Annotated in this window: 206 protein-coding genes, 2 tRNA genes, 5 pseudogenes and 8 riboswitches (2 of these 221 running past the window's edge); of the genes and pseudogenes, 106 read left to right on the forward strand and 107 right to left on the reverse strand. The window is 60.7% G+C overall.

Annotation, left to right across the window (positions count from 1 at the left end; all coding sequences use genetic code 11):
* The 6 genes in view from RF819_RS16785 to RF819_RS16810 are tightly spaced (at most 32 nt apart) and all read right to left on the reverse strand, a layout consistent with a single transcriptional unit that may run on beyond the window.
* Window positions 1-199 carry the start of a 3'-5' exonuclease gene (locus RF819_RS16785; protein WP_078366033.1) on the reverse strand. 455 nt of this gene lie to the left of the window's left edge, so only the first 199 of its 654 coding nucleotides appear in the window; it begins with the start codon at window positions 197-199; the stop codon falls past the left edge of the window.
* Window positions 196-642: a CoA-binding protein gene (locus RF819_RS16790; protein WP_078366034.1), complete on the reverse strand. Its 447-nt coding sequence runs from the start codon at window positions 640-642 to the stop codon at window positions 196-198. Before RF819_RS16790 ends, RF819_RS16785 begins: the two co-directional genes overlap by 4 nt.
* Window positions 639-1,553: a TatD family hydrolase gene (locus tag RF819_RS16795; protein ID WP_078366035.1), complete on the reverse strand. Its 915-nt coding sequence runs from the start codon at window positions 1,551-1,553 to the stop codon at window positions 639-641. Before RF819_RS16795 ends, RF819_RS16790 begins: the two co-directional genes overlap by 4 nt.
* The gene (locus RF819_RS16800) at window positions 1,553-1,936 is read right to left on the reverse strand and encodes a bacteriohemerythrin (protein ID WP_078366036.1); all 384 of its coding nucleotides are present in this window, start codon (window positions 1,934-1,936) and stop codon (window positions 1,553-1,555) included. The genes RF819_RS16795 and RF819_RS16800 overlap by 1 nt, the downstream gene beginning before the upstream one ends.
* A gap of 32 nt (window positions 1,937-1,968) precedes the next feature.
* Window positions 1,969-2,766, reverse strand: a complete 798-nt coding sequence (lolD, locus tag RF819_RS16805) for a lipoprotein-releasing ABC transporter ATP-binding protein LolD (protein WP_078366037.1) — start codon at window positions 2,764-2,766, stop codon at window positions 1,969-1,971.
* Window positions 2,759-4,015 (reverse strand): lipoprotein-releasing ABC transporter permease subunit, encoded by a 1,257-nt coding sequence (locus tag RF819_RS16810; RefSeq protein ID WP_078367015.1) that lies wholly within the window; start codon window positions 4,013-4,015, stop codon window positions 2,759-2,761. Before RF819_RS16810 ends, lolD begins: the two co-directional genes overlap by 8 nt.
* Window positions 4,016-4,081: 66 nt before the next feature.
* Here RF819_RS16810 and RF819_RS16815 point away from each other — a divergent pair, with 66 nt between their 5' ends.
* The 20 genes from RF819_RS16815 (at window position 4,082) to RF819_RS16900 (ending at window position 24,828) form a co-directional block, all read left to right on the forward strand.
* Window positions 4,082-5,029, forward strand: coding sequence for a phosphoglycerate mutase (locus RF819_RS16815; RefSeq protein WP_242473271.1), 948 nt, complete (start codon window positions 4,082-4,084; stop codon window positions 5,027-5,029).
* A complete protein-coding gene (recJ, locus tag RF819_RS16820; protein WP_078366039.1) occupies window positions 5,026-6,750 on the forward strand; it encodes a single-stranded-DNA-specific exonuclease RecJ in 1,725 nt (574 codons plus the stop codon). Before RF819_RS16815 ends, recJ begins: the two co-directional genes overlap by 4 nt.
* Before the next feature lie 105 nt (window positions 6,751-6,855).
* Window positions 6,856-7,737: a 3',5'-nucleoside bisphosphate phosphatase gene (locus tag RF819_RS16825; RefSeq protein WP_078366040.1), complete on the forward strand. Its 882-nt coding sequence runs from the start codon at window positions 6,856-6,858 to the stop codon at window positions 7,735-7,737.
* Complete coding sequence (locus RF819_RS16830) at window positions 7,734-8,618, forward strand: DMT family transporter (protein WP_078366041.1); 885 nt, start codon at window positions 7,734-7,736, stop codon at window positions 8,616-8,618. Before RF819_RS16825 ends, RF819_RS16830 begins: the two co-directional genes overlap by 4 nt.
* A gap of 4 nt (window positions 8,619-8,622) precedes the next feature.
* Window positions 8,623-9,246 (forward strand): L-threonylcarbamoyladenylate synthase, encoded by a 624-nt coding sequence (locus tag RF819_RS16835; RefSeq protein ID WP_078366042.1) that lies wholly within the window; start codon window positions 8,623-8,625, stop codon window positions 9,244-9,246.
* Window positions 9,247-9,264: 18 nt separating this feature from the next.
* Window positions 9,265-9,933 (forward strand): site-2 protease family protein, encoded by a 669-nt coding sequence (locus RF819_RS16840; protein ID WP_078366043.1) that lies wholly within the window; start codon window positions 9,265-9,267, stop codon window positions 9,931-9,933.
* Window positions 9,934-9,973: 40 nt separating this feature from the next.
* The gene (locus RF819_RS16845) at window positions 9,974-11,284 is read left to right on the forward strand and encodes a tryptophan--tRNA ligase (RefSeq protein WP_078366044.1); all 1,311 of its coding nucleotides are present in this window, start codon (window positions 9,974-9,976) and stop codon (window positions 11,282-11,284) included.
* Window positions 11,285-11,308: 24 nt separating this feature from the next.
* Window positions 11,309-11,396, forward strand: a tRNA-Ser gene (locus tag RF819_RS16850).
* Window positions 11,397-11,581: 185 nt separating this feature from the next.
* Complete coding sequence (locus RF819_RS16855) at window positions 11,582-12,805, forward strand: tyrosine-type recombinase/integrase (RefSeq protein WP_078366045.1); 1,224 nt, start codon at window positions 11,582-11,584, stop codon at window positions 12,803-12,805.
* A gap of 170 nt (window positions 12,806-12,975) precedes the next feature.
* Entirely contained in the window at window positions 12,976-13,308 is a 333-nt protein-coding gene (locus RF819_RS21105; RefSeq protein ID WP_158081304.1) for a hypothetical protein, read from the forward strand.
* A gap of 100 nt (window positions 13,309-13,408) precedes the next feature.
* Window positions 13,409-13,630, forward strand: a complete 222-nt coding sequence (locus tag RF819_RS21110; protein ID WP_143541742.1) for a hypothetical protein — start codon at window positions 13,409-13,411, stop codon at window positions 13,628-13,630.
* A 99-nt stretch (window positions 13,631-13,729) separates the two neighbouring features.
* Entirely contained in the window at window positions 13,730-14,017 is a 288-nt protein-coding gene (locus RF819_RS16860) for a hypothetical protein (protein ID WP_143541743.1), read from the forward strand.
* Between the two features lie 34 nt (window positions 14,018-14,051).
* Window positions 14,052-14,303 (forward strand): hypothetical protein, encoded by a 252-nt coding sequence (locus RF819_RS16865; protein ID WP_078366047.1) that lies wholly within the window; start codon window positions 14,052-14,054, stop codon window positions 14,301-14,303.
* A complete protein-coding gene (locus RF819_RS16870; protein WP_143541744.1) occupies window positions 14,296-14,757 on the forward strand; it encodes a hypothetical protein in 462 nt (153 codons plus the stop codon). Before RF819_RS16865 ends, RF819_RS16870 begins: the two co-directional genes overlap by 8 nt.
* Window positions 14,758-14,863: 106 nt before the next feature.
* The gene (locus RF819_RS16875; protein ID WP_078366049.1) at window positions 14,864-15,583 is read left to right on the forward strand and encodes a hypothetical protein; all 720 of its coding nucleotides are present in this window, start codon (window positions 14,864-14,866) and stop codon (window positions 15,581-15,583) included.
* Between the two features lie 124 nt (window positions 15,584-15,707).
* Window positions 15,708-15,980 carry a helix-turn-helix transcriptional regulator gene (locus RF819_RS22055; RefSeq protein ID WP_078366050.1) on the forward strand — a complete coding sequence of 91 codons (273 nt, stop codon included), beginning with the start codon at window positions 15,708-15,710 and terminating at the stop codon, window positions 15,978-15,980.
* Between the two features lie 732 nt (window positions 15,981-16,712).
* Window positions 16,713-19,346 (forward strand): phage tail tape measure protein, encoded by a 2,634-nt coding sequence (locus tag RF819_RS16885; RefSeq protein ID WP_078366051.1) that lies wholly within the window; start codon window positions 16,713-16,715, stop codon window positions 19,344-19,346.
* 3 nt (window positions 19,347-19,349) lie between these two features.
* Complete coding sequence (locus RF819_RS16890; RefSeq protein WP_078366052.1) at window positions 19,350-19,748, forward strand: hypothetical protein; 399 nt, start codon at window positions 19,350-19,352, stop codon at window positions 19,746-19,748.
* A gap of 66 nt (window positions 19,749-19,814) precedes the next feature.
* Complete coding sequence (locus RF819_RS16895; protein WP_078366053.1) at window positions 19,815-22,739, forward strand: DUF927 domain-containing protein; 2,925 nt, start codon at window positions 19,815-19,817, stop codon at window positions 22,737-22,739.
* A 1,642-nt stretch (window positions 22,740-24,381) separates the two neighbouring features.
* A complete protein-coding gene (locus tag RF819_RS16900) occupies window positions 24,382-24,828 on the forward strand; it encodes a hypothetical protein (RefSeq protein ID WP_078366054.1) in 447 nt (148 codons plus the stop codon).
* A gap of 17 nt (window positions 24,829-24,845) precedes the next feature.
* Here the strand turns inward: RF819_RS16900 and RF819_RS16905 are convergent, their stop codons facing one another.
* From RF819_RS16905 to RF819_RS16940, 8 genes are all read right to left on the reverse strand, one after another.
* A complete protein-coding gene (locus RF819_RS16905; RefSeq protein ID WP_078366055.1) occupies window positions 24,846-25,490 on the reverse strand; it encodes an ABC transporter ATP-binding protein in 645 nt (214 codons plus the stop codon).
* Window positions 25,483-27,132, reverse strand: a complete 1,650-nt coding sequence (locus RF819_RS16910) for an ABC transporter permease (protein WP_078366056.1) — start codon at window positions 27,130-27,132, stop codon at window positions 25,483-25,485. The genes RF819_RS16905 and RF819_RS16910 overlap by 8 nt, the downstream gene beginning before the upstream one ends.
* A 65-nt stretch (window positions 27,133-27,197) precedes the next feature.
* Window positions 27,198-28,220 carry a thiamine ABC transporter substrate-binding protein gene (locus RF819_RS16915; protein ID WP_078366057.1) on the reverse strand — a complete coding sequence of 341 codons (1,023 nt, stop codon included), beginning with the start codon at window positions 28,218-28,220 and terminating at the stop codon, window positions 27,198-27,200.
* A 68-nt stretch (window positions 28,221-28,288) separates the two neighbouring features.
* Window positions 28,289-28,400, reverse strand: a riboswitch (TPP riboswitch).
* 13 nt (window positions 28,401-28,413) lie between these two features.
* Entirely contained in the window at window positions 28,414-30,465 is a 2,052-nt protein-coding gene (gene pta, locus RF819_RS16920) for a phosphate acetyltransferase (RefSeq protein WP_078366058.1), read from the reverse strand.
* Window positions 30,466-30,537: 72 nt separating this feature from the next.
* Entirely contained in the window at window positions 30,538-31,083 is a 546-nt protein-coding gene (locus RF819_RS16925; protein ID WP_158081305.1) for an AAA family ATPase, read from the reverse strand.
* A gap of 14 nt (window positions 31,084-31,097) precedes the next feature.
* Window positions 31,098-32,417 carry a serine--tRNA ligase gene (serS, locus tag RF819_RS16930; RefSeq protein WP_078366060.1) on the reverse strand — a complete coding sequence of 440 codons (1,320 nt, stop codon included), beginning with the start codon at window positions 32,415-32,417 and terminating at the stop codon, window positions 31,098-31,100.
* A gap of 68 nt (window positions 32,418-32,485) precedes the next feature.
* Window positions 32,486-33,466 (reverse strand): 4-hydroxy-3-methylbut-2-enyl diphosphate reductase, encoded by a 981-nt coding sequence (gene ispH, locus RF819_RS16935; RefSeq protein ID WP_078366061.1) that lies wholly within the window; start codon window positions 33,464-33,466, stop codon window positions 32,486-32,488.
* Between the two features lie 2 nt (window positions 33,467-33,468).
* The gene (locus RF819_RS16940; protein ID WP_078366062.1) at window positions 33,469-33,933 is read right to left on the reverse strand and encodes an FKBP-type peptidyl-prolyl cis-trans isomerase; all 465 of its coding nucleotides are present in this window, start codon (window positions 33,931-33,933) and stop codon (window positions 33,469-33,471) included.
* A 180-nt stretch (window positions 33,934-34,113) separates the two neighbouring features.
* On the opposite strand from RF819_RS16940, the gene radC reads away from it, so the two are divergent.
* A complete protein-coding gene (radC, locus tag RF819_RS16945; RefSeq protein ID WP_078366063.1) occupies window positions 34,114-34,815 on the forward strand; it encodes a RadC family protein in 702 nt (233 codons plus the stop codon).
* A 65-nt stretch (window positions 34,816-34,880) separates the two neighbouring features.
* Complete coding sequence (locus RF819_RS16950; protein ID WP_078367016.1) at window positions 34,881-35,537, forward strand: Smr/MutS family protein; 657 nt, start codon at window positions 34,881-34,883, stop codon at window positions 35,535-35,537.
* Window positions 35,538-35,547: 10 nt separating this feature from the next.
* Here RF819_RS16950 and RF819_RS16955 read toward each other — a convergent pair whose 3' ends face one another.
* Window positions 35,548-35,886, reverse strand: a complete 339-nt coding sequence (locus RF819_RS16955; RefSeq protein ID WP_078366064.1) for a hypothetical protein — start codon at window positions 35,884-35,886, stop codon at window positions 35,548-35,550.
* Between the two features lie 91 nt (window positions 35,887-35,977).
* Here RF819_RS16955 and RF819_RS16960 point away from each other — a divergent pair, with 91 nt between their 5' ends.
* A complete protein-coding gene (locus RF819_RS16960; RefSeq protein WP_078366726.1) occupies window positions 35,978-36,946 on the forward strand; it encodes an IS5 family transposase in 969 nt (322 codons plus the stop codon).
* A 192-nt stretch (window positions 36,947-37,138) separates the two neighbouring features.
* On the opposite strand, the gene RF819_RS16965 is transcribed toward RF819_RS16960, so the two are convergent.
* The 6 genes from RF819_RS16965 to apbC form a co-directional block, all read right to left on the reverse strand.
* Complete coding sequence (locus RF819_RS16965; RefSeq protein WP_158081306.1) at window positions 37,139-38,812, reverse strand: ATP-binding response regulator; 1,674 nt, start codon at window positions 38,810-38,812, stop codon at window positions 37,139-37,141.
* Window positions 38,813-38,895: 83 nt separating this feature from the next.
* Window positions 38,896-39,300 carry a group II truncated hemoglobin gene (locus RF819_RS16970; protein ID WP_078366066.1) on the reverse strand — a complete coding sequence of 135 codons (405 nt, stop codon included), beginning with the start codon at window positions 39,298-39,300 and terminating at the stop codon, window positions 38,896-38,898.
* Window positions 39,301-39,362: 62 nt separating this feature from the next.
* Window positions 39,363-41,882 carry an ABC transporter permease gene (locus RF819_RS16975; protein WP_078366067.1) on the reverse strand — a complete coding sequence of 840 codons (2,520 nt, stop codon included), beginning with the start codon at window positions 41,880-41,882 and terminating at the stop codon, window positions 39,363-39,365.
* Between the two features lie 133 nt (window positions 41,883-42,015).
* A complete protein-coding gene (locus RF819_RS16980) occupies window positions 42,016-43,869 on the reverse strand; it encodes a diguanylate cyclase domain-containing protein (protein ID WP_242473371.1) in 1,854 nt (617 codons plus the stop codon).
* A 38-nt stretch (window positions 43,870-43,907) separates the two neighbouring features.
* On the reverse strand, window positions 43,908-44,675 hold the full coding sequence (locus RF819_RS16985) for an ABC transporter substrate-binding protein (protein ID WP_078367017.1): 768 nt from the start codon (window positions 44,673-44,675) through the stop codon (window positions 43,908-43,910).
* A gap of 175 nt (window positions 44,676-44,850) precedes the next feature.
* Complete coding sequence (gene apbC, locus RF819_RS16990) at window positions 44,851-45,942, reverse strand: iron-sulfur cluster carrier protein ApbC (RefSeq protein ID WP_078366069.1); 1,092 nt, start codon at window positions 45,940-45,942, stop codon at window positions 44,851-44,853.
* Window positions 45,943-46,082: 140 nt separating this feature from the next.
* Here apbC and RF819_RS16995 point away from each other — a divergent pair, with 140 nt between their 5' ends.
* Complete coding sequence (locus RF819_RS16995; protein WP_078366070.1) at window positions 46,083-47,399, forward strand: patatin-like phospholipase family protein; 1,317 nt, start codon at window positions 46,083-46,085, stop codon at window positions 47,397-47,399.
* Window positions 47,400-47,469: 70 nt separating this feature from the next.
* Entirely contained in the window at window positions 47,470-49,584 is a 2,115-nt protein-coding gene (gene metG / locus RF819_RS17000) for a methionine--tRNA ligase (protein ID WP_078366071.1), read from the forward strand.
* A 153-nt stretch (window positions 49,585-49,737) separates the two neighbouring features.
* Here metG and RF819_RS17005 read toward each other — a convergent pair whose 3' ends face one another.
* Window positions 49,738-50,841 carry an Acg family FMN-binding oxidoreductase gene (locus RF819_RS17005; protein WP_078366072.1) on the reverse strand — a complete coding sequence of 368 codons (1,104 nt, stop codon included), beginning with the start codon at window positions 50,839-50,841 and terminating at the stop codon, window positions 49,738-49,740.
* A gap of 184 nt (window positions 50,842-51,025) precedes the next feature.
* Between RF819_RS17005 and RF819_RS21790 the strand changes: the two are divergent.
* Window positions 51,026-51,655, forward strand: a pseudogene (locus tag RF819_RS21790) (IS3 family transposase); the annotation flags it as partial.
* A 32-nt stretch (window positions 51,656-51,687) separates the two neighbouring features.
* A pseudogene (locus tag RF819_RS17010) lies at window positions 51,688-52,985 on the forward strand (IS256 family transposase).
* Between the two features lie 249 nt (window positions 52,986-53,234).
* On the opposite strand, the gene RF819_RS17015 reads toward RF819_RS17010, so the two are convergent.
* Both RF819_RS17015 and RF819_RS17020 read right to left on the reverse strand, forming a co-directional pair.
* Window positions 53,235-54,983 carry a thiamine pyrophosphate-binding protein gene (locus RF819_RS17015; RefSeq protein ID WP_078366073.1) on the reverse strand — a complete coding sequence of 583 codons (1,749 nt, stop codon included), beginning with the start codon at window positions 54,981-54,983 and terminating at the stop codon, window positions 53,235-53,237.
* A 61-nt stretch (window positions 54,984-55,044) separates the two neighbouring features.
* The gene (locus RF819_RS17020; protein ID WP_078366074.1) at window positions 55,045-56,262 is read right to left on the reverse strand and encodes an MFS transporter; all 1,218 of its coding nucleotides are present in this window, start codon (window positions 56,260-56,262) and stop codon (window positions 55,045-55,047) included.
* Window positions 56,263-56,361: 99 nt separating this feature from the next.
* Between RF819_RS17020 and RF819_RS17025 the strand changes: the two genes are divergently transcribed.
* Together RF819_RS17025 and RF819_RS17030 are read left to right on the forward strand one after the other, a co-directional pair.
* Window positions 56,362-56,829, forward strand: a complete 468-nt coding sequence (locus RF819_RS17025) for a hemerythrin domain-containing protein (RefSeq protein ID WP_078366075.1) — start codon at window positions 56,362-56,364, stop codon at window positions 56,827-56,829.
* A 64-nt stretch (window positions 56,830-56,893) separates the two neighbouring features.
* Window positions 56,894-57,589 carry a glycoside hydrolase family 19 protein gene (locus RF819_RS17030; RefSeq protein WP_078366076.1) on the forward strand — a complete coding sequence of 232 codons (696 nt, stop codon included), beginning with the start codon at window positions 56,894-56,896 and terminating at the stop codon, window positions 57,587-57,589.
* 83 nt (window positions 57,590-57,672) lie between these two features.
* Here RF819_RS17030 and clpB read toward each other — a convergent pair whose 3' ends face one another.
* Window positions 57,673-60,288, reverse strand: a complete 2,616-nt coding sequence (clpB, locus tag RF819_RS17035; protein WP_078366077.1) for an ATP-dependent chaperone ClpB — start codon at window positions 60,286-60,288, stop codon at window positions 57,673-57,675.
* 429 nt (window positions 60,289-60,717) lie between these two features.
* Between clpB and RF819_RS17040 the strand changes: the two genes are divergently transcribed.
* On the forward strand, window positions 60,718-62,391 hold the full coding sequence (locus RF819_RS17040) for a fatty acid--CoA ligase (protein WP_420853892.1): 1,674 nt from the start codon (window positions 60,718-60,720) through the stop codon (window positions 62,389-62,391).
* Window positions 62,392-62,515: 124 nt separating this feature from the next.
* On the opposite strand, the gene RF819_RS17045 is transcribed toward RF819_RS17040, so the two are convergent.
* Complete coding sequence (locus RF819_RS17045) at window positions 62,516-62,773, reverse strand: HNH endonuclease family protein (RefSeq protein WP_078366078.1); 258 nt, start codon at window positions 62,771-62,773, stop codon at window positions 62,516-62,518.
* A 177-nt stretch (window positions 62,774-62,950) separates the two neighbouring features.
* On the opposite strand from RF819_RS17045, the gene RF819_RS17050 reads away from it, so the two are divergent.
* The 7 genes from RF819_RS17050 (at window position 62,951) to RF819_RS17080 (ending at window position 70,335) form a co-directional block, all read left to right on the forward strand.
* Complete coding sequence (locus RF819_RS17050; RefSeq protein ID WP_078366079.1) at window positions 62,951-63,583, forward strand: LysE family transporter; 633 nt, start codon at window positions 62,951-62,953, stop codon at window positions 63,581-63,583.
* A gap of 246 nt (window positions 63,584-63,829) precedes the next feature.
* The gene (locus tag RF819_RS17055) at window positions 63,830-64,345 is read left to right on the forward strand and encodes a sigma-70 family RNA polymerase sigma factor (RefSeq protein WP_242473374.1); all 516 of its coding nucleotides are present in this window, start codon (window positions 63,830-63,832) and stop codon (window positions 64,343-64,345) included.
* A gap of 1 nt (window position 64,346) precedes the next feature.
* Entirely contained in the window at window positions 64,347-65,342 is a 996-nt protein-coding gene (locus RF819_RS17060) for a FecR domain-containing protein (RefSeq protein ID WP_078366081.1), read from the forward strand.
* A 213-nt stretch (window positions 65,343-65,555) separates the two neighbouring features.
* A complete protein-coding gene (locus RF819_RS17065; protein ID WP_242473376.1) occupies window positions 65,556-68,003 on the forward strand; it encodes a TonB-dependent siderophore receptor in 2,448 nt (815 codons plus the stop codon).
* Complete coding sequence (locus RF819_RS17070) at window positions 68,003-68,326, forward strand: iron uptake protein (protein ID WP_078366082.1); 324 nt, start codon at window positions 68,003-68,005, stop codon at window positions 68,324-68,326. Before RF819_RS17065 ends, RF819_RS17070 begins: the two co-directional genes overlap by 1 nt.
* A gap of 13 nt (window positions 68,327-68,339) precedes the next feature.
* The gene (locus RF819_RS17075; protein WP_078366083.1) at window positions 68,340-70,022 is read left to right on the forward strand and encodes a PepSY-associated TM helix domain-containing protein; all 1,683 of its coding nucleotides are present in this window, start codon (window positions 68,340-68,342) and stop codon (window positions 70,020-70,022) included.
* Complete coding sequence (locus tag RF819_RS17080) at window positions 70,015-70,335, forward strand: DUF3325 domain-containing protein (protein ID WP_078366084.1); 321 nt, start codon at window positions 70,015-70,017, stop codon at window positions 70,333-70,335. The genes RF819_RS17075 and RF819_RS17080 overlap by 8 nt, the downstream gene beginning before the upstream one ends.
* A gap of 29 nt (window positions 70,336-70,364) precedes the next feature.
* On the opposite strand, the gene RF819_RS17085 is transcribed toward RF819_RS17080, so the two are convergent.
* The 6 genes from RF819_RS17085 to RF819_RS17110 all read right to left on the reverse strand — a co-directional run bounded on the left by RF819_RS17085 (window position 70,365) and on the right by RF819_RS17110 (window position 76,527).
* On the reverse strand, window positions 70,365-70,853 hold the full coding sequence (locus RF819_RS17085; RefSeq protein ID WP_078366085.1) for a molybdenum cofactor biosynthesis protein MoaE: 489 nt from the start codon (window positions 70,851-70,853) through the stop codon (window positions 70,365-70,367).
* Between the two features lie 88 nt (window positions 70,854-70,941).
* Window positions 70,942-71,193 (reverse strand): MoaD/ThiS family protein, encoded by a 252-nt coding sequence (locus tag RF819_RS17090; RefSeq protein WP_078366086.1) that lies wholly within the window; start codon window positions 71,191-71,193, stop codon window positions 70,942-70,944.
* Complete coding sequence (locus tag RF819_RS17095) at window positions 71,190-72,428, reverse strand: molybdopterin molybdotransferase MoeA (protein ID WP_078367020.1); 1,239 nt, start codon at window positions 72,426-72,428, stop codon at window positions 71,190-71,192. Before RF819_RS17095 ends, RF819_RS17090 begins: the two co-directional genes overlap by 4 nt.
* A 17-nt stretch (window positions 72,429-72,445) precedes the next feature.
* On the reverse strand, window positions 72,446-73,873 hold the full coding sequence (thrC, locus tag RF819_RS17100; RefSeq protein WP_078366087.1) for a threonine synthase: 1,428 nt from the start codon (window positions 73,871-73,873) through the stop codon (window positions 72,446-72,448).
* Complete coding sequence (locus RF819_RS17105) at window positions 73,873-75,222, reverse strand: homoserine dehydrogenase (protein ID WP_078366088.1); 1,350 nt, start codon at window positions 75,220-75,222, stop codon at window positions 73,873-73,875. Before RF819_RS17105 ends, thrC begins: the two co-directional genes overlap by 1 nt.
* Window positions 75,223-75,300: 78 nt before the next feature.
* Entirely contained in the window at window positions 75,301-76,527 is a 1,227-nt protein-coding gene (locus RF819_RS17110; RefSeq protein WP_078366089.1) for a pyridoxal phosphate-dependent aminotransferase, read from the reverse strand.
* 129 nt (window positions 76,528-76,656) lie between these two features.
* On the opposite strand from RF819_RS17110, the gene RF819_RS17115 reads away from it, so the two are divergent.
* The 3 genes from RF819_RS17115 (at window position 76,657) to RF819_RS17125 (ending at window position 79,493) form a co-directional block, all read left to right on the forward strand.
* The gene (locus RF819_RS17115; protein ID WP_078366090.1) at window positions 76,657-77,025 is read left to right on the forward strand and encodes an Mth938-like domain-containing protein; all 369 of its coding nucleotides are present in this window, start codon (window positions 76,657-76,659) and stop codon (window positions 77,023-77,025) included.
* Between the two features lie 101 nt (window positions 77,026-77,126).
* Window positions 77,127-77,612 (forward strand): peroxiredoxin, encoded by a 486-nt coding sequence (locus RF819_RS17120; protein ID WP_078366091.1) that lies wholly within the window; start codon window positions 77,127-77,129, stop codon window positions 77,610-77,612.
* A gap of 192 nt (window positions 77,613-77,804) precedes the next feature.
* Complete coding sequence (locus tag RF819_RS17125; RefSeq protein ID WP_078366092.1) at window positions 77,805-79,493, forward strand: PhoH family protein; 1,689 nt, start codon at window positions 77,805-77,807, stop codon at window positions 79,491-79,493.
* A 98-nt stretch (window positions 79,494-79,591) separates the two neighbouring features.
* Here the strand turns inward: RF819_RS17125 and dnaB are convergent, their stop codons facing one another.
* From dnaB to ppsA, 7 genes are all read right to left on the reverse strand, one after another.
* Entirely contained in the window at window positions 79,592-81,001 is a 1,410-nt protein-coding gene (gene dnaB / locus RF819_RS17130; RefSeq protein WP_078366093.1) for a replicative DNA helicase, read from the reverse strand.
* A 179-nt stretch (window positions 81,002-81,180) separates the two neighbouring features.
* Window positions 81,181-81,633 (reverse strand): 50S ribosomal protein L9, encoded by a 453-nt coding sequence (gene rplI / locus RF819_RS17135; protein ID WP_078366094.1) that lies wholly within the window; start codon window positions 81,631-81,633, stop codon window positions 81,181-81,183.
* Between the two features lie 12 nt (window positions 81,634-81,645).
* Window positions 81,646-81,930 (reverse strand): 30S ribosomal protein S18, encoded by a 285-nt coding sequence (rpsR, locus tag RF819_RS17140; RefSeq protein WP_011464487.1) that lies wholly within the window; start codon window positions 81,928-81,930, stop codon window positions 81,646-81,648.
* A 29-nt stretch (window positions 81,931-81,959) separates the two neighbouring features.
* Entirely contained in the window at window positions 81,960-82,256 is a 297-nt protein-coding gene (gene priB / locus RF819_RS17145) for a primosomal replication protein N (RefSeq protein WP_078366095.1), read from the reverse strand.
* Window positions 82,257-82,278: 22 nt separating this feature from the next.
* A complete protein-coding gene (rpsF, locus tag RF819_RS17150) occupies window positions 82,279-82,644 on the reverse strand; it encodes a 30S ribosomal protein S6 (protein WP_078366096.1) in 366 nt (121 codons plus the stop codon).
* A 116-nt stretch (window positions 82,645-82,760) separates the two neighbouring features.
* Window positions 82,761-85,064, reverse strand: a complete 2,304-nt coding sequence (locus RF819_RS17155; RefSeq protein ID WP_078366097.1) for a VC_2705 family sodium/solute symporter — start codon at window positions 85,062-85,064, stop codon at window positions 82,761-82,763.
* 48 nt (window positions 85,065-85,112) lie between these two features.
* A complete protein-coding gene (ppsA, locus tag RF819_RS17160) occupies window positions 85,113-87,506 on the reverse strand; it encodes a phosphoenolpyruvate synthase (RefSeq protein ID WP_078366098.1) in 2,394 nt (797 codons plus the stop codon).
* Between the two features lie 223 nt (window positions 87,507-87,729).
* On the opposite strand from ppsA, the gene ppsR reads away from it, so the two are divergent.
* Entirely contained in the window at window positions 87,730-88,551 is an 822-nt protein-coding gene (gene ppsR / locus RF819_RS17165; protein ID WP_078366099.1) for a posphoenolpyruvate synthetase regulatory kinase/phosphorylase PpsR, read from the forward strand.
* A gap of 402 nt (window positions 88,552-88,953) precedes the next feature.
* Window positions 88,954-89,295 carry an energy transducer TonB gene (locus RF819_RS17170; protein ID WP_242473379.1) on the forward strand — a complete coding sequence of 114 codons (342 nt, stop codon included), beginning with the start codon at window positions 88,954-88,956 and terminating at the stop codon, window positions 89,293-89,295.
* Between the two features lie 15 nt (window positions 89,296-89,310).
* On the opposite strand, the gene RF819_RS17175 is transcribed toward RF819_RS17170, so the two are convergent.
* Window positions 89,311-89,718, reverse strand: a complete 408-nt coding sequence (locus RF819_RS17175) for a GlcG/HbpS family heme-binding protein (RefSeq protein ID WP_078366101.1) — start codon at window positions 89,716-89,718, stop codon at window positions 89,311-89,313.
* A gap of 185 nt (window positions 89,719-89,903) precedes the next feature.
* Here RF819_RS17175 and RF819_RS17180 point away from each other — a divergent pair, with 185 nt between their 5' ends.
* Both RF819_RS17180 and RF819_RS17185 read left to right on the forward strand, forming a co-directional pair.
* A complete protein-coding gene (locus RF819_RS17180; protein ID WP_078366102.1) occupies window positions 89,904-90,599 on the forward strand; it encodes a Bax inhibitor-1/YccA family protein in 696 nt (231 codons plus the stop codon).
* A 134-nt stretch (window positions 90,600-90,733) separates the two neighbouring features.
* The gene (locus RF819_RS17185; RefSeq protein WP_078366103.1) at window positions 90,734-91,084 is read left to right on the forward strand and encodes a hypothetical protein; all 351 of its coding nucleotides are present in this window, start codon (window positions 90,734-90,736) and stop codon (window positions 91,082-91,084) included.
* A 43-nt stretch (window positions 91,085-91,127) separates the two neighbouring features.
* Here RF819_RS17185 and rlmD read toward each other — a convergent pair whose 3' ends face one another.
* The 8 genes from rlmD to petA all read right to left on the reverse strand — a co-directional run bounded on the left by rlmD (window position 91,128) and on the right by petA (window position 98,904).
* The gene (gene rlmD / locus RF819_RS17190; RefSeq protein WP_078366104.1) at window positions 91,128-92,567 is read right to left on the reverse strand and encodes a 23S rRNA (uracil(1939)-C(5))-methyltransferase RlmD; all 1,440 of its coding nucleotides are present in this window, start codon (window positions 92,565-92,567) and stop codon (window positions 91,128-91,130) included.
* A 56-nt stretch (window positions 92,568-92,623) separates the two neighbouring features.
* Window positions 92,624-93,478 carry a peptidoglycan DD-metalloendopeptidase family protein gene (locus tag RF819_RS17195; protein ID WP_143541746.1) on the reverse strand — a complete coding sequence of 285 codons (855 nt, stop codon included), beginning with the start codon at window positions 93,476-93,478 and terminating at the stop codon, window positions 92,624-92,626.
* Window positions 93,479-93,491: 13 nt separating this feature from the next.
* On the reverse strand, window positions 93,492-94,286 hold the full coding sequence (locus RF819_RS17200) for a protein-L-isoaspartate(D-aspartate) O-methyltransferase (protein WP_078366105.1): 795 nt from the start codon (window positions 94,284-94,286) through the stop codon (window positions 93,492-93,494).
* Window positions 94,286-95,059 (reverse strand): 5'/3'-nucleotidase SurE, encoded by a 774-nt coding sequence (gene surE, locus RF819_RS17205; protein ID WP_078366106.1) that lies wholly within the window; start codon window positions 95,057-95,059, stop codon window positions 94,286-94,288. Before surE ends, RF819_RS17200 begins: the two co-directional genes overlap by 1 nt.
* Before the next feature lie 39 nt (window positions 95,060-95,098).
* Entirely contained in the window at window positions 95,099-95,887 is a 789-nt protein-coding gene (locus RF819_RS17210; RefSeq protein WP_078367022.1) for a sulfite exporter TauE/SafE family protein, read from the reverse strand.
* Between the two features lie 136 nt (window positions 95,888-96,023).
* Window positions 96,024-97,466, reverse strand: a complete 1,443-nt coding sequence (ccoG, locus tag RF819_RS17215; protein WP_078366107.1) for a cytochrome c oxidase accessory protein CcoG — start codon at window positions 97,464-97,466, stop codon at window positions 96,024-96,026.
* A 3-nt stretch (window positions 97,467-97,469) separates the two neighbouring features.
* Window positions 97,470-98,087 (reverse strand): MBL fold metallo-hydrolase, encoded by a 618-nt coding sequence (locus RF819_RS17220; RefSeq protein WP_078366108.1) that lies wholly within the window; start codon window positions 98,085-98,087, stop codon window positions 97,470-97,472.
* 259 nt (window positions 98,088-98,346) lie between these two features.
* Window positions 98,347-98,904, reverse strand: coding sequence for a ubiquinol-cytochrome c reductase iron-sulfur subunit (petA, locus tag RF819_RS17225; protein ID WP_420853893.1), 558 nt, complete (start codon window positions 98,902-98,904; stop codon window positions 98,347-98,349).
* A 308-nt stretch (window positions 98,905-99,212) separates the two neighbouring features.
* Between petA and RF819_RS17230 the strand changes: the two genes are divergently transcribed.
* Window positions 99,213-100,565, forward strand: coding sequence for a sigma-54 interaction domain-containing protein (locus RF819_RS17230; RefSeq protein WP_078366110.1), 1,353 nt, complete (start codon window positions 99,213-99,215; stop codon window positions 100,563-100,565).
* Window positions 100,566-100,647: 82 nt separating this feature from the next.
* Here RF819_RS17230 and RF819_RS17235 read toward each other — a convergent pair whose 3' ends face one another.
* Entirely contained in the window at window positions 100,648-102,213 is a 1,566-nt protein-coding gene (locus RF819_RS17235) for a methyl-accepting chemotaxis protein (protein ID WP_078366111.1), read from the reverse strand.
* A 212-nt stretch (window positions 102,214-102,425) separates the two neighbouring features.
* Here RF819_RS17235 and RF819_RS17240 point away from each other — a divergent pair, with 212 nt between their 5' ends.
* The gene (locus RF819_RS17240) at window positions 102,426-102,998 is read left to right on the forward strand and encodes a ferritin-like domain-containing protein (RefSeq protein WP_078366112.1); all 573 of its coding nucleotides are present in this window, start codon (window positions 102,426-102,428) and stop codon (window positions 102,996-102,998) included.
* Window positions 102,995-103,153, forward strand: coding sequence for a DUF3309 family protein (locus RF819_RS17245; RefSeq protein ID WP_078366113.1), 159 nt, complete (start codon window positions 102,995-102,997; stop codon window positions 103,151-103,153). Before RF819_RS17240 ends, RF819_RS17245 begins: the two co-directional genes overlap by 4 nt.
* A gap of 30 nt (window positions 103,154-103,183) precedes the next feature.
* Here RF819_RS17245 and RF819_RS17250 read toward each other — a convergent pair whose 3' ends face one another.
* From RF819_RS17250 to RF819_RS17265, 4 genes are all read right to left on the reverse strand, one after another.
* Window positions 103,184-103,564: a rhodanese-like domain-containing protein gene (locus RF819_RS17250; protein WP_078366114.1), complete on the reverse strand. Its 381-nt coding sequence runs from the start codon at window positions 103,562-103,564 to the stop codon at window positions 103,184-103,186.
* Between the two features lie 76 nt (window positions 103,565-103,640).
* Window positions 103,641-104,240, reverse strand: a complete 600-nt coding sequence (locus RF819_RS17255; RefSeq protein WP_078366115.1) for a class I SAM-dependent methyltransferase — start codon at window positions 104,238-104,240, stop codon at window positions 103,641-103,643.
* A gap of 29 nt (window positions 104,241-104,269) precedes the next feature.
* A complete protein-coding gene (locus tag RF819_RS17260; RefSeq protein WP_078366116.1) occupies window positions 104,270-104,797 on the reverse strand; it encodes a hypothetical protein in 528 nt (175 codons plus the stop codon).
* Window positions 104,798-104,932: 135 nt separating this feature from the next.
* A complete protein-coding gene (locus RF819_RS17265; RefSeq protein WP_143541747.1) occupies window positions 104,933-106,003 on the reverse strand; it encodes a YeiH family protein in 1,071 nt (356 codons plus the stop codon).
* Between the two features lie 162 nt (window positions 106,004-106,165).
* Between RF819_RS17265 and RF819_RS17270 the strand changes: the two genes are divergently transcribed.
* Entirely contained in the window at window positions 106,166-107,134 is a 969-nt protein-coding gene (locus tag RF819_RS17270) for a LysR substrate-binding domain-containing protein (RefSeq protein ID WP_078366118.1), read from the forward strand.
* 10 nt (window positions 107,135-107,144) lie between these two features.
* Here RF819_RS17270 and RF819_RS17275 read toward each other — a convergent pair whose 3' ends face one another.
* From RF819_RS17275 to RF819_RS17290, 4 genes are all read right to left on the reverse strand, one after another.
* Entirely contained in the window at window positions 107,145-107,612 is a 468-nt protein-coding gene (locus RF819_RS17275; protein ID WP_078366119.1) for a PaaI family thioesterase, read from the reverse strand.
* A 72-nt stretch (window positions 107,613-107,684) separates the two neighbouring features.
* Window positions 107,685-108,752, reverse strand: coding sequence for an ABC transporter ATP-binding protein (locus tag RF819_RS17280; RefSeq protein WP_078367023.1), 1,068 nt, complete (start codon window positions 108,750-108,752; stop codon window positions 107,685-107,687).
* A 5-nt stretch (window positions 108,753-108,757) separates the two neighbouring features.
* Window positions 108,758-110,434, reverse strand: coding sequence for an ABC transporter permease (locus tag RF819_RS17285; RefSeq protein ID WP_211276187.1), 1,677 nt, complete (start codon window positions 110,432-110,434; stop codon window positions 108,758-108,760).
* Window positions 110,435-110,440: 6 nt separating this feature from the next.
* A complete protein-coding gene (locus RF819_RS17290) occupies window positions 110,441-111,448 on the reverse strand; it encodes an extracellular solute-binding protein (RefSeq protein ID WP_078366120.1) in 1,008 nt (335 codons plus the stop codon).
* A gap of 192 nt (window positions 111,449-111,640) precedes the next feature.
* Between RF819_RS17290 and RF819_RS17295 the strand changes: the two genes are divergently transcribed.
* Window positions 111,641-112,891, forward strand: coding sequence for a DUF2325 domain-containing protein (locus tag RF819_RS17295; protein WP_078366121.1), 1,251 nt, complete (start codon window positions 111,641-111,643; stop codon window positions 112,889-112,891).
* A gap of 62 nt (window positions 112,892-112,953) precedes the next feature.
* Here RF819_RS17295 and RF819_RS17300 read toward each other — a convergent pair whose 3' ends face one another.
* From RF819_RS17300 to RF819_RS17330, 7 genes are all read right to left on the reverse strand, one after another.
* Window positions 112,954-113,163 (reverse strand): hemin uptake protein HemP, encoded by a 210-nt coding sequence (locus RF819_RS17300; protein WP_078366122.1) that lies wholly within the window; start codon window positions 113,161-113,163, stop codon window positions 112,954-112,956.
* Window positions 113,163-113,573, reverse strand: coding sequence for an ExbD/TolR family protein (locus RF819_RS17305; protein ID WP_078366123.1), 411 nt, complete (start codon window positions 113,571-113,573; stop codon window positions 113,163-113,165). The genes RF819_RS17300 and RF819_RS17305 overlap by 1 nt, the downstream gene beginning before the upstream one ends.
* A 2-nt stretch (window positions 113,574-113,575) precedes the next feature.
* Window positions 113,576-114,292 carry a MotA/TolQ/ExbB proton channel family protein gene (locus RF819_RS17310; RefSeq protein WP_078366124.1) on the reverse strand — a complete coding sequence of 239 codons (717 nt, stop codon included), beginning with the start codon at window positions 114,290-114,292 and terminating at the stop codon, window positions 113,576-113,578.
* A 23-nt stretch (window positions 114,293-114,315) separates the two neighbouring features.
* Window positions 114,316-114,960 (reverse strand): energy transducer TonB, encoded by a 645-nt coding sequence (locus RF819_RS17315; protein ID WP_078366125.1) that lies wholly within the window; start codon window positions 114,958-114,960, stop codon window positions 114,316-114,318.
* Window positions 114,961-115,154: 194 nt separating this feature from the next.
* Entirely contained in the window at window positions 115,155-116,306 is a 1,152-nt protein-coding gene (locus tag RF819_RS17320; RefSeq protein ID WP_078366126.1) for an alpha-hydroxy acid oxidase, read from the reverse strand.
* Window positions 116,303-116,983: a Fe2+-dependent dioxygenase gene (locus RF819_RS17325; RefSeq protein WP_078366127.1), complete on the reverse strand. Its 681-nt coding sequence runs from the start codon at window positions 116,981-116,983 to the stop codon at window positions 116,303-116,305. The genes RF819_RS17320 and RF819_RS17325 overlap by 4 nt, the downstream gene beginning before the upstream one ends.
* A gap of 5 nt (window positions 116,984-116,988) precedes the next feature.
* Window positions 116,989-119,178 (reverse strand): TonB-dependent receptor, encoded by a 2,190-nt coding sequence (locus RF819_RS17330; RefSeq protein ID WP_244899928.1) that lies wholly within the window; start codon window positions 119,176-119,178, stop codon window positions 116,989-116,991.
* A 318-nt stretch (window positions 119,179-119,496) separates the two neighbouring features.
* Here RF819_RS17330 and RF819_RS17335 point away from each other — a divergent pair, with 318 nt between their 5' ends.
* Complete coding sequence (locus tag RF819_RS17335; protein WP_078366129.1) at window positions 119,497-120,702, forward strand: imelysin family protein; 1,206 nt, start codon at window positions 119,497-119,499, stop codon at window positions 120,700-120,702.
* 174 nt (window positions 120,703-120,876) lie between these two features.
* Here RF819_RS17335 and RF819_RS17340 read toward each other — a convergent pair whose 3' ends face one another.
* A complete protein-coding gene (locus RF819_RS17340; protein ID WP_200224555.1) occupies window positions 120,877-121,218 on the reverse strand; it encodes a c-type cytochrome in 342 nt (113 codons plus the stop codon).
* A gap of 92 nt (window positions 121,219-121,310) precedes the next feature.
* On the opposite strand from RF819_RS17340, the pseudogene RF819_RS17345 reads away from it, so the two are divergent.
* The 8 genes and pseudogenes from RF819_RS17345 to RF819_RS17380 all read left to right on the forward strand — a co-directional run.
* Window positions 121,311-121,454 (forward strand): annotated as a pseudogene (locus tag RF819_RS17345) (DUF2149 domain-containing protein); the annotation flags it as partial.
* Window positions 121,455-121,771: 317 nt separating this feature from the next.
* Window positions 121,772-123,244, forward strand: a complete 1,473-nt coding sequence (locus tag RF819_RS17350) for a di-heme oxidoreductase family protein (protein WP_078366131.1) — start codon at window positions 121,772-121,774, stop codon at window positions 123,242-123,244.
* Between the two features lie 54 nt (window positions 123,245-123,298).
* Entirely contained in the window at window positions 123,299-124,507 is a 1,209-nt protein-coding gene (locus RF819_RS17355; RefSeq protein WP_143541748.1) for an imelysin family protein, read from the forward strand.
* Between the two features lie 7 nt (window positions 124,508-124,514).
* Complete coding sequence (locus tag RF819_RS17360) at window positions 124,515-125,723, forward strand: DUF1513 domain-containing protein (protein WP_158081307.1); 1,209 nt, start codon at window positions 124,515-124,517, stop codon at window positions 125,721-125,723.
* 153 nt (window positions 125,724-125,876) lie between these two features.
* The gene (locus RF819_RS17365; RefSeq protein WP_078367026.1) at window positions 125,877-126,215 is read left to right on the forward strand and encodes a FeoA family protein; all 339 of its coding nucleotides are present in this window, start codon (window positions 125,877-125,879) and stop codon (window positions 126,213-126,215) included.
* Between the two features lie 36 nt (window positions 126,216-126,251).
* Window positions 126,252-126,485: a FeoA family protein gene (locus tag RF819_RS17370; RefSeq protein ID WP_078366134.1), complete on the forward strand. Its 234-nt coding sequence runs from the start codon at window positions 126,252-126,254 to the stop codon at window positions 126,483-126,485.
* Window positions 126,482-128,821: a Fe(2+) transporter permease subunit FeoB gene (gene feoB, locus RF819_RS17375; RefSeq protein ID WP_078366135.1), complete on the forward strand. Its 2,340-nt coding sequence runs from the start codon at window positions 126,482-126,484 to the stop codon at window positions 128,819-128,821. The genes RF819_RS17370 and feoB overlap by 4 nt, the downstream gene beginning before the upstream one ends.
* Before the next feature lie 18 nt (window positions 128,822-128,839).
* Window positions 128,840-129,139, forward strand: a complete 300-nt coding sequence (locus RF819_RS17380; protein ID WP_078366136.1) for a FeoC-like transcriptional regulator — start codon at window positions 128,840-128,842, stop codon at window positions 129,137-129,139.
* A 230-nt stretch (window positions 129,140-129,369) separates the two neighbouring features.
* On the opposite strand, the gene RF819_RS21120 is transcribed toward RF819_RS17380, so the two are convergent.
* Entirely contained in the window at window positions 129,370-129,615 is a 246-nt protein-coding gene (locus RF819_RS21120; RefSeq protein ID WP_143541749.1) for a hypothetical protein, read from the reverse strand.
* On the opposite strand from RF819_RS21120, the gene RF819_RS17385 reads away from it, so the two are divergent.
* On the forward strand, window positions 129,614-129,967 hold the full coding sequence (locus RF819_RS17385) for a hypothetical protein (RefSeq protein WP_143541750.1): 354 nt from the start codon (window positions 129,614-129,616) through the stop codon (window positions 129,965-129,967). The two genes, RF819_RS21120 and RF819_RS17385, sit on opposite strands and share 2 nt — an antisense overlap.
* 5 nt (window positions 129,968-129,972) lie before the next feature.
* On the opposite strand, the gene RF819_RS17390 is transcribed toward RF819_RS17385, so the two are convergent.
* The 3 genes from RF819_RS17390 to RF819_RS17400 all read right to left on the reverse strand — a co-directional run bounded on the left by RF819_RS17390 (window position 129,973) and on the right by RF819_RS17400 (window position 132,535).
* Entirely contained in the window at window positions 129,973-130,467 is a 495-nt protein-coding gene (locus RF819_RS17390) for a Dps family protein (protein WP_078366138.1), read from the reverse strand.
* A gap of 19 nt (window positions 130,468-130,486) precedes the next feature.
* Window positions 130,487-131,416: a ZIP family metal transporter gene (locus RF819_RS17395; protein WP_244899929.1), complete on the reverse strand. Its 930-nt coding sequence runs from the start codon at window positions 131,414-131,416 to the stop codon at window positions 130,487-130,489.
* Window positions 131,417-131,629: 213 nt separating this feature from the next.
* Complete coding sequence (locus tag RF819_RS17400; protein WP_078366140.1) at window positions 131,630-132,535, reverse strand: hydrogen peroxide-inducible genes activator; 906 nt, start codon at window positions 132,533-132,535, stop codon at window positions 131,630-131,632.
* 187 nt (window positions 132,536-132,722) lie between these two features.
* On the opposite strand from RF819_RS17400, the gene RF819_RS17405 reads away from it, so the two are divergent.
* Window positions 132,723-133,715, forward strand: coding sequence for a cytochrome-c peroxidase (locus tag RF819_RS17405; RefSeq protein WP_078366141.1), 993 nt, complete (start codon window positions 132,723-132,725; stop codon window positions 133,713-133,715).
* 47 nt (window positions 133,716-133,762) lie between these two features.
* Here the strand turns inward: RF819_RS17405 and RF819_RS17410 are convergent, their stop codons facing one another.
* Together RF819_RS17410 and RF819_RS17415 are read right to left on the reverse strand one after the other, a co-directional pair.
* The gene (locus RF819_RS17410; protein ID WP_078366142.1) at window positions 133,763-135,157 is read right to left on the reverse strand and encodes a DUF3422 family protein; all 1,395 of its coding nucleotides are present in this window, start codon (window positions 135,155-135,157) and stop codon (window positions 133,763-133,765) included.
* 94 nt (window positions 135,158-135,251) lie between these two features.
* On the reverse strand, window positions 135,252-136,151 hold the full coding sequence (locus RF819_RS17415) for a LysR family transcriptional regulator (protein WP_078366143.1): 900 nt from the start codon (window positions 136,149-136,151) through the stop codon (window positions 135,252-135,254).
* Between the two features lie 116 nt (window positions 136,152-136,267).
* Between RF819_RS17415 and RF819_RS17420 the strand changes: the two genes are divergently transcribed.
* The 9 genes from RF819_RS17420 (at window position 136,268) to RF819_RS17460 (ending at window position 146,453) form a co-directional block, all read left to right on the forward strand.
* Window positions 136,268-137,050 carry a DODA-type extradiol aromatic ring-opening family dioxygenase gene (locus tag RF819_RS17420; protein ID WP_078367027.1) on the forward strand — a complete coding sequence of 261 codons (783 nt, stop codon included), beginning with the start codon at window positions 136,268-136,270 and terminating at the stop codon, window positions 137,048-137,050.
* Entirely contained in the window at window positions 137,047-137,733 is a 687-nt protein-coding gene (locus tag RF819_RS17425) for an alpha/beta hydrolase (protein WP_078366144.1), read from the forward strand. The genes RF819_RS17420 and RF819_RS17425 overlap by 4 nt, the downstream gene beginning before the upstream one ends.
* A 21-nt stretch (window positions 137,734-137,754) precedes the next feature.
* Window positions 137,755-138,312: a hypothetical protein gene (locus RF819_RS17430; protein WP_078366145.1), complete on the forward strand. Its 558-nt coding sequence runs from the start codon at window positions 137,755-137,757 to the stop codon at window positions 138,310-138,312.
* 96 nt (window positions 138,313-138,408) lie between these two features.
* The gene (locus RF819_RS17435; RefSeq protein WP_078366146.1) at window positions 138,409-140,979 is read left to right on the forward strand and encodes a DEAD/DEAH box helicase family protein; all 2,571 of its coding nucleotides are present in this window, start codon (window positions 138,409-138,411) and stop codon (window positions 140,977-140,979) included.
* Between the two features lie 67 nt (window positions 140,980-141,046).
* The gene (locus tag RF819_RS17440; RefSeq protein WP_078366147.1) at window positions 141,047-141,388 is read left to right on the forward strand and encodes a helix-turn-helix domain-containing protein; all 342 of its coding nucleotides are present in this window, start codon (window positions 141,047-141,049) and stop codon (window positions 141,386-141,388) included.
* The gene (locus RF819_RS17445; RefSeq protein WP_078366148.1) at window positions 141,388-142,749 is read left to right on the forward strand and encodes a type II toxin-antitoxin system HipA family toxin; all 1,362 of its coding nucleotides are present in this window, start codon (window positions 141,388-141,390) and stop codon (window positions 142,747-142,749) included. The genes RF819_RS17440 and RF819_RS17445 overlap by 1 nt, the downstream gene beginning before the upstream one ends.
* A gap of 10 nt (window positions 142,750-142,759) precedes the next feature.
* Window positions 142,760-144,472, forward strand: a complete 1,713-nt coding sequence (locus RF819_RS17450; protein ID WP_078366149.1) for an N-6 DNA methylase — start codon at window positions 142,760-142,762, stop codon at window positions 144,470-144,472.
* Window positions 144,473-144,509: 37 nt separating this feature from the next.
* Entirely contained in the window at window positions 144,510-145,478 is a 969-nt protein-coding gene (locus RF819_RS17455) for an IS5 family transposase (RefSeq protein WP_078366726.1), read from the forward strand.
* Between the two features lie 111 nt (window positions 145,479-145,589).
* A complete protein-coding gene (locus tag RF819_RS17460) occupies window positions 145,590-146,453 on the forward strand; it encodes a restriction endonuclease subunit S (RefSeq protein WP_078366150.1) in 864 nt (287 codons plus the stop codon).
* Window positions 146,454-146,541: 88 nt separating this feature from the next.
* On the opposite strand, the gene RF819_RS17465 is transcribed toward RF819_RS17460, so the two are convergent.
* Window positions 146,542-147,015 carry a low molecular weight protein-tyrosine-phosphatase gene (locus tag RF819_RS17465; RefSeq protein WP_078366151.1) on the reverse strand — a complete coding sequence of 158 codons (474 nt, stop codon included), beginning with the start codon at window positions 147,013-147,015 and terminating at the stop codon, window positions 146,542-146,544.
* A 300-nt stretch (window positions 147,016-147,315) separates the two neighbouring features.
* On the opposite strand from RF819_RS17465, the gene RF819_RS17470 reads away from it, so the two are divergent.
* The 3 genes from RF819_RS17470 to RF819_RS17480 all read left to right on the forward strand — a co-directional run bounded on the left by RF819_RS17470 (window position 147,316) and on the right by RF819_RS17480 (window position 152,212).
* The gene (locus RF819_RS17470) at window positions 147,316-148,626 is read left to right on the forward strand and encodes a hypothetical protein (protein ID WP_078366152.1); all 1,311 of its coding nucleotides are present in this window, start codon (window positions 147,316-147,318) and stop codon (window positions 148,624-148,626) included.
* Window positions 148,626-150,419: an N-acetylglutaminylglutamine amidotransferase gene (locus tag RF819_RS17475; protein WP_078366153.1), complete on the forward strand. Its 1,794-nt coding sequence runs from the start codon at window positions 148,626-148,628 to the stop codon at window positions 150,417-150,419. Before RF819_RS17470 ends, RF819_RS17475 begins: the two co-directional genes overlap by 1 nt.
* Window positions 150,420-150,574: 155 nt before the next feature.
* Window positions 150,575-152,212, forward strand: coding sequence for a diguanylate cyclase domain-containing protein (locus tag RF819_RS17480; RefSeq protein WP_078366154.1), 1,638 nt, complete (start codon window positions 150,575-150,577; stop codon window positions 152,210-152,212).
* 19 nt (window positions 152,213-152,231) lie between these two features.
* On the opposite strand, the gene RF819_RS17485 is transcribed toward RF819_RS17480, so the two are convergent.
* Window positions 152,232-153,422 carry an aminotransferase-like domain-containing protein gene (locus RF819_RS17485; protein ID WP_078366155.1) on the reverse strand — a complete coding sequence of 397 codons (1,191 nt, stop codon included), beginning with the start codon at window positions 153,420-153,422 and terminating at the stop codon, window positions 152,232-152,234.
* Window positions 153,423-153,555: 133 nt separating this feature from the next.
* Between RF819_RS17485 and RF819_RS17490 the strand changes: the two genes are divergently transcribed.
* Genes RF819_RS17490 through RF819_RS17500 form a run of 3 tightly spaced genes read left to right on the forward strand, consistent with a single transcriptional unit; the run spans window position 153,556 to window position 155,840 of the window.
* On the forward strand, window positions 153,556-154,356 hold the full coding sequence (locus RF819_RS17490) for an HDOD domain-containing protein (protein ID WP_078366156.1): 801 nt from the start codon (window positions 153,556-153,558) through the stop codon (window positions 154,354-154,356).
* A 4-nt stretch (window positions 154,357-154,360) separates the two neighbouring features.
* Window positions 154,361-154,999, forward strand: coding sequence for an endonuclease III (gene nth / locus RF819_RS17495; protein ID WP_078366157.1), 639 nt, complete (start codon window positions 154,361-154,363; stop codon window positions 154,997-154,999).
* Window positions 155,000-155,003: 4 nt separating this feature from the next.
* Window positions 155,004-155,840: an HDOD domain-containing protein gene (locus tag RF819_RS17500; RefSeq protein WP_158081308.1), complete on the forward strand. Its 837-nt coding sequence runs from the start codon at window positions 155,004-155,006 to the stop codon at window positions 155,838-155,840.
* A gap of 5 nt (window positions 155,841-155,845) precedes the next feature.
* Here RF819_RS17500 and RF819_RS17505 read toward each other — a convergent pair whose 3' ends face one another.
* The 18 genes and pseudogenes from RF819_RS17505 to RF819_RS17590 all read right to left on the reverse strand — a co-directional run bounded on the left by RF819_RS17505 (window position 155,846) and on the right by RF819_RS17590 (window position 176,025).
* Window positions 155,846-156,421 (reverse strand): histidine phosphatase family protein, encoded by a 576-nt coding sequence (locus RF819_RS17505; RefSeq protein ID WP_078366159.1) that lies wholly within the window; start codon window positions 156,419-156,421, stop codon window positions 155,846-155,848.
* Window positions 156,418-157,260: an adenosylcobinamide-GDP ribazoletransferase gene (locus RF819_RS17510; protein WP_078367028.1), complete on the reverse strand. Its 843-nt coding sequence runs from the start codon at window positions 157,258-157,260 to the stop codon at window positions 156,418-156,420. Before RF819_RS17510 ends, RF819_RS17505 begins: the two co-directional genes overlap by 4 nt.
* A gap of 437 nt (window positions 157,261-157,697) precedes the next feature.
* Window positions 157,698-158,786, reverse strand: coding sequence for a nicotinate-nucleotide--dimethylbenzimidazole phosphoribosyltransferase (gene cobT, locus RF819_RS17515; protein WP_242472711.1), 1,089 nt, complete (start codon window positions 158,784-158,786; stop codon window positions 157,698-157,700).
* Between the two features lie 47 nt (window positions 158,787-158,833).
* A riboswitch (cobalamin riboswitch) is annotated at window positions 158,834-159,025 on the reverse strand.
* 20 nt (window positions 159,026-159,045) lie between these two features.
* Window positions 159,046-160,544 (reverse strand): annotated as a pseudogene (locus RF819_RS17520) (cobyric acid synthase).
* Window positions 160,541-161,560 carry an aminotransferase class I/II-fold pyridoxal phosphate-dependent enzyme gene (locus RF819_RS17525; protein WP_078366161.1) on the reverse strand — a complete coding sequence of 340 codons (1,020 nt, stop codon included), beginning with the start codon at window positions 161,558-161,560 and terminating at the stop codon, window positions 160,541-160,543. Before RF819_RS17525 ends, RF819_RS17520 begins: the two are co-directional and overlap by 4 nt.
* Window positions 161,557-162,606: an adenosylcobinamide-phosphate synthase CbiB gene (cbiB, locus tag RF819_RS17530; RefSeq protein WP_078366162.1), complete on the reverse strand. Its 1,050-nt coding sequence runs from the start codon at window positions 162,604-162,606 to the stop codon at window positions 161,557-161,559. The genes RF819_RS17525 and cbiB overlap by 4 nt, the downstream gene beginning before the upstream one ends.
* Window positions 162,607-162,611: 5 nt before the next feature.
* Window positions 162,612-163,652, reverse strand: a complete 1,041-nt coding sequence (gene bioB, locus RF819_RS17535) for a biotin synthase BioB (protein ID WP_078367029.1) — start codon at window positions 163,650-163,652, stop codon at window positions 162,612-162,614.
* A 52-nt stretch (window positions 163,653-163,704) separates the two neighbouring features.
* A complete protein-coding gene (locus RF819_RS17540; RefSeq protein ID WP_078366163.1) occupies window positions 163,705-164,175 on the reverse strand; it encodes a hypothetical protein in 471 nt (156 codons plus the stop codon).
* Window positions 164,172-165,065 (reverse strand): ATP-binding cassette domain-containing protein, encoded by an 894-nt coding sequence (locus RF819_RS17545; protein ID WP_078366164.1) that lies wholly within the window; start codon window positions 165,063-165,065, stop codon window positions 164,172-164,174. Before RF819_RS17545 ends, RF819_RS17540 begins: the two co-directional genes overlap by 4 nt.
* A 95-nt stretch (window positions 165,066-165,160) precedes the next feature.
* On the reverse strand, window positions 165,161-166,783 hold the full coding sequence (locus RF819_RS17550; protein WP_200224026.1) for a cobyric acid synthase: 1,623 nt from the start codon (window positions 166,781-166,783) through the stop codon (window positions 165,161-165,163).
* Window positions 166,780-168,327 carry a cobyric acid synthase gene (locus RF819_RS17555; RefSeq protein ID WP_078367031.1) on the reverse strand — a complete coding sequence of 516 codons (1,548 nt, stop codon included), beginning with the start codon at window positions 168,325-168,327 and terminating at the stop codon, window positions 166,780-166,782. Before RF819_RS17555 ends, RF819_RS17550 begins: the two co-directional genes overlap by 4 nt.
* A gap of 184 nt (window positions 168,328-168,511) precedes the next feature.
* On the reverse strand, window positions 168,512-169,591 hold the full coding sequence (locus RF819_RS17560) for a FecCD family ABC transporter permease (protein ID WP_078366165.1): 1,080 nt from the start codon (window positions 169,589-169,591) through the stop codon (window positions 168,512-168,514).
* The gene (locus tag RF819_RS17565) at window positions 169,588-170,433 is read right to left on the reverse strand and encodes an ABC transporter substrate-binding protein (protein ID WP_078367032.1); all 846 of its coding nucleotides are present in this window, start codon (window positions 170,431-170,433) and stop codon (window positions 169,588-169,590) included. The genes RF819_RS17560 and RF819_RS17565 overlap by 4 nt, the downstream gene beginning before the upstream one ends.
* 53 nt (window positions 170,434-170,486) lie before the next feature.
* Window positions 170,487-171,119 carry a bifunctional adenosylcobinamide kinase/adenosylcobinamide-phosphate guanylyltransferase gene (locus tag RF819_RS17570; protein ID WP_078366166.1) on the reverse strand — a complete coding sequence of 211 codons (633 nt, stop codon included), beginning with the start codon at window positions 171,117-171,119 and terminating at the stop codon, window positions 170,487-170,489.
* Complete coding sequence (locus RF819_RS17575; protein ID WP_078366167.1) at window positions 171,116-172,468, reverse strand: cobyrinic acid a,c-diamide synthase CobB; 1,353 nt, start codon at window positions 172,466-172,468, stop codon at window positions 171,116-171,118. The genes RF819_RS17570 and RF819_RS17575 overlap by 4 nt, the downstream gene beginning before the upstream one ends.
* 23 nt (window positions 172,469-172,491) lie before the next feature.
* Window positions 172,492-174,393, reverse strand: coding sequence for a TonB-dependent receptor domain-containing protein (locus tag RF819_RS17580; protein ID WP_078366168.1), 1,902 nt, complete (start codon window positions 174,391-174,393; stop codon window positions 172,492-172,494).
* A gap of 80 nt (window positions 174,394-174,473) precedes the next feature.
* Window positions 174,474-174,710: riboswitch (cobalamin riboswitch) on the reverse strand.
* A 27-nt stretch (window positions 174,711-174,737) separates the two neighbouring features.
* Window positions 174,738-175,241, reverse strand: coding sequence for a GNAT family N-acetyltransferase (locus RF819_RS17585; protein WP_078366169.1), 504 nt, complete (start codon window positions 175,239-175,241; stop codon window positions 174,738-174,740).
* A complete protein-coding gene (locus tag RF819_RS17590) occupies window positions 175,222-176,025 on the reverse strand; it encodes an acyl-CoA thioesterase (protein WP_242472712.1) in 804 nt (267 codons plus the stop codon). The genes RF819_RS17585 and RF819_RS17590 overlap by 20 nt, the downstream gene beginning before the upstream one ends.
* A 128-nt stretch (window positions 176,026-176,153) precedes the next feature.
* Window positions 176,154-176,360, reverse strand: a riboswitch (cobalamin riboswitch).
* 185 nt (window positions 176,361-176,545) lie between these two features.
* Between RF819_RS17590 and RF819_RS17595 the strand changes: the two genes are divergently transcribed.
* The gene (locus tag RF819_RS17595; protein ID WP_078366171.1) at window positions 176,546-177,310 is read left to right on the forward strand and encodes a cobalt-precorrin-6A reductase; all 765 of its coding nucleotides are present in this window, start codon (window positions 176,546-176,548) and stop codon (window positions 177,308-177,310) included.
* A gap of 24 nt (window positions 177,311-177,334) precedes the next feature.
* Here the strand turns inward: RF819_RS17595 and RF819_RS21795 are convergent.
* Together RF819_RS21795 and RF819_RS17600 are read right to left on the reverse strand one after the other, a co-directional pair.
* Window positions 177,335-177,488 (reverse strand): annotated as a pseudogene (locus tag RF819_RS21795) (IS5/IS1182 family transposase); the annotation flags it as partial.
* Between the two features lie 167 nt (window positions 177,489-177,655).
* Complete coding sequence (locus tag RF819_RS17600; RefSeq protein ID WP_078366172.1) at window positions 177,656-178,537, reverse strand: ABC transporter substrate-binding protein; 882 nt, start codon at window positions 178,535-178,537, stop codon at window positions 177,656-177,658.
* Window positions 178,538-178,869: 332 nt separating this feature from the next.
* A riboswitch (cobalamin riboswitch) is annotated at window positions 178,870-179,106 on the reverse strand.
* A gap of 10 nt (window positions 179,107-179,116) precedes the next feature.
* A riboswitch (cobalamin riboswitch) is annotated at window positions 179,117-179,304 on the forward strand.
* A 45-nt stretch (window positions 179,305-179,349) separates the two neighbouring features.
* On the opposite strand from RF819_RS17600, the gene bluB reads away from it, so the two are divergent.
* From bluB to RF819_RS17615, 3 genes are read left to right on the forward strand one after another with little or no spacing between them, the layout of a single operon-like run.
* Window positions 179,350-180,132 (forward strand): 5,6-dimethylbenzimidazole synthase, encoded by a 783-nt coding sequence (gene bluB / locus RF819_RS17605; RefSeq protein ID WP_078366173.1) that lies wholly within the window; start codon window positions 179,350-179,352, stop codon window positions 180,130-180,132.
* A 50-nt stretch (window positions 180,133-180,182) separates the two neighbouring features.
* Window positions 180,183-180,440, forward strand: coding sequence for a DUF904 domain-containing protein (locus RF819_RS17610; protein WP_078366174.1), 258 nt, complete (start codon window positions 180,183-180,185; stop codon window positions 180,438-180,440).
* Entirely contained in the window at window positions 180,437-180,763 is a 327-nt protein-coding gene (locus tag RF819_RS17615) for a cell division protein ZapA (RefSeq protein WP_078366175.1), read from the forward strand. Before RF819_RS17610 ends, RF819_RS17615 begins: the two co-directional genes overlap by 4 nt.
* Window positions 180,764-180,771: 8 nt before the next feature.
* Here RF819_RS17615 and hslO read toward each other — a convergent pair whose 3' ends face one another.
* Entirely contained in the window at window positions 180,772-181,758 is a 987-nt protein-coding gene (gene hslO, locus RF819_RS17620; RefSeq protein ID WP_078366176.1) for an Hsp33 family molecular chaperone HslO, read from the reverse strand.
* 18 nt (window positions 181,759-181,776) lie between these two features.
* On the reverse strand, window positions 181,777-182,301 hold the full coding sequence (locus RF819_RS17625) for a gamma carbonic anhydrase family protein (RefSeq protein ID WP_078366177.1): 525 nt from the start codon (window positions 182,299-182,301) through the stop codon (window positions 181,777-181,779).
* Between the two features lie 52 nt (window positions 182,302-182,353).
* Here RF819_RS17625 and RF819_RS17630 point away from each other — a divergent pair, with 52 nt between their 5' ends.
* Together RF819_RS17630 and RF819_RS17635 are read left to right on the forward strand one after the other, a co-directional pair.
* Window positions 182,354-183,223 (forward strand): ferritin-like domain-containing protein, encoded by an 870-nt coding sequence (locus RF819_RS17630; protein ID WP_078366178.1) that lies wholly within the window; start codon window positions 182,354-182,356, stop codon window positions 183,221-183,223.
* Window positions 183,224-183,248: 25 nt separating this feature from the next.
* Window positions 183,249-184,511 (forward strand): EAL and HDOD domain-containing protein, encoded by a 1,263-nt coding sequence (locus tag RF819_RS17635; RefSeq protein WP_078366179.1) that lies wholly within the window; start codon window positions 183,249-183,251, stop codon window positions 184,509-184,511.
* An 11-nt stretch (window positions 184,512-184,522) separates the two neighbouring features.
* Here RF819_RS17635 and xerD read toward each other — a convergent pair whose 3' ends face one another.
* The 7 genes from xerD to cysS all read right to left on the reverse strand — a co-directional run bounded on the left by xerD (window position 184,523) and on the right by cysS (window position 191,145).
* Window positions 184,523-185,449, reverse strand: a complete 927-nt coding sequence (gene xerD, locus RF819_RS17640; protein ID WP_078366180.1) for a site-specific tyrosine recombinase XerD — start codon at window positions 185,447-185,449, stop codon at window positions 184,523-184,525.
* 65 nt (window positions 185,450-185,514) lie between these two features.
* Window positions 185,515-185,607, reverse strand: a tRNA-Ser gene (locus RF819_RS17645).
* A gap of 42 nt (window positions 185,608-185,649) precedes the next feature.
* Window positions 185,650-186,921: an aspartate kinase gene (locus RF819_RS17650; protein WP_078366181.1), complete on the reverse strand. Its 1,272-nt coding sequence runs from the start codon at window positions 186,919-186,921 to the stop codon at window positions 185,650-185,652.
* Between the two features lie 26 nt (window positions 186,922-186,947).
* Window positions 186,948-187,898, reverse strand: coding sequence for a tRNA lysidine(34) synthetase TilS (gene tilS, locus RF819_RS17655; protein WP_078366182.1), 951 nt, complete (start codon window positions 187,896-187,898; stop codon window positions 186,948-186,950).
* A gap of 96 nt (window positions 187,899-187,994) precedes the next feature.
* Window positions 187,995-188,969: an acetyl-CoA carboxylase carboxyltransferase subunit alpha gene (locus RF819_RS17660; protein ID WP_078366183.1), complete on the reverse strand. Its 975-nt coding sequence runs from the start codon at window positions 188,967-188,969 to the stop codon at window positions 187,995-187,997.
* Window positions 188,970-189,058: 89 nt separating this feature from the next.
* Window positions 189,059-189,709 (reverse strand): DNA-3-methyladenine glycosylase family protein, encoded by a 651-nt coding sequence (locus RF819_RS17665; RefSeq protein ID WP_078366184.1) that lies wholly within the window; start codon window positions 189,707-189,709, stop codon window positions 189,059-189,061.
* Window positions 189,710-189,753: 44 nt separating this feature from the next.
* Window positions 189,754-191,145, reverse strand: a complete 1,392-nt coding sequence (gene cysS, locus RF819_RS17670; RefSeq protein WP_078366185.1) for a cysteine--tRNA ligase — start codon at window positions 191,143-191,145, stop codon at window positions 189,754-189,756.
* 207 nt (window positions 191,146-191,352) lie between these two features.
* On the opposite strand from cysS, the gene RF819_RS17675 reads away from it, so the two are divergent.
* The 5 genes from RF819_RS17675 (at window position 191,353) to RF819_RS17695 (ending at window position 195,824) form a co-directional block, all read left to right on the forward strand.
* Window positions 191,353-192,441: a L,D-transpeptidase Cds6 family protein gene (locus RF819_RS17675; protein ID WP_078366186.1), complete on the forward strand. Its 1,089-nt coding sequence runs from the start codon at window positions 191,353-191,355 to the stop codon at window positions 192,439-192,441.
* Window positions 192,442-192,505: 64 nt separating this feature from the next.
* The gene (locus RF819_RS17680) at window positions 192,506-193,750 is read left to right on the forward strand and encodes a L,D-transpeptidase family protein (protein WP_078366187.1); all 1,245 of its coding nucleotides are present in this window, start codon (window positions 192,506-192,508) and stop codon (window positions 193,748-193,750) included.
* The gene (locus RF819_RS17685) at window positions 193,747-194,433 is read left to right on the forward strand and encodes a peptidylprolyl isomerase (protein WP_078366188.1); all 687 of its coding nucleotides are present in this window, start codon (window positions 193,747-193,749) and stop codon (window positions 194,431-194,433) included. The genes RF819_RS17680 and RF819_RS17685 overlap by 4 nt, the downstream gene beginning before the upstream one ends.
* A gap of 3 nt (window positions 194,434-194,436) precedes the next feature.
* Entirely contained in the window at window positions 194,437-194,943 is a 507-nt protein-coding gene (locus RF819_RS17690; RefSeq protein ID WP_078366189.1) for a peptidylprolyl isomerase, read from the forward strand.
* Between the two features lie 44 nt (window positions 194,944-194,987).
* Entirely contained in the window at window positions 194,988-195,824 is an 837-nt protein-coding gene (locus RF819_RS17695) for a UDP-2,3-diacylglucosamine diphosphatase (protein WP_078367033.1), read from the forward strand.
* A 173-nt stretch (window positions 195,825-195,997) separates the two neighbouring features.
* Here RF819_RS17695 and RF819_RS17700 read toward each other — a convergent pair whose 3' ends face one another.
* The 3 genes from RF819_RS17700 to RF819_RS17710 form a co-directional block, all read right to left on the reverse strand.
* A complete protein-coding gene (locus RF819_RS17700; RefSeq protein ID WP_078366190.1) occupies window positions 195,998-197,755 on the reverse strand; it encodes a methyl-accepting chemotaxis protein in 1,758 nt (585 codons plus the stop codon).
* 432 nt (window positions 197,756-198,187) lie between these two features.
* Window positions 198,188-200,938 carry a DUF349 domain-containing protein gene (locus RF819_RS17705; RefSeq protein WP_078367034.1) on the reverse strand — a complete coding sequence of 917 codons (2,751 nt, stop codon included), beginning with the start codon at window positions 200,936-200,938 and terminating at the stop codon, window positions 198,188-198,190.
* Window positions 200,939-201,053: 115 nt separating this feature from the next.
* Window positions 201,054-204,827, reverse strand: a complete 3,774-nt coding sequence (locus RF819_RS17710; RefSeq protein WP_078366191.1) for a DUF748 domain-containing protein — start codon at window positions 204,825-204,827, stop codon at window positions 201,054-201,056.
* 299 nt (window positions 204,828-205,126) lie between these two features.
* Between RF819_RS17710 and RF819_RS17715 the strand changes: the two genes are divergently transcribed.
* The 20 genes from RF819_RS17715 (at window position 205,127) to tolA (ending at window position 224,219) form a co-directional block, all read left to right on the forward strand.
* On the forward strand, window positions 205,127-205,969 hold the full coding sequence (locus tag RF819_RS17715; protein ID WP_078366192.1) for a lytic transglycosylase domain-containing protein: 843 nt from the start codon (window positions 205,127-205,129) through the stop codon (window positions 205,967-205,969).
* Window positions 205,970-205,988: 19 nt separating this feature from the next.
* Window positions 205,989-206,120: riboswitch (ZMP/ZTP riboswitch) on the forward strand.
* A 47-nt stretch (window positions 206,121-206,167) separates the two neighbouring features.
* On the forward strand, window positions 206,168-207,412 hold the full coding sequence (gene glyA / locus RF819_RS17720) for a serine hydroxymethyltransferase (RefSeq protein ID WP_078366193.1): 1,245 nt from the start codon (window positions 206,168-206,170) through the stop codon (window positions 207,410-207,412).
* Window positions 207,413-207,420: 8 nt separating this feature from the next.
* The gene (nrdR, locus tag RF819_RS17725; protein ID WP_078366194.1) at window positions 207,421-207,870 is read left to right on the forward strand and encodes a transcriptional regulator NrdR; all 450 of its coding nucleotides are present in this window, start codon (window positions 207,421-207,423) and stop codon (window positions 207,868-207,870) included.
* Between the two features lie 50 nt (window positions 207,871-207,920).
* A complete protein-coding gene (locus RF819_RS17730; RefSeq protein ID WP_078366195.1) occupies window positions 207,921-208,787 on the forward strand; it encodes a glycosyltransferase family 2 protein in 867 nt (288 codons plus the stop codon).
* An 82-nt stretch (window positions 208,788-208,869) separates the two neighbouring features.
* Complete coding sequence (locus tag RF819_RS17735) at window positions 208,870-209,451, forward strand: GspH/FimT family pseudopilin (protein ID WP_158081309.1); 582 nt, start codon at window positions 208,870-208,872, stop codon at window positions 209,449-209,451.
* Between the two features lie 23 nt (window positions 209,452-209,474).
* Window positions 209,475-209,957, forward strand: a complete 483-nt coding sequence (gene pilV, locus RF819_RS17740; RefSeq protein WP_078366196.1) for a type IV pilus modification protein PilV — start codon at window positions 209,475-209,477, stop codon at window positions 209,955-209,957.
* A gap of 10 nt (window positions 209,958-209,967) precedes the next feature.
* Window positions 209,968-211,107 (forward strand): PilW family protein, encoded by a 1,140-nt coding sequence (locus RF819_RS17745; RefSeq protein ID WP_078366197.1) that lies wholly within the window; start codon window positions 209,968-209,970, stop codon window positions 211,105-211,107.
* Window positions 211,104-211,649: a pilus assembly PilX family protein gene (locus RF819_RS17750; protein WP_078366198.1), complete on the forward strand. Its 546-nt coding sequence runs from the start codon at window positions 211,104-211,106 to the stop codon at window positions 211,647-211,649. Before RF819_RS17745 ends, RF819_RS17750 begins: the two co-directional genes overlap by 4 nt.
* A 30-nt stretch (window positions 211,650-211,679) precedes the next feature.
* Complete coding sequence (locus RF819_RS17755; protein ID WP_078366199.1) at window positions 211,680-216,041, forward strand: pilus assembly protein; 4,362 nt, start codon at window positions 211,680-211,682, stop codon at window positions 216,039-216,041.
* 5 nt (window positions 216,042-216,046) lie between these two features.
* A complete protein-coding gene (locus tag RF819_RS17760) occupies window positions 216,047-216,484 on the forward strand; it encodes a type IV pilin protein (RefSeq protein ID WP_078366200.1) in 438 nt (145 codons plus the stop codon).
* A 3-nt stretch (window positions 216,485-216,487) separates the two neighbouring features.
* Window positions 216,488-217,600 carry a bifunctional diaminohydroxyphosphoribosylaminopyrimidine deaminase/5-amino-6-(5-phosphoribosylamino)uracil reductase RibD gene (ribD, locus tag RF819_RS17765; RefSeq protein WP_078366201.1) on the forward strand — a complete coding sequence of 371 codons (1,113 nt, stop codon included), beginning with the start codon at window positions 216,488-216,490 and terminating at the stop codon, window positions 217,598-217,600.
* A gap of 58 nt (window positions 217,601-217,658) precedes the next feature.
* Window positions 217,659-218,291, forward strand: coding sequence for a riboflavin synthase (locus RF819_RS17770; protein ID WP_078366202.1), 633 nt, complete (start codon window positions 217,659-217,661; stop codon window positions 218,289-218,291).
* 48 nt (window positions 218,292-218,339) lie between these two features.
* Window positions 218,340-219,455 (forward strand): bifunctional 3,4-dihydroxy-2-butanone-4-phosphate synthase/GTP cyclohydrolase II, encoded by a 1,116-nt coding sequence (gene ribBA, locus RF819_RS17775; protein ID WP_078366203.1) that lies wholly within the window; start codon window positions 218,340-218,342, stop codon window positions 219,453-219,455.
* Between the two features lie 23 nt (window positions 219,456-219,478).
* Window positions 219,479-219,955, forward strand: a complete 477-nt coding sequence (gene ribH, locus RF819_RS17780) for a 6,7-dimethyl-8-ribityllumazine synthase (RefSeq protein WP_078366204.1) — start codon at window positions 219,479-219,481, stop codon at window positions 219,953-219,955.
* Window positions 219,952-220,491 carry a transcription antitermination factor NusB gene (gene nusB / locus RF819_RS17785; protein ID WP_078366205.1) on the forward strand — a complete coding sequence of 180 codons (540 nt, stop codon included), beginning with the start codon at window positions 219,952-219,954 and terminating at the stop codon, window positions 220,489-220,491. The genes ribH and nusB overlap by 4 nt, the downstream gene beginning before the upstream one ends.
* 19 nt (window positions 220,492-220,510) lie before the next feature.
* A complete protein-coding gene (locus tag RF819_RS17790) occupies window positions 220,511-221,695 on the forward strand; it encodes a pyridoxal phosphate-dependent aminotransferase (RefSeq protein ID WP_078366206.1) in 1,185 nt (394 codons plus the stop codon).
* Window positions 221,692-222,129, forward strand: coding sequence for a tol-pal system-associated acyl-CoA thioesterase (ybgC, locus tag RF819_RS17795; protein WP_078366207.1), 438 nt, complete (start codon window positions 221,692-221,694; stop codon window positions 222,127-222,129). The genes RF819_RS17790 and ybgC overlap by 4 nt, the downstream gene beginning before the upstream one ends.
* A complete protein-coding gene (tolQ, locus tag RF819_RS17800; protein WP_078366208.1) occupies window positions 222,126-222,818 on the forward strand; it encodes a protein TolQ in 693 nt (230 codons plus the stop codon). The genes ybgC and tolQ overlap by 4 nt, the downstream gene beginning before the upstream one ends.
* Before the next feature lie 11 nt (window positions 222,819-222,829).
* Window positions 222,830-223,249, forward strand: coding sequence for a biopolymer transporter ExbD (locus RF819_RS17805; RefSeq protein ID WP_078366209.1), 420 nt, complete (start codon window positions 222,830-222,832; stop codon window positions 223,247-223,249).
* A 10-nt stretch (window positions 223,250-223,259) separates the two neighbouring features.
* Window positions 223,260-224,219, forward strand: a complete 960-nt coding sequence (gene tolA / locus RF819_RS17810; protein ID WP_078366210.1) for a cell envelope integrity protein TolA — start codon at window positions 223,260-223,262, stop codon at window positions 224,217-224,219.
* Between the two features lie 53 nt (window positions 224,220-224,272).
* Here the strand turns inward: tolA and thiC are convergent, their stop codons facing one another.
* Complete coding sequence (gene thiC / locus RF819_RS17815) at window positions 224,273-226,186, reverse strand: phosphomethylpyrimidine synthase ThiC (protein WP_078366211.1); 1,914 nt, start codon at window positions 226,184-226,186, stop codon at window positions 224,273-224,275.
* Between the two features lie 85 nt (window positions 226,187-226,271).
* Window positions 226,272-226,381, reverse strand: a riboswitch (TPP riboswitch).
* Window positions 226,382-227,160: 779 nt separating this feature from the next.
* On the reverse strand, window positions 227,161-230,686 hold the 3' portion of the coding sequence (gene dnaE / locus RF819_RS17820; RefSeq protein ID WP_078366212.1) for a DNA polymerase III subunit alpha. Its footprint extends 38 nt past the window's final position; 3,526 of the gene's 3,564 nt are visible here — the last part of the coding sequence; the start codon falls outside the window, past its right edge; its stop codon occupies window positions 227,161-227,163.

Consider the following 230,686-nt stretch of genomic DNA (forward strand, 5'->3'; position numbering starts at 1 on the left):
CCGGGGCCTTGGCCAGTGCGGCAGCGGCGGCACGCGCCTGCTCACCGGTGCTCACCAGCGTGATCCGGTCCAGACCCAGCCGCTCAAACTCGGGCAGCAACGCAATGGCCTCTTTGTCCGGTGTGGCCAAGCGGGTGCGCGGTTTGGACACCGGCTGCTGTGGGCTGCGCGGGGCAGCGTTGTCGGGGCTTGAACTCATCGGGACAGCGATCGCGCGTGATCCACCTTGAGGCAGCGGTTTTGCACCGTCACCAGACCGGCGGCACGCGCGCGGGCCAAAGCCTCGTTGTGGGAAATACCCAGTTGTAGCCAGATGGCGCCCAGGCCCAGCGTGATGGCTTCGTCCACCACCGGCGGCACGTCCTCGCTGTTGCGAAACACGTTGACCAGGTCCAGCGCTTCATGCGCCGCAGCGTCGGTCAAGGTGGCGTAAACCTTTTCACCGAGGATCGTCTGCCCGCTGGCAGCCGCCACCGGATTGACCGGCACGATGCGCCAGCCCTGGCTTTGCATGTACTGCGCCACGCCGTAACTCTCACGGTGCACTTTGGGCGACAGGCCCACCACGGCCACGGTGCGGCAGTGCGTCAGGATGTGGTCAACAGCCTGCTGCTCGTTCAGTTCAGACGGTGGGGTACTCATGATGATGTGGTCTCGGTCGGGTGCCGGGCCGCGTCCAGCGCACGGTCTGCCGACAGCAGCGCGGCCAGGCGCGGGAAAGCGTCCAACGCATTCTGGGTGGTGGCTGCGGCCAGGGCCTCCACGCTGATGCCACGCAAGGCGGCCAGTTCAGCGCCGATGCGCGGCAACTCGGCTGGGGAGTTGATGCCCTGGGGTTCACCTGCCGCACGCTGCTCGGCGGATTTGTAAAGCCAGCGCGGTGGCATGTCGGGGGCGTCAGTTTCCAGCACGATGGCCGTCAGCGGCAAATCGACCGCCAGGCTGCGCAGCTGTTTGGCCCGCTCATAGGTCACAGCGCCGCCAAAACCCACACGCAAACCGAGCTGGATCAAGGCCTGGGCCTGCTGCAAGCTGCCGTTAAAAGCGTGCACCACACCGCGCCAGCGGCCACCCGGGCCGGCCACCTCACGCATCATTTTCAGAATCGGGTCCACCGCGCGGCGCGAATGCACCACCACTGGCAAATCGTACTTGCGCGCCAGCTTGAGCTGGGCCCGAAAGAACTCCTGCTGGCGCTCGCGCATCGGGCTTTTACACAACTCGGGCACAAAGAAGTCCAGCCCGATCTCGCCGATGGCCATCAGGCGCGGGTCCTCATGTTGCTGCTGCAAGGTGCTGGTCAAGCGCTCCAGCGCGTCCTCTGCGGCATAAGGCACGTTCATCGGCGTGATGCCCAGGCAGTAGCTGTCCAGATGGCGGTAGGCCAGCGTGCGCACCGCCTCGAAGTTGTTGACGCAGATCGAGGGCAACACACAGTGCACTACACCTTGTGTAGCAGCAAGCTCCCGTTGTTGCTGGGCTCCAGCCCCAAACTCATGTGCATCCAGGTGGCAATGGGTGTCGATCCAGCGCATGGTGTGATGGGCTGGCATCAGGCCCAGGCAGCCAGGTAATGGGCCAGTTCAGCGTCCTGGTTGACCACGTGGCGGTGTGCCCAGTCGGTGGTCACCCCCACAATGGCTTTTTTGTTCATGTGGCCCTTGCCCACGTCCATGCTGCGGTCACGCAGGCGGGCCAGCAGATTCTGGTGGTCCTGGGCATGGGCCTGTGCGCCAGGGAAGTTGACCTGGGCCATCAGCGCCTCTTCGAGTTCAAACTGGGTTTGCATGTGTTTGAACAGGCTCACGATCATCGGCCGCAGGGTCATCCAGTCGTCCGAACTGGCGATCTGGCTGGACAGCTCAAACAGCGCCTTTTGCGAGGCGTCAATATCGGCGTTGCCAATCTTGTATTTCTCTTGCCATTCCATGTTCATACCTGCTGCTCCAACTGTAAAGAAGTCCACCGTCACACACCGGCAGGCGCCAGCTCAGCCTCGGCCAGGCGACCCTGCACCAGGGTCAGTTGGCGGCTGCAGCGTGCGGCCAAAGCCACGTCATGGGTAACCACCACAAAGGCCGTGCCCTGGGTGCGCGCCAGCTCCAGCATCAGGTCAAACACGCCATGCGCGGTGTTGCGGTCCAGGTTGCCGGTGGGCTCATCAGCCAGCACACAGGCGGGCTGGGTCACCAGGGCGCGGGCGATGGCCACCCGTTGACGCTCCCCCCCAGACAACTCGCTGGGGCGGTGTGCCAGCCGGTCGCTCAAACCCACATCGGCCAGCATTTTCGCGGCAATCTGCGCAGCCTGCGCCCGGTCTGAGCGCCGAATCCACAAAGGCATGGCGACATTGTCCTGGGCGCTGAACTCGGCCAGCAGGTGGTGGAATTGGTAAACAAAGCCCAGATGCTGGTTGCGCAAACGGCCTTGCTGCGCCGCAGTTTGCTGCGCCAGGTCTTGCCCGAGCAGGGCCACCGAGCCGCTGGTGGGAGCATCCAAGCCGCCCAACAGGTGCAACAAGGTGCTTTTGCCCGAGCCCGAGGCACCCACAATCGCCAGCGTCTCACCCGCCGACACATCCAGGTCGACACCTTGCAACACCGTCACATCGAGCCGACCTTCGGTAAACCGTTTGGTCAGGCCACGGGCACTGAGCACAAGTTTTGAAGGGGCAGTTGTTTCGCCGCCGGGCCGCCCCAAGGCGAAACGCGCCCCCTCGGGGGGCAGGGAGGACACGTCAGTGCCGAGCGTGGGGGTTCTATTCATAACGCAGCGCCTCGGCGGGATTCACGCGGCTGGCGCGCCAGCTTGGGTAGAGGGTGGCGGCAAAGGCCAGCACCAGGGAAATCAGCGCAATCGGCAAGATGTCAGCCTGCTGCGGCTCACTCGGCATGCGGCTGATCAAATACACGTCACGCGGCAAAAAGGTGGTGTGTAACAGCTGCTCAATCGCGGGCACGATCACATCGATGTTGAACGCCACCGCCAGGCCCAGCGCCAGGCCACCCAGCGTGCCAATCACCCCCACCATCGCGCCCTGCACCACAAAAATGCCCATGATGCTGGCCGGGCTGGCGCCCAGCGTGCGCAGGATAGCGATGTCGGCGCGTTTGTCGGTGACCGTCATCACCAGGGTGCTGACCAGGTTGAAAGCCGCCACGGCCACGATCAGGGTCAGGATGATGAACATCATGCGTTTCTCCAGCTGCACCGCGGCAAACCAGGTGCGGTTCTGGCGTGTCCAGTCGCGGATCAGCAGGTTGTCGGTCATCGTGCCGGCCAGTTCGGCGGCCACGCTGCGGGCCTGGTGCAGGTCTTTCAGGCGCACGCGCACGCCGGTCGGACCTTCCAGGCGAAAGACGCGCTGGGCGTCTTCGATGTGCATCAGCGCCAGCGTCGAGTCATATTCATAGTGGCCCGAGTCAAAGGTGCCCACCACCGTCATCTGTTTCAGGCGCGGCACCACACCAGCCGGTGTGACCTGGCCGCTGGGCGACACCAGCGTGACCTTGTCACCGGGCTGCACACCGAGCGAGCGGGCCAGTTCACCACCGAGCACCAGGCCAAACTCACCGGGCACCAGGCGCGCCAGGGCAGCGTCTTTCAAATCCACCGCGAGGTCGGTGACATCGGGTTCACGGGCCGGGTCAATGCCCCGGACTATGGCGCCTTTCATGTCTTCACCCCTTGCCAACAAAGCCTGGGTAGCTATAAAAGGTGCAGCACCGACGACTTGCGGATTGGCCCGGACCTCGGCCAGGGTGCGCGCCACATCGGGCAGGGCCTCACCGTTGGGCGCAAAAATTTCGATGTGAGACACCACCGCCAGCATGCGGTCGCGCACTTCTTTCTGGAAGCCGTTCATCACACTCAGCACAATGATCAGCGCCGCCACACCCAGCGCAATGCCCAACATGGACACACCGGAGATGAAGGAAATGAACCCGTTTCGCCGGGTGGCGCGGCCAGCGCGGGTGTAGCGCCAGCCCAGGGTAAGTTCAAAAGGAATAGGCATCAGGTCAGGGCAGTTGCGGCGGGGTGCCGCCAAGTCAGGGCGCGATTATCCGGGACAATGCGCGCCATGCACCTGATCATTCCTTTTGCCGCCAGTGCTTCGCAGGGTTTTGCGGACGCCCTGGCCAAGTTGCAGCTGCCGATGTTGCAGAAACTGCTGGCCCGCCTGAGCCCCCTGCCTGCCGACATCGGCGAGGAACGCAGCCTGTCCCCGCCCCACGAACGCGCCCTGGCAGCGGCCATGGGCCTGCCAGTGGTTGACGGCAAGATCCCCCTGGCAGCCCTGCACGCCCAGCAGACCTGCCACAGCGCGGCACCCCACAGCGCCTGGGCGTTTATCAGCCTGTGCCACTGGCAGGTCAACACCGGTCATGTGGCGATGAGCCCGTTGCCACCCCCTGCGCTGTCGCCCACACAGTCGGACGCCCTGCTGGCCGCCATGCAGCCGTATTTTGAAGAAGATGGCATTCGCCTGTACGCCGACCAGCCCGGGCGATGGCTGGCGCAGGGCGAGGTGTTTACCGAGCTGGCCACCGCCTCACCCGACCGGGTGGTGGGCCGCAATCTGGCCGACTGGATGAACAACACCCCCCAGGCCGCCACCCTGCGCCGTTTGCAAAACGAGATGCAGATGCTGCTCTACACCCACCCGGTCAACGACGCACGCGACACCATGAACCTGCCCACGGTGAACTCATTCTGGATCCACGGCAGCGGCGCTTTGCCACTGGGTTATCAGCCCCCTGCGGCCAATGAGCGCCCGGTGTTGATCCCGACCCTGCGTGAACCGGCCCTGGCGGACAACTGGTCTGACTGGCTACAAGCCTGGCAGGCGCTGGACGCGGACGAGATCCAGGCACTGTTGCAGGCCACGGCCACGCGCCAGCCAGTGCGCCTGACCCTGTGTGGTGAACGCAGCAGCCGCAGCTGGCACATCCAGCCGCAGCCGGTGTGGCACAAGCTCAAAAGCTTTTTAGGCCCCAAGCCCTTGTCAGAACTCATTGGTACGCTATGAAAATCACAGTCAGGGATGCACCACCGCGCCAGATCTGGGCGCTGGAAAAGGCGGGCATCCACCCGCTGCTGGCGCAGTTGTATGCGGCACGGGGTGTGCTCGACCCGTCCGAGCTGGACGCCGCCTTGACCCACCTGCTGCCCCCCACCACGATGCAAGGCACAGCCGAGGCCGCGCGCCTGCTGGCCGACGCCATGGCACAGGACAAAAAACTCTGCATCGTTGCCGACTACGACTGCGACGGCGCCACCGCCTGCGCCGTCGCCATCCGTGGTCTGCGCCTGCTGGGCGCCCAACATGTGGACTACATCGTGCCGGATCGGGTGCAGGACGGCTACGGCCTGACCCCACCGATCTCCCAACGGGTCAAGGCCAGCGGCGCCGATGTGCTGATCACGGTCGACAACGGTATTGCCAGTTTTGACGGCGTCGCCACCGCACGCGCCCTGGGCCTGCAGGTGCTGGTGACCGACCACCACCTGTGCGCCAGTGTGGATGGCCAGATCACCCTGCCCGACGCCGATGTGATCGTCAACCCGAACCAGCCCGGCTGCGGCTTTGAGAGCAAGTCCATCGCCGGAGTCGGTGTGATGTTTTATGTGCTGCTGGCTTTGCGCGCCGAGCTGCGCACACGCGGGCTGTTGGAAGGCACCGGCCCGCGCCTGGACACCCTGCTGCCGCTGGTGGCGCTGGGCACCGTGGCCGATGTGGTGAAACTCGACGCCAACAACCGCCGCCTTGTGGCCCAAGGCTTAAAACGGGTGCGAGCCCTTGCCATGCCTGCCGGTCTTGCTTCACTTTTTACAGCAGCCTCACGCGATGCGGCAGCCGCCACCACTTTTGACTTTGGCTTTGCGCTGGGGCCACGCATCAACGCCGCCGGGCGCCTGTCGGACATGACGCTGGGCATTGAATGCCTGCTCACCGACGACGCCAACCGCGCGCTGGAGCTCGCCAAGACCCTGGACAACATCAACCGCGAACGCCGCGAGATCGAGGGCAACATGCGCGAACAGGCGCTGCTGGTGGCCGAGTCGCTGTTTGAAGAGGCCGCCGAGGCACCACCCGCCATCTGCGTGTTTGACCCCGATTTCCACGAAGGGGTGGTGGGCATCGTGGCCTCGCGCCTCAAGGACAAGCTGCACCGCCCGGCCTTTGTGTTTGCGCCCAGTGGTGCGACTGGCCATGGGCATGAACTCAAAGGCTCAGGCCGCTCAATCCCGGGCTTTCACCTACGCGACGCGCTCGACCTGGTGGCCAAACGCCACCCCGGTGTGTTGCTGCGTTTTGGGGGACACGCGATGGCGGCAGGCTGCACCATTGCCGAGGAACATTTTGAAATTTTCGAACAGGGCCTGGCCCAGGTGGCGCAGGAGTGGCTCTCGGCCGCCACCCTGATGCGCCGCATCGACACCGACGGCCCGCTCAAACCCGAGTACCGCCGGGTGGACCTGGTCGATGCACTGCACCACGAGGTCTGGGGCCAGGGTTTTGCCGCACCGACCTTCAGTGAAGAGGTCGAGGTGGTGTCGCAACGCCTGGTGGGTGAAAAACACCTGCAACTCAAACTCAAACACCGTGGCGACCCGGTCGACGGCATCTGGTTTGGCCACACCGAACCACTGCCAGCCCGCGTCAAGCTGGCGTTCCGACTCGATGCCGACAGCTGGCGCGGTGAACGCAAGGTGCGTTTTCTGGTGGAGGCGGCTGAGTTGCTCTGAGACCTTTGGTTTGATGCCCTGCAGACAAGCCCCTGCCCGAACACCACAGTAGGGCTGATTTATGAATGGCCGGTCAACGGGGTGATAGCTGCCTAAAATGAGCCGATGAGCCCCACCCTGAACGCTGACCTGCATTGCCATTCGGTGATCTCCGACGGTACCCTGACCCCCGAGGAGTTGGCCCAGCGTGCCAAGGACAAAGGGGTTGAACTGTGGGCGTTGACCGACCACGACGAGATCGGCGGGCAAACCCGGGCCGCCGCAGCAGCAGCTGCGCTGGGGCTGGACTACCTGACCGGCGTTGAAATCTCGGTGAGTTTTTTGAACCAGACGGTGCACATTGTGGGCCTGGGTTTTGATGCCAACAACAGCGCCTTGCGCGAGGGACTGGCACAAACCCGTGGTGGGCGTGCCCAGCGCGCGCGCGCCATGGCCGACGACTTGGCCCGGGTCGGCATCCACAGCAGCTTTGAAGGCGCCCTGAAATACGCCGGCAACCACGACCTGATTTCACGCACCCACTTTGCCCGTTTTATGGTGGAAACCGGTGTCTGCAAAGACACCTACGAGGTGTTTCGCAAATACCTGACCGAAGGCAAACCCGGTTATGTGGCCCACCGTTGGGCCACCCTCAAAGAGGCGGTCTACTGGATTCGGGATGCCGGTGGGCTGGCGGTGATCGCCCATCCTGCGCGTTACAAGTTCAGTGCCAACGAGGAATTTGCCCTGTTCACCGAGTTCAAGGGCTTTGGTGGCCAAGGGGTCGAGGTGGTCACCGGCAGCCATTCCGCCGCCGACAGCGTGACCTACACCGATGTGGCGCTGGAGTTCGCGTTGGCGGCCTCACGCGGCAGTGACTTTCACAGCCCGACTGAGAGCCGCACCGACCTGGGTGAGCTGCCCACCCTGCCCGAACAACTCACCCCGATCTGGACGCTGTTGCAGCACCAGATTCAAAAAGCCCCGCAAGGACTCATGCCTACATGAGTTTTTGGCGCAGCCGCCAGGGTGGCGGAATTTTGTTGATTGTGGTCGTCACACTGCTTTTTTCGCTGGGTGACGCCGCCGCGCGCCACATCACCCAGCTGGTGCCGGTATTGATGCTGTTGTGGTTCAGGTATGCCTTTCAAACCATCGTCACGCTGGTGATGCGTTTGCCAACACAAAAGGCCAGTCTGTTTGCCACCCCCAACCCGAAGTTCCAGGCGCTGCGCGGTGTGCTGCTGCTGACCACCAGTTTCTGCTCGTTTTATGGCCTGCAACATCTGCCGGTGGGTGAGTTCACCGCCATGGTCATGCTGTCACCGATGGTGGCCACGGCGATGGCGGCGATCACACTCAAACACCATGTGGCCCATCTGCGCTGGCTGCTGATGGCCGTGGGCCTGGCGGGTGTGCTGCTGGTGGTGCGCCCGGGCGGCCAGGTGTTTGGCTGGGCCTTGCTGTTCCCTCTGTTGCTGGTGACCACCTACGCCTGGTTCCAGGTGCTGACCAGCCGACTCAGCAACGACGAAAACCCCTACACCACCCAGTTTTACACCGGGCTGGTGGGCGCCCTGGCGACCAGCCCGCTGCTGTTATGGACCTGGGACACCCAGGCTTTGCTGAACCACTGGCCCTGGTTTTTGGCGGTGAGTGTGGCTGCCTCGTTTGGCCATCTGTTGCTGATCAGTGCCTTCAACCGCGCCAGCGCGGTGGTGCTGTCGCCCTACCTCTACACCCAGATCGCTTTTGCCACCCTGGCGGGTTGGGTGTTTTTCCGCCACATGCCTGATGGACTGGCCTGGGTTGGTATTGTGGTGATTGCGATCAGTGGTGTCGGCAATGCGCTGGTCTCGATCCGCGAGTCGGCCCAACAGCGACAATAGACCCATGCCACAGCTTTTTGAACTCCATCCCGACAACCCGCAACCCCGTTTGCTCAAACAAGCCACGGCCCTGCTGGACAAAGGCGAGGTGCTCGCAGTGCCCACCGACTCCAGCTACGCCCTGGTCTGCCATCTGGACGACAAGGCCGCTGCCGACAAGTTACGCCGCATCCGGGGGGTGGACGACAAACACCACCTGACCCTGCTGTGCCGCGACCTGTCCGAACTGGCCACCTACGCCCAGGTCGACAACACCCAATACCGCCTGCTCAAGGCCGCCACACCAGGGGCCTACACCTTCATCCTGCAGGCCACCAAAGAGGTGCCCCGGCGCCTGAGCCACCCGGCACGCAAGACGATTGGTCTGCGGGTGCCCGACCACAAAGTGCTCCAGGAGCTTCTAGCCCTTCATAACACGCCGCTTCTAGCTACTACATTAATAGCTCCCGGCGAGACCGAACCGCTTAACGACGCCACCGAGATCCGCGAGCGTTACCACGGCCGCATTGCCGCCATCATCGACTCGGGCGCCTGCCCGCGTGAACCCACCACCGTGGTGGACCTGAGCGGCGCCGAGCCGGTGGTCATCCGCGAAGGCCGGGGCCCGCTGGCGCTGCTGGGGCTCTAGACCCACCCAACACCCCTCATGGACTTTGCCAATCTGATTCAAACCGTGGCGATCTACGCCATCCCGGTACTGTTGTCGATCACCCTGCACGAGGCCGCCCACGGTTACGCCGCGCGCCACTTTGGTGACAACACCGCCTATCTGGCCGGGCGCATCACGCTCAACCCGTTCAAACACATCGACCCGCTCGGCACCATCCTGATGCCGCTGATGCTGTACTTCGCTACCTCAGGGGCGTTTTTGTTTGGCTACGCCAAGCCGGTGCCTGTGCGTTTTGGCAACCTGCACCACCCCAAACAGGACATGGTCTGGGTGGCGCTGGCCGGGCCGGGCGCCAACTTTGTCCAGGCACTGGCCTGGGGCGCGGTGTTTTACCTGTTGCAGGCCGCTGGTGTCAGCGAACCGTTTTTCATCGAAATGGCGCAAGGTGGCATCCTGGTCAACATCGTGATGTTTGCGTTCAACCTGTTTCCACTGCCACCACTGGACGGTGGCCGCATCCTGGTTGGGCTGCTGCCGTATCGGCAGGCGGTGCTGGTGTCGCGGGTGGAGCCTTTTGGCTTTTTCATCGTCATGGCACTGGTGCTGGCCGGTGTGGTCGGCAGCCTGTGGCTGCGCCCGCTGATGGGCATCACTTTTAAACTGATCAACCTGCTGCTGACCCCGCTGGCCATGTTGGTGGGCTGATCGTCCTTTTCTTTTTTATTGTTGTGACTGACGTTTTTTCATGAGTATTGAGCGCTTTCTGACCGGCATCACCCCGTCCGGCACACCCCATCTGGGCAATTACGTGGGTTCCATCCGTCCGTCGGTTGCCGCCAGCCTGCGCACCAACGTGCAGAGTTTCTATTTCCTGGCCGACTACCACGCGCTGATCAAGGTCGAGGATCCGGCACGCATCCAGCGCTCCACGCTGGAAATTGCCGCGAGCTGGCTGGCCTGCGGGCTGGACCCCCACAAAGTGGTGTTTTACCGCCAGTCGGATGTGCCCGAGATCCCGGAGCTGACCTGGTTTCTGAGCTGTGTGCTGGGCAAAGGAGTGCTCAACCGCGCCCACGCCTACAAGGCGGCTGTCGACAAAAACACCGCCGCCGCGCTGGACCCGGATGCCGACGTGAGTGTGGGCCTGTTCATGTACCCGGTGCTGATGGGCGCCGACATCCTGATGTTCAACGCCCACCAGGTGCCGGTGGGGCGCGACCAGGTGCAGCACATCGAGATGGCGCGCGACATGGCCGCCAGCTTCAACCACCGCTACGGGCCGCACTTCATCGCACCCGAGGCCGCCATTGAAGAGAACGTCGCCACCCTGCCCGGCCTGGATGGCCGCAAAATGAGCAAGAGTTACGACAACACCATTCCGCTGTTTTCCTCACGCGAACAGCTGCAAAAACTCATCAGCAGCATCGTCACCGACAGCAAGGCACCCGGTGAGCCCAAAACGGTGGAAGGCTCAGCCCTGTTCCAGATTTACCAGGCCTTTGCCAGCTCATCCGAGACCGACAACCTGCGCCAGGCCTACGCCGACGGCATCGCCTGGGGTGATGCCAAACAGCTGGTGTTTGAGCGCATTGACCAGGAACTGGCACCGCTGCGGGCCAAGTACCAGGCGCTGATCAATGACCCAGGCCAGATCGAAGCCATTTTCAAAATCGGCGCCGACAAGGCCCGCGCCATTGCAACCCCGTTCATGGCGCAACTGCGCCATGCGGTCGGCCTGCGCGACCTGCGTGCCCAAGACGCCGCCAGCACCAAAGCCACCAAACAGGCACTGCCGGTGTTCAAACAGTACCGCGAGGCCGATGGCCAGTTCTACTTCAAGCTGCAAAGTGCAGACGGCAAGCTGCTGTTGCAAAGCAGCGCTTTTGCCTCACCCAAGGTGGCCGGTCAAGCCATTGCCAGCCTGCAAACCCAGGGCGCCAGCGCACTGGCCGATCTGGCTGGCCTGGTGACACTGCAGGCAAGCACCACAGAAGCGGAACTCGATGAGGCCTTGTTGGCGCTGCGCGAAGCCAAAGCCGAGTCAAAAGCCAAGTAGCCGCTGCTACAATCTGCGGTTCGCGGAGAGATGGCAGAGTGGCCGAATGTACCTGACTCGAAATCAGGCGTACCGCAAGGTACCGTGGGTTCGAATCCCACTCTCTCCGCCACAGATATGTTTTTTAGCGTTCGCTAAAGTCCATTAAAGAAACAAAAAGCCCCGTAGCTCAATAGGTTACGGGGCTTTTTTGTTTGTTAGCGTTTGTTAAGGTTCGTTGACAGCCGGTCACAAACGGGGGCATATTCGGGGGCATAAATTCCATATTTTTGATGCCCCCACGAAAGATGCCCCCAAATGCCTCTGACCAAGCTTGAATGCGACCGGGCCGCCTGCCCACCAGGGCGCCCGATGCTGCGCCTTTCCGATGAAAAAGGCATGTATTTGGAAGTGACCCAAGCAGGTGGCAAATACTGGCGGTTGAAATATCGACACGTTGGCAAAGAAAAGCGCCTGGCTTTGGGGGTCTATCCTGCTGTTTCCCTGGCCCAAGCTCGCAAGGCACGCGACCAGGCCCGCGATGCGCTGGCAGCCGGTGAAGACCCTGGCCAGCTCAAGCGCGAAGCCAAGCTGACCAAGGCGGTCAACGATGCCCGCACCTTTGAGGCAGTGGCCCGCCAATGGTTTGATCACTGGAAGGGCACCAAAAGCCCACGCCACACCGATTACGTGCTTCGCAGACTTGAGGCCGATGTGTTCCCGGCGCTGGGTGGTCGCCCGCTGGCCAGTGTGACCGCCCCTGCCCTGCTGGCAATGGCAAAGGGTATCGAGGCACGCGGCGCGATTGACATCGCCAAGCGCAGCCTGCAGACCTGTGGCCAGATCATGCGTTACGCGGTGGCGCATGGCCTGATCGAGCGCAACCCGGCAGCGGACGTGAAGCCATCAGACGCACTCAAGCCCCACAAAAAAGAGAATTACGCCCGCCTTGACGCAAAGGAAATGCCCGAACTGTTGCGCCGGATCGAGGCCTACCAGGGCACGCCACACACCCGCCTGGCGATGAAGCTGCTGGCACTGACCTTTGTGCGCACGGGTGAACTGATCGCTGCCCGTTGGGATGAATTCGACCTTGAGGCGGCCCGCTGGGACATACCGGCATCACGCATGAAGATGAAAACACCGCACATCGTGCCCTTGGCACCGCAAGCCGTCGAGGTGCTCAAAATTCTGCAAACCACGTCAAATGGTCGGGCCCTGCTTTTCCCCGGTGAGCGGGATCACCAGAAACCTATGAGCAACAACACCATTTTGAAGGCGCTGGAACGCATGGGGTACAAGGGCCGCATGACTGGCCACGGGTTCAGGGGCATGGCGTCGACCATGTTGCATGAGCAAGGCTTTGGCCACCACCTGATTGAACTGCAGCTGGCACACCAGGAACGCGACCAAGTGAGCGCCGCCTACAACCACGCCCTTTACCTGGCAGACCGGACCGCCATGATGACCACCTGGGCGAACACCCTCGACAAGCTGCGCAAAGGTGCGGACGTGATCCCACTGCCCCAGCGGGCCGCCTGATACCCCCGCCCGGCACGTTTTGCCACGTTTCCAGGCTGCTGAAATGCAAAAGTGCTGCGACAGTGAGGGCAAATCAGGAAAACCAAGCAACCATGCGGGTTAGCGGGCGTTTTGTGACTGAAGGCAAAGTGAGGGCAAACTGCAGACAAAGTGAGGGCAAATTAAAGATGATGAAGATTTTTTCTATTCACATCACCATCCTCACCCCAAACCCTGCACCTTCACCGGCTGTTATCGGACATTGCCGACGATATGCACACCTTAGCAAAAATGAGCGCCGGGGTTGTCCCCTTTGGCACGCCAATCGCGCCAGCACCGTAACAGCCTGGCAGCGGGGCAACCGCGACCCGTTATCTGTCAAATTTTCCCCTGTGGATAACTTCTACAGCGCCAGCTTTCTGCTAGCTGCTGAAAAAATAGGCATTGTGGATAAGGTTTTCAAGTGCTTGAAATCAATGAAAAATCCCGTTAATGTGCGTAAAGTTATGCATAACGCACAGTAAGTACGACGAGTGTTATGTTAATAGTGTGCGTTATTCAACAAAATATGCACATTAAAGGGATTAATAGCTACACTCCCTTCATGAAGAAATGGAATAAATCATGACCGTTGACGAACTAGACGCCGCATTGCTGGTGCTTGGCTGGAAGGTAAGCGACTTTTGCCGGGCAACGGGCTTGCACCGCAACACCCCCAGTCGCTGGCGTAATGATGGCGTGCTGATACCCGAGTGGGTACCTAAGCACCTGGCGCTGCTGTTGGAGGTCAAACGGCTGCACGCTGAGTACCTTACGCCACCCAAGGGCGGCGCCAGCAACGAATAACGCGAAATCCCGGCGCGATTTGACCGGGGTAAAAAAAGCGGCGGTGCGGGTGTTGCGAGCACCTGTCCCGCCTGACCACCAATGAAAGTGAGTTCAAAAATGGCTACCGATACTGTACTGCCACCCGCCAGAAAGATGCTGGTGCTGGAATCTGCTTGGGAGATTGAAAACCTGATCGGCCTGCTGCTTGATAAAGCAAGTTCTGATGAATGGGATCTGGAGCACGAGCAAGCAATGATTTTGCGGGGCTTGGGCACACGCATTCAAGACCTAAGCCGAGTCGTGATGAGCGCGATGAGCGACGAAGTTGCCACCATTGAAGAACTTCAAATCAAAGTGTTCGGGACCAGATTCAAGCCGTCCTCGGTGGCGATGGCGCCCCAATGAGGCCTTCAACATAAATTTGAAAGCGAGTTCAAAAATGTCTACCAACGAATTTACACCAACAGCAGATAGCAACCTTTTTGCGTTCGGATTCCTTGAGGATGAACTTGAAACGCTGCTGGCACTTTCAATTACTTTGATGAATAGGCTAGAAGATCAAGGCGAAGACGGCGACGTTACATCATGGCGTTTGTCACAAGTGCTGAACGAACGACTATCAAGCGTTACCTTCACGAACAACATGCGGGTACTGATGCTGGGTAAGAAATTGGAGGTCACCAATGTATAACAAGTCCACAGTCGATAGCACCGCCGCCAGTCAAGCACTCGCTTTTTCTGCAAATAGTGCGGTCTCGGTAATGCGCAATGCAAAAGCTGCCCGGGTTATTCTTCGCACTGTTGTGTTGGCGATACGTGCGGTGGAAGATGGTTCAGCTTCGTTTGACGAAGACAGCACATCTTCACGTTGGAGTGCTGCGCTTGGGGCGGCACGCTCCAGATTGGCGATGGTTCGCTATGAACTGACAGAAAAAAGCCATGCACCTTGCCTTGATTTCGTAGAGCCTATGGTCTTGATTGACGCCCTTGACGCTGCTTTGTGGTTCGGTCAATCATGCACAGATGCATCCCGATTGACCAACATGGAGGCCATGATCGCCGCCGAAGTCGTGATTGATTCTCTTGATGAGTTCTTGCGAGAGTGCGATGCACTCGAGAAGCCGGAAATAGCCCTAGTGCATTGAAATTTTGCCACGCCTACCCCGCGCCTGATCCGCAAGGGGGAAAAGTCGGACACCTTCACCGACCTGGCGGCGGCACCCTTTGAAGGCCGCACCTGAAGGGGTGGCGATGGATGAAACTGAAACCCAAAGCGGCGGACAAGCAAATCTTGATTACCTGGCATCGCCGCTTGATACCGAAAAAAGAACGGCATTGGAGCTTGTTTGCAATGATTTGGGTCTGAATCGTGAAGCATTCGAGTGCATTGAATTTGAAGCACGCCTGTTGCGGGATTTTGAATCTCACAAAAAACCAGTTTTGCAGACACCCCGCGAGAGAGTGAAAGCCTTCAAAAATGTTGAAAAACTTGCGAAGGAACTGCAGGCGGCAATCAATGAGTTGGGCTATCAAGATCGTTTATTGTTGGGTGAAGAAATGGCGCCTGAAGCGGTACCCAGCGACCCACATTTCACGATCAAAGGCCCTGGCTATCTAGCCTCATTTGGCGGTGTTAAACACCACCAGCCGACATATTCAATACATGATGGCGGGCGTGTTGGTTATGTCGGTTTAGAGGCTGAAAAACTTGCGGAAGCCTGCAACGCGCAACTGTTGAGGATTGGTGACCACGGGAAGAGCGGGGGCCGGAAATCAGTGCAACAACATTACGTCTGGCACTTGTCAGCGATTAAATGTGCTGTCGAAAATACGTCAATCAAGATCGGACGCGGTGGCAGCTTTGAGCGCCTGTGCAATGCTGTTTTTGTGGCCGCCGATGTTCCAGCCAATTCCGAGGGAGCACTTCGCATCTTTTTAAAAGAGGTCGGAACCGATTTTGAGCGGTTCTGAAATGGATTAAACCAGAACCAAAAGCATCAGGAATATTCCAGACAAATAGCACAGTAGATGTTTCCTTAGACAGCTCATCTTACGGCGGTGATTATCGGGCCTCAGCAACCCTTGGAGGCCGCAAATGACGCTAAACACTCATCTACAACACAACCCGCATACCAGTGGAAATAAGCCCACACCAGCCGCTAACCAGCCATCTGCTCAACCTAACCAAGCCGATAGGTTAATCAGACTGCCGGAGGTCCGTAAACTCACTTCTCTCGGCAAATTCGCTATCTATGAAACCCCTGGATTTCCAAAGCGCCTAACCCTATCGCGTAGATGCGTCGGTTGGAAATTGTCCGAGGTCATGGCGTGGATTGAAAGCCGTTCAGCGGTAGGTGAACAGGCATGAAAGGGCTTCAAAACCAAGCCGCTGCCTGCCCGTGCCAAGTGGTGTTGCAGCCAGTTACTGGCCAGCAATGAAGGCCAACCATGGCGGGACGGACCATAACCCATGAAGAGCGGCGCCGGGTGTTTGCTTTGAGGCGTGAGTCAAACACCTACTCACAACACAAACCGGGCCGCGTGCCCCCTGCAGACTCACCAAACCGCCCGGAACTGGCCCGACTGTGGTTCGCAGCGCACCAGTTGACACAAAAGAGGCAACTGCGCACCTTTTCCTATTGTGGCTTTAGGTTTGGCGTGGTCTATGTCGGGGAATCACTCTGTGTCTTGGACTGGGCCTTGCGCAAAGTGCTGGTGAAGCCACCAGGGTCAATAGCCACCCTTGGCACCATCCTGGGCAATGCAAAGGTGTTCCACCAATGACACCTATCACCACCACCAGGCCACCGTGCGACACCCGCCCGGATCAAGCCGCCCGCGTTGCTGACTATCTGGAGCTGAACCCCGCCAGCACAGCAAAAGAGATAGATGCCGCCTGCGATGTGGGCAGTGTCACAAAGGTCATTTCAGACATGCCCCACTTGAACTATGGCCTGCGCAAAGGCTGGAGGTATGTCACGTGTGACAGCGGCAACCGCACGCGAAGAGTGCGCACGTATGCACTCGTTCACCGCCCAGCATCGATACCAGACCTGTTTTCTCAACTCGAATGACGCCCCCAAATTTGTAGGACCTCACCATGGCAAACGCACAAACAACCATAGATCTGATCTTCAACGGTGTTGACCGCACCGGCGCCGCCACCGTGGCCGCCCTGGACAACGCCCGCAAGTTCAGCGGCTCAGTAAGAGATATCACCGAGCCCATTGCCAGCTTCACCACGGGTGCGGTCAAGTTGGAGGCCGGTATCTTGGCCGCTGGTGTGGCCATGACGGTTTTTGCCGTTAAAACCGCTGGTGATTTTGACTCGGCCTTCAGGCAGATCAGCACCATCATCGACGCCAGCGACGAGGATTTGGCGGGCTTCAAGGCTGCCATTTTGGATTACGCGCAGGGCAGCACCCAGCCGCTGGAGCAGATCACCAATGCACTCGCTAACGCCATCGGCAGCGGCGTGGACTGGGCGCAGTCACTGGACTTGATCAGCGTGGCCGAAAAACTGGCTGTGGCCACCCGCTCAGACCTGGATAGCACCACCAAGGTGCTGGTCAGCACGCTCAACAGCTATGGGCTTGAGATAGCCGACGCCGGCAAGGTGAGTGATCTGTTTTTCAAGATCATTGACGAGGGTGACATTAGCATGGGCGACCTGGCCGCCAGCTTTGCCAAGGTGGCGCCAATTGCCAAGATCAGCGGCGTGTCGCTGGAAGAAGTGGGCGCAGCCATTGCCACGCTGACGGCCAGCGGCATCAAGCCCGCTGAATCCATCGAATACCTTCGCGGCGCCATCAACAACATCATCAGCCCGAGCAAGCAGGGTGCGGATTTGGCCGCAGAACTGGGCATCAACTTCAATGCCGCAGGCCTCAAGGCACAGGGCCTGGCTGGCCTGCTGGCTGAGGTGGCGCTCAAGACCGGCGGCAGTGCCGACAAAATGAAAATTTTGTTTGGCGACATTGGCGGCTTTACCGCTGCTGCCACGCTGGCGGGGCCCCAAGCTGAAAAGTTTGCTGAGACGCTCAAGGCGATGGGTGATGTTGCTGGTGCGACGGACGCGGCATTTGCGAAGGTGAGCGGTAGCCTGGAGGTCTCTGGCGCAAAGATTGCCAACGCGTTCACCGCACTGCTGGTGTCCATCGGCAGCCCTTTGCTGGATGAATTTGGTGGTGTGGCCAATGCCATTGCCGGGATTTTCAGCGGCCTGGCTGATAGCGCCAGAACCGGCGGGCTTAAAGACTTGGTGACCTACGTTGAAAGCCAAATGGCCGGGTTGCAGGCAGCGGTCGAGCGCGTGGCTAAGAACCTGCCCGCCGCGTTGGCGTCGGCAGACTTCAGCGGGTTCAAAGGTGGAATTGACGCGGTGATCACCTCTGTGAAAGCGCTGTTTGGTGGCCTGGACCTGACCAGTGTAGACGGCCTGCGCAGCGCGATTGAGACCATGGGCGCGGCCTTTCTGGGGCTGAGCCTGTATGTGAGTGGCGTGGTCGAATCATTCAAACCACTGTTTGACACCCTGGTGGCTGTGGGCAGCGGTGCCAAAGATGCTGACCTGAGCTTTCTGTCCATCGCGGGTAGCCTGGGTGGCCTGGTGACCCAGCTCAACATTGCTCTGCCATTGTTTGATGTGTTGATTGGTGTGCTGGCTGCTAAAAGCGGCCTGGGCTTGGCGAAGGAGTTGACAGACCTCTCGGCCTTGCTGCCTGCGTTGACCTCTGGACTGGGGCTGGTGGCAAAAGCCGGTGCGCTGGCGGGTGCGGGTATGGCTGGTTATGAATTGGGTGGTCTAGTGAACGAGGGCATCAGCGCGTTGATCAGCAAGATCACCGGCAGCGAGAACACGCTGGGCACGTGGATCTACAACATGACCCACGCCGACGAGGCCGCAACGGCGCTGGGTGCGTCCACCACTAAGGCGGCCACCAAGATCGAGGATATGAGCAAAGCCACCAGCGGTGTGGCGGGCGACTTTAGCGCGGCCAACCAGGCCATGCTGGACAACTTTGCGGCCAGTGAAAAGGCTGCTGAAGGGTCCGTTCGCCTAACTGATGCTACCAAGGATGCAAGTAAATATGTCCTGGCAACCGTACCTATTTACGACAAGGCAACCGGGGCTATCACCGGGTACGAACAGAAGTTGGTGAAGTCTGCAGCTGGCACGATTGAGTTAACAGAAAAGACCGATAAGGCCAGCACCAGCCTGGACGCCATTGCAGAGAAAACAAAAAAAGCTGAAGAGGCCCAAGCCAGGTGGAACTTGGCAGTTATGAAAATGAACTCTGACGAAAAAATAGCTGAGATTGCCAGTCAGACAAAAATCGCGACTGCGCAGATTGAAGCGGATGCCAAGAAAACCGTTGCCGCCTATGAGTCCCTCAACGAAACCATCAAAGACACCAGCAAAAGCGTTGCAAATTTGTTTGGGTTGTTGATCACCCCCAATGCAATGGATTGGGCGACATACCGAAAACTGCAAGACGAAACAACCAAAGAGAGTCAACGTCGTGACGAAGCGATGAAGTTGCAAAAGGACCTGACAACTACGCAAATTGACCTCATGAAGGCGCAGATAAAAGCCTTTGAAAATGGCAATGCCATGATCAAGATCAATGGGGACGGCCTGCAGCCCCACCTGGAGGCCTTCATGTGGGAGATCCTCAAGTCCATCCAGGTGCGGGTCAACAAAGACGGCATGAAGATGCTGTTGGGGGCCTGAGCCATGCACGCCACACCCGAGAGGAAGGTTTTTGACAACCTTGGCCGTGATCAGATCATCGCCGCTATCGTGGGTGGCCACGATGTGTTTGCCGCCTATTGCGAGATTTTCGAGCCACTCAACCCGATAGGCTCGTTTATGTCTTTCTTTGGCGCCTGGCACTGTTTGCAGCAGTGCATAGAGGCCTTGAGTCGCGCCGGACTACTGCCACAGTTGCCAGACCCGCATTACAACGACTTCATTCACGGCAGCAAAAGTGATCGATATGCGACGGCTGAGCGCTGCGCCAAGGCTGATGACATTCAAGAATTGGTAGCGCTCGCTGGCGTGATGGCGGCGTGCATCGAGCCCTACAAAAGCCGCTTCAGGTTCAACAACAGAGCCCCCTATTTGACTTGTTGACAAGTCTCAACACGGCCACTTGAACCTGAATCAGCTGCGGCATTTGCCTGCACCCATACCCACCCCATGAAAACAACAATAACCCCCGACCTGATCCGGGCCGCCCTGCAGCACATCCCCGCGAACCTACCCCGCGACGAATGGGCACGCGTGGGCATGGCCATCAAAAGCGAATTCCCAGATGAAACAGGCCGCGACCTGTTCACCGACTGGAGCGCCACAGCGGACGGCTTTGACCTCAAGGCCGCCCGGTCCACCTGGCAGAGCATCAAGCCCGGCGGCGGTGTGGCCATTGGCACATTGCTGCACCTGGCCAAACAAAACGGCTTTACCCTGCCCAAGCCCGACCAGGCGCCAGCCCAGCCCGACCCCGCCACGGTGGCACGCCTGGCCAGCGAGCGGGCTGCCAAACAACAAGCCGACCAAGCCCAGCAGCAGGCCGCCCACGAACACGCTGCCAGTGAGGCTGCGCTACTGTGGGAACAGGCCAGCGAGACAGGCGAAAGCACTTACCTGACCCGCAAGGGTGTGCAAGCCCACGGCCTGCGCTTTGCGCCTGAGGGCTGGCTGCTGGTGCCCTTGCGTGACAGTGCGGGCAAGCTGTGGAACCTGCAACGCATTGCACCCGCCCGCCCGGCGGGCGGTGGCACTGACAAACTGTTTTTGAAGGGTGGGCGCAAGTCCGGCCTGTTTCACTGGTGCGGCGATCCGACCGGGGCCGCTGCGCTGCTGGTGGCTGAAGGCTATGCCACCGCCGCCAGTTTGCACGCATGCACGGGCCGCCCCTGCGCTGTGGCGTTTGACGCGGGCAATTTGCCAGCAGTGGCCAAAGCGCTGCACCAGGCACACCCGGCGGCGCTGATCGTGATCTGTGGTGATGATGATGCCGCCACCCAAGCCCGCACCGGGCGCAACCCTGGCCGCGAGAAAGCCACAGCGGCCGCCCGTGCTGTGGCTGGCCTGGCGGTGTTTCCTGAGCCGCTGCCTGATGGTTCCAGCGACTTCAACGACTTGCACCAGGCCGCCGGTTATGACGCGGTGGCTTTGATCGTGAGCCAGGCGATTGACTACTTTGAGCCGCCCCAGCAGCAGGCCAAAACGCCCGTACAGTCAACGACCGCGCCCAAGCCTGCCAACGGTGCCCAGCGCAGCCAAGACAAGCCCAACGGGGCCAATGCTGGCCCCGGTGCCACCCCTGGCGATACCGAGCGGGTTTATGACCCCTTCGTCATTGATGAAACGGGCGTGTGGTTCTGTGGTGCTGACCAGGACGGCAAACGCAAGCCGCCCGAATGGATCTGCAGCCCCTTGACGGTAGAGGCTTTCACCCGCGACCAAGACGGCGGCGGCTGGGGCTACTACCTGGCGTTTGCTGATCCATTGGGCGTGCAGAAGCACTGGGCCATGCCCGCCCGCATGTTGTCTGCTGACGGTGGCGAATACCGCGCCACGCTGTTGAATATGGGTTTGCGCATTGGCACCACACCCCGCGCCCGTAACCTGCTGACCCAGTACCTGCAAAGCCGCCAGCCTGAAGAATTCGCCAGCTGCACCGACCGCATCGGCTGGCACGGTGCCGCCTTTGTGCTGCCCCGTGAAACCATCACCAGCGGCACGGATGCCGAGCGCATTGTTTTTCAGTCCGATGCCCCGATTGAAAACACCTTCAAAGCCAAGGGCACGCCCGAGCAATGGCGCGACCGCGTGGGGGCGCTGTGTGCTGGCAATTCCCGGCTGGTGTTTGCGGTGGCCTGCGCTTTTGCCGGGCCACTGCTGCGCCCGGCGGGTATGGAGTCGGGCGGGTTTCACTACCGGGGCGACAGCTCCAGCGGCAAAACCACCGCTTTGAAGCTGGCCGCCAGCGTGTACGGCGGTGCCAACTACCTGCAGCGCTGGCGAGCCACTGACAACGCTTTGGAGGCCATCGCCGCCCAACACTGTGACGGCCTGCTGATCTTGGATGAACTGGCACAGATCGACCCCAAGACGGCGGGCGAATGCGCCTACATGCTGGCCAATGAATCCGGCAAGGCCCGTGCTACCCGCACCGGCACACCCCGCGCCCGACAGGCTTGGCGCCTGTTGTTCCTGTCCGCTGGTGAATTGGGCCTGGCTGACCATATGGCAGAGGGCCAAAAGCGAACCCGCGTGGGGCAAGAAGTGCGCATGGTGGACATTGCCGCCGATGCAGGCGCCGGCCTGGGTGCGTTTGAGGATCTGCACAGCATGGCAGGCGGTGCCGCCTTTGCCAAGCACATCACCGGGCAGGCCCAAAGCGTGTATGGTGCCCCGGGCCGCGCTTGGCTGCAATGGCTGGTGGACCATGCCGACACCCTCAAGGCCAGCATTCGCAGCGCATCCAACACCCTGGCGGCGGCCATGATGCCAGCCCATGCCAGCGGACAGGTCGAGCGGGTGGGCGCACGCTTTGCGCTGGTGGGCGCAGCCGGTGAGCTGGCCACCAGTGCGGGCCTGACCGGCTGGCCAGCGGGTGAGAGCGAGCGGGCCGCCCGTGCTTGCTTTGAATCCTGGCTGACGGGCCGGGGTGGCAGCGGTAACGGTGAGATTGTGGCCATGCTGCGACAGGTGCGGCGCTTTCTGGAAACGCACGGTGAGGGCCGCTTTGCCATGTGGCACCGGGGCAGCGATGACCACGCCCCCAAGACCCTGCAGCGTGCCGGTGTGCGGCGCATGCTGGATGCCGATGGCAACCCTATCAAGACCAATAGCCAGCATGGTGCGGAGTTTGGCGACCGGATGCCTGCAGCCCTGGGTGAGAGTGTCAGCTTTGAATACTTCATCCTAGCGGAAGCCTTCAGGACTGAAGTGTGTCAGGGGTTTGACTACCGGGCCGTGTGCCATGTCCTGATAGATCATGGCTGCCTTGCCCCTGACAGTGGCCGCCCGTTTGACTGCAGGCCCCGCCTGCCTGGCATTGGGCCTGCGACGTGTTACCGGATCACACCTGAGATATTCAATCTTGAGCTGTGATCTGTCAGCCGGGCCGCGCGTGGGCGGCGGGTGTGGAGCCACCTCCGCGCTGTGTTGCCCGCTTTGGCGTCGACCCCGGCACCAAGGACTACACGGGCACTTGACCACCAGCGTCAGCACCGTAGACCCCAAGCACCAACGCTGCCAGCGAGTGGGGATCAGGCGCACCACCCATGCCGCCCGGCGTGCCGTGGCGCACGCTTGCATCAGGTGGCGACTTGCCCGGCTGCGCCACCACCCCCCCGCAACGGGTCCTTCCCCAGCTACCTCCACACGGGTGCGCAGAGTCGCGAAATCGCGCTAGAGGCGAACGCTGCAAAAAGTCCGTTTTACAGTCCGTGCCTGGGTGTAAGTCCGATTGTCTGAACGTCTGCGAACGTCTGCGGAAGTGACTGCCCTCACTTTCTAAAAAACTGAGGGCAGACTGAGAACAAAAAAACCTAATGAAATCAACGGTGTCGCACTGCCCTCAGTTGTCGCAGTCAAAAAAGCGGTAACCTGAAGAAAGTGCACAACAAAGAGTGCCAGAAACACCCTTAACTTTGTGGGACTCCCCCCCTGCATGTGCCCACCAGACCCGCCACACCGACCGCACGGCGAGCGGTGGCACACGCTTGCACTGAATGTTTGCATGCCCCCTCAATGGGTCCTCCCCCAGCTACCGCCACACGGGTGCGCAGAGCCGCGCAAAACACGTGTGCGCATGTGTCAGACCTGGGTAGTCAGTGGGCAATACGCTTGTATCTAACCCATACTGAATATCACCCATGGCTGTGGTTAGCACACCAGGTTCACCACCCCGGCTAACTGGCCAACCGCCGACGCCCGGGCACACGCCTGCACTGGGGTGGCCACTCGACTTGCTGGCCCCCCCCATCAAGGTACTTCCCAGCACCTTCCTCACACGGGTGCGCAGAGCCGCGAAATCGCGCTAGAGGGTGGGGTTTGCCAAATGTTGACAGATGGGTTGACACACGACCCGAAGTGCTTCAATTTGTTGACAGCAGCGTGAACGCTCCAGGATCACCGCAGCGACCGCCCGGCGTGCTCTTGCACACGCGTCTGCACCAGCTCGACACACTGCGCAGCACCTGGCGTGATCCGGGCTGTATCTTGTTGCTTTTGGGAGTCAGTCCGCCAACACCCTGAAAGGCGCTGATTTTTTGGTCGGCCTTACCCCTCAAAATACCCCTAGCGACCAACGAATGGGGGCACATTTGGGGGCACATTTTCACAATTTGCAGAACGAAGTGAGCATTCATGCGGGTTTGCGGGCATGATATGAACGTCACTCTCAAGTAAATCAAGGAAAGCCCACTATCAATACGGTAGTGGGCTTTTTTCTTGGGTGTTTTTACTGTCCAAGCCAGTCGGAGCAAGGTTGGGCAGCGGCCCGATGCTGACGTCACTCCCCCTTGGCCTTGGCTGACCCGTTGGATGCATCACCCTGTGCTTGGAACTTGGGGGCACGCCAGCCATGGCAGCCAGATCGCTCCAACTGCCAACAGAGAACGGACAGATTTTTCTGCGCATCAGCGCTGGACTACATTAGCCCCCATGGCCATGGATCACACCAAGCTGTTGCCGGGTGTGGCCGACAGGTGCTCCAGGGTCTGCCCGACTGGTCAACCAGGAGTTCCCCATGAGCAGCAGCACCCCAAGCGGCACCAAGTCCGCCGTTAAGACCACAACCAAGGTGGCCAAACAGGCGGCCATCAAACCTGCTGCAACAACTGCGGCATGGCAGGCGGCGACCCCGGGTCAGGAGCCATCTCTGCGCTTTTTCCACTCGCAGGCCTTGCGCACCCGCACCCATGCGGTGTTGACCGCGATCGAGGCCAAGCCGGACGCACCGGGCCATGGTGAGGCGCTGGCCGATGTGGTGAACGACCTGATTGATGCGGGCATGGACTACTACTTCTTGCGTGCGCTCAAACAGGCGGAGGTGGGTTTTGTGGCGGAACAGTCCGCACGCCTGGGTTTGTCAGGCGCGGTGCGGCTGCTCAGTTCGGTCAGCCGCAAATTCATTGTGCGTATGGGGCCGCAGCAACTCGTGGTGGTGGCGGGCCACATCCGCACACTGGCCTGATCTCTGCCCTGTTCGTTTCAGCCCGCAGCCACCAGCTGCCCCTGCACCAGACGCACCGACCGGTCGGCCATCTCACGCGCCTCGGCTTCGTCGTGGGTCACCAGCAGGGTGGCCATGCCGATGGCCTGAATCCGGCTGCGAAATTCCTGGCGCAAGACCACCCGCAGGTCGGCGTCCAGCGCTGAAAACGGCTCGTCGAGTAACAAGGCACGCGGTTCGGTGATCAGCGCCCGCGCCAACGCCACCCGCTGCTGCTCACCACCCGACAGGTTCCAGACACGACGCTGGGCCAACTCGGTCAGGCCAAACAAAGCCAGCATCTGCAAGGCCCGGGCACGCGCTTGCATTTTGGGCACCCTTTGTTCGACCAGACCAAAGGCCACGTTGTCGAGCACGTTGAGGTGCGGAAACAGCGCAAAGTCCTGGAACATCAGCGCAAAACGGCGCCGCTCGGGCGCCAGCGCGGTGATGTCCTGGCCGTCCCAGCGGACAGAGCCGGCATCGGGCGCCTGCAGGCCCGCCACGATGTTGAGCAAGGTGCTTTTGCCGCTGCCCGATGGCCCCAGCAGCGCCACAATTTCACCTGCGGCCACCTGCAAACTGAGGTCTTGCAGCAGGGGCAAATCGGCATAACGCTGGTGGATGTGGCAAAGCTCAAGCATGTTGGGTGATGGATGGGTGGGAGGTCTGGCCTGACACACGGCGCGGCAGACGGGGGGCACCGCGCTCGGACACCGGCCATTCGATCAGCAAAAACACCAGCAGCGCCAGCGTCATCAGCACACAGGCCTGCACCATGGCTGCGTCCAGGTTGGCCTGGCCCGGGCGACCCAGGCGCTGGTAGATCAGGGTGGTGAGGGTGGCCCATTCGGGGCGCGACAAAAACAGCGTGACCGCAAACTCACCCAAGGCGGTGGCTGCGGCAAACGCCATGCCACGGCGCAGCGACGGCCGCAGCAGCGGCAATGTCACCCGCCAGAAACAACGCCACGGACTGGCGCCCAAGGTGCGTGCCGCCTGGCCCAGATGCACCGGCAAACTGTCCAACCCGGCTGAGAGTGACTTGGCGACAAACGGATACGCCAGCACCGCATACGCCGCCAGCAGAAGCGGCAAGCTTGCGGTCCACGACGGGTACAACAACAACAAACCAAACGCCACCGTCACCGGCGACACCACAAAAGGCAAAAACGCCGCCGCCCGCCAGGCCACCGAGGCTTGCGCCGCCAACGCATGCAACACACCCAAGAGTGTGGCCATCAGCAGCGCCAAGGCCGAGAACCGCAAGGTGTTCCAGAGAGCGGCCAGGGTTTCTGCATCAAACAGGCCTGTAGCCCCCGTCCATAAAGCGCTGATAGCTTTGATAAATATAGCAAGGATGGGCAAGGCGCAGATCCCAAACAACAGAGCCAGGGCCAGTACCAGCGCCAGCCACTGGGGCGCACCCTGCGGCCGCACACGCGGTATGGGCAACAAACGCAGTGGGGCCGCCAGGCGTTTCTCCAACGCGGCGTAGGCCAGCGCCACCCCACCGGTCAGCCCCAGCGTCCACAGCGCCAACACGCTGGCCTGGCCGAGTTGTAACTCATACGCCACCAGGGTGTAAATCTCGACCTCGACCGTGGCATACCGCTGTCCGCCCAGCACCAGAGCCAGGCCAAATCCGGCAAAACAGTACAAAAACACCAGGCACAAGCTGGACAGCAGCCAGGGCGCAATGGCTGGCCACTCGACCCGCCAGAAGGCACGCCAGGGTGTGGCCCCGAGTGAACGCGCGGCAGCCACCTGGCGGGCATTGACCTTCGCCAGCGCATCCACCCCGGCGCGCACCACCAGGCACAGGTTAAAAAACAGGTTGCCGTAGAGCAGCAGCCAGGGGCCGTCCTGCAAGTGGATACCCAGCGCACCACTGAGCACCCCTCGCGGCCCCCACAGCGCCAGCACGCCCAAGGCCGCCACCAGCGAAGGCACCACAAAGGGCAACATCAGCAGGCGCAACACCAAAGCGCGACCAGCAAACTCAAAGCGCGCCAGCACCCAGGCCAGCGGCAGCCCCAACCCCAAGGCCAGCACACAGGTGATGACAGCCTGCGCCAGCGACCAGATCACGCGCCAACGCAGGTAATCGTCCTGCCAGGGCTGCCACAGCGATAGCCCGTCGGTGCTGCTCAGTGGCCCGGCAAACCCCTCCCACGCCAGGCGGGCCACCGGGGCCAGCAACAGCAACAACAAGGCGGCGGCGGGCAGCAGCGCCAGCCATACACCACGCGGTCGGGCCAGGCGAACCAGCCAGCTGGGCGTCATCACAGCCGCCCCTCACACCACAACACAGCCACCTGCCAAGCTTTCATCCAATGCGTGACCTGGGCCTACTTCAGCACCACCTGCGTCCAGCGCGCCACCCATGAGGCACCTTTGTCAGCAATCACCTGAGGCGGCAGGCTCTCAAACGCGGCAGGTGCGGCGCCGTGGCGCATCACCGGCGCCAGCGGCGTCTTGGCCACCGCGGGGTACATCCACATGCTGGTCTGCAAAGCCTCTTGCACCGGGGCAGAGCGCAAAAAGTCAACCCACTTGAGCGCCGCCGCTTTCTGCGCCGTGCCTTTGATCAGTCCCACCCCTTCGACCTGGCGGAACACCCCACCAGCCAGGTTCAGACTGGCCGTGGGTGACTCGGCGGGCTGGTCCTTGGCATAGAACACCTCGGCAGCCGGGCTGGTGGCATAACTCACCACCAACGGGTAGCTGCCCTTGTTGCGGCTGAACTCGGTGTAATAGGCTTCGCTCCAGCCTTTGACCACCTTGAGGCCGTTGCTTCGCATCTGCGCCCACCAGGCAAAGGCCTTTTCTTCCCCCAGCCCGGCAATCGTGGCCAGAAGGAAAGCGTAGCCAGGGCTGGAGGTGGCCGGGTTGGGCACCACCAGCCAGCCCTTGTAGGCGGGCAGAGTCAGGTCTTGCAGGGTTTTGGGCAAGGGCGTGCCACTTTTGGCGACCGCGGCGCGGTCATAGTTGAGGTTCACAAAACCATGGTCCACGGCGGCCAAGGCATCGCCGAGTTGGGCATCCACCGTGCCTGCGGCCTGGGGCAAGCTGGGTTCCAGCACACCAGCGGCCAGCGCCTTGGCTTGCAAGGTGTTGTCAATGCCGTAGACCACATCGGCCACCGGCTGGGCGCGGGTCAGAATCAGTTTGTTGAGCATTTCGCCGGCATCACCCCCTTTGATGAGGACCAGCTTGATGCCATTTTGGGCTTCAAATTGCGCCAGCAGCGGCTTGGGCAGGGAGAACGAGCTGTGCACCATCACCCGCAATTCATCAGCTGCGTGGCTTGGGGCGGACAAGCCGGAAACAGCCAGCGTGATGGTGGCCAGGACAAACAAACGACGGTTCATGGTGGTCCCTATAAAAAAACACCCGCGCGGTGAACGCACGGGTGATCAGGGACAGGCCAGAGCTGGCCGCCAACAACCCATCACGCTCCCTACGCTGGCATGATCCAGATCAGGTATGGGGTTTTTCTCAGCCTGGCCTGCTGCATTGCTGCGGTAGGCCAGACACCCCCGGTGAAGGGTCGGATTGTAAGGCTCAGGCCTTGGTCATCGAGTCGGCCTGGATGGCGGTCAGCGCGATGGTGAAAACGATGTCGTCCACCAGCGCACCACGCGACAGGTCGTTGACGGGCTTGCGCAGACCCTGCAGCATCGGGCCCACCGACACCACATTGGCCGAGCGTTGCACCGCCTTGTAGGTGGTGTTGCCGGTGTTGAGGTCGGGGAACACAAACACCGTGGCCTGGCCAGCCACCGCGCTGCCGGGCGCCTTTTGGGCAGCCACTTCCTTGACACTGGCGGCGTCGTACTGCATCGGGCCGTCGATCACCAGCTCAGGCCAGCGCGATTTGGCCAACTCGGTGGCGGCTCGCACTTTTTCCACATCGTCGCCCGAGCCTGAGGAACCGGTGCTGTAGCTGATCATGGCGACCTTGGGGTCGATGCCCAGGGCGCGGGCGCTGTCGGCACTTTGTTTGGCGATTTCGGCCAGCTCTTCGGCCTTAGGGTCGGGGTTGACCGCGCAATCGGCATACACCAGCACCTGGTCGGGCATCAGCATGAAGAAACACGAGGACACAATGTTCGAGCCCGGTGCCGTCTTGATCAGCTGCAAGGCCGGACGGATGGTGTTGGCGGTGGTGTGCACCGCGCCACTGACCAGGCCATCGACCTCGTCAACCGCCAGCATCATGGTGCCCAGCACCACGGTGTCTTCCAGAGAGGCCAGCGCTTGCGGGGCGGTCAGGCCCTTGCTCTTGCGCAAGGCCACCATCGGCTCGACAAAACGCCCGGCGATCTCGGTCGGGTCCAGAATCTCCAGGCCAGCAGGCAACTCCACACCGATGGCGCTGGCCACCGACTCGATGACCTGACGTTTGCCCAGCAAAACACAACGTGCCAGGCCTTTTTCGGTACAGATCACGGCGGCACGGATGGTGCGGGGTTCATCCCCCTCGGGCAAGACAATGCGTTTGTTGGCGGCGCGCGCCTTTTGCATGAGCTGGTAGCGGAACGCTGGTGGCGACATGTGGGTCGACGCCGCATTGTCCAGACCGGCGCAGATGGCGGTGGCATCGAGCTGCTCCACCACACTGTCGATCACCAGGTTCATGCGGGTGTGGTCGTCCTGCGGCACGGCCAGCGGCAGGCGGCTGACACGGGCGGCGGTACCAAAGCTGTCACCATCGGTGCGCAACACCGGCAAGCCACTGTTGAAAGCCATGGCACCAAAACGCTGGATGCGGGGGCTGATGAAACTGTTGTGGGTCAACACCAGACCCGCCAGTTCGATGCCGTTGCTGGCGGCCAGCGCGGTGGCCAGCATCACATCGTCACGGTCACCGGCGCTGATCACCAGCACACCGGGTTTGAGGCGCGGAATCACCTCGGACACCGAACGGGCGCACAACACGGTGTCACGCACACGGCGGGTGGCGATATCGCCCTCGATCATCACCTCGGCGCCCAGGTAACGCGCCACATCCAGGGTACGCGGTGCGGAGAGCTCGGGGTTTTCACGCACCACACCAAAAATCGGCACACCACTGAGCTGGCTGGCCACGGCGGCTTCGTCAAAGTCGATGCCCACGCGGTTGAAGATGACACCTTCCACATGGCGACCCGAGTTACGGATACGCGCAATCATGTACTGGGTGTGGGCAATGCCCTCGGCATCGGCACCACTGGCCACCAGAATCACATCGGCCTGCAGGCTGCGCGAAATATCGCTGGAGAGCTGAGGGATGAAGGCGCGCGTCGGGTCGGTGTGGATGCCTTCCACCACCAGCACGTCCGCATCTTTGGCACTGGCCATGGCCAGGCTCACGATGTCTTCCAGCACTTCGGCGGTTTTGCCGCTGGTCACCTGCTGGGTCACCAGTTGCAGCGGCAGCGGGTCAGGCGTGGAGACGGCCTGACAGATGCTGCGGGCAAACAACACCGACGGTTCCGATTCCGGGCTGTGTTTGGTGACCGGTTTGAAAAACGCCACCTTCAAACCACGGCGCTGCAAAGCGCGCAACAGGCCCAGGGACACCGAGGTCAAGCCCACATTGGGTTCCGTGGCCGACAGAAAAAACGTACGCATGGAAATTGGCTCCAGATGATGAAATGCAGGCCCTATTATCCTAGGGGTTAACCCGTACGCGTAAGAAAATTGTCAGGTTTCATGAGCTAACGCAAACATTGCAGCCTGCAACCGAGCCGCCCCCACCCCGCTGACCCGTACCACCGATGTGTGCATAGCCAACTGCTGTCCCAGCAGATGCTGCACCGCAGCCTGCACCGCCAAGCCGTCCCGCTGCAAACCATCGGCCACCCAGGGCAGATCCGGCTGCAGCCAGAGTGTCATCGCGTAAGACTGGTGGTGCAAGTGGGCGGCGGCCAGCAGGCTGTTATCCGCAAAATAAAACTGGCTGTAGACCGCCGTCAGCAAGGGGCCGCATTCACAGAAAAGCATAGCGCCCTGCCCTTGATTTATAAGGGCTAGAGCCTGATTTTCTGCATCAATCTGCGCCTGCATCAGGGCCGCTTGTTCATCGCGCCGGGGTGTGCGTCCATGGCGGACACACCAGTCACGCAAGAGTTCAGGCACCACCTGGCCACCGGTCTGCGCCGCCAACTGCTGGGCCAGCGTGCTTTTGCCGGTGCATTCGGCACCGATGAGGCAAATCAGTCGGGGCGCCTGATCGGCCACACCAGTCACCCAGCGACCAGAAATCAGGCCGGGCGCAGGGTGTCCAGGCCGCCCAAATAAGGCCGCAGCACCTCAGGCACGGTGACCGAGCCGTCCGCGTTTTGGTAGTTCTCGAGCACCGCTACCAGGGTGCGGCCCACCGCCAGGCCGGAGCCGTTCAAGGTGTGGACCAGCTCGTTTTTGCCTTGTGCGTTTTTGAAGCGGGCCTGCAGGCGGCGCGCCTGGAAGGCCTCGCAGTTGCTGACCGAGCTGATTTCACGGTAGGTGTTTTGTGCGGGCAGCCAGACCTCCAGGTCATAGGTCTTGGCGGCGCCAAAACCCATGTCGCCGGTGCACAGGCTCATCACGCGGTAAGGCAGGCCCAGTTTTTGCAGGATGGCTTCGGCGTGGGTGGTCATCACTTCGAGCGCTTCGTAACTTTTCTCGGGGTGCACGATCTGCACCATCTCGACCTTGTCAAACTGGTGCTGGCGGATCAGGCCACGCGTGTCGCGCCCGGCGCTGCCGGCTTCCGATCGGAAACACGGGGTGTGGCCGGTGAGCAGCATCGGCAGTTCCGCTTCAGCCAGCACCACATCACGCACAAAGTTGGTCAATGGCACTTCGGCGGTGGGGATCAGGTACAGCGCGGTGTTGTCGGGCTGGGCTTCACCTTCTTGTCCACCTTTTTTGGCAGCGAACAGGTCGCCTTCAAACTTGGGCAACTGGCCGGTGCCACGCAGGGTTTCGCCGTTGACGATGTAGGGCGTGTAGCACTCGGTGTAGCCGTGTTCCTGGGTTTGCACGTCCAGCATGAACTGGGCCAGCACCCGGTGCAGGCGCGAGACCTGGCCCTTCATCACGGTAAAGCGCGAACCAGTGAGCTTGACGCCCATCTCGAAGTCCAGGCCCAGCGGTGTGCCCACATCCACGTGGTCCTTGATCTCGAAGTCAAACGTCCGGGGCGTGCCCCAGCTGCGCACCACCACATTGCCGTGTTCGTCGGCACCCAGCGGCACACTCTCGTGTGGCAGGTTGGGCACCGCCAGCAGCAGGGTTTGCAGCTCGGCCTGGATCTGATCCAGCCGGGTGGCCGAGGCGTCGAGCTCGTCCTTGATACCGCCCACCTGGGCCATGGCCGCAGCGGCCTCGTCATGCAAGCCTTTGCCTTTGAGCATACCGATCTGTTTGCTGGCTGCGTTGCGCTGGGCTTGCAGAGCTTCGGTGCGCATCTGGATGGTTTTGCGCTCGGTTTCCAACGCGGTGAAGGCTTCCACATTCAGGAAGGTTTGCGGGGTTTTGCGGGTTTCCAGGCGTGCCACGGCACTGGGCAGGTCTTTGCGGAGCAGGTTGATGTCTAACATGGTTTTATATGAAAAATGGGGCTCTAGCCCTTATGAAATAGGGGGAGATGACTATGATTCGTATAGCATCAAGATCGGGCAACAGGCGCAGCGGCCTCGTCATCCAGGTCCAGCCGCAGCCCTTTGGGCAGCGGGAACTTCACCGTCTCGGGCTGACCCGGCATGGTTTGCACCGACACCGCACCGAGCGCCTTGATGCGCTCCACCACCTGGCGCACCAGGATCTCAGGCGCCGAGGCACCGGCGGTCAAACCGACGCGGCTGCAGCCTTCAAACCAGTGCGGCTGCAGGTCTTCAGCGCGGTCGACCATGTAACCCGGTGTGCCGAGCTTGCGCGCCACCTCGGCGAGCCGGTTGCTGTTGGAGCTGGTCGGGCTGCCCACCACAATCACGATGTCGACCTGCGAACTCATGAGCTTGACCGCGTCCTGCCGGTTCTGCGTGGCGTAACAGATGTCCTGGTGTTTGGGTTCGCGCACCATCGGGAAGCGGGCCTTGATGGCCTGGGCGATGTGGGCGGCGTCGTCCACACTGAGTGTGGTCTGGGTCACCACCGCCAGCCGTTCGGTCTGGCGCGGGCTGACACGGGCCACATCCTCGACCTCTTCGACCAGGTGGATGCCGCCGTCGAGCTGGCCCATGGTGCCTTCCACCTCGGGGTGGCCCTTGTGGCCGATCATGATGAACTCGTAACCTTCTTTGGCCAGCTTGGCCACCTCCACATGCACCTTGGTCACCAGCGGGCAGGTGGCGTCAAAAATCTGGAAACCCCGGCGTTCAGCCTCCTGCTGCACCGCACGGCTCACACCGTGGGCAGAAAAAACCAGCGTCGCCCCCGGTGGGACGTCATCGAGCTCTTCAATAAAGATAGCACCCTTGGCTTTGAGGTCGTCCACCACATAGGTGTTGTGCACGATCTCATGGCGCACGTAAATCGGCGCGCCAAACTTGGTCAGGGCTTTTTCGACGATCTCGATGGCCCGGTCCACCCCGGCGCAAAAACCACGCGGCTCGGCCAGCAGGATGTTTTGAACAGCGGCGGTAGGCATGTTCACAACACCCCGATCAGTTGCACTTCAAAAAACACCGGCTGACCCGCCAGCGGGTGGTTGAAGTCGAGCTGCACCGCGTCGCCCTTGGCATCGCTGCGAAAGCCCAGAATCACTCCGGCAAACTCGCCCTGCGCGTCGGGGGTAGGGAACTTGAGCACCTCACCCACCGCGTATTGCTCGTCCTGTACACCCAGCTCCACCAGCTCCTGGCGCGCCATCCACTGCACCATGTCGGCGCTGCGCTCACCAAAGGCGACCCCTGCGGGCAACTCGATGGTGGTGTGGGTGCCCTCGGGCAGCCCCAGCAGAGCCGCCTCCAGCGCGGGGGACAGCTGACCTGTGCCCAGCGTCAGGGTCGCGGGTGAACCCTCAAAGGTGCTGACCACCACCCCGGCCGAGCCGCTCAAGCGGTAATGCAGGGTCAAAAAAGAGCCGGGAGAAACGCTGGCGACGGTGCTTGTCATGCTGATCCTGTACCTGAAAAGGAAACCAAAAAGAAAACGCTGTCCGTGTGGCGGCACCGATGGTCGAGCCCCGTGGTCTGGCCACAAAGCCCCAGAACCAAAACCGAGGCACATCAGCGCATAAACTGCCCGCATTGTAAAAGCCCCCTGCCCTGCGCCACCCCAAGTCGACTTCAGACCATGCCGCTCAAAGACCTGCCCCCCGATGCCCGTCCGCGCGAAAAGCTGCTGGCGCGCGGCCCCGGCGCGCTCAGCGATGTCGAGCTGCTGGCGCTGCTGCTGCGCACCGGCATCGTTGGCAAAGGGGTGCTGCAGCTGGCGCAGGAGCTGCTGCAGCTCAAGCCCCGCGCCGATGGTTGCGCCGGGTTTGACGGCATTGCTGGCCTGCTCAACGCCAGCGCCGACGACCTCAAACGGGTCAAAGGCCTGGGGCCGGCTAAACGTGCCGAGCTGGTGGCCGTGCTGGAGTTGGCCCGCCGCGCCATGGCACAAAAGCTGCAAGAACGCACCGTGTTCGACAACCCCGATGCGGTCAAACACTACCTGCAATTGCAGCTGTCGGCACGCCAACACGAGGTGTTTGCGGTGTTGTTCCTGGACGTGCAAAACCGTCTGATCGCGCTCGAAGAAATGTTTACAGGCACCCTGACCCAAACCAGCGTCTACCCACGCGAAGTGGTGTTGCGCGCGTTGCACCACCAGGCCAGTGCCGTGGTGCTGGCGCACAACCACCCCAGTGGCACGGTGTTACCCAGCCGCGCCGACGAGATGCTGACCCAGACCCTCAAAACCACGCTGGCGCTGATCGATGTGCGGGTGCTGGACCACGTCATCGTGGCCCCCGGCGAGGCGCTGTCCATGGCCGAGCGGGGACTGCTGTGAGCCGGGCCAAACCAGCGGCCCAGCCCCTGGGTGTGCTGCACAGCCACGCACCGGCCCCAGTGGCCTTGTCAAGCGCGCCGGTCAAGGTCAAGGCCCTGACCGATTTGAAAATTGTCAAACGCGCGATTGCCGAACAGGCCCGCCAGCGCGTCGCCCAAGCCAGTGCACAGGCCAAAGCTGCCAAACAGGCGGCGTCCGACCGCGAGCTCTTCATTCGGGCCGCTGGCGCCGTCCAGCCCTTACCAGACAAGCGCCATGTGCTCCATAAAAAGGAGCTGATCGTGCCGCTGGCGATGCAGTACCAGAAGGACGAGCAAGCGGTGCTCAAAGAGGCGATCAGTGATGAGTTTGATGTGAGCACCCTGCTCGACACCGACGAACACCTGAGTTTTCGCCGCCCCGGCATCGGGGTGGATGTGACCCGCAAACTGCGCCGGGGTGACTGGAGCATCCAACGCCAGCTGGACCTGCACGGCCTGCGCCGCGACGACGCCCGCGAGGCCCTGGGCCAGTTCATCCGTGACGCCCACAAACACGGCATCCGCTGTGTGCGGGTGGTGCATGGCAAGGGCCTGGGTTCACCCGGCAAGGTGCCGGTGCTCAAAAGCCGGGTGCACAGCTGGCTGGTGCAAAAAAACGAGGTACTGGCCTTTGTCCAGGCCAAACCAGCCGATGGCGGCGCAGGTGCGCTGGTGGTGCTGCTGATGGCGACCCGAGGCTGACGTTCTTGAACTAGGTGACTTTGCTCGATTGACCGAATTCCCGTGGCCACTGTTCGCCTGGTGCCAGCGGTATCAGTCCGCCCCTGATACAGCGATTGCGCATCTCGACGATCCACTCGTTGTTCTGATTTTCCAGGCATTCGATGAGCGGCCAACCAGGAGCCGTTTCTATCAAGTGCATCAGGGATGAAGCCAACCCGAAGCAACCATCTTGTCCAAAAAGCTGAATTAGGACACGAGCCTCCTCGTCAGTCACCGGTTTTGAGATTGCCCGATACAGCATGTCGAATTTTTTGACGAGATCAACGTCCTTGATAGCTTCTGGCGGGAGAGGCCCCAGCGCCTGCATTTCCTCAACTTCTTTTCTAAGGCAACACTGATCAAGTCCCCAGTTGGCCCATGACTTGCATGGTTCGTGGCATCCCAAGCAGGAGATGCAGATGAAACAACAAACTCTGGCCATGGCCGAACAACAAAGCTTTGAGACCTACCGCAAGCCCACGCGGCGCGATGAGTTCTTGAAGACCATGGAAGTCATCGTTCCCTGGGCCGCTCTGTGCGAAGTCATCGAGCCGTTTTACCCCAAGGCCGGTAATGGGCGTCCCCCCATCGGGCTTGAGCGTATGCTGCGCATCCACTTCATCCAGCACTGGTTCAACCTGGCAGACCTGGCCTGTGAAGAAGCTCTGTACGACAGCGTGAGCCTGCGTCGCTTCGTGGGCATTGACCTGGGGCGTGAATCTGTGCCGGACGCCACCACGGTGTTGAACTTTCGCAAACTCCTCAACAAGCACAAACTTGGCCAAGCCCTGTTTGCCCAAGTAGGCGCTGTCTTGCAAAGCAAGGGCTTCAAGCTCAACACCGGCACCATTGTGGACGCCACCATCATTGGTGCACCGAGTTCCACCAAGAATGCGAATAAGGCGCGCGACCCGGACATGCACCAAACCCGCAAGGGCCAACAGTGGTACTTTGGCATGAAGTTGCACATCGGTGTGGACAGCCAAAGTGGTCTGGCCCACCATGCGGTGGTCACAGCAGCCAACGTGCATGACAAACACCCACTGCCCAGTTTGTTGCATGGCAAGGAGCAACGCGTCTATGGCGACAGTGCCTACGCCAGCCAGAAGGAGCTGATCCGCAGTGCAGCACCCAAGGCCAAAGACTTCACCAACCAGCGCAGTCGCCGCTCTGGTGTGGTCGATGAAGGCATTCGCGCCAAGAACCGCAACAAATCCAAGATCCGCTCACGCGTGGAGCATGTATTTGCTGTGGTCAAGCGCCTGTGGGGCTTTGGCAAGGTGCGTTACCGTGGGTTGCAGAAGAACGCCACGCGGGCGTTTACTGCTTTGGCGCTGGCCAACATCTATCTCTGCCGACAAAGGCTGATGGCACAGGTGCGTCCATGAGGGCGCAATAGGGGGTGAATTCCCCCTGAAACAGCCTCAAAGGGGGCAAAAGCGAGCTCAGCTGGTCGCAATTTCGACAACTTCGGTTTCTCGATACCGCTGGGGCCTGCTTTGACTCTACTTGTTCAGCGTTGCCCTAACATCTTGCATAGTTAAAGTTTTTCACTCATGTATGGAAAACTGTCAAGATATTCAACCGACCATGGCACTCCCCTGCACCGCATGGCGCAACAGATTGCGCAGCTTGGCCGGGCGCACCGGTTTTTGCAGCAACACCAGCCCGGCCGACTGCACCTGCTGGCGCACACTGGTCTCGGTGTCGCCACTGATCACACAGGCGGGCAGGTCGGCGCCCAGGGTCTGGCGCAGCAGACAAATCGCGTCGATGCCGTTGTAGACACCTGGCAACCGGTAGTCACTGAGCACAAACGCCGGCGGCTGTGAGCGGCTCACCAGCGCGCAGGCAGTTGGCACGTCCACCGCGCTGGTGACCTGACAACCCCAGCTGCGCAGCAAACCGGCCAGCGCCACACCACCCAAGGCATCGTCTTCAATCAGTAACACCCGCAGGCCAGCCAGCTCGCTGCCGGGCGGGTCCATGGGCACCGCCACCGGTGCCACCACCGCGGGTGCGGGCACCATGGGCACCTGCACACAAAAGCGGGTGCCACAGCCCGGCTGGGAGCGCAGTGTCACCGGGTGGTTCAGCAGCAGGCAGGCCCGCTGCACCAGGCTCAAACCCAGACCCAGGCCCTTGTGGCGGTCTCGTTCGGGGTTGCTGATCTGGAAAAATTCCTGAAAAATTTTCTCGTGGTACTCCGACGCAATGCCGATGCCGCTGTCCCACACCTCGATACGTGCCTGGCCGTGGCCAGATCCCGGGCGACAACTCACCAGCACACAACCCCGGTGGGTATGCTGCACCGCGTTGCTGAGCAGGTTGAGCAACACCCGGTGCAACAACACCGGATCGCTGTGTACCCAGATTGGTGACGGGCGGATGTGCAGGCGTAGCCCTTTGGCAGCGGCCATGGCGTCAAAACTGATGCGCAGCTGGTCCAGCAACTGGTTCACCGGAAAAGCCGCCAGCCGCACCTCCATCGACGGTGCATCGAGCCGGGAATAGTCAAAAAAGGCATCCAGCATCTCCTGCAGCGCACGCACCGAGGCATCCACCCCGGCCACAAGTTCGCGGGTGGCCGCGTCTTGCTGGGGCAACTGGGTAAGCCGCGCGACAAACATGCCCAGCGCGTGGGCGGGCTGGCGTAGGTCGTGGCTGGCAGCCGCCAGAAAGCGCGACTTGCCCAGACTGGCGGCCTCGGCCTGGTCTTTGCGCCGGGCCAGTTCTGCGGCATAACGGCTGCGCACATGGTCAAAAGCCGCCGCCATCAAGGTGTAGAACAACAAGGACATCAAAAACTGTGGGCCGGCCACCGGGGTGTAGTGGTAAGCCCAGGGCAGGCTCGGGCCACCGGCCAGGAAGTACAGCGTGGCCAACCCCAAAAACCCGGCGCTCAGCAGCCAGCCAATCAACTGCCCTTTGAGGAAAAAAGCCAGAAACGGCACCGTGTAGACCCAGTACAGCCCGGTGCCTTCGACCCCGCCCAGCACAATCAGAGCGCTGAAAATCACCAGGGCCGAGGCCAACAGCAGGTTCTCGGCCAGGCCAACACGGTGTGCTTGGCTGGCGAACACCGTGGCCGGTGCCACCAGCAGCAGCACAGCCGCCAGTTCGACACAACCCAACACCCACTGCCCCGGTGTGAGCAGATTGAAGGCGGCAAACACCAGCCCAAACACCAGCCCGATGACACTGCCGGCCCGAACTTGCCGGGCGCGTTCGCCCCAACCGGTCACAGATTTCATTGACATTCCAGAGAGTGCTTGGCCAGCGGGCCGCCCCCGCAAGCACCGGCGATGCTACCAAATCACCAACAGCACCCGACTGTTTAGCCAGGCTGGTTGCGCATCCAATCGGCGGTCTGGAAAAACGCCTGGTTGAGCTGGGTTTGCAGCGCCGCGGGCACCTCAGTCTCACGCATGGCCTGGGCCATACAGGCCAGCCATTGGTCACGCTCGACCAGCCCGACCTTGAACGGCAGGTGGCGCGCGCGCAGGCGCGGGTGGCCAAAACGCTCGGTGTAATGCTGCGGCCCGCCCAGCCAGCCACACAAAAACCAGAACAACTTCTGGCGCGCCTCGTCCAGGCTGGCGCCATGCACCGCACGCAACTCGGCGTAGGCGGGGTCGAGTTCCATCAGGTCATAAAAACGGTCCACCAGAGCCTGGACGCTGGCCTCACCTTGCAGGCTCTCAAACGGGGTGCTGACACCGGATGTTGTTTCGTTGTTCATGGTGAAATTGGCTTATAGCCCTTATATCAATTGGCCTGATAGCTATGGTTCAAGTAGTAATCTCAGGTCGCCGCCTGGCGCAGCGTCTGAACCACCGGGCGGCGCAACACATCGCGCAAACCCCACCAGCCCGCTGCCAGCGCCAGCACCGCCCCGGCCAGGGCACCCAGCAGCGGCACCCACAAAGACACCGACCAACTGAAGTCAAACACATATTTGGCCAGCGCCCAGCCCACGCCACTGGCCACCAACGCCGCCAGAAAACCCGCCAGCGCACCCACACCGGCCAGCTCGATGCGCTGCACCTGGCGCAGCAGCTGCTGGCTGGCACCCACCGCCCGCATGATGGCGTACTCGCGTGCACGCTCCTCGCGGGTGGCGGTCACCGCCGCAAACAGCACCACCAGCCCAGCCGCCAAGGTGAAGGCAAACAGGTATTCCACCGCGCCGATCACCTGGTCCAACACACCCTGGATCTGGTTGATGGTGGTGGTCATGTTGATGCTGGTGATGTTGGGAAACTGGCGCACCAACTGGTTGTCAAAACCAGGGGTGGCGGGTGCCTTGAAGGCACTCAGGTAGGTGGTGGGCACACCGTCGAGCTGCGCCACCGGGTACATCGCAAAGAAGTTGGCGCGCATCGAGCCCCAGTCCACCTTGCGCAGCGAGCTGATGCGCGACACCACCTGGGTGCCGCCCACCTCAAAGGTCAGCTCATCGCCCAGCGCCAGCTTGAGGGTTTCGGCAATCCCCTCCTCGATGCTGATGGTGCCCGCCTCATCGGGCAGCCAGCGCCCGCCCGTCACCTGGTTCTGCTCGGGCAACTGGGCACTGTGTGAGAGGTTGAACTCGCGGTCCACCAGGCGCCGGGCGCGGTCTTCGCTGTAGTCATCGGGGCTGACGTCGCGGCCGTTGATGGCCACCAGCCGACCTCGGATCATCGGGAACCAGTCAAACTGGGCCACCCCTGCATCCTTGAGCGCCTGGGTGAAGGCCGGGCCCTGCTCGGGCGTGATGTTGATGACAAAACGGTTGGGCGCATCCTGCGGCGAGGCCTGGCGCCAGCTGGCGATCAGATCGGTGCGCAGCAGCACCAGCAACACCAGCGCCAGCAGGCCCACCGCCAGGCTGCTGACCTGCACCACCGCAAACGCAGGGCGGGCCGAAATCTGCCGTGTGGCCAGCACCAGCGCGGTGGGCGCGGTGCTGTCGTTGACGCTGTAGCGCAGCAGCTTCACCGCGAGCCAGCTCAGGGCGGCAAACAGCACCGTGGCCCCGGCAAAACCACCCACCGCAATCAGCCCCAGTTTGAGGTCGTTGCTGGCCGCCAGCAGCAAGGCGGCAAAACCAATCAAGCCCACACCCAGCACACCGGCCGAGGTCGGTTTGAGGCCACCGACGTCACGGCGAATTACTCGCAGCGGTGGCACCTGGGCCAGTTGCAACACCGGTGGTAAGCCAAAGGCCAGCAGCAGGGTCAGGCCCATGCCCAAACCAAACAACACCGGCCACACAGTGGGGGCTGGCAGGCTGGTGGTCACCAGACCGGCGAGCAGGGTCACAAAGCCATAGTGCACTGCAAAACCCAGCGCCACCCCCAGGCCACTGGCCAGCAGCCCCACCAGCAAAAACTCCAGGCTGTAGGCACCGGCGATGGTGCGCTGGGGCAGGCCCAGCACCCGCAGCATGGCGCAGTCGTCCAGATGGCTAGCCGCAAAACCACGCGCCGCCAGCGCCACCGCCACCGCACTGAGCAGGGCCGCCAGCAGCGCGACCAGGTTCAGAAACTTCTCGGCGCGCTCCAGCGTGGTGCCGAATTCCGGGCGGCCACCTTGCAGCGTGTCCACCCGCATCCCGCGCACCTTGTTGGCCAGAATTTGCGCCTGCACCCAATCGACAAACGCCTGCACAGCGGTGTCGTCACCCGCCACCGCCAGCCGGTAATTGATGCGGCTGGCCGGCTGCACCAGGCCGGTGCTCTCCAGGTCGGCCTGGTTGATCATCACACGTGGTGAAAAACTCATGAAACCGGCGCCACGGTCCGGTTCGTTGACGATCAGGCGGCCCACGCGCAGCGCCGTATCTCCCAGCATCAGGGTCTGGCCAGGCAACAAACCCAGGCTGTCAAGCACCGCCACATCGACCCAGGCTTCACCCGGGCTGGGCACCTCACGTGTCAAGGTGTCGGGGGCACCGGTTGCGGCGCTGGTGCGCAAGCTGCCACGCAAGGGGTAACCAGCCTGCACCGCTTTCAAGGCTACCAGTTTGGTCTGGCCACCCTGGGCGTCTGGAGCCCGCGCCATGGTCGGAAAACTCAAGGTCTGGCTGCGTTGTAAACCCAAGGATTGAACCTGGGCCAGAAAAGCTTCGGGGATCGGGTTGTCACTGACCACCACCGCGTCCCCCCCCAGCAACTGGCGCGCGTCACGCTGCAGACCGCCCTTGAGCCGGTCGGCAAAAAAGCCGACAGCGGTGAGTGCGGCCACCGCCAGCGCCACCGCCACCATCAACAAACGCAGCTCACCGGCGCGTACATCACGCCACAACGAACGCCAGCCCAGGGTCAGAAAAGAAATACGCATGTCTGGAAGATACCGCAGTCCGCCGCCACAGCCCGGCGGGTGCGCCGCTTTACCCCAAACCGCCTGGTGTCAAGCCAAGCAGCTGGGGCTGAAAACCATCGGACTCAGGTGTAGGGCAGGAAACAACACGGCGCTACAGCACGGGTTCAGAGCAGCTGGGCACGACCGGTCCCGGCGAAAGGTGGTAGCGGTTTTTGCCTGCCATCTTGGCCTGGTACATCGCCATGTCGGCCTCGTGCAAGAGCTCGTCTCGCGTGCGCTTGTTTGATTGCGGAAAGAAGCTGATACCCATGCTGGCGGTGACCGTCAAGGTCTGACCACGCCAGTCCATGGGCTGGGACGCCGCCTCCAGCAAGCGCTCCAGAGTTGGTATCGCATCGGCCGGGGCGGCCAGATCAGCCAGCAGGGCCACAAACTCATCACCCCCGTTGCGCGCCAGCGTGTCACTCTCGCGCAAACTCAAACGCATGCGCTCGGCCAAGGTGACGAGCATCTGGTCACCAGCTTCATGGCCATGGTGGTCATTGATGGCCTTAAAACCGTCCAGATCAATGAACACCACCCCCAGCAACAGCTGGCGGCGCTGGGCCTGGGTCATGGCGTTGCGCATGCGGTCGGCCAGAAACACGCGGTTGGGCAGGTTGGTCAAGGGGTCATAACGTGCTGAATGCTCCAGCTCGTCCTGGTAGGCCTTGATCGAGGTGATGTTGTTGAACACCGCCACAAACTGCTGCACCTTGCCCTGCGAGTCAGGCACCGCACTGATGGTGAGCAACTCGGCAAACACCTCGCCGTCCTTGCGCCGGTTCCAGATCTCGCCGCGCCATTGGCCGGTGGCCAGCAGCTCGGACCACATGGCCTCGTAAAAAGCCTTGTCCTGGCGCCCCGAGTTCAGGAATCGCGGGTTTTTTCCCAGCACTTCGGCCCGGCTGTAGCCGGTGATGCGCACAAAAGCATCGTTGACATCGATGATGCTGCCATCGGCCTGGGTGATCACAATACCTTCACGGATATGGGTGAAAACAAAAGCGGCGTTGACACGCTGCAGCCGCTCGGACTCGGCACGCTGCAGTTGCAACAGCCATTGCCGCCGATGCAAACCCCAAGCCAGAAAGCTCAAAACCACCAGCACCGGTATCAAAACACCCAGCACGGTGGTGACTTCGGTGACCCAGCGCGCCAGCGCCACCTCGCGGTACAAATGGGTCAGCACCACAAACGGGTACAGCGTCGACACCCGATACGCGGTCAAGGTTGCTTGACCCAGTTCGGCCTCAAACTGGCCAAACTCGCGCTCCTGAAAACGCAGTGCCAAAGCCTTGCCGTAAGCCGTCTGGCCAACAGGCATCTCTGGATTGGTGGTCATCAGGCGAGCGCCGTCCAATCGCAACACCTCGACCATGCCTACCGGTCCATCGAGCTGTTGCGCCATCTGGTTGACAAAGTAGTCAGGGTTCAGTGCCACCAACAGCCGCAAGCCCTCGCTGCCCTGCAACGGCAGGGTCGCCGGAATCAGGGTCGACACACCGTCGGTTGCTACACCGGCACCCACACCGGCCTCGGCCGCCCGCCCGGCGGCAAAGTCGCGCCCCAGCCACGGTGTGCCCAGGCGCAACACGGTCTGGGGGCCGTGGATCAGGGGCAGGTAGTCGCTGGTTGGCACCTGTTGCGCCACATTGGCGGGGTTGGAACTGGCCACGATGCGGTCCTGGCTGTTGATCAGCGACAGCGAACGCAAATGGGGTGCCCCGCGCAGAATCTGGGCAAAGTCGGCCTCCACCTCGCGCAAACCAGCCTTGCCTCGCGCACCCGACAAAGCCTGGGAGGCGGCCTGGCCGGTGGCATTGAGGCTTTGTGTGAGGGCATTTTCAAAACTGCGCGCCATCAGGGCAGACTGTTGGAAACTGCTGGCCAGTGCATCACTGCGCAACAGCCACAAGGTGTAGCCGGTGATACACAGCACAGCGCCGATGAAGGCGCTGAGCATCAGGAAAAACCGGCCCCGGGGAAGTGCCTCACCCGCCATCAACGTACCACAATCGGCTCAAGCCGATACCTTTGGGCTGCGGCCAACAGGCGCCCGTCACGCTGGATGTCACTGACAAAACGCTCCAACCGGGCATACCAGGCATCATCACCTGGCGCCATGGCGTACCCATAGGAGGTGACGTGGTAGGCATGGTCGGGCGCCACCAGGCGCGCCCAGTCGGCATTGGCCAGGAAACGTTGGCTGTAGGGGTAATCGGTCATGAAGACATCGGCACGACCGGCCTGTACCTCCTGCTCACGTGCAAACGGTGTGTTGAGCACCATCAGCTGCGCATGCTGGAGCCGACTCTTCATGACCGGCTCATGCAAAGTGCCTTGCGCCACAGCCACCACCGAACCTTCTTTGTCAATGTCGGCCCAACTGCGGATACGGCGGTTGGTTTTGGAGGTCACCGCATAGATGTCACTGGCCAGATGCGGCCGGGTGAAACGCAGCAGCTTTTGCCGCTCAGCCGTGATGCCCACCGCAAACATGGCGACATCACAGTGGTCTTGCAGCAAGTCATCGGCCAATTTGGCAAAAGAGCTGTCAACAAAGTCCACCGCCACACCCAAGTCATTGCCCAGCTCCTGTGCCAGCTCGATGTCGATGCCTGAGAGTTGCTGGGTCTTGGGGTTGCGGTAGGTGATGCCGTGGTAATCCGGCCAGATACAAACCCGAACGGTTTTGGCGGTTTGAACACGGCGCAGACGACCAGGCACCTCTGCGGCGCTGGGGGTCCCAGCGACAGCTGCTTGTGCCATGGGCGCCGAGCCTGCAATCAGTGCCCCCGACACTACCAACAACGTCAAGAGATGCATAGCGTTGATCTTTTGTTGCTTCGCTTTTTTAGTCTGCTTCACGCAGATTCTGCCATGCATCACCCAGCCCGGTAACAAGACCGGAACAAGCTTCGGCGGCACCAGCCGCCACCGTCGATCAGGTGTCTTTGGAGATCTTGATGGCCGGGAAGCGGCTGGAGAAATCCTTGTTTTTGGCGGCAATCGCCAGTGCCACCTTGCGCGCCACCGCCTTGTACAGAGCGGCAACTTCCCCGTCGGGCTCGGCCACCACGGTGGGCTGGCCGCTGTCGGCCTGCAGGCGGATCTGCATCTTGAGTGGCAAAGCGCCCAGGTAATCCATGCCGTACTCGCTGGCCATCTTCTTGCCACCGTCAGCCCCAAAAATATGCTCCACGTGGCCGCAGTTGCTGCACACATGCACCGCCATGTTTTCCACAATGCCCAGGATCGGTACCCCCACCTTCTCAAACATCTTGATGCCCTTGCGCGCGTCCAGCAAGGCAATGTCCTGCGGCGTGGTCACCACCACAGCACCGGTCAGTGGCACTTTTTGCGCCAGGGTCAGCTGGATGTCGCCGGTGCCGGGGGGCATATCGACAATCAGATAGTCCAGGTCTTTCCAGCGGGTCTGGCGCAACAACTGGTCCAGCGCCTGGGTGGCCATCGGGCCACGCCAGATCATGGCCTCATCGGGGGCGATCAGAAAGCCGATGGACATCACCTGCACACCAAAGTTCTCCAGCGGCTCCATGGTCTGGCCGTCGGTGCTTTCGGGGCGGCCGCTGATGCCCATCATCATCGGGATGCTGGGGCCATAGATGTCGGCGTCGAGCAAGCCCACACGCGCACCCTCGGCGGCCAGTGCCAGCGCCAGGTTGACAGCGGTGGTGCTTTTGCCCACGCCGCCCTTGCCGGAGGCGACCGCCAGGATGTTTTTGACGCCGGGCAAGAGCTGCACACCACGCTGCACCGCATGGGCTGTGATGTGGGTCGTGACATTCACCGACACATTGACCGTGGGGGCAACGGTCTTCACCGCAGCCATCAGGGCCTGGCGCAAACCCTCCACCTGGCTTTTGGCGGGGTAACCCAGTTCCACATCAAATGCCACCTCCCCCGCACGCACCACCAAGTTCTTGAGCGCTTTGCTCGACACAACATCACGCCCGGTGTTGGGGTCGATCACGTTTTTGAGGGCATCCAGAATGGTTTGGTCAGTCACGGTCATAGGTTTCTCCGAAAACGGAGAGTCTAGCCAAGACGCCATGTCCCTTTTTGACACGGCCTGAATCAGGGTAATCCCGAAACACGCCGTAAAACACGCTGTTTGCGCTTGGGGCGTGGCCAACTGCTGCTCATAATTCGCGCATGCCTCTGTACCCCGCCTCCACCAGCCCGGCACCACCTGCCGCAGAAACTACCGCAGCCCTGATGCTCTCAGGCGGCGGCGCCCGTGCGGCCTACCAGGTGGGGGTGCTGGAGGCCATCTCGGAGCTGCGCCAGATCTGTGGTGAACAAAACGGCCCCAACCCGTTTCCAATCATCAGTGGCACCTCGGCGGGCGCCATCAACGCCGCCTCGCTGGCCTGTGGCGCCGACCAGTTTGACCAGACCGTGCACCGCATTGCCAATGTCTGGCGTGGCTTCCATGCCGACCATGTGTACCTGGCCGACTCGGTGAGCATGCTGCGCTCGGGCGCCAAGTGGATGACGCTACTGTCCATGGGCTGGCTGATTGCCCGGTGGCGCCGTGTCAAACCCAAGTCCTTGCTGGACAACAGCCCGCTGGCCGAATTGCTCACACGCATGGTGCCGCTGGAGCGTATTCCCTCGCTGGTGCGTGACGGCCACCTGCAGGCGCTGTCTGTCACCGCGTCAAGCTACACCACCGGTGAACACTTCACTTTTTTTGAGGGTGACAAACGCCTGCAGCCCTGGACCCGCTCACAACGCCGTGGCCTGCGTGACAAGATCACCCACGAACACCTGCTGGCCTCCAGCGCCATCCCCTTTGTGTTTCCGGCGATGCCGCTGCGTCTGGACGGTGAAACCGCCTACTACGGCGATGGCTCGATGCGCCAGTCGGCACCGATTGCACCGGCCATCCACCTCGGCGCGCAGCGCATCTGCGTGATTGGCGCCGGGCGGGTGCACGAGCCCAAACGGCAGGGCAGCGCGGCTGAAGCGGGCAGCTACCCGAGCCTGGCGCAGATTGCCGGGCACGCACTGGCCAATATTTTCCTGGATGCCCTGGCGGTGGACATCGAACGCATCCGACGCATCAACCAGACCCTGAGCCTGGTGTCGCCCGAGATGCGTGCGGCCAGCAACCTGCGCCCCATCGAGCTGCTGCTGATTTCCCCCTCCGAACAGCTTGACGTGATTGCCGCCCGGCATGTGGGCGAACTGCCCCCGGCGGTGCGCAGCGTGCTGGGTAGCCTGGGGGTGTCATCCCAAACCTCGGACGAACGCGGTGCCCCGCTGGCCAGTTACCTGCTGTTCGAGCCCGGCTACACCCATGAGCTGATGGCGCTGGGCCACAAAGACGCGATGCGCCAGCGTGCCGAGATCTGCAAGTTTTTTGACTGGACCGATCCTGAAGCTGCATCCCCGTCAGCACCAGGGGCGGCCCTGCCTGCACGCCATCACCCTGAACGCCGCCGCGACCCGCTGCGCCTGCGCTGAGCCCCCCGGCGCGGCACAGTCGCACCATGCCCGACTAAAATTATGGGCTGTCCCAGAAAGATCCCGCTCCATGACCCGTCAACTTTTTGTCACCACCGCCCTGCCCTACGCCAATGGCAACTTCCACATTGGCCACATCATGGAATACATCCAGGCCGACATCTGGGTGCGTTACCAGCGCATGATGGGCACCGCCATCGATTTTGTCTGCGCTGATGACACCCACGGCGCACCGATCATGATCGCCGCTGAAAAAGCCGGCCTCACCCCGCAACAGTTTGTGGCCAACATCGCCGCCGGGCGCAAGCCCTACTTGGACGGTTTCCACATCAGTTTTGACAACTGGCACAGCACCGACGCGCCTGAGAACCACGAGCTGGCGCGCCAGATCTACCGCGACCTGCGCGACAACCCCGAGGGCTCGCTGATTGAAACCCGCACCATCGAACAGTTTTTCGACCCCGAGAAAAACATGTTCCTGCCGGACCGGTTCATCAAAGGCGAATGCCCCAAGTGCCATGCCAAAGACCAGTACGGCGACAACTGTGAGGTCTGTGGCGCGGTCTACGCCCCGACCGACCTGATCAACCCGTTTTCTGCCCTGTCGGGTGCCAAGCCGGAGCTCAAAAGCTCGGAGCACTTTTTCTTCAAACTCTCCGACCCACGTTGTGTGGCCTTTCTGGAGCAGTGGACCCAAGACGGCAAGTTGCAGCCCGAGGTGGCCAACAAGATCAAGGAATGGTTCACCATCCGCACCAACCCGGACGGCACACAGAGTGAAGGCCTGGGTGACTGGGACATCAGCCGCGATGCACCCTACTTTGGCATCGAGATCCCGGACGCACCGGGCAAATACTTCTACGTCTGGCTGGACGCACCGATTGGTTACCTGGCCTCGCTCAAAAATCTGTTGGGCAAACGCGGCCTGGACTTCGATGCCTACATGGCCAACCCCGAGCTGGAGCAGTACCACTTCATCGGCAAAGACATCGTCACCTTCCACACCCTGTTCTGGCCCGCCACGCTCAAATTCAGTGGCCGCAAGACGCCGGACAACGTGTTTGTGCACGGCTTTTTGACGGTCAACAACGGCGAAAAAATGAGCAAGAGCCGCGGCACCGGGCTGGACCCGCTCAAGTACCTGAGCTTGGGCATGAACCCCGAGTGGCTGCGTTATTACCTGGCTGCCAAACTGTCCGCCCGCAACGAAGACATCGACTTCAACGCCGACGACTTCATGGCCCGCGTCAACAGCGACCTGATTGGCAAGTTTGTCAACATTGCCAGCCGCGCTGCCGGCTTCTTGAGCAAACGTTTTGAGGGCAAACTGGGCGAAGTGTCCGAAGACGGCGCCGCCCTGCTGCACCAGTTGCGCATTGAGCGCGTCAGCATTGAACGCCTGTATGAAGAGCGTGAATACGCCAAGGCCCTGCGTGAAACCATGCTGCTGGCGGACCGTGTCAACGCCTATGTGGACGCCAACAAACCCTGGGACCTGGCCAAACAGCCGGGGCAGGACGAGCGCCTGCAAGGTGTGTGTTCGGTGTGTATCAAGGCGTTCCGCATCCTCACCTGTTACCTCAAGCCAGTGCTGCCGCAGTTGGCACAACAGGTGGAAACTTTCCTCAACATCGCCCCCTTGACCTTTGGCAATGTGAGCGAGCCGCTGCACACCGGCCACCAGATTGGCAGCTACCAGCACCTGATGCAACGTGTCACCACCGACCAGCTTGATGCCTTGTTTGAGCCTCCAGCCCAGGTTAATAAAGAGCCTATCGCTATGGAAAAAGCAGCAAACCAGCTACCCGGTGGTGAATCCATTGCACCCACCATCAGCATCGACGACTTTGCCAAGATCGACTTGCGTATCGCCAAGATCATCAACTGCAGCGCGGTGGCTGGCTCCACCAAGCTGCTGCAGCTCACGCTAGATGTGGGTGAGGTCGACGAAGCCGGTCAGCCCAAAACCCGCAACGTCTTTTCAGGCATTGCCAGCTGCTACAAGCCCGAAGACCTGACGGGCAAACTCACCGTGCTGGTGGCCAACCTGGCACCGCGCAAGATGAAGTTTGGGGTCAGTGAAGGCATGGTGCTGGCCGCGAGCCACGCCGACGAAAAAGCCCAACCCGGCATCTATGTGCTAGAGCCTTTCCCCGGTGCACAGCCGGGCATGCGGATTCACTGAGCGGGTGACGCCAGTTCAGTGACTGACTGTGGCCCGGCGCGGGCAAGCGACCGATTGGGCCGGGGCGGCAGATTCACAAGCAAAATTGACCGTTAGCCCTTATACAACAAGGGCTAATAGCTATCTAAAGCGCAGCACCCAGCACACCACCCCTCAGACCAGTACCGCCTCCACCGGGCGGCGCAAAGACCTGGGCAGGCTTGGGCCGCGCCCGAACCGCACCACCAGATCCGGGCGCTGGCCCCCCAAACCCAGGAGACTTGCCAACTGCGGGCGCAATGCCGCCACCTCCACCGGCTGGTTCAACATCGCGTTGCGGATGCCCAGCGCGGTGGCCTGCAGCGCAAAACGCTCATAACAGCGCCCCACCTCCACCCAGTGGGCCTTGTCAGCGGCTTGCCCCACAAACACAGCGATCCCCGCGGAACTGCGCACCTGCCGCGCCAGCTTGTCGTTCTCACTTTTTGGGGTGACCACCCAGTCAAATAACCTGTCACCCAACCAGGCCGGCACACTCGGGTTGCCCGACGCCGCGCTGTACAGGCCGTCGCGCGTGCGCGCCGCGTCCGCGCCGTTAAAACGCAGCCAGGTCTTGAGCTCGGTGACAAAGGCCGGGTCCGCCAGCTGGGCCGTGTTGCCGTGCAGAATGAGATCGAGCACCTGCGCCATCGCTGCGGGCTCGGTCAGCAACAGCAGCTGCACAGTGTTTGAGCTGCCCGCACGCTGCAGCAACGCCAGCTCGGCAGTGCTGAGCGGCTGGCCGTCATAGTCACCCCGGGTGCATTGGCGCAGCGGGATGGCCTTGAACACATCGGTGGCCTGCGCCGCCGTGGGGCTGAGCGACACGCGCAGCGCGTCGGTGGCGGGATCAAACACCCCCTCGCCCTGGAGCCCATGGGCCTGTGCGGCCTGGGTCAGGTTCTCGGCCGCGCACCCCAGCGACACAAACACATGGTGCAAGTCCGGGTCCACCACAGGGCACAAGCGCGTCCGGTCAGGCAGGATGCTGATGGCCTGGCCGCTGCGGTCCAGCGCAAACTTCCAGCACTGCGTGTTGTGGCTGGACGGCGCCAGCGTGGCGTAACGCACCAGCTCACGACTGAGTGCGGCGCCATTGAACCCGGTCAACGCCCCCAGCCGCCAGGTCTGATCGGCCACCGACTCGTAACTGTTTTCTGCGGGTTTTGATGGACAACCAGCGAGGGCCAGTGAGCCGCCCAGGAGGGCTGAGGTGGTGAAGTGTCTGCGTGTGAACATGGTGCGGCTCCGTTGCCTAACAACGGCCCGTGAACTGGGTCGGTGCATTGATGGGATTGTGCGCTTGGTATGTTTCAGGGCAATGGGCGGAGCCAGGTCATCGGTGTGGATATCGCATTGGCCTTGCCCCTGAAAAAGCGTACTCCATAGCTGATAGATAGAAGTCAGTTTTTGGGAGAGAGAAATGAGCGAATCGAAACGACGGGCACGGTACACGCTGGAGTACAAGCTGGAGGCCGTCAGGTTGGTCAAGGGCAGCCAAGTGGCGCAAGTCAAAGCCAAGATACCAGACATCCCCAAGCAGGCTCTGGAGAACTGAATTCGCTTTCATGGCAAAGGCCAGCTCAAGGGTGCTGGCGACAAGCTGGTGAGCCCAGAGCAAATGGAACTCGCTAGGCTACGTGCGGAGACTGCACAACTGAGGATGGAGCGTGACATTCTGGGGAAAGCTACGGCGTACTTCGCGCGAGTATCAAAGTGAAGTACGCCTGGATAGCCAGCAACAAGAAGCATTGGCCGGTATCTCTGGCTTGCGAGATGTTGGGCGTGAGCACCAGCGGCTACTTCGAGAACATGAGGTGCAAAGTCGCTGACAAGCCATCGAGACCAGGTGCCAACAAACGAAACAGCGATGAAGCCCTGCCAGCCTACATCCGGGGCCATCCACACCGAGGTCAGGCAGCAATACGGCTGGCCCATGATGTGGAAGGAACTGGTGATACGCGGCATTCGCGTGGGCAAAGAGCGGGAGCGAAAGCTGATGAAGCTGCATGGCATCAAGGCCAGAGGCAAAGAGCCTGTCAGAAATTTTGTGTGTGAGGCATACCATGTCACCAAGGAGCATGTATCCCGAGCAAGACAAGGAAGGCCGCAGCCGCACAGACGCTGCCAACCATACCCATAGAACTCATTGACCAGTTTGTCAATGGCCCCATGAGCGCAGAGGCGGTCAATGCCGCTTCTATAGCATTTAGGAAGGCTTTGATTGAGCGAGCTCTGGGTGCTGAACTCACCCATCACCTGGGCTATGCGCGCGGCGCTGATAGACCTGAGGACGCAAGCAACCACCGCAATGGAGCGACCGCCAAGACCGTACTGACCGAGGACGGTCCCATGCGCATCGAAGTCCCGCGCGACCGCACTGGCAGCTTCGAGCCCCTGCTCATCCCCAAGCACGAACGCCGCTTCACCGGCTTTGACGACAAGATCATGGCCATGTACGCACGCGGCATGACGATGCGCGAGATTCAAGGCTTCTTGGCCGAGCAGTACGCCACGCAAGTCTCACCGGAGTTCATCAGCTCGGTCACCGACGCGGTGATGTCCGAGGTGGCAGCTTGACAGGCTCGGCCCCTGGAGCCCATGTATCCAGTGGTCTTCTTTGATGCACTGCGCGTGAAGATCCGCGAGGATGCTGTGGTGCGCAACAAGGCCGTCTACCTGGCCTTGGGTGTGCAGAGTGACGGCACGCGCGACATTCTGGGCCTGTGGATTGAGAACACCGAAGGAGCCAAATTCTGGATGAAAGTGTTCAACGACCTCAAAACCCGGGGCGTCAATGACATTCTGATTGCCGTCACCGACGGACTCAAGAGAATGCAGGAGGCTCTGGGCGCAGTGTTCCCTGCCACCACGCTGCAGACTTGCATCGTCCATCTGATGCGCAACAGCCTGGACTATGCCAGTTGGAAAGACCGCAAGGCGCTGGCAGCGGCCATCAAACCGATTTACAGCGCCGCCAGTGCCGAGGCGGCGCTGGCGGCTTTGGATGCGTTTGAGACGGGGCCATGGGGTACGAAGTTTCCCACCGTTGCAGTGGCATGGCGGCGCAACTGGGACAAGGTGATTCCGTTCTTCGCGTTCCCGGCACACATCCGACGGGTGATCTACACCACCAATGCCATTGAGAGTGTGAATGCCCAGCTGCGCAAAATCATCAAACAAAGGGGTACTTCCCGTCTGATGATGCAGCTTCAAAGTTGATCTGGTTGGCCTTGCGAAATATCACCACGAACTGGATGCGTGCCAGCAAAGATTGGAAAGAAGCAATGAATCAGTTCGCAATCCTTCATCAAGATTGCTATACCAATATAGTCAGCCCCTCAAAAAAGCGAAGTGCAACACCCTGCGATGAAACCCAGTAAGGTATGCACATGAAAACCCCAATCCAGTACAAACAGACTTCACAGATTGGCACAGCTGGCTTGTAGAGCAATCGGGCTCTTTTGTGCGGAAAAGTGCACGGTCCTGAACGGGCAGATCCGTGCGCTTCACAACGCATCACCCAATCGCGTCAGAAACACCAGCAACTTGTCGCGCAGAATCACGGACCAAAAGTGGCACCGGCCCTTATAAAACAAGGACCAACAGCTACATAAGCAAGAGCAGCTGACTCAACCTAACTGGCGTGCCAGCGCGCTCTGGGTGATGCTGTTGAGCGAGCCCCGGGTGCTGATGGCCTGCGGATCGAGCCGCAGTTCAATCAGCGTGCCCTGGGGTCGGGCCAGCGCCGCCAGCAACTCTTCCTCAAAGTCTTCGGTGCGGTCGATACACACACTGGCGTAGCCATAGGCCTGGGCCAGCGCGCAGAAGTCCGGGTTGGCCAGCGGTGTGCCAGCCACGCGCTGCGGGTACTCGCGCTCCTGGTGCATACGGATGGTGCCAAACATGCCGTTGTTGAGCAGCAAAATGATGCTTTTGGCGCCGTGTTGCACGGCTGTGGCCAGTTCCTGCCCGTTCATCAGAAAGTCGCCATCCCCGGCAATGGTGAAGGCGGTGCGCCCGGTGGTGATGGCTGCGGCAATACCGGCTGGCACGCCATAGCCCATGGCGCCGTTGGTGGGGGCCAGCTGGGTCTTGTGGCCCTTGGCCAGACCATGGAAGCGGAAGTAACGGTGTAACCAGCTGGCAAAGTTGCCCGCGCCATTGGTCAACACCGCATCCTGCGGCAGATGCTGTTGCAGCACCGCGATGATTCTCGGCATGTTGACCAACCCCTGAGCGCTGTCCTGCGGCAAGTCGGCGATGTGGCTGGGTTGCAGGTTGGCCAGGTAGTCGGCGTGGCTGTCGATCGCCCAGCTGGCCCAGGGCAGCTCGGTCGGCGCGGGCAAGTCTTTCAGCGCGGCGGCAGCGCTGGTCACACTGGCCTGGATGGCCAGGTCGGCCTGGAACACCCGGTTGAGCTCTTCAGCACTGGCGTGGATGTGCACCAGTGTCTGTTTGGGCCGGGGCGACTGGATCAGGGTGTAGCCGCCGCTGGTGATCTCGCCCAGACGGGCGCCGATGGCCAGGATCAGGTCGCTGTCCTGGATGCGTTGGGCCAGCCGGGGGTTGATGCCCAGACCCACGTCGCCCGCATACAGCGGGTGGTGGTTGTCAAAGGTGTCCTGAAAGCGGAACGCATTGCCCACCGGCAGCTGCCAGTGTTCGGCAAACTGCTGCAGATCCTGCGCCGCCTGAGGCGACCAGCCGCTGCCTCCCGCAATGACCAGCGGCCGCTTTGCTTTTGAGAGCATCTCACCCAAAATCGATAAGGGCTTGGCGCCCATTTCTGCCTCAACGGCGGCCACACGCGGCATCACCTGCGGCAGCCCAGCCTCGGGCGCCATCACCTGGGCCAACATGTCTTCCGGCAGCACCAGCACCACCGGCCCGGGGCGGCCATTCATGGCGGTGGCAAAAGCGCGCGCCACGTATTCGGGGATGCGTCGGGCGTCATCAATGCGCTCCACCAGCTTGGCCAAACCCCGGGTTGAGGGGCCCAAAAAACTCAGGTAGTTGACTTCCTGGAAGGCCTCGCGGTCACGGGTGTCGCTGGCCACATCCCCAACAAACAGCACCATCGGTGTGCCGTCCTGGTAGGCGGTGTGCACGCCGATGGAGGCATTGGTGGCACCCGGCCCCCGGGTGACAAAACAGACACCGGGGCGGCGTGTTAACTTGCCATGGGCCTCAGCCATGAAAGCCGCGCCGCCCTCCTGCCGGTTGATGACAAACTGGATCTGCTCGCGGTACTGGTAAAAACCATCGAGCACCGCCAGAAAACTCTCGCCCGGCACACCAAAAGCATGGGTCACGCCCTGTTCAATCAGACAACGCACCAGCAGGTGCCCGGCAAGGTGGGGGGAAGTGCTTGAATTCATCGCAATATTGTCCTGCCAAATCTGGCCTGTCCGAGGCCCCGCAGACAGGCTTGCCCCCGACTCAGGCCCGAGCCTGGGTGCGCTGGCCCACCCCTAGCGCAGCCACCACACTGAGCAGCAACACAGCGGCAGCCCCCAGCAGCGTGGCGCTATACCAGCCCCGGTCCATGAACGCGCCAAACACCAGCGGCGAGATCGCAAAACCGGTGTCCAACCCCGAATAAACCAGGCCATAGACCCGGCCGGTGGCGCCTTTGGGTGTGGCTTTTTTGATCATCATGTCGCGCGAAGGGCCGCCCACCCCCACCGCAAAACCGGTGCTGGCCAGCACCACCATGCTCAGCGTCGGCCCAAACAGGCCGGTGCCACACAGCCCGAGCAAAACCGCCGCCGCCGACATGGACAGCGCCACCACCCGGTCACTCTGGCGCGCATTGGCGGCCACAAAGCCGCCCACAAAGGTGCCCAGCGCACCACACAACATGTACGCGGTGAGGGTGAACGTGGCGGTCTCAAAAGGGATGCCGTGCAGCGCCTTGAGGATCGACACCGAAAAGTTCTGCACCACCGCCAGCGTCATGGTCGAGAGCAAAAAGAAGGCAAAACACCACCACACCACCGGCAGCTTCATGAAAGCCAGGCTGTGTTCGGCAGGTGTGTCAGCCGCATGCACCGCCGCCTGGGTGCTGAGTTTGTCGCGGTTGAACAGCAGCAAGGTGATGATGGCCAGGTACATCAGCGCAGCCGCCAGGTAGGCACTGCGCCAGCTGTATAGGCTGTTGAGGGTGACAAAAAACACTGGCGCCAGCGCCCAGCCCAGGTTGCCAGTGAGGCCGTGCGCACTGAAGGCGTGGCCCAGCCGGGCTGCCGAGACACGCTGGTTCAGAATGGTGAAGTCCACCGGGTGAAAGGTGGCATTGGCCAGCCCGGCCATCGCCGCCACCACCAACAAGCTGCTGTAACCGGTGGCCTGCGAGGCCACCAGGCAGGCCAGCACAAACAGGCCCAGCGCCGCAAACAACATCGGCCGCGCACCAAGCTTGTCCACCACAAACCCGGCAGAGGCCTGGCCCACACCGGAGACCACAAAAAACGTGCTCGTCAGCAGCCCGAGCTGCGAAAAACTCAGGCCAAACTCGCTCATGAACACCGGAAACAGCGGCACCAGCAACAGATGGCCAAAGTGCGAGGCCGCATGGGCTAGCCCGACCAGGCCGATGATGGCCGCGTCTTGTTGCAGGGGGACAGGGGTGGGGAGCGTGTGGGTGGCAGAGGTCATGCGGCGATGTTATCGGCATCCATACGCTGGCCCTGCTGGCCGCTGGCTAGACTCGGTCACTTGCCGCTTTGGCACGGTTTTCTTCTGAGAGATCTTTGCATGCCCACCCCACCCGACAGCAGCAGCGCCGCGCTGATAGAACACATCCTCAACACCTTCCACGAAGGCCATCGCCGTGACCTGCCAGCCCTGATCAACCTGGCGCGCCAGCTGCCCACCACGGGGGCCGCACCGTCGTTTGCCGACGAGTTGCAGGCCTTGATGCTGGACCTGGAGGCGCACATGTTCAAGGAAGAAATGCGCCTGTTCCCGATGATGGAACAAGGCGGCAACACCCTGATTGGCCTGCTGATCAACGACATGGAGCAAGAGCACGCGCGCCACAGCCAACACACACCGCAGATGACCGCACGTCTGGCCGCGCTGCAGGTGCCCCCCGACCACCAGACCACGTTGAACGCCCTCAGAACCGGTTGGCAAGCCTTCTTGGACGAGCTGGCCCAACATGTGGCCGCCGAAGACAACGGACTTTTCCTGATGTTCAAGACCCCCGACACCGATGTATAAAAGCACCTGGCACCCAGGATGACGTCTTAACCCACAGCCGCCTGCGCGGCGATGAGGAGAGCCCATGTCGATCACCATCACCGCCCAACACCTCGCCGCCATTGCCGGGCGCAACACACCGTTGATGGCTGGGCTGGCCGACTGGCTCAACCAGTTGTGCCCGCAGTACGAGATCGACACACCCCAAGAGTTTTGCCACTTTCTGGCGCAGGCCTGCCACGAGACGGACCACTTTGTGACGCTGCGCGAATACGCCTCGGGCCGCGCCTACGAAGGCCGAGCCGACCTGGGCAACACCCAGCCCGGCGACGGTGTGCGCTTCAAAGGGCGCGGCATCTTCCAGACCACCGGGCGCGCCAACTACCTGCAACTGGGCATCAAAAAAGGCCGCCGCGACCTGTTCATCAACAACCCGGCACTGCTGGAGCAGCCCGAGTACGCGGTGTGGAGCGCCTGCGAATACTGGCGCACGCGTGGCCTCAACGACATCGCCAACCATGCTGATAGCGATGTGCTGAAGAAAAAATACCGGGGCAACATCATCGATGTGTCACCGGTGGAATACATCAGCCTGGCCATCAACGGGGGTTACAACGGGATGGAGGAACGCAAAAAGTTTTATGCCAAAGCGCAGCAGGTGTTGGTGGCAACCGAGGTGGCGCCTGCACCGCGTGGACGACCTGCGACGCCCGCCAAAGCCAAACGTCTCAAACTCGCCAGCCCAAAGCGCCGCAGCAAGGCGCCCACCACCCCGGCGTGACGCCATCAAACTATAAAATCAAGAGCTACTAGCCCTTATTGAATAAGGGCTGGAGGCCAATTTCATCTATAAGCCGAGAAACGTCAGGCCGCCGCCTCCGACGCAAAGCTGAACTGCCCTGGCGCGCGGATCGGGTCCACGTCCACATGGATGGTCGCCTTGGGTAGGAACTTGCCTTCCAGCAACAGTTTGGACAGCGGGTTCTCAATACGCTGCTGGATCGCGCGTTTGAGCGGGCGCGCACCAAACACCGGGTCGAAGCCGACCTTGGCCAACTCGGCCACCGCCGCGTCGCTGACCTGTAGGCCCAGCTCCATGTGCGCCAGGCGTGCCGTGAGCACCGCGAGCTGGATCTTGGCAATGTCGGCAATGTGTTGCGCATCCAGGCTGTGGAACACCACGGTCTCGTCAATGCGGTTCAAAAACTCGGGGCGGAAGTGGTTTTTGAGCTCATCCGTCACCGCGTCTTTCACATCCTCGTAAGGCTGCCCCACCATGGCTTGAATCATTTGCGAGCCGATGTTGCTGGTCATCACAATCACGGTGTTTTTGAAGTCCACAGTGCGGCCCTGGCCGTCGGTCAGGCGGCCATCGTCGAGCACCTGCAGCAGCACATTGAACACGTCCGGGTGGGCTTTTTCCACCTCGTCAAGCAGCAGCACGCTGTAGGGTTTGCGGCGCACGGCCTCGGTCAGGTAACCACCTTCTTCGTAACCCACATAACCCGGAGGCGCGCCAATCAAGCGGGCCACGCTGTGTTTCTCCATGAACTCACTCATGTCGACGCGGATCAGGTGGTCTTCGGAATCAAACAGGAAACCGGCCAACGCCTTGCACAGCTCGGTTTTACCCACACCCGTGGGACCGAGGAACAGGAAACTGCCGGTCGGCCGGTTCGGGTCAGACAGGCCCGAACGCGACCGGCGGATGGCGTTGGCCACGGCGCCAATCGCTTCGTCCTGCCCGATCACACGCTGGTGCAACTTGGTTTCCATCTGCAGCAGCTTGTCGCGTTCGCCCTGCATCATCTTGCTGACCGGGATGCCGGTGGCGCGGCTCACCACCTCGGCGATTTCCTCGGCGCCGACCATGGTGCGCAGCAGCTGCGCGCCGCCGCCGTCCTTGGCCGACTGGGCCTTGCCAGCTTCTTTGTCCTGGGCGGACTTGAGTTTTTTCTCCAAATCAGGCAACTTGCCGTACTGCAGTTCACCAGCCTTGTTGAAGTCGCCCTTGTCGGTGAGAGCCTTGATTTGGACGCGAACTTTTTCCACCTCTTGCATGATGGTTTTGGAACCCTGGGCCTGGGCTTTTTCAGCTTTCCAGAGCTCGTCCAGGTCGGCAATTTCTTTTTGCAACGCGGTGATCTCTTCGTTGATCAGCTCCAGGCGCTTTTGCGAGGCTTCGTCTTTTTCGCGCTTCACGGCCTCGCGTTCAATCTGCAGCTGAATCAGGCGGCGGTCTTTTTTGTCCATGACCTCGGGCTTGGAATCCAGTTCAATCTTGATTTTGGAGGCGGCCTCGTCGATCAGGTCAATCGCCTTGTCGGGCAAAAAGCGGTCGGTGATGTAGCGGTGGCTCAGTTCGGCTGCGGCGACGATGGCCGGGTCGGTGATCTGCACACCATGGTGCACTTCGTAACGCTCTTTGAGGCCACGCAAGATGGCAATGGTGGCCTCCACCGTCGGCTCACCCACGATGATTTTCTGGAAACGCCGCTCCAGTGCGGCGTCTTTTTCGATGTATTTGCGGTATTCGTCCAAGGTGGTGGCGCCCACGCAGTGCAGTTCACCCCGTGCCAGGGCGGGTTTGAGCATGTTGCCCGCGTCCATCGCGCCTTCGGCCTTGCCCGCACCGACCATGGTGTGCAGCTCGTCGATAAAAACGATGGTCTGACCTTCGTCCTTGGCCAGGTCTTTGAGCACGTTTTTCAGGCGTTCTTCAAACTCACCGCGGAATTTGGCACCGGCCAGCAAAGACGCCATGTCCAGGCTCAGCACGCGTTTGCCCTTGAGTGAATCAGGCACTTCACCAGCCACAATGCGCTGGGCCAGGCCTTCCACAATCGCGGTTTTGCCGACGCCCGGCTCACCAATCAGCACCGGGTTGTTCTTGGTGCGGCGTTGTAACACCTGGATCGCGCGGCGGATCTCATCGTCGCGGCCAATCACCGGGTCAAGCTTGCCCGCTCTGGCGCGTTCGGTCAGGTCGATGCAGTATTTTTTGAGGGATTCGCGCTGGTCTTCGGCATCGGCACTGTCCACATTCTGACCACCCCGCACCGTGTCGATGGCGGTCTCCAGGCTCTTGCGAGTCAGCCCGTTGCTGCGCGCCAGATCACCCAAAGTGCTTTTGGCATCACTGAGGGCCAGCAGGAACAACTCACTGGCCACAAACTGGTCGTTGCGTTTGATCGCCTCTTTCTCAGTAGCCTGCAGGATCTTGCCCAGCTCGGGGCCACCCTGCACCTGATCCTGCCCGGTGACCTGCGGCAGCCGTTTAACCGCCAACTCTGCCCCGGCAAGCAAGCCCGGCACATTGACGCCAGCGCGCTGCAACAGCGCCTTGGGGCCGTCGTCCTGCTTGATCATCGCCACCAGCAGGTGGGCCGGTTCGATGTACGCGTGGTCATTGGCCAAAGCCAGCGACTGTGCATCGGCCAGGGCCTCTTGAAACTTGGTGGTGAATTTTTCGATACGCATGGCGCACTCCAAACAAAGTGAATTGCTTCACACATGGGGGCCTTGTTGGTGCTTTCAAGCGGAGCAGCGGTTGCAGAATCCGTTTAGCGGCAAGCACTTGATTCCACATTCGGCAAGATGTCGGTGGAGTGAGTGCCTGCATTGCAGCGGGAGCCGACATCCGCGAACGGAAGCTCACTGGAAGTCCAAATGAGTGAACCTCGCCAGTCCAGCAGCAAGCGCGTTTTCGGTACGTTCATTGTGGGATATGCGCTTGGCTGATCCGGGTATGGATTGAACAGCCACTGATCTTCAACCTTGAGGAACCTATGGACGATTGACTTGAAATGGACATGTCCTTTGCGGCCGTAAGTCTGCAGGCGGTACGAACGGTGACGACCTCACGAGCGTAAAATTCTTGGCTCGGGCACCCGATAACAACAACGAAACATGAGTGATAGCCACATGCCGGTCCGTCTCGTCCAATCCACCGCGTCTGCTTACTCCTACCCTCTGCTGATCAAGCAATTGCTGCTCACGCCGCTTGCCACCGTGCCAGAGCGTGAAATCACCTACCAGGGCAAAGTCCGCTACACCTACCGGACGCTTCGTGAACGTATTGGCCGGCTGGCCTCTGCGCTGGCGGGAATCGGTGTCCAGGCGGGGCAAACCGTGGCAATGATGGATTGGGACAGCCACCGCTACCTTGAAGCCTTTTTCGCGGTCCCGATGATGGGTGCCATCTTGCAGACCGTCAACGTCCGGCTGAGCCCGGAGCAGATTCTTTACACGCTGAACCACGCCGGTGCAGACGTCCTCGTCGTCAACAGCGAATTCTTCCCGATCCTCGCGCAGATCGCACCCCGCCTGACCACCGTCCGCAGCATCGTGTTCATCACCGACGAGCCCTGCATGCCGGCGGCACCCGTCGAAGCCTGCGGCGATTACGAAACACTGCTCGCCCAGGCATCGCCGGATTACGAGTTCCCAGACTTCGACGAAAACGCCCAGGCAACAACCTTCTACACGACCGGAACCACTGGCGACCCGAAGGGCGTCTATTTCAGCCATCGCCAGCTCGTGCTGCACACGCTGGGCTGTGCCGCCGCGTTCGGCGGCGCGTCGGCTCAGGGACATGTACATCGCGAAGACGTGTACATGCCTATGACGCCGATGTTCCACGTCCATGCCTGGGGCTTTCCGTACCTCGCAACGATGATGGGCCTGAAGCAGGTCTATCCCGGGCGCTACCAGCCGGAATTGATCTGCCGTCTGGTGACACAAGAGAAGGTCAGCTTCTCGCACTGCGTGCCGACCATCCTGCACATGATCCTGACCCACCCGCAGGCCCAAACGGCAGACTTCAGCGGCTGGAAGATTCTGATTGGCGGATCGGCATTGCCCGAGGCCATGGCAATATCGGCCCAGAAACGTGGCATCGACCTTTTCACCGGCTATGGCATGTCCGAAACCTGTCCGGTGCTGACCATTGCGCATCTGGAGCAGGCCGATCTCGAACGCCCGCTCGCTGAACAAGCGGTGATCCGCGCCAAGACGGGTCGTCCGTTGCCGCTGGTCGACCTGCGCGTTGTCGACAAACATATGCAGGATGTTGTTCACGATGGCAGGGCCAGCGGCGAGGTGATCGTCCGTTCTCCCTGGCTGACACAGGCCTACCTCGCCGACCCCGTGGCCTCGGAACAACTGTGGGCTGGAGGCTACTTGCACACGGCGGACATAGGCAACATCAACCCGGCTGGTTATTTGAAGGTCACAGATCGCGTCAAAGACATCATCAAGACTGGCGGCGAATGGACATCCTCACTGGAACTCGAGGACATCATTGCCAAACATGAAGCAGTACACGAAGTCGCTGTTGTCGGCATCCCCGATGACAAATGGGGTGAACGCCCGCTCGCACTGGTTCTGCTCAAGCCGGATCACGTTGGGCAGATCAGCGAACATGTCTTGCGTAACTACGCGGCGCACGCAATCGAGGCTGCCGGCGTCTCGCGTTACGGCGTGCTGCTGCAGGTGCGTTTCGTCAAGACGCTGGTCAAGACCAGTGTCGGCAAGATGAACAAGCGTCTGATGCGGGCTGATCCGGCAGCCCTGTGCCTCTAGCGACGTACGCCCGCAAAACCGGCAAGAATGGATCGGGTGGCAAAGTCACCGGCACCGGACACGCCGTTCACAGATTTCGACTTGGCGCCATATAACCTTGACGAGCTTGAACCTGGCATAGCCACTACTTTTTCGAGGCCAGCATCGCCTTTAAATCGGCGAAAGGATTGAAGGTGCAATCCGACGGGTTGTCACGGTGGTTATTGTTCTTGTGATGCACTTCCAGCAATGGCAGATTGGCTTGATCGAACGTGCGGGCACAGCGTCCGCAGACCCAGGGGAAAAGTTTCAGCGCTTGCGCCCGGTAACCCTGTTCCCTTTTTTCGGCACTGCGTCGCGCCTCAAGGACGAGACTATCAAGTCGTTGATTGGTTTGTGCCATTGCAAGCCACTGCCTTTCAGTTGAGGGGACGCCGTTTTAGCTTACGACGAAATTCAACAGCGTGTATGGAGATATTCGTTGGCGTCAGTCTGAAATCGCTTTGATCTCTACCCGCCCCAAAAAGAGACAAGCCTCACTCGGATAATGCCGGTTCAACTGAACCCGCAGACCCAACACATGCTCAGCACCCTTCTCACCATTGGTTTTCTTCACTGGCTGGTACTGCTTTTGCCGGGCGCCAACTTCCTGCTGGTGGGGCAGCTGGCGGCCAGTGGCCAACGCAGCACCGCGTGTGTGGCGGCCTTGGGTGTCACCACGGTCACCTTCACCTGGGCCAGCTTAGCCATCCTCGGGATTGGTTTAATTTTTAACGCGCATCCTGCCTGGCGCCAGGCCTTGCAGCTGGCCGGAGGTGTTTACCTGTGCCACCTGGGCTACAAACTGTGGCGCGCACAAGGCAAGACCAACAGCACAGCCAATGTTCAGCTGTCCCATGGGGCGGCGTTTCGGCTCGGGTTCATCACCAACATCCTGAACCCGAAAACCGCCTTGTTCTTCGGCAGCGTGTTTGCCACGTCCTTGCCTGCCAACGCGAGCCTGGCCCTGGTGGCCAGTGCCATTGCCCTGGTTTACCTCAACGCACTGGTCTGGCACCTGTTTTTGGCGCTGGCTTTTTCCCACCCGCGTGTGCAAGCGGCTTATGCCCGCCACACGGCCTTGTTGGGCAAGTTAGCCGGGGTGTTGGTGGGGGCTTTTGGTCTCAAACTCATCGTGGCCACACTGCAAGAGTTTCAGACCAAAGTGGCCTGAACTGACTCCCCCAACAAAAGGACAACACGCAGGCACTGCTGCGGCCGAAGTCTGCCTTGCGAGGAGGGAAGTTTTTGCAGCCTTGGCCACACCCACCAGCATGGTGGACGGCGCTTGCACCCAGTGCTCATCACGCTGTGACGCGTTGACGCCTGTTCGTCAATTTGCGATAATGCGAACCATTCGCAACAATTCATGCCAGCCAACCCGTCGGGCCAGCCAGCTTGCTGTTCTCTGGAGTTCTCGTTGAACACTCTCGCCGCGCCCGATCCGATCACCACGCTTTACCTCAACCACCACGGCTGGCTCCAAACTTGGCTGCGGCGGCGCCTGGGCTGTGCGGCAGATGCGGCCGATCTGGCCCAGGATGCCTTCATGCGTTTGCTCCTGGCGCCCAAGCAGTTCAACAGCATGCCCGAAACGCGAGGTTATCTGCGCACCATGGCCAACGGCCTGTGCATCGACCTCTGGCGTCGCCGCGAGCTGGAGCAGGCCTGGTTGCAGACGCTGGCCTGTCGACCCGAAGCGGTCGAACCCTCGCCTGAACATCGCGCCCTCATTGTCGAAACCCTGCTCGAAATCAGCAACATGCTCAGTCGTCTGTCGCAGAAGGCCGCCGCTGCCTTCATCATGGCCCAGGTTGATGGCCTGCCCTACCGGGAAATCGCCACGCAATTGGCCGTCTCGGAAAGGATGGTCAAGAAATACATCGCCCAGGCCATGCTGCAGTGCGCGCTCATCGAAGCGGGGCAGAGGGGCTGAGATGGCGTCAACGATCACCACAGCGTCCGCGCAGCCGGACTACAACACGCTGGAAGCAGCCGCCAACTGGTACGCCACCCTACAAAGCGACACGGCCAGCACAGCCGATCACCAGGCCTGGCAAGCCTGGCTGAATCAATCACAAGCACATGCCAAAGCCTGGTCGTATATCGAGACCGTCAGCCAGCGTTTCGACCCCTTGCGCAGCGGCGGACACCAGGCCGCACTGGCCGGTATCCAGGCCGCCCAACGTGGAGGCAGCAGACGGCGGCAGGCGCTGGCCGGGCTGGCCAGCGTTGTTGGACTCGGCATTGCTGGCTGGATGGGCTGGCGGCACACCGCACTACCCGAAGTGGTGCTGGCCTGGGGCGCCGACTACCAGACCAGCACCGGAGAACAGCGTGAGATCACCCTGGTTGATGGCAGTCAGGTATGGCTCAACACCCGTAGTGCCATCAGCGTCCATTACCACGCGGGTGCCCGGCTGCTCAAGCTGCTTGACGGCGAGATCCTGGTGCAGACCGCCCACGACACCAACAGCCGCCCCTTCTATGTGGAGACCCGTTTCGGCCGCCTGCAGGCGTTGGGCACCCGTTTTTCCGTCTTGCATGACGACAGGCGCACGCGCCTTGATGTTTTTGAAGGCGCCGTCGAAATCTGCAACGCGGCCGGCAGTCTGCAACGTGTCAAGGCCGGAGAAAGAGCGGCGTTCACCGCCGACAACATCTCTGCCATTCTGCCCGCCGAACGGGCCCGCGAAGCCTGGCGCCGAGGTTTGGTGGTGGCGGACAACATCCCGCTGGAGGCATTGATCGACGATCTGGCCCGCTACCAGCACGGTCACCTGGGTGTCGCGGCTGAAGTCGCCAAACTCAGCGTGATGGGCGTTTATCCCGCCAACGACATAACACGTGCCCTGGCCATGCTGGAAAGCGCCCTGCCAATTCGCGTCAAGCGGAGTATGTCGTGGTGGGTGACGCTTGAGGCACGCCCGTGACTTTTTTTGGGTCATTGGTTCCCTTTTTGGCGACTCATCCGATTTACCTTGTGAGAAGCAAGCTGATCGAGTTTCACCAGCCACCCAAGCGACAAGGCGGCGGCCCCCAGGACCGCCCTGCCTAAACATGTGTCCTGCACGTCCAGGCAGCCAGCGCGATTTCCTTGACAGCACGCTTCCTAAACACTCAGTTCACTATTCGGGAATTCGTCCATGTCAAACCATCACATCCAGCCGCTTGGCCAACACAAGCGCCAGGCAGACCGCGCCGCACCGGCTGGGCAACACACCAACTTCACGCTGCGCCCGCTGGCTATTGCCGCGCATCTCGCCATCGTCGGCAGCGTCGCCCTGCTTGGCTGGGTGCCGCCAGCCCAAGCCCAGAGCACTGGCGCACAGACCGCTGTCCAGTCCAGGACCTACAACATCCCCGCCGGTTCACTGGCAGCCAGCCTCAATCGTTTCGCCGAGGAGGCAGGTGTGCTGCTGACGGCCAGCGGCGACATCACTCAGGGTAAGGCCAGTCAGGGTCTGAAAGGACAGTATTCGGTGTCGGCCGGTTTTGCCGCACTGCTCTCAGGCACGGGGCTGGAGGCTTTTCGCCAAGCCAATGGCAGTTTCGGGCTGCGCCCGGTCCCCGTTGTCAGCCAGGGGGCTGAGGTGCAGTTGTCGACGGTCACCGTCCAGAACAAACGCGAACTCCGTGTGTCCAAAGGCGCCACCAACCTGCCCATGGAGATCAAGGACACACCGCAGACCATCAGCACGGTCGACAAAGAGAGCCTGCGCGACTTCGGCGTGAGCAACAGCAACGATGCGTTGCGCATGGGCACCGGCATCCATGTCGAGGAGTGGGAAACCAACCGCACCGGTTACAGCGCACGCGGCTTCGATGTGATGCTGACACAGGTTGACGGCATGGGCATGACCAACGACTGGGGGCTGGTCGAAGGTCAGCTGGACACTTTCCTGTTCGAGAAAATCGAGTTGGTTCGTGGCGCCAACGGCCTGCTCACAGGTGTTGGCAACGCGTCGGGCACCATCAATTACGTGCGCAAACGGCCCACCAACAAGGACGGCGGCGAAGTCCAGCTGGCCGGTGGCTCGAACGGCCTCAAACGCGTGGCTCTGGACTACAACAAGGTGCTGACCGAGGACGGCAAATGGGCTGGCCGACTGGTGGTGGCGCAGGAAGACAAGGATTCCTACCTGCGCGCACTGAGCAACAAGCGCAGCTCCATCTACGGTGTGCTCGAAGGACAGATTGGTACCGACGGGGTGTTGACCCTGGGTTTGACCTATCAGGACGCCAAGCAGCGCTCCCCCATGTGGGGCTCGCTGACGCTGCCTTATGCCGACGGTCGACTGGCCGACTTCGATGTCTCTTCATCGACCTCGCAGGACTGGACACGCTGGAACAACAAATCGCTCAACGCCTTCGTCGAGTACACCCATGCGCTGTCGCCCGATTGGGAGGCAAAAATCGCCTACAACCACACCCAGGGCGAAGGCAACACCAAGTTGTTCTACGCCTACTCCAAGAGTGGCCACCTCAACAACGACAACACCGGCCTGATCGGCTGGCCCTACCGCAGTGAAAACGAATCACAAAGCGACATTGTGGATCTGAACCTGAGTGGCCGCTTTGATGCCTTTGGGCGCCAGCATGACGCCGTGTTTGGCTTGAGCCATTCGAAGCAGACAAGTCTGACCTACTCTTTCGCTGCACCAGCCGCTTCTGCGCTGTCAGCGCCCTTCCCTTATTCCGGAGATATCTACCCCGAACCCACCTGGGGCGCCAAGAAAGTCGCGTCCGACGGCGACCAGGCCATCACGCGCCTGTACGCAGCGACCCGACTGACACTGACCGACCGACTCAAGGGCATCGTTGGTCTCAACTCGATCAAGCTGCAGCGCAACGGAACCGCGATCTACGGCGGCGGCACCAACCTGGACAACGAAACAACCGAAAAGTCCAGCCCCTATGTCGGAGCGACCTACGACATCACACCGGACACGCTGGCCTACGCCTCGTACTCGGACATCTTCCAGGCCCAGGATCAGCGCAACGTCAACGGCGCTTTCCTGGCGCCGATGAAGGGCGTCAATACCGAGGTGGGTGTCAAAGCCGAATGGCTGAACCGCAAGCTGCTGACCACCTTTGCCGTTTTCTCCGCGACCCAAAAGGGGCTGGCAACCATTGCAGGTTTCGACACAGTGGCCCAACAAAACTACTACGCCCCCAAGGACGTGACCTCACGTGGTTTCGAGATTGAGGCCACGGGTCGGATCAACGCGGACACCCAGCTTACCGCCGGGTTCACCTCACTCAAGCTGACCGGACCGGATGGCAATGACATTTACGAATGGGTGCCACGCCGTACATTGAAGCTGCGTGCCGACACGCGGGTGCCGATGTTGCCGAGCCTGCGGCTGGGCTCTGCGCTGCGCTGGCAGTCTGACGTCTCGAAGATTGGCGGCGCGCGGCAGGATGCTTATGTGGTCGCCGACGCGTTCGCTTCTTACGAGCTGAACAACAAGACCACCCTGCGCCTGAACATCAACAACGTGTTCGACAAAAAGTACCTGCGCACCGTGCAATACGGCGCGATCTATGGCGCTCCCAGAAACCTGATGGTTTCGCTTGACTACAAACTCTGATGACCAAGCCCACACCCCAAGACGCCGCCCCACGCGGGCGTACACAGCTGGCCGTTCTCCATCGCCTTGCCGCTGCCTTGCTCGGCAGCTACGCCTTCACCTGGGGCTTCACCGCCCTGGGGGTGGCCGCTCTGGTGGCGCTGGGGGTGGAATTCCACGAAGCCGAGACAGCGATGCTGCTGCTCGCCTTCCTGGTTTTCCTGGGCCTGTTCCTGTGGGCTTTCGCAGCCACCCAGCTCAGCCGTGTTTGGGCGGTCCTGGGGGGTGGTGCACTGTGCATGACTGCTGCTGCCTTGGGTTGGCAGCAGTTTCTCCTTTCCTGACGGAGGTTCAACGATGTCTCCCCACTTCCGCCAAGCGATGACCTGGCTGCACACCTGGATGGGCCTGGTCCTGGGTTTTGTGCTGATGGCCGCATTTTTCTTTGGTGCCTTGTCGGTGTTTGATCGCGAGATCGACCGCTGGGCGATTCCTGAAACGCGCTTCGAGCCGCAGCCCATGCCCAGTTTCGACAAGGTATTACAGCCGGTTTATGCCCAACTCAGGCCGCATCCATCTGACATGGTGGCGACACAACAGCGCGTCATCGGCAGCTTGCCGAGCCCCGAGACGATGCCCATGTCCTCACTCTACGCCTACACCACACACCGCGACCCGGTGCTGGCCATTGGCGGCGAGTTCGATGTGCCCAACAAGCTCAAGGACGACGCCGACGAACACGCACATGTCCATGGCTGGGCGACCATCGACCCGCGCTCGGGCCAGTTCCTGCCCGACGACAAGCTCAAGATTGGCAGCGGCTGGTTCTACCCCATGCACTACCAGCTGAACTGGTCGTGGCTGAACCTGGGCTCCTGGCTGGTGGGTCTGGCCGGGTTCAGCATGCTGGTGGCGCTGGTCACCGGGGTGATCATGCACCGCAAGATCTTTCGCGAATTTTTCACCTTCCGCCCCTGGAAGCGCACCCAGCGCAGTGCGCTGGACCTGCACAACCTGAGCGGCGTGCTCGCCCTGCCCTTCCACTTTTTCTTCGCCCTCACCGGGCTGGTGATCTTTGCCAGCACGGTTTATTTTCCGGTTGGCCACACCTTGCTCAAGCCCTTGCACGAACAGCACGAGGTGTTGGAGGCCCGGCGCACCGGCCTGCCGCACGAGCCAGCGGGTGTCGCCGCGCCGCTGGCCTCGGTCGATGCGATGGTGTTGGAGGCCAAGCGGCGCTGGGCGGCGCGCGACATGCCGGGTGAGGTGGGCTTGCTCTTCATCGAACACCTGGGCGATGCCAACGGCTACGTCAGCCTGTACCGCGCTGGCAGCGACCAAGTCGCACTGGTCGGCCAGGCCATCCACTTCAAAGCCAGCACCGGCGAGGTGCTGCGCGAGGAGCCGCCGCCCAGCGCGGTGGGCGGTATCAACGAGTTCCTCACCGGCCTGCATCTGCAACACTTCGAGCACTGGCTGCTGCGCTGGCTCTACGTGCTGGGTGGCCTGCTGGGCTGCGTTTGTATTGCCACCGGCTTCATTTTCTTTGTCGAAAAACGCAAAAGAAAACACGCCGAGTCCGGCAGCCAAGGCAGCCGCGTCGTTGATGCGCTGGCGGTGACAACGGTCACCGGCATGGTGATCGCCACTGTTGGCATGCTGGTGGTCAACCGGGTGCTGCCAAGCCATCTGGTGGGCAAAGGCGAGTGGGAAAAGCTGGCTTTTTGGGGCCTCTGGGTGTTGGCCATGTTGCACGCCTTTGTGCGCAGCGCGCCGGTGGCGCAGGCTCGGCTGAACCCCGCCTGGCGAGAGCAGTGCTGGGGCATAACCGTGCTGGCCCTGGCCGCTGTTGCGCTGAACTGGCTGAGCACAGGTGACCATCTGTTCAAGACCATGGTCAGCGAGCCTTACTGGGCGGTGGCCGGTGTGGATCTGAGTCTGCTGGCCTCGGCCGGCATCGCCGTCTGGGTGGCACGCAAACTGGCGCAACGTGACCAGGCGCACTTGCCACAGCTCACTGCCGAGGTGGCCCATGGCTGAGGCACTGACGCTGTGCCTGGCGGCACTGTTGTCTTTCATCGGCATGGGCTGGCTGGCACTCAGCCTGGAGGTGCATTGGCAGCAGGCTTTTGGCCACCAGGCCGTGTTGACCGCCCGAGCCACCCAGCGGCTGCGCCTGCTCGGCTGGATGGGTCTGCTGCTGTCCGCGGTGTTCTGCTTTATCGCCGACCGGCCGTCGATGGCGGTGCTGGTCTGGCTCATGCTGCTGGCGGCGTCCGCCAGCTTGATCACGCAGGTGCTCGCCTGGCGGGCGCCTTGGCTGCGGATGCTGGTGATGCGGATCAGGCGCTGATCAGAGCGGGGGCGCTGGTTGACCCAAGCTCAGCTGTTGCGTGTATCAATGCCCCAGCGGGCCAGCGCCGCATCGTCGCTGACGCGGGCATCGACCCAGCACGCACCCTCAGGGCTGGTTTCCTTTTTCCAGAACGGTGCCTGGGTCTTGAGGTAGTCCATCAGGAACTCGCAGGCGGCAAAACTCTCACCCCGGTGGGCCGAGGTCACGGCCACCAGCACAATCTGGTCCAGCGGCTGCAACAACCCAATGCGGTGGATGACACGCGCGCCATAGATGTCAAAGCGTTGCAGGGCAGCATCGATCATGGCCTCGATCGCGGCTTCGGTCATGCCCGGGTAATGCTCCAGCTCTAGGCTGCTGATCTGGCCCGGCTGGCCAGCAGTACGGTCGCGCACGGTGCCGACAAAACTACACACCGCACCGACGCGGCCATCCTGGGCACGCAGGGCGGCGATCTCGGCATTCAGGTCAAAGTCCTGGGTCTGAATCGATACCCATGCAGGGTCTTGCTTCAAAATGGCCTCCAGCCCTTATGGATAAAGGGCAGACAGATATATTTTTAATAGCGCACCAGCCGATACATCAGAGACCAACTTGGCCAAGCTAGCCCCCGGTCACCGGCGGGAAAAATGCCACTTCGGCGCCCTCGGTCAAAGCCTCTGCCTCGTTCGCCATGATCTGGTTAAGCGCGAGCCGCACAGCACGGCCACGCGCCAAACTCTCGGCATGGCCATCCCCCAGCGCGATCAGTTCGTCACGCAAAGCGCCCAGGGTGTTGGCCTGTGTCTCACGCACTTCCACGCCGGTACCAATGGCTTCGCGGATCGAGGCGAAATACTTCACGGTGATCTTCATGACAACAAGGCCGCAAACGGGATAAAACGCACCGCGTCACCGGGCGCGATGGTCTGGCCCGGCGGGTTGTCCACCAGACCGTCCCCCCAGACCGCCGAGGTCAACACCGCCGCACTCTGGTTGGGAAACAGTTCCAGCGTGCCCGCTGCATTCAAACGCGCCCGCAGGAACTCACGGCGTTTATCGGCTCTAGCCCAGGTAAATCCTGAGGTAGCCACTATGGATAACGGAGCTAGCTGGGTCACACCCTGCATCCGTAGCAAAAACGGCCGCACCAGCAGCAAAAAGGTCACCAGACCCGACACCGGGTTGCCCGGCAGGCCGATGAAATGGGCGCCCTGTCCGGGCACCCCGCTGCGCGCGATCTGGCCGTAGGCAAAGGGTTTACCGGGCTTGATAGCGATCTGCCACAGGTTCAGCTGGCCCAGCGCCTGCACGGCAGGTTTGACGTGGTCTTCTTCACCGACCGAGACACCGCCGCTGGTCAGAATCAGGTCGTGCTGCTGCGCGGCGGCGGCCAGCGCGTCGATCGTGGCCTGGCGCTGATCCGGCACGACGCCCAGGTCAGTTACCTCACAACCCAGTCGGGTCAACAAGGCCTTGAGCACAAAACGGTTCGAGTTGTAGATGGCACTGGGGCGCATGTCTTGTGGCGCCACCTCGCCGGGCATCACCAGCTCGTCACCGGTGGTCAAGAGCGCCACTTTGGGGCGGCGCAGCACCTGCAGTTGGTTCATGCCAATACTGGCCGCCAGCCCAAGTGATGCGGGGGTCAGACGCTCCCCTTTTGAGAGTATGGTGGCACCCCGCTGGATGTCTTCACCACTGCGGCGAATCCACTGACCCAGCGTCACTGGCCCGTTGACCAACACACAGCCATTCTCTTGGAGCACGCAGTTTTCCTGCATCACCACCGCGTCGGCACCGGCTGGCAGCGGCGCGCCGGTGAAGAGTCGCGCCACCGTTTGCGCGGCCAAGGGATCTGGGCTGCTGCCCGCCGGGATGCGCTGTGACACCGGCAGGGCCACACCCGCAGCCAGATCGGCACAACACACGGCGTAACCGTCCATCGCGCTGTTGTCGTGGGGCGGCACCTGCAGCGCAGACACCAAGTCCTGCGCCAGCACCCGGCCATCGGCATCAAACGTCGATACCGTCTCGATACCGTCCAAGGTCTGGGCACAACCCAGCAACTCGGCCAGCGCCTCGTCAAGCGACTTCAGGGGGGCAAACACCGCCGCTGGCTCTGGCGTCAGGCGCACCGGCTGATGATCAGCTGTTTGATGGCGGCCACGTCAGCAGCCATCGTGATCACCCGCTTGGGCAAAGCCTCAATGCAGTCAAACTTGGCGGGGCGCTCCGGCTCGCGGCCCGTGGCCTCCACAATGGTCTCGGCAAACTTGATCGGCAAGGCGGTTTCCAGAACAATCATCGGCACATCGGCTTGCAACTGCTCACGCGCCACCTTGACACCGTCGGCGGTATGCGGGTCGATCACCATGGCGTGTTGCTCAAAACTCTCTTTGATGGTGGCCAGGCGGTTGGCGTGGGTGCTTTTGCCGCTGACAAAACCATAACGCAGGCGGATGTCGTTGAAGGCCGGATGCTGGCTCAGGTCAAACTGGCCGCTGCGCGCCAGGGCGTCACCAAACAGCGCCTTGACCCGGGCGCCGTCGCGACCCAGCAGGTCAAAAATGAAGCGCTCGAAGTTGCTTGCTTTGGAGATGTCCATCGACGGGCTGGAGGTCTCATGCGTGTCGGCGCTGGCGCGCACGCGGTAGACACCGGTCTTGAAAAACTCGTCGAGCACGTCGTTTTCGTTGGTGGCCGCCACCAGTTTGGCAATCGGCAAGCCCATCATGCGCGCCACATGGCCAGCGCAGATGTTGCCAAAGTTGCCGCTGGGCACGGTGAAGCTGACCTTCTGGTCATTGGTTTCGGTGGCCTGGAAGTACCCGGCAAAGTAGTAAACCACTTGCGCCAACAGCCGCGCCCAGTTGATGCTGTTGACGGTGCCAATCTTGTAGCGGCGCTTGAAATCCAGGTCATTGCTGACCGCCTTGACCATGTCCTGGCAGTCGTCAAACACGCCTTCGACGGCGATATTGATGATGTTCTCATCCATCAGGCTGAACATCTGCGCCTGCTGGAACGGGCTCATGCGCCCGGCCGGGCTGGTCATGAACACACGCACACCTTTTTTGCCCCGCATCGCGTACTCAGCGGCGCTGCCGGTGTCGCCACTGGTGGCGCCCAGAATGTTGAGTTGTTCACCACGGCGCGCCAGCTCGTACTCGAACAGGTTGCCCAGCAGCTGCATCGCCATGTCCTTGAACGCCAGCGTCGGGCCGTTGGACAGGGCCTCGAGCCAGATGCCGTTGTCCAGATGGCGCAGCGGCACGATCTCGCCGGTGCCAAACACCTCGGCGGTGTAAGTCTTGGCGCAGATGGCGCGCAGGTCGTCGGCCGGAATGTCGTCGATGTAGAGCGACAGGATCTCAAACGCCAGTTCGGCGTAACCCTGCACGTGGTAAACCGTGCGCCAACGGCTCAGGGTGGCGTCATCCACCTGGGGATAAGACTCTGGCAGGTACAGACCACCATCAGGCGCCAGGCCTTCGAGCAGGATGTCACAAAAACGCTTGGGGCTGTGGTCGCCGCGGGTGGAGAGGTAGTTCATCAGGCCAGTTCCTCCTTGCGGATGCGGGTGATGGGCCCCAAGACGGTTGGCAGGGCCTGCATCTGGGCGATGGCGGCGTTCATGCAAGCCTCGACACAGTCGTGGGTCAGGATGATCACATCGGTTTGCGGCACTTGGGACTCGCCACAGACTTCATCGGCTTCGCGTTGTAACACCGCGTCGATGCTGATACCGGCCTCGGCCAGGATGCCGGTGACCTTGGTCAACACGCCAGTCTCGTCGGCCACCCGCAGGCGCAGGTAGTAGCTGGTGACCACCTCACTCATGGGCAACACCACCAGATCGCTCATGGCGTTGGGCTGGAACGCGAGATGGGGCACGCGTTGCGCCGCATCCGCCGTGTGCAGGCGGGTGATGTCGACCAGGTCGGCAATCACTGCGCTGGCGGTAGGCTCACTACCGGCGCCCTTGCCGTAGTAGAGCGTGTTGCCCACCGCATCACCGTTGACCACCACCGCGTTCATGGCACCTTCGACATTGGCAATCAGGCGTTTGGCAGGCACCAGGCAGGGGTGCACGCGCAGCTCAATGCCATCGGCTTGGCGTTTGCTCACGTCGCCCTGGCGGCGCTTGGTGATGCCCAGCAGCTTGATGCGGTAGCCCAGTTGCTCGGCGTATTTGATGTCGGCAGCGCCCAGTTGTGTGATGCCTTCCACATAGGCCTTGTCAAATTGCACCGGCACACCAAAGGCAATGGAGGCCATCAGCGTGGCCTTGTGGGCGGCGTCCACACCTTCGATGTCAAAGGTTGGGTCGGCCTCGGCGTAACCCAGTGCCTGGGCTTCTTTGAGTGCCACAGCAAAGTCCAGGCCTTTGTCGCGCATCTCGCTCAGGATGAAGTTGGTGGTGCCGTTGATGATGCCAGCCACCCATTGGATGCGGTTGGCTGTGAGGCCCTCGCGCAGCGCCTTGATGATCGGGATGCCACCGGCCACGGCCGCCTCAAACGCCACCATCACACCTTTGGCAGACGCAGCCGCAAAAATTTCGGTGCCATGCACTGCCAGCAAAGCCTTGTTGGCGGTCACCACATGTTTGCCAGCCGCAATGGCCTCTAAAACCAGGGTTTTGGCAATGCCATAGCCACCGATGAGTTCGATGACGATGTCGATGTCAGGGTTGGCAATCACCGCGCGGGCGTCGCTGACCACGGTCACACCGGGGCCGACCAGCTCCTGGGCACGCGCCACGTTCAGGTCGGCCACCATCGTGATCTCGATACCCCGACCGGCGCGGCGCTGGATTTCCTCCTGGTTGCGCCGCAGCACATTGAACGTACCAGAGCCCACAACACCGATACCGAGCAGACCAACTTGAATAGGTTTCATAATTTTCAAAAGTTACAGGTTAAATTGGCCTCTAGCCCTTATTTAATAAGCGCGAGTAGCTCTTAAAAACAGAGTACGTCAGTTGCTGTGACGCTTGCGGTAGCCTTCCAGAAACTTGGCAATGCGACCAATCGCCACACGCAAGTCTTCCTCATGGGGCAAAAACACAATGCGGAAATGGTCCGGCTGCTGCCAGTTGAAGCCGGTGCCCTGCACCAGCATCACCCGGGTTTCGCGCAGCAACTCCAGGAAAAACTGGCGGTCGTCGGTGATCGGGTACAGCGTCGGGTCCAGCTTGGGGAACATGTAGAGCGCAGCCTCAGGCTTGACACAGCTCACGCCGGGGATGGCGGTGATCAGCTCATAGGCCAGGTCGCGCTGGCGGCGCAGGCGGCCACCCTCACACACCAGGTCGTTGATGCTCTGGTAACCGCCCAGCGCGGTCTGGATCGCCCATTGGCCGGGGACGTTGGAGCACAGCTTCATGTTCGAGAGCATGGTCAAACCCTCGATGTAGTCACCGGCGGCCTTCTTGTTGCCCGAGACCACCATCCAGCCAGCGCGGTAACCGCAGGAGCGGTAACTCTTAGAGAGCGAGTTGAAGGTCAGCGTCAGCACGTCGGTCGACAACGAAGCCAATGCCGTGTGTTTGACACCGTCGTAAAGCACCTTGTCATACACCTCGTCAGCCAGAATCACCAAGCCGTGTTCACGGGCGATGGTCACAATGCCCTGGAGCAGTTCATCGCTGTACAACACCCCAGTCGGATTGTTCGGGTTGATCACCACAATGCCTTTGGTGCGCGGTGTGATCTTGGCGCGGATATCGTCCAGGTCCGGCATCCAGCCATTGGCTTCGTCACACAGGTAATGCACCGGGGTGCCACCCGACAGGCTGGTGGAGGCGGTCCACAGCGGGTAGTCGGGCATCGGCAGCAACAACTCGTCGCCGTTGTCCAGCAGCGCGTTGGTGGCCATGGTGATGAGTTCGCTGGCGCCATTGCCCAGGTAGATGTCGTCGAGCGTCACACCCACAATGCCCTGCTTCTGGGTTTCGTGCATGACCGCCTTACGTGCCGCAAAAATGCCCTTGCTGTCCGAATAACCCGCCGAATTGGGCAGGTTGCGGATCATGTCCTGCTGGATCTCTTCAGGCGCATCAAAACCAAACACCGCCAAGTTGCCCAGGTTGAGCTTGATGATCTTCTGGCCTTCATCTTCCATCTGGCGCGCCGCGTCCATGATCGGGCCGCGGATGTCGTAAAGCACATTGGCCAGTTTGGCTGATTTGCGTATGGTTTTCAAAGTCCCTCCGGGAGTGGCTGCACGTGGGCGAAACCTATAATTTGACCACAAGTCTTTGCGCTTCCACGGCGCAGGCCCCAGCACCGGTAACCCAGCGCGCCCCAGACGGCCTGACACCCCGAAAGACCCATGAAAATACATCCCGACAAGCCACATTTCCAGTCCATCAACGCCTACGGCCCTGACTGGGTACAGGTCGGCGGCGAAAAAATCACACACAGCATCATCCTGGACTCACGCGGCAAACGTTTGGACTGGCCCTGCAACCGCTTTGAAGACATCACGACCGAGGTATTTGAGCAAATGGCGCAATGGCAGCCCGAGCTGGTGATTTTTGGCAGCGGTGAACGCCTGCGTTTTGTCCACCCGAGCCTGACCCAAGCCCTGATCCAGCGGCAAATTGGCCTGGAAACCATGGACACCCAGGCGGCTTGTCGCACCTACAACATCTTGGCCGCCGAGGGGCGATATGTCGCGGTTGCACTGCTAATGCGTTAAAATCCGCAGTTGGCAGTCGAGGGCGCAGCAGCGCTATAAAAAAAGGATAGTGTCCGCGACTTGAGAGACTGACGCATCCTGTCACACGAGATTGAAGAACCATGGCGATTGTTGTCAATAAACCCATCCCCGAATTCGAGTCCAATGCCACAGGCGGTATCCGGGTCACCAACACGTCCCACCTCGGCCACATCGTCGTTTTGTACTTTTACCCCAAAGACAACACCCCTGGATGTACCACCGAGGCCATGCAGTTTCGCGACAAATACAAAGACTTTGTCAAAGCAGGGGCCACGGTGTTTGGTGTCTCGCGCGACAACATGAAGTCACACGACGATTTCAAGCAGAAGCTCGAGCTGCCGTTTGAGCTGATCGCCGACACCGAAGAAAAGATGTGCCACATGTTTGGTGTGGTCAAAAACAAGATCATGTACGGCAAGAAGGTCAAGGGCATCGAACGCAGCACCTTCCTGATCGGTGCCGACGGCACCCTCAAGGAAGAATGGCGTGGCCTGAAAGTACCCGGCCATGTGGACGAGGTGCTGGAAGCGGTCAAGAACCTCAAAAAGACCGCCATCGCGGCCTGATACCACCGGTTTTGCCAAACCCTGGAGACAGGACCTGCCAAAACATCCCGTCCGGCGTCGTTGTCAGACAGCTCGTGCATAATGATTTGCATGTTGTTGACAGTCACGCCAACTCGCTTTGAAACAGCCGCCCTGGTGACATGGCGGCTGTTTTGCTTTTAGCTCCCATACCTCATCACTTCGAGAGTTTTCATGCCCTTGCCCTCTGCTCCTACCAAACGCGCCGCCTTGCTGTCACAACAAGAGTATGAAACACCCGCCAAGACGCGCCCGAAGCAAAAAGCCACGGTCAGCGCAGAAGTGCCAGAACCGGTCAAGGCGGCCGAAGTCCTGAGCAGCAAACCGACCACCGCCACACCAAGCAGCCGCAGCCGGACCAGCAAAGCAGCGCAGCCGATCCAGGCAGAACGCCCCATGGCCACACCCGAAGTTGTGCGCCCTGCCGCTCCCAAACCGGCGGAACGTCCTCGCGCCAAATCCAAGCGTTTTGAGGGACCCACCCGCCTGTTTGTGCTCGACACCAATGTGTTGTTGCACGATCCAAGCTGCCTGTTCCGTTTTGAAGAGCACGACATCTTTTTGCCGATGATCGTGCTTGAAGAGTTGGACGCCCACAAAAAGGGCATGACCGAGGTGGCGCGCAACGGCCGCCAGACCAGCCGTTCGCTGGATGCACTGGCCGAACACCAGGGTGGCGACATCACCAGCGGCCTGCCGCTGGACGCCACCGGCCACACCGAAGCGCGTGGCCGCCTGTTCTTCCAGACCCAGCTGCTCAACTACGACCTGCCGCTGAGCCTGCCCCAGGGCAAGGCCGACAACCAGATTCTGGGTGTGGTGGAAGCGCTGCGCAAACAACACGCACCGCGTGAGGTTGTGCTGGTGTCCAAGGACATCAACATGCGCGTCAAAGCCCGTGCGCTGGGCCTGTCCACCGACGACTACCAGAACGACAAAACCCTGGAGGACGGCGACCTGCTGTACTCGGGCGCTTATGCCCTGCCCTCTGACTTCTGGACCACCCACGGCAAATCGGTGGAGAGCTGGCAACAGGGTGCCCACACCTTCTACCGGATCAGTGGCCCAGTGGTGCCGCAGCTGCTGGTCAACCAGTTTGTCTACTTTGAATCACCCGGTGAACCCAGCCTGTACGCCAAGGTGACCGAGATTCGGGGCAAAGTGGCGGTGTTCAAAACCCTGCGCGATTTCACCCACCTGAAAAATGCGGTCTGGGGCATCACCACCCGCAACCGCGAGCAGAACTTCGCGATGAACCTGCTGATGGACCCCGAAGTCGACTTTGTCACACTGACCGGTACCGCCGGCACCGGCAAAACGCTGATGGCGCTGGCCTCGGGTCTGACCCAGGTGCTCGATGAGCGGCGCTACACCGAGATCATCGTGACGCGTGCCACCGTCAGCGTCGGCGAAGACATCGGCTTCCTGCCCGGCACCGAAGAGGAAAAAATGGGCCCGTGGATGGGGGCGCTCGACGACAACCTGGAAGTGTTGGGCAAAACCGACACCGCCGCCGGTGAATGGGGCCGCGCCGCCACCAACGAGCTGATCCGCAGCCGCATCAAGGTCAAGAGCATGAACTTCATGCGCGGGCGCACCTTCCTGAACAAATACGTGATCATCGACGAGGCGCAGAATCTGACGCCCAAACAGATGAAGACCTTGATCACCCGTGCTGGCCCAGGCACCAAGATCATTTGTATGGGCAACATCGCTCAGATCGACACCCCGTACCTGACCGAAGGCTCCTCAGGTCTGACCTATGCGGTGGACAAGTTCAAAGGCTGGGCACATGGCGGCCACATCACTTTGGCCCGTGGTGAACGCTCGCGGCTGGCCGACTTTGCCAGCGAAGTGCTTTGATTTAAATAGCTACTAGCCCTTGCAACATAAGGGCTAGAGGCTATTTTCATCTATCAATCTGATGATGAACGGGCCTGCTTGGGCCCGTTTCGGCTGGCCTAGAAGTCGCCAGTGCCGCCGCTGGCCAAGGACTCAAACTTGGTGATCCGGTTCAGGAAAGCCAGTTTGACGGTGCCGGTCGGGCCGTTACGCTGTTTGGCAATGATCACCTCAGCCACGCCCGGCTCCTTGCAGGCATCCTTGGTGTAGTACTCGTCGCGATAGATGAACATGATGATGTCGGCATCCTGTTCAATAGCCCCGGATTCGCGCAAGTCACTCATCATCGGGCGTTTGTCGGGGCGTTGCTCCACACTTCGGTTGAGCTGCGACAGGGCAATCAAAGGACATTTGAGCTCCTTGGCCAACATCTTTAAACCCCGCGAGATTTCACCCAGCTCGGTGGCCCGGTTTTCGCCGTCGCTGCCGTTGGAGCCGCTCATCAGCTGCAAGTAGTCGACCACGATCAGGCCGAGCTGGCCACACTGGCGCGCCAGTCGACGCGCGTTGGCGCGCAACTCGCTCGATGTCAGGCCAGCGGTTTCATCGATGTGCAGAGAAATGGTGCGCAGCTTCTCAATGGCTTCGGTCAGGCGCGGCCATTCCTCATCGCTGAGTTTGCCGGTACGCAGGTGGCCCTGGTCGATGCGGCCGATGGAGCCCACAATACGCACCGCCAGCTGGGCCGCACCCATTTCCATCGAGAAAACCGCCACCGGCAGGCCTTCGTTCATCGCCACATGCTCGGCAATGTTGATGGCAAACGCCGTCTTCCCCATCGACGGACGCGCCGCCAACACCACCAGGTCACCCGCCTGCAAACCCGCAGTCATGCGATCTAGGTCGTAAAAACCCGTTGGCACACCGGTGACGTCGTTCGGGTTGTCGGCCATTTCCTGCACGCGATCGAGCAAATCGACCACCAGCGTGTCCATGCTCTGAAAACCCTGCTTGGTGCGCGAGCCCTCCTCGCCAATGTTGAAAATCTTCTGCTCGGCCTCATCCAGGATGGAGGCCACCGGCCGCCCCTTGGGGTTGAAGGCGTTGGCAGAGATTTCCTCGCTGGTGGACACCAGCTTGCGCAGAATCGAGCGGTCACGCACGATCTCGGCGTAACGGCGGATGTTGCCGGCGCTGGGCACGTACTGCGCCAGCGCGTTCAGGTAGGTCAGGCCACCCACCTCCTCGGCCTTGCCCGCACTCTGCAACTGCTCGTACACGGTGATCACGTCAGCCGGTTTCGAAGCATTGATCAGCACCGCCATGGCCGCAAACACCGCACGGTGTTCATAGCGGTAGAAATCTTGCTCGGTGAGCACATCACTCACCCGGTCCCAAGCAGCGTTATCCAGCAACAGCCCACCCAACACGCTGGACTCTGCCTCGATGGAGTGTGGCGGGATACGCAGCTGCGCCACCTGACGGTCAGGCGTCAGGTCATCGTGAAAAGCAGAAACAACAGCAGACATGGGTGATTCCTTTGGAGCTTGGATGCTAAGGTGTACCGACTCAGGTGTCGAGTGAGAAGCTGGGGACGATGTCTGTACAAACTGTGCACAAGCTGTGCAAATGCGGGGACGTGGCCAGCACCAATACAAAAGCCGCCAAGGCTTGCGCCCGGGCGGCTTGTGAAAGCAGCGTCTGCGGCTTAGGCGGTTTCGCCGTACACCGACACCGTGATGTCAACCACCACGTCGGTGTGCAAGGCCACACCCACGGTGTTGTCGCCAACCACTTTGATGTGACCCAGCGGCATACGGATCTGAGCCTTGGTCACGGCAAAACCGGACTTGGTCAGCTCTTCAGCGATGTCAGCATTGGTCACCGAACCGAACAAACGGCCATCCACACCGGCCTTTTGGGTCAGCTTGCAGGTGGTGCCTGCCAGCTTTTCACCCAAAGCTTGTGCCTCAGCCAGCTTGGCAGCTGCAGCTTTTTCAAGCTCAGCGCGGCGGACTTCAAATTCTTTCTTGGCGGTTTCGGTGGCGCGACGGGCGCGGCCAGACGGAATCAGAAAGTTGCGGGCGTAACCGTCTTTGACTTTAACGATTTCACCGAGATTGCCAAGGTTCACCACCTTGTCGAGCAGAATGATTTGCATGGTAGGTAGTCCTTAGATCTTGTGCTGATCGCTGTAAGGCAACATGGCCAGAAAGCGGGCGCGCTTGATGGCGGTGTTGAGCTGGCGCTGGAAAATGGCACGGGTGCCGGTCAGGCGTGCGGGGATGATCTTGCCGTTTTCAGCAATGAAATCACGCAGTGTGTCGATGTCTTTGTAGTCGATCTCTTCAACACCGGTCACGGTGAAGCGGCAAAAGCGCTTGCGCTTGAACAGCAGGTTTTGCGCGGGGCGCTTTGGGCGCTTGTCTTTGTTGTTGAAACGTTTTGGTCCGGCCATGATGGACTCCTTAAATATTTTGAAATGCGTTACTCTTGAGCAAATTCTTGGATGTGGAACACAACGTGTTTTGCACCACGCGGCGTCGCCACAAAACCCTTGAAATTCCAGCTGCTACCGATGTCTTGTCGGGCCAGTTGTTCTGCAACTGCACCAAAAGCCACCGACTTCATGACTGCCTTGACTTGCCTTAACTGACCCGCCTCAACCATCTCTGATGCATGCTCAAGACGACAGTTGATGGCAGGAATTCCGGACGGCGTGTACCTCAAAACCTCGATTTCAAGAACGCTGGCTGTCAGGTGAAGGTGGTTGGCAAGGCTCACTGCAAGCTGGTTAACAAAGGCCTCAAGCCTGGTATTCGGCTTGCTGTGTCTTGCGGGCGTCTTCGCGCTCGACCGTCTTCATCATGGAAGAGGGGCCGGTTTCGGCCTTTTTCTTCAACACGGTCAGGTGACGCAACACGGCGTCATTGAACTTGAACGCATGCTCGAGTTCAGCCATGACAGCCTGGTCGGCTTCGATGTTGACACACAGGTAGTGCGCCTTGGCCAGCTTGTTGATCATGTAGACCAACTGGCGACGACCCCAGTCTTCGACACGGTGCACTTTGCCACCACCAGCGGTGATCATGCCCTTGTAGCGTTCCAGCATGGCGGGAACTTGTTCGCTCTGATCCGGGTGGATCATGAGGATGATTTCATAATGACGCATTGAGACTCCTTGTGGAAGTACCTCGAATGAGGCGAAAAGCCACCCCCAGCGTCTGATTGGGGTGTGGCAAGGTAAGCCAAAGATTATAGCTTTTTGTTTGGGCTTGGCTGCCTGGCTTAGTGAGCCGATTTCACGGAGCGTGTCAACACACTCACCAGCAGCGTCATAACCACCCCCGCAGTGATCCCAAACACACCGGCAGAAATGGGCTCGATGCCAAACCAGAGGCCCGACCCCTGCCAGCCCCAGTAGGCACGTACCCCCGGCGCATTGATGAGCATGTAATACACCGTCACCCCCAAGCCGCTGAGCATGCCGCTGACAGCCGCCCAGCGGGTGACACCAGTCCAGAAGATACCCAGAATCATCACCGGCACAAAAGCAGCACCCGCCAGCGAGAACGATGCCGACACCAGGATCAAGATGTCTGCAGGTTTTTGGGCCGCCACATAGGCCGCCAACAAAGCCATCAGCAACAGCGAAAACTTGGACAACATGACCCGACTGACCGCCCCCGAAGTCTCACTGTTGCCACGGTAAAACAAGTCATGGGCCAGCGCGTTGCCAATGGTGAGCAACAAACCGTCTGCGGTAGAAAGTGCGGCGGCCAGGCCACCCGCCGCAACCAGACCCGAGATGACATACGGCAAACCACCGATTTCGGGGGTGGCCAACATCACGATGTCTGGCCCCAGCCTGAGTTCGGCAAACTGCAGAATCTGATCACCGTTGATGTCACTGACGGATATCAGCGACGGGTCCAGTCTGGCCCACTGGGAAATCCAGGACGGCAAATCATCAAAGCGTTGCCCGACCAGATGGCCCATGATCTCAAACTTGACCAACACCGCCAAGGCTGGCGCAGCCAAGTACAAGAGTGCAATAAACACCAAGGACCAGGTGGCCGAATTTCTGGTTTCAACCACCGACTGGGTGGTGTAGAACCGTGTCAGCAGATGCGGAAGGCCGGCGGTGCCGACCATCAGACAAAACATCAGCGCCAAAAAATTCAGCCGAGAGCTGTGAAACCGCTCTTGTTCATCGGGTGTGCCATGGGGATCACCGGCAAACGGATGCGTCTGCTCTGACATGCCTGCCAAGGGCTTGGCGCGCTCCAGGTTGTCGTACATGGCCCGGGTCCATTTGTCGCGAGCGCTGGTTTCATCACGCGGCAGTGCGGCCAGCGCCCGCCTGGCGGCCACGATCTGGGCCTCGTCTGCATGTGCCAGAGTCAGGCTTTGAATCTTGTCTCGATGCCACTTCTTTTCAGCTTCCAGTGACTGCGGCAGGTTATTGAGCTTGAGGGCAAAGTCTCTTGCTCGTCGTGCGTATTCATTGACCACCTCCTGCTCGGCCGGGGACGCCATCAAACGTTGCTCCAACTCGGCAATTTTGGGCAGTTGCTGACCATAAACAACCGGCGCCATAGGGTTGCCAAGCTGTTTGTAAGCCAGCCAGGAGACCGGGATCAAAAAAGCCAGGATCAGCACCACATACTGGGTCACCTGGGTCCAGGTCACCGCACGCATGCCTCCCAGGAACGAGCAGACCAACACACCCCCTAAACCCAGCAAAATGCCGATCTCGAACTGCACCCCGGTCAAGCGCGAGGTGATCAAGCCCACCCCATAAATTTGCGCCACCACGTAGGTAAACGAGCACAACACAGCAGACCAGGCCGCAATGATGCGGGGCCAGCGCCCACCAAACCGGCGGCCAAAAAAATCGGGCACCGTGTAGAGGTTCATCTTGCGCAAATGAGGTGCCACCAATAACGCGACCAGGCAAAACCCGCCGGTCCAGCCCAGCACATACACCAAGCCACCAGGCTGAGAACCGGAGCCGGAAAAACCTTGCAAATACAAACCACCCGCCATGCTGATGAAGGAAGCCGCACTCATCCAGTCTGCGGCAACTGCCATGCCGTTGTACATGGCCGGGATGCGACGCCCAGCCACGTAGTACTCAGAAGCCCTGGAGGTGCGGTCGTAGATGCCGATCAGGGCATACAAAAAAACCGTGGCAAACAAAAAAATGGCGCCAACCCAGATCCGTTTGAGTCCGATGCGCTCAGCCAGTCCGAGGGCCAACACAAAAAACAGGAACATGAGCACATAAAACAAAAACCGCTTGTGGATGCGCCGGGTGTACTTGCCGAAGTCCGGGTCAACAAACACTTGAGCGCCATCTGCACGGTTGGCCAGACGCGCATAAACGGCCACGATCAGGATAAAAATCAACAAACTGCCCTGCGCGGCAAACCAATACGAAATCGGCCAGCCAACCAGCGCGTATTGAAGATCGTGGGCAAAAAAGACGATGCCAAATGAACCCAGAAACCAAACTAGCAAAAGCCAAGCCTGCAAGCGTGTGAAGCTGGCTATGGGTTGGCTTTCAGGCAGGGGCAGCTCTGGTCTCATCTGCTGGAGATGATGGCACCCGGTGGTGCCAAGTTCTCTAGGTGTTTGCTATTGACTGGCCAGGCTTTGCCAGGTGGCAACCACGGTGTCCGGGTTCAGCGAAATCGAGGAAATACCTTGCTGCATCAACCACACGGCAAAGTCAGGGTGATCGCTGGGGCCCTGGCCACAGATCCCGATGTACTTGCCCTGGGCGCGGCAAGCAGCAATCGCCTGACTGATCAAGGCCGTGACCGCCGGATCACGTTCATCAAAATCCTTGGCCAACAACTCCAGGCCGGAATCTCGGTCCAGACCCAAGGTCAACTGGGTTAGATCATTGGAACCGATCGAGAAGCCATCAAAGTACTGCAAAAACTCATTGGCCAGGATGGCATTGCTGGGAATCTCACACATCATGATCAGCTTGAGATCCAACTCGCCACGTTTGAGCCCATGCTCGGCCAGCAACTCAGTCACCTTCTTGGCTTGGCCCAGGGTTCGGACAAACGGCACCATCACCTGCACGTTGACCAGCCCCATGGTTTCGCGCACACGTTTGAGTGCCTCACACTCCATCGCGAAGGCCTCACCGAAGTCAGCACTGACATAACGCGCGGCACCACGGAAACCCAGCATCGGGTTTTCTTCTTCGGGTTCGTAGCGGCTGCCACCAATCAGCTTGCGGTACTCGTTGCTCTTGAAATCAGAGAGCCGCACGATGACCGGCTTGGGCCAGAAGGCTGCAGCAATGGTGGCCACACCTTCTGCCACCCGATCCACGTAAAAGGCCCGCGGCGAAGCATGGCCACGCGCAACAGACTCCACCGCCTTTTTGAGATCGGCGTCGATATTGGGATAGTCCAGAATGGCTTTCGGGTGCACACCAATGTTGTTATTGATGATGAACTCGAGTCGTGCCAGACCCACACCGGCATTGGGCAACTGGCAAAAATCAAATGCAAGCTGTGGATTGCCCACATTCATCATGATCTTGACAGGGATCTCGGGCATCGCGCCACGCTGAACTTCTGTGACCTCGGTTTCCAACAGGCCGTCATAGATGAACCCGGTGTCCCCCTCGGCGCAACTCACGGTAACCAACATGCCGTCCTTGAGCACCTGGTCGGCATGGCCACAGCCCACCACCGCGGGAATCCCCAACTCACGCGCGATGATGGCGGCATGGCAGGTGCGCCCGCCGCGGTTGGTCACAATCGCCGAGGCGCGTTTCATCACCGGTTCCCAGTTGGGGTCGGTCATGTCAGTCACCAGCACATCACCGGGCTGCACACGGTCCATTTCGCTGATGTTGTAGACCACCTTGACCGGGCCAGTGCCGATTTTTTGGCCAATCGCACGCCCCTCGGCCAACACAGCGCCTTTGCCTTTGAGCTTGTAGCGGTGCTCCACCTTACCCAGCGCCTGGCTTTTGACGGTTTCCGGACGCGCTTGCAAGATGTACAGCTCACCATCAAGCCCATCCTTGCCCCACTCAATGTCCATCGGCCGGCCATAGTGGGCCTCAATGACCAAGGCGTAGCTGGCCAACTTCTGGACCTCGGCATCGGTGAGTGAGTAGCGGTTGCGCAGCTCGGTCGGGACATCCGTGGTTTTCACCAGTTTGCCCGTGGCGGCTTTTTCTTCGGGTGTTGAAAACTGCATCTGGATCAGTTTGGAACCCAGATTGCGCCGAATCAGCGCGAGCTTTCCCGCCTTGAGCATCGGTTTGTGGACATAAAACTCGTCGGGGTTCACCGCACCCTGCACCACCGTCTCACCCAGACCATAACTTGAGGTGATGAACACCACATCTTCAAACCCGGACTCGGTGTCCAGGGTAAACATCACACCGGCAGCCCCCAAGTCAGAACGCACCATACGCTGAACACCCGCACTGAGCGCCACATGTTCATGGGCAAAACCTTTGTGAACCCGGTAACTGATGGCACGGTCGTTGTACAGCGAGGCGAACACCTCGCGCATCTTGTGCAGTACCTCGTCAATGCCGGTGACATTGAGGAATGTTTCCTGCTGGCCTGCAAAAGAGGCATCGGGCAAATCTTCGGCAGTGGCCGACGAGCGCACCGCAAACGATGCAGAGGGGTTGTCACCACATAACGCCGAAAAAGCCGCACGGATATCACGCTCGAAATCTGCCGGGAAAGGCTGGTTTTCCACCATGGCACGAATTTCAGCTCCAGCCACGGCCAAGGCATTGACATCATCGGTATCCAAGCCCGCCAAACGGTCATTGATTTTTTGGCTCAGATTGCCATGGGCCAGGAACTCCCGGAAGGCATGTGCCGTGGTGGCAAAGCCGGTGGGTACTTTGACACCTGTGGGCAAATTGGAAATCATCTCCCCTAAGCTGGCATTTTTGCCGCCGACCGAATCCACGTCGGTCATTCTCAAGTTCTCAAAGGGGACGACCAGATCGGTCGGTGCAAAAAGCGCGGTCATGATAAAACTCCAGAAGTTAAAAAACTGGTCATGACCGCCGTGTTTTGCGCAACAGTGGTCAACGCGCAGCCCATTTCCGTCTGTTGTGGTGTTCTCGGTGGGACGCTGCGCGGCAAATCGATCCGATAATAAGAATTGTAGGCTTGCGCGACGCCGAGTCAGCCCGCTGAAGAGACTGAAATTGACAGATTGCGCAAGTCACCCAACCTGAGCCAGCCTGCACATGCCAAACCGCACTGTTTTTTTTGTCTCTGATGGCACCGGCATCACCGCCGAAACCTTTGGCAATGCCATCCTGAATCAATTTGAGGCGAATCTGCACCGGGTCAGGTTGCCGTTCACTGACAGTGTGGACAAGGCACACACGGTCGTCAGGCAGATCAACCATGCGGCCATGATTGACAACAAGCGCCCTATCGTTTTTCTGACGCTGGCCAACACCGAGGTGCTGCGGGTCATCTCCGACAACTGCAGCGGCATGCTGATGGACATGTTCGGCACCTTTGTCCACCCATTGGAAGAAGAACTGGGCCTCAAATCCAACCACCGTATTGGTCGATTCAGTGACTCGAGCAAAAGCGAGGAGTACCAGTCCCGCATCGAAGCCATCAACTTTTCACTGGAGCACGATGATGGCCAATCCAACCGCGACCTGGAAGGCTCCGACGTGATTCTGATTGGCGTCAGCCGAAGCGGAAAAACCCCAACCTCGCTGTACCTGGCCATGCAATATGGACTGAAGGCCTCCAACTACCCTCTGATTCCGGAGGATTTTGAGCGCCAAGACCTGCCCGCCGTGCTCAAAGCCCAGCGCAAGAAGTTGTTTGGTCTGACCATTCAGCCCGAACGGCTCAGTGAGATCCGCAACGAGCGCCGACCCAACTCCAAATACGCCTCTCTGGCCAACTGCCGCCATGAGGTCAAGGAAGCGGAAGCCATGATGCGTCGGTCCGGCATTCGGTGGTTGTCCACCACCACCAAATCAATCGAAGAAATCTCCACCACCATTTTGCAAGAGCTGCGCCCGGAGCGATTGACTTACTGACCAGACTGCAGTTTGCCCTGACCACGGGCTTGCGCCCGCCACACCCAAGACCCTCGCATCAGATTGAAGCTCTTTTTTCTCAGCTGTGGGGTGTTGTGTGGCCACCTGGTTTTGATCGGCTGGTCGGAACTGGGCTCACCGGAGCAACCAGACAGGGCACCACCACCTGTTCAGACCCGACAGATCCTGGTACCCTCTCCCGCAGAGAAACCGCCAGCACCAATGTCCCAGGCCTCTGTCGACAAGCGCCTGCCAGCCACCAAGCCCGTGAGCAACCGGACAACCCCTGTGGTGCAGGCAGTACAACCTACGCCAAAGCCAGACAGCAACGCACCCATCCCCTTGCCGACCGGAGCCAATGCAGAGCATGGGTCACCGGCTAAAGCCGACGGCGCCGCCCCCATGACGGCCTCGACGCCCGAAGCGACGGTTGGCGGCAGAAATACATCTTCAAGCGAGGTGCACTTGCCATCCAGCCAGGCAGATTACCTGAACAACCCGCAGCCGCCCTATCCCGCGCTGAGCCTCAGACTACGAGAAAGCGGCAAGGTCATGGTGCGGGTGTTGATTGGCAGGAATGGCCGAGCGTTGCGGGGTGAAGTTGTCAAATCCAGCGGATTTGAACGCTTGGACCAGTCGGCCTTGAGAGCCGTTCTGGCCTGGCGTTATGTGCCCGGCAAAGTTGATGGGCATGCACAGGACATGTGGTTTGATGTGCCGATCAGCTTCAGGCTGCCCAACTGATCACCACCATGTAGATCAAAGGGCCAATGCGGCAATACCTGCGCGCGCGATTTGCGCATCTTCACTGGACTTGACACCGCTGACGCCCACCGCCCCCAGGCACAACCCATCCTTCAGGATCGGCACCGCACCTTCCAACAAACCGTCTACCGCAGGCACACTCAAAAAGGCGGTGCGTCCACCATTCACGATGTCTTCATAGGCCTTGCTCTCACGCCGGCCCAAGGCGGCAGTATGGGCCTTGGCTGGCGCGATGTGGGCGGTCAGGGCAGCTGCACCATCCAGGCGCTGCAGCCACAACAAGTGGCCACCATCGTCCACGATGGCAATGGACACCGCCCACTGGTTGCGCAGCGCCTCGGCTTCAGCAGCCGCTGCGATTTGTTTGACATCGGACAATTCAAGAAACATTTTGGTTTTCATCAACAGGACTCTTCATGAGCTAAAACATCAAGCATAACGGTGTTCAAGCAGCGCTGTGCCTCTGTTCAGGTCACAAGTAGCCTCACGAAAAGTAGGAGCTTGCATCCGCTTTTTTTGGAAAGAGTGCCTGCCCACGCTTAAACTCTGCGCGTCTTCATGTTTTCCGGCAGAAAAGGAGTATTGGTATGACCGATCACATTCAATCGATTGACCGCAGCTACGGCTTGAACGCTGGTGCACAACAACGCAACCGCGTCTTGCGCAACACCTATTGGTTGCTGGCACTCAGCCTGGTGCCGACCGTTTTGGGTGCCTGGTTAGGTGTCGCCACAGGCATCACCCAATCTTTGGGTGGTGGTCTGGGATTGATCCTGTTCCTGGGCGGGGCTTTTGGCTTCATCTTCGCCATTGAGAAAACCAAGAATTCCGCCGCTGGTGTGCCAGTGCTGCTGGGTTTCACCTTTTTCATGGGCCTGATGTTGTCGCGCATGATTGCCATGGTGCTAGGCTTCAAAAACGGCCCAGAGCTGGTGATGACCGCCTTTGGTGGCACGGCCGGTGTGTTTTTTGCCATGGCCAGCCTCTCCAGCGTGATCAAACGTGACCTCTCTGGCATGGGCAAGTGGCTGTTTGTGGGAGCCCTGGCCATCATGGTGGGTGGCATCATCAACGTGTTTGTGGGCTCCACCGCTGGCATGATGGCGATCTCGGTGATGGCAATTGGTGTGTTCAGCGCCTATATGCTGTACGACCTCAAGCGCATCATCGACGGCGGCGAAACCAACTACATCAGCGCCACCTTGGCGCTCTACCTGGACATCATCAACGTGTTCCAGAGCCTGCTGGCCCTGCTGGGCATCATGGGTGGCGAACGCGACTGATCTGCTCCCCGCACGCCCCAAGCGTCAGAACAAAAGGCCCATCCGGGCCTTTTTTCTTGTTTTGTGGATGGGGCGTCGTGGTTGAATCAAAATCCCCCTTTGCCGATTCATTCCCTTTTTGCGCTTTACCCTCTATGTCCAGACGCTTGCTGATCCTTTGTGTGGCCTTGCTGCTGGCGGGCTGCGACCTGCTGGGCTTGGGGCCTGACCCCAGAATTGCCCAAAAAGAGGCAGAAGCCAAAGCCGTTGGTGCCGCTTGCCGCAATGGCCTGCGCAGTATCGAAGACTGTTATGCCCTGAACAAGGGCATCAACAAAGCAGCGATTTACGCAGGCTGGCTGGAAATGGACGCCTATATGCGGGAAAACAAGCTGGAAGGTCAGCGCGCCGAGATTGTGGCGCCGGCTGCCACACCTGCGCCCCCTGCTGAAGAAATCATCGAAGAACCCAAGGCCAAGACCAAAACCAAAGCCGGAGCCCACTGACCGCAACGTCGGTCAGCACGGGTTCAAGAAGACACCGCCTCAGTTACACCGCCAGATCAAAAACAGCCATGCTCTCCACATGCGCTGTGTGCGGGAACATGTTGACCACACCAGCAGCCGTGCAGCGGTAACCCGCCTGATGCACCAGCAGACCCGCATCCCGCGCCAGGGTCGACGGATTACAACTCACATACACAATGCGTTTGGGTGGCGTCCAGCCCTGAGCACCCGGGGTCGGTGGCAATTCGGAGGTACCCAGGCGTTGCCGATGCAGTTCGGCCAAGGCCAGCGCCAGCGCAAACGCACCTTCACGCGGTGGATCCACCAGCCACTTGTCCGCCACACCGTCCTTCACCAGCATCTCCGGGGTGATCTCAAACAGGTTACGAGCTACAAAAGAAGTAGTGCACAGCCCTTTATTGATAAGGGCTTGAGCACGATTTTCCTCATAATTCTGGCGCGCGCGTGCCACCAGCACCTCGCTGCCCTCAATGCCCAAGACCTCCGCCGCTTGGGTGGCGATGGGCAAGGTGAAGTTGCCCAGGCCACAAAACCAGTCAATCACGCGCTCATCTTTTTGTGCATCGAGCAAACGCAAGGCCCGTGACACCAGCACCCGGTTGATCTGCGGGTTGACTTGGGTGAAATCCGTCGGTTTAAACGGCATGGTGATGCCAAACTCAGGCAGCGCGTAAGACAGCGCCTCGCCCCCTTCGTCGAGCAGACATACTGTCTCCGGGCCCTTGGATTGCAGCCACCACTGGACCGGCGGGTTGGCTGCCGCAAAAACACGCAAGCGCTGCAAATCTGCCTGGCTGAGGGGCTCCAGATGCCGCAGCACCAGAGCAATCACCTTGTCGCCACACGCCAGCTCGATCTGGGGGCAGGTTTCCACCGCGTCGAGTGAGCCAATCAGGTCGCGCAGCGGCATCAGCATCGCACTGACTTGCGGTGGCAACACCGGGCAGACCTTCATGTCGGCGACATAGCGGCTCTTGCGTTCATGAAAACCAATCAACACCGTGCCCTTTTTGCGGACAAAACGCACCGACAGACGTGCCCGATAACGGTAACCCCAAGTTGGCCCCTCAATCGGCCGCAGCATCTGCTCGGGCTTGACCTTGCCCAGGTGCCACAAGTTGTCTTCCAGGGCACGTTGTTTGACCGCCACCTGTGCGGCGCTGTGCAAATGCTGCATCTTGCAGCCACCACAGGCGCCCGCATGCAAACCAAAGTGCGGGCAACCGGGCTGCACACGCTGGGACGAGGCGCGATGGATCTGGGTCAGCGTGCCCTGCTCCCAGTTGTTCTTGTGGCGGTTGATGTTGGCGCTGACCCACTCAAAAGGCAGGGCACCTTCAATAAAAACCACCTTGCCATCGGCCTTGTGGGCCACGCCTTGGGCGTCCAGGTCGAGGGATTCGACCTGCAGCCAATGGTCAGGATATGCCGCCACAGCGGTTGTTTCTTTTGTATCTGTCATGGAATCGAGGCAAAAAATGACGTGCAACGTCAAGCCCGGCCGAACCGGGACACCACTTAACGGGCTGGCAGGTATTTGGTGGGGTCAACCGGCTTGCCTTGGCGGCGCACCTCAAAGTGCAGCTTGACACGGTCGGCGTCACTGCTGCCCATCTCGGCAATCTTCTGCCCCTTGAGCACCGACTGGTCTTCCTTGACCAGCAAGGTCTGGTTGTGGGCGTAAGCGGTCAGATAGACGTTGTTGTGTTTGAGGATGATCAGGTTGCCATAACCACGCAGGCCAGCGCCCACGTACACCACCCGACCATCGGCGGCAGCCAAGACGGGTTCTCCAGCCTTGCCACCAATGTCCACACCCTTGTTCTTGACATCGTCAAACCCGGCCAGAATCGTGCCGTTGGCGGGCCAGATCCAGTTGATGTCGTCTTCTGCCAGGACTGGCTTGCTCGCGGCACTGGCTGGCGCCGATGCCGGAGTTGCGGATTCAGAGGCCGCAGCCTGGGGTGCCGACGCGGGTGTAGCAACCACCTGTGGTTTGGTAACAGGTTTAACCACCACTTCGCTGCTGACCGGCGGCACCACACGCAGCACCTGGCCCACCTCGATGCGGTTGGGGTTCTCAAGCTGGTTCCAACGCACCACCTCCTGCATGCTCTGGCCATGTTCCAGGGAGATTCTCAGCAAGGTGTCACCGGGTTTGACGGTGTAGTAGCCCGGTTTACCCGCATTCTCAAAACCTGGTGGCTGATTGACCGGAGCGATCACGGTCGGAGTCGGCGCAGTGGGTGCGCCCTGCCTGAGCGGTCGGTCCTCCACTGGTGCGCGGTTGAGGGTCTTTGAACCACAACCCACCAGCACCAGCGTCAACAACGCCAGACCCATCCCCCAACCAATTCGTCGAAACTCACGCATCATAAACATCCTGTCATGCAATACCCGATTTTAAAGGGACGAAATGAACCGCCTCCATCACGGTCTGGCGTAATCCTTGTGGCGTCTTGTCAACCACCACCAAAGCCTGGCGCCCGGGGCTCTGCGCTCCGGCCGCCACTGGCGCCACCAAACGCCCGCCCACCGCCAACTGGTCCAGCCAGCAAGTTGGCAAGGCTTCCCCTCCTGCGGCGGCAATGATGCCTGCGTACGGAGCGCCCTTGGCATACCCCAGCATGCCGTCACCAAATAACAAATGCACATTGGCCAGACGGAAAGGCCGCAGGTTGTCGCGTGCTTTGTCATGCAAACCGCGCAGCCGCTCGATCGAATACACCTCGCTGCACACATGGCTTAGCAAAGCGGCCTGGTAACCGCAGCCGGTACCAATCTCCAGCACCCGCCCCAGGCGAGAAGTCTGGCCCTGCAGCAACAGCTCCAACATGCGCGACACCACGCCCGGCTTAGAAATGGTCTGGCCCAGCCCAATCGGCAGGCTGGTGTCTTCATACGCCTGGTTGACCAGTGCGGAGTCGACAAAGCGGTGCCGCTCCACCTGCCCCAAAGCGGCCAGCACACGCTTGTCCGAGATGCCTTGTTGCGCCAGTTTGTTGACCATGCTCAAACGCACCGCACTTGAATCCATGCCCAAACCGGTCGGCGCAGGTGCGGGACGGTGGCTGGCCAACCGGCTTACAGCTGGTGGCGGTGGTACTGCGGTCTGGATTGGCCCCAGACGCGCCGGAAAACCTGGGCGGGCTTTGACGCCCGCCTGACGATGGCTCGTCATCAACCCGGCCCCATGCCCGCAGCCAGGCGCGCGGCAGTCTGCGCCCAGTAGCCCAGGCTGTCGTGGTCGGTCAGGTCGATCTTGAGGGGGGTGATCGCGATATGGCCCTGTGCGGTGGCGTGGAAGTCGGTGCCATCGGCATCGTCTTTGGCCGCGCCAGCGGCACCAATCCAGTACATGGTTTCATTGCGTGGACTGAGTTGGGTGATGACCGGCTCAGCCGCATGACGCCGCCCCAGACGGCACAACTTGACATGGCCCAACTGATCTTCGGGCAAGTTGGGGATGTTGACATTGAGCAGCCAGGCGCTGCTGCCCAGCAGATTCTGCTGCGACATCTGTAACACCAGGTCACGTGCCTTGCGCGCTGCAGCGTCCAGGTGCAACCAGTCACGCTGGACCTGGGAAAAGGCGATCGAGGGAATGCCAAACAGGTAACCCTCCATCGCCGCTCCCACGGTGCCCGAGTAAATGGTGTCGTCACCCATGTTGGCGCCGTTGTTGATGCCCGACACCACCAGGTCCGGCCGGTAGTCCAGCAACCCCGTCAGCGCGATGTGCAGGCAGTCGGCCGGTGTGCCATTGACATATCGGAACCCGTTGGCCGCCCGGTGAACGTACAAGGGTGAATGCAGCGTCAGCGCATTGGACTTGGCGCTGTTGTTGTGTTCCGGTGCCACCACCTCGACCTCGGCCACGTCTTTGAGGGCCTCGTACAAGGCCACGATGCCCGGTGCCTGAAAGCCATCGTCGTTTGATATCAGAATTTTCATGCGTCCACCTTGTGTCTGAAACCATTGTAAGTGGCGCCCTCACACCGACAGCAGACCTCCCGCCCGGGCCAGCATCAACACCGCCACCCCGACACAAAACCAGGCAAACACTTGCTGCAGACGCGTGGGGTGGACCCGGTTGGCCAGCCGCCTGCCAGCCAGCAGCGCCACGATGGCGCCAGCGGCAAAGGGCAACGCAATGGCCCAGTTCATGGTGCCGTGTATGGTGGCAGACATCACACCACTCAAGGACACCAGCGCCATCACCGCCAACGAGGTGGCGTGCACACTGCGAATGCTCAGATTGGTGTAACGCGACAGGGCTGGCACGATCACAAAACCACCGCCGACCCCCAGCAAACCACTGAGCAAACCCGACAGCAAGCCGGTGCCCGCCAACACCTGGGCACACGGGCGTGTCCAGATCAAGCGCTGATCCACGGTGCTCAGCACACAGGGCGCTCGCGCCTGGGTGGTGGCTGGGGCAGCCAGACTGCGCCAGGCGCTGTACATCAGCACGGCGGAGAAAGCCACGATCAAAGGCCGATTGGGGATGTGTTGCGCCAGAAAAACGCCGAGTGGTGCCATCACCATCCCCGCCGCCCCCATCAAGGCCGCAGCACGGTAGCGCACCAGCGCCTCACGCCAGGCCAGGACAGCCCCCAGCGAGGCTGCGGCGAACACCGCCAGCATCCCGATGGGTGCGGCCTGCTGCACCGACAGATGCAGTCCAAACACCAACAAAGGCACCGACAGGATGCCGCCACCTGCCCCGGTGAAGGCCAACACCAGACCAATCACCGTGCCCAACAGCGCCACCCAGATCATCTGGTCCACGCGTGCCCCTGGGTTGCTGATTTGGCAAAAGAAGACATCAGCCAGAACGGCGGCAACCAGCCATCATCATCCAGCTGGGTGCCGACAACGTCAGCCGACAACAAGGTATACACGTACAAGGTGGCGCTTACTCTGGCACAAGGAAGGTAGACTTTTCAAGCAACACCCCTGGGCTGTCCAGTGACTCAATCTTGAAGTGGATCTCGTGTGAACCCGGTTTGGCCCCCTCAAACGGCAATTGCACACGCACCGGCACCGTTCGCGCCTCGGTGGACGGCACACTGACCGTGTCCTGCGAGGTCAGCACCAGACCCGGCAGGCCTTCCACCGAAAAGCGATAACGCTGAGCACTTTCGGTGGCATTCATCACCTGCAAGCGGTACACGTTTTCGGTTTTGCCCGCTTCCACCACGCGCGCCATCACACCGCGGTCACGCACCACGTCCACCTTAAACGGTGTGCGGGTGAACAGGCTGACCATGATCGCCAGCACAATCGTCAGCAAAATAGCGGTGTACACCAGAATACGTGGCCGGAACACATGGCGCAGTGTCTGCTTCTGTGTCCACTTGTTGAGCATGGCGTTTTCGGTCGAGTACTTGACCAGACCACGCGGGTAGCCCACCTTGTCCATGACGGTGTCACACACATCGGCACAGGCACCACAGCCAATACATTCGTACTGCAGCCCTTTGCGGATATCAATGCCGGTCGGACAGACCTGCACACACAGGCTGCAGTCGACACAGGCCCCCAGATTGAGCTTGGTGGGGTCGGCCTTCTTGGAGCGTGCGCCACGCGGCTCACCGCGCTCGGCGTCGTAGGTCACGATCAGGGTGTCTTTGTCAAACATCGCACTCTGGAAACGGGCATAGGGGCACATGTGTTTACACACCTGTTCCCGCATGAACCCGGCGTTGCCATAGGTGGCAAAACCGTAAAACAACACCCAGAATGTTTCCCAGGGACCAAAGTCCAGGTTCGCCAATTGGCTCATCATGGCTTGCATGGGCGTGAAATACCCCACAAAGGTGAACCCGGTCCAGACCCCAATGGCCACCCAGATCAGGTGTTTGGCCGTTTTGCGCGCCAGTTTCTCGGCGGTCATCGGGCCTTCGTCCCGGCGAATGCGGGCCGAGCGGTCCCCCTCCACAAATTTTTCAACCCACAGAAAGATTTCGGTGTAGACCGTCTGCGGACAGGCATAACCACACCACAACCGACCCGCCACCGCAGTGAAGAGGAACAGCGACAAGGCGGCAATGATCAGCAGACCGGTGAGGTAGATGAAGTCCTGCGGATACAAGACCAGACCAAAGATGTAAAAACGACGCACCCCCAGGTCAAACAGAACGGCCTGGCGCTGACCCCACTCGACCCAGGGCAATCCGTAGAAGATGATCTGCGTCACCCACACCATGATCCAGCGCCAATTGGAAAACACCCCTTTGACACTGCGCGGGTAAATTTTTTCGTGAGCGGCATACAAAGACACCAGCTGTGCCTCGGGCTCGGTCGGCACCGGGGTGATGGGTATCACCTTCTTCTCATTCTTCAATTCGGCATTCATTCGTCATTCCTCAAAAAATGGGGGCGGCACGCTGCGCTGCGACAGCGCATCCATCTGTGCAAGAAATTCGTCACGGGTCAGGCCTGAAAAATAGGGATGCCAACGCCGTTGCTCCAGCACCGTGCTCACCGCTCGCGCATGCTGTTCATGCCCGGCAAACAGCAAGGTTTCGTCAGCGAGTGTAAAAACTTTTTGCATGACACTGTCCCACAGGTCCTGCGGCGCTTGCGGATAGGACTGATGGGGACAGGTCGTGACCGCCAACAGCCCGCCACAGAACACGCGGTCGCGCCAGGCAAAACTCAGGCAGTCGCGGGTGTGACCAGGGGTGGCCAGGACCCGGATCATCCCCTCGCCAAACGGCAGCGAGGTCTGCGCCACTTCGCCCTGAACCAGGGGTGCCCCCAGCTTGGTCAGCAGACCAGGCTCATGCGGGTGCAACGCATCATGTTGATGGGTTCGCAACACCCAGCGCAAGCGCAGGTCACGCTCGGCCAACAAGGCCAATAACACCGGGATATCGCGTGCGCGCGGGTCAATCAGAACCGCGTCTTGGGTGTGGTCCGCCAGCAAGTAACTGAACTCGCCGCTGTCACTGTCATTGAGGATGCGAAAGTACATGTCATGCACCCCGCAGCGGCTGGCGCTGGTGGCTGTCTGGTGTGTTGTTGATCATGGCCGCCGATGTCATTTTCTAGACATAGATCAAGAAACGTGCCAGCGGACGCACGCAGCCAGCGCCCAACAGAATCAAGCACTTAGCCAACACCCGCGCCCCACGCACGACGAGCGCGCCTGTCACAAAGCGCTAATTGTCAGAACAGACTGCCAAAAATGTCAGCAATCAAATGGCCACTGCAAACGGGCCATTGGCTCAGATTCAGGCAAGCTCGTCTTCACCAATCAGCAAACGGCTGTCTGACAGGTATTTGTGGGGGGGGATTTCCAGATTGGTGGGAGCGGGTTTGTTCTTGAACACACGTCCGGCCGAATCAAAGGTCGACCCGTGGCAGGGACAGAAGAAGCCGCCTTTCCAGTCCTGGCCCACCCCTGGGTTGGCCGTGCCCTTGGCCACCGCGCTGGGTGAGCAGCCCAGGTGGGTACAAATGCCCACCGCGACCAGATATTCGGGTTTGATCGAACGGCTGGTATTTTGGGCATAAGCGGGCTGCTGGCTCTTGACCTCGGACCTGGGGTCCACCAGTCGCTCATCCAGTGTGGCCAGGTCAGCCAGCGTTTCTTCGGTCCGGCGCACGATCCAGACCGGTTTGCCACGCCATTCCACGGTTTTCATGGCGCCCGGTGCCAGGTCCGAAATGTCGGCCTCCACCGCCGCGCCACTGGCCAGAGCCCGCTCACTCGGAGAAAAGCTGGCGACCAGGGGAATGGCCACACCCACCGTGGCCACCCCGGCCACCGCCGCCGTCAACAGCACCATGCTGCGGCGCTCGGCATCATGATCACTGGCATTGGCAGCCAGCGCTTCAAAGGTGTTGGAAGCAGACATCACATTCTCCTGAAGTACAAAAAGGGAAAGCAGCACCCGATAAATCAGGCACTGCCCTGTTTGGTATCAATATCCGTGCCATGTCAAGCGATCCAAAGAAAACGTTCTATTTCAAGCACTTGAGAAGTTGATCAAAACAATCGGGTTCCACCTCAGGGGAATCACTGCCAGATTTGACAGACTGACAGTCAGCTGGCATACACTCACCGCAGGACCACCACCTGTGTTGAAACCACCCGATGAAACCGCTGCCAGAACTCATGTCCTTCCTGGAAGGTCTGCCCGAGCCACACATCCTGTTTGACACCCAGTACCGCATCCTGGCCGCCAACGCCGCTTACCGGCGCCAGTTCAGCCCGGAGCGCAGCGTGGTCGGGCGCACCTGTTATGAGGTGTCGCACCACTTCCATCTGCCGTGTGACCAGGCCGGTGAATCCTGTCCGCTGCTCAAGGCGCGCGAGTCAGGCCAGCGTGAACGGGTGCTGCACCTGCACCACAGCGCCAAAGGGGAGGAATATGTCAACATCGAACTGGCACCGCTGCTCAATGCCGACGGTGAACAAGCGTTTTTCATCGAGAAGATGGAGCCACTGCGGGTGGCGCAGGGGCAGTCCCGAACCCAAGGGCTGATTGGGCGCTCGGCACCGTTCCAGCAGATGCTGACGATGGTGGCGCGGGTGGCGCCGTCGATGGCCACGGTGCTCTTGCTGGGAGAGTCCGGTACCGGCAAGGAGTTGCTGGCACAGGCGGTGCACGAGGCCAGCCCGCGTGCGGCACGCGCGCTGGTGGCGGTGGACTGCTCCAGCTTGCCCGAGAACCTGTTCGAGTCCGAACTGTTTGGCCACGAGCGCGGCGCCTTCACCGGTGCCAATACAGCCCGTGGCGGACTGGTGGAAGCCGCCAGCGGCGGCACGCTGTTCCTCGACGAGGTGGGCGACATCCCGCTGACCATGCAGGTCAAACTGCTGCGCCTGCTGGAAACCGGCACCTACCGGCGTGTCGGCAGCGCCGAGCAGCGCCACGCCGACATCCGGGTGGTGTCAGCCACCCACCGGCACCTGGACGAGATGGTGGCCCAGGGCAAGTTTCGCGAGGATTTGTATTACCGCCTGAGCACCTTCCCGATCCATCTGCCCGCGCTGCGCGAACGCCGCGACGATATAACGCTGCTGGCCCAGGCCCTGCTGCAAAGGGTGGCCGGGCCACGCAATCTCCAGCTCAGCCCGGCCGCTCTGAGCCTGCTGGAACAACAAGACTACCCCGGCAATGTGCGCGAGTTGCGCAACCTGCTGGAGCGCTCGGCGCTGATGTGTGATGGCGAGGTTCTGGAGGCAAGCCATGTTGAACAGGCCCTGCAGTCAGGTGGGCGCCCGCGAGCCGTTTTCTCACCGCCGAACCTGAACAACCCAAGCGCGATGCTGACGGGCACCGCTGTGCCAACAGCCGCCGCCGGCACTCTCAAATCGGTCGAACGCGCCATGCTGCAAGACTTTGTGAACGCCCATGTTGGCAGCCGGGCCGAGTTGGCGGCGCGCTTAGGCATCAGCGAACGCTCGCTGTACCGCAAGCTCAAAGCCCTGGCGCTGACCTGAGCCCTGAAATACTACCAAGAATATAGCTATTCGCCCTTATTGAATAAGGGCTAGAGGCCATTTTTATTCAAGTTTCTGGGCTTCAGCGCATCTGGAAGACCTTGACCGCGCGCACCAGCGTGTCAGCGCGGGCCGTCAAACCCTCGCAGTCGGCGCTGGCCTGTTGGGCCAGCTCTGCGTTTTGCTGGGTAACCACATCCAGCAGGTGCATCGCCTCACTGATTTGCGTCACCCCGGCGGCCTCGTCCTGGGTGGCTTGAGTGATCTCGCCGAGCCGGGCCGACACCTCACACACCGCATCCACCGCCGTGCGGATGGTGGTGGCGGCCACATCCACCGTGAGGGTGCCCTGCGACACCTGTTCGACCGAGTCATGGATCAGCTGGCGAATCTGCTGCGCTGCGGTGCTGCTGCGCTGCGCCAGGGCCCGCACCTCGGCGGCCACCACGGCAAAACCACGGCCATGTTCCGCAGCATGGGCGGCCTCTACCGCCGCATTGAGCGCCAGCAAATTGGTTTGAAAGGCCAGTTTCTCAATCACCTCAATGATCTCGGTGATGCGGTCTGACGAGGACTCGATGGCATGCATCGAGGCCGACACCTGGTCAATCGCCCGCGCACCCTCGCTGGCCATGGCGCTGGCATTGGTACTCAGGGTCGACAAGGCATGTGCGGTGTCGGCGGTGCGTTGGACGGTGTTGGCAATCTCGCGCACGGCGGAGGTCGTTTTTTCGACCTCACCGGCCTGGGTCTCGGTGTGGGTAGATAGCTCCACACTGCCTTGATGGATGTCCTGTGCCGCCAGGTTGGCGCCTTTGACCTCGGCGCGGACATCGGCCACGATGGCGCGCATGTTGAGATTACTCAGCCACAAACGGCGCATCAGCGCTCCCAGCGGGCTGGTGTTGTTGTAGTCAATCTGGCCATTGAGGTTGCAGCAGGCCAGGTCATTGGCCAATCGAGTGGCTTTGGTAATCGGGTGCACCAAGGCCCGGCGAAACCAGGCCCAGAACAAACCAGCGCCCACCAAGCCCGCTGCCCCCTGGGCGGCCAACACGGTCTGGACATCTTGCCCGGCCAACACCCAGGTGGGCAACAAGGCCAGCACCAGGATCATGAGCAGCCCCAGACCGGTGCGCTGGCTCAGCGTGATGCGGTGCAATTTGCCCGGCCAGTCGCGCCAGCCCACCTGGCGCAGACCACCCGCATGCAGCCTGACACGGACCTTGCCACTGGCGCGCTGGGCATCCAGCAGAGCATAGGCCTGTTCGGCCGCCTGGATTTGCGCCCGTGTAGGTTTGAGCCGGACCGACATGTAGGCGCAGGGTTTGCCGCCCTCCATCACCGGCACCACATTGGCTTGCACCCAGTAATGGTCACCGTTTTTGCGGCGGTTCTTGACAATGCCAGACCACGGCCTGCCACGCCCGATGGTGCCCCACAAGTCCTTGAACGCCTCGGGTGGCACATCCGGGTGGCGCACGATGTCATGTGGTTGGCCCAGCAGTTCGGTGTAGTCAAAACCGCTGGCTTGCACAAACGCCTGGTTGCAGTGGGTGATGATGCCTTTGGTGTCGGTGGTGGACACCAGCGTGACGCCGTCTTCAAGCTCAAACTCACGCTGGGTGACAGGAAGGTTTATTTTCATTCTTGAAACAACTTGTGGCAACGACAAACACAGAACCACCACTATCAGGGAGCGTGTAAACCCTAGGTTTGTTCTATGTCAAACGGCCTCGTTTTTACAAATGAACGAGCACGGCCAAGCTGCTGTCATGCGGCATTTGTGCGACATCACACAGACAGCCCGTTTCGGCCCGGCCACCATCGGCTTGTTTTTAGCCAATACACAAGGACACCATGAACCACCCCACCCCAACGACCCCGCCCGACAGTTTGCGGCAGCAAGCGGGCATCCACATTGAACAAGGTGCGGTCACACCGGGTTACACCGCTGATCGCCCCCAGGTGTTGCTGCGGCTCAACGCGGCCCTGGCCACCGAGCTGGTGTGTGTGCTGCGTTATCGCCGCCACCATTTTTTGGCGCGCGGCATCCACTCCCAGTCTGTGGCGGCCGAATTTCTGGCACACGCCAATGAAGAGCTGGGTCATGCTGACCTGATTGCGGCGCGCATCGTGCAGCTCGGTGGTGAACCTGACTTTTCGCCCGCCACCTTACTGGAACGCAGTCACGCCGACTACACGGACGGGAACAACCTGTCCGACATGATTTCGGAGAACCTGATTGCCGAGCGCATCGCCATCGACAGTTACCGTCGCGACATTGTTTACCTGTCTGACCAGGACCCGACCACACGGCGCATGCTGGAGTCGATTCTGGCCGTCGAAGAAGAACACGCCGACGAGCTGGCTGACCTGTTACACGGGCTGCCACCCGCACCCACCCAAACCAAAGCTAAGGACACCCCATGAGCATCGGCACCATTCTTCTGATTGTTTTGATCCTGATGCTGATTGGCGCGATTCCCAGCTGGCCACACAGCCGAAGCTGGGGTTATGGGCCCAGCGGCGGCATCGGGCTGGTGGTGCTGATCATCGTGATCCTGCTGGTGCTGGGGCGGATCTGAACCTGGGGCGGCCCGGCCTGGGCCATGCCCTTACTCGAAAGAAGGCGTTTGCGGCTTGACAACCGGTTTGCCAGCGCCCACCCAGGCTTCAAAACCGCCCGCAATCGACTGCACGTGCTGGTAGCCCATCTCCTGCAAGGCGCAGGCTGCCAACGCGGCACGGCCGCTGGTCTTGCAATACAACACAAGTTTCAGGTCACGCGCTTGCAGTGCGGGGTCGGCACTGAACTTGAATTCCAGCAAACCACGTGAGATATGCACCGCACCAGCCAGGTGACCGGCGGCAAACTCGTCAGCCTCACGCACATCGACCAGCACATCGGCCTGGGCGATGGCTTGCTCGGCCTCGGCCAAGCTGAGCTCATGCACGTGGGATTTGGCAGCGGCAACCAGATCGTGAGCGGTTTTCATCGGCGTCTCCTCCAGAGTTTACTATCAACAATATAGCTATTAGCCTAATGAATATAAGGGCCAAAGCCCAATTTCTTCAATTTTTCAGACCCAACCAGCGCGTCACATGCGCCACACCCTGGTGGCCCGGCCCTTCCGAGAGATTCACCTCACCATGCCAGCGCACCACCGGCCTCAACAGACCGGCAAAGTCCTGATCCAGCAGCTCAGGCGTGTAGAGCATGTCCGCGTCTTTGGGGCCACCACTGTTGTGCTGCAACTGAGTGGGATGGAAGGCCTCCAGTAGCAAGCAGCCACCGGGGCACAGCGCCTGGGCCAGACGCTGATGGGCCAGCCGACGAAAACTGTCGGGCAAGTGGGTGTAGATCAGCACCACGGCGTCCACACTCTGCGGCTCGGGCACCCAGTCGGCCAGATCGGCCACTTGCGTGTTGAGCACCAGACCATGCTGGTGCGCCAGGGCACTGGCTTTTTGCAGGCCCACCACCGAACTGTCGACCGAACTCACCCTGTGGCCCTGCGCGGCCAGCCACACCCCATTGCGCCCTTCACCATCACCCGGCACCAACACACGGCTTGCCGGTGCCAGCCGCGCTGCTTGGTCGCGCAAAAAGACATTGGGTTCGGTACCGTATTTAAAACCGGGCTCGGCAAACCTTTGGTCCCAGAAGTTCATGATTGAAGGGCTCTCGGCAAGAGGTTGGCTCAACGGTCCAGCGCTGCGCGCAGATCCGCTTCGGTGCTGACATAGCTGATGCGTTTGACCAGGTGTTGGTCCAGCTCGATCAGCGTCACCGCATCACCTTGGCGCGGCCAGGCCGCGAGTGTGGCCTCATCGGTCGACACACCGATCGGGTAAGGCAACTTCTTCAGCGCTGGCAGCGCAAAGGTTCGGGTGATGATCCCAGGCATCTTGCCCATGTCGGCCAGATACAGCGCGTTATTGCGGGTCAACTGGTCTGGCGGCAGCTTGTGCAACACCTCCTGCACCAGGTTGGAGGCCTGGCGGCTGGCCGCAAACATCAGCAGACGGGTGTCGGTGTCCATCTGCCATGGCTTGTCGTGCTGGTCTTTGAGTGCCAGCGCAGGCACACGTTGGCCCACCTGCACGGTGGATGCGGTTTGTGCGCTTGCCACCGTGGGCAGGCCAGCTGCGGCGGCGAGCAGGCTGGTGATCACCAGCGCGCTGAAGGCGCGCCGCGTTGGCTGGGCAGTGGGAACAAATGGCAACATGGACATCGCTCAAAACATGATGAAGAAGGACTATGACTCGGCCAACAGTGGGGGCATGTACAGAGCTTACCTCTTCGGGCCGAGACTCTAACCAGCCACCCCCGCTAAGGCCTTAAGCAGCAGAGAGATCAGGCGCTACAGCAGCGACAACACCGCGCAATGGATCAACGCGCCCCCCAGAACCAGCCAGACAAACAGCACACCCGCCAGCAGCAAAGGTTTGAGGCCCGCCTGGCGAACAGCCGACAGGTTGGTGGTCAAACCCAGGGCGGCCATCGCCATGGCCAGCAAGGCCGTGTCGACATCGGTGACCCACACCACCACCGGGTGCGGCAGCCACTGCAGGGAGTTGAAGGCCACCATGGCGATGAAGGCGAAGGCAAACCACGGCATGCGGATGTTTGACCACCCGCCCCTCGCTCCACGATGTGGGCCAGGCCGCTGTGCCGGGCTCTGATGACACGCCAGCCAGGCTGACAGCCCCATCAGAAACGGGGCCAGCATCATCACCCTCACCATTTTGGTGATGACGGCCGTGTCGGCTGCTGCGCTGTCCACCGCGTGGGCGGCGGCCACCACCTGTGCCACTTCGTGAATGGTCGATCCGACGTACATGCCAAAACCATGGACACCTCCGCCAACCACCGGCCAATGCTGGTTCAGCACAAACAACCACGGATACAACCACATGGCCAGCGTGCCAAACACCACCACCGTGGCAACCGCCACGGTGACATTTTCGGCGCGGGCGTGCAGCACCGGCTCGGTGGCCATGACCGCAGCCGCACCACAAATCGAACTGCCAGCACCGATCAAGATGGCCGCGTTGGGCTCCAGCTTGAGCCAGCGTGTGCCCAGCAGGTAAGCCAGCGTGAAGGTCGAGCCCAGCACCAGCGCATCGATCAGCACACCGGCCAGGCCCACCTGACCGATGTCGTGCAGCGTCAGACGCAGGCCGTACAGGACAATGCCCAGGCGCAGCAGCCGCTGTTTGGCCAACGTCACTCCGGGCGCACAGGGTGCAGCCAGGCGCCCATACACGGTGTTGCCGAGCAAGATCCCCAGCAAGATCGCCAGACTGAGGGCACTCAGACCATGCTTGCGCAGCCAGTCCAGCTGACCCAGTGCCATCGCCACACCGGCCAAAACGCCGCTGAGCAACACACCCGGTGCATAACGCTGCAGAACTGCGCGTGTATGTGTCATGGCTATCTGGGGGTAGGCAAGCTGTGCCAAGTCGCTGCGGGTCATGGTGTTGCTGAACGGGAAAACAAGTGTTCAGCGACTGTAGGTTGCTGCTACTTATTTGTAAAACAGCTTATTCAGCTAATAATTACCCATCCAATCGCTACACAACCCAAACACACCATGCCTGTTTTGCATCTGACCCTGCGCCAATTGCAGATTTTTGCGGCCGTGGCGGGCTGTGGCAGCACCACAGCGGCCAGCACCCAACTGGCGCTGTCACAGTCGGCCACCAGTTCGGCCATCAACGAGTTGGAGCGCCTGCTGTCACAAAGCCTGTTCGACCGCAGTGGCAAGCGCCTGCTGCTCAACAACAATGGCCGCGACCTGCTGCCGCGTGCGCAAGCCGTGCTGGATGCGGCCATCACCATCGAGCAAAGCGCCCAGGACGGCCTGGCCCAGGCACACAGCTTGCGCATTGGCGCCAGCACCACCATTGGCAACTATGTGCTGCCGAGCTTACTGCGCCAGTTTCTGCAACAGTCAGCCGCGCCAAGCAGCACCTGGCAGTCGCATGTGCTGATTGGCAACACCGAGGTGGTGTGTGAGGCGGTGGCGGCCTTTGAGCTGGATGTGGGCCTGATCGAAGGGCCCGCACACCTGCCAACATTGAGCATGACACCCTGGCTGCAGGATGAACTGCTGTTGGTGAGTGCCACACACACCCCGCGCGAGATTGACCCGCAAGATGCAAATGCCCAAACAGCCGAGGTGTCCACCGTGTCGCTCGACGCCTTGCGCGAGCGGGTCTGGTTGCTGCGAGAACAGGGCTCAGGCACCCGCGAGAGCACCGACCAGTTGCTGTTGCCCTACCTGCATGCTTACCAGCGCAGCATGGTGCTGGGCAGCTCAGAAGCCATCAAGCTGGCTGCTGCCGAGGGCCTGGGCGTGGCCTGCCTGTCGCATTGGGTGGTGGCAGACTTCATCGCGACCGGGCGGCTGCAGGTGGTCGCCAGCCCCTTGCCAAGCATGCGTCGCCAGTGTTACCTGGTGGTCCACCGGGACAAAAGCAACACGCCGGCGCTGCGCCACTTTGTAGCGCAGGCCAACCTGTATGCCACTGCGCGTGGGGCTTTGGCCCCAAGTTATTGAGCGCTGCGTGTCAAGCCGCTGCGCCGAAGTTGTCGGGCATCTGGATCGCCACCACCTCACCTCGGGCGGTGGCCACACCGTTGGCGTAGACCGTCGCCTCTACCACCACCTTGCGGCCCTTGATCTCCTTGATGCGGCCACGGATTTCCAGCGTGACATCAATCGGTGTGGGCTTGAGGTAGTCCACATGCAATGAGCCGGTGACAAACCGGAACGCGGGCAAGCTGTCCATAGCCCGACCCTCTTGCCGATACATCGCTGCCGCTGCGGTGCCGGTGCCGTGGCAGTCGATCAGCGAGGCCAGCAAACCGCCATAGGTGTAACCTGGCACAGCGGTGTGATACGGCTCGGGGGTGAAACGGGTCACCGTCTCGTCCCCATCCCAATAGGTCTTGATGCGGTGGCCGTGCTCGTTGTTGGCACCACAGCCATAACAATGCGACAGGTTATCAGGGTAATACTCTTGAAAAGCTTTCATGGGGCATCCTGCAAAAGTTGTGGGCAACAGCTGGGCCAAATGTATCAGGCAGCGCCCTGACACCGTCCCCAGTCACTCAGCAGGGAAAGCCACCACATGGTCCGCCGCCAGGCGGATACCAATCTGCTCACCCACCGCATGGTTATGGTGCGAGGGCACCAGCGACAACACGCGTTGGCCGCTGGGCAGCAGCAAGCCGTACAAAAACTCGGCCCCGCGAAACGCCTTGCTCTCGACCCTGGCCAACAACGGGCTGCTGTCGTCGTGCTCGATGTCATCGGGCCGCAGCAATACGTCGACCAGACAACTGTGGGTGCCGTCCGGGCTGACCGCTGGGCGGCATGACACCGGCACCCGGGCATCCAGCACACCTAACTCAATAGACACCCGCTGCTGACCCAACACCTCACCGGGCAAAAAAGCGCCCTGCCCGACAAAGTCGGCGACAAAACGGTTGACCGGTCGGTGGTACAGGTTGTAGGGCGTGTCCCACTGCTGGATGCGGCCCTGGTGCATCACACCGACCCAGTCGGCCAGGGAAAACGCCTCGTGCTGGTCGTGGGTGACGATCAGCGCGGTGCTGGCTTCCCGTTTGAGGATGTCACGCACCTCAATCGACAAGCGCTCACGCAATTCCACATCCAGGTTGGAAAACGGCTCGTCCATCAGGATCAGGCGCGGGCGTGGCGCCAGCGCACGCGCCAAGGCCACACGCTGCTGCTGCCCGCCCGAGAGCTGGTGCGGAAACTGGTTAGCCTGGCCGCTCAGCCCCACCAGCGCCAGCAGCTCTGCCACCCGCGCGGCAGCCACCGCCTTGGACTGGCCATGCAGGCCAAAGGCCACGTTGTTGGCCACCGTCAAATGGGTGAACAAAGCATAGTCCTGGAACACCATGCCCACACCGCGCTGTTCGGCGGCCAACATCCAGCCCGGTCGACTGACCAGGGTGTTGCTAATGGCCACCTCACCCTGCTGGATCGCCTCAAAACCCGCAATACAGCGCAGTGCCGTGGTTTTGCCACAGCCCGATGGCCCGAGCAGGCAGCCGATGTCGCCCTTTTCCAACGAAAAGCTCAGGTCGGTGATGACGGGACGGCTGCCGTAAGACTGCGACACCGCTTGAAGCAACAATTCAGGCATAAAGATCAACAGCGCAGCTTATCCGCGCGCCAGGTCAAAAACAAAATCGGGACCAAGCCCACCAGCACAATCGCCAGCGACGGCAGCGCCGCGCGCTCCCACTGGCCCTCAGAGGTCATCTCATACACCCGCACCGCCAGCGTGTCCCAGCCAAACGGCCGGGTCATCAGGGTGATCGGCATTTCTTTCATGATGTCGACAAAAGCCAGCGCAGCGGCTGTGCTCAGGCTGGCGCGCAACATCGGCAGGTGCACCCGCGCCAGCAGTCGGCTGGTGCGCGTGCCCAGGCTGCGGGCGGCCTCATCCACATTGCGGGTGATGCGCTGCAGCCCACTGTCCATCGGGCCAAAACCCACCGCCAGGAAACGCACCAGATACGCCAGCAACATCACCAGCAGGGAGCCTTTGAAAATCTCGGTGCCCTGAAAACCAAACCAATCACGCGCCAGGTCAATCAGGGCATTGTCCAGGGCCGCCACCGGGATGAACAGCCCCACCGCCAGCACCGCGCCCGGAAAGGCGTAGCCCAGCGTGGCCAGGCGCTGCGTCCAGCGCATCAAGGCGCTGGGCCGCTGGCGACCGGCATACGCCAACAGCACCGAGAACACTACAACTAACAGAGCACCCAGCCCAGATAATATAAGGGAGTGCCAGGCAAAAGACCAATAACGGGCGTCCAGATCTTGCACCGCCACATCCAGCGTCCACACCACCAGTTGGGCCACCGGCACCCCAAACGCCAGCAACAGCACCAGCCCCGAGTAGAGGCAGGCCAGCGCAGCCATGACCGGTGACAACACAATGCGGCGCGACACACCGCTGCGCCCCACCGCCGCATAACGCATCTGGGCGCGTGAACGCTGCTCCAGCACCACCACCACCAGCACAAACAGGATCAACACCGAGGCCAGTTGGGCGGCCGCTGGCAAAGAAAACAAGCTGTACCAGGCCTTGTAGATGGCGGTGGTGAAGGTGTCGATGTTGAAAATTGCCATGGTGCCGAAGTCGGCCAGGGTCTCCATCAGCGCCAGCATGAGGCCAGCCACGATCCATGGCCGCGCCATCGGCAGCGCCACCCGGACAAAACCTTGCGTGCGCGACAAACCCAGCGACTGCGCCGCCTCCAAGGCCATCGCGCCCTGGGTGGCAAAGGCGTTTTTCGAGATCAGGTAAACATAGGGGTACAGCGCCAACGACAGCACCATCACCACCCCACCACGGGAACGCACTTCAGGCAGGCCGGTGATGCCCCAGCCTTCACGCAGCCAACTCAGGAGCGGGCCGCTGAAGTCCAGCAAGTCGATGGCCACAAAGGCCGTCACATAAGCGGGCAAAGCCAGGGGCAAGAGCAGCGCCCAGTCAAACAGGCGACGCCCCGGAAACTCACACATGGCCACCAACCAGGCCAGTGACACCCCCAGCAACGTCACCCCGAAGCCAACACCCAACAACAGCCAGAAGGTGTTGACCAGCAGCTCCGGCAACACAAACTCACTGAGGTGCGACAGGATCGAGCCGTCGATACGGGCGAACGACGACAGGCTGACCACCACCGGCACCAGGACCAGCGCGGCCAGCAGCAGCGCAAACAGCACCCAGCCGTCGACCCGAAAGCGCTTTTGGGGGGCAGTGACCGCAGTTGCTGCGGCCGGCAAAGGGAAACTGCCCTCAGGCACAGACACCCCGGATCACTTGTAACCGACGCGGTCCATCAGCTTGACGGCCTGCGCCTGCAGACTACCCGCTTCTTTCACATTGATCAGGTTCGGCTGGAAGCTGCCCCAGGCAGCCACGGTGTCCGCGGGCTTGACCTTGGGGTTCACCGGGTACTCCAGGTTGTTGTCGGCAAACAGGTTTTGTGCCCGGTCTGACGACAGCCATTCGATCAGCTTTTGTGCGCCAGCCGGGTTTTTGGCATGACGTGTCACACCCGCGCCAGACACATTGACGTGGACACCCGCTTCTTTGGACGTCAGGTTCTGGTTGGGCCAGAAAATGGCCAGCGGGTATTTGGGTTGGGTCGCCATCAAGCGGCCATAGTAATAGGTGTTGACCACGGTGGCCGCACATTGGCGGTTGGCGACCGCCTCCATGGCCTTGGTGTCATCGGCAAAAGGTGCGGTGGCCAGGTTGTTGACCCAGCCTTTGACAATGGCCTCGGTTTTGGGTTCACCGTGCTCGGTGATCATCATCGCCACCAGACTCTGGTTGTAGACCTTCTTGGCGGTGCGCAGGCACAAACGACCTTTCCACTTGGGGTCAGCCAGGTCCTCGTAGGTGGACAACTCGGACGGTTTCACCATGGTGGTGTTGTAGACGATGGTGCGTGCGCGCACCGACAGGCCAAACCACTCATTGCCCGGATCACGCAGATGGGCGGGCACGTTGTCTTGCAAGGCCTTGGACTGAACTGGGCGCAACAGTCCCTGGTGCGAGGCTTGCCACAAATTGCCAGCATCGACCGTGAGCAACATGTCAGCGGGAGTGTTCTGCCCCTCGGCCTTCAGGCGCTCCATCAGCGGGCCTTCGGCGCCGGTGATGAACTTGATCTGGACGCCGGTGTCGCGGGTGTAAGCATCAAACAGCGGTTTGATCAACTGCTCGGCGCGGGCGGAATACACCACCACGTCTTCGGCGGATGCACTCAATGCGGTAGCGGCCAGAACAAGGGCGGCCATCAGTGGCGGAAATGTCATGTCGGGATGTCCTTCAGCAAGTTGTTGACAGAACGGTCATCTTACATCGAATGCGAATAGTTATCACTTGTGGGGAAATCATGCATAATCCATCGCCAATGGGAATAACTCTCATTTAAACCAATGCAACCTGCGCCCTCAGGTGCAAGGTGCCAGCCACCCGCTTCGTGAACCCAGAAACAGGAGAGCCTTGTGTGCCAAACCCACGCCATCGCTGACCATACCGCCACCAAGCAGGCCAATCCAGCTGTCGAAACAGCTGCGACCATTCAGACCACCACCGGCTCACGCCGACGCAAGCTGTGGGAACTGGAAGACCGTGCGTTTTGCCCGGTGATTGGTGTCTGCCTGCCGATTCCGGTTCTGCGGCGGGTGGTGAACAAGACGTTTCGCGGGCACAACGTCGACACCGACTACGCCCTGCATTCTGGCGCCGTGGGGCAATGTGGCAGTCGCACTCCCTTGGCCGAAGGCATGCAGCGCGAACTGGAGCAGCGGTATGCCCTGGCCATACGCCAGGCCGCCAGCGTCAAAACCACCGAGGCACTGGGCCACTGGTGGAATGAGGCTTCACAAAAAGACCTGGCTGGTCCGCTCTGGGCCACATTGACACATCCCCGCTGCAGTACCGACCTGGAGCGTCAGATCCTCGGTGAAGTGCACATGCTGCAACACCAGGTGGGTGCCGCACAACGCGCTGACCTGCAACGCCTGCAAACCCTGACAGATCACAACACCACGCTGACACGTGAGCTGTCCAATGCGCAACAACGCATCAACCAGTTAGCCAGCGAAGGGGCGAACCGCCTCAAGATGCTGCAAGACCAGGTTTTACAGCTGCGCACCGAGGTGATCACCCGTGACACCCGCCTGGCCAGCTTGCAACAACAGTTGAGTGCACTGGAGGCCTCGGTGCCAGACCTGGCATGCCGCACGAAACAGGCGGCGGACCTGGCCCAACAAGCCAAACAGATCCAGGCCCTGGAACGTGCCTTGCAGCAGGCACAACAGGACAATGAACGCAACAGCCGCGTGATCGACATCCAGGCTGCTGAACTCAAACGCCTGGCGCCGCAGACCGACGCAGCGCTCACGGATGCAGCATCTGCCCCTCTCAAACCCGTCCAACTGGAAGACCGTGCCGTGTTGTGTGTGGGTGGGCGCACAGCCAGTGTGCCGCAGTACCGCGACATCATTGAAAGTGTTGGCGCCCGATTTGCCCACCACGACGGTGGTGAAGAAGAAAGCCTGACCAAACTCGACACCACGCTGGCAGCGGCCGATCTGGTGATCTGCCAGACCGGTTGTATCAGCCACAACGCCTATTGGCGCGTCAAAGACCACTGCAAACGTACCGGCAAACAATGCCTGTTTGTGGAAAACCCAGGTACTGCCAGCCTCAAACGCGCCCTGTCGGAGTTACAGCACACCGCTGTGGCATGAGTTGCTGCACCCAGATGGATTGACCAAACCCAGACCGTTGAGAGCCTGGGTTTGGTGCTGGCTTATTTGGTCAGGATAAGTTTGCCCAGTTTGGTGACCTGCAGGCGGTAAATCACACCCTCGTGCTCGATCGGCACCGACCTGAAACCACGCAATACTGCGGCGCTGGACACAGGCGCTGGCGAGGCCAGCCCACGCAAGTTGGCAGACTGTGCCGCCAAGGGCTGAACGGCAACCCCCGCCTGGGTTTCGTGAGCAGACTGCTGTGCCATCACTGCCCAGGCTCCGTGACAAAACCGATTTTCCGCAAGCCTGCCCGCTGTGCGGCCGCCATCACTTGCGCCACACGTTCATAACGCACCGCCTTGTCACCCCGCAAGTGCAACTCGGGTTGCGGCTCACGCGCGGCCTCGGTTTCCAACAAACCCGGCAAAGCAGACTCACTCACCAGGGCTTCGTTCCAGTAGTACTGGCCCTGCGCGTCCACGCTGAGCCGAATGGTCTGCGGCAAAACCACTTGCGGCTGGTTGGCTGCCACCGGCAAGTCCACATTGACCGAGTGCTTCATCACCGGAATGGTGATGATGAAAATAATCAGCAACACCAGCATGACATCCACCAGCGGTGTCATGTTGATCTCGCTCATCACATCGTCGGCATCGGATTGGGTTCCAAAAGCCATGCTCAGGCCCCCTTCTTCATCACCACAACATTGCTGGCACCGGTCGAATTCACCCGTGCCCCCGTAACAAAGAAGGCGTGCAGATCATGGGCAAAACTGCCCAGCTTGTTCAGGATTGCCTTGTTGCCACGCACCAGGGCGTTGTAACCCAGCACCGCCGGAATCGCCACCGCCAGGCCCAAGGCCGTCATGATCAAGGCTTCACCTACTGGCCCCGCCACCTTGTCGATGGTCGACTGACCCGACATACCAATGCTGAGGAGCGCATGGTAGATGCCCCACACCGTGCCAAACAGACCCACAAAAGGTGCGGTTGACCCCACCGACGCCAGAATCGCCAAGCCCGACTGCAGGCGTGCCGTGATCTCATCCATGGCATTGCGCAGGCAACGTGTTACCCAGTCGCTGACATCCAGACTGTCATGCAGATGCACCTTGCTGTTGCGGTGGTGTGCGGCAGCTTCCCGACCTTCAAGAACGATCTGGCGGAACGGGTCCGACGGATCCGAGCCCAGTTTGTCCAAGGCAGCGGCAAAGTCTTCGCTGTGCCAGAAGTCCGCCGCCTGTCTGGCCTGCTTGCGGTATTTGATGATGTCCAAGGTTTTGAGTGCAATCACGATCCAACTGGCCATTGACATCAGCAGCAACAGCACAGCCACCCCCTTGGTCACCCAGTCGCCCTGGGTCCAGACATTGACGATGCCGAATTGCGATTCCATTGATAACACTCCTGATTAAAAAACTACTCAAGCACCCAGTTGATGGGCACGTTAAAAGACATGGTGGTGGGCACGCCGTTGCGTTTGCCCGGGATGTAACGCCAGCGCATCACCGCGGTCAAGGCGGCCTGATCCAGCGCATCAAAACCACTGGACTTCACCAATCGGGCACTCACCGGCAGACCATCGGTGCCAATCAGCACACTGTGAATCACCAAACCCTGCTCGCCGCGGCGTTTGCTGGCCAAGGGGTACACCGGCTTGGGGTTTTGCAGATAGTCCGCATCACTGGAAGGCAAGACCACGGTCGCAGGCGCAGGCGCTGCGGGTGTCGGCGACTCCACCGGGGCAGCAATCGGTGCCGGTGGTGCAACAGGTACAACCGGCACTGTCCAGGCCTCAGGCGCCGGGGTGTCGGTCCGTACCGCCAGTGTTTGTGGCACAACGGGGGTTTTGGGCTGGGTCACTGGTCGCTTGACCACCACTGGCGGCGCAGGCGGCATCACACGGGGCGCAGGCGGTTCAATGAACTCACTCAACATCTGCACCGGCACCACCATCTCGACCGCCTGACGCAACAGTCCACTTTGCAGCGCCCACAGCGCCAGGGCGTGGAACACCAGAACATAGGCCACCACCACAAAAGGACGCCGGTCTGTGGCCGTCATCGACAGCCAGGTTGAGCGTCGCTGTGTCAGAGACCTCATTTGCGCAAAACCCAGGCAGCCGCTACAAAAACCATGACCGCACTGCCCCCGAGAATGAAAAGTGTGTTCATGAAACAGCCCTTTCGAAGTAAATACATTCTTTATTATAAATACGAGTAATTCGCATTACATGCCGTCCATCAAGCATTTTCTTGTTATTTGGTTGTCCAAGCAGCCGACACATCTCTCTCCGTCGAGAACAGGCAATCACAGCCCGGCACCAAACGGGGGCAACCACACAAAGCCATGGCCATTTCCAATTCATCACGCAACAAACGCAGCACGTGCGCCACACCCAGAGCACCGGCATTGGCCAGGCCATAGATGTAGGGGCGACCAATCAACACCGCGTTGGCACCCAACGCCACGGCTTTGAGCACATCGGTACCACGGCGAATGCCACCATCCACCAACAGGGGCACATCGGCGCCCAGCACCTGGCGAATGCGCGGCAGCACAGCAGCGGTTGTAGGTGCCGTGTCCAGCGTACGCCCACCGTGGTTGGACACCACCAGGCCCGCCACACCCAGTTGCACCGCCTGGCGTGCATCGTCCGGGTGCATCACACCTTTGAGCAACACCGGTAATTTGGTTTGGGACAACAGCCACTCGATATCAGCCCAGCTTGTGGCGACTTGTAACAAGCCTCCACACAAAGCACTTTGCCCCGGCACTTGAGTCGAGGGGGGTACGGGCGGCAAACCGACCAGATTCACCGCCGACACGCCGGGTGGCAGGCGAAAGCCGACATGCCGCTCTCGGTCACGGGCGCCATTCACCGGGGCATCCACGGTCACCACCAGCGCCTCATACCCTGCCCGCTCGGCGCGCTGCACCAGTTCACGGTTAAAAGCCCGGTCCGGCGTCAGATACAACTGAAACCACAAGGGGCCACGCTCCGGGTCACTCCCCACCGCCTGGGCCACGGTTTCGAGCCGGATGCTGGCCTGGGTACTCAGCACCAAACCCGCCTGCTGGGCCGAAGCGGCACAGGCGGTAGCGACTTCGCCGTCCGGGTGCGCCATACGCTGGTAGGCCACCGGGGCCAAAAAAATCGGGTGTGCCAAGGTGCGCCCCAGCAAGGCCACCCGGGTATGTGCGCCACTCAGATCACGCAAAACCCGGGGTTGCAGCAGCTGTTGTTGCCACGCGACCACATTGGCTTGCAAGCTCAACTCGTCAGCAGCACCACCGCTGAAATAAGCCCAAGCATTGGCATCGAGTCGACTGCGCGCCAAAGCCTCGTGGTCTGCCAGACTCACCACACCCGCAGGCAACCCTGCCAGCGCAGGCGTTTGTTCACTCATGTGTCCGCCCAGCCGCGCAGCAGGTTGTGGTAGACCCCGGTGAGCGCGGTGGTTTCGTCACTTTCACCATGTTGCTGGCGCAGGCGCAGCAGGTTCATGTCCAGCTCAAACAACAGACGACGCTGTTCATCACTGCGCACCATGCTCTCGATCCACAAAAAGCAGGCCACCCGGTGGCCACGTGTGACCGGTTTGACCTGATGCAGGCTGGTGCCCGGATACAGCACCGCGTGCCCTGCGGGCAGCTTCACCGTTTGTTCACCATAGGTGTCGGCAATGGTGAGTTCACCACCGTCGTAATCGTGCGGGTCGTTCAGAAACACCGTGCATGACACATCGGTGCGCACCTTCTGACCATTGGGCAGCGCGCGGATGGCGTTGTCAATGTGCTTACCGTAGTAGTTGGCGTCACCACCATAACGGTTGACACGGGGTGTGAACACCCGTTTGGGCAAAGCCGCCGAGAAAAAAGTGCTGCTGCGGTCTAAGCCGCGCAGCACCAAAGCCCGTATCTGCTGCGCGGCCTCGCAATCGTGTGGCAACTGCTGGTTGTTTTTGACCAGCGCCGCTTGCTCACCCGCGCTGGCGCGCCCGTCCCCCCAGGGCGCGCTGGCCAGCAGCTCGCTCACCTTGTTGACCTCGTCAGGCGTCAGGATATGAGGCAGCGTCAACAACATGGTGCTCAGAACTTGAAACTGCCCGTGACTTGCACCAAGCGGCCCGCACCGGGGATGTAATGCCCCGAGTACAGCTGGTCAGCGTACAACTTGTTGGTGATGTTGCTGACACTGGCCTTGAGAGTGACCTTCTCGTTCATCTTGTACTCGGCCATCACATCCGCCGTGACCCAGCTGGGCACTTCCCAGCCCGGGTTACGGATCGGTGTCTGACGGCCACGGAAGTTGATGCCAGCACCCACACGCCACTGGGCGTTGAGCTGGTAGGTGTTCCAGAACGAGCCACTGTGGTAAGGCGTGTTGGAGGGGCGTGTGCCCTGACCTTCCGAGCCCGCCACACCGACGTCAATCTTCGCCACCGGCATCCACATGTACGAGGCATAAATTTCCCACTGCGGTGTGAGCCTGCCAGCAATATCAATTTCAGCCCCGGCCACATGGCGTTTGCCCGACAGCGTGACCAGATTCACCAACGGGTCGGTGTTGCGTTCATGCAGCTTGGTGGAGCGAAACACCGCAACCCGGGTGGTAAAGCGCTGGTCTTCGGTGTCGAGTTTGGCACCCAACTCGATGTTGACACTTTGCTCGGGCGGGATATTGGCATTGGTTGCCCCCAGCGAATAGGCATCACCGGAAGTGTTGAACGAGGTCGCTGCCGAGAAGTGGTAGGAATGCAGATCATTGGGTTGGTACAACACACCCACGCGTTTGCTCAGTTCAGACACCTTCATCTGATAACTGGCTTGCGAAGCCACGTTGGTGTTGGACAGGTTGTAACTGGTGTAATCGCCACTCAGATGGTCAAACCGCAGCCCGGCCAGCACTTTCCAGTGTGGCACTACTTCAACCAAGTCCTGCATGTAGGCACCCCATCCACTGGAGGTGTAGTCACTGGTTGTACGCAGCACACGAGAAGACTCATTCACCCAGGCACCATCGTTGGGTGTCCCCACGGTGGTGGTGGGTTTGGTTGGCACCACACCACCCTGCGTGGCCGAGCGGGCACCGTAGACCGTCTTGGTTTCACGCGCCACATCAACCCCGGTCAGCAGCTCATGCTCCAAACCCCAGGCCTTGAACTTGGTCTGGTAATCACTTTGGGCATACAGGGTGTCCATGTCCTGAATCTTCAGCTGGGTGCCACGCGTCAACACGGTGGCATTGCTGAAATTACTCAGGTTGGCATTGGTCACCGTCGGGCAAGCCGCGTTAGGGGTGTAAACACCTGCCTGGTTGGTGCTGCCCTGACACAAGCGCACCGTACCCGCCCGCTGATCGCGCGTGTATTCACCCTTGCGAATCTGGGTTTTGAGCGTGCTGTCGGCATCAAAACGGTGCGTGTGGGTGAAGGTGCCGGTGGTGGCGGTGCCCGCGTTGTAGTCGCTGGCCATGCCGTAATACGCGGTCGGGTCCAGCGGCAAGGTGGTGGTAGCGCTGGTAGGGGATGACGCAGTCGGTCGAATCCACGGCATGCCGTAGTTCATGCCATTGTTGTTGTCCAGGTGGTAAAGGCTGGCCGAGAACTCGTCTTTTTCACCAATGTTCCAGCGGTAGGTGGCTGAAATACCCTTCTTGTCCAGACTGCTGCCCGCGCCGTTGTTGTCGGCTTCGGTGACCATGGTGTTGATGCGCAAGGCGGCATCGTCGGCCGTCTGGATGTTGAAGTCGCCCACCACACGGCGGTGGTTGTGGCTACCCACGGTCACATCCACCTGGTTGTCACCAAACAGGGTCGGCGCCTTGTTGACCAAGTTCACTGCGCCACCGGTGGAACCACGGCCAAATAGCATTGAGGCGGAGCCACGCATCACCTCCATACGATCCAGACTGAAGGTGTCACGCTCGTAAAAAGCCGGGTCACGCATGCCATCCACAAAAATGTCACCGGTCGAGGCCAGCGAAAAACCGCGCAGCTTGATGTCTTCCTCACCGCCCTCCGCCGCCTGGAACGAGATGCCAGCAGTCACTTTCAAAGCCTCTTTGACGGTGTCCAGATTGCGCTCATCAATCAACCGCTCGGTCACCACGGTGACCGACTGGGGAATGTCGCGCAGTTGTTGCACACCCTTGCCGATGGTGGTCTGGGTGGCGCGAACCGAGTCACGACCTTCAGGCGCCTGCGCCTTCTCCTTGACCACCACCGGCTTGAGGGTTTTGTCATAGGCCGTGGTGGTTTCCTGCGCCAGCGCACTCATGGAACCCGCCAACAACATGGCACCAATGGGCAGAAGCTGCGGATTAACTATTGCTTTAGTAGCGTTACACCCTTTTACCATAAGGGCTACAGGCTTTTTATCAGAAATTTTTGGATGTGGTTGTGTCATAGCGTGTGATACCTGGTGGGGTGTTGGCTGGCTAGGACACAGGCACCGCAGACGGTGACGTGGCTTGACTGGCTGGTGAGGGCTGGCCGCAGGGGGATGAAGGCGGCCGCCGAAAATTTAGTCTATCATAAATACGAATCGTTCTTATTGTGAAATATCATACGTTGTTCACTCACCACAAGGATCCTCATGAAACTTCACTCCCTGTCTCTGGCAACCGCCCTCGCTCTCGGTTCTTTGACCGTGCCCGCGCTCTTGCCAAGCGCATCAGCCCAGACCTCGGTCGCCGCGACCAGCAACCAATCCAGCGTGACCCACGCCGCCGTGGTGACGCAATACGCCACACTGGTGCACGCCAACTACCAGGACGTGCACCAGGCAGCCGTCGCACTGCAAACCGCCGTCAACAGCTTTTTGGCCAATCCCTCCAGCGCCACGCAAGATGCCGCCAAACAATCCTGGCTGAACGCCCGTGAGGCTTATGGCCAAACCGAGGCTTTCCGTTTTTACGGGGGCCCGATCGACAGCGACAGTGGCCCGGAAGGCCGTATGAACGCCTGGCCGATGGATGAGTCCTTTGTGGACTCGGTCAATGACAAACCCAACGCGGGCCTGATCAACAACAAAAAATTTGTCATCAACCGCAAAAACCTGATCGCCCAGAACGAGCGTGGTGGTGAAGAGAACATTGCCACCGGCTGGCATGCGGTCGAGTTCTTCCTGTGGGGTCAGGACTTGTCAGAAACTGGCCCGGGTGCACGCAGTTTTGAGGATTTTGTGGATGGCAAAGCCCCCAATGCCGAACGCCGTCGGCTGTATCTGAAAACCGTGATGGACCTGCTGGTGGATGACAGCGCCAACCTGGTCAAGGCCTGGGCGCCCGATGTCAAAAACAACTACCGCGCCAAGTTCGAGAAAGGTGGCAAGGAGTCGGTGCGCAAGATGCTGGTTGGTCTGGGTTCACTGTCACGTGGTGAACTCGCTGGTGAACGACTCGAGGTGGCACTCAACAGCCAGGACCAGGAAGACGAACACTCCTGCTTCTCTGACAACACCCACCGTGACGCGGTCACCAATGCCAAAGGCATCCAGAACGTCTGGCTGGGCAGCTACAAACGCCTGGACGGCAGCGTGGTCAGCGGCCCCTCGTTACGCGACCTGACGGCGTTGACTGACCCGGCACTGGCCGAAAAAACCTCACAACAAATCGCCCAGTCGGTAGCCGCTGCCGAGGCCATCCAGGCGCCGTTTGACCGCGAAATCATGGGCGCCAAAGACGCACCGGGCCGCCAGCGTATCCAGAAAACCATCGCCAGCCTGACCCAGCAAAGCAAAGACCTGGTCGCTGCCGCCAGTGCGGTGGGCATCAAAAAGCTGACCTTGGTCGAGCCGTGATACAGGCCCGGTTACCATCGTGGCCGGACTATATGTAAGAAATTGGCCTCTAGCCCTTATTCCATAAGGGCTGAGAGCTATTGTTTTAATATGCCTGCACCGACAAGCGGGTGCAGCTGCCCTGACGCCTTCAGCAACACCCGCGCCAGCTTATGGGCGGGTGTTCAATAGCTTCTACTGAAGGCTGAGAATCCACTTGGCCAGTTTGCTGGCATCGGCCGGACTCACCGACGCATTGGCCGGCATAAACGGCAAGCTGGCCTGACCTTCCTTTTGCCAACCCATACCCGCAGGCATTGGTGTGCCTTTGAGAATGTGCTGCGCCAGCGTGGCCTCGGCGTCCTTTTTACCTTTGTATTTTTTGGCCACCGCCTTGTAGGCCGGCCCCAGCACCTTGGCTTCGACCGTGTGGCAGGCCAGGCAACCCTTGGCTTTGGCCAGGACCTCGTCTGCCTGGGCTGCACCCGCCAACAGCAGACCAGCACCAAGCAACAGAGATAGCTTGATTGACTTCATTGTGTGTCTCCATTCATGAAAGAAAACGCTCCGTCTGAGCATCGGATAAGCATCTTAGTTCAAATGCGAATAATTCTCATGCCGGCGCAGACAAACCCACCATGGAAATGATGGTGAAAAAGGGCGAAAAGATCGAGCGCTACAAAGCCAGCGGCCAGATCGGTCAGGGTGAAGGCGCCAAGGCTGGCACCGCCTACCGGATGAAGGACGGCGGCATCGTCTACGTGCCGGAGTAAGCCTCGGGTTGACAAGCGGCTGGGTGGCGGTGCCTGGTCTTGCTGAGCAACCTGGCATTGCCTTCAATGAGAACGGTTCTTGTTTGTATACTGTGGCCAAGCCGCTTCTTGCCAGTTGTGGCCTGCAGACAGCTTTGTCACCCTCATCACACCCACCCGCATGAAATCTCACAACCTGCGTTGCTGCCCCACCGTCACACCAGACACGTGGTCGGGCGCCGTGCAGGTCTGCCAGAGTTACAAGCCAAAAGTGCCTCTAGCCCTTATTTAAAAAGGGCTAGCAGCTATTTATTTTGAAGAACACCAAGCCAGTCCCCATGCCGCTTTCTCCAACCTCCGCCGCTCCAGCCTCGCGCTGGCCACTCACCACCGAGGTCCAGCCTCTGCTACTCACGGCGACGCTTGGGCTTCTGCTGGCTGCACCCCTGCACGCGGCCGAGACGAGCCCGCCCCCCGGAGAACTCACGGGTGGTGCCACCACCGTGTGGGTGGATGGCAAAAACGCGTTCTCTCTGCCCGCCGCCAACCTGAGCGACGAGGAACGCACCCGTTTTGCGATTGGCAACTCGTTTTTTAAACGCAATTGGGTCGAGGCGCCCGCCTCCACCAAGGTACGTGACGGTCTGGGCCCGCATTTCATCGCACGCTCCTGCGGCGGATGCCACGCGCTCGATGGCCGCGGCCGACCGCCCGAGGTCAAAGGTGGTCGTCATGAGCAGCCGGTGGGGCTACTCATGCGCCTGTCGGTGCCCGGTGTGGCCGACCCGCACGAGGGTGTTTTGCCCGAGCCGACCTATGGCGGCCAGTTCAACAATGCCGCCGTGCAAGGTGTGCGCCCCGAGGGTGAGGTCACGCTGCGCACCACACCCGTGCGTGGCCGTTTTGCCGACGGCAGCCGCTACACCCTGCAGCAGCCTGTGTATGGTTTCAGGCAACTGGCCTATGGCCCGATGTCCCCCAAGGTACTGGTCAGCCCGCGTGTGGCGCCCCAGTTGATGGGCATTGGCCTGCTGGAGGCGATTGCCGAGGCCGACATCCTGCAAAACGCCGCTGACCAGGCGGCCAGCCCCGGCCCCATCAAAGGCCAGGTCAACCGGGTGTGGGACGCGGTGGCGCAAAAAGAAATGGTAGGACGCTTCGGCTGGAAGGCCAATGTGGCCAGCATCGCCCACCAGACGGCGGGCGCCTTCCGAGGTGACATCGGCATCACCTCGGTCTGGGCACCCGGTGAGGGCTGCACACCGGTTCAGAAAGATTGTTTGCAGGCAAGCAGTGGTGGCCACGGTGGCGCTTTTGAGATCGACCAGCCCACGCTCGAAGACGTGGTGTTTTACCAGGCGGTGCTGGCTCCGGTGGCACGACGCCAGATCAAGGACCCGCAGGTGCGCCAAGGCCAAGCGCTGTTTGAGCAGGCCGGTTGCGCCAGCTGCCACCGCCCGAGTTACACCACCCACCAGGGGCCCAACCCCAGCATGAGCAGCCCGACCCTCAACGGCCAAACCATCTGGCCCTATACCGACTTGCTGCTGCACGACATGGGTCCGGGCCTGGCCGACGGCCGGCCCGACTTTGCCGCCAGTGGCAGCCAGTGGAAAACCCCGGCGCTGTGGGGCATCGGCCTGATCCAGGCGGTCAACGGCCACACCCGGCTGTTGCACGATGGCCGGGCCAACGGGGTGCTCGAAGCGGTGTTGTGGCATGGCGGCGAGGCGCAGGCAGCGCAACAGCAGGTGCTGCAAATGAGCCGTGCCCAACGTGCGGCGCTGGTGAAGTTTGTGGAATCGCTCTAAATGCTCTTTATTTCAGAGCTATATCCCCTTTTTGAAAAAGGGCTGGAGGCCAATTTGACGCATCAAACCACACCCCATCAAGGTCTGCCCTTGACACCAGGCAGCGGGCCTGTGCGCAGACTGGCGCTGGCACTCGGCAGCGCCCTGCTGACCGTGGCCAGCCACGCAGCCACACCATCAGCCACCCAGGTACTGATGCCCATGTATTCCCCCGCCGAGGTGATGCAAGGCCTGTACAGCCAACATTTACCACCGCTGTCACAGCGCTTTGCCGCCGAGGCAGACGCCCTGGTGACTGCCACCCAGCAGTATTGCCAGAGCTTGCCCACACCTGGGACTCCGTTGCCTGCCCGGCAAGCCGCCTGGACCCGCTTGCACACCCAATGGCAACACACCATGCTGGCCTGGGAAAGCCTGTCCACCCCGGCGGTCGGACCGATGTTGACCCGCCGCTCACAACGCCAGATCGACTTCTGGCCAACCCGCCCGGAGCTGCTGACCAAAGCGCTGGCCAAAGCGCCGCAGACCCTGGCCGACATGGAAACCGTGGGCACCCTCGCCAAAGGTTTGCCCGCCATGGAGCTGATGATGACGCCCTGGCGGCCAGTGGCAGCAGGCCAACGCAGCGGGTCGATCGCCCCTTCTGTGGCCAGCTGCCGCTACCTGGGCCTGCTGGCGCAGGGTGTGCAGGTCGAGGCCACGGAGCTGGGTGCGGAACTGGCCACCTGGGCGGCCAAAGACTGGGAGCAGACCCCGGACGACACGGCCATCGCGATGGCCGAGTGGGTCAACCAATGGCTGGGCGGGCTGGAGCGCCTGCGCTGGGCCCACCTGGAGAAACCCCTCAAAACCGCGCAAACCCTGGGTGAGACACGCAAAAACAGCACGCCGCAATTCGCCCGCATGGGGCGCGAGACCAATCTGGCAGGCTGGCGCGCCCAGTGGCATAGCCTGCTGGCCCAAGGACGGCTGAGCGAGGCACAACGGACCCAGCCACCCACACCAGGCCAGGCGCTGGTGCCGATTGAGGCACTGCTGCTGGGCCAGGGCCAGATCGCGCTGGCCCAGCGCTGGGCCCAGGCGCTGGATGCGGTCAACACCCGCATTGACCAGCTACCCGCACAGGCCAGCTCGCGTGCAGCCGAGCAGCGTGAGCTGCTGGCGCTGACCGCCGCACTCAAAGCCATCACCGTCTTGTTCCAGAACGAGGTGGCCAGTGCCCTCGACATTGCGCTGGGCTTCTCCGATGCCGATGGGGATTAAACCGCTCATGCAGACGCTGACACGCCGCGCCGCCTTGCAAAGCCTGGGACTGAGCGCCCTGACACTGCTGCCGCTGGGGTCAGCACTTGGCGCCACGGCCAGCCACACAGCACACAAGCGCCCCAGCGGGCAGCGTTTTGCCGCCTGCTGGGACAGCCCACAGAGCCAGCATTACGCCGGTTGGTTGCAGCTCGATGCCAGCGGCCAACTGACAACGCTGCACCAGTTGGAACTGCCTACACGGGGCCACGGCCTGGCCCTGCTGCCCGACGGCAGCCTGCTGGTGGCCGCACGCCGCCCGGGCGACTGGCTGATCCGACTGACGCCCGGCCAACCCGCCCAGTGGTTGTGGCAAGCCAGTGACCGGGTGTTCAGCGGCCATGTGCTGGTGAGTTCAGACGGCTTGCGCATCTACACCACCGAAATCGACACCAACAACGGCCAGGGCCTGCTGGGAGTGCGCAACGCAAAGACCCTGGAGTTGCAGACCGAACACAAGACTTTTGGGCTGGATCCCCATGCTTTACTTGGTCTACCAGCTACTCAATCAATAGCAAAGACACATCCTCTGGCTGGCATGTTGTTTGTCGCCAATGGCGGCATCGACACCAGCGTCGAAACCGGGCGTGTCAAACGCCAGCTGCAGCAGATGGACCCCAGCATCTGCTGCCTGCACCCCGACACGGGTGAGCGGCTGGGCCAATGGCGTCTGCCAGACCCACGCCTGAGCCTGCGCCACCTGGCCTGGGCGCTGCCCGACCCCAGCCAAGCCAGCAGCACACCCACCCTGGGCATTGCCTTGCAGGCCGAGCATGACGACCCAGCCCTCAAAGCCGCCGCTCCGCTGTTGGCCCGGCTGAGCTGGGCCGATCAAGCCGAAGGCGCCTTGTCTCTGGCCACAGGCCAACCGGCCCTCGCGGGTTATGGCGGGGACGTCACCGTGGCCGGGCGGGGCCCCCAGGCGCAGTTTCTGGTCAGCGCCACGCGGGGTCAAGTGGTGGCTCGGTATGCATTGGATGGCCAGTATCTGGGCAGCACCCCCCTGGCCGAGGCCGGTGCCCTGGCGGTAGACGCTAATTCAATCTGGGTTGGTGGGCGTGCGGGTGTGATGCGTGTGGCCACCGGGGCAGAGGTCAATCAGGCCAACACCACCCTGCCCGGCCAGTTGCACCCCTGGGCCAGCGGGCGGGTCGACAACCACTGGCTCCACGTCTGATCGCTCAAACAGCAGCTTTGAGCAGGGTGCCCGGCACGGGCCCCCAACCACCTTGAGCCGGGTCAATAGTTGTGGCTTGTTTGATCTTTGTCACAAACAATGCGAATCATTCCTATTAATATGCCAGTCATTCCACCAGCCCGTGAAAGCACCATGTTCACTTCCAGCGCCCTGTCAGGCAACGATGCCGCCCTGTTCCAGCCCGCGTCCAACGGGACAACGTCGGCAGATGCGGGCCAGGCAACGCACACCAGCAGCAGCCGCGCCCAAGCCACCTTCCCGTTGAGCATGGCCACACCGGGCCAGTTGCTGCGGGTGGCGGCCTTGCGTGGCAGCGGCATGGACCGGCGCATGACCGAGATCGGACTCAACGTGGGTGCAGAAATCCGTGTGGTGCAGCAACAAGGTGGCGGTTTGGTGGTGCAGCGTGGTGAGAGCCGGTATGCCCTGGGTGCGGGATTGGCGCACCGGGTGCTGGTGGCTGCCGTCTGAACCCCTGGCGATTTTTCATTTTTAGGAGCAGAAACAATGACAAGCTTGAGCGACCTGCAGGTCGGTGATACCGCCCGGATATTGGGTTATGGCGAGGGCGGCGCCAGCTACCGCCGCAAACTGCTGTCGATGGGTATCACCCCTGGTGTGTCGATCAGCCTGACCCGGCTGGCCCCCTTGGGCGACCCGGTGGAGATCCGGCTGCGCGGCTTTGCCCTGTCATTGCGCAAGGACGAGGCCAAGGCCTTGTTGGTGGAGAAACTGGCATGACACAATTTACTTTGGCCCTGGTGGGCAACCCCAATTGCGGCAAAACCACCCTGTTCAATGCCCTGACCGGCTCACGCCAACATGTGGGCAACTGGCCTGGTGTCACCGTCGAGAAAAAGAGCGGCTCCTACAAACTTGGCAGCACCGAGATTGAGGTGATTGACCTGCCTGGCACCTATTCACTCGATGTGGTGGACGGCGAGGTGTCACTTGATGAGCGGGTCGCCCGCGACTACGTGCACAGCGGCGAGGCCAACCTGGTGGTCAACATCGTTGATGCGGCCAACCTGGAGCGCAACCTCTACCTCACCACCCAGTTGATAGAGATGGGTGTGCCGCTGCTGCTGGTACTCAACATGACCGACATGGCTGCGGCCAAAGGCATGCAGGTCAACGCGGCCAAACTGGCCGAACAACTGGGCTGTCCGGTGCTGCCGGTGGTGGCCAGCAAGGGCAGCGGCATCACCGAGCTCAAGACGGCCATCAGCCAGGCAGCACAACAGCAGCCCCGCGCCAGCGCCCAGGTGGTGTATTCAGACGCGCTGCAACGTGCCGTGGATGAGCTCGCGCGCAAGATCAGTGCCCTGCCTGGCAAATTGCCTGCCCGCGCGCAATGGTTGGCGGTACAACTGCTCAGCGGCGACGATCTGGCGCAAAAAACCGCTGGACCGGAGATTGCGGCGCAGGCCCGCGAGTTTGCGGCGATGCTGGGTGAGGACCTGGACATCCTGGTGGCCGACGCACGTTATGGCCTGGCCAACCGGGTCGCGCAGACAGCGGTCAAAACCACCAGCAAACTCACCCGTGACACCTCTGCGCGGATTGACCGCGTGGTCTTGCACCGGGCGCTGGGCATCCCGATTTTCCTGGTGCTGATGTACCTGATGTTTTTGTTCACCATCAACATCGGCGGCGCTTTCATCGACTTCTTTGACGAAGCCGCCAAGGTGGTGCTGGTGGATGGCACCACCGAGCTGATGACCCAGCTGGGTTCACCAGAATGGCTGATCGTGCTGATCGCCAAGGGCATCGGCGGTGGTATCCAGACAGTGGCAACCTTCATCCCGGTGATTGGCTTTTTGTACCTGTTCCTGTCGGTGCTGGAAGACTCGGGTTACATGGCGCGCGCCGCTTTTGTGATGGACCGCTTCATGCGCTGGGTCGGGCTGCCGGGCAAGTCCTTTGTGCCGTTGATTGTGGGTTTTGGCTGCAATGTGCCAGCCGTCATGGCCACCCGCACGTTGGAGAACCGGCGTGACCGCTTGTTGACGATTGCCATGGCACCGTTCATGTCTTGCGGCGCACGATTGCCGGTCTACGTTTTGTTTGCGGCGGCGTTTTTCCCGAGCAACGCGCAAAACGTGGTGTTTGGCCTGTACCTGATTGGTATTGCGGTGGCCGTGTTGACCGGCTTGATCCTGAAAAACTCGCTGCTACAGGGTGATGTGGCACCGTTCATCATGGAATTGCCGCCCTACCACTTGCCCACACTCAAAGGCATCCTGCACCACACCTGGGACCGGCTCAAGGCCTTCATCGTCAAGGCCGGGCGCATTGTGGTGCCGATGGTGCTGGTGCTCAACTTCCTCAACGCGGTGGGCACCGATGGCAGCTTTGGCAACGAAGACAGCGACAAGTCGGCCCTGGCCGAAGTCGGCCGCACCATTGCCCCGGCCTTTGCACCGCTGGGTCTGAACGCTGACAACTGGCCCGCTGCCGTGGGTATCTTCACCGGGGTGTTGGCCAAGGAAGCGGTCGTGGGCACACTCAATGCTGCCTACAGCGCCTTGGCTGAAAGTGATGCCAAAGCGGCGGGTGATGAGCCTGAAGAGGCCGAACCTTATGACATGCTGGGTGGTCTGGCCGCCGCCTGGGACACCGTGCCCACCAATCTGAGTGAGGCGCTGGGCAAATGGGCTGACCCACTGGGCTTGGACATTGGTGATGTCAGCGATCAGGCCGCTGTAGCAGAGGAGCAAGAGGTGTCGGTGGCCACCTTTGGTGCCATGGCCGCGCGTTTTGACGGTGCTGCCGGTGCGTTTGCCTACCTGTTGTTCATTTTGCTGTATTTCCCCTGCACCGCAGCCATTGCGGTGGTGTACCAGGAAAGTGGCACCCGCTGGACCCTGTTTGTGGCTGCCTGGACCACCGGTATGGCCTATGGCCTGTCCACCATTGCCTACCAGGCTGCCATCTACGAGCGTCACCCTGGTGTCTCGCTGGCCTGGATCAGTGGTGTATTGGTGGTGTTTGCGGTGGTGCTGGCAGTCATGCGCTACCTGGGGCGCGATCCCGGCAAGTCCGGCCCAACGCTGACCAGTCCACGCACGGCCTGAACCAACGGAGACAAGACCATGATCATTTCACGCCTGAGTGCCTATTTGCAGCAACACCGGCGCGCCAGTCTGCACGACATGGCGCTCGGGCTGGACACCGATGCAGAGGCCCTGCGCAACATGCTGGGCATGCTCGAACGCAAGGGCCGGGTCAGCCGTCTGCCCAGTGGCACCCCCTGCAGCGGTGGCTGCGGCAAATGCCAGCCTGGCACCGTGGAAATTTATGAGTGGACAGGCTCGGCCCCAGCCGATCTGTCCACGCCAAATGGGCTGGCGACCCCGAGCATCCCGATCCAGACCTGCGCCAGCCACGGCTGACCTGCTCCAAGATGGTGTGAGACACACCATCCTCAGGTCCACCCTCTTGGTCTGCTGCAGGATGTTCCAGCCCCCTTGCAGCCTCCCAACATGCGATGGGGTGCATTGCGCACCGAGCATTCCCCCAAGCATTGAAGTGCTGAGCGATGTCTCACGCAGAGATCGCTCAGTGACTGCGCTCACCCTCTTTTACAGCATCGGCGAGTTCAGCCTCAAACAACGCCAAAGTTTCAATAGCGCTCAAGATAAAACTTGCGTTTTAAATAAGAATAGTTATCATTAACTAAGCAAAGAAGCCACAGTTCCCAGACCTTTTTCTTGAGAGGACTCACGATGTCAAGCTTGCCACTGCGCCCATCAGCGCCATCAGATCGCACCTCATTGAAAAGCTTGGCAACTTGGCCAGTGCCCTTGCCTCCAGGCGGTTTGGCAGACAGCCAGGGTGAGATCAGCCTGGCGTTCAGGCGTTGCCACATGGCCTGGCAAACGGCACACCATGGCCCAAGCGCCCACCGAACGTCTGGCGCCGAAGAATGCCTGGCCAACTTGGTCAACCAGCACCTGCAATTGGCCGATTTGCTCTATGCCGAAGGGGACATGGACCAAGTGGCAGAAACACTGGCAGACATCCACCAGAAACTGCTGTTGTTCATTGCTGACGCAACAACAGATCGAGATTGGTCACAGGCTGCGCTCTGGCATGTGCGCATCACGCACAGGGCGCTGCTGGTTCATCTGTCAGAAAACGGCTGGCATCCTGCCATTGAACGCGCTTTACGTGCAGGCTGTCTCAGCATCCAGTTGCCGACAGCTGCACGTTGGCACTGAAGTTCTTATTCTTCCAGCAGACTGCGCAACATCCAGGCGGTTTTTTCGTGGATGTCGATGCGTTGCGTCAACACATCGGCCGTGGGCTGGTCGTTGGCAGCATCCACCACCGGGAACAGTTTGCGGGCGGTGCGTGCTGTGGCTTCTTGCGCCGCCACCAGATGGCGGATCATGTCGGTGGCCTTGGGCACACCGTCCACCTCCTTGATTGACGCCAGCTTGACGTATTCCTTGTAAGTGCCTGGTGCCGGGAAACCCAGGGCGCGGATGCGCTCGGCAATGATGTCGAGAGCGTTCCATTGCTCGGTGTACTGCCCCATGAACATCATGTGCAGGCTATTGAACTGCGGCCCGGTCACGTTCCAGTGAAAGTTGTGGGTCATCAGGTACAAGGTGTAACTGTCGGCCAACAAGGCTGATAAACCTTGGGCAATGGCCTCACGTTGTTTGGCATCAATACCGATGTCCATATTGGGCAAACCCAGTTTTTTCTTGCTCATCATCTTTCTCCTATAAAAATCAACCCAGAGCGGTATCGAGCACCATCATCAGGGCAAAACCGATCATCAAACCGATGGTAGCTGGGGTCTGGTGGCCATTGCGATGGGTTTGCGGGATCACTTCGTGGGACACCACAAACAACATCGCACCCGCTGCCAGGCCCAAGCCAATCGGGTAGGCCAGCGCAAAACCACTCGACAACCCCACCCCCAGCAAGGCACCCAGCGGCTCCAGCAAACCACTGGCTGCCGCCACCAACACCGCCAGCCGCGGTGTCAAGCCCGCGCTGCGCAAGGCCAAAGCCACCGCCAGCCCTTCCGGGATGTCCTGCAAAGCAATCGCTGTGGTCAGAGGCAAACCCACACTCATATTGCCTTGTGAAAAACTCACACCAATGGCCATGCCTTCGGGCAGGTTGTGCAAGGCAATGGCAAACACAAACAGCCAGACCCGGTCATATCGCTCAGGAACCGGGCCGCTGCGCCCGGTTTGTTCATGTTCATGGGGGGTGAACTCGTCCAGGCCCAGCATCAGCAACACCCCCAGCGCCATACCCAACACCACCACCGCAGCACCCAGCGGTTTGTTACCCAGGATGTCCGCACCCGCTTCCAGGCCGGGCAACAACAGCGAAAAAGCACTGGCCGCCAGCATCATGCCTGCAGCAAAACCCAGCAGGCTGTCTTCAAGCTTCTGCGGCACACTGCGTAAACCCAAGGCGGGCAAGGCGCCCAGAGCCGTTGCGGCCAACCCAGCCGCACCGCCCAGCATGGCGTAACGCAGGCCCGCGCCAAGCTCAACCGTTGCAAGTTGCAACAGGCTTTGTACCAGCAACACCAGCACACCAAACAACGCCAAGCCCAGGCCCAAAGCCGCCACACGGTGGGCACGGACATGGGCCCACAAACTCAGTCGCCAATCGGAAGAAGTCGGGACAGATGGTGTCAAAACGGCAATTTGTTCAGGCATAAGAAGTTCCGGCGCACACAGGCACAGGTCGGGGTGTTGGGGTCACGGTGAATCTCCTGAAAACAGGTCAAAAAGCTGCGAAGACTCACTGTACGACGTCAGGCCCCAAGACACCAATGGATTGTCTGGATGCCAGACATAGCCAATACCAATGACCGCCACTCTTTTGGCGTATCTCATGATACCCAGCACTCACACAACCACGTGGTAAGCAGGCTTGTTCATGATGCGTACCGCCTGCACCAGGGCATCCACCACGGTGTCCTGCACCGAACTGCGCCGCCACGCCAGCGCAATACGACGCAAGGGGGCAGGCTCTTCAAACGGAATCGACACCACCAGGTCCGATTTGTACAAATCGGACAAGGCACTTTTGGGCAACACCGACACACCGTAACCGGAGGCCACCATGGCGCGGATGGTTTCGATCGAGTGTCCCTGGCGCATCGAGGCATCGGTGTGGCTGATCTCCGGGCACGCGTCGAGCACCTGCTCGCGAAAACAATTGCCGGCCTTGAGCACCAGCACATCCTCAGCGCCGATCTCCGAGGTGCTGATGTGACTGCGCCCCACCCACGGGTGGTCTCGTGGCACCACCACCTCAAACACCTCGTCGTACAAAACCTGGGTGTCTACACCGGGAACATCAAAGGGCAGCGCCACAATGGCCGCATCCACCGTGCCGTATTTGAGGTAGTCGGCCAGCAACGCGGTCATGCTTTCTTCGATGTAAAGCGTCAAGCCCGGCGCCACCTGGCGCAAGGCCGGGATCAGATCCGGCAAAAGATACGGCGCAATGGTGTGAATCACACCCAGGCGAAAGCTGCCCACCAGCGGGTCCTTGCCCGATTGCGCCACGGACTCGATGCGATCCACTTCCTCCAAGCTGATCCGCGCCTGGGCTACCACCCGCTCCCCCACCTCGGTCAGCGCCACATGGTGTTTGCCGCGCTCGATCAGGGTGACACCCAGCTCGTCTTCCAAACGTTGCAAAGCCACACTCAGGCTGGGTTGGGAGACACGGCACTGCTCAGCCGCGCGGCTGAAACTGAGTTGGTCGGCAAAAGCCACCAGATAACGCAAGGCAGACAATTTCATGGGTACTAGAAGAGATGGATATAGGCAAACACTATCGCATGTATAGTCAAAATAATGTTATAAATCATTGACTTACGTCATTAGGCCACACTCTTGCCATGGTTAAAGTGGGCCGGTGCCAGCTATTACAGCTTCTATTGATCTAGATCTAATTTCGGGCACAACTCTCAACTTCAAGGACACAAAAATGAAACGACGCATTCTTGCAGCAGCAGTGAGCGCTCTGGGTCTAGCACCGCTCTACGGGGCGGCACAGGAATTGATCCAACCCATCAAACCCCCGGCCCAAATCAACATCGGCATGGTCGAGTTGGGCAAGAAGTTGTATTTTGACCCCCGACTGTCCAAGTCAGGGTTTATCTCCTGCAACTCCTGCCATAACCTGTCGATGGGCGGCACTGACAACATTCCGACGTCGATCGGTGACAAGTGGCAACAAGGCCCGATCAACGCCCCCACGGTACTGAACTCCAGCCTGAACCTGGCCCAGTTCTGGGATGGTCGTGCCGCCGATTTGAAAGCCCAGGCCGGTGGCCCAATCGCCAACCCGGGTGAAATGGGCTTCACCCACACATTGGCCATTGGTGTGCTGGAGTCGATTCCGGCCTATGTGCGCGAGTTCAAACAAGTTTTTGGGAAGGACAAGGTGGATATCGATCAGGTCACCCTGGCGATTGCCGAGTTTGAAAAGACCCTGGTGACCCCCAACTCGCGTTTTGACCAATGGCTGCTGGGCAAGAGTGATGCCCTGAGCCCGCAAGAACTGGCAGGCTACAAGCTGTTCAAAGAAAGTGGCTGCGTGGCCTGCCACAACGGCCCGGCTGTAGGGGGCGCCTCGTTCCAGAAGATGGGTGTGGTGGAGCCTTACAAGTCCACAGGTGGGGCCGAAGGCCGCAGTGCGGTGACCGGCAAAGACGTGGACCGTTTCATGTTCAAGGTACCGACCCTGCGCAATGTGGAAATGACCTACCCCTACTTCCACGACGGCGCGGTCAACACCCTGCCCGAAGCTGTGGATGTGATGGGCCGCCTGCAACTGGGCAAGAAGTTCACAGCGGATGAAAATGCCAAGGTGGTGGCCTTCCTGAAAACCTTGACCGGTGACCAGCCGAACTTTGCGCTGCCGATCCTGCCACCGTCCAGCGACAAAACCCCGCGCCCGACACCGTTCTCCAAATAAGACGATCCGTCAGGACACTTTGAAAAAAGGGGCTTGAAGCCCCTTTTTTAATGTTTGGCCACCAGCTTGGCGTGGATTTTCTGGGTGGTACGCCACACCACCCACAACACCACCGGCACCAGCGCACCAGCGGCCATTTCGGGATTGATCGGCAGCCCGGCGGCCTTGAGGGCCTTGCCGCCATACAGCAACAGGCTGATCACGTAATAAGAAATCGCCGCAATTGACAGCCCTTCCACCGTGCTTTGCAAATGCAGCTGCATTTCCTGGCCACGATTGAGCTTGGCCAGCAACTCGTGGTTCTGTGCCTCGGTGGCAATGTCCACCCGGGTGCGTAACAAATCACTGGCACGCGCCACCCGCCCGGACAGCGACGACAAGCGCCGTGCGGTGGCCGCCACCGTGGCCATGGCGGGCGACAAGCGGTGCTGCAGGTACTCACCAATCATCTGGGTGCCCGGAATGGCTTTTTCTCGCAGTTCGGTCAAGCGTTGCCCCACCAGCGTGTAATAGGCCTGGCTGGCCGAGAACCGGTAGATGTGCTCCGCCGTGGCCCGCTCCACACGGGCCGCCAGCGACACCAAGGTGTCCAGCAACTCCTGGTCGGACGCGGTCTTGTTCTCCAGCCGGGCGGTGATCGAGGCCAGCTCGTTCTCGGCCTGGGTCAACATCGGCCCCAAAGCCTTGGCCACCGGCAGGCCACGCAAGGCCATCAACCGGTAGATCTCTAGCTCCAGCAAACGCCCGGCAATGCGCCCGGCGCGGGTTTGGCTGGTGCCCTCGGGGGCAATCACCAGCATGCGCTCGAACCCGTCTTCCTGCAATTTGAACTGGGTCAAGGCCCAGGAGTGCCCAGCCGGGTGCTGGTAACCCCGTGCCTGCGCCGTGGGCCCCGGCGCCGCCGTTGCGTTCAAGGCGTTGCTACCCATCAAGGACGCCACCACCGTGCGGGCACCCAGCCAGCGCATGGCCTGTGCCATCAGTACCTGGGCATCATCGAGCGGCGCATTGAGCATCACCAGCTGGATCGCCGACACGGTACACCCCGGGATCTGCCGCAACCACGGTGCAGGCACGGCCAGATGCGACATCAGATCCGGTTCCACCGCATCCAGCAAAGCGTGCTGCGGCAAGGCTTGCACGATGGTGTAACGCGAGAACTCGTTGTGGCGCTCCCATTTGACGGTGCAGTCCGCCAGGCGCAGGCGCAAGAAGTTGTCTTGTAAACACGCCGCTGCCAAACCAGACTGACCCGGCAGCTGGCGCAGGTGTTCCCAGGCCATGTCGCGCGTCACACCCTCGTGCAACACCGCCACATCCACCACCAGCGCAGGCAGGCGGATGCGGGCCGACGGCCGGGCATGCACCTCGTTGTGCAAAGCCGCGCGCTGACTGGCGTCAGGCGGCAGGAATCCTGTGGAGGGTGTGTCTGGGTCGTGCATACAAGCTATTTTGCAGGGCATTTGTCAGTTTGCGGATGACAGACCCGTGCCAAGCACCGCAAATAAGCCTGAATGGTGCCGTCCACGCCACAGCTCACCAGTCGGGTCCACGCCCGGCCAGTTGCGCCACCAGAAAATCAATCAGACGCCTGACCTTGGCCGACAGATGCTGGCGGGTTGGATACACCGCGTAAATGCCCAACTCCCCGGCACGGTACTGCGGCATCAGCTCCACCAGCGTGCCTGCTGCCAGATCGGGCCCCACCAGGAAAGCCGGTTGCAGGATCACCCCCTGGTGGGCCAGCGCCGCCGCACGGCAGGTGTCGCCACTGTTGGTGCGAATACAGGGCTGGGTACTGACACGCAGCTCTCCCTGCGGCCCGTCAAAAGACCATTCGTCCCGGCCCGACCAGTAGCTGTAGGCGATCACCGCATGCTCGGCCAGCTCAGCCGGATGTGTGGGTATGCCATGGGCCGCCAGGTAGGCCGGTGAGGCACACAACACCAACCGGGTGCTGCTGAGCTGGCGGCTGACCAGGGTCGAACTCTCCAGTCGGCCAATGCGCACCGCCAGGTCATAACCATCCTCCACCAAATCCACCACCCGGTCGGACAAGGTGATGTCCAGCCTGAGTTTGGGGTGCTGCGCCTTGAACAGGCCCCACAGCGGCGCCAGATGCAGGACACCAAAGGTCACCGGCACACTCAGACGCAGCAGGCCACTGACCAGGTCACTGCGCGAGGTGATTTCGACCTCGGCCTCCTCCAGCCCGGCCAGCAAAGCTTTGCAGCGGGCGTGAAACACCTGTCCCTCCTCGGTGAGCGACAGGCGCCGCGTGGTGCGATGCAGCAGGCGCACACCCAATCGGGTTTCCAGATCCAGCACATAACGCGACACAGCGGCTTTGGACAGGTTCAGCGTGTCTGCCGCTTTGACAAAACTGCCCGCATCCACCACACCAACAAAGGTCTGCATTTCCAGGAAACGGTCCACTATCTCTCCAAGTGAAACAATCTATCTGAATTATCGCCATTTATCTTCTGATTCAAATTCAATAAAGTCCTTCCATGACTGACGCGAGGTCGCGCCAGAACCTTCAGGAAGACACCATGACCCAAGCCCCTGTTTTCTTCATTTCACATGGCGCGCCCACTTTTGCTATTGAACCCGGCACGCTGGGTCCGCGGTTGCAGGCGTTTGGCCAGCAGCTCACCGATGTCAAGGCCGTGCTGGTGGTGTCCCCCCACTGGCAAACACGCGATGTGCAGGTCATGACCACGGTCCAGCCAAGCACCGTGCACGACTTTGGTGGTTTTCCAGCCGCACTCTACAAACTGCAGTACCCCGCCAGTGGCCAGCCCGACATCGCCTTGGAGGCGGCCCGCCTGCTGAGTGAAGCCGGTTTTGCCACCAGCACCGACAACCAGCGTGGGCTGGACCATGGCGCCTGGGTGCCGCTGATGCATCTGCTGCCGACTGCCCATGTGCCGGTGTTTCAATTGTCGATGCCCCGAAGCTTGACTGCCGCGCAGGCGCTGCAGTTCGGCCAGGCTCTGGCGCCGCTGCGCGACCAAGGCGTCGTCATCCTGGCCTCGGGCAGCATGACCCATAACCTCTACGAGTTCAGCCCCTATGCCACGCAGGCGGAACCCTATGTGCAGGAGTTTGCCAGCTGGGTGCACACGGCCGTGCTGGCCCAGGACACCAAGGCCCTGCAGCACTACCGCGACCTGGCCCCGCATGCCCAGCGCGCCCACCCGACCGAGGAGCACTTCCTGCCGCTGCTGGTGGCGTACGCCGCCCGTGGCAACGACCCGGCGCAGCTGATCGACGACAGCATCGAGCACGGGGTGCTGTCGATGGCGTCTTATGTGTGGGGAGCACAGCCATGAACACCACCCTCGCCAGCGTGAGTGACCTACACACCGACGCCCCTTCGGGCCTATCGTTGCGGCTGGTGCAGCCCACACCAGCGCAGCCACAACGCCTGGTGATCCTGTTACACGGCCTGGGCAGCCGGGAGACCGATCTGGCCGACCTGGCGCACGGCATGGCACCAGACACCCTGGTGGCCTTGGTACGCGGCCCGATCACGCTGGGCCCGGGCCAGTTTGCCTGGTTCCGCCTGAGCTTCACCGGCAGCGGTCCCGTGATCGACGCCGAAGCCGCCGAACACAGTCGTCTGGCCTTGATCAAACTGGTGCAGCAGCTGCAGCGCCAATACGGCATCACAGCAGCCCGGACGGTGATCGCCGGTTTCAGCCAGGGCGGCATCCTTAGCGCCAGTGTGGCGCTGAGCCAACCCGCCCTGGTGGCCGGGTTTGGTCTGCTGTCCGGGCGCATTCTGACCGAGCTGGCACCGCACCTGGCCAGTCCCGAACAACTCACACAGCTCCGGGCGTTTGTCAGCCATGGTCAACTCGATCCCACCCTGCCTGTGGCCTGGGCGCACCGCTCAGACGAGCTGTTAACCACGCTGGGTGTACAACACGAACTTCGGCTCTACCCCATCGGCCACGGCATCAGCCCGGCGGTGCATGCCGACTTTCTGGCCTGGCTGGCCAGCATCATGTGAGATCTGCACTGAAAGCCAACCATGTCCCACCCTGACTTTGACACCCACCTGAGGCGCCTGTTTGCCGCCGCACGCGCCCAGACTCCCACCACAGGCCCCCTGGTGCTGCTGCACATTGGCGACGAGCAGACCGGTCTCGCCGTCGGCCAGGGCGCGGAACCAACGGCCCAGCTGGCGCTGGCCATCGGCGCCGAGTCCACCGCCCGCGAGCACTTCCGGCACAGCCCACCCAGCCCGCTGGAACTGGAAAACGCCATCATGACCGTCGAAGACGAGGTCACCCGCGCCTTGCCGCTGAGGGTCGCCGGGGCCGAGCTAGTCACCAGTGATGCGGCTATCCGAGAGATCGCCCTGCTATCTGGTGTGACAGCAGGGCAGCGTATGGCTCTGTCACTGGACGCGATGGAGCGTTGTTTTGATCGGCTGGCGCAGCGCTCACTCGGACGGCCAATATCGTCAGACAACTTGCCCACCAGCACCTCCTTTGCCGCCAGCTTGCTGATCCTGCGCGAGTTCATGCACCACCTGCGGTTTGAGACCATCACGGTGCTTCAGGCAAGCGAAAGAGTCACTCCGTAATCCATAGCGCATAGCCCTTGTTCTACGAGGGCCAGAGCGTTGTTTTTTATACAAACCTCCGTAAAAGCAGACGATCCGCCCACCTAGAATGGCTTCATGCCCAAAGAAGCCCAGGCGCGTATCAAGATCAACCAGTTGCTCGAAGCGGCCGGTTGGCGCTTTTTTGACACTCCGGCGGGTTCGGCCAACATCGCCTTGGAGCCCAAGGTCAAACTCACCCAGGCGCAGGTAGAGGCTCTGGGCAAAGACTTCGAAGCCAACGGCCACGGTTTTGTCGATTTTTTGCTGCTGGACGAACAACACTTTCCGCTGGTGGTGCTGGAAGCCAAGGCTGAAAACAAAAATCCGCTGATTGGCAAAGAGCAAGCCCGCAAATACGCCAAGTCTCTGAGCTGCCGGTTTGTCATTCTGAGCAACGGCAACCTGCATTACTTCTGGGATCTGCAGCACGGCAACCCGCACGTCATCACAAGCTTTCCTGCGCCTGGTGACATCAAGGGCTACACCAAGTTTCAGCCTGACCCAGCGCGTCTGGTGTCTGAGGTCGTGCCGCTGGACTACATCGCCCGCACCCAAATACCTGCTTATGACCAGGAAGCTGGCTGGCAAAACGCGTCTGAGCGTGATGCCTTCACAGAGAAAAACCGCCTGCGTTTTTTACGTACCTACCAGCAGCGCGCCGCCCATGCAGTGCAAACAGCGGTCAAAGCGGGCCAAACCCGTTTTTTGTTCGAGATGGCCACCGGCACTGGCAAAACGCTCACCGCAGCCGCCGTCATCAAACTGTTTTTGCGCACCAGCAATGCGCGCCGGGTACTGTTTCTGGTGGACCGGTTGGAACTCGAAGACCAGGCCAACAAAGCCTTCACCACCCTGCTCAAAAACGACTACAAGAGTGTCATCTACAAAGAAAGCCGTGACGACTGGCGCAAGGCCGAGATTGTGGTGACCACGGTGCAAAGCCTGTTGTTCAACGCCAAGTACAAGCAGTTTTCACCCACCGACTTTGACCTGGTGATCTCGGACGAAGCGCACCGCAGCATTGGTGGCAACGCCCGCGCCGTGTTTGAATATTTTGTGGGCTACAAGCTCGGCCTGACCGCCACGCCCAAGGACTACCTCAAAAAGTTTGACGCCGCCAAGCCCAGCACCCGCGACCCACGCGAGTCCGAGCGCCGCCTCTTGCTCGACACCTACCGCACTTTTGGCTGCGAGTCGGGCGAACCCACCTACCGTTATTCACTGCTCGATGGTGTCAAAGACGGCTTTCTGATCAACCCCTTGGTGGTGGACGCACGCACCACCGTCACCACCCAACTGCTGTCCGACCAGGGTTATGCCGCCGTGGTCATCGCGGACACCCCTGATGGTGAACAAACCAGCGAACAGGTTTTTAAACAGAAGAACTTCGAGAAACAGTTTTTCTCCGAACCCACCAACCGCCTGTTTTGCGAAACCCTGCTCAAACACGGCCTACGTGACCCCATCAGCAACGAGTTTGGCAAAACCATCGTGTTTGCGGTCAGCCAAAACCACGCCAGCAAACTCACACAACTGCTCAACGATCTGGCCGACACCATGTACCCTGGGCTGTACCAGTCAGACTTTGCGGTGCAGGTCACCTCGCTGATCCCGGACGCGCAGCAGTTCACCATCAACTTCACCAACAACAACCTGCTGGGCAGCGCCAACGTGCTGCCAGCCTACAAAACCAGCAAAGCCCGCATCTGCGTCACCGTGGGCATGATGACCACCGGCTATGACTGCCCCGATTTGCTCAACCTGGCGCTGATGCGCCCGGTGTTTTCACCGTCTGACTTTGTCCAGATCAAGGGCCGTGGCACGCGCAAACACGATTTCCGCGAAGAACTGCAGGACGACACACTCAAAACCCAGGTCACCGCGCCGGACAAAACCGCCTACAAACTGTTTGACTTCTTCGCCACCTGCGAGTATTTCGAAGAAAAGTTCAACTACGACGAGGTGCTAAAACTACCCCGCCCCAGCACAGGCCAGGTCCAAGGCGGCGACGACGAAACCGGCCCACAACCACCCGGCGGCGGCAACAGTTATGAACACACCGCCCCCGACAGCATCACCAGCCAGGTCGAGCAACAGGTCGGATTCCAGGGCATGAAGGTCGACCGCATGTTCTTCGAGAAGTTTGAAGACCGGGTCTTGGCCGACCCCATCATTGCCCAGCAGGTCAACGACGCCCAGTGGGACCAGGCCATCAACTACATCACCACAGAGCTGTTTGACAAACCCGCCGAGTACTTCAATCTGGACAAGCTGCGCCGCGCCGCCGGTGTGGACCGCCGCCTGGGCCTCAAGGAAATTTTGCAGAAAACCTTTGGCCTGATCCCCGGCTTCAAAAGCAAAGATGAACTGCTGGAAGACGAGTTCGACAAATTCCTGCTCGACCAGCAAAACGCCACGGGTTTCAGTGCCGACAGCACCGCCGCCGCTGTGCAGGCCATGAAGTACTACTTCAAAGCCTACGCCACCGACCACCGCCTGCGCGACATCATTGAAACCCAGCGCCTGACCGACCTCAACGTCTACCCCGCCTTTGGCATGAGCGACTTCAAGGCTGTGCCCCCGGTCTGGCGCACCCGCATCCCCGAATATGTGAAGGACTATGTGCCGCTGAACCAGTTCATGTGAGCGTGGTTTCTTCAGAAAAATGTCTGTAATATCAGGCCTTATCGACATTAGGACTAATATTACGGACATGAAATACCGCGAATTCCCGCTGGTTCCGGCCAACCGCCTGGTCGAAGCTGCAGACATTGGCGCCAAGCTCACCCGGCTGCGTACCGCGCGCAAGCTGCGTCAGCTCGATGTCGCGGCGCGTGCCGGAATGTCGCGCTCCACCGCAGCGCTGATCGAAAAAGGTGACCCTGGCCGCACCTTGGCCCAGATACTTCGCTACCTGGAGGCCATCGCACCCGGACTCTCCATGCTGGCCTTGCTGCAGGAAAGTGACCCGTCCTTGAAAGCGCTGGAACAGCAGGAAACCACCCAGCGTGTGCGCCCCTTGTCTGCCACTGAGCTACAGAAGCTGGACTTCTGATGGCCACGCACGATGTGTTTGTTTTTGCGCACCTGCCGCAGGGTTGGGCCCCTGCCGGGCGCCTGTCCATCACCCAAGAGCGTGAGGTCCTGGCCTCCCGTTTTGCCTATGGCACACGTTATATCGAGCGGCCCGATGCGTTTGAGATCGACCCGGTCAGCCTAAGCCTGGCCGACAAGCCACGCGTGCGTGGTGCCGAGCTGTTCCCGGTCAACCAGCTCACCCAATTTGGCGGCATCCGTGATGCCGCACCCGACGCCTGGGGCCGCCGTGTCATCGAAGCGCAGCGCCGCGTCCCGGCCAACAGCCTGACCGAGGCCGACTACCTGCTGGGCGCGGGCAGTGACCGGGTTGGTGCACTGGATGTGCGCGCCTCTTTAAACGACCCGGCCCAAGCCGGTGCCACACCCATCCAGTCTTTGCCTTACCTGATGGACACCGCCGGGCGCATCGAGCTGGGTTTGCCCATCCCCAGCACACTCGTCGATTTTTTTGGCTCAGCCCCGGGCGCCGGTGGCGCGCGGCCCAAGGCCTCGGTGCGTGATGAGACCGGTCTGCTCTGGCTGGCCAAGTTCCCGGCTGTGGGCGACAGCTTTGATGTCGCCTGGGCCGAATGCTGCACCTTGACACTGGCGCGGCTGTGCGGTTTGACCGTGCCCCAGGTCAAAGTGCAGGACATTGGTGGCAAATCGGTTTTGCTGATCCGCCGGTTTGACCGCTATTGGCACACCTCCGGCACACCTTTGCCTGTCGACACCGCCTTGCACGACAGCTTGCCCGCATTGGGGCTGGTCGAACAGCGCCTGCCCTTTGTCAGCGGGCTGACACTGGTGGCCTGTGATGAATTCGAGTCACGCCTCAAAAGTTACGCCGATCTGGCGCAAGCGGTGCGCGAGCACGTCCACCCCAGCCTGATCCGTAGCAACACCGAGGAACTGTTCGCGCGCATGGTGTTCAACATCTTTGTCAGCAACGACGACGACCACCTGCGCAACCACGGCTTTGTGCGCGACCCGCGCCTGCCCGGCTGGCGCCTGAGTCCCTTGTACGACGTGGTGCCGCGCCCCAGTGTGGCGCTGGAGCGCCAGCTGCACCTGCAGGTTGGCAGCCTTGGCAAGCTGGCCACGCTGGACAACGCCATGTCCGCCTACAGCGCCTTCACCCCACAGCGCAGCACCGCCATCGCCATCATTCGCCGCGTCTGGGGCCAACTGCGCCAATGGCGCACCGCCTTTGAAGACATGGGCGCAACAAACCCTGGTGTGGGCCGCCTGATCGACCAGTTGGCCCCTGCCATGCGCAGCCTGGGCGACATTGCCACGCCCGCGCTCCAGGCCGAAATTCGAAAAACAACCACCTAAAACAACTGACATGCTTGATTCCGATACCAAACGCCGCATTGACGCCTGCCGAGACATCCTGGTAGGCAAGGTGCCCGACCCCAAAAGCCAGGTGGAGCAAATCACCATCGCGCTGATCTACAAGTTCATGGACGACATGGACGCCGAGGCCGAAGAACTTGGCGGCAAACGCAGCTTTTTTGCCGGTGCCTATGCCCGCTTTGGCTGGGCCCGCCTGCTGGCACCCGGTCTGGGTGGTTTTGAGGTACTGGCGCTGTATTCGGAGGCCATCCAGAGCATGCGGCAGAACCCCGGCCTGCCCGAGCTGTTCCGCGACATTTTTAAGAACGCTTACCTGCCCTACCGCGACCCGGAAACCCTCAAGAGTTTCCTGAAAGAAATCAACACCTTCACCTACGACCACTCCGAGCGCCTGGGTGACGCGTTTGAATACCTGCTGAGTGTGCTGGGCAGCCAGGGTGACGCCGGGCAATTCCGCACCCCGCGCCACATCATCGACTTCATGGTGGCGGTGATCGACCCGAAGAAGGATGAGACTATCCTCGATCCGGCCTGTGGCACGGCAGGCTTTTTGATCTCGGCCTGGAAACACATCCTGGCGGCCAACACACCCACCGTCAGCCACTCTGAAAAGAGTATTGATACACCCAATCAAGATAAGGGCCAGAGGCCAAAAACACTCACACCCGACGAACGCATCCGGCTCGCCAACAACATCCGGGGTTACGACATCTCGCCCGACATGGTGCGCCTGAGTCTGGTCAACCTCTACCTGCACGGCTTTCACGACCCGCACATCGTGGAGTACGACACCCTGACCAGCGACGAGAAGTGGAACGAGCTGGCCGATGTGATCCTGGCCAACCCACCGTTCATGAGCCCCAAGGGCGGCATCAAACCGCACAAACGCTTTACCGTGCAGGCCAGCCGCAGCGAGGTGTTGTTTGTTGATTACATGGCCGAGCATCTGACGGCCACCGGCCGCGCCGCCATCATCGTGCCCGAAGGCATCATCTTCCAGAGCGGCACAGCTTACAAAGCGCTGCGCAAGATGCTGGTCGACACCTCACTGGTGGCGGTGGTGAGCCTGCCCGCTGGTGTGTTCAACCCCTACAGCGGCGTCAAAACCAGCATCCTGATCCTGGACAAACGTGTGCACAAACAGACAGACAAGGTGTTGTTTGTCAAAGTGTTAAACGACGGCTTTAACCTGGGCGCGCAACGCCGCGCGGTGGTCAACAGCGATTTGCCCGAGGCGACGCGGCTGTTGCGCAGTTGGATGACGGCACCGGCGGCTTTTGAAGGGGATGGCCTGATGGCGCAGGCCGTGGCGCGGGAGCGGATTGGGGCTGGCGGGGACTTTAATTTGAGTGGGGAGAGGTATCGGCCCCAAGAACTTACTAACTCTGCGCATTCAAAAATTGCTTTGGGTGACGTGTGTGAAGTAATTGCGGGGCAATCCCCAGAGGGTGAGTTTTACAACGAACAAGCAAACGGCTTGCCTTTCTATCAAGGCAAGACTGAGTTTTCCAGAGTATTTATCGGTGCTCCCACAAAGTGGACAACCAAAGTTACGAAAGTAGCTCTCGCCAATGACATATTGATGTCGGTTCGTGCGCCAGTTGGCCCTGTCAACTTTGCCACCCAGGAGTGTTGCATCGGACGCGGATTAGCCGCAATTCGGTCTAAGGCAACACTGATCAAGTCCCCAGTTGGCCCATGACTTGCATGGTTCGTGGCATCCCAAGCAGGAGATGCAGATGAAACAACAAACTCTGGCCATGGCCGAACAACAAAGCTTTGAGACCTACCGCAAGCCCACGCGGCGCGATGAGTTCTTGAAGACCATGGAAGTCATCGTTCCCTGGGCCGCTCTGTGCGAAGTCATCGAGCCGTTTTACCCCAAGGCCGGTAATGGGCGTCCCCCCATCGGGCTTGAGCGTATGCTGCGCATCCACTTCATCCAGCACTGGTTCAACCTGGCAGACCTGGCCTGTGAAGAAGCTCTGTACGACAGCGTGAGCCTGCGTCGCTTCGTGGGCATTGACCTGGGGCGTGAATCTGTGCCGGACGCCACCACGGTGTTGAACTTTCGCAAACTCCTCAACAAGCACAAACTTGGCCAAGCCCTGTTTGCCCAAGTAGGCGCTGTCTTGCAAAGCAAGGGCTTCAAGCTCAACACCGGCACCATTGTGGACGCCACCATCATTGGTGCACCGAGTTCCACCAAGAATGCGAATAAGGCGCGCGACCCGGACATGCACCAAACCCGCAAGGGCCAACAGTGGTACTTTGGCATGAAGTTGCACATCGGTGTGGACAGCCAAAGTGGTCTGGCCCACCATGCGGTGGTCACAGCAGCCAACGTGCATGACAAACACCCACTGCCCAGTTTGTTGCATGGCAAGGAGCAACGCGTCTATGGCGACAGTGCCTACGCCAGCCAGAAGGAGCTGATCCGCAGTGCAGCACCCAAGGCCAAAGACTTCACCAACCAGCGCAGTCGCCGCTCTGGTGTGGTCGATGAAGGCATTCGCGCCAAGAACCGCAACAAATCCAAGATCCGCTCACGCGTGGAGCATGTATTTGCTGTGGTCAAGCGCCTGTGGGGCTTTGGCAAGGTGCGTTACCGTGGGTTGCAGAAGAACGCCACGCGGGCGTTTACTGCTTTGGCGCTGGCCAACATCTATCTCTGCCGACAAAGGCTGATGGCACAGGTGCGTCCATGAGGGCGCAATAGGGGGTGAATTCCCCCTGAAACAGCCTCAAAGGGGGCAAAAGCGAGCTCAGCTGGTCGCAATTTCGACAACTTCGGTTTCTCGATACCGCTGGGGCCTGCTTTGACTCTACTTGTTCAGCGTTGCCCTAAAGATTCATCAGTTGTCTCGATCAACTACGTTTTCAATGTCCTGCACGCTATCGAGGATCAAATTTGCGGCAAAGCAGGGGCGACTTTCGCATCCATCAACAAAAAAGAAATAGAGGAAATTCGGATTCCCCTTCCACCCATCGAAGTCCAACACCAAATCGTGGCTGAAATAGAGGGCTACCAAAAAATCATCGACGGCGCCCGGCAGGTGCTCGACAACTACAAGCCACACATTTCGATAGACGCAGAGTGGCCAATCGTGGAGTTGGCTGATATTGCCGAATTCAAGAACGGTCTGAACTATGACGCGGATGCTGAAGGATCAAAGATCAAGATCTTTGGCGTGAGCCATTTCAAGGATTGTTTGATCGCCCCACTTACCGGACTGCCCGAAATTCAAGTCGATGAAGTGGTCGATGAGTCCTATTTGCTCGCTGAAGGTGACATCCTTTTCGTTCGATCAAACGGTAATCCTGCGTTGGTTGGACGCAGTGTTCTCATTCCAGAGATAGATGATCGGATCACGTTTTCAGGCTTCACCATTCGTTGTAGGTTCACGGCAAAAGTGGAGCCGTATTTTTATGCCTGCCTTTTCAAGTCCACTCTCCATCGCGAACTGTTTCGAGATGCCGGGCAAGGAGCGAGCATTCGTAATCTCTCTCAAGGGATGCTCAAACAAATCAAAGTTCCCTTCCCCGACCTGGCCACCCAGCGCAGCATCGTGACCGAAATCGAAGCCGAACAAGCGCTGGTCGCCGCCAACCGCGAACTGATCGACCGTATGCAAGCCAAGGTCAAAGCAGCCATTGACAGGGTGTGGGGCAGCACCTCGTAGAAGACGCTATCTTTTGAAGAGCCTCTAGTCCAGACAATCCGAGGGCTAGAGGCTGTTTTGGCTTGATAGTGTCAGCGGCGCAGCAGGCTCACAGCTGGCGCCGCACATGCACCAGCAGCCCCTCACACGCGTCCTCCACCAGATCCAGCACGTGTTCAAAACCATCCGCGCCGCCGTAATACGGGTCGGGCACCACAGACGCTTTGTGCACCTGGCAAAACTCGGTCAGCAGGCGCAGCTTGTGCTGGTGTTCGCTCGGGCAGTCGTCTTGCAGCACGGCCAGGTTGTCTTGGTCCATCACCAGGATCAGGTCAAAGCTGGTGTAGTCGGCAGCGGCGATCTGGCGGGCGCGCAGGCTGGACAGGTCGTAACCGCGCTTGGCTGCTGCCGCCTGGGCGCGGCTATCGGGCGGGCTGCCGGGGTGGTAGTTGTGGGTGCCGGCCGAGTCCACCCGCACCTGCTGACCCAGGCCCTGTTCGGCCACTTTTTGGCGAAACACACCATCGGCGGTGGGGCTGCGGCAGATGTTGCCCATACACACAAACAAAATTCCGTAAGGCATGCTGGTCTCTCAAGATGTCAATGGCGCCATTGTGCCGCAGTTCACAAGCCTTTTAGGCCTCCAGCCCTTTGATGAAAAGGGTCGACCACTATGATTGGTATAGCGAGCCGGCGTTCTGGCAGCCCTTGAGGCGACCAGCAGCAAAAACCGCCCGGCGCGACGGTCATCAAGGCGCAGCCTGGTCATCGGGTATCGGGACTCAGGCAAAATCGACCCATGATCACTTCTGAAGCCCGGGCCCGCCAGCGGCGCGACCTGCCACCCAGCTTCAGGCCGTGACACCCCGCAGTTTGCGTTGACATGACCACCACCCTCCCCCCCGATCCCACCCTGAGCCCGAGCAGCGCTGAAGCGCTGAACCGCGACTGCTTCTGCCGCACGCTCAACACCCAGCGCCTGCGGGTTCAGCTGGAAGCCGACCCCAGCCTGCACGGCCTGAGTGCGCAGATCCAGCAGACCCGGCCACATCTGTTCTCCAGCAGCGTGGTTTTTGTGTCAAAACAGGTGCAAGCCCAGATATCTTCTGTGGTCACCGCTATTGAACGTGTAGCCAAGCTGCCGGGCTACCAGGCCCAGGCTTTGAGTCGCGCCAACCCAATTGCGCAGCACCACTGGGGCCCGCACAGTGTGTGTATGGGTTATGACTTTCACCTGAGCCAACGCGGGCCACAACTCATCGAGATCAACACCAACGCCGGTGGCCTGCTGCTCAGTGCCGCGCTGGCGCGCGCGCAAGAGGCCTGCTGCACCGAGCTGGACCCAGCCTTTGTCACTTGCGCCGGGGATGCCAACCTAACAGCCGAGTTGTTCGAGATGTTTGCCACCGAATGGCGCTTGCAGCGCGGCGCGTTGCCCTGGCGCACGGTGCTGATTGTGGACAGTGCGCCGCAGGCGCAGTACCTCGCGCCCGAGTTCGAGCTGTTTCGCCAGCTGTTTGCCCAGCACGGGCTGCAGGCGGTGGTGGCCGACCCGAGTGAACTGTTGTGGCAGGGTGGCCAGTTGCTGCACCAGGGCACGGTCATCGACCTGGTCTACAACCGCCTGACCGACTTCTACCTCGAAGACCCGGCCCACCAGGCGCTGCGCTTGGCCTATGAAGCCGGTGCGGTGGTGCTCACCCCCCACCCCAACACCCATGCCCTGCTGGCCGACAAACGCAACCTGATTGCGCTCAGCCAAGACAGCCTGCTGGCCGCCTGGGGCGTCAACGCGGCTGACCGCAAGCTGCTGGCCACCAGCGTGCCCAGCACCCGGCTGGTGACGCCCGAGCGTGCCGACGAACTCTGGGCGCAGCGGCGCCAACTGTTTTTTAAACCCGTGGCAGGTTACGGTGCCAAGGCCGCCTACCGGGGTGACAAACTCACACGCCGCGTCTGGGCCGAGATTCTGGCGGGCGACTTTGTGGCGCAGGCGCTGGTGCCACCGTCGGAGCGGCAAATCGAGGTTGACGGTGAACCCACCGACCTCAAATTTGACATCCGCGCTTATGCCTATGCTGGCCAGGTCCAACTGCTGGCCGCCCGCATGTACAGCGGGCAAACCACCAACTTTCGCACCCCCGGCGGCGGCTTCGCCCCGGTCATTGTGGTGCCCGATTCGGAGAGCAACTGATGTGCGGTATTTGTGGTGAACTGCGTTTGGATGGCCAGGCGCCCGACATGGCCGCCATAAGCCGTATGTCGGACCAACTGGCGCGCCGTGGCCCCGACAACGCTGGCAGTTACTGCCACGGCCCGCTGGCTTTTGGCCACCGGCGGCTGTCGATCATCGACCTGTCCAGCCACGCCAACCAGCCGATGGTGGACAGCGCACTGGAGCTGGCGCTGGTGTTCAACGGCACCATCTACAACTACCGCGAGTTACGCACCGAGTTGCAGGCCCTGGGTTACCATTTTTTCAGCGAAGGTGACAGCGAGGTCATTTTGAAGAGTTACCACGCCTGGGGTGACCAGTGCGTGACACGTTTTAAGGGCATGTTTGCCTTTGGCCTGTGGGACCAGCGCAAGGGCGAGCTGTTTTTGGCACGCGACCGGTTTGGCATCAAGCCGCTGTACCTGACCCAGGATGGTGAGCGCCTGCGTTTTGCCTCCAGCCTGCCCGCGCTGCTGGCCGGTGGTGGGGTCGACACCACCTTGGACACGGTGGCGCTGCACCACCACTTCACCCTGCACACCGTGGTGCCCGCACCACGCACCGTGCTCACGGGTGTGCGCAAACTGCCCCCGGCCACCACGATGTTGATCAAGCCAGACGGCAGCGTGACCCAGCAGATCTACTGGACACTGGACGCCACCCGCCCAGAGCAGGACGTGTCCGAGGCCCAATGGTTGGCCTCCACCCGCGATGCGTTGGCGAAGAGTGTGGATAGGCGCCTGCTGGCCGCTGACGTGCCGGTGGGGGTATTGCTCTCAGGCGGGCTGGATTCGAGCCTGCTGGTGGGCCTGCTGGCCGACCATGTGCCCGACCTGCGCACTTTCTCGATTGGTTTTGAGGACATGGGCAGCGGCACTGAGAAGGCCGACGAGTTCGAGTTCTCGGACCAGGTGGCGGCGCACTTCAAGACCCGGCACCAGCAGTACCACATCCCCAACAGCGAGGTGCTCACCCGCCTGCCCGAGGCGGTCGAGCAGATGACCGAGCCAATGGCGAGTTATGACGTGATCGCGTTTTACCTGCTCAGTGAAAAGGTCTCCAAAGACGTCAAGGTGGTGATGTCGGGCCAGGGTGCCGACGAGGTGTTTGGTGGTTACTTCTGGTACCCGCAGATGGACGCAGCCCAGGGCACAGCGCTGCAGCGCTTCAGCCAGCACTACTTTGACCGCGACCATGCGGAGTATCTGCAGATGATCACCCCGGCCTTCCAGGTGGGGGATGTGACCTCCGAACTGGTAGCAACTGAGCTGGCCAAACCCGAGGCCGATGAATTTCTGGACGAAGTCTGGCGCTTTGACGCCACCACCCTGCTGGTGGACGACCCGGTCAAACGTGTGGACAACATGCCCATGGCCTGGGGCCTGGAGGTGCGCACCCCGTTTTTGGACCACGAGCTGGTCGAGCTGGCCGCCAGCATGCCGCCCGCACTCAAGCTCAAGGAAGGCGGCAAATACCCGCTCAAAGCCATCGCACGCGGGCTGATACCTGACAGCGTGATCGACCGGCCAAAGGGCTACTTTCCGGTGCCCGCGCTGCGTTATGTGCGCGGTGCGTTTCTGGACAAAATGCGTGAGATATTGATGTCTGAGGCCTGCCTGAAGCGCGGCCTGTACCAGCGCGACTATGTGAACAAACTGCTGGCCGAGCCCGAAGGCCCCGAGGCCTTCACCCGCATCAACGGCAGCAAACTGTGGCATCTGGCGCTGCTGGAGTGGTGGCTGCAGGTGCATGTGGACACGCTGTTGGGCTGACGCAAAAAGCGTCCCGGCAAGAAACGTTGCCACTTAGAATCCGGCCCAGGTCAAGTTTTTTCCTAGCTCAAAAAGGAACAAGCCGCGAGCGCCACCGGATTTAAAAATTAGGGCAAAAACGTGACATCTTGCCGAACTTCGAAGAAATTTCTGCCATGAGCAAACCGGTCGGCACTCCCGTTGACCGCGAAGCAGGCTGGGCCTTGCTGGTGTACGCCATGGCGGCACTGGTGGCGGGTTCGGGCTTGGTGCTGATGCTGCTGCAAGCCCGCACAGCCAGTGCCAGACTGGACTTTCTGGCGCCAGTGACCTTGCTGGTGCTGGGCCTGACCACCGGTCTCATGGTGTTCATCAGCCGTGCCAACCGGCGGCAGATTGCCCAGCTCAATGCCATGGGTGAAGAACTCGCCGACTACGCCGCCCTGCTGGAGCAAAACACCGACCTGCTGGAGCGCGCCCAGAACGTTGCCAACATGGGCAGTTGGGCCAGCGACATTCCGGCAGACGACATCACACCCTCACCCCAGGGCTGCAAGATTCTGGGCCTGCCTGCGGGCAGCCACATCCGTTTTGAGGATTACCTCGGCTTGGTGCACGAAGAGGACCGCGCCGACGTCAAAAGCGCCTGGAAAGACGCCCTCAAACAAGGGACGTTTGATGGGGAACACCGCATCCTGGTCAACGGCCAGCAACACTGGGTGCGCCACAAAGGTGAACTGGAGTACGAGCCGGGTGGCCAGGCGGTCAGTGCACTGGGCATAGTGCAGGACATCACCGAACAGAAACACATGCGCATGGCGCTGAAAAACAGCGAGGCGCGTTACCGCACCCTGATCGAATGGACGCCAGATGCGGTTCTGGTGCACCGGCATACCCAGATCATGTATGCCAACCCGGCCGCGCTCAAGCTGTTTGGTGCGCCCGATTTGTACAGTCTGCTGCGCAAACACACCACCGATCTGATCCACCCGGTCGACATGGACAGCCAACGCACGCGCATGTTGCGCCTTGGCAGTGACGAAGCCCCCTCTACCCCAGCCGAAGCACGTTGTATCAAACTGGACGGCTCACCAATTGATGTCGAGGTGCGCGGCACCGCCATCGAGTTTGATGGTGAACCGGCGGTGCATGTCTCGATCCGCGACATCACCCAGCGCAAACTGCTGGAGCACGAAATCCGCCAACTGGCCTTTTACGACACCCTCACCCAGTTGCCGAATCGGCGGCTGCTCGACGACCGGCTCAGCCAGGCGATCAACGCCAACCGGCGCAGTGGTGGTTTTGGTGCGCTGATGTTCCTGGACCTGGACAACTTCAAACCCCTCAACGACACCTATGGCCACGGCGTGGGTGACCTGCTGCTCAAGGAAGCGGCCCAGCGCCTCAAAGCCTGCGTGCGCGAGATGGACACGGTGGCCCGTTTTGGCGGTGACGAGTTTGTGGTGCTGCTGACCGAGCTCGACACCGACTGGCAGAAATCACGCCAGTTCGCCGAAACCGTGGCGCTCAAGATCAAAACCGCCATGGCCAAGCCCTACTCGCTGCCCTTGCAGGACCCCAGCAACCCGGCGCTGCGAGTGGAGCACCGGTGCACAGCCAGCATTGGTGTGATGGTGTTCAGCAGCGCCAGCAGCCGCGCCAGTGCCCAGGACCTCACCAAATGGGCCGATGCCGCCATGTACCAGGCCAAGAACGAGGGGCGCAACCGCATCTGCTTCTCGGAACACTCGGCCACCGAGCTTGTCGATCACTACTTTTTCAATAGCTACAAGACCAGTTCAGAAAAGGGCTAGAGGCAGGTTTTGCCTGTCCTTAGCCCAGCGCCAGTTTCAGGCGACCAATGCCTTCCTCGATCTTGGCCACATCGGCGGTGGCAAACGAGAGGCGCAGTGTGGCCAAGTCAGGGTCATGCGCATAAAACGGCGCGCCGGGCACAAAAGCCACCAGTTGCTCGATGGCGCGTTTGGCAAATTCACCCGCGTTGGCTGGCTTGCCGTTGGCGCCAGTGAGCCGTGCCCAGAAGAACATACCGCCTTGCGGTGCGTTGAAGTCAATCGCATCACCCAGGTCGCGCTTCAAACACTGCGCCATGACGCGTGCGCGTTCAGCGTAGGTCTTACGCACAACGGCCAGCGTGTTGTTCAGGCGGTTCATTGTCAGGTACTGGGCGCAGATGGCCTGGGTCAGGTTGCTGGTGTGGGCGTCGCTGAACTGTTTGCACATCACCGCCTTGGCCAGCAGCTCGGGCGGCGCAATCAGCCAACCCACCCGCAGGCCCGGGCTCAAGATCTTGCTGAAAGAACCACAATGCGCCAGCCAGTCACGGCTGCCCGGCACCTGGCTACTCAGCGCCAGCAGGCTCGGTGGCGGGGCGGCATCAAAGTACAGCTCGCCGTAGGGGTCGTCCTCCACCACCAGCGTCTGGGTGCGCACCGCAATCTCCAGAATGCGCTTGCGCCGCTCCAGGCTCAAGGTGGCGCCGCTCGGGTTGCCAAAGGTCGGGATCAGGTAAACCAGTTTGGGCTGGTGTTCTTCAATCAGGGCTTCGAGTTTGTCCACATCGACGCCGTTGGCGTCAATCGGCGCACCAATCACCTGGGCGCCATAGAGACGGAAACACTGGATGGTGGCCAAAAAGGTAGGCGCCTCCACAATCACCTTGTCACCGGGCGAGATCAAACATTTGCCAAGCAGGTCGAGCGCCTGCTGGCTGCCGGTGGTGACAACCAGCCCCTCGGGTGCCACCGTGGCGCCCTTGCCACCCATAAAACCCGCAATACCGTCACGCAGCGGGCCGTAGCCTTCGGTCGCGCCATATTGCAGCACCGGGCCTGGATTGTTGGCCAACACCGCCGCGCTGGCCTGGGCGATGCCATCAGCATCAAACAGCGCCGGATCAGGGAAACCACCGGCAAAACTGATGATGCCGGGTTTGCCCAGCAGCTTGAAGAGTTCACGGATGGCAGAGGTTTCAACGTTCTGGAGGCGGTCGGCAAATTGCATGGCGCAAAACTTTCAGGAAATAGATGTCAATAAGTGATTCTGTGGCCGTGGCCGCCGCAGCTTGCGCCACTTGGCAACCCGTAATTGGGGTAAATTGTGACCGATATGCAAGCCACCGCTCACAGGAACACCGATGCACAGTCTTGATGCTTTTTTTGCCACGGTCAGGCTGCCCTCGATGCCCGAAGTGGCACATGGACTGATTCAGACGCTCAATGACGACAACACCAGTCTGCACGAGGTGCGCGACCTCATCAGCCGCGACCCGGCTTTGAGCGCGCGCCTGCTGCGTCTGGCCAACAGCGCCCAGTTTGGTTTGCAGCGTGGTGTGTATTCCATCGACGAGGCGATCCAGATGGTGGGGCTGGCGCAAGTGCGCGCGCTGGCTCTGAGCGCCTGCCTGAGCGATGCTTTCGAGCCACTGCCAGGGCTGGATCTGTCTGCCTTCTGGCGCCACAGCATGGCCTGCGCTGCCTACGCGCAATGGCTGACAGCCCCACTGGAGATGGATGGCCAGCAGGCTTGGTTGACAGGCATGATGCTGCGCCTGGGGGAGTTGCTGATTGGCCAGGCCAACCCGCAGGCACTGGCCGAGATCGAACGCCTGCCCCATCCGCCCGGCGCCCGCTGGGAACGCGAAAAGCGTTTGATTGGTTTCTCGGAGGGCCAGATCACCGCAGAGCTGGCGCGCCGCTGGAGCTTTCCGATGCAGATCGTCAACGCCTTGGAGCGCGCCTACGACCCGCTGGTGGAGCAAGCTTTTTCGCGCCTGGGCGCGGTGGTGAACCTGGCCGGGCTGCTGGCCGACACGCCGGATGCGGATGCGCTGGCGGTTGACACCCTGCCCAACGACGTTGTCAACACCTTGGGCCTGGAGGTGCGCTGGATGAAAGCCACCTTCCCCGCGCCCGATACCTTTGTGCAGTTGCATTAAGCCCATGAAGCCCGCCCAGATTCAGGCCTTTTTTACCACCCTGGCCACGGCCAACCCGCAGCCTCAGACCGAGCTGGAGTTTGCCAGCGTGTTTGAGCTGCTGGCCGCCGTGCTGTTGTCGGCCCAGGCCACCGATGTCAGCGTCAACAAAGCCACGCGTCACCTGTTTCTGGTGGCCAACACACCGCAGAAGATGCTTGACCTGGGCTTGGAGGGGCTGGAGGGCTACATCAAGACCATCGGCCTGTACCACAGCAAAGCCAAACACCTGCTGCAGACCTGCCAGATGCTGATCAACCAGCACGGCGGCCAGGTGCCACGCACACGTGAGGCGCTCGAAGCCCTGCCCGGTGTGGGCCGCAAAACCGCCAATGTGGTGCTCAACGTGGCCTTTGGTGAACCCACCATGGCCGTGGACACGCATATCTTTCGCGTCAGCAACCGCACCGGCCTGGCGCCGGGCAAAACACCGTTGGCTGTGGAGCAAGCCTTGCTCAAACGTGTTCCGCAAGCTTTCCTGACCGATGCACACCACTGGCTGATCCTGCATGGCCGTTATGTCTGCCAGGCGCGTACACCGCGTTGCTGGGAGTGTGCGGTGGCGCCCTATTGCGATTTCAAACCCAAAACTTTGGAAGGCTGAGCACATGCCCACATCTGACCGTGCCCCATTTGGCGACCTGAACCGCCTGACTCGCTCTGTGGTCTGGCCTGTGATGCCCGAGGCGGGCCAGGCGCTGATCAAAACCCTGGGCGACGACAAGGCAGACGCCTTTGACGTCTGCCGCATCATCAAAAAAGACCCCACCCTGACTGCCAACCTGCTGCGCATGGCCAACAGCGCCATGTTTGGCCTGTCGGGCCAGGTCGACACGATTGAGCGGGCGGTCAGCCTGGTCGGCTTGTCGATGGTGCGCACCCGGGCGTTGTCGCTGTGCATGGCGCAAACCAGCCCATTCCCGCCCGACCTGGACCGCATGGCATTCTGGCAGTACAGCCTGCGCTGCGCGGGCTTCGCCCAGTGGTTGGCCGATCTGTGTGAGGTGGACGACCAGGAGGCCTGGCTGTGCGGCTTGATGCTGCGTCTGGGCGGCCTGAGCGTGGTGCAAGCCCACCCCGAGCTGAGCCGTGCACTCAACACCCAGTCCCTGACCAGCGCTGAGCGCTGGCAGTTGCAGCGCAGCCTGGTTGGCTTTGACGAAGGCGAAGTCACCGCCGAGCTGGCGCGCCAGTGGGACTTGCCACAGCCGCTGGTGCGGGGCCTGCGCAACAGCGCCCAGCCGCTGATCTCGGTCGATCTGTCTCGGCTGGCTGCGGTGCTGCACCTGGCAGCCCGGCTGGCTGACTGCGTCACGCTGACACCGCGCAGCGTCGAGCAGCTGCCCAGCCTGCTGCTGCAAACCCTGGGGCTCGACACCATCACCCTGATGGCCACCGGGCCAGAGGCCAGCGCCATCTCGGACGTGTCGATGTTCTGCGTCTGAGCAGATCAAGCCCCAGGCCGCTGCTCACCCTGCGAGTGCATCGGCAACACCAGGCTTTGACCATAAGCTGGCGCGGCCTGCGGCCAGTCTTGTGCCCGGTCTATACGCTGCACCCCTTGCGCCAGCAGGCTGGCCACCCGGATCACCCCGGCATGGGTGACCCAGACCGGCGCAGGATCTGCCAGCAAGGCATCGCGCCAGGCACTGCTCACCCGCGCCATGACATCGGCCAGGCTCTCCATGCCACCAAAACGGTGTTGCCAGAAATCAGCTGTCCAGGTCTCAAAGGCCGCCACCGGAATGTCGGCCCAGGGCTGGCCTTCATAACAGCCAAAATTGATCTCAGCCAACCGGGCATCCGTGATACATGTCACATCCGGCCGAAGCCCTTTGATCGTCTGGGCTAGTAGCTCGCATCTTTGTAGCGGCGACACCCACAACCGTGCACCTGGCGGCAAACCCGGCGCCAGGGTCTGCGCCGCCTGCTGGGTGGCGGCCAGATCCGCTGGCACATCCAACGCGCCGTAACACACGCCGGGCGCCACCAGCGGCTGGGCGTGACGCAGCAACAGCAAGTTCACAAACTCACCGCCAGCCCGAGGTAAAACGCCAGTTCACACACCTGCTGGGTGGCACCCAGACAGTCGCCGGTGAAACCTTGCAGGCGACGCCAGAACCAGCGTGTCATCAGCCCCCAGGCCACCAGGGAGGCCAACAGCCCGTTGGCAAAAGCCAGCAGCAGGCTGTCTGTCTCCAGGTCAATTGCTATGAAGTCGGTAGCCATCTGCCCATACACAGCAAGGGCCAAGGCCATAAAACACCATAAAAGCCCAATCACCAGCGCACCCAGGCTGATCTGGTCGGCCAGCGGCTTGGACTTGGAGGTGGCGGTATTGCCCACATGTGGGAGCAGCCGGATGGTCAGCAACGGCCAGGTGCGCGACACCACATGCGCCACAAACAGCGCCACCACCATCAGCGGGCCACTGACGTCGCCCAACAGGCCCAGCAGCGTCACCTTGGAGAGCAACGCCAGCACCACGGTGATGGCCCCAAAAGCACCCACGCGCGAGTCCTTCATGATGTCCAGCGCGCGTTGCCGGTCAAGGCTGCCACCCAGGCCATCGGCCACATCGGCCAAACCATCCTCATGAAAAGCACCGGTGATGAACACCGAGAGCACCGTGCCCAGCGCCGCCGCCACCAGCGGTGCGGAGCCAGTGGCGGGCAAGGACATCAGCAACCCAGCAGTCGCTGCGGCCACCAGCCCGCCCACCAGCACCCCCACACCGGGAAAATGCCCGGCACTGGCTCGCAACATGGCCGGGCTGTAACCCACCCAGTCCGACAAACGCCCGGTGATCGGGATGCGGGTGAAAAACTGCAGGCTCAGCAGGTAGTGGCGGATGAATTGGGTCATGGCAAAGTCCAAGGTGACCTGAAGTGAAAAATTGTGCGGCAGTGGCAAAAGCGCAGGCTGTGACACTGACCGTGGTTTAGGTTTGAGCTTCGATGAGCATCATGTCCACCCATGCCAAGGGTCGTGGGTAGGGCGGATGTCGAGGCCGATTTTAAAAAGCGAAGCGTCATGAGGCCTCGGCGTCCGCCCTGCCCGCGGCGCGGCTGATGCCACAGGTTGATTGTTGGTATTTCTGCTTCCGAAAAGACACATACCCTCAGCACGCGCAGGCGGGGACAGGCTCAAGGCCCGGGCCTCATGACGCTTCGCTTTTTAAAATCGGCCCAAACCTCGAGCCCATCCCCGCCTGGTTTTGTGGTGAGTGTTGCGCTGCCAATGGCCAGTGACCAAAGAAACAGCCCATGGTTCATGGTCAGCTGGCAGCGCAACACGCGTGATCACACCTTGGCGGTGGGTTTGTTCTCCTGCTCGGCCACACCGGCCGATGCAAAACTCGCCATCTCGCGCAACATGGTGCAAGCCGACTGCAGTAGCGGCCAGGCCAGCGCACCGCCCGAGCCTTCACCCAGACGCAGACCCAGGTCCAGCAAAGCCTGCACACCCAGGTGCTGCAGCATGAACTCATGGCCGCGCTCACCGGATCGGTGGGCAAACACACAACGCTGCAACACCAGTGGCTGCAAGGCATGGGCCACCAGGATCGAACTGGTGGCAATGAAGCCGTCCACCACCACCACCCGGCGCTCGTGCGCAGCCTGCATCACCGCACCCACCATCGTGGCAATCTCCAGCCCGCCAATAGCGGCCAGCACTTCCAGCGGTTCGGTCACATCGGCGTGGCGCGTCAACACCTCACGCAGCACCGCTGCCTTGCGTTGCACCGCCGGGGCGTCCAGGCCGGTGCCAGCACCGGTGCAGACATCGATGTCCAGCCCGGTCAGGCGCGCGAGCAACAGCGACGCGGCTGAGGTGTTGCCAATGCCCATTTCACCGAGCAACACCGCGTTGCCGGGCAGGCTCTTGACGATGTCCATGCCGTTTTGCAGGGCCTGTTTGCACTGGGCGATGGTCATGGCGGGCAACACCGAAGCATCCGCGGTGCCACCTTCGGCACCCGCCACCTTACGCACCATCAAGCCCGGGCGTTGTGCGCCTGAGGGCAAACCGGCCAGAAAGTCGTGGTCCACACCACAGTCGACCACATTGAGCGCGATGCCGTTTTGTTTAGAAAACACGCTCACCGCTGCGCCACCGGCCAGGAAGTTCTCGACCATCTGCCAGCTCACCTCTTTGGGGAAAGCCGACACACCACGTGCCACCAGACCGTGGTCGGCGGCAAACACCACCATCTGCGGCTCGGCCAACACCGGGTCGGTCGTATCCAGTATCTGACCGATCTTGAGCGCCAGATCTTCGATGCGGCCCAAGGAGCCCAGTGGCTTGGTTTTGTTGTTGATTTTGGCCTGCAGTGCAGTCGTCAGAGCAGGCGAAGAGATGTCCGTCAGGACGGGAAGAGTGGTATTCAAAGCAGTCCCCTGTGCGTGAATGGTGGAGGCGCTGCCCGGCCTTGCAGCACCCATAACAACATCAGGCCGGTCTTCTGGCTTGGCGTCATCTGCCCCGTCACACCTTCCCGGCTTGGCAGCCAGTGGTTATTTGTGAGGGGCATCAGCCTTACAGCGTTGGGCACGCGACGGATTCACACCGTCTTCCCGATTCTCCTGCAGGCCAATAGCCTGCGGGCACCTGAAGCGCAGAATCATAGCAGCCCGCGCAGGCCTGTTTTCAGCGCACCAGGCTGTCGAGCGCACCCGGCTCAAAATGGGTTTCAACAAAGTCGGCCATACGCTCAAACACGGCTTCCAACGTCGGCACCGGGCCACTCAGACGTGCGCCAAACAGCGCCTGTAGCGCCGCCGGATGCTCCATCAGGCCGTGTAAATAGATGCCCAGCACATTGCCCGCCGCGTTTTGCCAGCCCAGGCCATCGGGCAACACCGCATGCGCCACATCACCGGCCTGGGCCATCGCCGGGTGTTGGCTGGTCTGGCCATGGTGGATTTCGTAGCCGGACACCGACACACCCGCCAACGCCGCCCAGGGGTTGGCCGCAGCGCCCGTTTGCTGGCCCAGCATGTGGGTGGCAAAGGTGCTGTGGGTGTGCTGCACGGTTTTGGCCATGTCGAACTGTGTGACCAGCGGCAGCAGGCCCAGACCTGGTGCGTTGCCGTCGATGCCGTGGGTGTCCACCAGCGCCTCACCGAGCATCTGCAGCCCGCCACAGACCCCTAACACCGCCCCCCCCGCGCAGCATGTTGCGCCACGGCGGCATCTAGCCCCTGCATGCGTAACCAGGCCAGGTCGGCGCTGGTGCTTTTTGACCCTGGCAGCACAATCCAGTCAGACGTGCTCAAGCCCGCCAGTTCGGTGGGAGAGCGCACCCACTTCAGGCGCAAGCCGGGGATGTTCTTGAGCGGCTGGAACTCGTCCAGATTGCTGATGCGCGGGTAAGCGATCACCGCCACCGTGAGGTTCACCGAACCTTTGGCGACCGAGCGGTCATCAAACACACCGTCTTCCTCGGGCAAGCCGTGTTGCCACCACATCGGCAGCGTGGCCACGGTCGGGATACCGGTCAGGTCTTGCAGCATCTGAGGGGCTGGCGCCAGCAGGCTGGCGTCGCCACGGAACTTGTTGAGCACAAACCCCCGGAACAGACCACGCTGTTCGGGCGGCAGCAGCGCCCAGGTGCCGTACAGGTGGGCAAACGCGCCACCGCGGTCGATGTCGGTCACCAGCAGGCAAGCCGCGTTGCAATGCTGCGCCACCCGCATGTTGACGATGTCGCTGCCCGAGAGGTTGATTTCGGCCGGTGAGCCAGCGCCCTCGATCACCACCACATCGTTCTCGGCGCGCAGGGCGTCCAGCGCGGCGGCAATCTGTGGCCAGACTTTCAGGCTGCGCCCGCGCCAGGGCAAAGCGGTCAACTCGGCGCTGACCTCACCCATCAGCACCACCTGGCTGTGGGTGTCGGCCTCGGGCTTGAGCAACAACGGGTTCATGCGCACGTCGGGCACGGCCTTGGCGGCAAGTGACTGGAAGTACTGGGCGGAACCGATCTCGCCCTGGCCATTCACCACCCTGGCGTTGTTGCTCATGTTCTGCGCCTTGAACGGCGCCACTTTGAGCCCCTGGCGCGCGTAGTGGCGGCACAGTGCGGTGGCCAGCCAGCTTTTGCCGGCACCGCTGGTGGTGCCCAGGACCATGATGCATTTGGCGGTCATGTGGAGGTTTCCAAAATCGTTGTTGTGTGGGTCAGCGCGGCGACCAGCGCGTCCTGCGCCTGCGGCGCCAGCACACCCAGCCGGTACCAGCCGGGCAAGCCAAAGGACGTGGCGTCGCGCAGCTTGATGCCGTGCTGGCGCAGAGTCGCCATATCCATCGGCGCGGGTGGCCGGGCGCAGAAGTAGTTGGCCTCGCTGGGCGCCACTTGCCAGCCCAGCTGTTGCAACAGGTCAATTTGTCGCACCTTCCAGTCGCGCAGCAGCGGCAGACAGCTCGTCAACCAGGCTTGCACTTCAGGGGATACCCAAGCTTGCAACAAAGCCACACCGTGGGCACCAAGCACCCAGGATGGCGCCATCAGCTTGAGTCGCTCGATATCCAGGCCTTTTAGGCCTCCAGCCCTTTTTAATAAAGGGCCAGGCGCTATCAAATACGCTGCACGCACACCGGTCAGGCCGAGTGCCTTGTTGGGGGTGAACAGCTGCCAGACCTGGTCCAGCTGAGTTGTGCTCAAAGACGCCTCGCCGCTCAGTCGCAGCGGGGCATAGGCACGGTCCAGCACGGTAAGCCGTGCGCGGTTCAGAAACCAGTGGGCGTGGGACTGGCCCAGCGGGCTCGATGGCTCACAGGCCCAGCACAAGGCATCCGTCGGGTCGTTGCTGCGCAACAAGCCCCAGGCCTGGGCAGCGCGCGCGTAGTCACCGTAATGGTGGTCGGGCAGACACACGCTGCCCACACCTTGCTGCTGCGCCCAGGCCGTGAGCCGGAAGATGGCTTCGCTGGCACTGCCGGCCAGCAGCACCCGCTCAGGCGCCACCCCATGAAAGGCCGCCAGGCTTTGAGGCAGGGTCGTGTAGGCCGGGTCGGGGTAATGGCTGGCATCTGCCGCCTGCACCGCTGCCAGCGCCTGCGGGCACGGGCCACAGGCGTTGCTGTTGGTGGAGAAATCAAAACGCGCCGCGCCCAGCGCGTCGGCGCCGCCATGGGTCCAGGCGCTGTCTGGTGTGCGTGTCATGACAGAATGATTGCTCTGAAATAAAGAGCTAGCAGCGCAACAGGTATCAGGGCCAGAAGCACTTTGGATGCACACACGACAGCTTGGCCGGTATGCACGGCCAGCGCATCCTCGCCCCCAGGGTTGAGCACATACACCCCCGGTTTGCCCAGGTGGATGTTCAAAGCCAGCGCCATCGCGGCCATCGGCCAGCCGCTATTGGGTGACGGCGTTTTGATGGCCTCACGCCGCAAGCTCTTCCAACGCAGACCACAAGTCAGGGCCAGCAGCAGCCCGGTCAGACGGGACGGCAGCCAGTTCAGCACATCGTCGACCCGTGCCGCCCATTTACCGGCCCACTCCCAATTCTGGCCTTTGTAAACCCCTTTGTAGCCCCACATCGCATCGGCGGTGTTGGCAAAACGATAAGCCACCGCGCCGGGCAGGCCCAGCAGTACAAACCAGAAAATTGGCGCCACCACCGAGTCGCTGAGGTTCTCGGCCAGCGACTCAATGGCGCTTTCACGCACCTGGGCCTCACTCAGGCAGGTGGTGTCGCGGCTGACCAGCCAGTTCAGGCGGTCGCGCCCGGCTTGCAAAGACTGCCCCAAAGCGCCCTCCACCGCCAACACCTCACCTTTGAGCATGGCCCAGGCCAGCATGGGTTTAAGCAGCAGCGCCAGCAACACAAGCACCACAGCGCTGGCCAACCACCCGGCGATGCCAGCGTCTGTGACCAGGCTTGCCGCCCAGTCCCCGAACATCCAGAGCATGTGCTCCAGCCACACGGCCGCTACGGTAAACAGAGCGATACCCCCAATCCAATAAAGGGCTCCAAGCCAAAAAGCCTTGTAATCTGCGGCCTCTTCACGCGCTGCCAGCGTCGTGTTGCTCACCGACACCCCCACCGGCACGGCCGAGCGCAAACCACGCTGCAAACGCCCCCCGGCCCAGCCCAGGTAATTGCCCATCCACACCACCGGGTGCAGGCGCAGCGGCGGCTCACCGAACCAGCGGTCGACCAGCAAAGCCAGCAGCAGGGCCAGGACGGGAACGAGCAGACTCATGCTTGTCAGGCTCTGGGCAGTGGTTTGCCGGTTTGCAGCCCCAGCCGTGCCAGCAGGGCCTGGTCTTCGCTGCCCAGCGGGTTGTCGGTGGTCAGCAGCTTGTCGCCGTAAAAGATCGAGTTGGCACCGGCCACAAAACACAGAGCCTGCACCGCGTCGCCCATGCTCTGGCGGCCAGCGGACAAACGCACCCGTGCCATCGGCATGGTGATACGCGCCACCGCGATGGTGCGCACAAACTCCAGCGGGTCCAGATCCGGCTGATCAGCCAGCGGGGTGCCCGCCACCTTGACCAGGTGGTTGATCGGCACCGACTCCGGGTAGGGTGACAGGTTGGCGAGTTCGGCCACCAGTGCGGCACGCTGCAAACGCGACTCGCCCAGGCCGACGATGCCGCCGCAGCAGACGCTGATGCCGGCCTCACGCACCCGTGCCAGGGTGTCGAGCCGGTCCTGGTAGTCGCGGGTGGAGATGATGTCGCCGTAAAAATCGGGCGCACTGTCGAGGTTGTGGTTGTAGTAGTCCAGCCCGGCGTCACGCAGGGTTTGGGCTTGGCCGTTCGACAACATGCCCAGGGTGGCGCAGGCTTCCAGCCCGGTGGCCTTGACGGTGCGCACCAGCTCGGCCACTGCCTCGATGTCGCGGTCTTTCGGTGCGCGCCAGGCGGCACCCATACAAAAACGGCTGGCCCCAGCCTCTTTGGCGGCCACAGCGGCCTGGCGGACCGTCTCCACCCCCATGAGTTTGCTGGCCTGCACGCCGGTGTCAAAGTGCACCGACTGCGGGCAGTAGCTGCAGTCTTCCGGGCAACCGCCGGTTTTGACCGACACCAGGGTCGCCAGCTCGATCAGGTTCGGGTCAAAGTGGGCGCGGTGCACCGTCTGGGCCTGAAAGATCAGGTCGGAGAACGGCAGCTCAAACAACGCGGCCACCTGCTCCACCGTCCAGACCGGTTGGCCAGAGGCAGGTCGCTCGGGGTGTTGGTCCAGGCAGGCGTGAAAGTGCAGCGGGCTGCTCACCAAGGTGGTGTCAGGTGTTGTGGTCATCATCGGTGTGGTTCAAAAAAGGGGTGACGACAACCAGGCCGGCAGGCTGCCGTTATGGGGCAGCATCTGTCACGCCGGGTGTCTGGCCGTCGGGCTCGGCAGGAGCACAGTTTTTCATCATCTCATGCCAATTTTCGTTGAAGCGATTGCGCACAAATGTCCGGGTGTGCGGCACCTTGCAGGCGGAGCAGTTCAGATGCCCCACACCGTCGTGGACGAAGAGGCTGGACTTGGTGGACTTGATCGCGCAATGGCTTTTGACCAGAATCCCCTCGTCATTGAGGCTGCCCTGGTCATTGAACCTGAAGAACGGACAGGCACACATATAGCAGCTCAGATAAGCACTGGTGTGGCATTTTTTGGGCGTGGCATACAGCGGACAGAACGTGGGCTCGTGCTTGACCATGTTGTCAAACTCAAAATAGTCAATGATCTGATCCTGCGAGAGCCCGTCTTGCTTGAGCTTTTCCACAATCTTGCGGTGTTTTTGGCCGTGATTCAGAAACCAGGTGATGTAACTCATGAGAGGTGATGTCCTGTGGGAGAAAGCAAGCCGGGTGCGGTTTGAACGACCCCACGGCGTTGGGCATGCACAGCGGCTCGGTGCGCCGATGCAAGGGCTGGCTGAAAGGTCTCAGCGCATGGCAAAGCCACCCACTGGTCATGGATCGGGTAGATGGCGATGCGATTGTCAAACACCGCCTCCAGCGCGCGGTGGGTGGCAGGGTCGGCACAGGCGCCTTGATGCGTGATACTGCCTCTGGCCATGATCAGCATCTCGTGCGCTTGCAGCGCCATCGAAATCTCGTGCAACACGCTGACCACGGTGACGCCACTCTCCAGCAGGCAGCGCACCACACCGAGCCAGTCAGCCTGGTGCGGCGGGTCCAGATTGGCCAGGGGTTCATCCATCAGCAGCACCTGCGCCTGCACCGCCAATGCGCGCGCCAGCAGCACCCGCTGGCGTTCACCGCCCGATAGCTGGCCCAAGCTGCGTTCGCGCCAGTCCCAGGCCTGGGTGGATTTGAGCGCGATTTCGGCCGCCGCCAGATCTTGTGGCCCGGGACCCGCCAGCCAGGCCTGATGCGGCAGGCGGCCAAGCAGCACCACGTCCCAGACCGTCAGGTCATCCCCCGACGACTCGTTTTGCCCCAGCCAGGCCATTTGCTGGGCACGGCTGCGGTTGGGCAGGCTGTGCAAATCGTGCCCCAACAAACGCACCTGGCCAAGGTGGGGCATCAGCCCGGCCAACACCTTGAGCAGCGTTGATTTGCCAGCACCATTGGGGCCAACGATGCTGGTCCAGCGGCCCCGAGGCAGGCGCAGGGACAGATCGTGAAGTATCTCGGCATTTCCGATGCTAGCCCTTATATTGATTGCCTCAATAGCTATTGAAACTGAAGCATCTGTCATACCCGACCCCCACTGAAGCTGCGGCGGGCGCACACGTGGTCGACAACAGCCTCACAGGCTTGGGGCGAGCCAAGGGAGATCACAGTCATATCAACTCATCTTCCCAAGGCAAAAAGGGCGTCCAGATCCAAGTCGTTCTCCAGTTGGGCGGCATAGGCATCCAGATTGTCTTCCACGCGACGCTGGTAAGACAGGGCGGCGTCGGCCAGGGCACCGCCCTCACCGGCCACACGGCCCAGCCAATGGCGGCGAAAACCGTCCGCTTCGAACACACCGTGCAGGTATGTGCCCATCACCCGCCCACTGGCCGAAACGGCACCTTCGGGTGTCGCCTGCCCCTGAGCATGGACCAACTGCAACCAGGGCCGCGCCATGTCTGGGCCTGTGGTTCGGCCCATGTGCATCTCAAAACCGGTCACACGGCTGCCACTGACCAGGTCCAGCGCGTCGATATCGGCCAGCCGTTTGGTGTCCCCGATGACCGTCTGAATCGCCAGCAGGCCCAGGCCGGCCGTGTCACCAGGCGGGCCTTCGATCCCCTGCGGATCGCTCACCGTGTGCCCCAGCATTTGCAAGCCGCCGCAAATGCCGACCACATGCCCACCTTGGCGCACATGGGCAATCAGGTCATGGTCCCAGCCTTGGGCGCGCAGAAAAGCCAGATCGGTCCGGGTGGCCTTGCTGCCAGGCAGCAGCACCACGTCGGCACTGCGCGGAATCGGCTCACCCGCCTGCACCCACAGCAGATTCACCCCTGGCTCAGCCGCCAGCGGATCGAGGTCATCAAAATTGGCCACCCGTGACAAACGCAGCACCGCCACTGTCAGCACGGATGGTTTAGGCACAGCTTGGCGACGGGCCGTCACAGCGTCCAGCGCCAGCGAATCCTCCTGCGGTAGTCGGCGGGCGCCGTCAAACCAGCGCACCAGCCCGCGCATCGGCCAGCCGGTGGCGGCCTCGATGGTGTCGGCAGCGGGCGCAAACACCTGCGGGTCTCCGCGAAACTTGTTGACCACAAAACCAACCACCCGCGCACGCTCTGAGCTCGACCACAGCAGATGGTGCCCCAGCACCGCCGCCGTGACACCACCGCGTGACTCGTCGGCGAGCAGCAATACCGGCAGGTTGGCGGCTTCGGCCAGCCCCATGTTGCTGATGTCTTGTGGCCGCAGGTAGTGTTCACCACCGCTGCCCGCGCCCTCCACGATCACCAGATCGGCCTGCTGGCGCAAACGCAGCAGACTGTCGAGCACCGCAGGCATCAGGCCCGGCTTGAGACGCTGGTAATCACTGGCCGAGGCACGGCCCAGCACCCGCCCGCGCAACACCACCTGGCAGTCGATGTCGTTCTCAGGTTTCAACAACACCGGGTTCATGTGCACCGAGCGTTCGGCCCGACAAGCGCGTGCCTGCAATGCCTGGGCACGGCCAATCTCGCCACGCACCGGGCTGCCGTCGGCTGGGGTCGGTGCATCGGCATCCACCGTCACGGCGGCGTTGTTGCTCATGTTTTGTGCCTTGAAGGGCAACACCCGCAGACCTCGCTTGGTATAGGCTCGGCACAAACCCGCCACCAGCAGGCTTTTGCCCACGTCGGAGGCGGTGCCCTGGACCATCAGGCAACGCCCCAGGGGCTGGCCCGTGGGTGCGGGGGTAAACAGCGCGGCCTGGCTCAGTTGCTCGGCCAGCGTGGCCAAGCGGGTGGGGGCCGGGTTCATCGTGCCAGCGCCAGCAAGGCGTCCAGGTCCAGGTGGGCCTCCACATGGTCGGCCAGCGCATCAAGGGTCTGCTCGATCTGCGCTTCGTAGTCCAGGCCAGACAGCTGCGCGCCGAGCTGGTGCAACCAGTGGCGGCGAAAACCGTCGGCCGCAAAGATGCCATGCAGGTAACTGCCACAGACCCGTCCGTCAGCCGACACCGCACCTTCGGGCCGGATACCGCCCTGACCGTCGTCGATCTGCAACCAAGGCCGGGCCAGCCCAGGCCCAGTGGTTCTGCCCATGTGCATCTCAAAACCCGCCACCTGCTGGCCGCTGCTGTGGTCAAGACCGCTGATCTGCGCCAGGCGTTTGTCATGGCCGATGACCGTCACCACATCCAGCAAACCCAGGCCTGGCGTGTCACCGGGCGGGCCCTCCAGCCCGTCAGGGTCAGACACCAGCTGGCCCAGCATCTGAAAGCCTGCACACAGGCCCACCACCCGCCCGCCACGGCGCACATGGGCCTGGATGTCGATGTCCCAGCCTTCGCGGCGCAACACCTCCAGCTCGGCACGTGTGGTTTTCGAGCCGGTCAGCAACACCACGTCTGCATCCGCAGGAATCGGTTCCCCCGAGCGCAACCAGCGCACCTGTACACCGGGTTCGGCACTCAAGGGGTCCAGGTCGTCAAAATTGGCCGAGCGTGACAGCTGGGGCACCACAATCCGCAGCCCGCTGCCACCACTGTGCGACAGGCGCTCCAGGGCCAGGGCATCTTCAGCGGGCAAGCGGGTGGCAGTGTCAAACCAGGGCAACACCCCCAGCAGCGGCCAGCCGGTGAGCTCCGTCATCACCCGGCAGGCGGGCTCGTAGAGCGAGAAGTAGCCGCGAAACTTGTTGACGATGTAGCCCACGATGCGCGCGCGCTCCACCTCGTCGTGCAGCACATGGCTGCCCACCACGGCGGCGATGGCGCCACCACGGTCGTTGTCGGTGAGCAGCACCACTGGCAGATCCGCCAGTTCGGCCAGCTTCATGTTGGTGATGTCGCAGTGGCGCAAATACACCTCGGTGGCGCTGCCAGCACCTTCCACCAGCACCAGGTCAGCCTGGGCGGCGGTGCGCTGGAAGCTGTCCATCACCGCAGGCAACAGGGTGGGCTTGAGTTCGTGGTAATGCACTGCGGGCCAGTTGCCCAGCGAACGCCCGCGCAGCACCACCTGGGAGCCGATCAGCGCCTGCGGCTTGAGCAACACCGGGTTCATGTGGATCGAGGGCGCCACCCCGCAAGCACGCGCCTGCAAAGCCTGGGCGCGACCAATCTCACCCCGGCGCGGCTCGCCGTGGGCATCTGGCGGCTCGTCGGAATCGGCTGTGACGGCGGCGTTGTTGCTCATGTTCTGCGCCTTGAATGGCCGCACCACCAGGCCGCGCCGGGTGTAGGCCCGGCACAAACCCGCCACCAAGAGGCTTTTGCCCACGTCGGAGCTGGTGCCCTGGATCATCAGCGCCCGCGCGGTACGCGGCGGTGGCTCAGACAACAGCGGCACACTGAAGGGCATGTCGAACGGCAATTTCGGGCGAGCGGTCTCAGCGGTCATGGCAGAACCTGGCAAGGTGGAAACAAAGGCTGGCGCAGCTGGCTGGCACGCTGCGCCAGCCAACGCGAGCCGCGTAAAACATGGCCATATCGCCCTCTAGCCCTTATAGGTATTGGCTCACTAGCTATGCATTTAAAACCGCCAGTCACGACGCACCTCCGGCAAAAGCACGGCTATTGCGGTGCATCAGCCACAGCAGGTAGCCACCACCCAACACCGCCGTGAGCACCCCCACCGGTAGTTCCTGCGGTGCAATCAGCCAGCGTGCCAGCGTGTCGGCCGCCATCAGCAACGCCCCGCCCATCAGACTGGCCAGCAACATCAGACGCGAGTGGGTGGTTTTGATGACCGAGCGCACCAGGTGCGGCGCGGCCAAGCCCACAAAGGCAATCAGCCCGGTTTGCGCCACCGCGGTGCCGGTGGCCAGCGCCAACACCGCCACCAGCGCAACACGCAAAGAACCCAGGGGCAAACCCAGGCTGTGGGCGGTGGCTTCACCCAGGCTCAAACCGTCCAGCACCCGCCCGAGCAAGCCGGCGGCCAAGACACACACCACCCAGACACCCACCATCAGTGCCCAGGCGGTCCAGCCCACCATGGCGGTCGAGCCCAGCATGAAGGCCTGCATCGCCTGCAGTGAGTCCGGTGAAAACAACAGCACCAATTGGGTTGCCGCACCCAGCACCACCCCCACCACCACACCGGCCAACAACAAACGCAGCGTGTGCTGCACACCTTTGGACAGCGCCAATGTCAGAAACACAGCCAGCACCGCCCCCACGAAGGCAGCGCCAGTCAGGCCCAGGCGCACCAGCACATTGCCGGAAAACACACTGACCACCACACCACCATTCATCATGTTGCCGCCCAACATGCCCGCGCTGCCACCCAACACTGCCAATGTCAGCGCCACGCCCAGCGAGGCGCCGGAGGCACTGCCCAGCAGATAGGGGTCGGCCAGCGGGTTGCGAAACAGCCCCTGCGCCACCGCCCCGGCCAGCCCCAGCAAGGCACCGGCCGCCCAGGCGCCCAAGGTGCGTGGCAGGCGAATCTCATACACAATTTGCTCCGCCATGGCGCTGGCCGAGGGATCAAGCTCCGGGTGCAGCAGGGGTTGCAGCAGGTTCTCAAAACCAGAGCTGCCCACACACACGCCCAGCAGCGTCAGGATCAGGCTCAGCACGGTGAGTGACCAGATCAGAAAAGGCAGGCCGCGTACCGTCAAGGTTTGCCCCCAATCACGCTTGTTTTGGGCGCCTTGTCCGCCAGGCACTGGGCCATGATGCGCGCGGCCTCACTCATGCGTGGACCTGGGCGCACCAGCGTGTTTGCCTGCTCTGCCGCAAACACGCAGACCCGGTTGTCGCGCAGCGCCCGGATGGTTTGCCAGCCTGGGCGCTGGCCCAAACCAGCGGCACTGCGCTCCCCCACCATGATCAGATCGGGGTTGGCACGCACCACAAATTCGGGGTTGAGCTTGGGAAACGGCCCAAGCTTGGCAGGCACAATGTTTTTCACCCCCAGACGTGTGAGTGTTTCACCAATGAAGGACGCCTCACTCGCGGCATAGGGTCCCTGGTTGACCTCAAAATACACCCGCATCGTCTTGGCCGACGCGGGCACCGACTGTGCGGCCGCCGACACCCCGGCGTCAATAGCGCGCCAGATTTTGCTGGCGTCAGGCACACCCAGCACCTGGCCAATCTTGAGCACAACACGCTGCACATCGGCATGGGTTTTGGGCTCCAGCGAAAGCACCTTGATGCCCAATGTACGCAGCCGGTCACTGGCACGCGATGACACCGCCATCAACACCACATCCGGGCGCAAGGCCACAATGGCTTCAATGTTGGGGTCGATGCCGCCGCCCACCTGTGGCAGTTGCTGCAGGCTGACGGGAAAGTTGGAATAACGGTCCACACCCACCAGCCGCGCACATTGGCCGAGTTCACACACGGTTTCGGTCAGCGAGGGCAACAGGCTGACCACCCGTTGGGGCGCCTGGGCAAAACTCACCACCACCCCGCGGTCATCGGTCACCTCATAGGCTTGGGCCGGACAGACCATCAGCAGCCACACCAGCAGCGTGGCAGATGAAGTGCACAGCCGCCGAACCAGCTTCAAGCGACATCCTTCAAGCACAGTGGCAGACCGGCGGCCATCAGGGTGACGCGCTGGCACACCCGCGCCACACTCTGGTTGAGCAGGCCCAGGGCATCAACAAAGGCCCGCACCTCCCGCCCCATCGGAATCACACCCAGGCCGATCTCATTGCCAACAAACACCAGCGGCCCCGGAGCGTTTTGGATTGCATCCAAAAGCATAGCTACCTGCCCTTCATAGGTCTGGGCTAGAGCTTGATTTTCTTCAGAATGGCTGGTATCAGACCCTGCCTCGCTCGCGCCGTCGGTCTGCAGCAATTCGGCGGGCATGAGCCAATTGGTCAGCCACAGCGTCAGGCAATCCACCACGATCAGGGTGTCGGCCCGGCTGTGTTGGACGATGGCTTGGGCCAGTTGGCGCGATTCTTCCACCGTGCGCATGGCGCTCAAATGCTGGGCCCGGTCCGCCTGGTGGCGGGCAATACGTTGGCGCATTTCCTCGTCCCAGACACGCGCCGTGGCGATCATCACCGCCTGATGCTGTCCGGATTGGCCCAGCCAATCCCGCGCCAGCAACTCGGCGCGGCGGCTTTTGCCACTTTTCTGGCCACCCAGGATCAGTTCACTGCGGGCGATGGTGTGTGCCGTCATGGCTGATGCTCCATCACAGGGGCTGGCCTGGAAAACAGCTCCACCGTTGCCTCCGGGCAGGACGCAAACCAGGCGTGGAAATAACTGGCGCGCACACTACCGAGTTGCCACAGCGCCTCACCCGCGTCAGGTAGCGGGTCGGTATCGGGCCGGGCGGTGCGGGCCACCGGCTGCAAGGTGGTCTCGGTGGTCGAGTAATGGAAGGTGTGGCCGCGCAGGGTGCCGCTGGCCAGCTTGAGCTGCTGCGGCCCGAGTGCCGCCAAACGTTTGTGCATGGTCACGGTGCCGGGCAACAGGCCCCACTGCGCAAACTGCTGGCCGTCCGAGGTGATCAGGGTGTCAAACAAGGCCATCATGCCGCCACATTCGGCCCAGACCGGTTTGCCCGCCGCGATGTGGGCCGCCAGGCTGTCGCGCAACGCGGTGTTGGCCGCAATCGTCTGCGCATGCAACTCGGGGTAACCGCCAGGAATCCATAAAGCGTCACAGTCGGGCAGCGCAGCGTCTGCCAGCGGTGAAAAAAACACCAGCTCGGCCCCCAGATCAGACAGGCAGTCCAGGTTGGCGGCGTAAATAAAACAGAAGGCGGCGTCACGAGCCACCGCGATGGTTTGGCCTTGCAGCGGTTTGACAGCCGGGGCGGCGGGTTGCGGCACCTCTGCGCCTGTGAACTCGACCTGCCAGCGCTGCAAATCTTGGAGCGTCATCTGCCCAAGCGGCGTGGCCTCCAGCGCATCTGCGGCTGCATCAAGCCGCTCCAGCGCGTCACCCACCTCACTCGCCACGGTCAGGCCCAGATGCCGTTCGGGCAGTTGCAAAGCGGTGTTGCGCATCACCGCACCCAACCATTGATCAGGATCGCGCACGCTGCTTTTGAGCATCAGCGCATGGCGCTCACTGGCCACGCGGTTGGCCAACACACCGGCCCATGGCAAGTTGGGGCGGTAGTTTTGCAAACCAAAAGCCAGTGCGCCAAAGGTGCCCGCCATGGAACCCGCATCAATCACCGCCAGCACCGGCAAACCAAAACGCTGCGCCAGATCCGCCGCGCTGGGTGTGCCATCAAACAGGCCCATCACCCCTTCCACAATGATCAGGTCGGCATCCGCCGCCGCAGCCGCCAGCCGGGCGCGGCAATCCGCCTCGCCGTTGATCCACAAATCGAGCTGATACACCGGCGCACCACTGGCCAGCGCATGCCAGTATGGGTCCAGAAAATCCGGCCCACACTTGAACACCCGCACCCGCCGCCCCTGGCGAGCGTGTAACCGTGCCAAAGCAGACACCACGGTGGTTTTGCCCTGGCCGGAGGCAGGAGCGGCGACGAGGATAGCGGGACAGGTGGTCATGGTGGAGCAGGTTTCAGATCAGCTTATATCGCCCAGGACAAGGAAACAAACGCGTTGCGTCCGGGCATGGCATAACCATTGGTCAACACATAGTTGGCGTCGGTCAGGTTGTTGATGCGTGCCAACAAGCTCAGGTCCTTGTTGATTTTCCATGTGGCGCCAACATTGAGCAGGCTGTAACCCGCCAACACATCACGGGGGCCTCCGTAAACAAGGGCGTTATCCACACGGTCACTGGAGAGCTTGAGTTCACCAAACACACTCACCGTACCCAGGCGGTGGTTCACATTGAAGTTCAACACATTGCGTGCCACGCGCACCAGACGCGCATTGCCGGGTTTGGTCCGTGGGTCAGCGTAGTCATAGGACACGGCATAACGGGTATCACCAACCTGGTTCTGCAGACTCAAAGTCACGCCTCGCAGCACCGCCAGATCACTTTGGCTGTTCTTCGCAGGATCAATGAAACCCTCGATCTCGTTGTAGTACAACGAAGCACCAGCCGTCAGGCTCCCTTGGAGGTATTTGAGACCCAACTCGCTGGCACGGTTGCGCTGCGGGGTGAGCGCAGGATTACCGGCGTAATAACCAACGTTGGGGTAATAAAGCTGGTTGAAAGAAGGCGCCTGAAAACTGGTGCCCATGCTGGCCACCGCTCGCCAGTTGGTGCTCAACCTGTACCCCCCCGACAGCGCCCAGTTGTCAAAACCACCAAACTGCGAGTTGTCATCATGGCGAAGCACCGCCAACGCGTTCCATCGGGGCCTGTTCAGTGCGTAGGACAACATCGCACTCTTGATGTCACGTTGCTTGACCGTGAAGTTGGTAGAACTGTCCACCTTTTCCGTTCGGGTTTCCAGCAAGAACGTCAGGACGTCGGCCCCCACACTGATGTCGTTCTGCCAAGTGGCCTGGGTGCGGCGGGTGTTGAACTTGCTGTTGGCATCAAATGCGCCATCACGCATGCGGTAATAGTCACTGACCGATTTGTCGTCACTTTGACCCAGCAACAGGCTTGACTTCCAGTTGGGTTGCCACTGGGCATCCCATTTGAGACTCACATTGTTGAGCGTCGGGCGCGTCCAGGCATCGGTGGTCGCTGCAGTCAGGTTCAGGGGGCTAGGATAGGCATAACCATCAAACTGATAATCCATGTCACTGTGCAGCACGCTCAGCGCCAGCGCATGCGCAGCCGACAACTGCGCAGTGAGTTTGACATCGACACTGGCGACCTCAAAACTGTCCGCATCGGGGTTGTAACTGTCAGCCGCTGGATTGTTGATCGCACTGATACCGGCTGCGTTTTCTTTGGACACACCCACGCTGTAACCCAAGGCACCGTCACGCCCACGAATGGCGGCACCTGCCTGACGCAGACCATCTGACCCGGCACCCACGCTGGCTGACAGGTGCAAGCCGTCTTCAGGTTCACGGGTAAATATTTGGATGACCCCGCCAACCGCGTCAGGACCATACAGTGCAGACGCAGCGCCGCGCAGTATTTCAATGCGTTCAATGCGGTCCAGCGGCATGTTTTCAAAGGCCACAGAACCCAGCGTGGCGGAGCCAACCCGCACACCATCGATCAACACGATGGATTGTGAGGCGGAGGCTCCACGCAAATACACCCCCGTCGCAGAGCGATAGCCGCCAGTGCTGGAGAGCTGAATGCCGGGCTGCTGCGCCAACACATCACGCAAGGAACCTTGACCAACTTGGTCAAGCGCTGTGCGGTCAATGATCGACACATCGGCAATCACATCCGTGACCGGTACCGCCACCCGGGTGGCTGTCACCACCACCTCCTCCAAAGTACCCTGCGCCTGGCTTTGTGCCAGCACCGGGAACGCCGCAAAAACAGCCAAAGCAGACACACACAGGCGCACGGGTGCGCCATGGCGCACACAAGAAGCAATCAATTTCATAGTGTTAAAAGAACCATCAAAGTGCCCTCACCGTCGTCCCCGACAGCGCATGGGCGTCACGGTTGCAGACTTTTTCAGAGCATGCAGCCACCGTGTTGGCCGGTATCCGGGCTGGTGGAGTCAACCGCCATCACCTTCCCAAATGTCTGTCACGACATCCAGTGGCCTTGATGGCAGCAGAACCGAATAGATTCGTCCACTTACCGTTGCGGGGGCAGCGCAGGTTAGGTTGAGCTCGTTCAAGCCGCCCCCTCCTGCTTCCCGTTGAACTGCGCTGTGTGAACCACGGCGCGAGCACCAACGGCCCGATTCTAACGGTGCCAAGCAGGTAACTTGTCTACTTGTCAACGCCGGTGACAAATGTCGACCGCCCCGGAATGGGTGACTGTTGTGAGGTTGATTCGTATCCTGGGTGCCTGGGGCTGACAACACATCGCGAGTTTCAACACCTCGGCCATGCGCCGAACGGCAGGGTGCCCGTTGTGACACACCAACTCACGGATGGGGTAGGAGGAGATGTCTTGCATCAAGGTGGCAAACATGGCGGATCCAACACCCGAGCGCCGGGCGGCGGGTCTCACCGTCAGGGCCATCTCCCACACGCCCTTGGCGTTCAAGGGTATCAGTTGCAAAACCCCCACCAGCCCGGCATCAGCGCCAGCCCATGCCCCATACCAACAACTCCGAGACCACGCCATGTCGCGCACCCATTGGATCAACGCAGCGTCCCCCAGAGTGGCGCCAAAACGCTGGTAACGGTCATCCGCACTCAACGACAACAGGTGCAATTGCAAGGCGTGGCGGTGTTCTGGCCGCAAGACACTGATGTCAGTGATCAACGCAGACATACACCAGGCTTGAAGAGGTACACAAGCGACGCTCGCCAGTGGCCGGTGATTCCGACCACAACTCGGCATGTACCGTGACAGAGCGGTTGCCCAGGCGTGACACCCGGGCCAGAACTTCCACCACATCACCGACGTGGGCTGGCGCAATGAAGTCCATCCGCGCACTGCTGGCCATCACAAGGGTGCGCCTGACACAGCGAGTTGCAGCCACAAAACCGGCCTTGGCCAACCAGGACATGGCAGGACCGCCGTGCAACACCCCGCGGTGGTTGGCATGGCCCGGAAACACAATTTCAGCCACGGTGACCCAGGGCCATGGCGAAGCAGGATCGGACGCTGGCGCCAAATGGATTGGCAACGTTGGCTGGGTGTCTGTGGTGCCCACCTGTGTTTGCGGCACCTCCGAGGCCGACTGACTTTGGCTCACCATCACAAAGTCTCCAGACAAACATGGCGTGCGCTCGCCGCTGAGCAGCGCCTCCGCCACCAAACTGGTGCTGAGCGTGACTGAACGACGGCCTTTGTGTATCACCTGGGCACTGCATTCGATCAAATGGCCCGCAGGCGCGGGTGCGGCAAAGTCGAGTCGGCTCACGGCGGCTGTGACCACCGTTCCACGCAACACCTTGCTGCCGACGATGAAAGCCAGCCGATCCAGGGCCGACAAGGCAGCGCCTCCAAACAGGGTACCGTGATGATTGGACTGGTCAGGCCACACCATGTCGACCACCGACATGGTGTTTGCGGATGTTGTTACTAGCGTCTCTTCAATAGCTTGATTCATTTGCGTCCTCCCCAAAAAAGTGGAGGCGGAGCTTGGGCCAGCAATCATTGACGCAGCAGCGAAACTGCACGGAGTTACCCGTTGCGTTGAACAAACGACACTCGCACAGGGACACCCCGCCCATTACATAGGTCAATCACCTCAAGGCAGGTCTCCTGGCTCTCGGGTCCTTGTTTGAGGTCTGTCTTCCCAGCGTTAAGCCAGTGACATGATGAACTTCAAACTCGCCGATCACAGTTGCGGGGGCAGCCACAGAATGGGTTGTGTCACAACCCTTCTGTCGTTCCCTTTTCATTCTTGCTGTTGGGCAAGAAACCCTGAGGCCAAATCAGTTTAGCACCCGACGCTCAGGTGCAGACCTCCACATCAGGCTTGTGACGCAGGGTCCATTCGGCCGCTACCCTACTCTGCAGTGCCAGCGCGGGGTTCAACGGCGTAGCAAACCGCCCTGTCGAAAAGACACTGCTTCAAGCGACTAACATTGACCAAACCATGTCGGCCAACTTCATTGATATCCACCATGACTGACCACCAGGTCTCAGACGGAACACGCGTGCTCCTGCTGGGCGGCACCACCGAAGCCAGTCGTTTGGCGCAGCTTCTGGCACAACAGGGCATCGACGCCGTTTTTTCTTATGCAGGACGCACCGATGCACCGATTGCCCAGCCCCTGCCCACTCGCACGGGCGGTTTTGGTGGCGTGGCAGGTTTACAAAACTGGTTGCTGACCGAGCGCATCAGCCATGTGGTGGACGCAACCCACCCCTTCGCTGCGCAGATGAGCACCCATGCCGTGCAAGCCTGTGCGGCGACTGGGGTGCCATTGCTGGCACTGGAGCGGCCAGCCTGGCATGCGCAAGCTGGCGACCGCTGGCAACACGTGCCCGACCTGGCTGCCGCTGTCCGGGCCCTGCCCGCCAAACCGGCACGCGTTTTTCTGGCCATTGGGCGCCAGCAGCTGTCCACATTTTTAGTCTGCACACAACATTGGTATCTGTTGCGACTGGTCGACCCGATACAACAATTGCCCGCCCAACAGGGCCATGTGGTGATCGACAGGGGCCCCTTCACCGTTGCAGGCGACCGAGCCTTGATGCAGACACACCGTATCAGCTGCGTGGTCTCCAAGAACTCAGGTGGTGTTGGCGCGCAGGCCAAATTGACAGCGGCACGTGAACTGGGCTTACCGGTGATCATGATTGAGCGGCCACTTGTCCCACCACGCCAGACGGCGGGCGCTGTGAACGAGGTACTGCAGTGGATTGCCACAACACCTCATCACTGAGATGCTCTTGTCGGGCAGTTCACACCCCCGGTAACGCACCTTGCCAAAACCCCACAGGCGCTGGATTACAGCAAACACATGTCCACACATGAGCGGATCTTGACGCGAATTACTTTATCGACCACGCCAGCCAGGCGACTGCGCTGGTTGGTGAATTTTTAGCCTTGGGGGCGGCACCCGCTTGGGCTAGCAACAAAACTTACAGCTCCGATTTGCCACGATGGCCTGAGCCTGTCGTTCCATCTGAATCTTCCACCAGTGATGCCAGGCAATATGCACATCACGGGCCAGGTTGGGACCCAAGCAACGTTTCGCTAAACAACAGCAAACACGGTCGGGACGTCCTCAAGGCTGCGCCTTCTTGGCAGAGGCAACAGGTGCCTTGTGACCCAGACACTGTGCCATCAGCCGGGCAGCTTCTGCCAGTCGTGGACCCGGTCGCACCAGCGCATTGGTCTGATCCAGTGAAAAAGCACAGACACGGTCTTCACGAAGGGCTCGAATACTGTGCCAACCCGGGCGTTGCAGCAGGTCGGTCGCACTGCTCTCAACGGTCATGATCAGGTCCGGATTGGCACGTACGATGAACTCGGGGTTGAGTTTGGGGAACGGCCCCAGACGGGCGTTCAGAATATTCTTCACCCCCAAGCTGGTCAGAATTTCGCCGATGAACGAGCTTTCACTGGCGCCGTAAGGGCCTTGACCCACCTCGTAATACACCCGCAGGCCTTTGACCGTTGGCGGCAAAGACTGCGCTGCTGCCTGCAAGCCTGCGTCGATGGCACGCCAGACCTGCTGCGCATTGGACACCGCGAGCAACTCACCCAGGGTCAGGATCGCTGTGCGCACATCGGCCAAGGTCTTGGGCTCCAGCACCAGTACCTTAAGACCCAGGTCCTGCAGCCGCTCGGCAACATGCGAGGTATTGGCCATCAACACCACATCGGGGTGCAGGGCCACGATGGCCTCAATGTTGGGGTCCAGCCCACCGCCCACTCGCGGCAGTTGCGTCACCCGTTCTGGATAGTTGGAATAACGATCCACCCCGACCAACAGCTGACATTGACCCAGTTCACACACAGTCTCGGTCAATGACGGCAACAGGCTCACCACACGCTGGGGCGGTTTCTCCAGACGTACACGCACACCCCGGTAGTCCGTCACCTCCACCGCCGCCAGCACCGGCAAGCACATCCCCAGCAGACCACAAACAACCAACAAACGCATCAGACAAAACAAACGGATCACGAGACATCTCCCCGAGTCAGCTATCACACCAGCCCATGGTGGTGTGACAAAATTTGCTTCACAAAAAATAGCTTCCTGCCCTTTATTCATAATGGCTAGATCATGATTTAACCCTCAACCCATAGACTAGAGCAGATGACACGCCAAGCGTTTGGGACACGGCTTCGGGTCATCGGCGCAGCCAAACGCAGCGGTACACGTGGGTACACAGGAACAGGCAGAGTTGATCATGGCAAAGCGAGCATCAAAGTGCCCTCACCGTCCTCCCCGACAGTGCATGGGCGGCACGGTTGCACACTCTTATTTAAGAGTCTGCAGCCACCGTGTTGGCCGGTATCCGGGCTGGTGGAGTCAACCGCCATCACCTTCCCAAATGTCTGTCACGACATCCAGTGGCCTTGATGGCAGTAGAACCGAAAAGGTTCGTCCACTTACCGTTGCGGGGGCAGCGCAGCTTAGGTTGAGCTCGTTCAAGCCGCCCCCTCCTGCTTCCCGTTGAACTGCGCGATGTGAACCGCCGCGCGAGCACCAACCGCTCAATTTTAGCTGGGCGCTCGGCTATGATCGTCGCCTTCAGGTGCTCGCAACCGCCAGGTTTCGGGAGAATCGGGAAGGCGGTGCAAGTCCGCCACGTGCCCAACGCTGTAAGGATGATGAACCACGTTGTATGCCACTGGCGCGAGCCGGGAAGGTGCGTGGTTCAGATGATTCCAAGTCAGAAGACCGGCCTGAAAAACATCACACGCTGCACGGCCAGGCAGCGCTTTTGTTTCACCAGACAGGGGAATGTCATGACATCTATCTCGGCACCAGCCACTCAAGACCAGCACGCTTTCAGCCAGGAGGCCCGCGAAGCGGTCTACCAAGCCATCTTCAAACGCCGCGATGTGCGCGGCCAGTTTTTACCCAAACCCGTACCCGACGAGGTGCTGAGCCGCGTGCTGACCGCCGCCCACCACGCACCCTCGGTGGGCTTCATGCAGCCGTGGAATTTCTTGGTGGTGAAGTCCGATGCCGTCAAGCGTCGGGTGCACGAGGCCTTTGAGGTGGCCCACAAGCAGGCCGCTCAGATGTTTGAGGGTGACAAACGCGCCACTTACCAGACGCTCAAACTCGAAGGCATTGTGGAGTCACCCGTGGGCATCTGCATCACCTGTGACCGCGCCCGCACCGGCCCGGTGGTGATCGGGCGCACCCACATCCCCACCATGGACCTCTACAGCAGCGTATGTGCGGTGCAGAACCTGTGGCTGGCGGCACGTGCCGAAGGCCTTGGCGTCGGCTGGGTCAGCATCTTCAACGAAAGCGCGCTGCGGGATGCGCTGGACATCCCCAGCCACATCACACCCATTGCCTACCTGTGTGTCGGTTATGTCAGCCACTTCAAGGACAAGCCAGAGCTGGAAACGGCGGGTTGGTTGCCACGGCTGCCGATCCAGGACGTGCTTTACTTTGACAGCTGGGGCCAACGCGACGACCAGCAGGCGCTGGTGGCACACCTGCAGCGCGAGGAAGCGTTGGCCGTGGCTTGCGGCGCCAACCCTCCCCTTGTAAACGCTGACAGCCTCTGCTGAAGGCACAGCGGGAGCCCGGCCCAGCTCGGCAAACCCTACAATGCGCGTCTATGTCGGACCTGACCCAAATCGACCAAATCACCGAACGTGTGGAACGCCTGCTGGTGCGTTATGAAGAACTCATGCGCACCAATGCCTTGCTCAACCAGCAGGTTGACACGCTCACCCAGGAGCGGGATTCGCTTAAATCGCGCCTGGGCGCGGCACGCGCCCGTGTAGATGCTTTGCTGGAACGCCTGCCGCAAGAGGCTGGCAGCAGCACCGTCAAACCGGCCTTCAAGACGGCGGCATCGCGGGGTGAAGCATGAAGCAGTTGGAAGTGCAGATCATGGGCCAGAGTTACCTGCTGGGTTGCCCCGACGGCGGTGATGCACGCCTGCTGGATGCGGTGGAGCGGGTCGATACCGCCATGTGCAAGATCCGTGATGGTGGCAAAGTGCGCGCCCGTGACCGTATTGCGGTGCTGGCGGCCTTGAACCTGGCATTTGACTTGACCGACCAGAGTGCACGTCAGGCGCTGGCGGGCGCTGATAACACGCCTGCCCAGCCAAGCAGCCAGCCCTCGGAAAAGCTGGGGGCCTTGCTGGCCCGGCTGGATGAGGCGCTGAACCGGGACAACCGCCTGATCTGAAGCAGCGCTTACTGCACCTCGGGGCTGCTGGGCGGCAACTGCTCCGGCTGGCGAAAAATCAGAGCGGCATCCACCGCATCAAAGCGGTATTGCTGGCCGCAATAATCACACCCCACCTCCACATCCGGGCGTTCCTGCAGGATGCTTTCGACCTCTGGTGCACCCAGGCTCAAGAGCATACGGTTGACCCGTTCGCGGCTACAGGTGCATGAGAAACGCGGCCCCTTGTCACCTGTCAAAGGCTCGAACCGCAGCACACTCTCGTCCCAGAACAGACGGTGCAGGATGCTGTCGGCGTCCAGCGTCAGCAGTTCTTCACGTTTGAGGCTGGACGCCAGGATCGCGATACGCTGGTAGTCCTCGTTGAGGCCGATGTCATCCTCGGGCGCCCGTGTTGCCGTGCCCGCCAGGTTACCCACACCCTGCATCGGCAGGCGCTGGATCAGCAGGCCGGCGGCCACCTGGTCGTCAGCGGCCAACACCAGGGTGGTGTCCAGCTGCTCGCTTTGCAGCATGTAGTGCTGCAGCACATCGCTGAGCTTCTCCAACTTTTCATGCTGGTCACCAAACAAGGGCACCACCCCTTGGTAGGGCTGCTGGCCGGGTTGGCGGTTTTGCGGGTCCAGCGTGATGGCACACCGGCCCAGGTTGTCCACATTCACCATCTGGCTCAGACTGGCCTCGGCATCCAAGGTGCCATTGAGTGTGGCCGTGGCACGTAGACCCAGGTCGGGCTGCACCTCCACCACCGCCAGTTTGACCGGACCATCACCAAAAATCTGGAGCACCAAAGCGCCATCAAACTTGATGTTGGACTGCATCAGCACCGCAGCTGCCGTCATTTCACCCAGCAGGTTTTGCAAGGGCTGCGGGTAGGCCCCGTGGGTGGTGTTGGCGGCACGGCGGCTCAGAATCTCGCGCCAAGCATCGGTCAGGCGCACCAAGACACCGCGCACTGGCAGGCCATCGAACAGGAATTTATGAATTTCAGACAAGTTGGGTTCCTAGGAAAATCAGGCGATTTTGTGCAAGCTGGCTTGAAAGCGCCGGGCGTTGGCCACATAGTGGTCAGCACTTTGGCGCAAGCCCTGCAATTGCTCGGGTGAGAGGTTACGCACCACTCTGGCTGGGCTGCCCAGGATCATAGAGCCATCTGGAAATACCTTGCCTTCGGTCACCAGGGCACCGGCACCGACCAGACAACCCTGGCCAATTTTGGCGCCGTTGAGCACCACCGCACCGATGCCGATCAGGCTGTTGTCTCCCACGGTGCAACCGTGCAACACCGCCTTGTGCCCCACCGTCACACCTGCACCAATGGTCAGGGGCTGGCCCACATCGGCGTGCAACACACTCAAGTCCTGGATGTTGCTGCGCTCACCAATGCGGATGGGGGCGGTGTCGCCGCGCGCCACCACACCAAACCAGATACTCACATCGTCGGCCAGCACCACATCACCCATGACCTGGGCGCTGTCGGCCACCCAGGCGGACTTGGCCACCGTGGGGCAGATGCCATCAACTTCGTACACTGCCATAGGTCTCTTTCACGTTTTAGATACCTAGAATTGTAGGATTGAGAAACCCACCATGACTTTGCCCCGCACGGACCCATGCCAAGGCAGCTCGCCCAAACAGCCTCTGGCTGATGGACTGGCGTCAGAAACGTCTTTGCGCGCCCAAGCCCTGCGGCTGTTGTTGCTGCCTGATACACAGGACAAAGCCCAGGCCGTGAGAGCCCTCAAGGTACAGGATTGGCCGCTGGATACCGGGACGCAGCTATCAGAACCCTTGGGCGTGCCAGGACGCCCACCACGCCCGCAGCTGGTTCAACCCAGCGCCCTGGCCAAGCGTGCGGTAGGTACGCCGCAAGGCCGAGCCAGCCTGATCCACGCGCTGACACACATTGAAGCCAACGCCATCAACCTGGCACTCGACATCGTCTGGCGCTTTCCCAACATGCCCGAGGCTTTTTACCGCGACTGGTGGCAGGTGGCGGTGGAAGAGGCCCTGCACTTTCAGTTGCTGGAAGCCCATTTGCGCTCTCTGGGCCACGCCTACGGCGATTTTCCTGCACACGATGGTTTGTGGGACATGGCAGCCAAAACGCAGGACGATCTGCTGGCCCGCCTGGCCCTGGTGCCACGTACCTTGGAGGCGAGGGGGCTGGATGTCACACCCGCGATCCGCAACAAGCTGGTGTCGGTGGGTGACCAGGCGGCTGCGGCTATCCTGGATGTGATCCTGCGCGACGAAATTGGTCATGTGGCCACGGGCAACTACTGGTACGCTGCCCTGTGTGCCCAACGTGGCCTGGACCCTGTACTGACCTACACCCAGTTGGCACAACGGTATACCGCACCGGTGCTCAAGGGCCCCTTCAACCTCTCTGCCCGGCGTGCTGCCGGTTTTACTGAGGCCGAGCTGACTGCGTTGTGTGGTACACCGCAGGCTGCCTGACCCCCGAATTTTTTAAGGCTTTTCCATGTCCGACTCCCCCAAGCGACCTGATACCAACCCAAGCACCACGAGTTCCTCCATGGCGATTGCTCGACAACCCATTCTGGATGCCAAACGCACAGTCTTTGGTTATGAGCTGTTTGACCGCTCGCTGACCAACGGCACCTATTCAGCGGCCAGTGATGCCGCGCTGTTGTTCAACCTGCTGTCCAACGCCGACAGCGAAATGCGCAACACCAGCAAGACCATTTTTATCAATTGCACCCACCGCACCCTGGCAGGCGGCCACCTTGAACTGATTGAGCCGGACCGCGTGGTACTGGAAGTGCCTCCCATGCCCGAAGACCAGTCGGAACCGGAAGACATTGAAACCTTCCTGCAAACCATGATCGACGTCCATCGGCGTGGCTTCCGGCTCGCTTTTGACCAGACCGTGATGTCACCCGCTTATGCCAACTGGTTGCCGCTGGCATCGTTTGTCAAGGTCGAAAACAACCGGGTCTCCACCGATCAACTCAGAACCATCGTCCGAGGCCTGGCTGAACACCCCGGCATCCAACTGGTGGTGGAGAAAATTGAAACCCAGGAGGACTATGAAGCGGCGCTGTCGGCCGGTGCCAAGTTGTTTCAAGGCTACTGGTTTTCGCGCCCGATTCTGGTCAAAGGCCAGACCATCCGCCCGGCCCAGGCGGCGATCATTCACCTGATCAACCTGGTGCGCAACCAGGCCAGCACGGCCGAGATCGAAGAGGTGTTCAAACACGACCCGACCCTGTCTTTTAACCTGCTGCGTTTCATCAATTCGGCCGGTTTTGGTCTGAGTTGTGAGATCACCTCGTTCCGCCATGCGGTGATGTTGCTGGGCCTCAAAAAACTGTTCCGCTGGGCGGCCCTGTTGATGACCACCTCAGGTGCAGCAGGTGCCACGCCCGCAGTGGGTTACGCCGCTGTGGTGCGCGGCCGCCTGATGGAACTGCTGGCGGCAGAACTACTACCACCTGAGGAATGTGACAACGCCTTTGTGGTGGGCATCTTCTCGCTGCTCGACACCATGCTGGGCATGCCGATGCGCGAGGCGCTCGAATCGATCTCGCTGCCACAGTCGGTGACCGATGCCCTGCTGCACAACAAGGGGGTGCTGGCACCGTTTTTACAACTCACCCTGGCCTGTGAAAACGCCGACGACACCCTGTTTGCAGAAACCGCGATCTCCCTGCATTTGACCGGAGACCAGGTGAACTGGGCACACCTGCAAGCCCTGGCCTGGTCCGACAACATCACCGCCTGATCCACCCGGCCTTAGCCGCGTGGATGGTGCTGCGCGTGCAACACTTTCAATCGCTCACGCGCCACATGGGTGTAGATGGTGGTGGTCGAAATATCGGCATGCCCCAGCAGCATCTGTACCGCGCGCAAATCCGCACCATGGTTGAGCAGATGTGTGGCAAACGCGTGGCGCAGGGTGTGTGGCGACATCGGTGAGTGGATGCCCGCTGCCAGCGCGTATTTTTTGACCAGCATCCAGAACATCACCCGGCTCATGGCGGTGCCGGGTGTGGGCCCCTTGTGGGTCACAAACAGATCATCGGTGCTGTGCCCTGCCAGCAGCTCGCCACGCGCCTGTGCCAGGTAGCGCTGGAGCCACAGGCTGGCCACCTCACCAAAAGGCACCAGGCGCTCCTTGTTGCCCTTGCCAAACACCCGCAGCACGTTGTCGCTCAGGCTGATGTTGAAGACCCGCAGCGAAACCAGCTCACTCACCCGCAAGCCACTGGCGTACATCAGCTCCAGCATGGTGCGGTCACGCACCCCTTGTGCGTTACTGATGTCGGGCGCGGCCAGCAGGGCCTCGACCTGGAACTCGGTCAGGGTCTTGGGCAGGCGCAGGTGCTGTTTGGCCGACAACATCTTCAAAGTGGGGTCAGCGCTGACCAGATGTTCACGCAGCGCCCAATGGAAAAACCGTTTCAACACCGTCAGACGCCGGTTGGCCGTGGTGGCCTTGGTGTGGGCATGCCGGGCCGCAAAATAGGCGTTGATGTCATCCTGCGTCACCTGTACCAGTTGGCGGCCTTGCGCAACCAGCCAGCTTGAAAACAGGGTGAGGTCTCGCCGGTACGCCATCAGCGTGTTTTTGGACAGGCCATCTTCGAGCCACAAGGCATCCACAAAGCTGTCGATCACCGGGTCCGGTGGCAAGCTTGAGGGCACTGGGCGGGTTGGCATGGGGCACGCTCCTTGGCGGGACAACAAAAAAGCCACCCATCTTTCGAAGGGTGGCTTTTAGGATTTGGCGGAAACGGAGGGATTCGAACCCTCGATGAGGCTCTACACCCCATACTCCCTTAGCAGGGGAGCACCTTCGGCCACTCGGTCACGTTTCCTGAAATTCAGAGCCGCGATTATGTCACGACTTGGGGCTGTTTTTAACGAACAGGTGCCTGATCCAGACCAAAAGCTTTGTGCAAAGCTTTCACGGCCAGTTCCATGTACTTTTCGTCGATCACCACCGAGGTCTTGATCTCGCTGGTAGAGATCATCTGGATGTTGATACCTTCTTCGCTGAGCACGCGGAACATCGTGCTGGCCACACCCACGTGGCTGCGCATGCCGATGCCAACAATCGACACCTTGCAGATCTTGGTGTCACCCACCACCTCTTGCGCGCCGAGTTTGGGCACCACGGTGTTCTTGAGCAGATCCATGGTCTTGGCATAGTCGCCATGGTTCACGGTGAAGCTGAAATCGGTTTTGCCATCCTTGCTGATGTTCTGGATGATCATGTCGACTTCGACATTGGCGTCGGCCACGGCACCCAGGATCTGGTAGGCCACGCCGGGCTTGTCGGGCACGCCGAGCACGGAAATCTTGGTCTCATCACGGGTGAACGCAATGCCGGAAACAATGGCTTGTTCCATGTTTTCATCTTCCTCAAAAGTAATCAGCGTGCCAGACTTGGCTTCTTCAACGATATCAATATCCCAGGGTGTGAAACTGCTCAGCACCCGCAGCTTGACCTTGTACTTGCCGGCGAACTCGACCGAACGGATCTGCAGCACCTTGGAGCCCATCGAGGCCATCTCCAGCATTTCCTCAAAGCTGACGGTCTGCAGGCGGCGGGCTTCGGGCACCACACGCGGGTCGGTGGTGTAGACACCATCCACATCGGTATAGATCAGGCATTCATCGGCCTTCATGGCGGCGGCCACCGCCACCGCGGAGGTGTCCGAGCCACCGCGACCCAGTGTGGTGATGTTGCCCAGATCGTCCAGCCCCTGGAAGCCGGTGACGATCACCACCTTGCCTTCGGCCAGATCAGCACGCACACGCTGGTCGTCAATCGACTCAATCCGCGCCTTGGTGTAGGCGCTGTTGGTACGGATCGGCACCTGCCAACCCGCGTAGCTGACCGATTCGAGCCCCTGCGCTTGCAGGGCAATCGCCAGCAAAGCGCTGGAGGCCTGCTCGCCAGTGGCGGCCAGCATGTCAAGCTCGCGGTAGTAAGCATCGGTCAGGCTGGACGGGGCCAGCTCTTTGGCCAGACCCAGCAGACGGTTGGTTTCGCCACTCATGGCACTGGGCACGACCACCATCTGGTGACCGGCGCGTGCCCATTTGGCAACGCGTTTGGCGACATTGCTGATGCGCTCGGTCGAGCCCATCGACGTGCCGCCGTATTTATGAACAATCAAGGACATGTTGGGGTGTGAGAGGCGTTAAAAACTCAGGGATTGTACCAATGCAACTCTGGGCCACGCCGCTCACAGAAGCCTGTACCGACCTTCAGATGCATGGCATGACCCCGGGTGCGGCATGCGCTAATCTGATGCATCAGCTCGTCCAACTGGGCGGCGGTGGGGGTAGCCTGGTGACAACTCAGCAGCCAGTGCCGCAGCACATTGGCCAGCCGGGGCCGACTCATAAGCTGCAAAGCCTTGATGCGCGGTGGCACACCCACCTGGGCCAAATCTTCTGCTGCCACCTCCAGCAGCAAAGCCTGGGCTTGGGCGGCATGTGCGGCGCTGCGGGCAAAGGTGTCACGAAACTGGGGGAAACAGGCCTCCAAGGCTGGCAACACACGCGCGCGGATGCGGTTGCGGGTATAGCGCTCGTCCACATTGCTGGGGTCGGTCACAAAAGCCGCCCCCTGCCCGGCCAGCCAACGCCGCAACTCGGCACCACTCACCCGCAACAAGGGGCGGTGGTAAGAGATGCCAGCACGTGTCCAGGTGGCCGGCATGGCGCTCAAACCCGGTAGCCCGGCGCCCCGGCTCAGGGCGAGTAACAAGGTCTCGATCTGGTCGTCCGCGTGGTGGGCGAGTGCTATGGAGAGCATAGCTGGTTGCCCTTGATTCATAAGGGCTAGCGCCTCAAAAGCCTTGTAACGGTGGCGCCGGGCGGCATCCTCTGGGCTTTGCCCGGGCAGCGGCTGGGCCTGCACTTTTTGCACGGTCAGCGGCACGTTGAGCGCGGCACACACCTGTCGGCAATGGGTCTCGAAATCGTCTGCGGCGGCCTGCAGGCCGTGGTGCACATGCACCGCACTGACCTGCCCCGGCCATTTCTGGGCGCAGGCCAGTAACAAGGCGGTGGAGTCCGCGCCACCGCTGTAGCCCACCACCAGCGGCAAAGTGGGCTGAAAAGTCGCCATGGCTTGCTCAAAGGAGCAGGTCATGGGTGTGGCAACAAGTGGAATGCGGATGGCTTGGTGACCACAGTGGGTTCAAGCAGTTCGCCCCGGAGTTGGTCCGGGGCGATACCCAGCACCGGCTTATTTGCCGGGTTTGATGTCAGTGAAACGGCCATAACTCTGCAGCCGGTCAAAACGGCGCTGCAGCAGCTCGGGCGTTTTGAGGTCACTGAGCTGGCGATAAGCGTCGGTCAGGGCACGTTTGAGGAAAGTCGCCATCTGTTTGGTGTCGCGGTGCGCACCACCGACCGGTTCGTTGACGATTTTGTCGATCACACCCAGGGCCTTGAGGCGGTGCGCGGTGATGCCCAGCGCGTCGGCCGCGTCCTGCGCCTTCTCGGAGGTTTTCCAGAGGATGGAGGCACAGCCCTCGGGGCTGATCACCGAATAAATCGAGTACTGCAGCATCAGCACCTGGTCGCCCACCGAGATCGCCAGCGCGCCGCCTGAGCCGCCTTCGCCAATGATGGTGACAATGATCGGCACCTCCAACTGCGCCATTTCGAAGATGTTGCGGCCAATGGCTTCGGATTGGCCACGCTCTTCAGCGTCAATGCCGGGGTAAGCGCCAGGCGTGTCGACAAAGGTGAACACCGGCAGCTTGAACTTCTCAGCGGTTTTCATCAAGCGCAAAGCCTTGCGGTAACCCTCGGGCTTGCTCATGCCAAAGTTACGCAGGCCACGCTCCTTGGTGTCGCGGCCTTTTTGCTGGCCAATCACCATACACGGTGTGCCGTTGAAACGCGCCAGTCCACCAATGATGCTGAGGTCGTCGGCAAAGTGCCGGTCACCGTGCAGTTCCACAAAATGGGTGAAGATCTCGTTGATGTAATCCTGCGCGTACGGGCGCTCGGCGTGGCGGGCGATCTTGGTGATCTGCCAGGGCGTCAAGTCGCTGTAGATGTCTTTGGTGAGCTGCTGGCTCTTCTTGGCCAGCTGGGTGATTTCAGCCGAAATGTCCACCGCTGACTCGGTCTGCACATAACGCAGCTCGTCGATCTTGTTTTCCAGCTCGGCAATCGGGGTCTCAAAATCCAGGAATGTTTTTTTAGCCACAAAAGCTCCATGTCATCTGTTGGGATGGCTGCCATCCGGCGCACCGGCTTGGGCTCATCAGGAAAAACAACGGCCTATTTTAAGGCCGCTCAGTAAGTGACCGGCAGGGGGTCCAACGAGCGCCAAATATACCAAGTGGCCACGGTGCGGTAGGGCGCCCAGGCCAGCGCCACCTCACGGGCATCGCTGCGGCTGACCACATCACCCGAAAAATAACACTTGCTGATGCCATTGATCAGGCCCACATCGTCCAGCGGCAACACGTTCGGGCGCATCAGGTGGAAGATCAAAAACATCTCAGCCGTCCAGCGGCCAATGCCGCGGATGGCGACCAGCTCGGCAATGATGGCCTCGTCGTCCATACCGGTCCAGGCGTCCACATGCACCGCACCATTGTCAAAGTGCAAGGCCAGGTCAACGATGTACTCCACCTTGCGTGCACTTAAGCCCGCGGCACGCATGTCATCGATCTTGAGTTTGAGCACCTGCGCCGGTGTGATGTGTTCGGAGAGTGCGGCGAAACGGTCCCAGACGGTCTGCGCGGCCTTGACCGAAATCTGCTGCCCGACCACACTGCGCGCCAGCGTGACAAAAGCATCTCCCCGACTTTGCAGACAGTGCTGGCCAAACTGAGGAATCAACCGCTTCATCACGCGGTCCTTTTTCATCAGGTGTTTGCAGGCGTCAGCCCAATAGGTCGGCGCGAGCGTTTCGATCACCAATAATTCTGTAGCAGCCATCGCTTATTCAACAAGGGCCAGAGGCATAAAACACATAGAAACCATCACTTGGCCACTTCCCAGGTCGTCCCGGCTGCCGAATCTTTCAGCACAATGCCCTGGGCCAGCAACTGTTGGCGGATCTGGTCTGCCTCGGCGAAATTCTTGGCGGCTTTGGCGGCGGCGCGCTGGGCAATCAGCGCAGCGATCGCGGTCTCATCGAGCCCCGCACCAGCCTGCAAAAAAGCTTTGGGGTCGCCTTGCAACAAGCCCAGGCACGCGCCCAGGGCCTTGAGTAAACCCGCCAAAACAGGTGAACGACTGCGGTTGACCTCGGTGGCCAGCTCGAACAACACCGCCACCGCCTCGGGTGTGCCAAAGTCATCGTCCATGGCTGCTTTAAAACGTGCAGCAAAAGGCTCGGCCCAGTCGATGTTGACCGCTTCGGGCGTGGCCAGATCGAGTGCGGTGTACAGGCGCTTTAAGCCGCTGCGGGCGTCGTCAAGGTGTACATCGCTGTAATTGAGCGCGGTGCGGTAATGCGTGCGCAGCAGGAAGAAGCGCACGGTTTCGGGGTCAAACTTGACCAGCACGTCACGGATGGTGAAGAAGTTGCCCAGGCTCTTGGACATCTTTTCGTTGTCGACCCGCACAAACCCGTTGTGCACCCAGAATTTGGCCAGCGGCTGGCCGCTGGCGCCTTCACTCTGGGCGATTTCGTTCTCGTGGTGCGGGAATTGCAGGTCCGCACCGCCGCCGTGGATGTCAAAGGTTTCACCCAGGGCCTGGCAACTCATGGCCGAGCATTCAATATGCCAGCCGGGACGACCCGTGCCATAGGCGTAGCCCAGAGCGGCGGCATCCCATTTGGCATCCTCGGGCTCGGAGGCCTTGGCGGCTTTCCACAGCACAAAGTCCAGCGGATCTTCCTTGCCGTCCTGCACCGCCACGCGTTCACCCGCGCGCAACTCGTCAAGCGATTTGCCCGACAGCTTGCCGTAACCGGGAAATTTGCGCACCGCAAAGTTCACATCACCGCTGCTGGCTTGGTAGGCCAGGCCCTTGGCCTCCAGGCGCTGGATCAGGCTCAGCATCTGCGGCACATGTTCGGTGGCACGCGGCTCCAGCGTGGGGGGCTCAATGCCCAGCAAGGCGATGTCCTGGTGCATGGCGGCCACCATCTCGTCGGTCAGCGCGCGGATCGGGATACCACGCTCGAGTGCACGTTTGATGATCTTGTCGTCAATGTCAGTGATGTTGCGCACATAGGTGACGCGGTAGCCGCTGGCCTTGAGCCAGCGCTGCACCACATCAAAAGCCATCATCATGCGCGCGTGCCCAATGTGGCACAGGTCATAAATCGTCATGCCACACACATACATGCGCACGTGACCGGGCTCAATCGGGGAAAAAGGTTCCAGCTCTCGCGAGAGCGTGTTGAAAATGCGCAAACTCATGGATGTCAAAGATTCAGGTCAGGTGGCTGCGGTCAAAGCCGATGTTGTTGGGGCGGTGGCTTGCGCCAGAGGTAGCTCGTCCAGATCAGGCTGATCCGTCAAACGCTTTAAAAGCAGACCCTCCGCTACAATGGAAAGCAGTATAAAGCCCTGTCAGCTCCCGCCGGTTTCGCGGCCTCCATCTCACTTCTTCAAACCACAGTGTCCATGAAACAGGCTCCCAACGCCCTTTACAAATCGCTTCGTTTGCTGGTTCTGGCAGGCGCCTGTGTGGCCGCCAACGCCTATGCGGACGACTACGCCGATGTCAGTCAGCTGGTGCGCACCAACAAGTTCAACGAGGCACTGACCCGGGTCGACAACTACCTGGCCAGCAAACCGGGCGACCCGCAAATGCGCTTTTTCAAAGGTGTGATCCAACGCAACCTGGGTAAAACAGCCGATGCGGTCACCACCTTCACCCAGCTGACGCAGGACTACCCGGAGCTGCCCGAGCCCTACAACAACCTGGCCGTGTTGTACGCCGGGCAAGGCCAGTACGACAAGGCACGCCAGGCACTCGAGATGGCGATTCGCACCAACCCGAGCTACGCCACCGCCCATGAAAACCTCGGTGATGTGTATGCGCGTCTGGCCAGCCAGGCCTACAACAAGGCCTTGCAGCTCGACGGCAACGCTGCCGCTGTGCCGCCCAAGCTGGCTTTGATTGGTGATGTTTTTAAACCCAACTTGGCCAACAACCGTACTGCGGTGGTGAGTGCCGCGGCCTCAAGCCCAGCCAAACCCGCGCCAGAACCCGTTGCAGCACCAGCGGCCAAGCCTGTGGCCCCGGCTACACCTGCCGTGACACCTGCTGCGCCCGTGGTGGCAGCAGCCGCCAGCCCGGCCGCAACAGCTGCGACCAATGCCCCTGCCGCCAGCAACGCAGCCACAACATCAGTGGCTGGCAACGCCGAGTCCCATAAAGCGGTCGAGACAGCTGTACAGGCCTGGGCCAAAGCCTGGGCCAGCAAAAACATGGATGCCTACCTCAAGGCCTACAGCCCGGACTTTGCACCGCCGGGTAAACAGTCACGTGCCGCCTGGCAACAAGAACGCCGTGACCGCATCGTCGGCAAGAAAAACATCAGCGTCACCCTCAGCGACTTGAACATCCGGGTCAATGGCGAGCAGGCCGTGGCCAGTTTCCGCCAGGCCTACAAGGCTGACAGCCTCTCCATAGCGAGCCCCAAAACCCTGAACCTCAAAAAGGTGGGCTCGGCCTGGCTGATCACGCGGGAATCAACGGGTCGTTGAAGCCATTTGTCATTCTGCCTGCGGGCATCTCCGTCACGGGGCACCTGATGTGCCTGTCCATCGCATGTCCTTGAAAGTTCTCAGTGCCATTTGCTGCGTGTGCTTAGCTGGTTGGTACCTGCCGTCCAGCCACGCCAGCACCTCAGCCAAGCCCAAACCTGCGGTGGCCCGCACCGCCGTCCCCGCTCCAGCTGACAAGGAAGGTCTGGCCGAGGCGCGTCTGATCCAGATCTACCGCTTGATTGGCCGCTCGGACACCCGCACCGCGCTCGACGAGGCGCAGCGCCTGGTCAAGGACTACCCCAACTTCGCGCTGGCCCAGCTGGTGTATGGCGACTTGTTGTCCTCGCGCACACGGCCGGTCACCAGCTTTGGCGACGTACCAGCCAACCAGCTCAAGGCCCATACGGCGGCGCTGGTCTCCTTGCGTGCCGAGTCGGCAGCCCGCCTCAAAGCTCTGAAAGAGCGCCCACCCGAAGGGCATATACCGGCTGAATTTGTGCGACTGTCACGCGCCGTCAAACACGCCATTGCGGTGGATGCGGCGCGCTCGCGCCTGTACCTGTTTGAAAACCGGGCCAGCGGCCTGACCTTGATCGCGGATTACTACATCTCGGTCGGCAAGCTGGGGGTCGAAAAAAACACCGAGGGTGACCAACGCACCCCATTGGGGGTGTATTTCATCACCAGCCAGTTGGATCCCAAAACGCTCACAGACTTTTACGGCGTCGGCGCCCTGCCCATCAACTACCCCAACATGCTCGATGTTCGGCGTGGCAAAACCGGCAGTGGCATCTGGTTACACGGCACACCATCGGACCAGTTTTCACGGCCACCACTGGCCAGTGATGGCTGTGTGGTGCTGGCCAACCCAGACCTGCAGTACATCATCCAGACGGTGGCCATCCGCAGCACCCCAGTGGTGATTGCCAAGCAGCTCAACTGGGTGCCGCAAGACCACGCCAGTACCCAATCGGGCGCTTTTGAAGCGCGTCTGAACGCCTGGCGCAAGGCCAAATCCAGCGGCAATCTGGCAGAACTCACCAGCTTTTACGCCAACGACTTCAGCAACGGCAGCAAAAACCGTGGGGACTGGCAGACAGTGCTGGCACGTGAGGTGGCACAAACACGGGGCCGCGAGCTGCAGCTCAAGGACTTGTCGATGTTGCGCTGGCAAGACAAGGAAGACACCATGGTGGTGACCTTTGGTGAAGTGGCCGCAGGCCAGCGCACCGGCACCAGCAAACGCCAGTACTGGTCGCACCGTGCCGGTCAGTGGACCATCATTTACGAAGGGACCCGGTTATGAACTTCAAGAAAAAAAGCGCCCTAGCCCTTGTATTTATTGCCTCTACAGCTCTCTTTTTGACAGCAGGTCAGGCAGCAGCAGAGACGCTGCCACAGGTCAAGTTCGCCACCTCGGCGGGGGACTTTGTGGTGGAACTCTACCCCGACAAGGCCCCCAAGACGGTTGACAACTTTCTGCAGTACGTGCGTGACAAACACTACGACGGCACCATTTTTCATCGCGTCATCCCCAACTTCATGGTGCAAGGTGGTGGTTATGACGCCAAATATGCTGAAAAACCCACCCGAGCACCCGTGGTGCACGAAGGGCGCCAGGCGCTTGAAAAAGGTGGCCCGCGCAATGTGACCGGCACGCTGGCCATGGCCCGCACCAATGACCCGCAGTCGGCCACAGCCCAGTTTTTCATCAATGTCAAAGACAACGCTTTTCTGGACCCGGTGCTGATTCCGCCGGGTGATCCGGTGCCCAAGTTTGAGTACCAAGGTCGTGTCTATGAAAATACACCTCGTGCCAGCCTGCTGGGTGCCAGCCAACTGTATGGCTACACGGTGTTTGGCCGGGTGATCTCGGGCATGGCGGTTGTTGAGAAAATCAAGTCAACACCGACCGGCTCGGGCGGACCTTTCCCCACGGACGTTCCCAAAACGCCCATTCTTATCAACTCTGCAACCCTGGTGAAATAAATCATGAGCAACCCCCAAGTCGAACTCCACATTGCCAAACACGGCGTCATCACCCTTGAACTCGACCAGGACAAAGCGCCTAAAACGGTGGCCAACTTTCTGAGTTATGTGGCCAAGGGCCACTACAACAACACCATCTTTCATCGCGTGATTCCTGGCTTCATGGTCCAGGGCGGCGGCATGGAACCCGGCATGTCGCAAAAAGACTGCGACGCACCGATCACCAACGAAGCCAACAACGGCCTCAAAAACCTCAGCTACAGCGTGGCCATGGCCCGCACCGGTGACCCGCACTCGGCCACCGCCCAGTTTTTCATCAATGTGGCTGACAATGGCTTTTTGAACCACACCGCACCCAGCCAGCAAGGCTGGGGCTACGCAGTGTTTGGCAAAGTGGTGGCCGGCAAGGAAGTGGTTGACGCCATCAAGGCCGTCAAGACCGCCCGCCGCGGTTACCACGACGACGTGCCGGTGGAAGACGTGGTGATCGAAAAGGCTGTGGCGCTGTAAACCTGCTCTGCGAAAGTCGGCTCGCTGTGTCGCCCCAGGCCAACATGCCGAGCCCCGTCACGGCCAGCTTGAACAGCGCCAGCTGGCCGGAGCTCATCGCCCCAGCGCACTGGCGCTGTGTCGAGGTCATCTCTGACCTGCATTTGCAAGCCGGTGAAGCGGCCACCTTCGAGGTCTGGCGGCATTACCTGCGCAACAGCAACGCCGATGCGCTGCTGATCCTGGGCGATTTGTTTGAGGTCTGGGTGGGTGACGATGTGGCCAAGCCGCTCCCTGGTCAGCCACCGGGCTTTGAAGCCCAATGCCAAGAGCTGCTGGCAGAAGCGTCCCAGCACATGGCTGTGTTTTTTATGCATGGCAACCGCGACTTTTTGCTGGGTGAAAGTTTTGCAGCGGCCTGCAGCATGACCCTGCTGTCAGACCCGACCGTGTTGGTGTTTGACGAGCAACGCTGGCTGTTGTCCCACGGCGACGCCCTGTGTCTGGACGACACCGACTACCAGCAGTTTCGTAGCCAGGTACGCACTCCTGCCTGGCGCGAACAGTTTTTGGCCAAACCGCTGGCGGAGCGTCTGGCGATCGCACGCAGCCTGCGCGAGCAAAGTGAATCCCGCAAAAACAGCGGTGTCAGTTATGCCGATGTGGACACAGCGGCTGCCCTGCAATGGTTACAGGCAGCACAGGCCAGCACCCTCATCCACGGCCACACCCACAAACCAGCAGATCACTGCCTGAACCCGACAGCGGACACACCCAAACACCGGCTGGTGCTCAGCGACTGGGACGCCGGTGCCACACCGCCCCGGCTGGAAGTGCTGCGTCTGGGCCTTGGGGCCACACCGTTACGCTGGACACCCGGGTCTCAAACACCGCCGATCTAGCCATCTCCTGAGTTGCTCCCTTCGGCGGCGTTGACAAATACCCAGGCGCAGCTTAGCCCGCAACACGGAATAAGGACAAGTAAAAAAGGCCCATCAGCCTTATTTTACAAGCGTTACCTACTCTCAATTCAAGAGCATGTGATGCACAGCTGGGGTCTCACCTGGAGATCGGTTCAGAAGGTCTCCCAGTCCGAGTCGGCTGACCCGGTGGCGGGCGTCGGGGCCGATTTGGTGCTCACTGCGGTGGCGGGCGTTGGGGTCGGGTTGGCTGCATTCAGACGCGCTGGCGCAGCACTGCGACTGGCCGGCTTCAGGGCGGGACGCGGGGAGGCCGCTTGGATCTGCGGTGCAGGCGCCGTTGCGGACAACACACCTTTGCCTCCAAGCCCCTCCCCCGCTCCCAACTTGAACACCGCCACCGTCTGCACCAAGTCCTGCGCCTGGCTTTTGAGGCTGCTGGCGGCTGCCGCCATCTCCTCCACCAGGGCCGCATTCTGCTGCGTGGCCTGGTCCATTTGTGTCACCGCATCTCCCACCTGGCTCACACCCTGACTTTGTTCGGTGCTGGCGGCGCTGATCTCGCCCATGATGTCAGTCACCCGTTTGATCGAGGTCACCACCTCGGTCATGGTGGTGCCGGCTTGATCGACCAGGGCAGAACCATGCTCCACACGTTCAACGCTGTTGTTGATCAGGGTCTTGATTTCTTTGGCAGCTTCGGCACTGCGTCCGGCCAGGCTGCGCACTTCACTGGCCACCACCGCAAAGCCACGGCCTTGTTCACCGGCCCGAGCGGCTTCCACTGCGGCGTTCAAAGCCAGGATGTTGGTCTGGAAGGCGATGCCGTCAATCACCGCAATGATGTCGCTGATCTTGCGTGACGCTTCATTGATGCCCTTCATGGTATCGACCACCTGGGCCACCACCTCACCGCCTTGTGCAGCGACGCTGCTGGCGTTCATGGCCAACTGATTCGCCTGGCGTGCGTTGTCGGCGTTTTGTTTGACGGTGGAGGAGAGTTCTTCCATGCTGGCAGCGGTTTCTTCCAGGGCACTGGCCTGGGACTCGGTGCGGCTGGAGAGGTCGTGGTTGCCCTGCGCAATTTCGGAGCTGGCGGTGGCCACAGACTCGGAGCCTTGGCGCACACGTTGAACCACCCCCACCAGATTGGCCTGCATTTTGGAGAGGGCTTGTAACAGGTGGGCGATTTCGTCTTGGCCGTCCTGCGGCAGGGTCTGGCTCAAGTCCCCTTCCCCAAAACGCTCGGCGGCACTGCTGGCCAGTGTGATGCCTTGGGCAATGCCGCGCGAGATGCTCCAGCTGGCAAAAACAGCGATGCCCACACACAGGGCCAGCAGGGCACCACCGACCAGGTAGAGTTGTTCGAAGATGGCTTCGATGTCTTGGTTGATCTGACGAACATGGTTAATCTGTCCGTCAACCAAAGCCTGGGTCACGCGGATGTAATCTGCCGTGGCTGGCACCAGCTTGTCGCGCACCAGGGCCTGGGCACCAGCGTCATCACCCGCCACCTTCATGGCATTGACCTGTTCACGCGTGGCCAGATAGCCTTTGCGCACTTCACCCACGTCAGCAGCGCGCTTGAGCGCCGCTTCGTTTTTGGACAACTCCAGGAATTTTTTCTGTGTCGCGGTGGTCCCGGCACTGGTGGCGGTCATGTCGTCTTTGAAAAAATCGAACATGGCGGTGCCGGGGGAGTAGGCCGCCGCCAAGGAACGGGCCGAGTTCTGGCGAACATCGCCCTGCCACTTTTCTGCCAGGTCCAGCAGCTCGGTCTCGGTTTCCATCAGATCGGTGGCCTGCAAGACCTGCTGCATGCGCCATGCAGCAAAGCCGGACAACACCAGAAAAGCCAGTGTGATGGCCGCAAAACCAAGGGTCAGTCGCGTGGAGATTTTTAAGTGGTTCATGATGGTTGGACCTTGTCGCCTTTTTATGTGGATTCTCAGAACTCTGATTGCCACACGATTCTTGCAGGGTTTGCGCCATTCTCAAAGCCAGCGTGTCGGGCGATGTGGGGACACCAAGGGCCAGCTGCCAAAAACTACCGCTATTGGCACACATTGCATGGCCAAGGCATCAACGGACTGGTAGCCCAAAACAGTTGCCACCGCGCGTGGCAACCCGGTGGCAACTGCCCGATGGAGGGCTCAGCAGGGCAAAAAGAAATATGCGCCTCTTGCCGCTGCGCTCAATTGAGGAAGCGCCCCGCCCCGCTATACCCAGTTGGGCACAGGGATTGCAGGGGAGCCGATATCAATCAACCATTGCAAGACTTGGCAATGGGCTCCACCTCACGCCCAGTGCCTCGCCATGCCGTCACCAGGCATGGCTTCAGTGACTCAGGGCTTCAACAACACCTTCAGCACATTTTGCAGGCGTCGTGCGGCAGCGGCATCGAAGCCGCCGCCCAGCACCACGGCAGCATCCTGGCCCCAGGTCTGCACCGGTGCCGGGTCGTTGCGTTTGGTGAGCAATTGCAGTTGCAACATGCGCCGGTCGCTGATGTGTTCAGCCGGTGTTGGCACCTCAGCGGCCATCTCCAGGCGCAGCAGTGCGGTGCTGGCGTCTCCTGCGGGCGCCTGGGTGACGGCTTTGGACCAGGCGGCGCGCACCGCAGGGGCCACACGGCTGCCCAGCTCTTGCACGCTGGGCACCAGCTCGGCATCCCGTTTTTCCCAGGCAGTCAGCAAGTTGGTCAGTGCTTCGCCATGGGCTTGGGCGGCCAGTTTGCGCAGCGCCTGCTGGGCTTGTTCAAACGCGTCACGCTGGGCGCGGAAGGCGGCATCACCCAGGCGCGGTGCGTCAAAACGATCCCCAACCGGTGCGCGCTCAGATCGGGCATCTCGGAAACCGCCACGGTCATCACCACGTGCACCCGGACGGGCATCACGCCCACCGTCACGGCCACCAGGGCGGCCGCTGTCTTTGCGGTCACCAAACTTGCCACCGCGTGTCGGAAGCGCAGGCGCTTCTTTTTTCATGCCTGGGCGGTCATCACCGCGCATGGCCACCACCGGCTTACGAACCACCGGTTTGGCCACCTCAGGCGCAGCCTCGGCAGAGGGCTCCGTTGGCGCGTCGTCATTGGGGGCTGCTGCATCTGCTGCGGTATCAGGAGCATCCTGCCCTTGTTGAGTCTGGGCTTGAGCCGATTTTTCATCAGAAGTCTGCGCAGCAGCGGCCACCGCAGCCTGGGCCTGGGCTTGGCCACGCAAGGCAGCGTCCAGCGCGGCCATGGCGGTCTTGATCGCCTGGGCGTCACCCGAGGCGTTGGCGGCTTGGAGCGCCTTGGAGGCGTCCAGCACAATGCGGTCACGTTCACTCAGGGCGTTCTGTGCCTTCTCGCGCTCAGCCGTCTTGCGGTTGAAGGCCTCGTCAATCGGTTTGCGGAAAGCGTCCCACAGTTTTTGCTCATGGCGACGGTCCATCGGCACGCGGTGTGCCTCGGCCTGCCAGCGCTGTTGTAATGCCTTGACGGCGTCGATACGCAACACTTCCTGGGCACCCAGTTGCTTGGCCTCGTCGATCATCGCGTGACGGGCTGCCAGGCTGACTTTTTGCAAGGCTTCGAGCGGCGCTGCTGCCTCGTCGATGGCGGCTTTCCAGAGGGTGTTCAACTCGGCATACATCTTCTCGCCGACGTGGCCGGACTCGCGCCAGCGGTCGCCAAACTGGTGCAGCACCCGGTTGAAACCCTTCCAGTCGTCGTCCAGCGCGGTGCGGTTGGCCTCGGCCCAGGCTTTGACCTCGGCAATCAGAGCCAGGCGTTGGGCGCGGTGTTCCGCCGTCTCAGCCTTGAGTTTCTCGAGCCAGACTTCCACCACTTTGTGGGCTTCGTTGCAGGCGTCATCAAAACGTTTCCACAGGCCGTGGTTGGGCACACCACCCTGGTCGGTCAGTTTCCATTGCTCGCGCAGGCTACGCAGGGATTCCTGCATCTTGCGGCCGCCAATGGCCTGGCCTTCGGGGCGCTTGAGCAAGCCCTCGGCCTTGCTCACCAGCTCTTCGCGCAACTGGTCGGCACGCCAGCGTTGCCAGCCTTCCAACTCACCGGCGGCGGCCAGCGCACTGCGGGCCTGGTTTTCGAGCTTGTCGTCGATCAGACGGCCAAATTCCTTGAGCGCATTGCGCAAGGCGTTGGCGGCACCGGCGCTGGCTTTGCCATGGCCTTCAGCGACTTCCTGCTCTAATTTGGTGAGCGCATCAGCCACAGCAGACGTGGCCTTGGCCTTGATTTCGGGGTCTACCGGGGCTTTCGGTGCCTTGACCACCGGCTCCAGCGGGATGCCGCGCAACACGCGCAATTCGTCGGCCCAGACCGGCACATTGGGCAGCGGCGCGCTGGCATCTTCGGCGGCCAACACGGTGGCGCTCAGGGCGGCCTGGAAGGCCTCCCAGACCAGGCCCAACTGGGCTTGTGAGGCCTGCAGCTGCGGCACAAACTTGGCGTCCACACTGGGCCAATTGGCATCGTTGGCCAAAGCGGTGGCCTCGGCCTGCCAGTTGCTGACATCCACGCTGAGTCCAGCTTGGGCGGCCTGGGCGTCTTGCCAGGGTTTGGTGGACAACACCTCGATGCGCTGGGCCACCAGCACGGCGGCCTCACGCTGCACCTGCACCCGGTGCTGCAAATCCTCGATGGCACGCACCCGCTCCACCAGCTGGGCTTTCAGGCCAGCCAGGGGCTCCTTGCTCAGCGGTGCACCGGCCTTGGCGGCATCGCGCTGCCAGGCCAGGGCGTCGGCCAAATTCAGTTTGGACGCAGCCAGCAGCGCCTGGGCCTTGTCAGCCCACTCTAGCGCAATGGTGGCCTGGGTCTTGCTGCGTTTGATCTCGTCGAGTTTTTCACGCAGCAATTTGGCGGCACCCTTGTCCTTGCCACTGAGCTCCTTGAACACCTGCTGCAGCTGCTCAGGCGTGGGACCGCTGGCCAACCAGTCGCGGATGCAGGCCATGCGTTCACCCGAGGTCTGGGCAGAAAACGCACCGTGCGTCATCTTGTCCAGGGGGTGGGCCTCTTGGGTTTTGGCTGGCGCGGCAGCAGCGTCAGTGGTGGGTTCTGCAGGGTTGTTTTTGGAGAAGGGAAACATCGACATCGCACGCACAAAAATAAAAAGTGCCTGCAGCTGAGCGGCAGGAGCAAACCCCTATTTTCGCCGCGTTTTGGTGCAGCTTCGAAAACATTTGTTCAGATCATTCGCCAAGCTAGTCGGTGGCCAGGTTCAACTCGGCCCTCGGCTGCCATTTGGCCTCGGGGGACACCGCCTTGGCGGCCCCCAAAAACAGCCGCTCCGGCGGCAGTTTCTGACTCGCCAGGTAGTCGCGCACGACCACGCCACGTTTGAGCGCCAGCGCCTGCATGGCCGACTCGGAGGCGTCCAGATGGGTCAGCAACAAGGCCTCCATCTCCTCGACCGGGATGTCCTTGGTCAGCCCGATCAGGTTGCGCGGCTTGGGAAAGTCACCGCGCCGGTACACCCGTTTGAGAAGCTGCGGGTATTCCTCGACCGACACCGTGATCGGGGTGGCGGTGGCCTGCACCTGGGTAGCAGGCAGAGCGCGGCGTTTTTCACCGAGCACCAGGGCCTGCAACTGCTGACGTTTGTAGGCCTCGCGCTCGGCCTCCAGGCTGGCGGTACCGACCACGGTCATCTTCAGGGCCGGACGCTCCTGCAAGACCTTGGCCACCTTGTCCAGGCTGGTTTTGGCTGCCTCATTGAGCAACGCCGAACCGGCATCAAAGCTGACGGTGCTGAGTTCCTCACCACCGCTGCCGCCAAACAGGTTGGCGATCAGGCTGAACGGTGCGGTGACAGCCCGCAGAATCAGGTTGCCGATGACCTTGAACACAATCGGCATCAGGCGGAACTGCGGGTCATTGAGTGAACCGCTGATCGGCACATTGAGGTCAATCACGCCGTTGCGGTCAGCCAGCAAAGCCACCGCCAGCTTGACCGGCAGGCTCCTGGTGGCACCGGGCACCGCGTCACCAAAACGCAGCTGGTTGAGCACCAGCTGGTTGCTGGCGGTGAGCTGGCCGTCGGGCTGCACCTTGTAGGCCACATCCACACTGAGCTTGCCACGCTCGATGCCATAACCCGCGTACCGCGCCGAGTAGGTGGACAGCGGCGCCAGCTCCAGGTCACGCACCTTGCCCTGGATGTCCAGCACCATCGGCTGCACCAGCGGGTTGATCTTGCCCAGCACCTCCAGCGTGGCGCTGCCCTCGGCGCGGCCGCGCAGCTCCAGGTCAGCCAGTTGCGGTTCGCCCGCTGCCGTCTGCGAGGAAAAGGCGCTGAGTTTGCCGACCAGCTCACTGAGGTCGGCGGTGTAATTGGGCTGGATGAAGTGGTCGGTGAAGTTGATGCGCCCCTGCAGCAGGCTGATCGGGCCAAATTGGATCACCGGTGCCAAGGCCTGGCTGACTGAAGCTGGGCTTGACGTGGCGGCAGACACGGCCGGTGCGCTGGCAAGTGCTACGTTTTTAGAAGCACCCTGCCCTGTATTCACAGGGGCTTGATCGGTTTTTTTCATGACATCCTGCAGATTCAGACGCCCCTCTTTGTTGAGGATCAGCCGGGCATAAAAATCGCTGAGCACTGTGCCAGCCACCTTGACCTGGGTGGCAACACCAGGCGCCAGCGCCAGGTCCACACCGCTGAGGCTCAGGCTTTTCCAGCGCAACAGTTCTTCAGCAGCCACAAAGGGCTCGGTTTGCGCCAGGCTGCGCGCCTGCAGGTCGTCCAACCGGGCGTCACCCGTCACACGCAAACTCAGGCCGCTGGGCTGCTGGGCCAGGTTGAGGCGGCCTTTGAAACCGGCGTCAGCCCGCAGCAGCGCCACATTCAGACTGTCCAGAAAGTAAGGCGCCACCGCGTGCAAGGGCAAACGCTCGGCCACCAGTTCACCCTTGAGCGCCAGCGGGCTCACAGCACCGCTGCCGCGCCACGTCAGCTTGCCCGGTTCGGTGTGGCGATGGCGCAGCCGGGTCGACAGGTTGATGTCAAACGGCGCACGGCTGGCCGTCGACAGCTTCTTGAGCTGCAGACTCAAATCACTGAGCTCCAGCCGCACAGGCTGGGCGGGTGCCCTGTCCAACAGGCTCAGCTTGCCCTGCTCCAGCTGCAGCCGATCCACACTCAACAGCCAAGGCTTGTCGGCACTGGGGGGCTTGCTTGTTTTGGCGGTCTTGGTACTTGCGGCGGCAGTGACGGGCTGGGGTGCCGAGGGCTGCACTTTGAACCAGTCTTCGTACATCCAGCGCCCGGCCACGTCACGCACCAGGCGTGTGCTGGGCTGGCTGAGCTTGACAGAGCCGAAGTGGACGGAGCGGGCCTGGGTATCCATCAGCACATCAGCCAGCTGCAGCTGTTGAATGCTGGCCAATGCGGCTTTTTGGTCACCTGTCAGCGCCAGTTTGTCCAGGCTCAGTTGGGCCAGTTGCACGCGGGTCGATGTCGCCTGGGTGGCTCTGGCAGCACGCCAGTTCAGCGTCAGATCGGTACTCAAGCGCCCATCCAGCTTGGGCTGCAGATACACACCCACATAGGGTGCAGCCAGCGCCAGTGGCAGCTCGCTGAGTTGCACCGCCACCTCAGCCACCTGGTCGGTGGCGCTGCCTTTGAACTGCAGGCTGGCACTGGCGAGCTTGGCGCTGCCCTCAAACGGCAGCGCCTGGCTGAACGGCCAGGCCAGGGCACGGGCTTGCAGTTGCAGCGACTTCACACTGAGCTGGGCGGGTTTGGGCAATGCAGCGTCCAGCCAGGTGAGCTCACCGTCCTGCAACAGCAGCTCATCCACCTTGAGCTGCCAGGGGGTGGCCGGCGCTGCGGCTGCAGCCTTGATGTCTTTTTGGCCTGCAGCCCCGATGCTACTTGGGCTGGCCGCTTCACTTTTTGAAACTTTCCCAAGGGATTTCTCAGCGACCAACGTCATCAGCTCCAGGACACCAGCGTGATTGCGGCGTAATGTCAGATGTGGCTGGGTGAGTTCGATGCGGCCCAGCTGCACCTGGCGCGCCAGAGGGCGTACGTCTTTGAGCTGGATGCCCAGACGTTCAAAGGCCAGCAACTCAGCACCACTGCGGGCCGAGTTCAATTGCAGTTGGCGGGCTGACAGCTGGCCACTGAGCTTGACAGCGGTCTGGTCGGTTTGTTCAAAAGCGAGCTGGAGGTCGGCGTCGAGCACCGCCGAGCGCAGACGCACTGGCAGGCTGGCCGGCCAATACACCAGGTAAGGGGCCAGATCCAGGTCCTTGACCACCAGATGGGCGTCGGTCTTGCGCGTCTGGGCAAAAGGGGTGGCAAGGGCCGACGAGTCAAACTGGCTGCCGTTGAGCTCAAAAGCCAGTCTGGGGCTGACCAGCACCTCGCGTTTGGAATCCAGATTGCTCAGAAAAGGCACACTGAGCTGCAAGCGACTCAACTGGTGGACCTGGTTCCTGGGGCCATCGGTGAAACGCACGACACCATCGGACAACACCAGGTTGTAGAGCGCAAAACGCAGCGGCTCGGCGGGTGTCGGGGCTGGCGCGTCCTCCGGGCCGGCCAATCTGGCGAGTACGTCATCCACATCGTAGCGGCCTTCTCCGGTGTGGGTCAGGTTCAAACGTGGCGAGTCCAGCACCAGCGCATCCACCACGGGCGCCAGCCGCAGCAGCGACTGCAGTTCCATATCGATAGAGAGCCGGGCCACCGTCAGCTGCGGCCCGCTGGCCGCATCCACACCAGCCACCGCCAGGTCAGACACGCTGAGCTCCAGCGACCAGGGGCGGAAATCCACCTGCCCCACGGTCACCTGGCGCCCAAGCAGCTCAGTCAGGCGGATTTGTGCCTGCGATTTGAGCAAGGGCGGCAGCGACAGCCAGCTCAGCAACCACAACAACAGCAAGCCCACCAGCGCCCAGGCGCCACGGCGCAGCCAGATCAGAGTCAGAGGATGTTTGCGAGTTGGGGTGGGGTTGGCTTGATCGGTCGGCATACCCGGATTTTGAGCGCATCAGGCGGCAAATCGCGGAGAAAAAGGCCACGGAATTCCACAATTTTTGGCATAACAAATGAATTCCTTATGGTTGACCCGGCATATCAAACCCACCTAGAATCCGCCCAACCCGGTCATTCCGGGATTTCTACAAGCTGCCGACCCCGGCAACATCAAATCTCTGCATCCACAAGAAGGACGTCAAAAGCAGGATATTGATAGCGTAACAACCCAGGCGAGTGTTCATTTCTGCAGCATCCCATGCCGCATGTGGAACCCCCGCGCAAGAAGGAGAAGCTATGTCAGCATCTACATCATCGTTGTCCCAAAACCTGCGACGCGCCACCGCGACGGTCGCCAAAGGTTTTTTCGACATCACTCACAACAGCATCGCCCTGATTGGCGTGGCTGTCATTTTTATCGCCATCGCCTTGTTTGCCCGCCCTGAGTTGCGTGAACTGGGTGAAGTCAAGCTGTTTGGCTGGCTGCAGGAACGTCAGGCCGAAATCTCCGGCCTGGTCAAGGACCCGGCCGCCATCGAACGCGCCACCGCAACCAACCCCAAGGACTTGCCCAAGCAGCAGGCTACGGTGGCCCTGTGGCTGAGCAAAAAATACCATGTGGCGCCGGAGCCCATCAGCGCCATCGTGTCCGAAGCATTTGAGGTCGGCAGCCGTGTGCGGCTGGACCCCGCTCTGATCCTGGCGGTGATGGCCGTTGAGTCTGGCTTCAATCCGTTTGCCCAAAGCCATGTCGGCGCCCAGGGGCTGATGCAGGTGATGACACGGGTGCACAAGGACAAGTACCAGAACTTCGGGGGCGAATTTGCCGCCTTTGATCCCTTGGCCAACCTGCAGGTCGGTGTCAAGGTGCTGCTCGATTGCATCCGCACCGCTGGGTCCATTGAAGGTGGCCTCAAATATTACGTGGGCGCCGCCAACGTGGACGATGACAATGGCTACACCGCCAAGGTGATGGCCGAGTACACCCGTCTGCAGCAAGTCGCTTTGGGGCGCGCGGTACCGGCATTTCTGCCGGTGGTGATTGCGCCCAAGGAAGAGGCTTTGCCAACACCCGCATCCAGCCAGCCCAGCACCTCCGTAAAAACCGCCGAGAAATCAGCCACCGTGGCTTTGAACTGAGTCTGCTCAGATTAAAATCTGCTGCGTACGCAACTGGCGATAGGCACCCCACCCGCACGGGTCTGGCGGTGCCGATGTGGGAACACCACGGGGGAGCGTGCCGCAACATCCATTGGGGTTTTGCGTTCAGCCGTTCGCCTGGGCAGCCCTGGTGTCATCACGTGGATGATGCTCAGGCCATAGTCTTTTAGGACTGCCATGTTCAACCGCAATATTCTCATTGAGCAAACCGACCCCGAGTTGTTTGCCGCCATCCAATCCGAAAACCAGCGCCAGCAAGACCACATTGAGCTGATCGCCAGTGAAAACTACGCCTCACCTGCCGTCATGGCCGCGCAAGGCACCCAACTAACCAACAAATACGCTGAGGGCTACCCCGGCAAACGCTACTACGGCGGTTGCGAGTTTGTTGACATCGCCGAACAACTGGCCATTGACCGTGTCAAACAAATTTTTGGAGCAGAGGCAGCGAATGTGCAACCGCATTGCGGAGCATCCGCCAACGAAGCCGTTTTCCTGGCCTTTTTGAAACCCGGCGACACCATCATGGGCATGAGCCTGGCCGAAGGTGGCCACCTGACCCACGGCATGGCACTGAACATGAGCGGCAAATGGTTCAACGTGGTGAGTTATGGCCTGGACGCCAACGAAGCGATTGATTACGACGCGATGGAGCGCAAAGCCCATGAGACCAAGCCAAAACTGATCATTGCCGGCGCCAGTGCTTACTCTCTTGCTATTGATTTTGAGCGTTTCGCCAAAGTCGCCAAAGATGTCGGTGCGATCTTCATGGTCGACATGGCGCACTATGCGGGCTTGATTGCCGCCGGTGTCTACCCCAACCCGGTGCCCCATGCCGACATCGTCACCAGCACCACCCACAAGAGCCTGCGTGGCCCGCGCGGCGGCATCATCCTGATGAAAGCGCAGCACGAGAAAGCCATCAACAGCGCGATCTTCCCCGGCCTGCAAGGTGGTCCCTTGATGCATGTGATTGCCGCCAAGGCGGTGGCGTTCAAAGAAGCGTTACAACCCGAGTTCAAGCTCTACCAGCAACAGGTGCTGACCAACGCACGCATCGTGGCTGAAACACTCACCGCGCGCGGTCTACGCATTGTGAGCGGCCGCACTGAAAGCCACGTCATGCTGGTCGACCTGCGTGCCAAGGGCATCACCGGCAAGGAAGCCGAGGCCGTGTTGGGCGCCGCCCACATGACCATCAACAAAAACGCGATCCCCAACGACCCCGAAAAGCCCATGGTCACCAGCGGCGTGCGCATCGGCACCCCGGCCATGACCACCCGGGGTTTCAAGGACGAAGAAGCCCGACTGACTGCAAACCTGATAGCAGACGTGCTAGACAATCCAAGGGACAGCGCGCATATTGATGCGGTACGCGCGAAGGTGAATGCGCTGACCGCCCGCTTCCCGGTCTACGGCTGAGCAGCGGGATGAAATGCCCCTTCTGCAGTCACCAAGACACCCAAGTGGTGGAAACGCGGGTGTCTGAAGACGGGGGCTTCATCCGGCGCAGACGGCGCTGTCCGTCCTGCGACAAACGCTTTACCACCTACGAACGCCCGGAAGTCAACTTTCCGGCGGTGGTCAAAAAAGACGGCAGACGCATCGAATATGAGCGCGCCAAACTCTTGGGCTCCATGAAACTGGCCTTGCGCAAGCGTCCGGTGAGCACCGAACAGGTCGACGGTGCAGTGGAGCGCATCGAAGAAAAACTGCTCAACCTGGGACTGCGCGAGGTGCTGTCCACCCGCATTGGTGAACTGGTGATGTTCGAACTGAAGAAGCTCGACAAAGTGGCCTATGTGCGTTTTGCCAGCGTGTACCGAAGCTTTGAAGATATCGATGATTTCAAAACGCTGGTGGATGAGGTGGGGCGGTAGTTGTGCCAGCTTGTTCGAGAGCCGAGGGCAGCCAAGATGCTTCGCCCCCAATGAAAATCTCGCTGATTGTCTGCACAAGGAATCGCGCGCCTCAACTCAGTACAACGCTCAAAAAGCTGTCGGAGTTGCAGACAACAGATCCCTGGGAAATCATCTTGGTGAACAACGGATCTACTGACAACAGTCAGAAGTTGTTGGAGGATTTTTGCGCGCTTGATCCAGAACATCGCAAGGTCCTTCTGGAATCCAAACCTGGTGTTTCACATGCACAAAACACAGGGCTCACAGCCGCCACTGGGGCAATCATCGCTTTCAGTGATGATGACTGTTACCCGGAGCCTGACTATCTGAACACAATCAGAGCGTGTTTTATTGAGAGTCCTATTGACTTTCTGGGTGGGCGGGTCCTGCTGTTTGACCCTCAAAATGCCGCCATCACGATTCAAACCTGTCCAGACCGGATAGATGTCCCAGCCAATAGTTACATCAGATCTGGAATGATCCATGGCTGTTCCATCGCCTTCACGCGTGAGGCCATTGAAACAATAGGAGGGTTCGATCCGGAAGTCGGCCCCGGAAGCCCGTTGAACAGTGGCAACGACATCATTGCCCTGATTCGCTGCGCGGCCCATGGATTTCGAGGGGCCTATGACCCGCGACCTGTGGTGTACCACCACCATGGTCGCAGTTGGGGTCATGACACTGACAGAATTTTGCGGCGGTACGATGTATCTCGTGGCGCGGCCTACTACCTGGGCCTGTATTACAAAACCACACGCAAGGCCTACTTATGGCCAACGCTCAAACATCTTCTCGCCCAAGTCCTGAAGGGCCGGTGGCGCAGTTTACAAAATGAACTGTTGGGGGCCTACCTGTACTCCGGGGTACTGAGAACAAGGAAACGCTCAGGCCAGTGAGTTCAACCGCTGATCCCCCCAGATTCACCACTCATCAGTTGACCAACACCCCAAGCCATCCATGACGGCACACTCCAATGTTATGAACAGATCGGCTGGATTCTCTTTGATTGAACTGATGGTGGTGATCGCCATTGCGGCGATTCTGGCGACCTTGGCTGTACCCAGCTTTCAGGGAATGATCGCCTCCTCCAACTTGACATCGACCACCAACGATCTGGTCGCCACCTTTGCACGTGCCAGGTCAGACGCGGTTCGCCGCGGCAAACGGGTGACCGTGTGTATGAGCGCCAATGGCGCCCAATGCGCCACCTCTGGTACCTGGTCACAGGGCTGGATCATGTTCAACGACAACGACCACAGCGACGCCAATGCAAACGTCAAGACAGGCGAAACCATCACTGCCGTTGCTGCCGCCCTGAGCAACCAGCTTGTCATCTCCACCAAAGGCAGCATGCCCTATGTCTCCTACAGCGCCGACGGTCAGGCCAAGCTCATGAACGGCGGCTCGGGTGCGGGCAGGATCCGTGTTTGCAGCACCTCATCCGCCTTGACCAACAACACCCGTGCACGCGACATCGTGATCAACTTTGCCGGACGCGCCAATGTTGTCAAGCCAACAGAGGTTGACGCCACCTGCCCGGCGCCCACAACCTTAGAGTGATCAGCTTTCTTCAGCGAGCGTCTATGCAACACATTCCTTTGCACACCCAACGCGGCTCCAGTCTGATCGAAATCCTAGTGGCCCTGCTGGTCATGAGTTTTGGCTTGTTGGGCATGGCGGCCCTGCAAGCGCGTGCCATCAAAGGCAACCAAAGCAGCATGCAGAAAACCCAGGCCGTGATCATGAGTTATTACATCTTGGACGCCATGCGTGTTGATCAGGCCCAAGCCAAGGCCTTGGCATATAACACCGGCGAGTTGGATGATGACGACTTGATCGGCCCCATTTGCAGCGCAGGCGCTGTTGCTGGCACCAGCTTGGCAGCCAACAACCTCAAGGCCTGGATCACAGCTGTCAAAGCCGAAATCGGCAATCCGGATGACACCACCACCTGCGGCGCCGTGTTGTGTGATGCGGCAGGTGATTGCCGTGTCCAGGTGCGCTGGGACGACAGCCGTGCTGGTGGCTTAGGGGTTCAAATGGTTGACACCAACACCAGACTATAGGACTGATCTGATGACCCATGCCCAATCCAAAACAAGGCGATCATTTGTTCGGCGTGGTGGCTCCTTGTCCCGACCTCGTCAACAAGGATTGACTCTGATCGAGTTGATGGTGTCTCTGGTACTGGGTCTGATCCTGGTTGGGGGAGTGCTCAGCATCTTTGTCTCCACCAACCAGACCGCCCGAGTCAATGACAACCTGATGCGTATTCAGGAGAATGCCCGTATGGCTTTTGACCTGATGGCCCGCGATCTTCGTGAAGCAGGACAAAACCCGTGTGGCTCCAAATTGGTGGCCAATGTACTGCGCTCCGCTGGATCGATACCAGTGTGGGGCAACTGGAATGCTGGCACATTGCGTGGTTATGACAACACCCAGGATGAAACAGGGATCAAAGCCTTTGGCACAACAACAAACGCGCGTGTTTCGGGCACTGATGCGGTCTTGATGATCAAGGCAGACGGTGGTGACATCGCTGTGGAGTTACATGACACAGCAGCCTTTCAATTTACCCTGGCAACAACGAGCTCCAACTTTCAGGAAAACGATATTGCTTTGGTCTGTGATGGCAAGAGTGCTGCCATTTTCCAAATCTATGATGCCACACCCCACACTGGCACGGGCAAAGGTAAAGATGTCTTCCACCAAGCTGACTCAACAAATATCAACTGCAGTAGTTTTTTGGCGTACACAGCCCCGGCTTCCAATTGCCCCGCAAACATCAAGAAGTTCAAAATCGATAGCGAAACGCCAGAGATCAAAATAGCACCTCTGGGTTCGTATTTTTGGTATGTTGGCAACGCCGAGGGTGGCAAACGGTCGTTGTACAGAAGCAAGATCACCCACTCAAGCACAAACAGCAAGATCATCATCATGTCCCCGGATGAAATGATCCCCAATGTGCAAGACCTGCAGATCACCTACCTGACCCGAAACGGAACTACTGGGGCGCTTGCCGATGACTGGGTCGCCGCCAGTTCAATCACTGACTGGGCAGATGACAGCCTGACGACCCAGGTGGTTGCCGTGCGTCTCGATTTGACTTTACAGAGCACTGACAACGTCAGCACCAACCAGACACCGATTCAGCGGCATCTGATACACGTTGTGGGTCTGCGCAATCGTGACACTTTTATTAAGCCAGCGTCATGAATCATCTCCAACACCATCGGTTTTTTGGACAAACCGGCCAACAACAAGGGGCGGCGTTGGTTGTCAGCCTTATTTTGCTGGTCATCGTGACGCTGCTGGGGTTGGCAGCCATTCGCGGCATCACGCAAGAAGAAAGAATGGCTAACCATAGCTTGGATAGAAGTCTGGCCTTCCAAGCCTCTGAAGCCGCCTTGCGTGAGATAGAGCAACTCGTCGAGGCCAAAAAGCCAACCCCTACAGCTGGCTGCAGCAAAGTGGCCAATTTGATGAGTTGCGCACCACCTGCGGCAACCGACTCACCACGCTGGCTCGACAGCACGTTTGCATCTTGGACAGCTTTGGACCTGCCCATCGGCTCGGGGAGCTTGGCAGTCACACCTCAGTACTTTGTAGAGTACCTGGGGGCAAACTTCGAATGCCAACCTGGTGAAGGAACGTCTTCCGGAATTACCTGCAAACGCTACCGTATCACCGCTCGCAGTAATGATGGTACCAATGGCAGATCAACTGTGATGCTGCAATCCATCTATGCCACGGACTAGCCGAATTAGCCCTTTTTTGAAGGAGTCGCCATGAAATACAGCAACTACTTTGCCCTGGGCGTCAAGTCTGTGGCACTAACCATGGCGGCGTTGGCGGCATTGGCGTCCAGCGCCGTCACCATTCCGACCGATCCGCTGATTACCCAAATCAAAACGCCGCCGATGGTGATGCTGATTGCCAGCAAGGACCACAAGTTATTTGTGGAAGCCTACAACGATGCCAGTGACTTGGATGGTGATGGCAAACTGGACCTGCGTTTTAAGCCCAGCATCACCTACTACGGTCTGTTTGATTCCAAGGTCTGTTACACCCATAACGGCGTCAACAAAGGCAACGACGGTGTGTTTACACCATCAGCAGCGGCGGGAACCAACAACACATGCACCAACAGTTGGTCTGGCAACTGGCTCAACTACGTCACCACCAGTCGCATTGATTCACTGCGTAAAGTGCTGTATGGCGGCTACCGTTCGAAAGACAGCAGCACAGAGACCTGGCTGCGTCGCGCCTACATTCCCCAAGATGCCCACTCCTGGGCCAAGGAGTACACCAGCGAAGCGGTCGACAGTTACAAAATCAGTGACTACACACCCCTGAGCCAACCCAGTAGCGAAAAAAGGCATTTTTTTGGGAACTTGACAGCCAATGCAACGACGAACTGCAAGAATCCGGATACTTGCAGCGACATGTCCCCCTTGCTGTCTGTTGTCAAAAACTCCAACCTGCGCGTTTGGGACTGGGCATCCAAAGCCGCACCCGTGCTTGACAGCAACCATGGGGGCATCCGAGAAAACTACACCGTTCAAGTCCAGGTTTGCACCACCAGTTTTCACGAAAACTGCAAACAATACGGCAGCATATATAAACCCATTGGATTGCTACATGATTATGGGGAAAACGATTCCATGTTATTTGGACTGTTGACAGGCAGCTATAACAAGAATATGTCGGGGGGCGTCCTCAGAAAAAAAGTTTCTTCTTTCAAAGACGAAGTCGATACCAGTACAGGTATATTCAAATCTGATGCAACCATTGTCAATACATTTAATCGTCTTCGCATACGAGATTTTAACAACAACAGAACAGACTACGCTTATCGAAACAGCAGCTTGCGCACACGCCTGATGAGCGAGGGTGAGTATGTCGACTGGGGCAACCCCGTGGCAGAAATGATGTACGAAGGTTTACGCTACTTTGAGGGAAAATCCAGCCCCACATCGGTCTTTGATACCTCGGGCAGTCATGATGACGCACTTGGTTTGCCCAGAGTAGCGACATGGAATAACCCATTCATTGGTACGGACGACAGCATCACCAGAAACCTCAGATGCTCGCGCCCCAATATGTTGGTCATGAGTGATGTCTACCCATCCTACGACAGTGATCAAATCCCCGGATCACCTTATAGTTCACTGACAACTGACATCAGTGGATTCGATGCCAGCACCTTGTTAACCAAGATCAGCGACACCGAGCCTGGGGTAAAAGGTCTGCGATTTGTCGGTCAGACTACTGTAGGCACGCCTTCAACCCTCAGTAACTTGGACTACTCTCCCTCACCCAAAATGGTGACCTCGCTTGCCACTGTACGGGGTCTGGCTCCTGAAGAACCCAGCAAAGCAGGCAGCTACAACGCGGCGGCCGTTGCCTATTTTGGCAAGGTCAACGATGTGTCCAAGGCTGCTGACACACAGAGCCTGAACAGCTTCATACTGGCCTTGTCTTCAACATTGCCCAAATTTGAGGTATCCGTAAATGGTAAAAAAATTCAAATTGTGCCGTTTGCAAAAACCATCAATGGTCTTTCTGCTGACAGAACAAAAGGGAAATACCAACCTACTGACCAAATTGTTGACCTTTATGTCACAAAAGATGACTTGGACGGACCCAGCAAAGAAATGGCGTTCAAGATCAACTATGAAGCGGATGAACAAGGCAACGACTATGACATGGACATCATTGCCGAATACACGATCAAAGCCAATGACGATGGCACCGTCACGGTCCAAGTTGAAGTGACCCAAAGAACCACGGGTAGCAATCAAAACGTGGGTTATGTCATTTCGGGCACCAATCGCGATGGTACGTATCTGGTGGCCCAGGACACCAACGACGCTCTTAGTTACTTCTTGAATGTTCCACCAGGAAGAAATGCCCGCCACTGTCAAGACGAACCAAATCTCTCATCCGACGAATGCAAAAGACTGCCAGGTCTTACGAGCGCAAACCCCAAAAGTACACAAACCTTCAGCTCTGGCACAGGTGACTCAGGACAGTTTTTACAAAACCCATTGTGGTACGCCGCCAAATGGGGTGGGTTTAATGACATCAACAACAATAAACAACCTGATTTGGCTAGCGAATGGGATGCCAATGCAGATGGTGTACCTGACAACTATTTTCTGGTACAAAACCCGATCTATTTGCGCGACTCACTCAAAAGCGCATTTGACAACATCTTCAATGCCAGCTCCAGTGCAAGCAATGTCATCGCCAACAGTACCAGTATTACCGACAGCACCAGCACACAAGTTTTTCAGGCCCGTTTTGACGCCAACAAGTGGTCGGGCGATTTGGTCGCCTACCCGATTACCACAGCGGGTCTCAGCATCACACCGGTTTGGCAGGCGCAACATAGGATGCCTGCTCCGGCTGACCGCAAACTGTTTGTGCGTACACCAAGTGGCGTAACCAAAGAATTTTTGTGGAGTGAGCTGCCATCTGCGGATAAAGAATTGTTAGATGCTGACTCCAGCTCTGCCGACAACAGCGAAGATGTGATCGCCTATCTGCGAGGCTCGCGTGACAAGGAAATAAAAGGCAGTACAGGCATCTTCCGAGAACGCATCAGCCTTGAGGCCAACGTAGCTCCTCTAGGTGACATCGTAAATTCCTCTCCGTTTTTTGACCAAGAAAATAATGTGTTGTATGCCAACGCCAATGACGGCATGTTGCATGCTTTCAGGGCCCGCGATGTCAAAGACAGTTCGGGCAATGTGCTGCACAAAGCTGGCAGTGAGGTTTTTGGTTTTATACCGTCTGCCGTGGTATCACGGCTTAAAAACTTGAGCGGCCCGGGCTACACCCATGAGTTTTTGGTAGACGGCGACGTGGTGGTCTCTCCCAAGACGGCAGAGACTGGTGATAAGCGCCTCTTGTTTGGCGCACTGGGTCGCGGTGGCAAAGGTTTGTTTGGGTTGAATGTGACCACACCGACAAGTTTTGGCACTTCCGACTTTTTGTGGGAGTACACGCCAACAGGAGATAGCAGCGCCATCAGTGATGGCGTCAAGGACACCGCTGTTAATGCCAGCACAGATCCGGACTTGGGTTTGATGCTGGGCCGACCTGTGTATGCCAAGATGAACAATGGCGACAATGGCATAGGGGCTGTGATTGTTGGCAATGGCTACAACAGCACCAATGGCAAAGCAGTTTTGTATATCTTTCTGCTGGATACCGATGGTAAGGTCGCCACCGTCAAAAAGTTGGACACGCTCATTGCAGGTGACAACGGCCTAGCCACACCCAGTGTTTTGGATGTTGATGGCAACGGAACGGTTGACTATATCTACGCAGGTGATCTGAAAGGCAACGTCTGGAAGTTTGATGTTCGAGGTAAAACGACGGCGTCTTGGTCTGTCGGTTTGAGCGGAAAACCATTTTTTGTGGCCAAAGATGCTTCTAACAAGCTACAACCCATCACCTCGCCGATCACCTTTGCCAACGACACCGTTGCGGGTGACCCCCATGTGGGCAAACGGTTTGTCTTTTTTGGAACGGGCTCGTATTTCCGCTCTGTGGACCCGGCTGACGCCTCTGTCCAAAGCTGGTATGGATTGATCGATGAGGACGAGGTCATCACAGATCGAACCGCCTTAAAACAAAGGTCCGTTGCTGTCACTGGTATTTTTGATAACAAGTCTGTTCGCGGCTTTTCTGTGGCGGAGCCCAACGACATGGTGGGAAAAAAAGGCTGGTATATCGACTTTGAAAACCCTGCGGGTGAACGAATCGTCACTGAACCGATGTTTTACAAGTTTGCTGTGCCTGCGTTGGTGGCGAGTTCCATCATCCCCGCCACTGGCGACCCATGCATTCCAGGCGGCTCGGGTTACCTCAACGTCATCAACCCATTCAATGGCGCAGCGACGTCACTTGGCATCCTCGATGTTGATGAGAACAATAGTTTTAAAAACGATGTTGTTTCCGGTTATGTTATCGGCTCAATTGATCTTGGTGTTGGTTTGCTGAGTCGAGTGACGCTCGTTGGCAACCGTCTGGTTGTGGGTGGCACCGACCCCAATAATCCAGCAGAAGACATTCCGCCTAATTTTGGCGTCACACCGCTAAAAGGCCGTATTTCATGGCGCGAAATCATCACGGACTAATCAACATGCACAAACGCTTCTACGCAGGTTTTACCCTGATTGAACTCATGATCACCGTGGCAGTTATCGGCATTCTTGCTGCGATCGCGCTACCAGCTTACCAGCAACATGTGTTGCGCACGCGCCGGGTCACTGCGGGCGCCTGTTTGATGGAAATGGCCCAGTTCATGGAGCGGCAATATGCCACAGCGATGTCTTACAACGTGGCGTTGCCATCGCCAAACTGCCGCGCAGATCTAACAGGATCGTACACATTTGCCTTTGCAACAGGCGAACCCACAACCTCAACCTACAAGATCGAGGCAACCCCCGCTGGAGCGCAAGACAGCGATACAAAATGCCAGAAGCTTGGGATCAACGGGAAAGGTGAAAAATTTGCAAAGAGCATCACCGATCTGACTGACTCAGCAAACAAAGCACTTATCAGTGATTGCTGGCGCTAAGTTGTGGTGAGCCCCTTCCTGTCGGTGGCGTGTGATCTCGCCAACAAATCACTGCTCCTCACCTCCCCCAACCCCCGCGTCGGCTGCGTCATCACCCGCCCGGACGGCCAGATTTTGGGCCAGGGCCACACCCAGCAAGCGGGTGGACCCCACGCTGAGGTCATGGCGCTACGGGATGCCGCTGCGCAGGGGCACTCGATTCAGGGCGCCACAGCCTATGTCACGCTGGAGCCCTGCGCGCACCAGGGCCGCACCGGCCCGTGTTGTGATGCGCTGATTGCCGCTGGTATCAAAACGCTGGTGGCCACCAACACCGACCCGAACCCGCTGGTGGCCGGCCAGGGTTTTGCGCGTATGCGGGCGGCGGGCATCGACGTTGTGGTGTTGCCACCCGATGACCCGCTGGCGATCCAGTCGCGTGAGCTCAATATCGGTTTTTTCAGTCGTATGGTCCGCAAAACCCCGTGGGTGCGGATGAAGATCGCCGCCTCGCTGGACGGCAAAACCGCGCTCACCAATGGCGCCAGCCAGTGGATCACCTCGCCCGAGGCCCGCGCCGATGGCCATGCCTGGCGCGCCCGCGCCTGTGCGGTGCTCACCGGCATGGGCACCGTGCGCGCCGACAACCCCAGATTGGATGTGCGTCTGGTCGACACGCCCCGGCAGCCCGCAGTTGCCCTGGTTGACAGCCGTTTAGAATTGTCGCCGGACGCTCATCTCTTTGTAGCTAGTCGCCCTTTATACATATGGGCTACAGGCCAAAATGACCATAAACTCTCAGAACTTGAGGCGCGTGGTGCCCGGGTGTTCCAGCAGTCAGGCGGCCACAGCCAGGTCGATCTGGCGGCCATGCTGCAGGACATGGGTCGCCTGGAGATCAACGAATTGCATGTGGAAGCCGGCCACCGGCTCAATGGCGCTTTGATGGAAGCCGGGCTGGTGGACGAATTTCTGATTTACCTGGCGCCCAAGCTGCTGGGCCAGGGGCGGGATATGGCCAGTTTTGGCCCCTTGACCGAGCTGTCACAAGCGCTGCCGCTGGTGTTTCAGAGCACACAGATGGTGGGGCCGGACCTGCGTGTGCTGGCCAGGGTTCAGGGGCGCGACCAGTTTTAGTCAAGGTTTGACAACGCTGTTTCTGGGCATTGGCTCGTTTCCCTGCGAAAATACGCCGATGTTTACTGGAATCATCACCGGCCTTGGCCGTATCTCTGCCGTTTTGCCTTTGGGCGACTCCGCCAGCCACGGCAAACGCCTGACCCTGGATTGCCCTGCCCATTACCTCAACGATGTGGCGCTGGGCGACAGCATTGCGCTCAATGGCGCCTGCATGACGGTCACCTCGCTCAATACCGCAACACAACAGTTCACCGTCGACATCTCCTCGGAGTCGCTCAGCAAGACGGCTGGCCTGGATGCCCTCGGTGGTGTCAATCTGGAAAAAGCCTTGCGCGCCAACGACCGCCTGGGCGGGCACATGGTGTCCGGCCATGTGGACGGCATCGGTTTAGTGACCCGCTTTGAGCAGGTGGGTGAAAGCTGGATTCTGCAGATCAGCGCGCCCAGTGCACTGGGCAAGTACCTGGCCTACAAAGGCTCAATCACGGTCAATGGCGTCAGCCTGACGGTCAATCAGGTGCAGGATCTTGCTGAGGGCTGCTTGGTCAGCATCAACCTGATCCCCCACACCTTGCAAAACACCACACTGGGCAGCTTGCACAGCGGCGCCCACGTCAATCTGGAAATTGACCTGATCGCGCGTTATGTCGAGCGCATGCTCAGCCCAGGCGCGGTGCAGGCTGCCTAGTCTTTTTGGTCGCACAGACCCTTTCTGTGCATTCAAACCTATTTTTTTATGACTACTCCCCAACCCGTCGCCATTTCCCCCGTTGAAGACATCGTGGCCGACATCAAGGCTGGCCGCATGGTGATCCTAGTCGATGAAGAAGACCGCGAAAACGAGGGTGACCTGATCATGGCGGCCGACTTTGTCACCGCCGAGTCGATCAACTTCATGGCCCGCTACGGCCGCGGCCTGATCTGCCTGCCCATGACGCGTGAGCGTTGCGAGCTGCTGCAATTGCCTCCAATGGCGGTGCGCAACGGCACCAAGATGGGCACCGCGTTCACCGTCTCGATCGAAGCCACCGAAGGTGTCACCACCGGCATCTCGGCCGCCGACCGCGCCCGCACGGTGCAGGCGGCGGTGGCCAAAAACGCGGTGGCGGCTGACCTGGTGCAGCCCGGCCACATCTTTCCGTTACAAGCTGTGGATGGTGGTGTGTTGATCCGCGCTGGCCACACCGAAGCCAGTTGTGACCTCGCAGCCATGGCGGGTTGCACCCCGGCTGCGGTGATCTGCGAGATCATGAAAGACGATGGCACCATGGCGCGGCTGCCCGATCTGAAACTGTTTGCCTTTGAGCACGGCCTCAAGATCGGCACCATTGCCGACCTGATCCACCACCGCAGCCGCATGGAGTCGCTGGTGGAGCACGTGGGTCAGCGCCCCCTCAACACCGCATTTGGCCAGTTCACCGCCCATGCGTTCAAGGACACCACTGCCCACGGCGTGCACTTGGCGCTGGTCATGGGGGAATGGGCGGCTGACGAGGCGGTGCTGGCCCGTGTGCACGAGCCGCTGTCGGTGCTGGACGCGCTTGAAAAAGACCGCACCATGCACTCCTGGAGCCTGGAAGCCGCCCTGACACGGGTGGCTGCCGATGGCAAAGGGGTGGTGGTGTTCCTGAACTGTGGTGAAAGCGGCGCACAACTGCTGGCCCAGTTTGACGGCACCGCACGCGCCAGCCATGGTCCCGAACGTGGCCACCTGGACCTGCGCACCTACGGCGTAGGCGCCCAAATCCTGCGTGAATGTGGTGTGCGTTCCATGAAATTGATGGGCACCCCCCGGCGCATGCCCAGCATGACCGGCTACGGCCTCGAAATCGTCGGCTACGTCCAGCCCTAACCCTTACTTTTGATCCCAACACCATGCAGCTTGCAGACCAAGGCGCACTCGACGCCACCGACCCCCGCCTCAAGGGCAAAAACCTCAGCATCGGCATCGTGCAAGCACGCTTCAACGCCGACATCACCAACGCACTGGCCCAAGCCTGCCGCAGCGAGCTGCTGGCCCTGGGCGTGGCCGAGAAAAACATCACCCTGGTGCAGGTGCCCGGTGCGCTGGAAGTGCCGTTGGCTCTACAGGGCCTGGCGGAAAACCTGAAATACGACGCCCTCATCGCGCTGGGCTGCATCATCCGTGGTGAAACCTACCATTTTGAGTTGGTGGCCAACGAGTCGGGCGCAGGCGTGAGCCGTATTGCGCTCGATTACAAGGTGCCGATTGCCAACGCCATCCTGACCACCGAAAACCTCGAACAAGCCGTGGCCCGCCAGACCGACAAGGGCCGCGACGCGGCCCGTGTGGCGGTGGAAATGGCCAACCTGCTGGAAAGTCTGTCATGAGTGAATCAAGCCACCCCGGCCCCTCCAAACGCCCACCCCGCCAACCCCGCAAGGGCCTGACCAGCACCGGTGCCCGCAAGGCCGCCAGCAAGTCTGATCGCTCACGCTCACGTGAATTTGCGCTGCAGGGGCTGTACCAGGTGCTGGTCGGCAAAAACAGCCTGGAAGACGTGGACCTCTTCACGCGCGACTTGGCCGGTTTCTCCAAAGCCGATGCGCTGCATTTTGACGCGCTGTTACACGGCTGCGCCGAACATGCGGAAGAACTCGACGCCCAGATCCAGCCGGTGCTGGACCGCCCCCTGGCCGAGATCTCGCCGATCGAACACGCCTGCATGTGGATTGGTGTCTACGAATTTGCCCATTGCCCCGATGTGCCCTGGCGCGTGGTGCTCAACGAGTGCATCGAGCTGGCCAAGGAGTTTGGCGGCACCGACGGCCACAAGTATGTGAATGCGGTGCTCAACAGCCTGGCGCGCAGCCTGCGTGCGCCCGAAGTGGCGGCCGACCGCCCGTCTGGGCGCGCCTCAGCCTAAAGGTTTGTTCACACACAAGATGCAAGTCTCCGGGCGCGCCCAGCGCATTGAGCCGTTTTATGTGATGGAGGTGGCCAAGGCCGCGCAGGCACTCGCTGCCAGCGCAGCTCCGTCTGACCCCGCCATGATCTACCTGAACATCGGCGAGCCCGATTTCACCGCACCACCGCTGGTGCAAGAAGCTGCTGTCCGCGCCATTCAGAGCGGTTTGTCGCAATACACCCCGGCCACCGGCCTGCCCGAATTACGCGCGCGCATCAGCCACTGGTACCAACAGCGTTTTGCGGTGGATGTACCTGCGAGCCGGATTGTGGTCACCGCCGGGGCCTCGGCTGCGCTGCAGCTGGCCTGCCTGGCGCTGATCAACCCGGGTGACGAGCTGTTGATGCCCGACCCGAGTTACCCGTGTAACCGGCATTTTGTGTCGGCTGCCGACGGCACCGCGGTGTTGATCCCGACCACGGCGGCCGAGCGCTTCCAGCTCAGTGCCGACAAAGTCGCTGCGGCCTGGAACAAGCAGACACGCGGTGTTTTGCTGGCCTCCCCCTCCAACCCCACCGGCACCTCCATATCGCTATTAGAAATGAAGCGTATTCATGAGGTGGTACAAGGGCATGGCGGCATTTCCATCATTGACGAGATTTACCTGGGCCTGAGTTTTGAGGCCGAGTTTGGCCAGACCGCGCTCGCGCTCGATGAGCAGATCATCAGCATCAACAGCTTCTCCAAATACTTCAACATGACCGGCTGGCGCCTGGGCTGGCTGGTGGTGCCCGAGGATGTGGTGCCGGTGGTCGAGCGGCTGGCGCAAAACCTGTTCATCTGCCCCAGCACCATCGCCCAACACGCCGCGCTGGCCTGTTTTGAGGACGACAGCCTGCGTGAATACGAACGCCGCCGTGCCGAATTCAAGGCCCGGCGCGACTACTTCCTGCCCGAACTCAACCGTCTGGGCCTGACGGTGCCGGTGCCCCCGGACGGCGCGTTTTACGCCTGGGCCGACTGCACGGCGGCCTGCGCCAAACTGGGTGTCAAAGACAGTTGGGATCTGGCGTTTGAACTCATGAACAAGGCACGCGTGGCGGTGACGCCGGGGCGTGACTTTGGTCATGCCGACACCGGGCAGTTCATCCGTTTCTCCACCGCCAACGCGCTGCCACAACTGCAAGAGGCGATTGGCCGACTGCGCACCCTACTGGCATGACAGCGCCGCAACAGCCCTCTGCGACGGCGACGTCGCCCTTTACCTGGACCGTGCGGGTGTACTGGGAAGACACCGACGCTGGTGGCATCGTCTACTACGCCAACTACCTCAAGTTTTTTGAGCGCGGCCGCACCGAGTGGTTGCGTGCCCGAGGCATCCACCAGCAGGCCTTGCGCGAAGCAACCGGCGGCATGTTTGTGGTCAGTGATGCCCAGGTGCGTTATCTCAAAAGTGCACGGCTCGACGATGAACTTTTGCTTACAACATCACTCACAGAAGCCGGTCGTGCGTCACTGACAATCCACCAGCAGGCTTGGCGGCAGCAGCCAGACAGCCCGGTGCTGCTGTGTGAAGCCACCATACGGGCCAGCTGGGTCAGTGTGGTGGGCAAACCAAGCCGAATTCCCCAAGTTATCCTGGACAAGTTGTTATGAACCAAGACCTCTCGATCATCTCCATGGTGCTCAACGCCAGCCTGGTGGTGCAAATGGTGATGCTGCTGCTGATGGGCATCTCGATTGCCAGCTGGGCCGCCATCTTTCGCAAGCTGTTTTCCATCGGCAAGGTCAAAGCCCTCAACGACACGTTCGAGCGCGAATTCTGGTCGGGCAGCAGCCTCAACGACCTGTTTGCCGCCGCCACCCAAAACGCCCGCACCGCCGGCCCGATGGAACGCATTTTTGCCAGTGGCATGCGTGAGTACCAGAAGCTGCGTGAACGCCGCATCACCGATCCCGGCACCCTGATGGACGGCGCCCGCCGCGCCATGCGCGCCAGCCTGCAGCGCGAGATGGACGTGGTGGAAACCCATTTGTCGTTCCTGGCCTCGGTCGGCTCGGTCTCGCCCTATGTCGGGCTGTTTGGCACGGTCTGGGGCATCATGCATGCCTTCACCGGCCTGGCCGCACTGACCCAGGTGACACTGGCCACCGTCGCCCCCGGCATTGCCGAGGCCCTGGTGGCCACGGCCATCGGTCTGTTTGCCGCGATTCCGGCGGTGGTGGCCTACAACCGTTTTGCGCGCGACATCGACCGCATTGCGATCCGGCTGGAAACCTTCATTGAAGAGTTTTCCAACATCTTGCAACGCAATGTCGGCGCGCAGTCTAGCGTCAGCCACTGAAGGAGCAACACATGCCAGCTGTTGTGAGCCGGGGCCGGGGTCGCCGCACCATCAACGAGATCAACATGGTGCCCTTCATCGACGTGATGCTGGTGCTCCTGATCATTTTCATGGTGACTGCACCGCTGATTTCGCCCAGCATGATTGACCTGCCCAGTGTCGGCAAAGCCGCCAAACAACCGGACCAGGTGGTGCAGATTGTGATTGGCAAAAACGAGTCGCTGGAACTCAAGGTGAAAGACAAAACCAGCTCGGTCAGCCTCAAAGAAGTGGCCAATGTGGTCAAAGAGGCGCAGGCCGGTGCCCAGAACCCGGCGGTGGTGATCAGTGCTGACAAAAACGTCAAGTACGAAACCGTGGTCAAGGTCATGGACAGCCTGCAGCGCGCGGGTGTGGCACGGGTGGGCCTGTCGGTGCAACTGGCCAACTGAGTGAGTCAGCATGCACGTTGGGACTGATCGCCTGGAGTTTGCGCCGCCCTCACCACCCGGCATGCTGCGGGCCTTCGTGTTGGCGCTGCTGGTACACGGCTTGTTGTTACTTGGCCTGACCTGGAGTGTGCGCTGGAAACACGACACCCCGGTGCTCAGCGCCGAGGCGGAACTCTGGTCCAGCGTACCCGTGGAGGCCGCGCCCCAGGCAGTTGAGCCCGAACCCGAACCCGAGCCAGAACCGCAACCTGCGCCGCCGCCCAAACCGGCCCCGGTGGTCGAGCCCCCTGCCCCACCACCGCCCAAAGTGGACATTGCGCTGGAGCAGGAAAAACAGCGGCTGAAGAAAGAACAGGCCCGCCTCGAAGAACTCAAGCTGGAGAAACTGCGCGAGAAAGAGCGCCTGGACAAACTGGAAAAAGCGCGGCTTGAGAAATTGAAACAGGACAAACTCAAGCAAGAGCAACTCAAGCAGGAACAGCTTAAACAAGACAAGCTGAAGCAGGACAAGCTCAAACAAGAGAAGCTCAAGGCCGAACAAGCAGCCAAGGCGCAGCAAACTGCTGCGGAGAAGAAACAGGCGGCTTTGGACGGGAAACAGCTTGAAGCCCAACGCCAGAAGAACCTGCAGCGTATGACAGGGCTGGCCGGTGCCAGCGGCGGAGCCAACGCCACCGGCAGTGCGATGAAATCATCCGGGCCATCGGCCAGTTATGGCGGGCGCATCCGTGCCAAGATCAAGCCCAACATCGTGTTCACCGAAGACATCCAGGGCAACCCAACAACGGAGGTCGAGGTGCGTGCCGCACCCGACGGCACCATTGTTGGCCGCAAAATCACCAAGAGCAGTGGCGTCAAAGACTGGGATGAAGCGGTCATCCGCGCCATCGACAAGACCGAAGTGTTGCCACGCGACATTGACGGCAGCATGCCGTCGAGCCTGTTGCTGGTGTTCCGACCCAAGGATTAGGATTCTTTTTAAATAGCTACCAGCCCTTTATGTATAAGGGCTAGAGGCCAATTTCATCCATAAATCTCCTGGCCACCCTGGCGAAACTCGGTCGCCTTGTCTGCCAGGGCCGAGCCCAGCTGTTCGGCGCTGGGTGCTGGGGCGCTGGCCTGGGGCGCAGACGGCACCGAGATACGCGCAAACTCCCGCACCTCCTGCGAGATCTTCATCGAGCAGAACTTGGGCCCGCACATCGAGCAGAAATGCGCCACTTTGGCGTGTTCTTTGGGCAAGGTTTCGTCGTGGAAGGCCATCGCGGTATCCGGATCAATCGCCAGGCGGAACTGGTCTTCCCAGCGGAACTCAAACCGCGCTTTGGAGATGGCGTTGTCCCACATCTGCGCACCGGGGTAACCCTTGGCCAGGTCGGCCGCATGGGCGGCAATCTTGTAGGCGATCAGGCCCTGTTTGACATCGTCGCGGTTGGGCAGGCCCAGGTGCTCCTTCGGCGTCACGTAACACAGCATCGCGGTGCCGTACCAGCCGATGTTGGCCGCGCCCATGGCCGACGAGAGGTGGTCGTAGCCGGGTGACACATCGGTGATCAACGGCCCCAGGGTGTAGAACGGCGCCTCAAAGCACGCGCTGAGTTGTTTGTCGACGTTCTCCTGGACCATCTGCAGCGGCATATGGCCGGGGCCTTCGATCATCACTTGCACGTCATGCCGCCAGGCAATCTGGGTCAGTTCACCGAGTGTGTGCAACTCGGCAAACTGCGCCTCGTCATTGGCATCGGCAATGGAACCGGGGCGCAGGCCGTCACCGAGCGAGAAACTCACATCGTAGGCTTTCATGATCTCGCAGATGTCCTCGAAGTGCTCATAAAGGAAACTCTCGCGGTGGTGCGCCAGGCACCACTTGGCCATGATGGCGCCGCCGCGCGAGACGATGCCGGTGAGGCGGTTGGCGGTGAGCGGCACATAGGCCAGGCGCACCCCGGCGTGGATCGTGAAGTAGTCCACGCCCTGCTCGGCCTGCTCGATCAGCGTGTCGCGAAAAATCTCCCAGTTCAGTTCTTCGGCGCGGCCATTGACCTTTTCCAGTGCCTGGTAAATCGGCACGGTGCCAATCGGCACCGGCGCGTTGCGCAGAATCCACTCGCGGGTTTCGTGGATGTTGTCGCCGGTGGACAGGTCCATAACCGTGTCGGCGCCCCAGCGGATGGCCCAGACCAGCTTGTCCACCTCTTCTTCCACACTGGAGGTGGTGGCAGAGTTGCCGATGTTGGCGTTGACCTTGACCAGAAAATTGCGGCCAATCACCATCGGTTCACACTCGGGGTGGTTGATGTTGCACGGGATCACGGCGCGCCCGCGCGCCACCTCGTCGCGCACAAATTCCGGGCTCATCGGCTGGCTCATCAGCGCACCAAAGGCCTGGCCGGGGCGCGGCAGGCGTTCGCTGGCCAGGCGCTCGGCCAGTTCGGCGCGCACCAGGTTCTCGCGGATGGCGACAAATTCCATTTCCGGCGTGATCAGACCACGGCGGGCGTAGTGCATCTGGGTGACGTTGGCACCCACCTTGGCGCGGCGCGGGCTGGTCTGGCGAACCAGGCGCAAAGTGCTCAAGGCGGGCTCAGCCAAGCGCTGCTGGCCGTAACGGCTGCTCAGGCCGGGCAAGGCCTCGGTGTCCTGCCGCTCGGCGATCCAGCCGCTGCGCAGCGGCGGCAGACCACGGCTGATGTCAATGGCCACCGCCGGGTCGGTATAGGGGCCAGAGGCATCGGGCAGGCGCAAGGGCGGATTGGGCACGCGGCGGGGTTCACCCTGTGTCGGGTCGCTCTTGACCAGCGTGTCGCCAAGCGCCACCTCGCGAAACGGCACCCGGATGTCGGGGCGCGAACCGCTCAGGTAAATTTTGGACGAACCCGGAAACGGGGTGCGGGTGATGCCGCGGGTGATTTGTGTGGTGTCGACGGTGGGTGTCATGGCGGTCTCCAGTAGGTCAAGAAAAGCCTGCCTGGAGTGCCGGGGTCAACCTGGGAAGATCTTGTGAGCCGCCCTAAGGTGCACCGATGCCAATTGCGTTGTTCCCTACGCGGGCATGACCCCGATCAGGTTCAGCGGGTTCCACAGAAGTGGTCTCAGCCTCGACTTTCGTCTCTGGCGCCCCGACAAGCCTGTGCAGTGTAAACGCAGCCTGGTCAGGCGGGGTGGGCTTCAAACTGATGTGTGCTGATAGAAAACCTTCTCTGGGTGCGCCAGGGCGACCGGGCCAGGCGCATGCGGTTTTGGAGCCAAATCACGCGCGGGCGGAGTCGATCAGTACACCAAACGGTGAGACGCGCGCCTTTGGCCCCAAAGCCCGGTCGCCTGACCCAATCACCCTGTCTCAACCGTGTAGGTTTGACGGGAGGGGGAGATTGAAAAACAGCCTCAAACCCTTATCAAAAAAGGGTTGACAGCTATCAGAAAAGATCTGTGTGCTCCCCGAATTACCTGGAGTTTCCGGCTTTCTTGACCCCGTACGGCTTCCAGAAACCCTTAAGGCGTGGTGGCTGAGTCAGGTGACCGGGCTTTGGGGCGAAATGCGCGCGTCCTGGGTATTCGCATACCGCTACGTAGCCCCGCGCGTGCTTTCGCCCCAAAACCGCATGCACCTGACCCAGTCGCCGCGCCGTGCATCGCTGCTGCTTGTTCGACGCCCTGGACGCATTCCCCAAGACATCCAAGGCAACACAAAAGTGCACGTTGGCGGCCAGGCGGTCTGCGCCAACACCTCGCTTTGAATTGCCACCCGGACAAGCAGCTCGCGTTGCGTGACGCTTGCACCGTTCGCCCTGAGCTCAGTGTTTGGGCCTCTACACGCTCAGCCCGCACGAAACTCAAAACATCGGGCCGAAGTTACACGCTATCTATTAAATAGTTAAAGGCCCTTTATCCATAAGGGCTAGATACCAATTTCACCCATAAACTATATCTGCCGTGCCAGGTGCCACCTGCGCCCACCAGCTGGCCAGGGCGGCATTGCTCGGGTAGAAACGGGCGCGTTCACCAAGATTCAGTTCCACAGCAGCGGCGCCCTCGTCGCTCTGGCAGGTCAAAGCCATACGCACCTGCAGTCCATGCACCAGATCACCCTGCTCGGTTTGCTCTCGCTGCGCCGGGTAGTCCTTGATCAACCGCGCCACATCGGGCGCCCTGCCCTGCGCCTGCTTGGGCAGGGTCACCCGCAGGAACTTGCCAAAACGGCAGCGCGCCTGCTCCAGATCCCAGATCTGGGTCACGGTGAGCTGCATGCCACCCGAGAAGCGGTCGGGCTGCTGTTTGCCCATGACAATGATGAGTTCGTCGTCCTTGAGCAGGTTTTTGTGGGCGTTGATCAGCGCCTCGTCGGCGCGTGCCTCGATCACACCCGACTTGTCGTCGAGCTTGAACAACGCCAGCTTGCCGCGCTGGCCGTTGATGATGCGGAAATCAGTGACGATACCTGCGAGCAGCTGTGGCTCGCGGGTATCGATCAGGTCGTCGATGGCGCGCCGCGCAAAACGGCGCACCTCGTCGGCCACCTCGTCAAACAAATGGCCTGACAGATAAAAGCCGACGGCGGTTTTCTCAAAGGTGAGACGCTCTTTGATCCCCCAGGGTGTGGCCTGAACCAGTTCGGGCTCCTGGGTGCTGGAGCCCAGCTCATCGGGGCCCCCAATGTCAAACAGGCTGCACTGGTTGGCGTTGGCCAGGGTGGCGGCGCCAAACTCAAAGGCCAGGTCCACACTGGCCAGCAAGCTGGCGCGGTTGAGGTGGATCGCATCAAAGGCCCCGGCCTTGATCAGCGCCTCGACCGTGCGTTTGTTGATGCGGCTGCGGTCCACCCGGGCGCAGAAGTCAAACAGGCTCTTGAACGGGCCACAGGTGTCACCCAGCGGCCCCACACCTCGGCCCTCGCGTGCCGCCACAATGGCTTCAATCGCTTGTTGGCCGCTGCCCTTGACGGCGCTCAGGCCGTAACGGATGACTTTGTCCGACACCGGCTCAAACCGGCTGACACCGCGGTTCACATCCGGCGGCTCAAAACTCAGACCCATCTTGATGGCGTCTTCCAGCAAGACCTTGAGCTTGTCGGTGTCGTCCATTTCCACCGTCATGTTGGCGCAGAAGAACTCGGCGGTGTAGTGCACCTTGAGCCAGGCCGTGTGGTAGGCCAGCAGGGAGTAAGCGGCAGCGTGCGACTTGTTGAAGCCGTAACCGGCAAACTTTTCCATCAAGTCAAACACTTCGTCAGCCTTGTCCTGGCTGATGTCGTTTTTGGCGGCACCATCGCGGAAGATCTGGCGGTGTTTGGCCATTTCTGCCGCGTCTTTTTTACCCATGGCGCGGCGCAACATGTCGGCGCCACCGAGTGAGTAGCCGCCCAGGATCTGCGCGGTCTGCATCACCTGCTCCTGGTAGACCATGATGCCGTAGGTCTCAGACAACATGTTGGCCACCAGCGGGTGCGGGTACTCGACCACCTCGCGCCCATGTTTACGCGCCACAAAGCTCGGGATCAGGTCCATCGGGCCGGGGCGATAGAGCGCATTGAGTGCAATCAGGTCTTCCAGCCGGGTCGGTTTGGCGTCACGCAACATGCCCTGCATGCCGCGACTTTCAAACTGGAACACCGCTTCAGTCTTGCCCTCTTGAAACAGCCTGTAGGTGGGTTTGTCGTCGAGTGGCAGGTTCTCAAACGCAAAGTTTTCCTGACCCTTGTGGCGTTTGACGATGAACTCGCGCGCAATCTCCAGAATGGTCAACGTGGCCAGACCCAAAAAGTCGAACTTGACCAGGCCCACCGCCTCAACGTCGTTTTTGTCGTACTGGCTCACCGCCGATTCGCTGCCGGGCTGCTGGTAGAGCGGGCAGAAGTCGGTGAGTTTGCCCGGCGCAATCAGCACGCCCCCGGCGTGCATGCCGATGTTGCGGGTCATGCCTTCCAGCTTGCGCGCCAGCTCCAAGAGCGTGCGCACGTCTTCTTCCTTGGCCTCGCGCTCGGCCAGAATCGGCTCCGCCTCGGAGGCGTAGACCATCTTGTCGTCTTTGGGTCGGTCTGGCGGCGGCAATTGCAGGGTGACGGCGACCCCGGGCTTGTTCGGGATCAGTTTGCTGATGCCATCACAAAAGGTGTAACTCATGTCCAGCACACGGCCCACGTCGCGGATCGCCGCGCGGGCGGCCATGGTGCCAAAGGTGGCAATCTGGCTCACCGCGTCCTTGCCGTATTTGTCCTTGACATAGTCGATCACGCGGTCGCGGTTGCCCTGGCAGAAGTCGATGTCAAAGTCGGGCATCGACACCCGCTCGGGGTTCAGGAAACGTTCGAACAGCAGGTTGTATTGCAGCGGGTCCAGATCGGTGATCTTGAGCGCGTAGGCCACCAGAGAACCAGCGCCGGAACCCCGCCCGGGCCCCACCGGGCAACCATTGTTTTTGGCCCAGTTGATGAAGTCACCCACGATCAAAAAGTAACCTGGGAAGCCCATTTTGAGGATGGTGACCAGCTCGAACTCGAGGCGTTCCACATAACGCGGCATCTCGGCCTCGCGTTTCACCGGGTCGGGGTACAGGTGCGCCATCCGAACTTTCAGCCCCTCATGCGAGGCGTAGCGGAAGTACTCGTCAGCGCCCATCACCACACCGTTGACCGGTGGAATGGGAAAGTCTGGCAGCTGCGGCTTGCCCAGCACCAGGCTCAGGTTGCAGCGTCTGGCAATCTCGACACTGTTGGCCAGCGCACTGGGCACATCGGCAAACAGTTCGGCCATCTGTGCCGCGGTTTTGAAGTGCTGCTCACGGGTGAAACGGCGCACCCGGCGCGGGTTGGCCAGAATTTCGCCCTCGGCAATACAAACCCGGGCTTCATGGGCCTCAAAGTCTTCGGGCGCGGCAAACTGGATCGGGTGGGTGGCCACCACCGGCAGCTGCATACGTTGCGCCAGCTGCACCGCGGCGGCCACCTGTGGCTCGTCTTCCGCTCGCCCGGCGCGTTGCAGCTCCAGGTAAAAACGGTGCGGGAACACGTTGGCCAGCTGCATGGCCGCGTCAAACGCGCGCTCTTCGTCCCCCTGCAACAGCGCTTGGCCGATGGGCCCAGCCTGCGCACCTGAGAGGCAAATCAGCCCGCCGTTGAGTTCATTGAGCCAAGCCAGGCTGATGCTGGCCTGGGTTTTTGTGCCGTTTTGGGTCCAGGCGCGTGCCAACAGCTCGGACAGGTTCAGGTAACCGGCATGGTTTTGCACCAAAAGCAACACCCGGGACAGCTGGGTGGCCTCTTTGCCCAGGCCTTCGAGCCATATTTCAGCGCCGATGATCGGTTTGACGCCGCGCTTGCGCCCTTCTTTGTAAAATTTGACCGCACCAAACAGGTTGCTGAGGTCGGTGATGGCCAAGGCCGGTTGTTGGTCCGAAGCGGCAGATTTGACAATCTCGTCGATCCGGTTGGTGCCGTCAATG

It is taken from the genome of Rhodoferax fermentans (assembly GCF_002017865.1).
GTDB lineage: Bacteria > Pseudomonadota > Gammaproteobacteria > Burkholderiales > Burkholderiaceae_C > Rhodoferax > Rhodoferax fermentans.

Excerpts from the sequence above, each read along its gene's own strand:
- RF819_RS17770 (WP_078366202.1), top strand. The coding sequence starts at position 217,659 with ATGTTTACTGGAATCATCACCGGCCTTGGCCGTATCTCTGCCGTTTTG.
- RF819_RS17325 (WP_078366127.1), bottom strand. The coding sequence starts at position 116,983 with ATGTTGTTGACGCTGCCTCATATCCTGACGCCTGACGAGGTCAACAAG.
- RF819_RS17315 (WP_078366125.1), bottom strand. The coding sequence starts at position 114,960 with ATGACGGCCACAGACCGGCGTCCTTTTGTGGTGGTGGCCTATGTTCTG.
- serS (WP_078366060.1), bottom strand. The coding sequence starts at position 32,417 with ATGTTAGACATCAACCTGCTCCGCAAAGACCTGCCCAGTGCCGTGGCA.
- RF819_RS17290 (WP_078366120.1), bottom strand. The coding sequence starts at position 111,448 with ATGACATTTCCGCCACTGATGGCCGCCCTTGTTCTGGCCGCTACCGCA.
- pta (WP_078366058.1), bottom strand. The coding sequence starts at position 30,465 with ATGCGTACGTTTTTTCTGTCGGCCACGGAACCCAATGTGGGCTTGACC.
- RF819_RS16825 (WP_078366040.1), top strand. The coding sequence starts at position 6,856 with ATGAGCCCCACCCTGAACGCTGACCTGCATTGCCATTCGGTGATCTCC.
- RF819_RS17040 (WP_420853892.1), top strand. The coding sequence starts at position 60,718 with ATGAGTGATAGCCACATGCCGGTCCGTCTCGTCCAATCCACCGCGTCT.
- RF819_RS17005 (WP_078366072.1), bottom strand. The coding sequence starts at position 50,841 with ATGTTCACACGCAGACACTTCACCACCTCAGCCCTCCTGGGCGGCTCA.
- RF819_RS16985 (WP_078367017.1), bottom strand. The coding sequence starts at position 44,675 with ATGGCACAAGCAGCTGTCGCTGGGACCCCCAGCGCCGCAGAGGTGCCT.
- RF819_RS17105 (WP_078366088.1), bottom strand. The coding sequence starts at position 75,222 with ATGAAACCTATTCAAGTTGGTCTGCTCGGTATCGGTGTTGTGGGCTCT.
- RF819_RS17625 (WP_078366177.1), bottom strand. The coding sequence starts at position 182,301 with ATGGCAGTGTACGAAGTTGATGGCATCTGCCCCACGGTGGCCAAGTCC.
- RF819_RS16975 (WP_078366067.1), bottom strand. The coding sequence starts at position 41,882 with ATGCGTATTTCTTTTCTGACCCTGGGCTGGCGTTCGTTGTGGCGTGAT.
- RF819_RS17270 (WP_078366118.1), top strand. The coding sequence starts at position 106,166 with ATGCCTGTTTTGCATCTGACCCTGCGCCAATTGCAGATTTTTGCGGCC.
- RF819_RS17365 (WP_078367026.1), top strand. The coding sequence starts at position 125,877 with ATGTTCACTTCCAGCGCCCTGTCAGGCAACGATGCCGCCCTGTTCCAG.
- RF819_RS21105 (WP_158081304.1), top strand. The coding sequence starts at position 12,976 with ATGAAGATTTTTTCTATTCACATCACCATCCTCACCCCAAACCCTGCA.
- RF819_RS16875 (WP_078366049.1), top strand. The coding sequence starts at position 14,864 with ATGGATGAAACTGAAACCCAAAGCGGCGGACAAGCAAATCTTGATTAC.
- RF819_RS17065 (WP_242473376.1), top strand. The coding sequence starts at position 65,556 with ATGTCAAACCATCACATCCAGCCGCTTGGCCAACACAAGCGCCAGGCA.
- RF819_RS16895 (WP_078366053.1), top strand. The coding sequence starts at position 19,815 with ATGAAAACAACAATAACCCCCGACCTGATCCGGGCCGCCCTGCAGCAC.
- RF819_RS17195 (WP_143541746.1), bottom strand. The coding sequence starts at position 93,478 with ATGCGTGAGTTTCGACGAATTGGTTGGGGGATGGGTCTGGCGTTGTTG.
- RF819_RS17710 (WP_078366191.1), bottom strand. The coding sequence starts at position 204,827 with ATGCCGACCGATCAAGCCAACCCCACCCCAACTCGCAAACATCCTCTG.
- RF819_RS16970 (WP_078366066.1), bottom strand. The coding sequence starts at position 39,300 with ATGAACAACGAAACAACATCCGGTGTCAGCACCCCGTTTGAGAGCCTG.
- RF819_RS17610 (WP_078366174.1), top strand. The coding sequence starts at position 180,183 with ATGTCGGACCTGACCCAAATCGACCAAATCACCGAACGTGTGGAACGC.
- pilV (WP_078366196.1), top strand. The coding sequence starts at position 209,475 with ATGCAACACATTCCTTTGCACACCCAACGCGGCTCCAGTCTGATCGAA.
- thiC (WP_078366211.1), bottom strand. The coding sequence starts at position 226,186 with ATGACACCCACCGTCGACACCACACAAATCACCCGCGGCATCACCCGC.
- RF819_RS17745 (WP_078366197.1), top strand. The coding sequence starts at position 209,968 with ATGACCCATGCCCAATCCAAAACAAGGCGATCATTTGTTCGGCGTGGT.
- RF819_RS17455 (WP_078366726.1), top strand. The coding sequence starts at position 144,510 with ATGAAACAACAAACTCTGGCCATGGCCGAACAACAAAGCTTTGAGACC.
- RF819_RS17790 (WP_078366206.1), top strand. The coding sequence starts at position 220,511 with ATGCAAGTCTCCGGGCGCGCCCAGCGCATTGAGCCGTTTTATGTGATG.
- RF819_RS17045 (WP_078366078.1), bottom strand. The coding sequence starts at position 62,773 with ATGGCACAAACCAATCAACGACTTGATAGTCTCGTCCTTGAGGCGCGA.
- RF819_RS16835 (WP_078366042.1), top strand. The coding sequence starts at position 8,623 with ATGCCACAGCTTTTTGAACTCCATCCCGACAACCCGCAACCCCGTTTG.
- RF819_RS17050 (WP_078366079.1), top strand. The coding sequence starts at position 62,951 with ATGCTCAGCACCCTTCTCACCATTGGTTTTCTTCACTGGCTGGTACTG.
- nusB (WP_078366205.1), top strand. The coding sequence starts at position 219,952 with ATGAGTGAATCAAGCCACCCCGGCCCCTCCAAACGCCCACCCCGCCAA.
- ccoG (WP_078366107.1), bottom strand. The coding sequence starts at position 97,466 with ATGAATGCCGAATTGAAGAATGAGAAGAAGGTGATACCCATCACCCCG.
- RF819_RS17590 (WP_242472712.1), bottom strand. The coding sequence starts at position 176,025 with ATGAATCAAGCTATTGAAGAGACGCTAGTAACAACATCCGCAAACACC.
- rpsF (WP_078366096.1), bottom strand. The coding sequence starts at position 82,644 with ATGCGTCATTATGAAATCATCCTCATGATCCACCCGGATCAGAGCGAA.
- RF819_RS17420 (WP_078367027.1), top strand. The coding sequence starts at position 136,268 with ATGACCCAAGCCCCTGTTTTCTTCATTTCACATGGCGCGCCCACTTTT.
- RF819_RS17310 (WP_078366124.1), bottom strand. The coding sequence starts at position 114,292 with ATGGAATCGCAATTCGGCATCGTCAATGTCTGGACCCAGGGCGACTGG.
- RF819_RS17330 (WP_244899928.1), bottom strand. The coding sequence starts at position 119,178 with ATGAGTGCGCTGGCGCAGGAAACCACCACGGCCTATGACAAAACCCTC.
- nth (WP_078366157.1), top strand. The coding sequence starts at position 154,361 with ATGAAGCCCGCCCAGATTCAGGCCTTTTTTACCACCCTGGCCACGGCC.
- bioB (WP_078367029.1), bottom strand. The coding sequence starts at position 163,652 with ATGACCACAACACCTGACACCACCTTGGTGAGCAGCCCGCTGCACTTT.
- RF819_RS16885 (WP_078366051.1), top strand. The coding sequence starts at position 16,713 with ATGGCAAACGCACAAACAACCATAGATCTGATCTTCAACGGTGTTGAC.
- RF819_RS17260 (WP_078366116.1), bottom strand. The coding sequence starts at position 104,797 with ATGTTGCCATTTGTTCCCACTGCCCAGCCAACGCGGCGCGCCTTCAGC.
- RF819_RS17070 (WP_078366082.1), top strand. The coding sequence starts at position 68,003 with ATGACCAAGCCCACACCCCAAGACGCCGCCCCACGCGGGCGTACACAG.
- RF819_RS17450 (WP_078366149.1), top strand. The coding sequence starts at position 142,760 with ATGCTTGATTCCGATACCAAACGCCGCATTGACGCCTGCCGAGACATC.
- bluB (WP_078366173.1), top strand. The coding sequence starts at position 179,350 with ATGACATCTATCTCGGCACCAGCCACTCAAGACCAGCACGCTTTCAGC.
- RF819_RS17470 (WP_078366152.1), top strand. The coding sequence starts at position 147,316 with ATGACCACCACCCTCCCCCCCGATCCCACCCTGAGCCCGAGCAGCGCT.
- surE (WP_078366106.1), bottom strand. The coding sequence starts at position 95,059 with ATGAAAATTCTGATATCAAACGACGATGGCTTTCAGGCACCGGGCATC.
- RF819_RS17680 (WP_078366187.1), top strand. The coding sequence starts at position 192,506 with ATGTCCTTGAAAGTTCTCAGTGCCATTTGCTGCGTGTGCTTAGCTGGT.
- RF819_RS17185 (WP_078366103.1), top strand. The coding sequence starts at position 90,734 with ATGTCCAGACGCTTGCTGATCCTTTGTGTGGCCTTGCTGCTGGCGGGC.
- RF819_RS17755 (WP_078366199.1), top strand. The coding sequence starts at position 211,680 with ATGAAATACAGCAACTACTTTGCCCTGGGCGTCAAGTCTGTGGCACTA.
- feoB (WP_078366135.1), top strand. The coding sequence starts at position 126,482 with ATGACACAATTTACTTTGGCCCTGGTGGGCAACCCCAATTGCGGCAAA.
- cysS (WP_078366185.1), bottom strand. The coding sequence starts at position 191,145 with ATGAGTTTGCGCATTTTCAACACGCTCTCGCGAGAGCTGGAACCTTTT.
- RF819_RS17030 (WP_078366076.1), top strand. The coding sequence starts at position 56,894 with ATGTCGATCACCATCACCGCCCAACACCTCGCCGCCATTGCCGGGCGC.
- glyA (WP_078366193.1), top strand. The coding sequence starts at position 206,168 with ATGTTCAACCGCAATATTCTCATTGAGCAAACCGACCCCGAGTTGTTT.
- RF819_RS17635 (WP_078366179.1), top strand. The coding sequence starts at position 183,249 with ATGTCCGACTCCCCCAAGCGACCTGATACCAACCCAAGCACCACGAGT.
- RF819_RS17465 (WP_078366151.1), bottom strand. The coding sequence starts at position 147,015 with ATGCCTTACGGAATTTTGTTTGTGTGTATGGGCAACATCTGCCGCAGC.
- RF819_RS17400 (WP_078366140.1), bottom strand. The coding sequence starts at position 132,535 with ATGAAATTGTCTGCCTTGCGTTATCTGGTGGCTTTTGCCGACCAACTC.
- RF819_RS17350 (WP_078366131.1), top strand. The coding sequence starts at position 121,772 with ATGCCGCTTTCTCCAACCTCCGCCGCTCCAGCCTCGCGCTGGCCACTC.
- RF819_RS16795 (WP_078366035.1), bottom strand. The coding sequence starts at position 1,553 with ATGCCAGCCCATCACACCATGCGCTGGATCGACACCCATTGCCACCTG.
- tilS (WP_078366182.1), bottom strand. The coding sequence starts at position 187,898 with ATGACCTGCTCCTTTGAGCAAGCCATGGCGACTTTTCAGCCCACTTTG.
- RF819_RS17630 (WP_078366178.1), top strand. The coding sequence starts at position 182,354 with ATGACTTTGCCCCGCACGGACCCATGCCAAGGCAGCTCGCCCAAACAG.
- RF819_RS17240 (WP_078366112.1), top strand. The coding sequence starts at position 102,426 with ATGAACCACCCCACCCCAACGACCCCGCCCGACAGTTTGCGGCAGCAA.
- cbiB (WP_078366162.1), bottom strand. The coding sequence starts at position 162,606 with ATGAGTCTGCTCGTTCCCGTCCTGGCCCTGCTGCTGGCTTTGCTGGTC.
- RF819_RS17300 (WP_078366122.1), bottom strand. The coding sequence starts at position 113,163 with ATGGCACAGCAGTCTGCTCACGAAACCCAGGCGGGGGTTGCCGTTCAG.
- RF819_RS17665 (WP_078366184.1), bottom strand. The coding sequence starts at position 189,709 with ATGGCTGCTACAGAATTATTGGTGATCGAAACGCTCGCGCCGACCTAT.
- RF819_RS17805 (WP_078366209.1), top strand. The coding sequence starts at position 222,830 with ATGCCAGCTGTTGTGAGCCGGGGCCGGGGTCGCCGCACCATCAACGAG.
- RF819_RS17525 (WP_078366161.1), bottom strand. The coding sequence starts at position 161,560 with ATGACACGCACACCAGACAGCGCCTGGACCCATGGCGGCGCCGACGCG.
- RF819_RS16815 (WP_242473271.1), top strand. The coding sequence starts at position 4,082 with ATGCACCTGATCATTCCTTTTGCCGCCAGTGCTTCGCAGGGTTTTGCG.
- RF819_RS16845 (WP_078366044.1), top strand. The coding sequence starts at position 9,974 with ATGAGTATTGAGCGCTTTCTGACCGGCATCACCCCGTCCGGCACACCC.
- RF819_RS17575 (WP_078366167.1), bottom strand. The coding sequence starts at position 172,468 with ATGACCACCTGTCCCGCTATCCTCGTCGCCGCTCCTGCCTCCGGCCAG.
- thrC (WP_078366087.1), bottom strand. The coding sequence starts at position 73,873 with ATGAACTACCTCTCCACCCGCGGCGACCACAGCCCCAAGCGTTTTTGT.
- nrdR (WP_078366194.1), top strand. The coding sequence starts at position 207,421 with ATGAAATGCCCCTTCTGCAGTCACCAAGACACCCAAGTGGTGGAAACG.
- RF819_RS17475 (WP_078366153.1), top strand. The coding sequence starts at position 148,626 with ATGTGCGGTATTTGTGGTGAACTGCGTTTGGATGGCCAGGCGCCCGAC.
- RF819_RS17015 (WP_078366073.1), bottom strand. The coding sequence starts at position 54,983 with ATGAATTCAAGCACTTCCCCCCACCTTGCCGGGCACCTGCTGGTGCGT.
- RF819_RS17570 (WP_078366166.1), bottom strand. The coding sequence starts at position 171,119 with ATGACGGCACACACCATCGCCCGCAGTGAACTGATCCTGGGTGGCCAG.
- RF819_RS17155 (WP_078366097.1), bottom strand. The coding sequence starts at position 85,064 with ATGAGACCAGAGCTGCCCCTGCCTGAAAGCCAACCCATAGCCAGCTTC.
- RF819_RS17385 (WP_143541750.1), top strand. The coding sequence starts at position 129,614 with ATGGCCTGGCAAACGGCACACCATGGCCCAAGCGCCCACCGAACGTCT.
- RF819_RS17120 (WP_078366091.1), top strand. The coding sequence starts at position 77,127 with ATGGCGATTGTTGTCAATAAACCCATCCCCGAATTCGAGTCCAATGCC.
- ppsR (WP_078366099.1), top strand. The coding sequence starts at position 87,730 with ATGCCAAACCGCACTGTTTTTTTTGTCTCTGATGGCACCGGCATCACC.
- RF819_RS17690 (WP_078366189.1), top strand. The coding sequence starts at position 194,437 with ATGAGCAACCCCCAAGTCGAACTCCACATTGCCAAACACGGCGTCATC.
- RF819_RS17265 (WP_143541747.1), bottom strand. The coding sequence starts at position 106,003 with ATGACACATACACGCGCAGTTCTGCAGCGTTATGCACCGGGTGTGTTG.
- RF819_RS17585 (WP_078366169.1), bottom strand. The coding sequence starts at position 175,241 with ATGTCTGCGTTGATCACTGACATCAGTGTCTTGCGGCCAGAACACCGC.
- RF819_RS17090 (WP_078366086.1), bottom strand. The coding sequence starts at position 71,193 with ATGAAGATCACCGTGAAGTATTTCGCCTCGATCCGCGAAGCCATTGGT.
- RF819_RS17220 (WP_078366108.1), bottom strand. The coding sequence starts at position 98,087 with ATGTACTTTCGCATCCTCAATGACAGTGACAGCGGCGAGTTCAGTTAC.
- RF819_RS17180 (WP_078366102.1), top strand. The coding sequence starts at position 89,904 with ATGACCGATCACATTCAATCGATTGACCGCAGCTACGGCTTGAACGCT.
- RF819_RS17275 (WP_078366119.1), bottom strand. The coding sequence starts at position 107,612 with ATGAAAGCTTTTCAAGAGTATTACCCTGATAACCTGTCGCATTGTTAT.
- RF819_RS17425 (WP_078366144.1), top strand. The coding sequence starts at position 137,047 with ATGAACACCACCCTCGCCAGCGTGAGTGACCTACACACCGACGCCCCT.
- RF819_RS16905 (WP_078366055.1), bottom strand. The coding sequence starts at position 25,490 with ATGCTTGAGCTTTGCCACATCCACCAGCGTTATGCCGATTTGCCCCTG.
- tolQ (WP_078366208.1), top strand. The coding sequence starts at position 222,126 with ATGAACCAAGACCTCTCGATCATCTCCATGGTGCTCAACGCCAGCCTG.
- RF819_RS16910 (WP_078366056.1), bottom strand. The coding sequence starts at position 27,132 with ATGACGCCCAGCTGGCTGGTTCGCCTGGCCCGACCGCGTGGTGTATGG.
- RF819_RS17540 (WP_078366163.1), bottom strand. The coding sequence starts at position 164,175 with ATGAGTTACATCACCTGGTTTCTGAATCACGGCCAAAAACACCGCAAG.
- RF819_RS17210 (WP_078367022.1), bottom strand. The coding sequence starts at position 95,887 with ATGATCTGGGTGGCGCTGTTGGGCACGGTGATTGGTCTGGTGTTGGCC.
- RF819_RS17125 (WP_078366092.1), top strand. The coding sequence starts at position 77,805 with ATGCCCTTGCCCTCTGCTCCTACCAAACGCGCCGCCTTGCTGTCACAA.
- RF819_RS17685 (WP_078366188.1), top strand. The coding sequence starts at position 193,747 with ATGAACTTCAAGAAAAAAAGCGCCCTAGCCCTTGTATTTATTGCCTCT.
- RF819_RS17595 (WP_078366171.1), top strand. The coding sequence starts at position 176,546 with ATGACTGACCACCAGGTCTCAGACGGAACACGCGTGCTCCTGCTGGGC.
- lolD (WP_078366037.1), bottom strand. The coding sequence starts at position 2,766 with ATGAATAGAACCCCCACGCTCGGCACTGACGTGTCCTCCCTGCCCCCC.
- ribH (WP_078366204.1), top strand. The coding sequence starts at position 219,479 with ATGCAGCTTGCAGACCAAGGCGCACTCGACGCCACCGACCCCCGCCTC.
- clpB (WP_078366077.1), bottom strand. The coding sequence starts at position 60,288 with ATGCGTATCGAAAAATTCACCACCAAGTTTCAAGAGGCCCTGGCCGAT.
- RF819_RS17760 (WP_078366200.1), top strand. The coding sequence starts at position 216,047 with ATGCACAAACGCTTCTACGCAGGTTTTACCCTGATTGAACTCATGATC.
- RF819_RS17340 (WP_200224555.1), bottom strand. The coding sequence starts at position 121,218 with ATGAAGTCAATCAAGCTATCTCTGTTGCTTGGTGCTGGTCTGCTGTTG.
- RF819_RS17500 (WP_158081308.1), top strand. The coding sequence starts at position 155,004 with ATGCCCACATCTGACCGTGCCCCATTTGGCGACCTGAACCGCCTGACT.
- RF819_RS17510 (WP_078367028.1), bottom strand. The coding sequence starts at position 157,260 with ATGACCCAATTCATCCGCCACTACCTGCTGAGCCTGCAGTTTTTCACC.
- RF819_RS17200 (WP_078366105.1), bottom strand. The coding sequence starts at position 94,286 with ATGACGAGCCATCGTCAGGCGGGCGTCAAAGCCCGCCCAGGTTTTCCG.
- RF819_RS16890 (WP_078366052.1), top strand. The coding sequence starts at position 19,350 with ATGCACGCCACACCCGAGAGGAAGGTTTTTGACAACCTTGGCCGTGAT.
- apbC (WP_078366069.1), bottom strand. The coding sequence starts at position 45,942 with ATGACCGTGACTGACCAAACCATTCTGGATGCCCTCAAAAACGTGATC.
- RF819_RS17175 (WP_078366101.1), bottom strand. The coding sequence starts at position 89,718 with ATGAAAACCAAAATGTTTCTTGAATTGTCCGATGTCAAACAAATCGCA.
- RF819_RS16865 (WP_078366047.1), top strand. The coding sequence starts at position 14,052 with ATGTCTACCAACGAATTTACACCAACAGCAGATAGCAACCTTTTTGCG.
- RF819_RS17230 (WP_078366110.1), top strand. The coding sequence starts at position 99,213 with ATGAAACCGCTGCCAGAACTCATGTCCTTCCTGGAAGGTCTGCCCGAG.
- RF819_RS16915 (WP_078366057.1), bottom strand. The coding sequence starts at position 28,220 with ATGAACCGTCGTTTGTTTGTCCTGGCCACCATCACGCTGGCTGTTTCC.
- RF819_RS17545 (WP_078366164.1), bottom strand. The coding sequence starts at position 165,065 with ATGACAGATGCTTCAGTTTCAATAGCTATTGAGGCAATCAATATAAGG.
- RF819_RS17410 (WP_078366142.1), bottom strand. The coding sequence starts at position 135,157 with ATGCACGACCCAGACACACCCTCCACAGGATTCCTGCCGCCTGACGCC.
- RF819_RS16960 (WP_078366726.1), top strand. The coding sequence starts at position 35,978 with ATGAAACAACAAACTCTGGCCATGGCCGAACAACAAAGCTTTGAGACC.
- dnaB (WP_078366093.1), bottom strand. The coding sequence starts at position 81,001 with ATGTCTGCTGTTGTTTCTGCTTTTCACGATGACCTGACGCCTGACCGT.
- RF819_RS16980 (WP_242473371.1), bottom strand. The coding sequence starts at position 43,869 with ATGCTCAGCGCCTTCATCGGCGCTGTGCTGTGTATCACCGGCTACACC.
- RF819_RS17675 (WP_078366186.1), top strand. The coding sequence starts at position 191,353 with ATGAAACAGGCTCCCAACGCCCTTTACAAATCGCTTCGTTTGCTGGTT.
- tolA (WP_078366210.1), top strand. The coding sequence starts at position 223,260 with ATGCACGTTGGGACTGATCGCCTGGAGTTTGCGCCGCCCTCACCACCC.
- RF819_RS17060 (WP_078366081.1), top strand. The coding sequence starts at position 64,347 with ATGGCGTCAACGATCACCACAGCGTCCGCGCAGCCGGACTACAACACG.
- RF819_RS17025 (WP_078366075.1), top strand. The coding sequence starts at position 56,362 with ATGCCCACCCCACCCGACAGCAGCAGCGCCGCGCTGATAGAACACATC.
- RF819_RS17250 (WP_078366114.1), bottom strand. The coding sequence starts at position 103,564 with ATGAAAACCGCTCACGATCTGGTTGCCGCTGCCAAATCCCACGTGCAT.
- RF819_RS16810 (WP_078367015.1), bottom strand. The coding sequence starts at position 4,015 with ATGCCTATTCCTTTTGAACTTACCCTGGGCTGGCGCTACACCCGCGCT.
- RF819_RS17700 (WP_078366190.1), bottom strand. The coding sequence starts at position 197,755 with ATGAACCACTTAAAAATCTCCACGCGACTGACCCTTGGTTTTGCGGCC.
- rpsR (WP_011464487.1), bottom strand. The coding sequence starts at position 81,930 with ATGGCCGGACCAAAACGTTTCAACAACAAAGACAAGCGCCCAAAGCGC.
- RF819_RS16965 (WP_158081306.1), bottom strand. The coding sequence starts at position 38,812 with ATGAAATCTGTGACCGGTTGGGGCGAACGCGCCCGGCAAGTTCGGGCC.
- RF819_RS17565 (WP_078367032.1), bottom strand. The coding sequence starts at position 170,433 with ATGGTCTGTCCGGCCCAAGCCTATGAGGTGACCGATGACCGCGGGGTG.
- rlmD (WP_078366104.1), bottom strand. The coding sequence starts at position 92,567 with ATGACAGATACAAAAGAAACAACCGCTGTGGCGGCATATCCTGACCAT.
- RF819_RS17360 (WP_158081307.1), top strand. The coding sequence starts at position 124,515 with ATGCAGACGCTGACACGCCGCGCCGCCTTGCAAAGCCTGGGACTGAGC.
- RF819_RS17695 (WP_078367033.1), top strand. The coding sequence starts at position 194,988 with ATGCCGAGCCCCGTCACGGCCAGCTTGAACAGCGCCAGCTGGCCGGAG.
- RF819_RS17730 (WP_078366195.1), top strand. The coding sequence starts at position 207,921 with ATGAAAATCTCGCTGATTGTCTGCACAAGGAATCGCGCGCCTCAACTC.
- radC (WP_078366063.1), top strand. The coding sequence starts at position 34,114 with ATGCCGCTCAAAGACCTGCCCCCCGATGCCCGTCCGCGCGAAAAGCTG.
- RF819_RS21110 (WP_143541742.1), top strand. The coding sequence starts at position 13,409 with ATGACCGTTGACGAACTAGACGCCGCATTGCTGGTGCTTGGCTGGAAG.
- RF819_RS17600 (WP_078366172.1), bottom strand. The coding sequence starts at position 178,537 with ATGCGTTTGTTGGTTGTTTGTGGTCTGCTGGGGATGTGCTTGCCGGTG.
- RF819_RS17405 (WP_078366141.1), top strand. The coding sequence starts at position 132,723 with ATGAAACGACGCATTCTTGCAGCAGCAGTGAGCGCTCTGGGTCTAGCA.
- RF819_RS16860 (WP_143541743.1), top strand. The coding sequence starts at position 13,730 with ATGGCTACCGATACTGTACTGCCACCCGCCAGAAAGATGCTGGTGCTG.
- RF819_RS16940 (WP_078366062.1), bottom strand. The coding sequence starts at position 33,933 with ATGACAAGCACCGTCGCCAGCGTTTCTCCCGGCTCTTTTTTGACCCTG.
- RF819_RS16955 (WP_078366064.1), bottom strand. The coding sequence starts at position 35,886 with ATGCAGGCGCTGGGGCCTCTCCCGCCAGAAGCTATCAAGGACGTTGAT.
- xerD (WP_078366180.1), bottom strand. The coding sequence starts at position 185,449 with ATGCCAACCCGCCCAGTGCCCTCAAGCTTGCCACCGGACCCGGTGATC.
- RF819_RS17750 (WP_078366198.1), top strand. The coding sequence starts at position 211,104 with ATGAATCATCTCCAACACCATCGGTTTTTTGGACAAACCGGCCAACAA.
- RF819_RS17335 (WP_078366129.1), top strand. The coding sequence starts at position 119,497 with ATGAAACTTCACTCCCTGTCTCTGGCAACCGCCCTCGCTCTCGGTTCT.
- RF819_RS21120 (WP_143541749.1), bottom strand. The coding sequence starts at position 129,615 with ATGTGGCAACGCCTGAACGCCAGGCTGATCTCACCCTGGCTGTCTGCC.
- RF819_RS17305 (WP_078366123.1), bottom strand. The coding sequence starts at position 113,573 with ATGGCTTTTGGAACCCAATCCGATGCCGACGATGTGATGAGCGAGATC.
- RF819_RS17255 (WP_078366115.1), bottom strand. The coding sequence starts at position 104,240 with ATGAACTTCTGGGACCAAAGGTTTGCCGAGCCCGGTTTTAAATACGGT.
- recJ (WP_078366039.1), top strand. The coding sequence starts at position 5,026 with ATGAAAATCACAGTCAGGGATGCACCACCGCGCCAGATCTGGGCGCTG.
- RF819_RS17440 (WP_078366147.1), top strand. The coding sequence starts at position 141,047 with ATGAAATACCGCGAATTCCCGCTGGTTCCGGCCAACCGCCTGGTCGAA.
- RF819_RS17235 (WP_078366111.1), bottom strand. The coding sequence starts at position 102,213 with ATGAAAATAAACCTTCCTGTCACCCAGCGTGAGTTTGAGCTTGAAGAC.
- RF819_RS16830 (WP_078366041.1), top strand. The coding sequence starts at position 7,734 with ATGAGTTTTTGGCGCAGCCGCCAGGGTGGCGGAATTTTGTTGATTGTG.
- RF819_RS17550 (WP_200224026.1), bottom strand. The coding sequence starts at position 166,783 with ATGAACCCGGCCCCCACCCGCTTGGCCACGCTGGCCGAGCAACTGAGC.
- RF819_RS17480 (WP_078366154.1), top strand. The coding sequence starts at position 150,575 with ATGAGCAAACCGGTCGGCACTCCCGTTGACCGCGAAGCAGGCTGGGCC.
- RF819_RS17245 (WP_078366113.1), top strand. The coding sequence starts at position 102,995 with ATGAGCATCGGCACCATTCTTCTGATTGTTTTGATCCTGATGCTGATT.
- RF819_RS16855 (WP_078366045.1), top strand. The coding sequence starts at position 11,582 with ATGCCTCTGACCAAGCTTGAATGCGACCGGGCCGCCTGCCCACCAGGG.
- RF819_RS17320 (WP_078366126.1), bottom strand. The coding sequence starts at position 116,306 with ATGAGTGAACAAACGCCTGCGCTGGCAGGGTTGCCTGCGGGTGTGGTG.
- RF819_RS17615 (WP_078366175.1), top strand. The coding sequence starts at position 180,437 with ATGAAGCAGTTGGAAGTGCAGATCATGGGCCAGAGTTACCTGCTGGGT.
- RF819_RS16870 (WP_143541744.1), top strand. The coding sequence starts at position 14,296 with ATGTATAACAAGTCCACAGTCGATAGCACCGCCGCCAGTCAAGCACTC.
- RF819_RS17170 (WP_242473379.1), top strand. The coding sequence starts at position 88,954 with ATGACGGCCTCGACGCCCGAAGCGACGGTTGGCGGCAGAAATACATCT.
- RF819_RS17115 (WP_078366090.1), top strand. The coding sequence starts at position 76,657 with ATGAAAATACATCCCGACAAGCCACATTTCCAGTCCATCAACGCCTAC.
- RF819_RS17650 (WP_078366181.1), bottom strand. The coding sequence starts at position 186,921 with ATGTCCTTGATTGTTCATAAATACGGCGGCACGTCGATGGGCTCGACC.
- RF819_RS17580 (WP_078366168.1), bottom strand. The coding sequence starts at position 174,393 with ATGAAATTGATTGCTTCTTGTGTGCGCCATGGCGCACCCGTGCGCCTG.
- RF819_RS16790 (WP_078366034.1), bottom strand. The coding sequence starts at position 642 with ATGAGTACCCCACCGTCTGAACTGAACGAGCAGCAGGCTGTTGACCAC.
- RF819_RS17430 (WP_078366145.1), top strand. The coding sequence starts at position 137,755 with ATGTCCCACCCTGACTTTGACACCCACCTGAGGCGCCTGTTTGCCGCC.
- RF819_RS17490 (WP_078366156.1), top strand. The coding sequence starts at position 153,556 with ATGCACAGTCTTGATGCTTTTTTTGCCACGGTCAGGCTGCCCTCGATG.
- RF819_RS17370 (WP_078366134.1), top strand. The coding sequence starts at position 126,252 with ATGACAAGCTTGAGCGACCTGCAGGTCGGTGATACCGCCCGGATATTG.
- RF819_RS16995 (WP_078366070.1), top strand. The coding sequence starts at position 46,083 with ATGCCTCTGTACCCCGCCTCCACCAGCCCGGCACCACCTGCCGCAGAA.
- RF819_RS17435 (WP_078366146.1), top strand. The coding sequence starts at position 138,409 with ATGCCCAAAGAAGCCCAGGCGCGTATCAAGATCAACCAGTTGCTCGAA.
- RF819_RS22055 (WP_078366050.1), top strand. The coding sequence starts at position 15,708 with ATGACGCTAAACACTCATCTACAACACAACCCGCATACCAGTGGAAAT.
- RF819_RS17445 (WP_078366148.1), top strand. The coding sequence starts at position 141,388 with ATGGCCACGCACGATGTGTTTGTTTTTGCGCACCTGCCGCAGGGTTGG.
- RF819_RS17080 (WP_078366084.1), top strand. The coding sequence starts at position 70,015 with ATGGCTGAGGCACTGACGCTGTGCCTGGCGGCACTGTTGTCTTTCATC.
- RF819_RS17280 (WP_078367023.1), bottom strand. The coding sequence starts at position 108,752 with ATGCCTGAATTGTTGCTTCAAGCGGTGTCGCAGTCTTACGGCAGCCGT.
- RF819_RS17735 (WP_158081309.1), top strand. The coding sequence starts at position 208,870 with ATGAACAGATCGGCTGGATTCTCTTTGATTGAACTGATGGTGGTGATC.
- ppsA (WP_078366098.1), bottom strand. The coding sequence starts at position 87,506 with ATGACCGCGCTTTTTGCACCGACCGATCTGGTCGTCCCCTTTGAGAAC.
- RF819_RS17555 (WP_078367031.1), bottom strand. The coding sequence starts at position 168,327 with ATGCCCTTCAGTGTGCCGCTGTTGTCTGAGCCACCGCCGCGTACCGCG.
- ybgC (WP_078366207.1), top strand. The coding sequence starts at position 221,692 with ATGACAGCGCCGCAACAGCCCTCTGCGACGGCGACGTCGCCCTTTACC.
- RF819_RS17485 (WP_078366155.1), bottom strand. The coding sequence starts at position 153,422 with ATGCAATTTGCCGACCGCCTCCAGAACGTTGAAACCTCTGCCATCCGT.
- RF819_RS17020 (WP_078366074.1), bottom strand. The coding sequence starts at position 56,262 with ATGACCTCTGCCACCCACACGCTCCCCACCCCTGTCCCCCTGCAACAA.
- metG (WP_078366071.1), top strand. The coding sequence starts at position 47,470 with ATGACCCGTCAACTTTTTGTCACCACCGCCCTGCCCTACGCCAATGGC.
- petA (WP_420853893.1), bottom strand. The coding sequence starts at position 98,904 with ATGGTGCTGTTGACGGCGGCGGTGGCCGGGGTGGCCACGGTGGGTGTG.
- RF819_RS16800 (WP_078366036.1), bottom strand. The coding sequence starts at position 1,936 with ATGAACATGGAATGGCAAGAGAAATACAAGATTGGCAACGCCGATATT.
- RF819_RS17380 (WP_078366136.1), top strand. The coding sequence starts at position 128,840 with ATGATCATTTCACGCCTGAGTGCCTATTTGCAGCAACACCGGCGCGCC.
- RF819_RS16840 (WP_078366043.1), top strand. The coding sequence starts at position 9,265 with ATGGACTTTGCCAATCTGATTCAAACCGTGGCGATCTACGCCATCCCG.
- ispH (WP_078366061.1), bottom strand. The coding sequence starts at position 33,466 with ATGCCTACCGCCGCTGTTCAAAACATCCTGCTGGCCGAGCCGCGTGGT.
- RF819_RS17075 (WP_078366083.1), top strand. The coding sequence starts at position 68,340 with ATGTCTCCCCACTTCCGCCAAGCGATGACCTGGCTGCACACCTGGATG.
- RF819_RS16900 (WP_078366054.1), top strand. The coding sequence starts at position 24,382 with ATGAGCAGCAGCACCCCAAGCGGCACCAAGTCCGCCGTTAAGACCACA.
- rplI (WP_078366094.1), bottom strand. The coding sequence starts at position 81,633 with ATGCAAATCATTCTGCTCGACAAGGTGGTGAACCTTGGCAATCTCGGT.
- RF819_RS17390 (WP_078366138.1), bottom strand. The coding sequence starts at position 130,467 with ATGAGCAAGAAAAAACTGGGTTTGCCCAATATGGACATCGGTATTGAT.
- ribBA (WP_078366203.1), top strand. The coding sequence starts at position 218,340 with ATGACTACTCCCCAACCCGTCGCCATTTCCCCCGTTGAAGACATCGTG.
- RF819_RS17715 (WP_078366192.1), top strand. The coding sequence starts at position 205,127 with ATGTCAGCATCTACATCATCGTTGTCCCAAAACCTGCGACGCGCCACC.
- RF819_RS17705 (WP_078367034.1), bottom strand. The coding sequence starts at position 200,938 with ATGTTTCCCTTCTCCAAAAACAACCCTGCAGAACCCACCACTGACGCT.